Source organism: Mycobacterium sp. NGS48 (genome assembly GCF_059812585.1).
Map to the genome: position 1 here is coordinate 1 of NZ_JCALCY010000006.1, position 230,686 is coordinate 230,686.

Annotated in this window: 173 protein-coding genes, 1 tRNA gene, 2 pseudogenes and 2 riboswitches (1 of these 178 cut by a window edge); of the genes and pseudogenes, 75 read left to right on the plus strand and 101 right to left on the minus strand. The window is 65.9% G+C overall.

Annotated features, from left to right (window positions below; translation table 11 throughout):
• Positions 1 to 309: 309 nt before the first annotated feature.
• Positions 310 to 1,602, minus strand: a complete 1,293-nt coding sequence (gene tyrS / locus AC5Y42_RS13135; RefSeq protein ID WP_499898683.1) for a tyrosine--tRNA ligase — start codon at positions 1,600 to 1,602, stop codon at positions 310 to 312.
• A 24-nt stretch (positions 1,603 to 1,626) separates the two neighbouring features.
• On the minus strand, positions 1,627 to 2,238 hold the full coding sequence (locus AC5Y42_RS13140) for a DNA-3-methyladenine glycosylase (protein ID WP_499898685.1): 612 nt from the start codon (positions 2,236 to 2,238) through the stop codon (positions 1,627 to 1,629).
• A 58-nt stretch (positions 2,239 to 2,296) separates the two neighbouring features.
• Here AC5Y42_RS13140 and AC5Y42_RS13145 point away from each other — a divergent pair, with 58 nt between their 5' ends.
• The 3 genes from AC5Y42_RS13145 to AC5Y42_RS13155 are packed head-to-tail and all read left to right on the plus strand — an operon-like array spanning position 2,297 to position 4,450.
• Entirely contained in the window at positions 2,297 to 3,061 is a 765-nt protein-coding gene (locus AC5Y42_RS13145) for an ABC transporter ATP-binding protein (protein ID WP_499898686.1), read from the plus strand.
• Positions 2,995 to 3,825 (plus strand): ABC transporter permease, encoded by an 831-nt coding sequence (locus AC5Y42_RS13150; protein WP_499898687.1) that lies wholly within the window; start codon positions 2,995 to 2,997, stop codon positions 3,823 to 3,825. The genes AC5Y42_RS13145 and AC5Y42_RS13150 overlap by 67 nt, the downstream gene beginning before the upstream one ends.
• A 4-nt stretch (positions 3,826 to 3,829) precedes the next feature.
• Positions 3,830 to 4,450 (plus strand): TetR/AcrR family transcriptional regulator, encoded by a 621-nt coding sequence (locus tag AC5Y42_RS13155; RefSeq protein WP_499898688.1) that lies wholly within the window; start codon positions 3,830 to 3,832, stop codon positions 4,448 to 4,450.
• On the opposite strand, the gene AC5Y42_RS13160 is transcribed toward AC5Y42_RS13155, so the two are convergent.
• Positions 4,416 to 4,628: a Trm112 family protein gene (locus tag AC5Y42_RS13160; protein WP_499898690.1), complete on the minus strand. Its 213-nt coding sequence runs from the start codon at positions 4,626 to 4,628 to the stop codon at positions 4,416 to 4,418. The two genes, AC5Y42_RS13155 and AC5Y42_RS13160, sit on opposite strands and share 35 nt — an antisense overlap.
• Entirely contained in the window at positions 4,625 to 7,645 is a 3,021-nt protein-coding gene (locus AC5Y42_RS13165) for an acyl-CoA synthetase (protein WP_499899009.1), read from the minus strand. The genes AC5Y42_RS13160 and AC5Y42_RS13165 overlap by 4 nt, the downstream gene beginning before the upstream one ends.
• Positions 7,646 to 7,696: 51 nt before the next feature.
• Between AC5Y42_RS13165 and AC5Y42_RS13170 the strand changes: the two genes are divergently transcribed.
• The gene (locus AC5Y42_RS13170; protein WP_499898691.1) at positions 7,697 to 9,460 is read left to right on the plus strand and encodes an ABC-F family ATP-binding cassette domain-containing protein; all 1,764 of its coding nucleotides are present in this window, start codon (positions 7,697 to 7,699) and stop codon (positions 9,458 to 9,460) included.
• Here the strand turns inward: AC5Y42_RS13170 and argH are convergent.
• The 12 genes from argH to AC5Y42_RS13230 form a co-directional block, all read right to left on the minus strand.
• Positions 9,457 to 10,863: an argininosuccinate lyase gene (gene argH, locus AC5Y42_RS13175; protein WP_499898692.1), complete on the minus strand. Its 1,407-nt coding sequence runs from the start codon at positions 10,861 to 10,863 to the stop codon at positions 9,457 to 9,459. The two genes, AC5Y42_RS13170 and argH, sit on opposite strands and share 4 nt — an antisense overlap.
• Positions 10,864 to 10,951: 88 nt before the next feature.
• A complete protein-coding gene (locus tag AC5Y42_RS13180) occupies positions 10,952 to 12,148 on the minus strand; it encodes an argininosuccinate synthase (protein ID WP_499898693.1) in 1,197 nt (398 codons plus the stop codon).
• A 17-nt stretch (positions 12,149 to 12,165) separates the two neighbouring features.
• Positions 12,166 to 12,660, minus strand: coding sequence for an arginine repressor (locus AC5Y42_RS13185; protein WP_499898695.1), 495 nt, complete (start codon positions 12,658 to 12,660; stop codon positions 12,166 to 12,168).
• The gene (argF, locus tag AC5Y42_RS13190; RefSeq protein ID WP_499898696.1) at positions 12,657 to 13,583 is read right to left on the minus strand and encodes an ornithine carbamoyltransferase; all 927 of its coding nucleotides are present in this window, start codon (positions 13,581 to 13,583) and stop codon (positions 12,657 to 12,659) included. Before argF ends, AC5Y42_RS13185 begins: the two co-directional genes overlap by 4 nt.
• A complete protein-coding gene (locus tag AC5Y42_RS13195) occupies positions 13,580 to 14,764 on the minus strand; it encodes an acetylornithine transaminase (protein WP_499898697.1) in 1,185 nt (394 codons plus the stop codon). Before AC5Y42_RS13195 ends, argF begins: the two co-directional genes overlap by 4 nt.
• Positions 14,761 to 15,645 (minus strand): acetylglutamate kinase, encoded by an 885-nt coding sequence (gene argB, locus AC5Y42_RS13200; RefSeq protein ID WP_499898699.1) that lies wholly within the window; start codon positions 15,643 to 15,645, stop codon positions 14,761 to 14,763. Before argB ends, AC5Y42_RS13195 begins: the two co-directional genes overlap by 4 nt.
• Positions 15,642 to 16,856 carry a bifunctional glutamate N-acetyltransferase/amino-acid acetyltransferase ArgJ gene (gene argJ, locus AC5Y42_RS13205; protein WP_499898700.1) on the minus strand — a complete coding sequence of 405 codons (1,215 nt, stop codon included), beginning with the start codon at positions 16,854 to 16,856 and terminating at the stop codon, positions 15,642 to 15,644. Before argJ ends, argB begins: the two co-directional genes overlap by 4 nt.
• Positions 16,853 to 17,890: an N-acetyl-gamma-glutamyl-phosphate reductase gene (gene argC, locus AC5Y42_RS13210; protein WP_499898701.1), complete on the minus strand. Its 1,038-nt coding sequence runs from the start codon at positions 17,888 to 17,890 to the stop codon at positions 16,853 to 16,855. The genes argJ and argC overlap by 4 nt, the downstream gene beginning before the upstream one ends.
• Before the next feature lie 132 nt (positions 17,891 to 18,022).
• Positions 18,023 to 20,509 carry a phenylalanine--tRNA ligase subunit beta gene (gene pheT, locus AC5Y42_RS13215; protein ID WP_499898703.1) on the minus strand — a complete coding sequence of 829 codons (2,487 nt, stop codon included), beginning with the start codon at positions 20,507 to 20,509 and terminating at the stop codon, positions 18,023 to 18,025.
• Complete coding sequence (pheS, locus tag AC5Y42_RS13220; protein ID WP_499898705.1) at positions 20,509 to 21,552, minus strand: phenylalanine--tRNA ligase subunit alpha; 1,044 nt, start codon at positions 21,550 to 21,552, stop codon at positions 20,509 to 20,511. Before pheS ends, pheT begins: the two co-directional genes overlap by 1 nt.
• A gap of 135 nt (positions 21,553 to 21,687) precedes the next feature.
• Positions 21,688 to 22,473 (minus strand): rhomboid-like protein, encoded by a 786-nt coding sequence (locus AC5Y42_RS13225; protein WP_499898707.1) that lies wholly within the window; start codon positions 22,471 to 22,473, stop codon positions 21,688 to 21,690.
• Positions 22,474 to 22,482: 9 nt separating this feature from the next.
• Positions 22,483 to 23,409: an adenylate/guanylate cyclase domain-containing protein gene (locus AC5Y42_RS13230; protein WP_499898708.1), complete on the minus strand. Its 927-nt coding sequence runs from the start codon at positions 23,407 to 23,409 to the stop codon at positions 22,483 to 22,485.
• 204 nt (positions 23,410 to 23,613) lie between these two features.
• Here AC5Y42_RS13230 and AC5Y42_RS13235 point away from each other — a divergent pair, with 204 nt between their 5' ends.
• Positions 23,614 to 24,693, plus strand: coding sequence for an oxygenase MpaB family protein (locus AC5Y42_RS13235; RefSeq protein WP_499898710.1), 1,080 nt, complete (start codon positions 23,614 to 23,616; stop codon positions 24,691 to 24,693).
• On the opposite strand, the gene AC5Y42_RS13240 is transcribed toward AC5Y42_RS13235, so the two are convergent.
• From AC5Y42_RS13240 to infC, 4 genes are read right to left on the minus strand one after another with little or no spacing between them, the layout of a single operon-like run.
• Entirely contained in the window at positions 24,694 to 25,464 is a 771-nt protein-coding gene (locus AC5Y42_RS13240; protein ID WP_499898712.1) for a TrmH family RNA methyltransferase, read from the minus strand.
• A gap of 16 nt (positions 25,465 to 25,480) precedes the next feature.
• Positions 25,481 to 25,870 carry a 50S ribosomal protein L20 gene (rplT, locus tag AC5Y42_RS13245; protein ID WP_065013169.1) on the minus strand — a complete coding sequence of 130 codons (390 nt, stop codon included), beginning with the start codon at positions 25,868 to 25,870 and terminating at the stop codon, positions 25,481 to 25,483.
• A gap of 32 nt (positions 25,871 to 25,902) precedes the next feature.
• On the minus strand, positions 25,903 to 26,097 hold the full coding sequence (gene rpmI, locus AC5Y42_RS13250) for a 50S ribosomal protein L35 (protein ID WP_499898714.1): 195 nt from the start codon (positions 26,095 to 26,097) through the stop codon (positions 25,903 to 25,905).
• An 18-nt stretch (positions 26,098 to 26,115) separates the two neighbouring features.
• Positions 26,116 to 26,712: a translation initiation factor IF-3 gene (gene infC, locus AC5Y42_RS13255; protein WP_499899011.1), complete on the minus strand. Its 597-nt coding sequence runs from the start codon at positions 26,710 to 26,712 to the stop codon at positions 26,116 to 26,118.
• A gap of 351 nt (positions 26,713 to 27,063) precedes the next feature.
• On the opposite strand from infC, the gene lysX reads away from it, so the two are divergent.
• Genes lysX through AC5Y42_RS13275 form a run of 4 tightly spaced genes read left to right on the plus strand, consistent with a single transcriptional unit; the run spans position 27,064 to position 32,524 of the window.
• Positions 27,064 to 30,387 (plus strand): bifunctional lysylphosphatidylglycerol synthetase/lysine--tRNA ligase LysX, encoded by a 3,324-nt coding sequence (lysX, locus tag AC5Y42_RS13260; protein WP_499898717.1) that lies wholly within the window; start codon positions 27,064 to 27,066, stop codon positions 30,385 to 30,387.
• A 52-nt stretch (positions 30,388 to 30,439) separates the two neighbouring features.
• Positions 30,440 to 31,873: an alpha/beta hydrolase gene (locus AC5Y42_RS13265; RefSeq protein WP_499898719.1), complete on the plus strand. Its 1,434-nt coding sequence runs from the start codon at positions 30,440 to 30,442 to the stop codon at positions 31,871 to 31,873.
• A gap of 9 nt (positions 31,874 to 31,882) precedes the next feature.
• A complete protein-coding gene (locus tag AC5Y42_RS13270) occupies positions 31,883 to 32,299 on the plus strand; it encodes a DUF6653 family protein (RefSeq protein WP_499898721.1) in 417 nt (138 codons plus the stop codon).
• A gap of 9 nt (positions 32,300 to 32,308) precedes the next feature.
• A complete protein-coding gene (locus tag AC5Y42_RS13275; RefSeq protein WP_499898722.1) occupies positions 32,309 to 32,524 on the plus strand; it encodes a hypothetical protein in 216 nt (71 codons plus the stop codon).
• 92 nt (positions 32,525 to 32,616) lie between these two features.
• On the opposite strand, the gene uvrA is transcribed toward AC5Y42_RS13275, so the two are convergent.
• The gene (uvrA, locus tag AC5Y42_RS13280) at positions 32,617 to 35,514 is read right to left on the minus strand and encodes an excinuclease ABC subunit UvrA (protein ID WP_499898724.1); all 2,898 of its coding nucleotides are present in this window, start codon (positions 35,512 to 35,514) and stop codon (positions 32,617 to 32,619) included.
• 148 nt (positions 35,515 to 35,662) lie between these two features.
• Here uvrA and AC5Y42_RS13285 point away from each other — a divergent pair, with 148 nt between their 5' ends.
• Genes AC5Y42_RS13285 through lnt form a run of 3 tightly spaced genes read left to right on the plus strand, consistent with a single transcriptional unit; the run spans position 35,663 to position 39,353 of the window.
• Positions 35,663 to 36,340 carry an MBL fold metallo-hydrolase gene (locus AC5Y42_RS13285; protein WP_499898726.1) on the plus strand — a complete coding sequence of 226 codons (678 nt, stop codon included), beginning with the start codon at positions 35,663 to 35,665 and terminating at the stop codon, positions 36,338 to 36,340.
• Positions 36,341 to 36,381: 41 nt separating this feature from the next.
• Complete coding sequence (locus tag AC5Y42_RS13290; protein WP_499898728.1) at positions 36,382 to 37,893, plus strand: Hsp70 family protein; 1,512 nt, start codon at positions 36,382 to 36,384, stop codon at positions 37,891 to 37,893.
• Complete coding sequence (gene lnt / locus AC5Y42_RS13295; RefSeq protein WP_499898729.1) at positions 37,890 to 39,353, plus strand: apolipoprotein N-acyltransferase; 1,464 nt, start codon at positions 37,890 to 37,892, stop codon at positions 39,351 to 39,353. The genes AC5Y42_RS13290 and lnt overlap by 4 nt, the downstream gene beginning before the upstream one ends.
• Before the next feature lie 6 nt (positions 39,354 to 39,359).
• Here lnt and AC5Y42_RS13300 read toward each other — a convergent pair whose 3' ends face one another.
• From AC5Y42_RS13300 to AC5Y42_RS13310, 3 genes are read right to left on the minus strand one after another with little or no spacing between them, the layout of a single operon-like run.
• Positions 39,360 to 39,836 (minus strand): nuclear transport factor 2 family protein, encoded by a 477-nt coding sequence (locus tag AC5Y42_RS13300; RefSeq protein WP_499898731.1) that lies wholly within the window; start codon positions 39,834 to 39,836, stop codon positions 39,360 to 39,362.
• Positions 39,833 to 40,621, minus strand: a complete 789-nt coding sequence (locus AC5Y42_RS13305; protein WP_499898733.1) for an SDR family NAD(P)-dependent oxidoreductase — start codon at positions 40,619 to 40,621, stop codon at positions 39,833 to 39,835. Before AC5Y42_RS13305 ends, AC5Y42_RS13300 begins: the two co-directional genes overlap by 4 nt.
• A gap of 16 nt (positions 40,622 to 40,637) precedes the next feature.
• Complete coding sequence (locus AC5Y42_RS13310; RefSeq protein ID WP_499898735.1) at positions 40,638 to 41,084, minus strand: universal stress protein; 447 nt, start codon at positions 41,082 to 41,084, stop codon at positions 40,638 to 40,640.
• Between the two features lie 407 nt (positions 41,085 to 41,491).
• On the opposite strand from AC5Y42_RS13310, the gene AC5Y42_RS13315 reads away from it, so the two are divergent.
• Complete coding sequence (locus AC5Y42_RS13315; protein WP_499898736.1) at positions 41,492 to 42,634, plus strand: DUF2254 family protein; 1,143 nt, start codon at positions 41,492 to 41,494, stop codon at positions 42,632 to 42,634.
• Here the strand turns inward: AC5Y42_RS13315 and AC5Y42_RS13320 are convergent.
• Genes AC5Y42_RS13320 through uvrB form a run of 3 tightly spaced genes read right to left on the minus strand, consistent with a single transcriptional unit; the run spans position 42,631 to position 47,103 of the window.
• Positions 42,631 to 43,500, minus strand: a complete 870-nt coding sequence (locus tag AC5Y42_RS13320) for an SCO6745 family protein (protein WP_499898738.1) — start codon at positions 43,498 to 43,500, stop codon at positions 42,631 to 42,633. The two genes, AC5Y42_RS13315 and AC5Y42_RS13320, sit on opposite strands and share 4 nt — an antisense overlap.
• Positions 43,501 to 43,510: 10 nt before the next feature.
• Positions 43,511 to 44,935, minus strand: coding sequence for an MFS transporter (locus tag AC5Y42_RS13325; RefSeq protein WP_499898740.1), 1,425 nt, complete (start codon positions 44,933 to 44,935; stop codon positions 43,511 to 43,513).
• Complete coding sequence (uvrB, locus tag AC5Y42_RS13330) at positions 44,932 to 47,103, minus strand: excinuclease ABC subunit UvrB (protein ID WP_499898741.1); 2,172 nt, start codon at positions 47,101 to 47,103, stop codon at positions 44,932 to 44,934. The genes AC5Y42_RS13325 and uvrB overlap by 4 nt, the downstream gene beginning before the upstream one ends.
• A gap of 181 nt (positions 47,104 to 47,284) precedes the next feature.
• Between uvrB and AC5Y42_RS13335 the strand changes: the two genes are divergently transcribed.
• Positions 47,285 to 47,725: a ribonuclease FAU-1 family protein gene (locus AC5Y42_RS13335; protein ID WP_499899012.1), complete on the plus strand. Its 441-nt coding sequence runs from the start codon at positions 47,285 to 47,287 to the stop codon at positions 47,723 to 47,725.
• A gap of 19 nt (positions 47,726 to 47,744) precedes the next feature.
• Here the strand turns inward: AC5Y42_RS13335 and AC5Y42_RS13340 are convergent, their stop codons facing one another.
• Together AC5Y42_RS13340 and AC5Y42_RS13345 are read right to left on the minus strand one after the other, a co-directional pair.
• Complete coding sequence (locus tag AC5Y42_RS13340; protein WP_499898743.1) at positions 47,745 to 48,665, minus strand: TIGR03619 family F420-dependent LLM class oxidoreductase; 921 nt, start codon at positions 48,663 to 48,665, stop codon at positions 47,745 to 47,747.
• A gap of 63 nt (positions 48,666 to 48,728) precedes the next feature.
• Positions 48,729 to 49,796, minus strand: a complete 1,068-nt coding sequence (locus AC5Y42_RS13345) for an NAD-dependent epimerase/dehydratase family protein (RefSeq protein ID WP_499898744.1) — start codon at positions 49,794 to 49,796, stop codon at positions 48,729 to 48,731.
• 137 nt (positions 49,797 to 49,933) lie between these two features.
• Here AC5Y42_RS13345 and ligD point away from each other — a divergent pair.
• The 3 genes and pseudogenes from ligD to AC5Y42_RS13360 all read left to right on the plus strand — a co-directional run bounded on the left by ligD (position 49,934) and on the right by AC5Y42_RS13360 (position 52,048).
• Positions 49,934 to 50,814 (plus strand): annotated as a pseudogene (gene ligD / locus AC5Y42_RS13350) (non-homologous end-joining DNA ligase).
• Positions 50,807 to 51,586 carry an Fpg/Nei family DNA glycosylase gene (locus AC5Y42_RS13355; protein ID WP_499898746.1) on the plus strand — a complete coding sequence of 260 codons (780 nt, stop codon included), beginning with the start codon at positions 50,807 to 50,809 and terminating at the stop codon, positions 51,584 to 51,586. Before ligD ends, AC5Y42_RS13355 begins: the two are co-directional and overlap by 8 nt.
• Positions 51,587 to 51,634: 48 nt before the next feature.
• Positions 51,635 to 52,048 (plus strand): hypothetical protein, encoded by a 414-nt coding sequence (locus AC5Y42_RS13360; protein ID WP_499898748.1) that lies wholly within the window; start codon positions 51,635 to 51,637, stop codon positions 52,046 to 52,048.
• Here AC5Y42_RS13360 and coaE read toward each other — a convergent pair.
• From coaE to polA, 3 genes are all read right to left on the minus strand, one after another.
• On the minus strand, positions 52,045 to 53,259 hold the full coding sequence (gene coaE / locus AC5Y42_RS13365) for a dephospho-CoA kinase (protein ID WP_499898750.1): 1,215 nt from the start codon (positions 53,257 to 53,259) through the stop codon (positions 52,045 to 52,047). The two genes, AC5Y42_RS13360 and coaE, sit on opposite strands and share 4 nt — an antisense overlap.
• Before the next feature lie 6 nt (positions 53,260 to 53,265).
• Positions 53,266 to 54,702: a 30S ribosomal protein S1 gene (gene rpsA, locus AC5Y42_RS13370; RefSeq protein WP_499898751.1), complete on the minus strand. Its 1,437-nt coding sequence runs from the start codon at positions 54,700 to 54,702 to the stop codon at positions 53,266 to 53,268.
• A gap of 185 nt (positions 54,703 to 54,887) precedes the next feature.
• A complete protein-coding gene (polA, locus tag AC5Y42_RS13375; RefSeq protein WP_499899013.1) occupies positions 54,888 to 57,551 on the minus strand; it encodes a DNA polymerase I in 2,664 nt (887 codons plus the stop codon).
• 164 nt (positions 57,552 to 57,715) lie between these two features.
• Here polA and AC5Y42_RS13380 point away from each other — a divergent pair, with 164 nt between their 5' ends.
• Together AC5Y42_RS13380 and AC5Y42_RS13385 are read left to right on the plus strand one after the other, a co-directional pair.
• Complete coding sequence (locus AC5Y42_RS13380; protein WP_499898752.1) at positions 57,716 to 58,156, plus strand: Zn-ribbon domain-containing OB-fold protein; 441 nt, start codon at positions 57,716 to 57,718, stop codon at positions 58,154 to 58,156.
• Positions 58,153 to 59,355 carry a lipid-transfer protein gene (locus tag AC5Y42_RS13385; RefSeq protein WP_499898753.1) on the plus strand — a complete coding sequence of 401 codons (1,203 nt, stop codon included), beginning with the start codon at positions 58,153 to 58,155 and terminating at the stop codon, positions 59,353 to 59,355. Before AC5Y42_RS13380 ends, AC5Y42_RS13385 begins: the two co-directional genes overlap by 4 nt.
• Positions 59,356 to 59,438: 83 nt before the next feature.
• Here the strand turns inward: AC5Y42_RS13385 and AC5Y42_RS13390 are convergent, their stop codons facing one another.
• Entirely contained in the window at positions 59,439 to 60,053 is a 615-nt protein-coding gene (locus AC5Y42_RS13390; RefSeq protein WP_499898754.1) for an ANTAR domain-containing response regulator, read from the minus strand.
• A 110-nt stretch (positions 60,054 to 60,163) separates the two neighbouring features.
• On the opposite strand from AC5Y42_RS13390, the gene AC5Y42_RS13395 reads away from it, so the two are divergent.
• Positions 60,164 to 60,240 (plus strand) — tRNA-Leu (locus AC5Y42_RS13395).
• Here AC5Y42_RS13395 and AC5Y42_RS13400 read toward each other — a convergent pair.
• Positions 60,241 to 61,080, minus strand: a complete 840-nt coding sequence (locus AC5Y42_RS13400; protein ID WP_499898756.1) for an alpha/beta fold hydrolase — start codon at positions 61,078 to 61,080, stop codon at positions 60,241 to 60,243. It lies immediately after the preceding tRNA gene.
• A 59-nt stretch (positions 61,081 to 61,139) separates the two neighbouring features.
• On the opposite strand from AC5Y42_RS13400, the gene AC5Y42_RS13405 reads away from it, so the two are divergent.
• The 9 genes from AC5Y42_RS13405 (at position 61,140) to AC5Y42_RS13445 (ending at position 70,811) form a co-directional block, all read left to right on the plus strand.
• The gene (locus AC5Y42_RS13405) at positions 61,140 to 61,769 is read left to right on the plus strand and encodes a TetR/AcrR family transcriptional regulator (protein ID WP_499898757.1); all 630 of its coding nucleotides are present in this window, start codon (positions 61,140 to 61,142) and stop codon (positions 61,767 to 61,769) included.
• Positions 61,769 to 62,275, plus strand: a complete 507-nt coding sequence (locus tag AC5Y42_RS13410) for a DUF488 domain-containing protein (RefSeq protein WP_499898760.1) — start codon at positions 61,769 to 61,771, stop codon at positions 62,273 to 62,275. The genes AC5Y42_RS13405 and AC5Y42_RS13410 overlap by 1 nt, the downstream gene beginning before the upstream one ends.
• A 23-nt stretch (positions 62,276 to 62,298) precedes the next feature.
• Complete coding sequence (locus tag AC5Y42_RS13415) at positions 62,299 to 63,630, plus strand: adenylate/guanylate cyclase domain-containing protein (protein WP_499898761.1); 1,332 nt, start codon at positions 62,299 to 62,301, stop codon at positions 63,628 to 63,630.
• A gap of 32 nt (positions 63,631 to 63,662) precedes the next feature.
• Positions 63,663 to 64,289, plus strand: a complete 627-nt coding sequence (locus AC5Y42_RS13420; RefSeq protein ID WP_499898763.1) for an HdeD family acid-resistance protein — start codon at positions 63,663 to 63,665, stop codon at positions 64,287 to 64,289.
• Positions 64,290 to 64,402: 113 nt separating this feature from the next.
• Entirely contained in the window at positions 64,403 to 65,860 is a 1,458-nt protein-coding gene (locus AC5Y42_RS13425) for a cytochrome ubiquinol oxidase subunit I (protein WP_499898764.1), read from the plus strand.
• 14 nt (positions 65,861 to 65,874) lie between these two features.
• Entirely contained in the window at positions 65,875 to 66,915 is a 1,041-nt protein-coding gene (gene cydB, locus AC5Y42_RS13430) for a cytochrome d ubiquinol oxidase subunit II (RefSeq protein WP_499898766.1), read from the plus strand.
• A gap of 77 nt (positions 66,916 to 66,992) precedes the next feature.
• Positions 66,993 to 68,573 carry a thiol reductant ABC exporter subunit CydD gene (gene cydD, locus AC5Y42_RS13435; RefSeq protein ID WP_499899015.1) on the plus strand — a complete coding sequence of 527 codons (1,581 nt, stop codon included), beginning with the start codon at positions 66,993 to 66,995 and terminating at the stop codon, positions 68,571 to 68,573.
• A complete protein-coding gene (cydC, locus tag AC5Y42_RS13440) occupies positions 68,560 to 70,224 on the plus strand; it encodes a thiol reductant ABC exporter subunit CydC (RefSeq protein WP_499898767.1) in 1,665 nt (554 codons plus the stop codon). Before cydD ends, cydC begins: the two co-directional genes overlap by 14 nt.
• Before the next feature lie 35 nt (positions 70,225 to 70,259).
• Entirely contained in the window at positions 70,260 to 70,811 is a 552-nt protein-coding gene (locus AC5Y42_RS13445) for a DUF4190 domain-containing protein (RefSeq protein ID WP_499898768.1), read from the plus strand.
• 9 nt (positions 70,812 to 70,820) lie between these two features.
• On the opposite strand, the gene AC5Y42_RS13450 is transcribed toward AC5Y42_RS13445, so the two are convergent.
• The 11 genes from AC5Y42_RS13450 to AC5Y42_RS13500 all read right to left on the minus strand — a co-directional run bounded on the left by AC5Y42_RS13450 (position 70,821) and on the right by AC5Y42_RS13500 (position 82,156).
• Positions 70,821 to 72,218, minus strand: a complete 1,398-nt coding sequence (locus AC5Y42_RS13450; RefSeq protein WP_499898769.1) for a bifunctional lysylphosphatidylglycerol flippase/synthetase MprF — start codon at positions 72,216 to 72,218, stop codon at positions 70,821 to 70,823.
• A gap of 135 nt (positions 72,219 to 72,353) precedes the next feature.
• A complete protein-coding gene (locus AC5Y42_RS13455) occupies positions 72,354 to 73,196 on the minus strand; it encodes an acyl-CoA thioesterase II (RefSeq protein ID WP_499899016.1) in 843 nt (280 codons plus the stop codon).
• 24 nt (positions 73,197 to 73,220) lie between these two features.
• The gene (gene pyk, locus AC5Y42_RS13460; RefSeq protein ID WP_499898771.1) at positions 73,221 to 74,639 is read right to left on the minus strand and encodes a pyruvate kinase; all 1,419 of its coding nucleotides are present in this window, start codon (positions 74,637 to 74,639) and stop codon (positions 73,221 to 73,223) included.
• A 29-nt stretch (positions 74,640 to 74,668) separates the two neighbouring features.
• Positions 74,669 to 75,055 carry a DUF2752 domain-containing protein gene (locus AC5Y42_RS13465; protein WP_499898772.1) on the minus strand — a complete coding sequence of 129 codons (387 nt, stop codon included), beginning with the start codon at positions 75,053 to 75,055 and terminating at the stop codon, positions 74,669 to 74,671.
• On the minus strand, positions 75,045 to 75,431 hold the full coding sequence (locus tag AC5Y42_RS13470) for an NINE protein (RefSeq protein ID WP_499898774.1): 387 nt from the start codon (positions 75,429 to 75,431) through the stop codon (positions 75,045 to 75,047). Before AC5Y42_RS13470 ends, AC5Y42_RS13465 begins: the two co-directional genes overlap by 11 nt.
• Positions 75,432 to 75,458: 27 nt before the next feature.
• Positions 75,459 to 77,006, minus strand: coding sequence for a prolipoprotein diacylglyceryl transferase (locus AC5Y42_RS13475; RefSeq protein WP_499898775.1), 1,548 nt, complete (start codon positions 77,004 to 77,006; stop codon positions 75,459 to 75,461).
• Complete coding sequence (gene trpA / locus AC5Y42_RS13480) at positions 77,006 to 77,815, minus strand: tryptophan synthase subunit alpha (RefSeq protein WP_499898776.1); 810 nt, start codon at positions 77,813 to 77,815, stop codon at positions 77,006 to 77,008. The genes AC5Y42_RS13475 and trpA overlap by 1 nt, the downstream gene beginning before the upstream one ends.
• The gene (gene trpB / locus AC5Y42_RS13485; protein ID WP_499898778.1) at positions 77,812 to 79,086 is read right to left on the minus strand and encodes a tryptophan synthase subunit beta; all 1,275 of its coding nucleotides are present in this window, start codon (positions 79,084 to 79,086) and stop codon (positions 77,812 to 77,814) included. The genes trpA and trpB overlap by 4 nt, the downstream gene beginning before the upstream one ends.
• 28 nt (positions 79,087 to 79,114) lie before the next feature.
• Positions 79,115 to 79,933: an indole-3-glycerol phosphate synthase TrpC gene (trpC, locus tag AC5Y42_RS13490; RefSeq protein ID WP_499898779.1), complete on the minus strand. Its 819-nt coding sequence runs from the start codon at positions 79,931 to 79,933 to the stop codon at positions 79,115 to 79,117.
• Between the two features lie 80 nt (positions 79,934 to 80,013).
• Positions 80,014 to 80,628 carry a TIGR02234 family membrane protein gene (locus AC5Y42_RS13495; RefSeq protein ID WP_499898780.1) on the minus strand — a complete coding sequence of 205 codons (615 nt, stop codon included), beginning with the start codon at positions 80,626 to 80,628 and terminating at the stop codon, positions 80,014 to 80,016.
• A complete protein-coding gene (locus AC5Y42_RS13500; protein ID WP_499898781.1) occupies positions 80,621 to 82,156 on the minus strand; it encodes an anthranilate synthase component I in 1,536 nt (511 codons plus the stop codon). Before AC5Y42_RS13500 ends, AC5Y42_RS13495 begins: the two co-directional genes overlap by 8 nt.
• Before the next feature lie 125 nt (positions 82,157 to 82,281).
• Here AC5Y42_RS13500 and AC5Y42_RS13505 point away from each other — a divergent pair, with 125 nt between their 5' ends.
• Positions 82,282 to 82,746 carry a peroxiredoxin gene (locus tag AC5Y42_RS13505; protein ID WP_499898782.1) on the plus strand — a complete coding sequence of 155 codons (465 nt, stop codon included), beginning with the start codon at positions 82,282 to 82,284 and terminating at the stop codon, positions 82,744 to 82,746.
• Positions 82,747 to 82,817: 71 nt separating this feature from the next.
• A complete protein-coding gene (gene lipL, locus AC5Y42_RS13510) occupies positions 82,818 to 84,116 on the plus strand; it encodes an esterase/beta-lactamase LipL (RefSeq protein ID WP_499898783.1) in 1,299 nt (432 codons plus the stop codon).
• 1 nt (position 84,117) lies between these two features.
• Here lipL and AC5Y42_RS13515 read toward each other — a convergent pair whose 3' ends face one another.
• Together AC5Y42_RS13515 and AC5Y42_RS13520 are read right to left on the minus strand one after the other, a co-directional pair.
• Entirely contained in the window at positions 84,118 to 85,668 is a 1,551-nt protein-coding gene (locus AC5Y42_RS13515) for an HNH endonuclease signature motif containing protein (protein ID WP_499898784.1), read from the minus strand.
• Between the two features lie 565 nt (positions 85,669 to 86,233).
• Positions 86,234 to 97,261, minus strand: a complete 11,028-nt coding sequence (locus AC5Y42_RS13520; protein ID WP_499898786.1) for a type I polyketide synthase — start codon at positions 97,259 to 97,261, stop codon at positions 86,234 to 86,236.
• A gap of 342 nt (positions 97,262 to 97,603) precedes the next feature.
• On the opposite strand from AC5Y42_RS13520, the gene AC5Y42_RS13525 reads away from it, so the two are divergent.
• From AC5Y42_RS13525 to AC5Y42_RS13545, 5 genes are read left to right on the plus strand one after another with little or no spacing between them, the layout of a single operon-like run.
• Complete coding sequence (locus tag AC5Y42_RS13525) at positions 97,604 to 99,025, plus strand: condensation domain-containing protein (protein WP_499899017.1); 1,422 nt, start codon at positions 97,604 to 97,606, stop codon at positions 99,023 to 99,025.
• A 45-nt stretch (positions 99,026 to 99,070) separates the two neighbouring features.
• Positions 99,071 to 102,049: an MMPL/RND family transporter gene (locus tag AC5Y42_RS13530; RefSeq protein ID WP_499898787.1), complete on the plus strand. Its 2,979-nt coding sequence runs from the start codon at positions 99,071 to 99,073 to the stop codon at positions 102,047 to 102,049.
• A 40-nt stretch (positions 102,050 to 102,089) separates the two neighbouring features.
• A complete protein-coding gene (pe, locus tag AC5Y42_RS13535) occupies positions 102,090 to 103,208 on the plus strand; it encodes an acyltransferase PE (RefSeq protein WP_499898788.1) in 1,119 nt (372 codons plus the stop codon).
• A gap of 56 nt (positions 103,209 to 103,264) precedes the next feature.
• Positions 103,265 to 105,004 carry an AMP-binding protein gene (locus AC5Y42_RS13540; RefSeq protein WP_499898789.1) on the plus strand — a complete coding sequence of 580 codons (1,740 nt, stop codon included), beginning with the start codon at positions 103,265 to 103,267 and terminating at the stop codon, positions 105,002 to 105,004.
• A gap of 30 nt (positions 105,005 to 105,034) precedes the next feature.
• Positions 105,035 to 105,685, plus strand: coding sequence for a GAP family protein (locus AC5Y42_RS13545; protein WP_499898791.1), 651 nt, complete (start codon positions 105,035 to 105,037; stop codon positions 105,683 to 105,685).
• A gap of 7 nt (positions 105,686 to 105,692) precedes the next feature.
• On the opposite strand, the gene AC5Y42_RS13550 is transcribed toward AC5Y42_RS13545, so the two are convergent.
• The 9 genes and pseudogenes from AC5Y42_RS13550 to hisD all read right to left on the minus strand — a co-directional run bounded on the left by AC5Y42_RS13550 (position 105,693) and on the right by hisD (position 113,421).
• Positions 105,693 to 107,000, minus strand: a complete 1,308-nt coding sequence (locus AC5Y42_RS13550; RefSeq protein WP_499898792.1) for an MFS transporter — start codon at positions 106,998 to 107,000, stop codon at positions 105,693 to 105,695.
• Between the two features lie 49 nt (positions 107,001 to 107,049).
• Positions 107,050 to 107,397, minus strand: a complete 348-nt coding sequence (gene hisI / locus AC5Y42_RS13555) for a phosphoribosyl-AMP cyclohydrolase (protein ID WP_499898794.1) — start codon at positions 107,395 to 107,397, stop codon at positions 107,050 to 107,052.
• On the minus strand, positions 107,394 to 108,167 hold the full coding sequence (hisF, locus tag AC5Y42_RS13560; protein ID WP_499898795.1) for an imidazole glycerol phosphate synthase subunit HisF: 774 nt from the start codon (positions 108,165 to 108,167) through the stop codon (positions 107,394 to 107,396). Before hisF ends, hisI begins: the two co-directional genes overlap by 4 nt.
• A 2-nt stretch (positions 108,168 to 108,169) precedes the next feature.
• Positions 108,170 to 108,985 carry an inositol monophosphatase family protein gene (locus tag AC5Y42_RS13565; RefSeq protein WP_499898797.1) on the minus strand — a complete coding sequence of 272 codons (816 nt, stop codon included), beginning with the start codon at positions 108,983 to 108,985 and terminating at the stop codon, positions 108,170 to 108,172.
• Positions 108,982 to 109,713, minus strand: a complete 732-nt coding sequence (gene priA, locus AC5Y42_RS13570) for a bifunctional 1-(5-phosphoribosyl)-5-((5-phosphoribosylamino)methylideneamino)imidazole-4-carboxamide isomerase/phosphoribosylanthranilate isomerase PriA (protein ID WP_499898798.1) — start codon at positions 109,711 to 109,713, stop codon at positions 108,982 to 108,984. The genes AC5Y42_RS13565 and priA overlap by 4 nt, the downstream gene beginning before the upstream one ends.
• Before the next feature lie 28 nt (positions 109,714 to 109,741).
• Positions 109,742 to 110,362 (minus strand): imidazole glycerol phosphate synthase subunit HisH, encoded by a 621-nt coding sequence (hisH, locus tag AC5Y42_RS13575; RefSeq protein ID WP_499898799.1) that lies wholly within the window; start codon positions 110,360 to 110,362, stop codon positions 109,742 to 109,744.
• Positions 110,359 to 110,973: an imidazoleglycerol-phosphate dehydratase HisB gene (gene hisB, locus AC5Y42_RS13580; RefSeq protein WP_499898801.1), complete on the minus strand. Its 615-nt coding sequence runs from the start codon at positions 110,971 to 110,973 to the stop codon at positions 110,359 to 110,361. The genes hisH and hisB overlap by 4 nt, the downstream gene beginning before the upstream one ends.
• A pseudogene (locus tag AC5Y42_RS13585) lies at positions 110,970 to 112,108 on the minus strand (histidinol-phosphate transaminase). Before AC5Y42_RS13585 ends, hisB begins: the two are co-directional and overlap by 4 nt.
• Entirely contained in the window at positions 112,105 to 113,421 is a 1,317-nt protein-coding gene (gene hisD, locus AC5Y42_RS13590; protein ID WP_499899019.1) for a histidinol dehydrogenase, read from the minus strand. The pseudogene AC5Y42_RS13585 and the gene hisD overlap by 4 nt, the downstream one beginning before the upstream one ends.
• A gap of 62 nt (positions 113,422 to 113,483) precedes the next feature.
• Here hisD and AC5Y42_RS13595 point away from each other — a divergent pair, with 62 nt between their 5' ends.
• The 3 genes from AC5Y42_RS13595 to AC5Y42_RS13605 all read left to right on the plus strand — a co-directional run bounded on the left by AC5Y42_RS13595 (position 113,484) and on the right by AC5Y42_RS13605 (position 114,834).
• On the plus strand, positions 113,484 to 113,894 hold the full coding sequence (locus tag AC5Y42_RS13595) for a nitroreductase family deazaflavin-dependent oxidoreductase (RefSeq protein WP_499898802.1): 411 nt from the start codon (positions 113,484 to 113,486) through the stop codon (positions 113,892 to 113,894).
• Positions 113,895 to 114,188: 294 nt separating this feature from the next.
• A complete protein-coding gene (locus AC5Y42_RS13600) occupies positions 114,189 to 114,416 on the plus strand; it encodes an AbrB/MazE/SpoVT family DNA-binding domain-containing protein (protein ID WP_499898804.1) in 228 nt (75 codons plus the stop codon).
• Positions 114,409 to 114,834: a type II toxin-antitoxin system VapC family toxin gene (locus tag AC5Y42_RS13605; protein WP_499898805.1), complete on the plus strand. Its 426-nt coding sequence runs from the start codon at positions 114,409 to 114,411 to the stop codon at positions 114,832 to 114,834. Before AC5Y42_RS13600 ends, AC5Y42_RS13605 begins: the two co-directional genes overlap by 8 nt.
• Positions 114,835 to 114,844: 10 nt before the next feature.
• On the opposite strand, the gene nadC is transcribed toward AC5Y42_RS13605, so the two are convergent.
• From nadC to nadA, 3 genes are read right to left on the minus strand one after another with little or no spacing between them, the layout of a single operon-like run.
• Positions 114,845 to 115,702, minus strand: coding sequence for a carboxylating nicotinate-nucleotide diphosphorylase (gene nadC / locus AC5Y42_RS13610; protein ID WP_499898806.1), 858 nt, complete (start codon positions 115,700 to 115,702; stop codon positions 114,845 to 114,847).
• Positions 115,702 to 117,273: an L-aspartate oxidase gene (locus tag AC5Y42_RS13615; protein WP_499899021.1), complete on the minus strand. Its 1,572-nt coding sequence runs from the start codon at positions 117,271 to 117,273 to the stop codon at positions 115,702 to 115,704. The genes nadC and AC5Y42_RS13615 overlap by 1 nt, the downstream gene beginning before the upstream one ends.
• Positions 117,273 to 118,325 (minus strand): quinolinate synthase NadA, encoded by a 1,053-nt coding sequence (nadA, locus tag AC5Y42_RS13620; RefSeq protein ID WP_499898807.1) that lies wholly within the window; start codon positions 118,323 to 118,325, stop codon positions 117,273 to 117,275. The genes AC5Y42_RS13615 and nadA overlap by 1 nt, the downstream gene beginning before the upstream one ends.
• Positions 118,326 to 118,425: 100 nt before the next feature.
• Here nadA and AC5Y42_RS13625 point away from each other — a divergent pair, with 100 nt between their 5' ends.
• A complete protein-coding gene (locus tag AC5Y42_RS13625; protein WP_499898809.1) occupies positions 118,426 to 119,124 on the plus strand; it encodes an NUDIX hydrolase in 699 nt (232 codons plus the stop codon).
• A 46-nt stretch (positions 119,125 to 119,170) separates the two neighbouring features.
• Positions 119,171 to 120,511 (plus strand): lipase family protein, encoded by a 1,341-nt coding sequence (locus tag AC5Y42_RS13630; RefSeq protein WP_499898811.1) that lies wholly within the window; start codon positions 119,171 to 119,173, stop codon positions 120,509 to 120,511.
• Here AC5Y42_RS13630 and AC5Y42_RS13635 read toward each other — a convergent pair.
• From AC5Y42_RS13635 to bioB, 3 genes are read right to left on the minus strand one after another with little or no spacing between them, the layout of a single operon-like run.
• Positions 120,477 to 121,121 carry a DUF2567 domain-containing protein gene (locus AC5Y42_RS13635; protein WP_499898813.1) on the minus strand — a complete coding sequence of 215 codons (645 nt, stop codon included), beginning with the start codon at positions 121,119 to 121,121 and terminating at the stop codon, positions 120,477 to 120,479. The genes AC5Y42_RS13630 and AC5Y42_RS13635 overlap by 35 nt on opposite strands.
• A complete protein-coding gene (gene bsaP / locus AC5Y42_RS13640) occupies positions 121,118 to 121,345 on the minus strand; it encodes a biotin synthase auxiliary protein BsaP (protein ID WP_499899023.1) in 228 nt (75 codons plus the stop codon). Before bsaP ends, AC5Y42_RS13635 begins: the two co-directional genes overlap by 4 nt.
• Positions 121,345 to 122,379 (minus strand): biotin synthase BioB, encoded by a 1,035-nt coding sequence (gene bioB, locus AC5Y42_RS13645; RefSeq protein ID WP_499898815.1) that lies wholly within the window; start codon positions 122,377 to 122,379, stop codon positions 121,345 to 121,347. Before bioB ends, bsaP begins: the two co-directional genes overlap by 1 nt.
• A 53-nt stretch (positions 122,380 to 122,432) precedes the next feature.
• On the opposite strand from bioB, the gene AC5Y42_RS13650 reads away from it, so the two are divergent.
• The 5 genes from AC5Y42_RS13650 to AC5Y42_RS13670 all read left to right on the plus strand — a co-directional run bounded on the left by AC5Y42_RS13650 (position 122,433) and on the right by AC5Y42_RS13670 (position 127,050).
• A complete protein-coding gene (locus AC5Y42_RS13650; protein WP_499898816.1) occupies positions 122,433 to 123,065 on the plus strand; it encodes a TetR family transcriptional regulator in 633 nt (210 codons plus the stop codon).
• 77 nt (positions 123,066 to 123,142) lie between these two features.
• Positions 123,143 to 123,319: a hypothetical protein gene (locus AC5Y42_RS13655; protein ID WP_499898818.1), complete on the plus strand. Its 177-nt coding sequence runs from the start codon at positions 123,143 to 123,145 to the stop codon at positions 123,317 to 123,319.
• Between the two features lie 119 nt (positions 123,320 to 123,438).
• Entirely contained in the window at positions 123,439 to 125,298 is a 1,860-nt protein-coding gene (locus tag AC5Y42_RS13660; RefSeq protein WP_499898820.1) for a hypothetical protein, read from the plus strand.
• Positions 125,299 to 125,317: 19 nt separating this feature from the next.
• Positions 125,318 to 125,689: a hypothetical protein gene (locus tag AC5Y42_RS13665; RefSeq protein ID WP_499898821.1), complete on the plus strand. Its 372-nt coding sequence runs from the start codon at positions 125,318 to 125,320 to the stop codon at positions 125,687 to 125,689.
• Positions 125,689 to 127,050 carry a hypothetical protein gene (locus AC5Y42_RS13670; RefSeq protein WP_499899025.1) on the plus strand — a complete coding sequence of 454 codons (1,362 nt, stop codon included), beginning with the start codon at positions 125,689 to 125,691 and terminating at the stop codon, positions 127,048 to 127,050. Before AC5Y42_RS13665 ends, AC5Y42_RS13670 begins: the two co-directional genes overlap by 1 nt.
• On the opposite strand, the gene AC5Y42_RS13675 is transcribed toward AC5Y42_RS13670, so the two are convergent.
• Genes AC5Y42_RS13675 through AC5Y42_RS13690 form a run of 4 tightly spaced genes read right to left on the minus strand, consistent with a single transcriptional unit; the run spans position 127,027 to position 130,672 of the window.
• Positions 127,027 to 127,551 carry a 2'-5' RNA ligase family protein gene (locus tag AC5Y42_RS13675; RefSeq protein WP_499898823.1) on the minus strand — a complete coding sequence of 175 codons (525 nt, stop codon included), beginning with the start codon at positions 127,549 to 127,551 and terminating at the stop codon, positions 127,027 to 127,029. The genes AC5Y42_RS13670 and AC5Y42_RS13675 overlap by 24 nt on opposite strands.
• Complete coding sequence (gene bioD / locus AC5Y42_RS13680; RefSeq protein ID WP_499898824.1) at positions 127,551 to 128,231, minus strand: dethiobiotin synthase; 681 nt, start codon at positions 128,229 to 128,231, stop codon at positions 127,551 to 127,553. The genes AC5Y42_RS13675 and bioD overlap by 1 nt, the downstream gene beginning before the upstream one ends.
• Positions 128,228 to 129,373, minus strand: a complete 1,146-nt coding sequence (locus AC5Y42_RS13685) for an 8-amino-7-oxononanoate synthase (RefSeq protein WP_499898825.1) — start codon at positions 129,371 to 129,373, stop codon at positions 128,228 to 128,230. Before AC5Y42_RS13685 ends, bioD begins: the two co-directional genes overlap by 4 nt.
• A 6-nt stretch (positions 129,374 to 129,379) precedes the next feature.
• A complete protein-coding gene (locus AC5Y42_RS13690; RefSeq protein ID WP_499898826.1) occupies positions 129,380 to 130,672 on the minus strand; it encodes an adenosylmethionine--8-amino-7-oxononanoate transaminase in 1,293 nt (430 codons plus the stop codon).
• 235 nt (positions 130,673 to 130,907) lie between these two features.
• On the opposite strand from AC5Y42_RS13690, the gene ripD reads away from it, so the two are divergent.
• From ripD to AC5Y42_RS13720, 6 genes are all read left to right on the plus strand, one after another.
• A complete protein-coding gene (gene ripD, locus AC5Y42_RS13695) occupies positions 130,908 to 131,645 on the plus strand; it encodes an NlpC/P60 family peptidoglycan-binding protein RipD (RefSeq protein ID WP_499898828.1) in 738 nt (245 codons plus the stop codon).
• A gap of 224 nt (positions 131,646 to 131,869) precedes the next feature.
• The gene (gene sucT / locus AC5Y42_RS13700; protein WP_499898830.1) at positions 131,870 to 134,041 is read left to right on the plus strand and encodes an acetyltransferase SucT; all 2,172 of its coding nucleotides are present in this window, start codon (positions 131,870 to 131,872) and stop codon (positions 134,039 to 134,041) included.
• 34 nt (positions 134,042 to 134,075) lie between these two features.
• The gene (glgX, locus tag AC5Y42_RS13705; protein ID WP_499898831.1) at positions 134,076 to 136,253 is read left to right on the plus strand and encodes a glycogen debranching protein GlgX; all 2,178 of its coding nucleotides are present in this window, start codon (positions 134,076 to 134,078) and stop codon (positions 136,251 to 136,253) included.
• A gap of 3 nt (positions 136,254 to 136,256) precedes the next feature.
• Positions 136,257 to 138,554 (plus strand): malto-oligosyltrehalose synthase, encoded by a 2,298-nt coding sequence (gene treY, locus AC5Y42_RS13710; RefSeq protein WP_499898832.1) that lies wholly within the window; start codon positions 136,257 to 136,259, stop codon positions 138,552 to 138,554.
• Entirely contained in the window at positions 138,547 to 140,283 is a 1,737-nt protein-coding gene (gene treZ, locus AC5Y42_RS13715; protein ID WP_499898834.1) for a malto-oligosyltrehalose trehalohydrolase, read from the plus strand. Before treY ends, treZ begins: the two co-directional genes overlap by 8 nt.
• A gap of 36 nt (positions 140,284 to 140,319) precedes the next feature.
• Positions 140,320 to 140,751 carry a hypothetical protein gene (locus AC5Y42_RS13720; RefSeq protein ID WP_499898835.1) on the plus strand — a complete coding sequence of 144 codons (432 nt, stop codon included), beginning with the start codon at positions 140,320 to 140,322 and terminating at the stop codon, positions 140,749 to 140,751.
• 7 nt (positions 140,752 to 140,758) lie between these two features.
• On the opposite strand, the gene AC5Y42_RS13725 is transcribed toward AC5Y42_RS13720, so the two are convergent.
• The 3 genes from AC5Y42_RS13725 to AC5Y42_RS13735 all read right to left on the minus strand — a co-directional run bounded on the left by AC5Y42_RS13725 (position 140,759) and on the right by AC5Y42_RS13735 (position 144,106).
• Positions 140,759 to 142,192, minus strand: coding sequence for a threonine/serine exporter family protein (locus AC5Y42_RS13725; RefSeq protein WP_499898837.1), 1,434 nt, complete (start codon positions 142,190 to 142,192; stop codon positions 140,759 to 140,761).
• Positions 142,193 to 142,335: 143 nt separating this feature from the next.
• A complete protein-coding gene (gene ilvA / locus AC5Y42_RS13730; protein WP_499898839.1) occupies positions 142,336 to 143,625 on the minus strand; it encodes a threonine ammonia-lyase in 1,290 nt (429 codons plus the stop codon).
• 43 nt (positions 143,626 to 143,668) lie between these two features.
• Complete coding sequence (locus AC5Y42_RS13735) at positions 143,669 to 144,106, minus strand: nitroreductase family deazaflavin-dependent oxidoreductase (RefSeq protein ID WP_499898840.1); 438 nt, start codon at positions 144,104 to 144,106, stop codon at positions 143,669 to 143,671.
• Positions 144,107 to 144,183: 77 nt separating this feature from the next.
• Here AC5Y42_RS13735 and AC5Y42_RS13740 point away from each other — a divergent pair, with 77 nt between their 5' ends.
• Entirely contained in the window at positions 144,184 to 144,408 is a 225-nt protein-coding gene (locus tag AC5Y42_RS13740) for a hypothetical protein (protein WP_499898842.1), read from the plus strand.
• Between the two features lie 4 nt (positions 144,409 to 144,412).
• Here AC5Y42_RS13740 and fadD11 read toward each other — a convergent pair whose 3' ends face one another.
• Both fadD11 and AC5Y42_RS13750 read right to left on the minus strand, forming a co-directional pair.
• Positions 144,413 to 146,239, minus strand: a complete 1,827-nt coding sequence (fadD11, locus tag AC5Y42_RS13745; RefSeq protein WP_499898843.1) for a fatty acid--CoA ligase FadD11 — start codon at positions 146,237 to 146,239, stop codon at positions 144,413 to 144,415.
• Between the two features lie 22 nt (positions 146,240 to 146,261).
• Positions 146,262 to 147,047, minus strand: coding sequence for an enoyl-CoA hydratase/isomerase family protein (locus AC5Y42_RS13750; protein ID WP_499898845.1), 786 nt, complete (start codon positions 147,045 to 147,047; stop codon positions 146,262 to 146,264).
• A 69-nt stretch (positions 147,048 to 147,116) separates the two neighbouring features.
• Here AC5Y42_RS13750 and AC5Y42_RS13755 point away from each other — a divergent pair, with 69 nt between their 5' ends.
• On the plus strand, positions 147,117 to 148,361 hold the full coding sequence (locus AC5Y42_RS13755) for a metal-dependent hydrolase family protein (RefSeq protein ID WP_499898846.1): 1,245 nt from the start codon (positions 147,117 to 147,119) through the stop codon (positions 148,359 to 148,361).
• On the opposite strand, the gene AC5Y42_RS13760 is transcribed toward AC5Y42_RS13755, so the two are convergent.
• Positions 148,334 to 148,729 carry a MerR family transcriptional regulator gene (locus tag AC5Y42_RS13760; RefSeq protein WP_499898847.1) on the minus strand — a complete coding sequence of 132 codons (396 nt, stop codon included), beginning with the start codon at positions 148,727 to 148,729 and terminating at the stop codon, positions 148,334 to 148,336. The two genes, AC5Y42_RS13755 and AC5Y42_RS13760, sit on opposite strands and share 28 nt — an antisense overlap.
• A 59-nt stretch (positions 148,730 to 148,788) precedes the next feature.
• On the opposite strand from AC5Y42_RS13760, the gene AC5Y42_RS13765 reads away from it, so the two are divergent.
• Together AC5Y42_RS13765 and AC5Y42_RS13770 are read left to right on the plus strand one after the other, a co-directional pair.
• Positions 148,789 to 149,238 (plus strand): PPOX class F420-dependent oxidoreductase, encoded by a 450-nt coding sequence (locus AC5Y42_RS13765; protein ID WP_499898849.1) that lies wholly within the window; start codon positions 148,789 to 148,791, stop codon positions 149,236 to 149,238.
• Entirely contained in the window at positions 149,231 to 150,205 is a 975-nt protein-coding gene (locus AC5Y42_RS13770; protein WP_499898850.1) for an MBL fold metallo-hydrolase, read from the plus strand. Before AC5Y42_RS13765 ends, AC5Y42_RS13770 begins: the two co-directional genes overlap by 8 nt.
• Here the strand turns inward: AC5Y42_RS13770 and dnaE are convergent.
• On the minus strand, positions 150,168 to 153,698 hold the full coding sequence (gene dnaE / locus AC5Y42_RS13775; RefSeq protein ID WP_499898852.1) for a DNA polymerase III subunit alpha: 3,531 nt from the start codon (positions 153,696 to 153,698) through the stop codon (positions 150,168 to 150,170). The two genes, AC5Y42_RS13770 and dnaE, sit on opposite strands and share 38 nt — an antisense overlap.
• A 152-nt stretch (positions 153,699 to 153,850) precedes the next feature.
• Between dnaE and AC5Y42_RS13780 the strand changes: the two genes are divergently transcribed.
• On the plus strand, positions 153,851 to 154,069 hold the full coding sequence (locus AC5Y42_RS13780; protein WP_499898854.1) for a dodecin family protein: 219 nt from the start codon (positions 153,851 to 153,853) through the stop codon (positions 154,067 to 154,069).
• Here the strand turns inward: AC5Y42_RS13780 and AC5Y42_RS13785 are convergent.
• A complete protein-coding gene (locus AC5Y42_RS13785) occupies positions 154,066 to 154,857 on the minus strand; it encodes an SDR family NAD(P)-dependent oxidoreductase (protein WP_499898855.1) in 792 nt (263 codons plus the stop codon). The two genes, AC5Y42_RS13780 and AC5Y42_RS13785, sit on opposite strands and share 4 nt — an antisense overlap.
• A gap of 6 nt (positions 154,858 to 154,863) precedes the next feature.
• Positions 154,864 to 155,880, minus strand: coding sequence for an SDR family NAD(P)-dependent oxidoreductase (locus tag AC5Y42_RS13790; protein WP_499898857.1), 1,017 nt, complete (start codon positions 155,878 to 155,880; stop codon positions 154,864 to 154,866).
• Between the two features lie 128 nt (positions 155,881 to 156,008).
• Between AC5Y42_RS13790 and AC5Y42_RS13795 the strand changes: the two genes are divergently transcribed.
• Together AC5Y42_RS13795 and AC5Y42_RS13800 are read left to right on the plus strand one after the other, a co-directional pair.
• The gene (locus AC5Y42_RS13795; protein ID WP_499898858.1) at positions 156,009 to 156,383 is read left to right on the plus strand and encodes a group I truncated hemoglobin; all 375 of its coding nucleotides are present in this window, start codon (positions 156,009 to 156,011) and stop codon (positions 156,381 to 156,383) included.
• A gap of 158 nt (positions 156,384 to 156,541) precedes the next feature.
• The gene (locus AC5Y42_RS13800; RefSeq protein WP_499898859.1) at positions 156,542 to 157,309 is read left to right on the plus strand and encodes a class I SAM-dependent methyltransferase; all 768 of its coding nucleotides are present in this window, start codon (positions 156,542 to 156,544) and stop codon (positions 157,307 to 157,309) included.
• 1 nt (position 157,310) lies between these two features.
• Here AC5Y42_RS13800 and AC5Y42_RS13805 read toward each other — a convergent pair whose 3' ends face one another.
• Positions 157,311 to 158,237 carry an RluA family pseudouridine synthase gene (locus tag AC5Y42_RS13805; protein WP_499898860.1) on the minus strand — a complete coding sequence of 309 codons (927 nt, stop codon included), beginning with the start codon at positions 158,235 to 158,237 and terminating at the stop codon, positions 157,311 to 157,313.
• A complete protein-coding gene (gene lspA / locus AC5Y42_RS13810; protein WP_499898861.1) occupies positions 158,230 to 158,793 on the minus strand; it encodes a signal peptidase II in 564 nt (187 codons plus the stop codon). Before lspA ends, AC5Y42_RS13805 begins: the two co-directional genes overlap by 8 nt.
• Before the next feature lie 65 nt (positions 158,794 to 158,858).
• Here lspA and AC5Y42_RS13815 point away from each other — a divergent pair, with 65 nt between their 5' ends.
• Complete coding sequence (locus AC5Y42_RS13815; protein WP_499898863.1) at positions 158,859 to 159,767, plus strand: asparaginase; 909 nt, start codon at positions 158,859 to 158,861, stop codon at positions 159,765 to 159,767.
• Here AC5Y42_RS13815 and AC5Y42_RS13820 read toward each other — a convergent pair.
• Positions 159,732 to 161,108 carry a DNA polymerase IV gene (locus tag AC5Y42_RS13820; protein WP_499899027.1) on the minus strand — a complete coding sequence of 459 codons (1,377 nt, stop codon included), beginning with the start codon at positions 161,106 to 161,108 and terminating at the stop codon, positions 159,732 to 159,734. The two genes, AC5Y42_RS13815 and AC5Y42_RS13820, sit on opposite strands and share 36 nt — an antisense overlap.
• 34 nt (positions 161,109 to 161,142) lie before the next feature.
• Between AC5Y42_RS13820 and AC5Y42_RS13825 the strand changes: the two genes are divergently transcribed.
• Positions 161,143 to 161,709, plus strand: a complete 567-nt coding sequence (locus AC5Y42_RS13825; RefSeq protein ID WP_499898864.1) for a class I SAM-dependent methyltransferase — start codon at positions 161,143 to 161,145, stop codon at positions 161,707 to 161,709.
• A 65-nt stretch (positions 161,710 to 161,774) separates the two neighbouring features.
• Here AC5Y42_RS13825 and AC5Y42_RS13830 read toward each other — a convergent pair whose 3' ends face one another.
• The 3 genes from AC5Y42_RS13830 to AC5Y42_RS13840 form a co-directional block, all read right to left on the minus strand.
• Positions 161,775 to 162,614: a PDDEXK-like endonuclease domain-containing protein gene (locus AC5Y42_RS13830; protein WP_499898866.1), complete on the minus strand. Its 840-nt coding sequence runs from the start codon at positions 162,612 to 162,614 to the stop codon at positions 161,775 to 161,777.
• A 77-nt stretch (positions 162,615 to 162,691) separates the two neighbouring features.
• Positions 162,692 to 165,784: an isoleucine--tRNA ligase gene (gene ileS, locus AC5Y42_RS13835; RefSeq protein WP_499898867.1), complete on the minus strand. Its 3,093-nt coding sequence runs from the start codon at positions 165,782 to 165,784 to the stop codon at positions 162,692 to 162,694.
• Positions 165,785 to 166,018: 234 nt separating this feature from the next.
• Positions 166,019 to 166,393, minus strand: coding sequence for an ACT domain-containing protein (locus tag AC5Y42_RS13840; RefSeq protein ID WP_499898868.1), 375 nt, complete (start codon positions 166,391 to 166,393; stop codon positions 166,019 to 166,021).
• A gap of 138 nt (positions 166,394 to 166,531) precedes the next feature.
• Between AC5Y42_RS13840 and AC5Y42_RS13845 the strand changes: the two genes are divergently transcribed.
• Positions 166,532 to 167,299: a chymotrypsin family serine protease gene (locus tag AC5Y42_RS13845; protein WP_499898869.1), complete on the plus strand. Its 768-nt coding sequence runs from the start codon at positions 166,532 to 166,534 to the stop codon at positions 167,297 to 167,299.
• 46 nt (positions 167,300 to 167,345) lie between these two features.
• Positions 167,346 to 168,107: a lipase family protein gene (locus AC5Y42_RS13850; RefSeq protein WP_499898871.1), complete on the plus strand. Its 762-nt coding sequence runs from the start codon at positions 167,346 to 167,348 to the stop codon at positions 168,105 to 168,107.
• A 55-nt stretch (positions 168,108 to 168,162) separates the two neighbouring features.
• Here the strand turns inward: AC5Y42_RS13850 and AC5Y42_RS13855 are convergent, their stop codons facing one another.
• The 6 genes from AC5Y42_RS13855 to AC5Y42_RS13880 form a co-directional block, all read right to left on the minus strand.
• Positions 168,163 to 168,384: an Rv1535 family protein gene (locus AC5Y42_RS13855; RefSeq protein WP_499898872.1), complete on the minus strand. Its 222-nt coding sequence runs from the start codon at positions 168,382 to 168,384 to the stop codon at positions 168,163 to 168,165.
• A gap of 258 nt (positions 168,385 to 168,642) precedes the next feature.
• Positions 168,643 to 168,811: riboswitch (M-box (ykoK) riboswitch) on the minus strand.
• Positions 168,812 to 168,913: 102 nt separating this feature from the next.
• The gene (locus tag AC5Y42_RS13860; RefSeq protein WP_499898873.1) at positions 168,914 to 169,558 is read right to left on the minus strand and encodes a TetR/AcrR family transcriptional regulator; all 645 of its coding nucleotides are present in this window, start codon (positions 169,556 to 169,558) and stop codon (positions 168,914 to 168,916) included.
• Positions 169,555 to 170,682: an NAD(P)H-dependent flavin oxidoreductase gene (locus tag AC5Y42_RS13865; RefSeq protein ID WP_499898875.1), complete on the minus strand. Its 1,128-nt coding sequence runs from the start codon at positions 170,680 to 170,682 to the stop codon at positions 169,555 to 169,557. Before AC5Y42_RS13865 ends, AC5Y42_RS13860 begins: the two co-directional genes overlap by 4 nt.
• Before the next feature lie 45 nt (positions 170,683 to 170,727).
• Entirely contained in the window at positions 170,728 to 171,294 is a 567-nt protein-coding gene (locus tag AC5Y42_RS13870; RefSeq protein ID WP_499898876.1) for a carboxymuconolactone decarboxylase family protein, read from the minus strand.
• Between the two features lie 53 nt (positions 171,295 to 171,347).
• On the minus strand, positions 171,348 to 171,812 hold the full coding sequence (locus tag AC5Y42_RS13875) for a hemerythrin domain-containing protein (RefSeq protein WP_499898877.1): 465 nt from the start codon (positions 171,810 to 171,812) through the stop codon (positions 171,348 to 171,350).
• Between the two features lie 5 nt (positions 171,813 to 171,817).
• Positions 171,818 to 172,258, minus strand: a complete 441-nt coding sequence (locus AC5Y42_RS13880) for an OsmC family peroxiredoxin (RefSeq protein WP_499889633.1) — start codon at positions 172,256 to 172,258, stop codon at positions 171,818 to 171,820.
• Between the two features lie 147 nt (positions 172,259 to 172,405).
• A riboswitch (ZMP/ZTP riboswitch) is annotated at positions 172,406 to 172,484 on the plus strand.
• A 19-nt stretch (positions 172,485 to 172,503) separates the two neighbouring features.
• Here AC5Y42_RS13880 and AC5Y42_RS13885 point away from each other — a divergent pair.
• Together AC5Y42_RS13885 and AC5Y42_RS13890 are read left to right on the plus strand one after the other, a co-directional pair.
• Positions 172,504 to 173,184 (plus strand): pyridoxine/pyridoxamine 5'-phosphate oxidase, encoded by a 681-nt coding sequence (locus tag AC5Y42_RS13885; protein WP_499898878.1) that lies wholly within the window; start codon positions 172,504 to 172,506, stop codon positions 173,182 to 173,184.
• 64 nt (positions 173,185 to 173,248) lie between these two features.
• A complete protein-coding gene (locus tag AC5Y42_RS13890) occupies positions 173,249 to 173,923 on the plus strand; it encodes a methyltransferase family protein (RefSeq protein WP_499898880.1) in 675 nt (224 codons plus the stop codon).
• A 63-nt stretch (positions 173,924 to 173,986) separates the two neighbouring features.
• Here the strand turns inward: AC5Y42_RS13890 and AC5Y42_RS13895 are convergent, their stop codons facing one another.
• The 3 genes from AC5Y42_RS13895 to AC5Y42_RS13905 all read right to left on the minus strand — a co-directional run bounded on the left by AC5Y42_RS13895 (position 173,987) and on the right by AC5Y42_RS13905 (position 206,699).
• A complete protein-coding gene (locus tag AC5Y42_RS13895) occupies positions 173,987 to 182,035 on the minus strand; it encodes an amino acid adenylation domain-containing protein (RefSeq protein WP_499899029.1) in 8,049 nt (2,682 codons plus the stop codon).
• A gap of 113 nt (positions 182,036 to 182,148) precedes the next feature.
• Positions 182,149 to 206,472 carry a non-ribosomal peptide synthase/polyketide synthase gene (locus AC5Y42_RS13900; RefSeq protein ID WP_499898881.1) on the minus strand — a complete coding sequence of 8,108 codons (24,324 nt, stop codon included), beginning with the start codon at positions 206,470 to 206,472 and terminating at the stop codon, positions 182,149 to 182,151.
• Positions 206,469 to 206,699, minus strand: coding sequence for an MbtH family NRPS accessory protein (locus AC5Y42_RS13905; protein WP_499898883.1), 231 nt, complete (start codon positions 206,697 to 206,699; stop codon positions 206,469 to 206,471). The genes AC5Y42_RS13900 and AC5Y42_RS13905 overlap by 4 nt, the downstream gene beginning before the upstream one ends.
• A 352-nt stretch (positions 206,700 to 207,051) precedes the next feature.
• On the opposite strand from AC5Y42_RS13905, the gene AC5Y42_RS13910 reads away from it, so the two are divergent.
• Positions 207,052 to 208,470, plus strand: a complete 1,419-nt coding sequence (locus AC5Y42_RS13910; protein WP_499898884.1) for a cytochrome P450 — start codon at positions 207,052 to 207,054, stop codon at positions 208,468 to 208,470.
• 151 nt (positions 208,471 to 208,621) lie between these two features.
• Here AC5Y42_RS13910 and AC5Y42_RS13915 read toward each other — a convergent pair whose 3' ends face one another.
• The 6 genes from AC5Y42_RS13915 to AC5Y42_RS13940 all read right to left on the minus strand — a co-directional run bounded on the left by AC5Y42_RS13915 (position 208,622) and on the right by AC5Y42_RS13940 (position 214,772).
• On the minus strand, positions 208,622 to 209,884 hold the full coding sequence (locus AC5Y42_RS13915; RefSeq protein ID WP_499899030.1) for a glycosyltransferase: 1,263 nt from the start codon (positions 209,882 to 209,884) through the stop codon (positions 208,622 to 208,624).
• 175 nt (positions 209,885 to 210,059) lie between these two features.
• The gene (locus AC5Y42_RS13920; RefSeq protein WP_499898885.1) at positions 210,060 to 210,464 is read right to left on the minus strand and encodes a nitrile hydratase accessory protein; all 405 of its coding nucleotides are present in this window, start codon (positions 210,462 to 210,464) and stop codon (positions 210,060 to 210,062) included.
• Complete coding sequence (nthB, locus tag AC5Y42_RS13925) at positions 210,461 to 211,126, minus strand: nitrile hydratase subunit beta (protein WP_499898886.1); 666 nt, start codon at positions 211,124 to 211,126, stop codon at positions 210,461 to 210,463. Before nthB ends, AC5Y42_RS13920 begins: the two co-directional genes overlap by 4 nt.
• The gene (nthA, locus tag AC5Y42_RS13930) at positions 211,119 to 211,763 is read right to left on the minus strand and encodes a nitrile hydratase subunit alpha (protein WP_499898887.1); all 645 of its coding nucleotides are present in this window, start codon (positions 211,761 to 211,763) and stop codon (positions 211,119 to 211,121) included. The genes nthB and nthA overlap by 8 nt, the downstream gene beginning before the upstream one ends.
• Before the next feature lie 15 nt (positions 211,764 to 211,778).
• Positions 211,779 to 213,179, minus strand: coding sequence for an argininosuccinate synthase-related protein (locus AC5Y42_RS13935; protein WP_499898889.1), 1,401 nt, complete (start codon positions 213,177 to 213,179; stop codon positions 211,779 to 211,781).
• Between the two features lie 312 nt (positions 213,180 to 213,491).
• Complete coding sequence (locus tag AC5Y42_RS13940) at positions 213,492 to 214,772, minus strand: glycosyltransferase (protein ID WP_499898891.1); 1,281 nt, start codon at positions 214,770 to 214,772, stop codon at positions 213,492 to 213,494.
• A gap of 510 nt (positions 214,773 to 215,282) precedes the next feature.
• On the opposite strand from AC5Y42_RS13940, the gene AC5Y42_RS13945 reads away from it, so the two are divergent.
• Positions 215,283 to 216,080 (plus strand): GAP family protein, encoded by a 798-nt coding sequence (locus tag AC5Y42_RS13945; RefSeq protein WP_499898892.1) that lies wholly within the window; start codon positions 215,283 to 215,285, stop codon positions 216,078 to 216,080.
• Positions 216,081 to 216,167: 87 nt separating this feature from the next.
• Here AC5Y42_RS13945 and AC5Y42_RS13950 read toward each other — a convergent pair whose 3' ends face one another.
• On the minus strand, positions 216,168 to 217,055 hold the full coding sequence (locus AC5Y42_RS13950) for a sulfotransferase family protein (RefSeq protein WP_499899033.1): 888 nt from the start codon (positions 217,053 to 217,055) through the stop codon (positions 216,168 to 216,170).
• 136 nt (positions 217,056 to 217,191) lie between these two features.
• Positions 217,192 to 218,586 carry a wax ester/triacylglycerol synthase domain-containing protein gene (locus AC5Y42_RS13955; RefSeq protein ID WP_499898893.1) on the minus strand — a complete coding sequence of 465 codons (1,395 nt, stop codon included), beginning with the start codon at positions 218,584 to 218,586 and terminating at the stop codon, positions 217,192 to 217,194.
• A gap of 364 nt (positions 218,587 to 218,950) precedes the next feature.
• Here AC5Y42_RS13955 and AC5Y42_RS13960 point away from each other — a divergent pair, with 364 nt between their 5' ends.
• The 3 genes from AC5Y42_RS13960 to AC5Y42_RS13970 all read left to right on the plus strand — a co-directional run bounded on the left by AC5Y42_RS13960 (position 218,951) and on the right by AC5Y42_RS13970 (position 222,824).
• Complete coding sequence (locus tag AC5Y42_RS13960) at positions 218,951 to 220,219, plus strand: glycosyltransferase (protein ID WP_499898894.1); 1,269 nt, start codon at positions 218,951 to 218,953, stop codon at positions 220,217 to 220,219.
• 108 nt (positions 220,220 to 220,327) lie between these two features.
• Positions 220,328 to 221,104, plus strand: coding sequence for a GAP family protein (locus tag AC5Y42_RS13965; RefSeq protein ID WP_499898896.1), 777 nt, complete (start codon positions 220,328 to 220,330; stop codon positions 221,102 to 221,104).
• Positions 221,105 to 221,390: 286 nt separating this feature from the next.
• On the plus strand, positions 221,391 to 222,824 hold the full coding sequence (locus tag AC5Y42_RS13970; RefSeq protein ID WP_499898898.1) for a condensation domain-containing protein: 1,434 nt from the start codon (positions 221,391 to 221,393) through the stop codon (positions 222,822 to 222,824).
• 18 nt (positions 222,825 to 222,842) lie between these two features.
• Here the strand turns inward: AC5Y42_RS13970 and AC5Y42_RS13975 are convergent, their stop codons facing one another.
• Entirely contained in the window at positions 222,843 to 223,742 is a 900-nt protein-coding gene (locus AC5Y42_RS13975; protein ID WP_499899035.1) for a class I SAM-dependent methyltransferase, read from the minus strand.
• Positions 223,743 to 223,810: 68 nt separating this feature from the next.
• The gene (locus AC5Y42_RS13980) at positions 223,811 to 223,954 is read right to left on the minus strand and encodes a hypothetical protein (protein ID WP_499898899.1); all 144 of its coding nucleotides are present in this window, start codon (positions 223,952 to 223,954) and stop codon (positions 223,811 to 223,813) included.
• A 510-nt stretch (positions 223,955 to 224,464) separates the two neighbouring features.
• On the opposite strand from AC5Y42_RS13980, the gene AC5Y42_RS13985 reads away from it, so the two are divergent.
• From AC5Y42_RS13985 to AC5Y42_RS14005, 5 genes are all read left to right on the plus strand, one after another.
• On the plus strand, positions 224,465 to 225,859 hold the full coding sequence (locus tag AC5Y42_RS13985) for an MBL fold metallo-hydrolase (RefSeq protein WP_499898901.1): 1,395 nt from the start codon (positions 224,465 to 224,467) through the stop codon (positions 225,857 to 225,859).
• Entirely contained in the window at positions 225,856 to 226,956 is a 1,101-nt protein-coding gene (locus AC5Y42_RS13990) for a sulfite oxidase (RefSeq protein WP_499898902.1), read from the plus strand. Before AC5Y42_RS13985 ends, AC5Y42_RS13990 begins: the two co-directional genes overlap by 4 nt.
• 129 nt (positions 226,957 to 227,085) lie before the next feature.
• A complete protein-coding gene (locus AC5Y42_RS13995; protein WP_499898904.1) occupies positions 227,086 to 227,760 on the plus strand; it encodes a methyltransferase family protein in 675 nt (224 codons plus the stop codon).
• A 105-nt stretch (positions 227,761 to 227,865) separates the two neighbouring features.
• Positions 227,866 to 228,123 (plus strand): type II toxin-antitoxin system Phd/YefM family antitoxin, encoded by a 258-nt coding sequence (locus tag AC5Y42_RS14000; protein ID WP_499899037.1) that lies wholly within the window; start codon positions 227,866 to 227,868, stop codon positions 228,121 to 228,123.
• A gap of 3 nt (positions 228,124 to 228,126) precedes the next feature.
• Positions 228,127 to 228,552, plus strand: coding sequence for a type II toxin-antitoxin system VapC family toxin (locus tag AC5Y42_RS14005; protein WP_499898906.1), 426 nt, complete (start codon positions 228,127 to 228,129; stop codon positions 228,550 to 228,552).
• Between the two features lie 39 nt (positions 228,553 to 228,591).
• On the opposite strand, the gene AC5Y42_RS14010 is transcribed toward AC5Y42_RS14005, so the two are convergent.
• Positions 228,592 to 230,686 carry the 3' end of a non-ribosomal peptide synthase/polyketide synthase gene (locus tag AC5Y42_RS14010; RefSeq protein WP_499899040.1) on the minus strand. 19,868 nt of this gene lie beyond the right edge of the window, so the window shows 2,095 of its 21,963 coding nt (coding positions 19,869-21,963); its start codon lies off the right edge, out of view; it ends in the stop codon at positions 228,592 to 228,594.

Genomic DNA, 230,686 nt, shown 5'->3' on the forward strand with positions numbered 1-230,686 from the left:
ACTGGCATCAAAAAACACCACACCCCCAACCACGGGGCGGCCAAAGGGCATGGCAAAAAAACAACAACAAACAAAACCACCAAACACACTATTGAGTTCTCAAACAACACCACATCCCTGCGGCCGCGCAACCAACTCGCGACCATGGCCGCGAATCGATAGAGCGGACTAGGTGGAACGTCCTCAACAGTGGAGGTATTCCCCTGGGATGCCGCGTTGCGGGCTAGCCGCAGCGCGAACCCACAAGTTACGCGAGGGCAAACCGAGAGTCAAATCCCCTGCTAGTTCTCGGCTTTCGGCTCGCAGCGGTCATCGGATGCGCTCCACGCCGGCGATATTCCGTTTGCCGCGCCGCAGCACCAGCCACCGTCCGTGCAGGAAGTCGGCCGGCTGCGGCGCCCAGGTCTCGTTGTCAACCTTGGCGTTGTTGACCGAGATGCCGCCTTCGGCGATGGTGCGCCGCGCTGCGCCCTTGCTTGGGCATAAGCCGCTGGCGACCAGCAGCTCGACGATCCCGTCTGGCGTGCCGGGCTTCAACTCCGCCACCGGGGTTTCGCGCAGCGCGGCCGTCAAGGTGTTTTCGTCGAGCCGCGCCAGATCCCCGCGACCGAACAACGCCCGGCTGGCATGTTCGACGGCATCGGCCGCTTCCTCGCCGTGCACCAGGGTGGTGAGTTCGCGTGCCAATCGCCGCTGTGCGGTGCGGTCCTGCGGCCGGGACTGGGTGGCCTCGTCGAGTTCGGCCAGCTCCTGGGCCGACAAGAAGGTGAACCAGCGCAGGTAGCGGACGACGTCGGCGTCGGCAGTGTTGACGAAGTACTGGTACCACGCGTACGGCGTCGTCATCTCCGGGTCCAGCCACACGTTGCCGCCGCCGGTGGACTTGCCGAATTTCGTGCCGTCGGCGGTAGTCACCAGCGGCACGGTCAGCGCGTGCACGCTCGCGCTCAGCTTCTGACGCACCAGCCGCACTCCGGCGATGATGTTGCCCCACTGGTCGGAGCCACCGATCTGCAGCACGCAATCATGGCGTCGGTACAGCTCGACGTAGTCGTTGGCCTGCAACAGCATGTAGCTGAATTCGGTGTAGGAGATCCCGTCGCCCTCCAGCCGCCGCCGAATGGTGTCGCGGTCCAGCATCACGTTGACCGAGAAATGCTTGCCGATGTCGCGCAGTAGCTCGATCGCCGACATGGCGGTTGTCCACTCGAGGTTGTTTTCGACGATCGCGCCCGTCGGTAAATTGTCGAAGTCGACGAAGCGTTCCAGTTGCCCGCGGATCCGCTCGGTCCAATCCACGACGGTGTCGGCGGTGTTGAGCACCCGTTCACCGCTATCCCGGGGATCGCCGATCAGGCCGGTAGCGCCCCCGGCCAAGACGATGGGGCGATGCCCGGCCCGTTGAAAGCGTCGCAGCGCCAGCAGTGGCACCAGGTGCCCGGCGTGCAGACTCGGCGCCGTCGGATCGAAGCCGGCGTACAGCGTGATCGGTCCCCGGGCTGCCTCGGCGGCCAGCGCATCGAGATCAGTGGACTGGGCGATCAGTTCGCGCCAGCTCAACTCGTCGAGGATGCTCGATGACCGAGAAGGTTCAGGAGCCATGGGGTAGATCTTCCAGGATCGTGACTAGTCGCTGGCCCCAGGGGCGGGCGCGCGTGGACTGCGCCGGTACGCCGAAACTTCGGGTCGGCCCTGTAGCCACAGTCGCCAGGGCCGGTCGGCGGCCTTACTGACTCCGACCCGGGGCCCGCTGGCCGCGTCGAGCGCATCATTGAGCCGCAGCGTCACCGGACTGTCGCCGTCAAACACATCGAGCCCGTTGTCGTCCATCGTGATCCCGAGGGCCGAACACAGATTTCCCGGTCCCCTGGCCAGCGCCGCGTTGCGCACTGCCTCGCCGCGGCGAAACCGCGCGACATCCAGACCGTCATCGACCGCTGCCGCCCTGAGCAGCACAGCGGCGGCTGTCCCGTCGGGGCCGCAGGCGACGTTGGCGCACACGTGAATGCCATGACTGCGATAGGTGTAAAGCCGCCCGGCGGGCCCGAACATCACCGCGTTGCGGCCACTGATCCCGCGGTAGGAATGCGCTGCCGCATCCGGCCACGGTCCGTCGGGAACTCCGCCATACGCCTCGACCTCGACGATCGTCGCGCTGACGCCGCGGCCCAACAGAGTGGCGCCCACCAGTCGGTGGGCGGCCGCGATGGGGTCGACAGTCAGTTGGTCAGCGCTCACCGGACCGATTCTGCCCAAGCCCTTGACACACGGGCCCGCAGGGGCGGATATTCATCGCATGATGCCTTCATCAAGTGATGAATTACTTGCCGAAGGCGTGGACACCGCCGTGGACATCCGGCATCTACGCGTGGTTCGTGGGAAACACGCTGCGCTGCAAGATTTTTCGGTCCAGATCGCCCGCGGCAGCATCACCGGGCTGCTGGGGCCGTCCGGTTGCGGCAAAACCACGCTCATGCGCTGCATCGTCGGCACTCAGGTCGTGACGTCGGGCACGGTGCGCGTGCTCGGGAAGCCGGCGGGATCGGGCGCACTGCGCCGGCGCGTCGGCTACATGCCCCAAGACCCCACCATCTACGACGACCTGCGGATCATCGACAACGTCCGCTACTTCGCAGCGCTGTACGGATTCGACCACCAGGCCGCCGATGCCGCCATCGACCGAGTGGGGCTGGGGGATCACCGCACCGCCTACTGCGGAAACCTTTCCGGCGGTCAGCGCACCCGGGCATCGTTGGCCTGCGCATTGGTGTGCCGGCCGGAGCTGCTGGTGCTCGACGAGCCCACCGTCGGGCTGGATCCGGTGTTGCGGGCTGATCTGTGGGAGCAGTTCACCGACCTTGCCCGGTCCGGGACCACGCTGCTGGTCTCCAGCCATGTCATGGACGAAGCCGACCACTGCGGTGATCTGCTGCTGATGCGCGAAGGCCGGTTAGTCGCCCACACCACTCCGACCCAGTTACGAGAGGACACCGCATGCACGTCACTGGAGGACGCGTTCCTGTCCATCATCAAACGCAGCACCGTGCGCGAAGCCGGGTAGGGCCGGCCGGTTTCCTGCAGGCCTATCGCGCCACTACGGCGCGGATCCTGCGGCAACTGGTTGCCGATCGCCGCAGCGTCGCGATGATCCTGTTGGTGCCGGTTCTGGTCATCACGCTGATGTACTTCATGTTCGAAGACGCTCCGCATGCGCCGGGCGCCCCGACACCGTTCAACAACGCCTGCTTGATTCTGCTGGGCCTCTTCCCACTCTTCTTGATGTTCATCATCACCTCGATAACGATGCAGCGCGAACGTGCCTCGGGAACATTGGAGCGCATCCTGACGACGCCGCTGCGCCGCCTCGACCTGCTGATCGCCTATGGCACCGCGTTCTCGGTTGCTGCGGCGATACAAGCGGTTTTGGCGTGCATCGTGTCGTTTTGGTTTCTCGGCTTCGATACCGCGGGCAACCCCGGATGGGTGTTCCTGATCGCGATTGTCAACGCGGTATTGGGCGTCGGCCTGGGCCTGCTCTGTAGTGCGTTCGCCCGCACCGAATTTCAGGCCGTGCAGTTCATACCGCTGGTGATGGTGCCGCAGCTGCTGCTGGCGGGCATCATCGTCCCCCGAGCGCTCATGGCGGCATGGCTGGAATGGATCAGCAATGTGCTGCCGGCCAGCTATGCCCTGGAAGCACTGCAGCAGGTCGGAACGCACCCCGAGCTGACCGGTGTCGCGGTGCGAGACATTCTCGTCGTGTTGGGTTTTGCGTTGGCGGCGCTGTGCCTGGCCGCCGCGACGTTGCGCCGTCGGACCACGTAATCCGTTGGCTACCAACGTGAGCCGAAGGCGGCCCGGGCGTCCCCGGGGCGGTTCCGACAATCGGGAGCGCATCTTGTCCAGCGCCCGGGAACTGTTTGCCCGCAACGGTTTCGACAAAACGTCCATCCGCGCGGTGGCCGCAGCAGCCGAGGTGGATTCGGCGCTGGTGCATCACTATTACGGGACGAAGGAGCAGCTGTTCACCGCCGCGATCGACCTGCCGTTTGATCCGTTGACCGTCATCGGCCCGCTGCGTGAAGCGCCCGTCGAGCAACTCGGCTATACGCTGCCGTCGCTGCTGTTGCCGTTGTGGGATTCCGAGCTCGGCAACGGCATGATCGCGACAGTTCGCTCGTTGCTGTCCGGCGCCGACATCGGGTTGGTGCGGTCATTTCTGCGCGAAGTGATCATCGAAGAGATCGCCGCGCGGGTAGACGATCCGCCAGGGTCTGGAATCATCCGGGCGGAGTTCGTGGCGTCGCAGGTGGCCGGCGTACTGATGGCCCGCTACATCTTGAAGCTGCAGCCGTTCGCGTCGTTGCCCGTCGAGCAGATCGCCGAAACCATCGCGCCGAACCTGCAGCGTTATCTCACCGGGGATCTTCCGGGGCAGCCCGCGCCATGAGCCGGGCATGCTCGTCGTCGCCGACATCGGTCGCCTCGTCGATCAACAGCACCGGGATGTCGTCTTCGATCCGGTAGGCACGGCGCAACCGCGGGTTGTAGAGCAGCTGGTCGACCAACAGCAGCGGACCGCGGTCGGCCGGACATACCAGAATGCCCAGCAACGTCTCGTCAATCACTCGTGGCCGCCCGCCATCTCGGTCCGCACCGACCCAGTCAACCGCCGGAACTGGTCGGCGGCCGAGTCGAAATACCAGGCATGGCGGCTCGGTTTGGGAATGCCCGCCGCACGCAACGGGCTGACCGTTGGGCGGTAGCTGGCACTGAGCGTCATCTCGGAGACGACGTGCACGATGTCGGGACCGGGGCCGTGCTCCATGGCGGCGATCGTCTCGGTCAGGTCTGCCGCCGTGATCGTCGCTCCCGGTCGCAGCGTTACCGCCGAGACCGCGATCAACTGACCGCCCACCGGCACCCCGTAGGTCACCGCAAGGTCAACTGCCGGAATGAGTCCGAGCGCGTCGGTGATCGGCTCGCAGAAAACCATGCCACGGGCGGTGCGAATCACCGAGCCGCGCCGTCCCACCAACCAGTAATCTCCGTCGCTGTCGCGACGGAACAGATACTCGGTGGAGATCCAGGTGTCAGCCGGAGAGAAGACACCACGTTTGACGGACGCGGTGGGGTCGATCGGTCCGCGCGGCTGGGCCAGCAGCACACCGACTTCCCCGGTGGCAGCGACCTGTACGAAGCCCTCGTCGTTCTCGAGAATGAGATCGTGCTCGGCGTCGTAGGCGCCAAGCTCGACGCGGCCGACGCCCGGCAGGGGCCGGCCCTTGCTGCCGATCTTGGCGCCGGAGACGTTGGCCAGCACCGCCTGTCCGTCCGTGGTGGCAAAGAACTCGACGACGTGCGCGGGCGCGAATGCGTCGACGATGCGGCACCAGAGCCCGGTCGGCATACCGGAACCGATGAACAACCGCACCGGATGATTGCCGTGCAGCACGAAGCCCGGGTCGTCGATGACGTTGCGGAGCATGGCCCACGTGTATGACACCACGGTCACGCCGTATTGGCGCACCTCGGCGATGAACCGGTCCGTTTGCAGCCCGCGCGACAGGGCAATGCGGGCACCGCCGACCACTGCTCCGCCCAGGCTCACCAGCAGTCCGGACTCGTGGTGCAGCGGTGTCAGGCAGTACACGGTGTCGCTGCGGCTGAGCGCGGCGGTCGAGGCGGTACCGAACGCCGACAACGCCCAGCGGTAGTTGGTGATCTGCTTGGCGGCCAGTTCGCCGCCGGCCGAGCTGAACGCGATGAACGCCAGATCCCGCGCAAAGCCGGGATCGGGGCGGTACCAACCTGGCAGCTCGACGGCGTCGGGATCGATCTGCTCCATATCGATGACACCCGCATCCTCGGGCAGATGCAGATCGCGTGCTTCACCGCCGCCGAGAACCAGAATCTGGCCGGGCAATTGGCGCGCGGTCTCCAGATGAGTGGGATCGGTGATGATCTCGGTCACTCCCCCGATCCGGACCGCTGCGGCCAGGTCGGTGTCAGGATGCATCAGCACCGCGACCGCGCCCAGCCGGGACAACGCGGCAATCGCGACCAAGGCGCTGGGCCGGGTCTCCATCAGCACACCGACGTGTTCGCCCTGACGCACCCCGACTTCGATGAGGCCGCGCACGACGTTGTCGATGCGGCGGTTCACCGCTTCGTAGGTGTGGACGCGGCCGTCGAAGAGCAGGAATTCGCCCTGTGGCGCGTCGCGCGCCTGCTCACCGATGATCCTGCCCAGCGAGATCCGGGTGTGGTCGTTGATCTGACCCAGCCGGACCAGTCGGGGCAACGTGCGGACGGTTTCCACCGCCAGCGTGCGCACCGATTTGTTGGCCGCCACGACCGCATCGGCGGCACCGCGTGCCAGCGCCAACGCCACCTCGGAAGCCTCACCGATGCCGTGCGCCACCCGGGAGCTGATTGCCACGCCGCTGTCGGTGCCCTCGACGGGTTGGTCGGCCATCGGCGCGATGCTGTCCGGTTTGGCGGAATGACCGGAAATCCACCGCACCCACTCAGCGACGGTCGGCCAGCTTTGTTCGGCGGCCTTGGATCCGACCACCAGGCCGAAGTGACCCGCCCGCAAGGTGTACTCGTACACCTCGGCATTGGGCGCCGCACGCCGGATGCCGCGCACCGCGGGCGGCTGCCCGATATCGTCGACCTCTCCGACGAAGGCCAGCACCGGGCAGGTGATGTCCGTCAGCGTCACGAGCTGCCCGTTGATGGCGAAACCGCCAGTCATCATCCGGTTGTGTGCAATGAACTGCTTGAGCAACTCGGAGACTGCCGGTCCCGACCACGCGATCCAGCCCTCGGACTCCAAGAACCTGCGTTGGGCCTCACGCGGCAGCAATGCCTCACGATCGTGTAGCTGGCGCACGAAGTCTAGCCGGGCTTTGGCCGTCTTGAGCGGATCCATCATCTGAAAACCGGTGCGGGCCAACCAACTTGGGATATCGAGCCGGTTGAAGACGTGGTCTGCCATGAAGTTGGCGGTGGCTTGGGCCAGGTTGGGCGGGACACCCATCGGCAGCGCGGCCAAGGTGTCGACCGGAGAACCGAACGCCACGATGCTGGCGATGTTCTTCGACCGGCGATATGCCGCGGCCTGGTAGCAGAACATCCCGCCTTGCGAATAGCCGACCAGGTGCACATCTTGGCCGGTGGTCTCCGCGGTCGTGTCGACAGCCTCGCTCAGTGCGACGATGTGGTCGGCGAGGGTGCGGCGCATGCCACCCTCGACCTTGTCCGGAGAGCCGAAGTCGATGACCCAGGGGTCCAGGCCCGCGGCGTGCAGGATGCCCACCGCGCCCTCGGCCCTGGTGACGTCCCACATATTCGCCGACATCATCATCGGGTGCACCAGCAGCACCGGCGGACCCGCGGGAGGCTGACCTGGCCGGTTGTCCGGCGGGAAATACCGACGGAGCTTGTACATCGGCACGCTCTCGACGACCTGGAACGGCGACGGAACCGTCCCGGTCTCCAGACCGCCGAGTCGCAAGACCTCCAGGCCGTTCTGGGCCGTGGCCATCAGGCGCTCGACCGGTCGGGTGACCGGTCGCGTGACCGCTGAGAAATTCAAATTCACCGCTACTCCCGTGATTGCCTGCACATTCTGGCACATCAGCAGGGCCGCGCCCGCAGCTTTGGGGCTGTTAGAGCTAGTCTCGGGCCGATGGCGCACCTGCTCGGAGCCGAGACCGTGCACCTGGAATATCCGACTCAGGTGGTCTTCGAGTCGCTGACTGTGGGAGTGAGCGACGGCGACCGTATCGGCATCGTGGGACGCAACGGGGACGGCAAATCCACCCTGCTGGGATTGCTGACCGGGCAGTTGCTTCCGGACTCCGGCCGGGTCACCCAACGCAGCGGGCTGCGAGTCGGTGCGCTGAGCCAGGCGGACACGCTCGACCCGGGTGGCACCGTCGGCGCGACGCTGGTCGGTGACCGACCCGAACACGAGTGGGCCGGCGATGCTCGAGTGCGCGACGTGGTCGGCGGCCTGGTGTCCGACATCGATTGGGGTGCAACGGTTGCCACGCTGTCGGGCGGGCAGCGGCGGCGGGTGCAACTGGCCGCGTTGCTGGTCGGCGAGTGGGATGTCATCGCGCTGGACGAGCCCACCAATCACCTTGACATCGAAGGCATCACCTGGCTGGCCGGCCATCTGCGTCAGCGCTGGGCCCGCAACACGGGTGGGCTGCTGATGGTGACCCACGACCGCTGGTTTCTCGACGAGGTGGCCACCACGACGTGGGAAGTGCACGACGCAACGGTCGAGCCGTTCGAGGGCGGTTACGCCGCCTACGTACTGCAGCGCGTCGAGCGGGACCGCCGCGCCGCCCTCGCCGAGGCCAAGCGGCAGAACCTGATGCGCAAAGAATTGGCCTGGCTGCGCCGCGGTGCGCCGGCACGCACGTCGAAACCCAAATTCCGCATCGAGGCGGCCAACCAGTTGATCGCCGACGTGCCGCCGCTGCGCGACACCGTCGAGTTGGCCAAGCTGGCAACCGCGCGGCTGGGCAAGGACGTGATCGATCTGCTGGGCGTGTCGGTGTCCTTCGGCGTGCGATCGGTACTGCGCGATATCGAGTGGCGAATCGGCCCCGGTGAACGCAGCGGCATCGTCGGAGCAAATGGTGCCGGAAAGTCCACCCTGTTGGGGCTCATCGCCGGCACTGTTTTGCCAACTGCGGGAAAGGTCAAGCGCGGCAAGACGGTTCAGCTGGGGATACTCGATCAGCAGGGTGATGCCCTGGCACCGATGGTGGGCGAGCGGGTTGCCGATGTGCTGGGCAGGCTGCGCAGCGGCTACCAGGTCGACGGTCGTGACGTCAGCCCGGCGCAGCTGCTGGAACGGCTGGGTTTCGGTAGTGATCAATTGTCCGCCCGCGTCGGGGAGCTCTCTGGCGGGCAGCGCCGGCGGCTGCAGTTGATGCTTACGCTGCTCGCCGAGCCGAACGTGCTGCTGCTCGACGAGCCCACTAACGACGTGGACACCGATATGTTGGCGGCCACCGAGGATCTGCTGGATTCCTGGCCGGGGACGCTGATCGTCGTCTCCCATGACCGGTATTTGCTCGAGCGGGTCACCGATCAGCAGTATGCGATCCTCGATGGTCGGCTGCGGCACTTGCCCGGCGGCGTCGACGAATATCTGCAGCTGGCCAGCGCGGCTGAACGTCCGGCGGCTGCCACCCGAAAAGCGACGGGCGGCGCCGGATTACGCGCCATGCAGAAGGAAATCGCGGCAATCGACCGCAGTCTCGCGCGGCTGGCCGAGCGGATCACCGCCAAACATGTCGAACTCGCCGAGCATAACCACGCCGACCATGTCGGCTTGAGCCGGCTGACCCGGGAATTACGCGGGCTTGAAGACGAGGTCGCTGCGATGGAGAGCCGCTGGCTGGAGTTGTCCGAGTTGGCGGATGACAGTTAGAGCTGCTGCCGCAGCCGGTCGGCGGTGTCGCGAACCGCGTCGAGCTGTTTGGCGACCTGGATCGGCGCCGTTCCACCGCGGGCGTCGCGCGAGGACACCGAACCCTGAATGGTGAGCACCTCGCGAACTTGTGGGGACAATTCGGGGCTGATCGCCGCCAACTCGTCGTCGGTCAGCGATTCCAGCCCGACACCACGCTGCTCGGCGGCCTGTACCGCCGCGCCGGCCGCCTCGTGCGCCACTCGGAACGGAACACCTTGGCGCACCAGCCATTCGGCGATATCGGTGGCCAGCGTGTAGCCGGCTGGAGCCAGCGCCGCCATCCGCTCGACATCGAATGTCAGGCTGCCGACCAGGCCCGCCATCGCCGGCAGCAGCAGCTGCAGCTGTGCTACCGAGTCGAACACGGGCTCCTTGTCCTCTTGCAGGTCGCGGTTGTAGGCCAGCGGCTGTGCCTTCAGCGTTGCCAACAGCCCCGCCAGGTTGCCGATCAACCGCCCGGATTTGCCGCGGGCCAACTCGGCGATGTCGGGATTCTTCTTCTGCGGCATGATCGAGCTGCCGGTCGACCATGAGTCGTGCAGTGTCACGTAACCGAATTCGGTTGAGCTCCAGATGATGATGTCCTCGGCGAGCCGCGAGAGGTCGACGGCGATCATCGCGAACACGAAGGCGGCCTCGGCAGCGAAATCCCGTGCCGCGGTGCCGTCGATGGAGTTGTCGACGGCAGCGGCGAAACCCAGCTCGTCGGCGATGGCGTCCGGATCGAGCCCCAGCGACGAGCCGGCCAGTGCTCCAGAGCCGTACGGCGACAACGCGGTGCGCTTGTCGAGGTCGACGATCCGGTCCACGTCGCGCAGCAACGGTTGGGCGTGGGCGAGCAGGTGGTGGGCCAGCAGGATCGGCTGGGCCGACTGCAGATGTGTTTTACCCGGCATGATGGCGGTCGGGTGCGCGGCCGCCTGCGCGGCCAGGGCGTTGACGACGTCGAGCACGCCCGCCGCGACCCGACCCGCGGCATCGCGCAGCCACATCCGAAACAGCGTGGCTACCTGATCGTTTCGGGATCGTCCGGCGCGCAGACGGCCGCCCAGTGCGGGGCCGACCCGCTCAATCAGGCCGCGCTCCAGCGCGGCATGCACGTCCTCGTCGCTGGGCAATGGGCCGAAGCTGGCGTCGGCTACGTCTTGCGCGAGGCTGTCCAGCCCTGCCAGAAGCCCGTCGCGCTGCTCGTCGCTGAGCAGGCCGGCCCGGAAGAGCACCCGGGTATGCGCCCGCGACGCGGCAAGGTCGTAGGGCGCCAGGACCCAGTCGAAGTGGGTGGATCGGCTCAGCGCCGCCAGCGCGTCGGACGGCCCGTCGGCGAACCGCCCGCCCCACAGCGATCCCTGGTGGGTGCTCATCGGACCGCCACCTTTAACGCGAGCGTGCGTGTTCCCGGGCGCACGCTCGGCGTGTCGCCCGGGAACACGCACGCTCGCGGAAAGAGGGTCACCCCAGATCCCGGCGGGCGGCGATCTTGGACGACAACCCGTGCACGTACACGAATCCCTTCGCTTTGGACTGGTCGAAGCTGTCGCCCTCGTCGTAGGTGGCAAGGTTGAAGTCATAGAGTGACTGCGCACTGCGCCGACCATTGACCGCAATGTGCCCGCCGTGCAACACCATTCGGACTTCACCGGTCACCTGCTGCTGCGTGGTGGCGACGAAGCTCTCCAGCGCCGTCTTCAATGGTGAATACCACAATCCGTCGTAGACGAGTTCGGCCCAGCGCTGGTCGGTTTGCCGCTTGAACCGCCCGAGCTCGCGCTCGAGCGTGACGTGCTCGAGCTCGGTGTGGGCGGTGATGAGCACCATCGCGCCCGGAGCTTCGTAGATTTCACGGCTCTTGATGCCGACCAGTCGGTCCTCGACGACGTCGAGCCGCCCGACGCCCTGGGCCCCGGCGCGGGTGTTGAGTTCTTCGATGGCCCGCAGCACCGACACCGGCTTGCCGTCGATGGATACCGGCACGCCGCGGTCGAAACCGACGATGACCTCGTCGGGCGTGTTCCAGTTGAGCGTGGGATCTTCGGTGTAGTCGTAGACGTCTTTGGTGGGCGCGTTCCACAAATGCTCGAGGAAGCCGGTTTCCACCGCCCGGCCCCAGACGTTCTGGTCGATGGAAAACGGTGACCGCTTGGTGACGTTGATCGGGATGGCGTTCTCTTCGGCGAAGGCGATGGCCTTCTCCCGTGTCCAGGCATAGTCACGAACTGGCGCCAACACCTCCAGATCCGGTGCCAGCGAAGCGAACCCGACCTCGAAGCGCACCTGGTCGTTGCCTTTGCCGGTACACCCGTGCGCGACGATGCTGCCGCCGTGCTCGCGTGCGGCCGTGACCAGGTGCTTGACGATCAGCGGCCGGCTGATCGCCGACACCAGCGGATAGCGGTCCATGTAGAGCGCGTTCGACTGGATGGTGGGCAGACAGTAGCCCTCGGCGAACTCGTCGCGGGCGTCGACAACGACCGCTTCCACCGCGCCGCAGTCCAGTGCGCGTTGGCGCACCACCTCCATGTCCTCGCCGCCCTGACCCAGGTCTATCGCGACCGCGACAACCTCCCGGCCGGTCTCCTTGCCGATCCAGCTGATCGCCACGGAGGTGTCCAAACCGCCGGAATACGCCAAGATGACGCGCTCGGACATGAACCAATCTCCTTATATCACTTGAGGTTTTCGATAACGGTGGCCAGCTCAGCGCCAGTCATCGGTTCTCGTGCGGCCACAAAGATAGTGTCGTCGCCGGCGATGGTGCCGACGACGTAGGGTAGCGCCGCCCGGTCGATGGCGCTGGCCAGGTAGTCCGCCGCCCCGGGCGGGGTGCGCAGCACCGCGAGGTTTCCGGTGGCGTCGGTGGACACCAGCAGCTCGCTCAGCAGGCGCGACAGCCGCCCGGTGCCGCCGGACACCCCGCGTAGCGGGCTGCCGTCCTCGGGCACCATGTAGACGCCGACGCCGCCGTCGGCGCCGCGCAGTTTCACCGCCCCAAGCTCTTCCAGGTCGCGCGACAACGTGGCCTGGGTCACCTCGATGCCGTCGGCGGCCAGCAGCCCGGCCAGCTCGCCTTGGCTGCGCACCGGAGCCGACGACAGGATCGCCACGATGCGGGCCTGCCGCCCGGCGCGGGTGACGTCAGCTGCGGCTTTTGACCGGGTCATCGCGACTGCTCTAGCAGCCACACCAGCAGCGCCTTCTGCGCATGCAACCGGTTCTCGGCCTCGTCCCACACCGCGCTGTGCGGCCCGTCCATCACCTCGTCGGTGATCTCCTCGCCGCGGTGCGCCGGAAGGCAATGCAACACCACGACTTCCGGGTCGGCGAGGCTCACAAGGCCGGTGTTGACCTGGTACGGCCGGAACGGCTGCACTCGATCGAGCCCGTCGTCTTCCTGCCCCATCGATGTCCAGGTATCGGTCACCAGCACGTCGGCGTTGGACGCTGCCGCGTCGGCATCGGCGGTGACAGTCACCGATGCGCCGGTCGCCACGGCACGCTCCTCGGCGGCGGCCAGCACCGCATTATCGGGCGCGAACGCCGCAGGAGCGGCGATCGTCACGTGCATGCCCGCGGTAACGCCGCCAAGGACCAGCGAGTGGGCCATGTTGTTGGCGCCGTCGCCGAAGTAGGACATCTTCAAGCCGCGCAGCGTGCCCTTCCGCTCGGCGATGGTCTGCAAATCGGCCAGCACCTGGCAGGGATGGAACTGGTCGGACAGCGCGTTGACGATCGGCACCGTCGCCGTCGCGGCCATCGCGGTGAGCCGGTCCTGTCCGAAAGTCCGCCACACGATCGCATCGACATAGCGGGACAACACCTTTGCGGTGTCTTGCAGGGTCTCGTCGCGGCCCAACTGGGTGCTGCGTCCATCGACGACGACGGCGTGCCCGCCCAGCTGCGCGATCCCCATCTCGAACGAGAACCGGGTGCGGGTGGAGTTCTTGTCGAAGATGACCGCGACTCCCCGCGGTCCTTCCAGGGGGCGGCGGCTCAGCGGATCCTTCTTCAACTCGGCTGCAAGCTCGAGCACTTCGGTCTGTTCCTGTGGCGACAGGTCGTCGTCGCGCAGAAAATGCCGGGTCATGAGCTTCCCCCGGCGCTGTCCAGGATGCCGGGCAACGCGGTGACGAAGGTGTCGACCTGATGCTCGGTGATGATCAACGGCGGAGCCAGCCGGATGACGTCAGGTGCCGCGGCGTTCACCAGGAAGCCGCCCGCGCGGGCTGCCATCTCGACGTCTTTTGCGCTGGGCGCGGTAAGCACGATTCCGCACAGCAAGCCACGGCCACGGACGTGATCGATCAGCGGATGGCCAAGCGATTCGATGCCATGGCGCAACGACTTACCGAGCACGTCGGCGCGCCGCACCAAGTCGTCGGACGCCAGCACGTGCAGCACGGCCAGCGCCGCCGCCGCGCAGATCGGGTTACCTCCGAACGTACTACCGTGCAGACCCGGGGTGAGCAACTGCGCGGCCGGGCCGACGGCCAGGCACGCTCCGATCGGCAGCCCACCGCCGAGACCCTTGGCCAGCGTCACCACATCGGGGGTGATGCCGTCGTGTTGGTGGGCGAAGAAGACACCGGTGCGGCCCATCCCGGTCTGCACCTCGTCGAGCACCAGCAGTGCGCCGTGCTTGGTCGTAATATCCCGAGCTGCAACAAGATAGCCGTCGGGTGGGACAACGACACCGCGCTCCCCCATGATCGGCTCCAAAAACACCGCGGCGGTGTCATCGGTGACCGCAGCGGCCAGCGCGTCGGTGTCGCCGTACGGCACGTGTGTGACGTCACCAGGCAGCGGCTCAAACGGCGCTCGCTTGGTCGGCTGGCCGGTCAGCGCCAGCGAGCCCATCGTGCGGCCGTGGAAGGCCTCTTGTGCGGCAACCAGTTTCGTACGTCCGGTCAGCCGCGACAGCTTGAACGCCAGCTCGTTGGCTTCGGTACCGGAGTTGCAGAAGAACACCCGGGCATCGGCGCCCAGCAGTTCGACTAGTGCCTCGGCCAGCGCGATGCCGGGCTCGGCGGCATACAGGTTGGACGTGTGGCCCAGCGTGGACATCTGCCGGGTGACGGCATCGATGACGGCCGGATGGCAGTGCCCGAGGATGTTGACGGCGATCCCGCCGAGCAGGTCCAGATACGAGTTGCCGTCTACGTCGGTGACGACCGCGCCGTCGCCGCTGGCCAACGCGACCGGTGGGACGCCGTAGTTGTTCATCATCACCGCCGACCACCGCTGCTGCATGGTTTGCGTACCGCTCATGCGCTCACCACCTTGGTGCCGGTACCGGCATCGGTGAACAACTCCACCAACACGCAATGCTCGACGCGGCCGTCGATGACATGTGCGCTGGGCACGCCGCCGGCGACGGCACGCAGGCAGGCTTCGACTTTCGGGATCATGCCTGCCTCCAGCGTGGGCAGCAGTTGCCCCAGTGTTGCCGTGTCGATTTCGCTGACCAGTGAAGTGCGATCGGGCCAACGGGTGTACAGGCCTTCGACGTCGGTGAGCATCAACAGCTTTTCGGCTCCCAGCGCTTCGGCCAGCGCCGCCGCAGCGGTGTCGGCGTTGATGTTGTGCACGACGCCGTCGGTGTCCGGCGCGAGCGTGGACACCACCGGAATACGCCGGGCCGCAATGAGATCGAGTACCGCGGCGGTGTTGACGCGGTCGACATTGCCGACCAGTCCGATATCGGTGGCCACCCCGTCGACGGTGACGCTGCGCCGCACCGCGGTGAACAGCTGCGCATCCTCGCCGGTGATCCCGACCGCGTACGGCCCGTGCGCGTTAATGAGGTTGACCAGTTCCCGGCCGACCTGACCGAACAGCACCATGCGTGCCACGTCGAGCACTTCGGGTGTGGTGACCCGGAATCCGCCTTTGAAATCCCCGGGAACTCCGAGCCGCCGCAGCATGGCACTGATCTGCGGGCCGCCGCCATGCACGACGACGGGATGGATACCGCAGTTGCGCAGAAATGCCATATCCGCGGCAAACGCATGCTTGAGCGTCTCGTCGGTCATCGCGTTGCCGCCGTATTTGACGACGACGATCTCTCCGTGCAGTTGTTTGAGCCAGGGCAGGGCTTCGGCCAGCACCTGCGCTTTGACTAGGGTGGGGAGCTCGCCGGTCGTCGTCATGAGCTGTAGGCCGAATTCTCGTCGACATAGCCGTGCGACAAATCGGTGGTGCGGATGGTGGCGGTGGCATCGCCGGCGCCAAGGTCGACATCGAGATCGATGTCGGCGCCCGAAAGATCCACCTCGCGCGCGCCAGGGGTTCCGGCCCCGTCGGCGAACACTGCCGAACCGTTGAACGACACCGTGATCCGGTTCGGGTCGATGGTAAACGGCGCCATGCCCACGGCGGCGAGCACCCTTCCCCAGTTCGGGTCCGAGCCGAACAGCGCCGTCTTGACCAGGCTGTCGCGGGCGATCAGCCGGGCGGCGGTGAGCGCGTCGTCGTCGGTGACGGCACCGGTCACCGTCACAGTGATGCGCTTGGTCACGCCTTCGGCGTCGGCCTGCAGCTGGGCGCACAGGTCGTCGCAAACCCGCAGCACCGCGTCGTCGAGATCGGCTTGGCTCGGCGCGATTTCGCTTGCGCCGGAAGCCAGCAGCAGCACGGTGTCGTTGGTCGAGCAGGTGCCGTCGATGTCGAGACGGTCGAAAGTGATCGCGGTGGCGCGGCGCAGCGCCTGGTCGAGCGCTCCCGGTTCGGCCACCGCGTCGGTGGTGAGCACACACAGCATGGTGGCCAGCGACGGAGCCAGCATCCCGGCGCCCTTGGCCATCCCGCCGATGGTCCAGTTGCTTTTATGGTGCAGTGCCACCTGTTTGGGCACGGTGTCGGTGGTCATGATGGCGCGGGCGGCTTCGTCGCCGCCGGTCAGTCCGCCGGCCATCTCGTGCACGATCTCCGCGACACCGTTGAGCACCTTATCCATCGGAAGTCGGTCGCCGATCAGCCCGGTGGAACAGACGGCGACCTCGACGGCCCCGGTTTCGGTGCCCCAGTCCGACAATGCGGCGGCGACGGCCTCGGCGGTCGCGTGAGTGTCTTGAAATCCGGCCGGCCCGGTGCAGGCGTTGGCACCGCCAGAGTTGAGGATCACCGCACGCAGCCGGCCGGTCGTCAGCACTTGCTGGGTCCACAGCACCGGTGCGGCTTTGACCTGATTGCGGGTAACCACGCCCGTCGCTGCATAGTCGGGGCCTTCGTTGAACACCAGCGCCAGGTCGGGGGCGCCGGATGCTTTGATGCCCGCGGCAATTCCGGTGGCGCGGAAGCCGGCCGGCGCGGTCACCCCCTGCGCGCGCACCAACCGTGTGGCGTCTGCGATGTCAGTCATGGCGCCACCCCAACCAGTGGAAGACCTTCTGACTCCGGCCAGCCCAATGCCAGGTTCATCGACTGCACCGCGGCGCCGCCGGTACCTTTGACCAGGTTGTCGATCGCGGCGATCGCGACGAACGTTCCGGCGTCCTCGTCCACCGCGACCGCGATGTGTGCCGCGTTGCTGCCGATCACCGCCCCGGTGCGGGGCAGTTGCCCTTCGGGTAGCAGAAAGATGAAAGGCTCGGCGTCATAGGCCTTTTCGTAGGCAGCCCGCAGCTCGGAAACCGGCGCACGGGTGGGCGCGGTGCACGTGGCCAGGATGCCTCGCGACGTCGGGATGAGCACCGGCGTGAACGACACGGTGACGTCGCGGTCAGTCACCAACTTCAGGCCCTGCGCGATCTCCGGTGTATGCCGATGCGCACCGGCGATGCTGTAGGCCCGCGCCGAACCGATGACCTCCGACCCGAGCAGGTCGGACTTGGCGGCCCGCCCGGCACCGGAGGTGCCGCTGACGGCGACCACGGTCACCGCGGGGTCGATGAGGTCCTCGGCCACCGCGGGCAGCAGCGCCAGCAGTGCGGCCGTCGGATAGCAGCCGGGTACCGCAATCCGGCGGGTAGCCCGCAGTTGGTCGCGCGCCCCGGGCAGCTCCGGCAGTCCGTATGGCCAGCTGCCGGCATGCGTGGACCCGTAGAACCGCTGCCAGGCGTCGGCGTCGGTGAGCCGAAAGTCCGCGCCGCAGTCCACCAGCAGCGTTTCGGAGCCGAGCTGTTCGGCCAGCGCGGCCGAATGTCCGTGCGGCAGCGCGAGGAAGACCACGTCGTGGCCATCTAGTATCTCTGGCTCAGTCGGCTCCAGCACCCGCTGCGCCAATGGCATCAGGTGTGGATGATGTTCGGCTAACGTGCTGCCCGCACTGGCCGCGGCGGTCAGTGCGCCGATGGTCAGCCGGCCATCGGAATAGGCTGGGTGTCCGAGCAGCAGCCGCAGGATTTCCCCGCCCGCGTAGCCGCTGGCACCGGCTACCGCCACCCGCATCGTCATGTCAGCATCCTTGCATGACTATGCACTGTCATGCAAATTCATTCCTGGACGTCCGCGAGCGTGCGTGTTCCCGGGTTTCGCTCCGGCGTGTCGGTCGGGAACACGCACGCTCGCGGCAGAAGTAAGGGGCACTCAACCGCGCAACACCGCACCGACCCGGTCGGCGGCGCAGCGCACGGCCGCATCGCGGGCGGCGCTGGCTTCGTCTTCGGTCAGCGTGCGGTCCTGGGCACGGAACCGCAGCGCGAACGTCAGCGATTTGCGGGCTTCGCCCAGTTGAGGGCCGGTGTAGACATCGAAAAGCCGAATGTCCTCCAACAGCTCACCAGCACCGTCGCGCACCGCCTCCATCACCGCCTGCGCGGCGACGTCGGCGTCGACCACCAGGCTGACGTCCTGGAACACCGCCGGGAACGGCGATACCCGGGGCGCGGGCAGTGCCTCGACGATGGGCATCGCGTCGAGGTTCAGCTCAACCGCGCACGTGCCCTTCGGCAGGCCTGACCGCTCGATTACCGCCGGGTGTAGCTGACCAGCGTGGCCGATCACGGTCTCGCCGACCAGCACCTCGGCGCATCGGCCCGGATGCCACGGCAGATACTGGGCGGTTCGCAACACCACGTCGACACCGCAGGCGCGGGCGATCACCCGAACCGCTTCGAACGCGTCGGCAGCCTCCACCGGCCGGCCGGCTCCCCACGGGCCACGCGGCTCCCGCAGCCCGGTCAGCACCGCGGCGACGTGCAGCGGCTGACGCGGCAGCGACGCGTCCAGTGCCGCGATCTCCGCAGCGGTGGGACGGCGGTCCACCGGGATGCGCTCGACGTCGCGGGCCTGCTCGGCCGACTGCGCCACCTGCGCGATCGCGTAGAGCGCGACATCGGCGATACCCCGAGACACATTGCGCACCAACGCTTCCAGCAGACCGGGCAGCAACGTGGTGGCCAGGTGCGGCCGATCGGCCTCCAGCGGGTTGAGCACCTGGGCGGTGGCACGCCGTGGGTCATCGGCGGGCAGACCCCAGGCCTCGAACACCCCTGCGGACAGAAACGGTGTCGGAAGGATTTCGACGTAGCCCGACAGCGCCAGCGACTTGCCGACCGCGCGGCGCCGCTTTTGGGTGGCGGTGAGGCCGCGGCCCGCCGGTGCCGACGGCAGCACCGAAGGGATGGGCTCCAGACCCTCCAGGCGGAGCACCTCTTCAACCAGGTCGGCGGGTTGCAGCAGGTCGGGCCGCCAACTCGGCGGCGTCACGGTCAGGACATCGCCGTCGCCGGTCACCGTGGCGCCGATCTGCGTCAGACGCCGCGCGGTGGTGCCGTGCGGGTATCGAACCCCGGCGGTGCGGTCCGGCAGGTCGGCGGCGATGCGGATCGGCGGCAGCCGCCAGTCGTCGACAGGGGGGTCGCCGCGCCAGTCGGTCAGTGTCGGTGCGACTGCACCGCCGGCGATTTCGGCGAGCAGCGTCGCGCAACGGTCCAGCGCGGCCACCGAGATCGCCGGGTCGACGGCACGCTCGTAGCGGCGGGCGGCCTCGCTGGGCAGGTGCAGCCGCCGTTGCGTGCGCGAGACTGCCGCCGGATCCCAGACCGCGGCCTCAAGCAGCACCTCGGTCGAGTCGTCGCGCATCTCGGTGCTGCCCGATCCCATCACGCCGCCGATAGCGGCGGTCGCGACCTCGTCGACGATGAGCACATCAGCCGGATTGAGCTGCCGTTTGACGTCGTCCAAGGTGGTCACGGTTTCGCCGGGCCGGGCGAACCGCACGTCGAAGCCGCCGGTGACCCGTTTGCGATCGTGGGCGTGCATCGGATGGCCCAGTTCGAGCATCACGTAGTTGGTGGCGTCCACGGCCGGCGAGATCGCCCGGATCCCGCATAGCAGCAGTCGCCGCTGCAGCCACCACGGCGACACCGCGGCGGGGTCGAGGCCGGTCACCGGGCGCAGCGCGAATCGCCGAACCCCGGTCTCTGGCTGCACCGTTAGCGGCCACGCGTCTCCCTGGACAGGTAACGGTGCCACGTCGGCCGGGTCGATGAATTCAAGGTCGTAGGCGCAGGCGATTTCGCGGGCCAGGCCGCGTACCGACATGCAGTAGCCGCGATCCGGGGTGATGGCCAAATGGAAGACGACGTCGTCGAGGCCAAGGACCGCAGCCCCGTCGGCTCCGGGCTCGGCGGTGTCCGGCGGAAGCACCAGGATGCCGGAATGCTCCGCAGCCAAACCCAATTCGGCTGCCGAGCAGATCATTCCATCAGAGGTGCGGCCGTAGGTCTTGCGCGCGGTGATGGTGAAGTCACCGGGTAAAACGGTGCCCGGTAGCGCCACCACTACCAGGTCGCCAACTACGAAATTCGTGGCACCGCAGATGATGTCGCGTGCCTGACTCTCCCCCACGTCGACCCGGCAGGCGCGGATCGGCTTTTTGAATTCGGTGAGCTCTTCGATGTCGGCCACCCGCCCCACCGTCAGCGGGCCGCTGACCGGGCCGAGCGGAATCACCTCCTCGACCTCGTGGCCGATGCGGACCAGCGTCTCTTCGAGCTCGTCTGGCGGCACATCCCAATCCGGGGCGCCGGCGGCGACGGCTTCGTGCAGCCAGCTGTACGGGATGCGCATCAGGCTCCGACCCCGAACGGCAGCGAGAACCGCACGTCGCCCTCGACCATGTCGCGCATGTCGGGGATGCCGTTGCGAAACTGTAGGGTGCGCTCCAGCCCCATGCCGAATGCGAAGCCGGTGTATACCTCGGCGTCAATACCGGCGGCCCGCAAGACATTCGGGTTCACCATGCCGCAGCCGCCCCACTCCACCCAGCCCGGGCCACCTTTCTTGCCCGCGAACCACACGTCGACTTCCGCCGATGGCTCGGTGAAGGGAAAGAAGTGCGGACGGATCCGGATGCGGGCGGACGGGCCGAACTCGGCTCGGGCGAACGCGTCCAGTGTCCCGCGCAGGTGGGCCATCGACAGGCCTCGATCCACCGCGAGGCCCTCGACCTGATGGAACACCGGTGTGTGAGTGGCGTCGAGTTCGTCGGTGCGGAAGGTGCGGCCGATCGAGATGACGTAGACCGGCAGTTCACGCTGAAGCAGCGTGCGCACCTGGACCGGCGAGGTATGGGTGCGCAGCAACTGCCGCGAGCCCTCCGGGGCGATGTAGAAGGTGTCTTGTTCGCTGCGCGCGGGATGGTCCGCGGGGAAATTCAGCGCGTCGAAGTTGAACTGCTCGGTCTCGATTTCCGGTCCGTCGGCCAGTTCCCACCCCATCGCGATGAAGGTGTCGGCGATGTGTTCGGCCAGAATCGTGATGGGATGGCGGGCGCCGGTCGGCTGGCGGGTCGACGGCAATGTCACGTCGATTTGTTCGGCGACCAGTACCGCCGTATCCCGTTCGGCGCGCAACTCTGCCAGTCGCTCGTCGAAACTGCCCTGGGCCTCACCCCGCGCGCTGTTGACGCGCCGGCCGGCGTCCGCGCGATCGGTTTTAGGGAGGATGGCCAGCGCCTGCCGGGCCAGCGCCAACGCCGAGCGGTCGCCGAGGTGCTCGGTTTTGGCGTGGGCCAGCCCGTCGAGATCGGTCGCCGCGGCAAAGGCCCGCCGTGCCGCGTTGACGGCTTCGGTCAACGCTTCCGGCGACAGGTCGACGGGCTGGTCACCCACGCGGCGACACTCTCCTTGGCTGGCGGTTCGCGGCACGAGTGTGACGCAAGTGCAAATCTTAGGTGATTGAGCGATGTCAAGGATGGGGGCGTCGACACCTCCGGCGACGGTGTCCGGCGTGCTCGGAGCGCGGGGTCAGGCGGCGGACAACTCGGCCACCGGCAACGGCCGGCGCAGCGTGCGGAGCCGGATGATCCCATCCACCGTCAGCGCGCCCAGCGCGCCCGCACCGGCACCGGCCAACAACGACCACGGGGTGTGCGCCAGCATCAAAAACCCGAAGGCGCCCCCGATGCTCAACAGCGCATACCGCACCGGCGTCCACGGCGTCGGTCGCCCGAACCGGGTGGCGATCAGCATGCCCAGCACCAGTGCGACGGCGTGCCCGGCGTCGGTGAACTCGGCACCGACGGCCGCCGCCGCCACAGCGGCCGGAACCCACCAGCCGATCCACACCGGCCGCCAGCGCGCCGGCACCGCGCCGGTCAGCGCTCCCAGCACCGCGACGGCCCCGTAGCTCATGCCGACGTCACTGGCGTGCGAGATCGACATCGGTAACCAGCCGAGCTTGATCGCCGCGGTGATACCGGCCGCGACAAGCAGTGTCGCGCCGATGTGTCCGGTGACGAACACCACGGTCATCCGGGCGCTGTGCCAGATCAGTTCGGCCAGGGCGAGCAGACATACCAGGCCGGGCAGCCAGACGAAGATCGGACCGGCATCGGTGACGAATGCGCTGCCGAACAGGGTGTCCAGGTGCCCGTGCGCCAGGTTGTGCACGTTGGTGCTGGCATTGCGAATGGCCTGCGCCTGCGCCTGTGGGCCGAGAACCAGGAGTGCCGTGCTGACCGCTGTCAGAATCGCTGCGTAGCCGACGGTGATCCGGACCCGGGCAATCCGGGTGAGCATGTCGGCGATCATCGACTTCTACTATGCCTCAACATTGTCGTCTTCCCGTTCGTCGGTAGCTGACAGGTCCCTGGCAGTTCTGAGTCGATAGAGGGCCAGTTCAGGCGGAAGCCCGGGGGTCTTGGCCGCGAACATCGGTCGGTGGGTGCGTTTGGCCACCACTCCCAACTCGTCCAAATCAGCCTGGGCGAGCTCGTCCAGGGTGGTGCCGGAGATCATGATGCCGCCCTTGGTGGCGCGTTCCATCACCCGGGCCGCAATGTTGACGTCGACGCCGAGCCAGTCACCGGCCAGCCGCTGCGGACGCCCGGTGTGGATTCCGACCCGCATCCGCGGTCGATAACCGGCCACGTCGACCGATTTCACTGCCTGCATAGCAGCGCAGACCGCGCCGACCGCGACGAGCGGATCGGCGAACACCGCCATGATGCCGTCGCCCATCCGTTTGACGATGTGCCCGCCGGCATCCAACAGCGGCGGTTCGACGGCGCGGGCCACCCGCCGCAACAGCATCAATGTTGCGTCGTCACCGGCCTGCAACGACCACGACGAGAAACCCACCAGATCGGTGAACACCAACGTCACATCTGGGTTGGCCGGCCGCCGGGCAACCGCTTCGGTCAACGCCTGCCACACCTGAAGCGCGCCAAGACCGACCTGACGCGACGCCCCCCCGCGGCCGCCGAGTAGGCGTCCCGCGGCCCGCGCCGCGGCGCGTGGACCGCCCTCGCCCGCGGTGGACAACGGATCGCCGAAGTCGGGATCTCCGGGTAATGCGCGGCGGGCGCGCCGGATGAAGTCGACGACTCCTGCGCTCTGGTTCCTGTCGCGCAGCCAGTCCGCCGCTCCGTGTATCGATACCGGAGAGCGGTCTTTGGACGCAGGCGTGGCCGGCGTGGTCGCCGCTTGCTCGGGCTCGCCGGACGCCGAATCGGGCCCGAGGTCCACGGCGTCCAGCCTAGGTGCTGCCCGAAGAGGGCGGCAACGACCGTCGTAGTGGCGTCCGCCACCGTAGACGTCAAACCGCCTGATCACGCGCTTGCCTCAGCGCGGTCGACAGTCGGTAACACGTCGGCGCGGCACGCCGCGGAAATCGTAGACAACGTTTGTTGTCAACATTATCGTGAACTTATCAGCAGCCAGGAGGTCGCGATGACCACGACCAAATCGATACCGTCGGTCGAGCCCGCCCTCGTCACGCGCAGCGACGATGCCGCCGCCAACGCCGAGCCATTGGGCCCGGATTCGCTGACCTGGAAGTATTTCGGCGACCTGCGCACCGGGATGATGGGCGTGTGGATCGGTGCGATCCAGAACATGTATCCGGAGTTGGCCGCCGGTGTCGAGGAGCACTCGATCCTGTTGCGCGAACCGCTGCAACGAGTTGCCCGCTCGGTGTATCCGATCATGGGCGTGGTCTACGACGGCGAGCGTGCGCAGCGCACCGGCGAGCAGATCAAGCAGTACCACCACACCATCAAGGGCGTCGACGCGTCCGGGCGCCGCTATCACGCGCTGAACCCGGAAACGTTCTATTGGGCACACGCGACGTTCTTCATGCTGGTGATCAAGGTGGCCGAATACTTCTGCGGTGGGCTGACCGAGGCCGAGAAGCGCCAACTGTTCGACGAGCATGTGCAGTGGTACCGGATGTACGGGATGAGCATGCGGCCAGTGCCGAAATCCTGGGAGGACTTCCAGGAGTATTGGGGCCGCATGTGCCAGGACGAGCTGGAGATCAACCAGGCCACCCTGGACATCTTCGAAATCCGGATCCCCAAACCGAAATTCGTGCTGATGCCCACGCCGATTTGGGATCAGTTGTTCAGGCCGTTGGCGGCCGGGCAGCGCTGGATAGCGGCCGGACTGTTCGACCCGGCGGTACGGGAGAAGGCCGGCATGCGGTGGACGCCGGGCGACGAAGTGTTGTTGCGGCTCTTCGGCAAAGCAGTCGAGCTGGCCTTTCTGGCGGTGCCCGACGAGATCCGATTGCATCCGCGCGCGCTGGCCGCCTACCGCCGGGCAGCGGGCCGGCTCCCCGCCGACGCCCCGCTGGTGGAGGCACCGGGCTTCATGGCGCCACCACGCGATCGTCGCGGTATGCCGATGCACTACTTCCCGCCCCGCACACACCCGGCGAAGAACATCATCGAGCGCGCCGGATCTCTGGTGCACACCACGTTCTCGTTGGCTGGTCTGCGACCCGCGCGCGGCCGCGGCAGAGCCGCCTGATCAGCGCAGCGCCCGCGCGCTCTGGTAAAGACAAATCGCTGCGGCCGCAGCCACATTGAGGCTCTGCGCGCCGCCCCGCATGGGAATCTGTACGCGGTGGTGTGCCAGCTGCGCCACCTCCGCTGAAAGACCGTGCGATTCCGGCCCCAACAGCCACGCCGTAGGGGTGGCGAGGTCGGCGTCGTCGAGCGAGAGTTCGCCATCCAGTGTGGTGGCCAACACCTGCAAGCCGGCGGTCTGCAGCGATGCAACCGCGTTACCGACATCGGGCGCCGCTACGACCGGGATGGAAAAGATGCTTCCAGCGGAAGCGCGCAGACACTTGCTGTTGTAGGGATCGACGCTGTGGCCGGCCAGGATCACCGCGGCGGCGCCCATCGCGTCAGCGATGCGAATCAAGGTGCCGGCGTTGCCCGGTTCGCTGATCTCGACGGCAACGGCGACCAGCCGAGGCGCGCCAGTCAGCACGTCGTTGAGGGTGGCCGACGCCATCTCGCACACTGCGACCAAGCCAGCCGGAGTCACCGTGTCCGACAATGCCTTTGCGGCGCGCTCGGTGACCAGGTGCACCGGGACATCCTGCGCGTCCAGCAGCGCGGCGTGCCGCTGGGCGGCTGATTCGGTGGCGAAGACTTCCCGAGTCAGTCCGCGGCGAGACGCCGCCTCGACAAGGTGGGCGCCTTCCGCCAGAAACCGCCGGGACCGCCGCCGAGCGATATGCCGATGCAGTTTGACCGCAGCGACCACCCGGGTCGAGCGTTCGGTGAGCACCTGACAGCCGCGAAGCTCAGGCAGCCTCTCCGGAGGGCGCGTTGACATCTTCGGGCAGTGCGGCCCGGGCGACATCGACCAGGGCGGTAAACGCCGCAGCATCGCTCACAGCGATTTCGGCGAGATTCTTGCGGTCGACCTCGACACCGGCGGCCTTGAGTCCCTGGATCAGCCGGTTGTAGGTGATGTCGTTGGCGCGGGCCGCCGCGTTGATCCGCGCGATCCACAGCTTGCGGAACTCCCCCTTGCGCGCGCGACGGTCACGGTAGGCGTAGTTCAGTGAATGCAGTTGCTGTTCTTTGGCTTTGCGATACAGCCGGGAGCGCTGACCGCGATAACCTCGCGAAGCCTTCAGGATGGTGCGCCGCTTCTTCTGGGCGTTGACCGCCCGCTTCACGCGTGCCATGGGGTGTTCCTATCGTCGGGTGGTTGGGCTGGTCAGCCGTTCAGCATCTTGTTGACCCGCTTGGTGTCGTGGCCCGACACGGCGGTGCGCCCTTCCAGGCGGCGGGTGCGAGTGGACGGCTTGTGCTCGAGCAGATGCCGGCGATTTGCTTTCTGACGCAGGATCTTCCCGGTACCGGTACGCCGGAACCGCTTGGAAGCCCCGCTGTGGGTCTTGGCCTTGGGCATGTGTCCTCAGTTCTGCTGTCAGTTCGATGGAGCTTCGGTGTCGTCACCATGTGCGGGGCCGGCGGGTTCGCCGGCTTGCTGCGCCGCCCTGGCGCGAGTCTTCGCGCCGCGGTGCGGTGCCAGCACCATGGTCATGTTGCGTCCGTCCTGCTTGGCCGACGTCTCGACGAATCCGTAGTCGGCGACGTCGGCGCCCAGCCGTTGCAGCAGCCGGTAACCCAGCTCGGGGCGCGACTGCTCGCGTCCGCGGAACATGATGGTGACCTTGACCTTCGACCCGGCCTCCAGGAATCGGACGACGTGGCCCTTCTTGGTTTCGTAGTCGTGATCGTCGATCTTGGGTCGCAGCTTCTGTTCCTTGACGACGGTCTGCTGCTGGTTCTTGCGAGACTCGCGCGCCTTCTGCGCCGCCTCGTATTTGAACTTGCCGTAGTCCATGATTTTGCAGACCGGCGGTCTGGCGTTCGGTGCGACTTCGACGAGGTCGAGATCGGCGTCGGCGGCGACGCGCAGTGCATCTTCGATACGCACGATGCCTACCTGCTCCCCTCCCGGGCCGATTAAACGGACTTCAGGTACGCGAATGCGCTCGTTGACGCGGGTCTCAGTGCTGATGGGGCCTCCTGGGCTCGATGGACAATTTTCCGGTCGCGGCCGGCCGGTGTCGGAGATCCAGCGGTCGGAATACCACGCCATCAGCGAAAAAGCCCTGCTTAAGCAGGGCCCTGTGCCGACCGGTCGCGGCTTCAGCCGCCTGCGTCGCTCGCAGAACAGGCACCCTCGGGATGCCGGTGACCGGACCGTTGAGCCGGTCTGGCCAACGGTGGGAGTGGGACTCCACTTGCTGTCCCTGGCCTTCGCCGGGACGGTCGCGCAGGCAAGTCTAGCAGTGCTGATGCGACAGCCGGTCATCCGGCAGCCGCCTACTCAGGCGATTCGCGGCCTGAGGGCATATCCTCGCGGTCTGTGACACTTGTTGCGCCTCGCGCTGGGCGCCTTTCCGCCTCGCGCTATCACTGGGTTCCTGCCGCAGCCGGTTGGACCGTCGGGGTTATCGCGACGTTGTCGCTGCTGGCCAGTGTGTCGCCGTTGGTCCGCTGGACCATCAAAGTGCCGCGAGAGTTCATCAACGACTATCTGTTCAACTTCCCCGACACCAGCTTTGCCTGGTCGTTCGTGTTGGCGCTGCTTGCGGCCGCCCTGACCGCACGCAAACGTATCGCCTGGTGGATCCTGGTCGGAAATCTGCTGGTTGCCGCCGCAATCAACGGCCTGGAACTGGCGCAGGGCAGCGATAGCGCGCTGCAGGTGTTCGGCGAGAGCCTTGGGCTTGCCCTGCATGTGGCGGCGGTCGTGGTTCTGGTGCTGGCCTATCGCGAATTTTGGGCCAAAGTTCGCCGCGGGGCGCTATACAAGTCGGCTGCGGCGCTCATCGCCGGGTGGGTGCTGGGAATTGCGCTGTCTTGGGGACTGGTCCAGGTGTTTCCGGGATCGCTGCACCGCGGCGACCGGCTCCTCTATGTGGCGGACCGGGTGGTCGGCTTTGCGCTGGCCGGGCCGGCGTCGTTTGCGGGCAAACCACATGTTTTCCTCAACGACCTGTTCGGCCTCTTCGGCGCACTCGCACTGATCGTGGCAGCGATCGTGCTGTTTCAGTCCCAACGCGCCGAGAGTGCGCTGACCGGCGAGGACGAATCGGCCATCCGTGGGCTGCTGGAACTGTACGGCAACACCGATTCACTGGGCTATTTCGCCACTCGCCGCGACAAGTCGGTGATATTCGCGCCCAGCGGTCGCGCCGCGATCACCTACCGCGTCGAGGTCGGCGTCTGCCTGGCCAGCGGCGACCCGGTGGGCGACCCCAGGGCATGGCCACAAGCCATTGGCGCGTGGCTGCAACTGTGCCAGGCCTACGGGTGGGCCCCCGGGGTCATGGGAGCCAGCTCTCAAGGGGCCAAAGCTTTTCGGGAAGCGGGACTCAACGCCCTGGAATTGGGTGACGAAGCCATCCTGCACACCGCGGAATTCAAGTTGTCCGGACCCGATATGCGCGCGGTGCGCCAAGCCGTGACCCGAGCCCGCCGGGCCGGGTTGTCAGTACGCATCCGCCGGCATCGCGACATCGCAGGCGACGAAATGGCGCAGCTGATCACCCGCGCGGATGCGTGGCGTGACACCGAGACCGAGCGAGGGTTTTCGATGGCGCTGGGCCGCCTCGGTGACCCCGCCGACGGCGATTGCCTGCTGGTCGAGGCGCTGCATGGTGACAGCGAGGTAGTGGCGATGCTGTCGCTGGTGCCCTGGGGGCAAACCGGAGTCTCGCTCGACCTGATGCGTCGTTCACCGCAATCACCCAACGGCACCATCGAACTCATGGTCAGCGATCTCACGCTGAATTCCGAACAACTTGGCATCAACCGTATTTCGTTGAACTTCGCGATGTTCCGCTCGGCGTTCGAGCAGGGGGCTCAGCTCGGCGCCGGCCCGGTAGCCCGGTTGTGGCGGGGTTTACTGGTGTTCTTCTCACGCTGGTGGCAGTTGGAGACGCTGTATCGCTCGAACATGAAATACCAGCCGCAGTGGCTACCCCGATACGCCTGCTACGAGGACGCCCGACTGATTCCGCGGGTGGGTGTCGCGTCTGTGATCGCCGAAGGTTTTCTGGTGCTGCCGTTTTCTCGCCGCAACGAGCAGCACACCGGCCATCGTCCGTCGGTGCCGTCGGTACTGGTCGAAACCGGGCTGTTGCATCACGATGGGCGGGCTCCCGACGTCTCCGGCTTTCAGCAAGCCGGGATCTCTGAAACCGAGGACCGTCAAACCCGCCTGCCCGAGCAGATGCGGGTCCGGTTGGCGAAGCTGAAGAAGCTGCAGGACAGCGGGATTGACACCTATCCCGTAGGGCATCCGCCAACTCACACGACCGCGCAGGCACTGGGTGGCGTCGACGACGCGACCGTTTCGGTGGCCGGACGTGTGCTTCGGATTCGCGACTTCGGCGGCGTGCTGTTCGCCCAACTGCGCGACTGGTCGGGGGAAATGCAGCTGCTGCTGGATAATTCGGTCCTCGAGCAAAGCCGCACTGCGGATTTCACCAGGGCCATTGACCTGGGAGACCTTGTCGAGGTCACCGGCCGAATGGGGCTCAGCAGGACCGGCACCCGGTCACTGATCGTGGCCAGTTGGCGGTTGATCGGTAAATGTCTGCGACCACTGCCGAACAAGTGGACCGGGCTTGCCGACCCGGAAGCTCGAGTCCGCACCCGCTACGTCGACCTGGCGATCAACACCGAATCGCGTCAGCTCATCACGGCGCGCAGCAGCGTGCTGCGCTCGATCCGGGAGACATTGACAGCCAAGGGATTCCTTGAAGTCGAGACCCCGATTCTGCAGCAGATCCACGGCGGCGCGACCGCGCGACCGTTCGTTACTCATATCAACGCCTACGACCTCGACCTGTACCTGCGCATCGCGCCGGAGCTGTACCTCAAGCGGCTGTGCGTCGGCGGTGTGGAGCGAGTGTTCGAGCTGGGCCGGGCGTTTCGCAACGAGGGTGCCGACTTCAGCCATAATCCGGAGTTCACCCTGTTGGAGGCCTACCAGGCGCACGCCGACTATTTGGTGTGGGTCGACGGCTGCCGGGAACTGATTCAGAACGCCGCGGCAGCCGCCAACGATGCGCCGGTGGTGATGCGACCGCGGTCCGACGATGCCGACGGCAACCTGGAACCGGTCGACATCTCCGGTGTGTGGCCGGTGAAGACCGTGCATGACGCGGTGTCAGAGGCACTCGGTGAGCAAGTCGACAGCGGAACGGATCTGGCCACGCTGCGCAAACTGTGTGACGCCGTCGGCATCCCATACCGCCCCCGCTGGGACGGCGGCGCGGTGGTGCTGGAACTGTACGAGCAACTGGTCGAGGCACGTACCGAACTGCCGACGTTCTACACGGATTTTCCGACGTCGGTGTCGCCGCTGACCCGACCGCACCGCAGTAAACCCAGGGTCGCCGAGCGTTGGGATCTGGTGGCGTGGGGCGTCGAGCTGGGGACCGCCTACAGCGAGTTGACCGATCCGCTGGAGCAGCGGCGCCGGTTGCGGGCGCAATCTCTGCTGGCCGCCGGCGGAGACCCGGAGGCGATGGAGCTCGACGAGGATTTCCTGCAGGCGATGGAGTATGCGATGCCGCCTACCGGTGGCCTGGGGATGGGTGTAGACCGGGTGGTCATGCTCGTCACTGGCCGCAGCATCCGCGAGACGTTGCCCTTCCCGCTGGCTAAACCGCGTTGATTTCGGCGCGTTTCACAGCCGGCGCTCAGAATTGCAGATCAGAATAGGTGTTGTGTCTGCATCGACGGCGATTGTGGCCGCGCCGCTGCTGGTGGGCCACCACACTTCGCTGATGCATGGCTGGGTTCCGATTACCGTGCAGGCCGTGGCTGCGGCCGTCTTGGTGCTCGCGATCGGGTGGCGGTCGCGTCGTTGGCGGCTGCTATGGCTTCCGATCGCGGCTGCGGTCGGAATTGCGGTGACGTGTTGGGCGTACTGGCAGATCGCCGACGACGGTCTGGCCGGCGAACCGGCGCCCCGCACCCTGTGGATGTGGATTGCGTTGACCGGTGCCGCCGCCGCCGTGCTGTTGTTGGGCTGGCCGGGCGCGCGCTGGTGGCGACGGGCCGCGTCGGTATTGGCGGTGCCGCTGTGTCTGGCCAGCTCCGCGCTGGCGCTCAACGAGTGGGTCGGCTACTTCCCCACCGTGCAGACAGCCTGGAACCAGCTCACCGCTGGTCCGCTGCCCGACCAGACAGACGCTGCCACCGTTACCGCGATGGCCGACAAGGGCGTCCGGCCGCCGCGCGGCAGCGTGGTCGAAGTGACAATTCCCGCCGACGCGTCACACTTCAAGCATCGCGGCGAGCTGGTGTATCTGCCGCCGGCCTGGTTCGCTTCCAACCCTCCCCCGCGGCTGCCGACCGTGATAATGATCGGCGGCGAATTCAACACTCCGGCCGATTGGCTACGGGCCGGCAATGCGGTCAAGACGATCGACGACTTCGCCGCCGCCCACGACGGCAACGCGCCGGTGCTGGTGTTCGTGGACTCCGGCGGGGCATTTAACAACGACACCGAATGCGTCAACGGCAACCGCGGCAATGCCGCTGATCATCTCACTAAAGATGTTGTGCCATACATGGCTTCGCGTTTCGGAGTCAGCCCTGAGCGGTCCAACTGGGGCATCGTGGGCTGGTCGATGGGCGGCACGTGCGCGGTGGACCTGACGGTGATGCACCCCGACATGTTCAGCGCCTTCGTCGACATCGCCGGGGACATCGCCCCGAACTCGGGAACCAAAGCGCAAACGATTGCCAGACTGTTCGGTGGCAGCGCCCAGGCCTGGGCCGCCTTCGACCCGACCACGGTGATCACCAGACATGGGCGCTACACCGGGGTTTCGGGCTGGTTCGCGATCAACTCGGCCGGTCCGCAGGCGTCGCACACTGTCACGGTGGCCGACACCGGTACCACGGGCACAGACCACCGGGGCGGCACGGCCAAACTGAGCGACACCGCTGCGGCCGCTGATTCACTCTGCACGCTCGGGCGCGCCCACGGCATCGACTGCGCGGTCGTCGCCCAGTCGGGCAAGCACGATTGGCCATTCGCCGGCCGGGTATTCACTGCGGCCCTGCCATGGCTGGCCGGTCAACTCGGCACGCCGGGAGTGCCGCGCAGTCCGTTGCCGGCCCCGCCAGGGCCACACACTGGCCGCAGATAACGTCGCCTGATGGCATCGATCGCACACATCCGCCGCGCCATATTCCCGCGGCACTCCAATCCGTGGAGCGCATGGAGTCGCTGGGCCAGCACGCCGCTGGTCTTGCTGCCGGTCTGGACACGCAAGTGGAGCCACGCGGCGGCGGTAGGGCTGTGGTTCGCGGTCAACCCGGTCGTGTTTCCGGAACCGGTCGACAAGAGCAATTGGGCCACTCGCGCCATGCTGGGCGAGGAGCTGTGGATCACGCGGCGGCCCAAGGGCAGCGCCGCCGTGGTGAGCGCCGCGACGTCCGCTGCCACCGTCGTTGCGATCGTCGCCGCGCGCCGCCGCCGACTCGTCGCAGCGGCAGCGGCAACTGCGGTCGCGATGGCGCTGACGATGGTGTACTGGCAGCAGATGGTGCGCTACCTCGACCGCGGCAGGTAACCTGGCGCCATGCCCGACCCGGAATACGATGACTCCGGTACGCCGACGTTCGATTCGGTCCGCGAGAAAATCGAAGCTCGCTACCAAACATCCCTCGGCGCAGCCGAACTGGACGCTGAAAGCGCAGCCGGCCGCAGCGTCGAAGATCAGTACCGGGAGCGGGAGCAGGCGGCTGCTGACCGGCTGGCCGAAATCCGTGCATCGATGCGCAAGGATACGCACTGAGTGGTCCGCTCATTCACCAGCGGTGAGCGACTGGAACCGCGTAGCCCGCGGTTCCAGTCGCCATGGTCCAAGGCGGCTAACGGGACTGGCCGCTAGGCGCTGACCCGGCGCCGCCGTCGTGGCGCCGGAGTGGCCGGCACACCGAGCGTCTCGGCCAAAAACTTGCCGGTATAGCTCTCCGGCACCGCGGCGATGTCTTCAGGCGTTCCCTCGGCCACGACCGTGCCACCCCCGGCGCCGCCCTCGGGGCCCATGTCGATGATCCAGTCCGACGTCTTGATCACATCCAGGTTGTGCTCGATGACGATCACCGTATTGCCTTTGTCGACAAGGCCGTTGATGACGCCCAGCAGTTTGCGGATGTCGTCGAAATGCAACCCGGTGGTCGGCTCGTCGAGGATGTAGACGGTGCGCCCGGTCGAACGCTTCTGCAACTCGGAGGCCAGCTTGACCCGCTGCGCCTCCCCGCCGGACAGGGTCGGTGCCGGCTGGCCGAGCCGCACATAGCCGAGCCCGACGTCGACCAGCGTGCGCAGATAACGGTGGATCCCGGTGATCGGCTCGAAGAACTCTGCGGCCTCCTCGATGGACATGTCCAGCACTTCGGAAATGGTTTTGCCCTTGTAGTGCACTTCGAGGGTTTCCCGGTTGTAGCGGGCACCCTGGCACACCTCGCATGGCACGTAGACGTCGGGCAGGAAGTTCATCTCGATTTTGATGGTGCCGTCACCCGAACACGCTTCGCAGCGGCCGCCTTTGACGTTGAACGAGAACCGCCCGGGTTGGTAGCCGCGGACTTTTGCCTCGGTGGTGGCGGCGAATAGGGTGCGAATCTTGTCGAAGACCCCGGTGTAGGTCGCCGGATTGGAGCGGGGTGTGCGCCCGATCGGCGACTGGTCGACACGCACCAGCTTGTCGACGTGGTCCAGTCCGGTGACCCGGGTGTGCCGGCCCGGAACCTGCCGGGCACCGTTGAGCTTGTTGGCCAACACCGCGGCCAGGATGTCGTTCACCAGCGTCGACTTCCCGGAACCGGAAACTCCGGTCACCGAGGTGAGCACGCCGAGCGGGAAGGCCACGTCGATCTCGCGCAGGTTGTGCTCGCGCGCACCGACGACGGTGAGGCGCCGCTTGCCTACGGGGCGCCGGATCGCCGGTGCCTCAATGCTTTCCACGCCAGACAGATAGGCGCCGGTGATCGACTTCTTGTTGCGCAGCAGCTCTTCGTAGGTCCCGCTGTGCACGATCTGGCCGCCGTGCTCACCGGCGGCCGGGCCGATGTCGACGATCCAGTCGGCATGCGCGATGGTGTCCTGGTCGTGTTCGACCACGATCAGTGTGTTACCCAAAGCCCGTAACCGGGTGAGGGTTTCGATGAGACGGCGGTTGTCGCGCTGATGCAGCCCGATCGACGGCTCGTCGAGCACGTACAGCACCCCCACCAGCCCGGAGCCGATCTGGGTGGCCAGCCGGATGCGTTGCGCCTCACCGCCGGACAGCGTTGCCGCCGCCCGCGACAGCGACAGGTATTCCAAACCGACGTCGAGCAGAAAGCCCAGCCGCGACTGGATCTCCTTGAGCACCTGCCCCGCGATGGCTTGCTCACGCTGGCCCAGTGTGAGCGCGTTCAAGAAGTCCGCGCAGTCGGAGATGGACAGTTCGCAGACCTCGGCGATGGACTTCTTGCCGCGATCCCCCGCCGCCAGCGTGACCGCCAGGATCTCGGGCTTCAGCCGCGTGCCGTCGCATTCCGGGCACGGGATGTCGCGCATGAAGCCCTCGTAGCGCTCCTTCATCATCTCGGACTCGGTCTGGTCCATCTTGCGCTGCAGGAACGCGAGCACGCCTTCGAAGTCGGCGTAGTAGGAGCGGGTGCGGCCGTAGCGGTTGCGGTAGCGCACGTGCACCTGCTCGTCGCAGCCTTCCAGAATCGCCTTGCGCGCCTTGGCCGGTAGCTTTCGCCACGGGGTGTCGACGTCGAAGCCCATGGTGTCGCCGAGGCCGGCCATCATCCGGGTGAAGTACTCCGCAGTGTGGCCCATCGACCACGGCGCCACCGCGCCGTCAGCCAGCGTGAGTTCGGGATCGGGCACCACCAGGTCGGGGTCGACCTCCTTGCGGATGCCCAGCCCGCTGCACTCCGGGCAGGCGCCATAGGGCGAGTTGAACGAGAACGACCGCGGTTCCAGGTCGTCGACGGCCAGCGAATGCCCGTTGGGGCACGCCAGCTTCTCGGAGAACCGCTGCTCGCGGTTGTGAGCGTCATGTTCGTGATCGACAAACTCCAGCACCACGATGCCGTCGGCCAGGTTCAGCGCGGTCTCCACCGAATCGGTGAGCCGTTGCTTGGCGCTGGCTTTGACGGTGAGGCGGTCCACTACCACCTCGATGTCGTGCTTCTCCTGCTTCTTCAGCTTCGGCGGCTCGGTCAGCGGGTGCACCACACCGTCGACTCGGACCCGGCTGTAGCCCTGGGAGTTGAGCTTTTCGAACAGGTCGACAAACTCGCCCTTGCGGGTGCGCACCACCGGAGCCAGCACCTGGAACCGGGTGCCCTCGGGCATCGCCAACACCTGGTCGACGATTTGCTGCGGGGTCTGGCGGGCGATCCGCTCGCCGCACACCGGGCAGTGCGGGGTACCGGCGCGGGCGTACAGCAGCCGCAGGTAGTCGTACACCTCGGTGATCGTGCCGACCGTCGACCGCGGGTTGCGGTTGGTCGACTTCTGGTCGATGGACACCGCCGGTGACAGGCCTTCGATGAAATCGACGTCGGGCTTGTCCATCTGACCCAGGAACTGACGCGCATAGGCCGACAGCGACTCCACATAGCGCCGCTGCCCCTCGGCGAAGATCGTGTCGAACGCCAGCGAAGACTTTCCCGAGCCGGACAGGCCGGTGAAGACGATCAATGCGTCGCGCGGCAAATCAAGATCAACGCTGCGTAGGTTGTGTTCACGCGCACCCTTGACGATCAGGCGGTCAGCCAACGCGTTCCTTTCCAAACGAGTCATCACACACGTCGTTTTCCATGCTATGTGCCGGTACCGACAAGCAACTCCCGACCAGTACCGTGACCGGTATGACCCGCGCCGACGACGATAATGCCGGCGCAGCCGGGATGGAGGAGTGGCGCCTATGACCACCGTCGACGACAACTACACCGGGCACGTCGAGCCGGGCTCCGCCGCCCGCCGCACCCTGCCGGGCGCGACGATCGTCAAGGCATCAGTCGGCCCCATGGACAACAACGCCTACCTGGTGACGTGTTCCGAAACCGGGGAAACCCTGCTGATCGACGCCGCCAACGACGCCGAGATCCTGATCGACCTGGTGCGACGCTACGCCCCAACGGTGTCGCTGATCGTGACCAGCCACCAGCACTTCGACCACTGGCAGGCGCTGACTGCCCTGGCCGAAGCCACCGGCGCCCCGACGGCCGCACACCAGATCGACGCCGATCCGCTGCCGGTCAAACCCGACCGCCTGCTGGCCGGCGGCGACACCGTGCAGATCGGCAAGCTGACCTTCGACGTCATCCATTTGCGTGGCCACACCCCCGGCTCGATCGCGTTGGCGCTCGGCGGACCCGCGGCCGGCGAGACCACCCAGCTGTTCACCGGCGACTGCCTGTTCCCCGGCGGAGTCGGCAAAACCTGGCAGCCCGGCGACTTCGACCAACTGCTCGACGACGTGACTACCCGGGTGTTCGACGTCTACGACGACGCCACTGTCGTCTACCCCGGCCACGGCGACGACACCTCGCTCGGCGCCGAGCGGCCCAACCTCGCCGAGTGGCGCGAGCGGGGCTGGTAAAAGCACCGCGAAACGCACTGCACCGCCTACACTCTGGCGAGATGAGGGTGGGCATCGACTTCGGCACAACGCACACGGTCGCGGCGGTCGTCGACCGGGGCAACTACCCGGTGGCGTCGTTCGACGGCGTGGACACCTGGTCGTCGGTCATCGCCGCCCACGAGTCGGGCGAACTGCGCTTCGGCCTGGACGCCGCCGCGGTGCGCCACGAACCGGGCTGGTCGCTGCTGCGGTCGTTCAAACGGCTGCTCAACGACGCCGGGCCGGGGGCAACGGTCCAGCTGGCCGGTCACAGTCACCGGCTGGCCGACCTGTTCGCGGGATTGCTCGCCCAGTTCAAGAGCGATCTGCAACAACGCTCCAACGTCGACTTGGCCCCCGGTGAGCGGATCGAGGCCGCGGTCAGCGTGCCTGCCAACGCGTCGAGCGCCCAACGGTTTTTGACCTTGGACGCCTTCGCGCAAGCCGGCTTCGAGGTCATCGCTCTGCTCAACGAGCCATCGGCGGCGGGGTTCGAGTATGCGCACCGATATCGCTCCACGATCAGCGCCAAACGCGAGTATGTGCTGATCTACGACTTGGGCGGCGGCACGTTCGACGCGTCGCTGTTGAGGATGACCGGTCGGCTCAACGAGGTCGTCACCAGTGAAGGTATCCAGCGCCTAGGCGGCGACGACTTCGACGAGGCGATTCTCAAGCTGGTTCGTAACGGCGCGAAACTCCCCAAACTCGACGCCGCCGCGCAGGGTCTGCTGCTCGAGGAGTGCGCAGCCCGCAAGGAAGCCGTCGGCCCGAACACCCGCCGCTTTTTGGTCGACCTCGACGCGGTCGGCAAGCCGCCGTTCTCGTGTCCGATCGACGACGTCTATACGGCCTGTTCGCCGCTCGTCGCGAAGACCCTCGACGTCCTCGGGCATGTGCTGCACGACGCGGAGTGGTCCGAGGTGGCGGGCATCTACGTGGTGGGCGGAGCCGGCAGCTTCCCGCTGATCGCGCGGATGCTGCGCGCCGACCGTAATGAGAAGTTCGACGAAAAACGCGTCAAACGCTCGCCGCACCCCTTCGCCGCGACGGCGATCGGCCTGGCGGTCTTCCTTGACAGGGAAGCGGGATTCGTGCTCTCCGAACGGCTTTCGCGACATTTCGGGGTCTTCCGGGAGGCGCATGCGGGTGCGGGCGTCAGCTTCGACCCGATCGTGCCCAAGGGCGTGCAACTGCCGGCCGACGGCCAGCCTCCCCTGGTCGTCACGCGAAGCTACCGGGCAGCGCACAACATCGGGCATTTCCGGTTCGTGGAATGTAGTCGGCTATGCGACGGCCGCCCCGACGGCGACGTGATGCCCTACGACTCGGTCTTCTTTCCGTTCGACCCGGACCTGCATGACGATCACGACCTCGGACACCGGCCGGTGCGCCGGCGCGATGACGGGCCCGACGTCGAGGAGCGCTACATCGTCTCGCCGAGCGGAGCTGTCGAGGTCACCCTCACGACGCAACCGGACCGGCTGACCCGAACCTTCCGGCTGGCGCGGCACGCCCTCGCCAGCGCGTGAGCTTTCGTCGCCTGCGGGGGTGCGCGGCGGCGTTGCTTCTCGGCGCACTGCCGGCGCTTGCCTTTCCGGCGCCGTCCTGGTGGTGGCTGGCCTGGTTCGGCGTGGTTCCGCTGTTGCTCGTGGTACGGGCCGCACCGACTCCGGCCGGCGGCGCGGTGCGGGCATGGTGCGGTCTGGCCGGGTATGTGCTGGCCACGCAGTACTGGCTGCTGCCCAGCAGCGGCCCCCTGCTGGTGCTGCTGGCCGCCGGGCTCGGTGCGTTGTGGCTGCCGTGGGGCTGGGCCGCCCACCGACTCTTGTCAACGCCTGCCACGGTGCCTCGACTGCTGGCGGCCATGGCCGTATTGCCCAGCGCCTGGGTGGCGGCCGAGGCGGTGCGGTCGTGGCCCGCTCTGGGCGGCCCGTGGGCTGCACTGGGCGCGTCGCAGTGGAACCAGCCCGTCACGTTGGCGTCGGCCTCGTTCGGCGGGATGTGGCTGACCGGCTTTTTGGTGATCGCGGTCAATACCGGCATCGCCGCGGCGATCTTGTGCCCGCGGCACGCCGTCCCCGTCGTCGCGGCGGCGCTGGTGTGTGCGGGTGTTGGGCCGGCCAGCTTCCTGCTCGAAGCGCCGACAGCGAGCAGCCCGACGGCCCGGGTGGCGCTGGTGCAGCCGGGCGTCATCGACGACTCGACCGCCCGTGCGGCGGCCAGTGTGGCGCTCACTCGCACGCTGGTAGGTCAACGGCCGGATGTGGTCGTCTGGGGCGAAAGCAGCGTCGGATTGGATCCCGCCGGCCACCCGGACACCATGCAAGAGCTGACGGACCTGTCCCGGCAGGTGGGTGCGGACCTGCTCGTCAACGTCGACGCCCGCGCGCCGGCCGGCGGCATCTACAAGTCGTCGGTGCTGATCGGGCCGCACGGGACACTGGGCGTCTACCGCAAAACCCGGCTGGTGCCGTTCGGCGAATACGTGCCGCTGCGCCCGCTGCTGGGGCAGATCACCGGGCACACCAAGGCCGCGGGCGAAGACCGGCACCGCGGCAGCGACCAAGTGGTGCTCCACGCCGGCGGGCTGGCACTCGGACCGCTGATCAGTTTCGAGGCAGCGTTTCCGGATTTACCCCGCCGCGAGGTACAGCTCGGAGCGCAGTCGTTGGTCTACCAGAGTGCGACCTCGACGTTTCAAGGGAGTTGGGCCCAACCGCAGTTGGCCGCGATGGTCGCGGTACGCGCCGCCGAAATCGGCCGCCCGGCCGTACACGCCGGATTGTCCGGCGACAGCGCCGCATTCGACGCGCGCGGACGCAAGCTTCTCTGGTGTCCAGCGAGTTACCGTGGCGCAGTGGTGGTGAGCGTTCCGCTCGGCTCGCACAACACCGCCTATCAGCGGCTGGGTGACTGGGTTCTGGTGTTGGCCTTCAGCGTCGTCGCCGGCACCGGTGTGCTGGCTGTGGTGCGGTCTTGCCGGCACTGAGCAAGTTCAGTGGCGCAGCAATGCGCGCGCCTCCACCGACCCGTCCAGTGCTCGCGTCGTGCGCTTGACGATCTGCCAGCCCGACACCGCCCGGCGCAGCGTGATGCGGTTGGCTGCGGCCCGCCACACCCGGTAGCCGCTGTCGTCATCGCCGCGACGAATCAGAATCGACTCGCACACCGCGACGGCCTCATCGCCGTCGACGTCGACGTGGACCGGGCCCAGGAAGTGGGCCGAACCCCCACCAATCAGCCCTTGATGCGCCGGCGAGCGCACCATATCGGCGACGTCGGCGCGGCTGCGCATGTGCCAGCCTTCGACGTCGTATTCCCCGTCCTCGGCCCATAAGCCGGCCACGGCATCGGCGTCACCGGCGTCGACCAACGGCCCGTAGGACGCCAGCAGACGGCTGATCGCCAGCTCGTCTTCGACCCGGCGCAGCCGTTGCTCGAAGGCAGCAAGCCGCTCCTCCGGGCGGGTCATTTCCGCATCAGCCGCTGCATTGTGCGGTGCGCGCCGAGTACCGCCGCGGCCCGGTCGGGATCACTGCGCATGGCGACGATCTCCTCGTTTCCGCTGACCACATGCACCGGCCCGCGGGACAGCCACTCCAGCCCCTCGCGCGCGACGTCGGCCGGTTCGGACACGGCCATGCCGGGAACATCGAAATTCAGGCCCACCCGTTCCATCGCCGGTGTCCGGGTCACACCCAGCACCAGCTCCAGCACGTCGACGCCGTGGTCGCGAAGCTCCAGCCAGAGCCCTTCGGCGAAAACGCGTCCGAATGCCTTGACGCCGCCATAGACGGTGTGCCGTACCGACCCCAGGTAGCCGGCGAGCGATCCGATCAACACGATGCCGCCCCGACGGCGGGCCCGCATCGGCCGCCCGTAGTGGTGAATCAGCGCCAGCGGCGTGGCGATATTGAGGTCGATGACGCGCAGGAACTCCGCCAGGTCGCCGTCGAGAAACTCGCGGCTGTGCGTGTTGGCGCCGGCGTTGAGGATCAACAACCCGACGTCGAGCCCGGCGGTTGCCTCGGCGATGCGGGCGCTGGCCGCGGTGTCACTGAGGTCGGCCGAGACGGTGCGGATCTCGTGGCCGTACCGCCGGCAGCGCTCGGCGGTCTCGGCCAACGGGTCGGGCTTGCGGGCAACCAACACCAGGTTCAGACCCGCTTCGGCGAGCAGCCGGGCGAATTCGGCGCCGACGCCTTCCGAACCACCCGCGATGACCGCCCACGGACCGTACTTGGCGGAATCGATCACGAACGCAGGATGCAACTCACGTGGTGGTGTGCACAATCAAGACGTCGACCTTGGCCCGACGCGAGACGTTGGCCGGCACCGAGCCCAGCAGCCGGCCGGCAATCGTGTTCAAGCCGACGTTGCCCACCACCAACAGGTCGGCTTGGACCTCCTCGGCGAGGTCGACCAGTGCGTCGACTGGGGCGCCGACCACAGATCGCTCCTCGATGTTTTGCGCGCCCGCGGCGTGCGCCCGCTCCTTGGCCTCACGCAGGATCGCATAGATCGGGGCGCTGCCCGCCACCTTGTAGCTCTCGTCCTTCAAGGCGTCGGCGGCGCGCTGGTCCTCGTGCTGGGGCAGGTAGGCCGTCGCGATGATCAACTGCGCGTTCGCCCCGGCGGCGATGGTGCCTGCCCGGTCCACCGCGCGCAGCGACGAGTCCGAGCCGTCGGTTCCTACCACCACGGTCCGATAGGCGCTCATTTACCCTCCCAGGTGTCGGTTGCTACGCCAACCCAAGACAGTATCGCTTCGCCGGATGCAGATGGTTGATTTGCGACACACCGAACACGCGGCGCCACGGGCGTGCGGTCGACGCTGTGAGCGCCACTGTAATCGAGGGATGCCCGATGCTGGGCGAAATTCCTTGCCCGGCAATGCGAATTAACTGCGCACCGTCGAGCTGCGCCGGCTGTGGGCGCCGACATCCCTCGGCGCCGGGTTATCGAGCGGCTCCACCAGGGGTAATAGCGTCAGCACAGGAGCTTTACAGTGACAGACATCATGGCTGTAGCGCTACTCGACGAGCCCGCGACCGCGCGGCCGCCTGCTCCGGGCAGGCCGAGCGCCGGCAATTCCGCCTCGCCCAGCGGGATCAGGTCGGTGAGCTAATGGGCAAACCGTTGCGCCGTAAGCCGTTTCGCATCTACGCCGATTTGGGACTGCGTGGATCCGCGGTGGCCTACCGGTTCCGGGAGAGCCTATTCCTGTTGCCCGTCGTCCTGGTGATCGGCGGAATCGGCCTGGCCCTCGTCACCGGGGCGGTCGACAACGCCCTGGGCGCAGAGACGCGCGTTCCGTGGACGATCGCAATGGACATCGACGTCGCCACCTGGCTGTTGAGCACTATCGCCGGCGCGACGATTACCACCGCGGGCGTCATCTTCTCGCTGACCATCGTGAGCCTGCAGCTGGCGAGTTCACAGCTGTCGCCCCGAGTGATGCGGTCGTTCATCCGGGACCGGCTCAGCCAGGTCGTCATCGGACTGCTGTTGGCGACGTTCGTGCACTGCGTTCTCACCCTGCCGCGCATCAACGGTGATGCGATGCAGCTGGCCCCGCGGGTGTCGGTGACGGTCGCCGTCGTGCTGACCATCGTCACGGTGGTCACGATCATCGCGCATGTCGACCACCTCGCTCACCGCTTGGAGGTGGGCCGGGTGGTGCGCGACATCGCAGCGGAGGGCCGGGCGGTGATCGACGCTGTCGCGGCCACCGCCGGACGCGAGCAATCAGCGTCCGACGTCGACATGACGCCACCGGCGGGGTCGTTGCGAGTCACCTCGCGCGTCGACGGTTGGGTGAGCCGAATCGACACTGACCGGCTGCTGGCCGCGGTGCCCGAGCGGACGACGGTGCGGCTCGACACGGTCGGTAGTCTGCTTCGCCGACTGCTCGTCGCCCCTCCGTTAGCTCGGGCGATATCCGGGCCGGGGGACCGAATTCTGTTGCGGCCGTGGGAACTCGACCCCGAGGAGTACATCGCCCACGGTTTCGACCAACTGCGCCACGTCGCCCCGACGCAGCCGCTGCTCGCAGGGACGATCCTTCGCGTATTGCGGATGCTGATCGTGCACGTCGAACATGCCGGCCGACCGGAACTGGTGCCGGCATTGCACAAGAAAATCGACATGCTGCTTGGGTCGCTGGAGAAAACTCCGGGGCTTCATCCCGACGACCTGGCTCGATTACATGCCATTGGTGCCGACACCACCGACCCGGCCGATCACAGCCACCGGCGCTTAACGCCTTAGCGATGCTCGCCGTGACGGGGCCCGAACAGTCCGGCGGGAAACACGTCGGCGGCTTGGACTGCCGCACGGATCACTGTGGCGAAGCTGACCAGTTGGTCAGCCTGGTCGGCGGTCATCGTCCGCCACGGCGCGTACCCCAACTCGTCGGTGAGATCTTCGATGCGGGACCGCAGCTCGGTGCCGTCCGGCGCCAGTTCGCCGGTACTGCCCAGGATGCCTCGTGACGTCAGGTCCTGCGCCGCGGCGTTCCATTGATCCACGCTCCACCCGCGCATCCGCCGCGCGTAGTCGGCGTTGAAGCCGATTCCCGTTGCAGTGTGGGTGATCAACGCCTCCAAGCCACTGAGGCCGTTGGACACCAACGCGGCGATATGCCCGTCGCCGCGGTATTCACGCAACAATGTGATCGCGTGCCACAACTGGGCGACCGGGCTCTCGGGCCACGGCAGCTCGGCGTGGCCGGCGTACAACGGCCGGCCATCGGCGTTGGGGATCGCTTCCGCGACGCCTCGCAGCAATGCCGCCGCACGCCCCAATTCCGCAGACTGCGTGAGCTTCTCACCGAGCACCCGCGGCAGTGCCGTCGCGACGATCTCGTAGCGCACCCGGGTCACCGCCGCCGGCGACGCCAGTTGCCAGGCGGCCGGAATGGCGCTGGCGACCAATTGTGGGTCGAAGTTATAGAACGTGGCCGCAACGACATTCGCCGAAGCCGCGCCCATCGGCGCGGACCGGCCGGCGAAATAGTGCGTCCGGAAATCCATGCCCAGCTCGCCGAATTTCTCGTTGGCCTCGGGCAGGAAGTAGACGACAGAGTGCAAGGCGTCCAGCGAGCGGGTCAGCCGTCCGGCGGCGAAGGCGTCCACGCTGCTGAGACTAGCCCGGCGCCACCGCCGTGCAGCGGTGTCCCCGGGTGGCCCGATAGGCGGCCAGCACCCCAACCGCGGCCAGCACCGCAAACACGGCGAACAGCCAGCGTGCCGCCATGACTGCGCCGCCCTCGGTGCTGTTGACCACCACTCCGGCCAGCCCCGCACCGAATGCTCCGGAAATCAGTTGCACCGTGTTGATGGCCGCGGCTGCGGCGCCACCCTCGGCCGGATCGTCGACGCAGTCCATCGCCCAGGCCGACAAGTGCGGCCACGCCACCCCGATTCCGCTTCCGGTGATCAGCAGCGCTAGCGCCCACAGCACGACGACGCCGACCGGGGCGTTGTCGACCTGGGTGACCGCGCCCAACGCCAAGCCGACTGCCGTGATCAGCGGGGCCGCCGCAACCACGCGGGCAACTACCCGGGTGCTTTTCAACGATGCGCTGACGATCTCGCTGACCGTCCAGCCGACGGCCAGCGCCGCGCCCAGAAATCCGGCCACCACCGGAATCAGGTGGGCCAGTCGTTGACCGAACAACGGCACGTACATGTCGACCATCGCCGCCCCCATCAGCAGCGCCATGGTCAGGTAAATCCATTTCAGCGGACCCGATCCGAACGCGCTGCGGGGCAACACCGCGGCGGCCATCCGCCGGTCGACCACCACGAACCCTGCGACCAGCAGCACGCTAATCGTCAGCAACGCGACGGTGGCGATGTTGTTGTTGTATGGGACCTCCGCGACGCTGATCGCCAGCGCCGCCGCACCCAGCAGCAGCAGCGACCACACCGGCACCCTGAGCGCCGGGGGGCGCTCGCTCTGGTCGACGCGGCGCGCTGATAACACGATGGGGACAAGCACACCCATCGCCGCGGTCAGCACCGCCACCGCGCCGAATGCCCAGCGCCACTGCCCGATCTGGGCGAAGATGCCGCCCACCGCGGGGCCGACCACCGTCGCGACTCCCCACATCGCCGAGACCAGCGCCGAAGCGCGGGTCCACAGCACCCGCGGCAGGGCTGAGTTGATGACCGCGTAACCCAGACCGGCCAGCAGGCCGCCCGCCGCGCCCTGCACGGTCCGGCCGACCAGCAGGATTTCCATGGTGGGAGCCGCCGCGCACACCAGGCTGCCGAGCCCGAAAACCACAACCCCCAGCAGGTATGACGTGCGGGCACCGAACCGCTGCAGCGACGCGTAGACCGTGGTGGCGGCGACCACCGAGCCCACCAGGTACAACGTGGTCACCCAGGCGTATAGCCGTTCGCCCCCGATGTCGGCGACCGTGCTGGGCAGCAGGCTGATCGTCAGGAACTCGTTGGTGGCACACAGCGCCACCCCACCGGCCAGCAGCGTCGAGGTCCCCAGGTACCTGCGGCCGAGTAGGGCACGCCAACTGCCGGCGGTCTCGATGACGGGTGAGCTCACTTCAGACCGGCAGCATCCATACCGCGCAGTTCTTTCTTCAGGTCGGCAATCTCGTCGCGGAACCGCGCGGCCAACTCGAACTGCAGGTCGCGGGCTGCGGCCATCATCTGGGCGGTGAGGTCCTTGATCAGGTCGGCCAGCTCGGCGCGCGGCATGTTGGTCGTGTCGCGGCCTTCGTATACGCCGCCGCTGACCGCCCGCCCCGGCGCGCCCTGGGCGCGCCGCCCTCGCGACGCATTGCGGCCCGAGCCGCCGATCTCGACGGTGTCAGAGTCGTCGGCCTCGCGATAAACCTGGTCGAGAATGTCGGCGATCTTCTTGCGCAGCGGCTGCGGATCAATGCCGTTGGCCTCGTTGTAGGCGATCTGCTTGGCGCGCCGCCGTTCGGTCTCGTCGATGGCCTCTTTCATCGAATCGGTCATCGTGTCGGCGTACATGTGCACCTCGCCGGACACGTTGCGGGCGGCGCGGCCGATGGTCTGGATCAGGCTTCGCGACGAACGCAGGAAGCCCTCCTTGTCGGCGTCGAGGATCGACACCAGCGACACCTCCGGCAGGTCGAGACCCTCACGCAGCAGGTTGATGCCGACCAGCACGTCGTAGTCGCCCAGCCGCAACTGGCGCAGCAACTCGACCCGGCGCAGCGTGTCGACCTCGGAGTGCAGGTAGCGCACCCGGATGCCCATCTCCAGCAGATAGTCGGTGAGGTCTTCGGCCATCTTCTTGGTCAGCGTCGTCACCAGCACCCGCTGGTCAGCCTCGGTGCGCTTGCGGATCTCGCCGATCAAGTCGTCGATCTGGCCCTTGGTCGGTTTGACCACGACCTTCGGGTCGACCAGACCGGTGGGCCGGATCACCTGCTCGACGAACTCTCCGCCGGACTGGCTGAGCTCATAGGGGCCCGGGGTGGCCGACAAATACACCGTTTGCCCTATCCGCGATGCGAACTCTTCCCAGGTCAGCGGGCGGTTGTCGACGGCCGACGGCAACCGGAAGCCGTAATCGACCAGATTGCGTTTTCGCGAGCTGTCGCCCTCGTACATGCCGCCGATCTGCGGCACGGTCACATGCGACTCGTCGATGACCAGCAAGAAGTCCTCGGGGAAGTAGTCGAGCAACGTCGCCGGAGCCGAGCCGGCGGGACGGGCATCGATATGCCGTGAATAGTTCTCGATGCCGGAGCAGAACCCGACCTGGCGCATCATCTCGATGTCGTAGTTGGTGCGCATCCGAAGCCGCTGGGCCTCCAGCAGCTTGCCCTGACCTTCCAGTTCGGCCAGCCGCTCGGCCAACTCCACCTCGATAGTGGAGATGGCATGGGCCATCCGCTCCGGGCCGGCGACATAGTGGGTGGCCGGGAAGATCCGCAGCGAGTCGACCTGGCGAATCACATCACCGGTCAGCGGGTGCAGGTAGTAGAGCGCCTCGATCTCGTCACCGAAAAACTCGATGCGGACCGCCAGCTCCTCGTAGGACGGGATGATTTCGACGGTGTCGCCGCGCACCCGGAACGAGCCGCGGGTGAAGGACAGATCGTTGCGGGTGTACTGCACGTCCACCAGCAGCCGCAGCAGACCGTCCCGGGGAACCTCGCTGCCCACCTGCAGTTCGACGGAGCGGTCGAGGTAGGACTGCGGCGTGCCCAGACCGTAGATGCACGACACCGAAGCCACCACCACTACGTCGCGTCGCGACAGCAGCGCCGAAGTAGCGGAGTGCCGCAGCCGCTCCACGTCGTCGTTGATCGAGCTGTCCTTCTCGATGTAGGTGTCGGTCTGCGCGATGTACGCCTCGGGCTGGTAATAATCGTAGTACGATACGAAGTACTCAACAGCGTTGTGCGGCAACATCTCTCGAAGCTCGTTGGCCAACTGCGCGGCGAGCGTCTTGTTGGGTGCCATCACCAGGGTGGGCCGCTGCAGCCGTTCGATCAGCCACGCGGTGGTGGCCGACTTGCCGGTGCCGGTGGCGCCGAGCAGTACCACGTCGCGCTCCCCCGACTGGATCCGTCGCTCGAGTTCGTCGATGGCGACCGGCTGGTCTCCCGCCGGCGCGTGCGGGCTGACCACCTCGAAGTGGCCGCCGACACGCACCAGCCCTTCCACCGCCTCTTCGGCTGGGCGGTACTCCGAGTGCGCGACCACCGGGTGTTCGGTAGCAAAAGCCATATCAAAAGCCTAGAACGAGATGCCGACAGCGATCGTTCCCGCCGCTACAGCCACTGCCCGCCTTCTCCTCATCGCGCTACGCGCTCTGCATCGGCGGCGGGCTACGCTGACTGCTATCCATCCGCCCAAGCACGAGACGTTCGACCTGGTGGCCCGCACCAACACCGACCCAAAGGGCATCGTGCGGGCCGTCGATCGGTACACCGTGTGCCCGTGGGGCCTGTATATGGCGCGGCCCACCCCTGGCCGCGTCCAATTCCATTACCTCGAATCGTGGCTGCTGCCGTCACTGGGCGTGCGTGCCAGTGTCTTCCATTTCAATCCGGGCCACGAACGCGACCACGACTACTACCTGGATATCGGCGAATACTCGCCCGGACCGGTCATCTGGCGGTCCGAAGATCGCTATCTCGACCTGGAGATCCGTACCGGCGTCGCGGTGCAGCTCGCCGACGTCGATGAGCTGCTGGTTGCCGTACGACACAATCTATTGAGTCCCGACGCGGCCGAACAGGCGGTGCGACGCGCCGTGGACGCCGTCGACGGTCTGTCCCGCCATGGCTACGACCTGCAGCGCTGGCTTTCCGCCGAGGGTATGGAGCTCACCTGGCACGGACCGTAGCGCAGGCTGTCGATTCCGGCTACGGCACCTTTGGCTTGATGTCCTCCATCACCCACTGCGCGTAGTCGAGGCAGGCGTTGACGTCCTTCACCGGGGGGATCGGCACCGACGTCGTCGTCACACCCAGTTCGGCGAACCAGCCGAGTTGGTCGATGATCTCCGCGGCGCGCATGCCGGGAAGTTGAGTGGGATCGTCGACGACCGCGTGCCCTTCGCCGATTCGCGAAGTGCCCAGGCCGTAGATCACGTCAAACGGACGCCCGTCGTACGTGGGCTGGGACTTGATGAAGTCGAGGCTGGCAGGAATGTCTTCGGGTTTCGTCAGCCACGGGAACCAGCCGGCGGCGTAGCGTGCCGCACGCTGGAGTGCCGGTTTCGCGTCCCCGCCGATCCAGATCGGTGGATGCGGCTTCTGATACGGCTTCGGCTCGAAGGCCACATCCTTGAAGGAAACGTACTTGCCCTCGAACTTCGGCGAATCGCTCGTCCACAATTCGACGATGGCCGCAAGGTATTCGTCTGCCATGCGTCCCCGCTCGTGGAACGGCACCCCGAGGGCCTTGAATTCTTCAGCATCCCAACCAACGCCGAATGCGGCGGTGATTCGACCGCTGCTCATCCAGTCCGCCGTCGACAACGCCTTCGCCATGATGATGGGATGCTGCAGTGGCAGTACCGTGACCGACGAGCTCAGCCGAATGCGTTGCGTGGCGCCGGCCAGATAGGCCTGCGCAACGGTCGAGTGAAAGTAGTGCGCGCCGGACAAGTCCACATGTGTGTGAGGAACGACGAAGTGCTCCGGAATGACGATCAGATCGTAGCCGAGCTCTTCGGCGCGTTTGGCCATCATTGTCTGATCCGCCCCGGTCACGTCGTGCTCGAAGGGCTGCGTTAGAGCTTTGATCTGCATGGCGTTCGGCATCAGGAATCCAAATCTCATGATGCACCGTACCTTTCGATATCAGCGGCCTGGAGGCCATGAATTGCGTTGAGGACCATGGCTTTACGCACCGACGTTGAACGTCTCCGCTAGCGATGCCCTGGATGCCGGAGCCAGCCGACCGGCTTTGTTGGATGGGATGTGCCCTGCCTCAGCCAGCCAACGAATGGCGTCGCCGAACGTCTCCTCACCCGGACGGAAGCGCAGACCCGACTGCGCCAGAAAGCGGCTCGAGGACGCGGGCGACCACTGGGTAGTGATCGCCATGGCTTCGGCGGAGACTTGCGTTTCGAACGGCATCAGCATCCTGACCCAATCCGCTGTCGCACCGGTCGCGCGCAGCAGCCGCGGTGAAACATGCGGGCTGAAGACGGGCCGGCCCAGCAGCACTTCGAGGCGCTGGTGCAGCTGGTCCCACGGATAGAAGTGGCCTCCCACGATGTAGCGGCCGTTTTCGAAATCGCGCGTGGCCGGATGCTCCAACAGCCAGCGGTGCGCCTGCGCCAGGTCGCGCACGTCGACGGCCTGGAAGCCCGTCGTGGTTCGTGGCAGCATCCGACAAATCCAGCTGGCCACCGCACGATTGGCCGCACTGAGCTTGGGGTCGTCCGGCCCGAGTACGGCGGACGGATAGGTGATCTGCACCGGTACGCCCCGCTGCTGCAACCCGCGCACGTACTCGTCGCTGTCCCGCTTGGATCGCGAGTACGCCTCGCAGACATCGGCCAACGGCATGGACTCGTCGATACGTGGCAGACCCGGATGGAACAGCGCGGCCAGGCTGGAGACGTATACGAGGTTGCCGATGCCCAGTGCGTATGCGGCGCCGAGCACCGCCTTCGTCGCGCCGACGTTGTTGTCGTAGGTCTCCCGGGCTTTGCGGGGGCCGAGCGCCACGGTTGCCGCGGCGTGAAACACGGCGTCGCACCCGGCCATCGCGTGGTGCACCGCCGGCTGGTCGCGGAGGTCGACGGTGACGTAGCGTTCGATTCGGTGTCCGCGGGGCTCGAACCATCCCCGCGCCGCCGGTTCATTGCGCACCAGGAGCCGTAACTCGTGGCCCGCCCGGATCAGGGCCAGAGCGGTGTGGGCGCCAACAAAGCCGGTCGCACCGGTGCAGAAGATCTTCATTCCGCCACCAACCTCACCCGCGCCGACTCGGTCGAATCGCCGCTTGATCACGATGGTGGTGCCGCACCGATGAGCTCGCTAGCGTAGTGCGCTACTCGACCGGATGCGCCGGTGACGAAAACGGGTACTTCCCCGGCATGGACGTCGAGATCACCCACCCGGACCGGGTGCTGTTTCCAGCCGACGGGATCACCAAGCGCGATCTCGTCGACTACTACTGCCAGGTGGCCGACGTGATGCTGCCGCACTTGAGAGACAGACCGTTGACGTTGCAGCGCTTCCCCCGGGGCATCGACGAAAGCGGGTTTGTCCAGCAAGACTTCGCTGACTCGATGCCAGCGTGGATGAGCTCGGCAGAAGTAGCCAAGGAGGGCGGCAGCGTGGTGCACCCGGTGGCCGACCGACCAGAAGCACTGGCATGGCTGGCCAACCAGAACTGCATCACCTTGACGCGTGGCAGTCGCGGCGGGACCACCTGGATAGGCCGGACCGACTGGTATTCGACTTCGACCCGTCCGACAATGATTTCGCGGTGGTGCGGGCCACCGCGCGGGCGACCGCCGATGTGCTGGCCGACCTCGGTCTGGCGACCTACGTGCAAACCACCGGATCGCGCGGTCTACATGTCGTCGTGCCATTGCGTGCAGACGCCGACTTCGATGCGGTCCGGCAATTCGCTCGCGTCGTCGCCAACATCGTCGTGGCCGACGATCCGGCGCACCGCACCATCGAGGCCCGCAAGAGTAAGCGCGGCGAGCGGGTCTACCTCGATATCATGCGAAATGCCTACGCACAGACCGCGGTCGCGCCGTACTCGGTGCGGTCCGGTGCGGGTGCGCCAGTGGCGACCCCGGTGGAGTGGGACGAATTGGGTGCTCGGGGCATGCGACCGGACCGGTTCACGCTGCGCGACGTTCCCAAACGGCTGGCGGGGCAACGTGATCCGTGGACCGATATGCGCCGGCATGCCCGTTCGCTGACCGGCCCGATGCGGCGCTTGGCGAAACGCCGTGCCTGAACTGCCCGATGTGGAGGGCTTTCGCCGCGAACTGGCCGGCACGCTGCCCGGCCGTCGGGTGCAACACGTCGAGGTACGCGATTCGGGCGTCCTGCGCAACACCACCGCCCGGGCACTGGAGCGGGCATTGAAAGGCCGTCGCTTCGCAACGCCGCGCCGGCACGGCAAGTGGCTGATTCTGCCGACCGACGGCCCGACGCTGATGATTCACAGCGGTATGACCGGTCATCCGTACTATGCGCCCGACGGCGCGAAGTCGGAAGACCAAGCGCGGCTGGTGGTCTCGCTGGACCGCGGGGAGTTGCGGTACCTCGATCAGCGCAAGCTGCGCGGAGTCTGGTTGGCCGACTGCGAGGACGACGCCGCCGGCGTGATGGGCCCGCTCGGTCCAGACGCCATGACCATCAACCTGCCGCAATTTCGCGCCATATTGTCGGGCCGGCGTGGCGGGTTGAAGGCGACACTGTTGGATCAGTCCGTGATCGCCGGGCTCGGCAATCTGCTCGTCGACGAAATCTGCTGGCGGACAAAGCTGCATCCGTCTCGACCGGTTGCCACGCTTTCCGCTGACGAAATCAAGCAGCTGCACACCGCCATGCGGCGGGTGCTGCGAACCGCGATACGTCACGGCTGCGTGCCCGGATTGCCGCGGTGGCTGACCGGTGTGCGCGACGAACCGGATCCAAGCTGTCCGCGCTGCGGCACGCGGCTGCTTCGCGGTAAGGTCGGCGGCCGAACGTCACTGTGGTGCCCGCACTGCCAGGCACGATAGCCGGCAACGGGTGCCTACCATCTGACGTTGCGAGTAATCTCTGCAGTCATGAGCTCCACCAAGCGTCAGGGGATGACGATCGTCATCCTGGCAGCCGCAGCGGCCGCATCGCAATTAGCTCCCCCCGCCGCAATGGCGGATCTGCACAACGTCACCTACATAGCCCGAGTCGACGGGGTCGCCCCCGGCGCGCAGGCCACCTTCCGGACCCATGACAACGAGACCAGCAGTTCCGGACTGGATTCCATGCCCGGCAACGCATTCGAGGCCAATACGGTGCTGGCAGATCCCGCGAAGGCCGGCATGCAGGTGTCGATCCGCTGGCCGTATTCGGCGAATGTGCACTGCGAGGTGGACGTCGACGACAACGTCACCGCGCAGGTCGACCAGTTCGTCCGTCCCACGCCGGGCAATGCCGACCCGATGAACGGAGTGCTGGCCTGCGGCGCGCCGCTCAGCTAGGGCCGCCAGTTAACCGCGTCGGCCCACTGCCAGGCCCGACGGTAGCCGTCGGCGAACCAGGGCTCCTTCGCGTCGGCGTAGGACGCGCTGGTCGGATGCTCTTGGGCGGCGATTTGGCGCTTGGCGGCCAGATAGCTGGCTTGCTCGTCGGGATTGGCCTTGAGCCAGTCGACGAATAGCAGCGCGAACTGCTGGTTGGGCCAGCCGTCGACCCGCAGATGGATGTATGTCGGGCGCCCGGGGTCAGCTGAGCCGTGAACCCGCTTGTGCCACAGCACTGGATCGTCACTGCGGTCGTAGGCTTCGACAGTGCTCCGAGCGTCCATTTTGACGACATCGCCGAAGGTGCGTTCGATTGTCGGGTAGCCCAATGGAAACAGAACCTCGGCGAGTTCATCGGCAACCGCTAATGATTCGACGGTGACCTGAATGTCGATGGCGTCCTTGGCATCCAGTGCCGGCACCGCGGTCGATCCGATGTGGTCGACGCGCAACGCCTTTGAGCCACACACCGCTTCGATGCGGGCGATGATACGCCGGGCCTGGGCGGGCCACGTCGGATCAGCCGGGGTGAGGCGCGCCGGTGCCCGAACGACTTGGCCGGCGCTCAGATTGCGTGCGAACGGCACGATCCGGTGATTCCACACTTCACGCGCACGCTCCGCCAGGTCCTCCGTCGTACTCGAGTTGTCCAGCCAGACGTCGGCGACCGCGCGCCGCTGCTCGTCGGTGGCCTGGGCGGCGATGCGGGCGCGCGCGTCGGATTCGGCCATGCCGCGTTGTTCGACCAGTCGCTGAAGCCGCAGTTCGGCGTCGGCGTACACCACGACGACCAGCGGAAACAATGGCGCCATCCCGGACTCCACCAGCAGCGGAATGTCTTCGACGATGACCGAGTCGTCGGGAACGGCCGCGATGATCTCCTCGCGGCGCCTGCCCACCAGCGGGTGCACGATGCCATTGAGGGCCGAGCGGCTAGCGTCGTCCTGGAAGGCCTTGGCTGCCAATGCCGGCCGGTCCAGCGCACCGTCGGGCAGCAGAATGTCCGCACCGAACGTGTCGACGAGCGCCGAGAGCCCTTCAGTGCCCGGCTCCACCACCTCGCGGGCGATGACGTCGGCATCGACGATGACTCCGCCGCATTCCCCGAAAGTCGCAGTGACCGCAGATTTGCCGGCGCCGATCCCTCCGGTCAGCCCGATCCGAAGCATGCCCGATTAGGCGCTGCCGGCGAGCTTCTCCCGCAGCGCCGCAAGCTGCGCGTCGCTGGCCAGTGAGCCGCCCTGCTGTTCTTCGGACGGCGCACCGTTGGCCGGTGCATGCTCGGCCTCGGCGTGCTCGGCAGCGGCGAACTTCTCCATCTGCGCGGTGTGCATCTTGTGCCGGCGCTCGGCCTCGGCGTAGCGGGCCTCCCACTCCTGGCGCTGGGTGTCGAAACCCTCGAGCCACTCGTTGGTCTCGGAATCGAAGCCCTCGGGGAAGATGTAGTTGCCCTGCTCGTCGTAGCTGTCGGCCATGCCGTACTTGGCCGGGTCGAACTCTTCGGTGTAGTCCTCGTTGGCCTGCTTGAGGCTCAACGAGATGCGGCGGCGCTCCAGGTCGATGTCGATGACCTTGACCATCGCGTCGTCGCCGACGGCGACCACCTGGTCGGGCACCTCGACATGGCGCTCGGCCAGCTCGGAGATGTGCACCAGACCTTCGATGCCCTCTTCGACGCGGACGAATGCGCCGAACGGCACGAGCTTGGTGACCTTGCCCGGCACGATCTGGCCGATGGCGTGGGTGCGAGCGAAGTGCCGCCACGGGTCTTCCTGAGTCGCCTTGAGCGACAACGAAACCCGCTCGCGGTCCATGTCGACGTCGAGCACCTCGACGGTGACCTCGTCACCAACCTGAACTACCTCGGACGGGTGGTCGATGTGCTTCCAGCTCAACTCCGAGACGTGCACCAGGCCGTCGACACCGCCGAGGTCGACGAATGCACCGAAGTTGACGATTGAGGACACCACACCCTTGCGGATGGCGCCCTTCTGCAACTGGTTGAGGAACTCGCTGCGCACCTCGGACTGGGTCTGCTCCAGCCAGGCCCGGCGGGACAGCACCACGTTGTTGCGGTTCTTGTCCAGCTCAATGATCTTGGCTTCGATCTCCTTGCCGATGTACGGCTGCAAATCGCGCACCCGGCGCATCTCGACCAGCGACGCCGGCAGGAAGCCGCGCAATCCGATGTCGAGGATCAGGCCACCCTTGACGACCTCGATGACGGTGCCCTTGACGGCCTCGTCCTTCTCTTTGAGCGCCTCGATCGTGCCCCAGGCGCGCTCGTACTGCGCGCGCTTCTTGGACAGGATCAGCCGGCCCTCTTTGTCCTCCTTGGTGAGGACCAGAGCCTCGACCTCGTCGCCGACGGACACCACCTCATTGGGGTCGACGTCGTGCTTGATGGACAGTTCGCGGGAGGGGATGACGCCTTCGGTCTTGTACCCGATGTCGAGCAGGACCTCGTCCCGGTCAACCTTGACGATGGTCCCTTCGACGATGTCGCCATCGTTGAAGTATTTGATGGTTTTGTCGATGGCGGCGAGAAAATCCTCGCTCGAGCCGATGTCGTTGACGGCTACTTGGGGCGAGGTGACGGTGGGACTCGGCATATGGGGGGTTGCTCCGGACAGGTTTGGTCGTTGGGACAGGTCGCTAAAAACAGATCACGTACCCGTCGAGGCTACTCGACGGCTTCCACGCTGGCCAAACTGGCGTTCGGCGCGCGTCGAGTGTGAACGGGTTGCGAAAAAAGCCGAAATCTCACAGCAGCTTCACGTTCGCCGTTTTGCGCAGGTCAGTGTGCCGCCGTGTCCCAGCTGCGGCCATAGCCCAGCGACACCTCGAGCGGTACGTCAAGCGGGTAGGCGCCGCACATTTGCTCGCGCACCAAGGCTTCCAACTTCGCACGCTCACCCGGCGCGATTTCGAAGAGCAATTCGTCGTGTACCTGCAGCAACATCCGTGATGCCAGGCCGGTATCGGTGAGTGCTTTGTCGACGTGGATCATCGCCACCTTGATGATGTCGGCGGCGCTGCCCTGGATCGGCGCGTTGAGCGCGGCCCGCTCGGCGGCCTCGCGCACCTGACGATTGCTGCTGTCCAGTTCAGGCAGGTACCGCCGGCGACCGAGCACCGTGGAGGTATAGCCGTCCTTGCGGGCCTGTTCGACAACCGCCATCAGGTAGTCGCGTACGCCGCCGAACCGGGCGAAGTAGGCGTCCATCTGGTCCTTGGCCTCTTCGGTGGAGATTTTCAGCTGCTGTGAGAGGCCGTAGGCGCTCAGCCCGTATGCCAGCCCGTAGGACATCGCCTTGACCCGCCGGCGCAGCTCGCCGGTGACCTCCTCGATCGGAACTCCGAAGGCCCGGGATGCGACGAAGGAGTGCAGATCCTCACCGGTACGGAAGGCCTCGATGAGCCCGGCGTCCTGCGACAGGTGCGCCATGATCCGCATCTCGATCTGGCTGTAGTCGGCGGTCATCAGTTCGCCATAGCCGTCGCCGACGATGAATGCGTCGCGGATCTGGCGCCCGGCGTCGGTGCGAATCGGAATGTTCTGCAGGTTCGGCTCGGTCGACGACAGACGGCCGGTCGCGGCGATGGTTTGGTTGAACGTGGTGTGAATGCGGCCGTCGGCGGCAACCGAATTCAACAGCCCGTCGACGGTGACTTTTAGCCGGGTCACGTCGCGGTGGGTGAGCAGATGCTGCAGGAACGGGTGTCCGGTCTTGTCGAACAGCGACTGCAGAGCGTCGGCGTCGGTGGTGTATCCGGTCTTGGTGCGCTTGGTTTTCGGCATTTCCAGCTCGTCGAACAGCACCACCTGCAGCTGTTTTGGTGAGCCGAGGTTGATCTGCTTGCCGATCACCGCGTACGCCGCTTCGGCGGCATCGCGGATCTGATCGCCGAATTGGCTTTGCAGCGCGCTCAATTGGTCGAGGTCGACGGCGATACCGGCGGCTTCCATGCCCGCCAGCACCCCTTGAACTGGCAGCTCCATCTGGCCCAGCAGCGACGTGGAGTCGATGCGGTCCAGTTCAGCGTCGAGCGCGTCAGCCAGATCGATAACTGCGCGGGCCCGCAGAATGGCGGTCTGGATTGCCTGACCGTCGACGCCGTCCGTATCGTCGAGCAGCGAAAGTTGCTGCTGCTCAGGGGCTTCCGCGCGCAATTCGCGGCGCAGATAACGCAGTGACAGATCGTCGAGGGTGAAGCTGCGCTGCCCCGGCCGGACCAGGTAAGCGGCCAGCGCGGTGTCGGAGGTGACGCCGTTGAGTATCCAGCCGCGCCCGCCCAGATCGTGGATGGCCAGCTTGGCCTCGTGCAGCGCCTTGGGCTTGCCGTGGTCGGCGAGCCAGGCGGCCAGCGCAACCTCGTCGTCGGGTGTAAGCGTGGCGGTGTCGATGTAGCCGCCGTCACCGTCGGCGGCGGCGATGGCCAGCGCGGTGGCGTCGCCGTCATAGGCGACGTGCGAGCCGACCACGGTAAGACCGGACCGGCGCCCGTCGCCGGCGTGCTCGGCCAGCCACTGGGCGACTGCGCCGGGTTCCAGGGCACCGCCGCGGACGTCGAATCCCTCGTCCACCTCGGGTTCGACGGCGGCCAGGGTTTCGAAGAGCCGGTCCCGCAGCACCCGGAATTCCAGCTGGTCGAAGAGCTGGTGGATCTGGTCGCGGTCCCATGGCTGCATCCGCAGCGTGTCGGGGGTCTGCGCTAGCGGCACGTCCTTCACGAGGTCGGTGAGCTCGCGATTGCGCACCACGCCGGCCAGATGCGCACGTAGCGCGTCGCCGACCTTGCCTCTGACACTGTCGACGTTGTCGACCAGTGATTGCAGCGACCCGTATTCGATGATCCACTTGGACGCCGTCTTCTCCCCCACCCCCGGGATCCCCGGCAGGTTGTCGCTGGGGTCCCCGCGCAGCGCGGCGAAGTCGGGATACTGCTTGGGTGTCAGCCCGTATTTCTCGATCACGGCCTCGGGGGTAAAGCGGGTCAGCTCGCTGACGCCTTTGCGTGGGTAGAGCACCGTGACGTCGTCGCTGACCAGTTGCAGCGAGTCGCGGTCGCCGGTGACCACCAGAACGCGGTAGCCCTCGTCTTCGGCCTGGGTGGCCAACGTCGCGATCAAGTCGTCGGCTTCGAAGCCCGCCTCGGCGAGGACGGTAATGCCAAGTGCAGCAAGGACTTCCTTCGTGACATCGATTTGGCCGTGGAACTCGTCGGGAGTCGTCGAGCGGTTGGCTTTGTATTCCGGGTAGCGCTCGGAGCGAAAGGTCTGCCGCGACACATCGAACGCGGCGGCGACATGTGTCGGCGACTCGTCGCGCAACAGGTTGATCAGCATGGCGGTGAACCCGTAGACCGCGTTGGTAGTCAGCCCACCCGCGGTCTTGAAGTTCTCCGCCGGCAGCGCGTAGAACGCCCGGAACGCCAGCGAATTGCCGTCCAGCAGCATCAACGTCGGCTTGTCGTCAGCGGCCTGGCCGGCCGGCGCCTTCCTGCTCGCTGTCTTCGCTGGGCTCACGGCCTCAACTCTAGGCACCGGGTCCGACGCTGCGCCCGCCGCCGTAAAACTGCAACACGTTTCAGTTTTGCAGTGGTTGTCGGTACGCTGGCTCAGTGCCAACAGCTACCCACCAAGAGCCGGCAATCGACGGCTGGTTCGCCACCGACGAGTCCGGGGCGCCCCATCTGATCGGCGCCAAGTGCCCGCAGTGCGGCACCTATGTGTTCCCGCCCCGGGCCAACAACTGCCCCAATCCGGCGTGTGACAGCAACGTCCTCGAATCCGTCCCGCTCTCGCGGCGCGGCAAAGTGTGGAGCTACACCGAAAACCGCTATCCGCCGCCCCCGCCCTATCCGGCGGCTGACCCGTTCGAGCCATTCGCGATCGCCGCGGTGGAATTGGCCAATGAGGGTCTGATCGTTCTGGCCAAGGTCGTCGAGGGCACGCTGGCCGCCGATCTGAAGGTCGGCATGGAGCTGGAGCTGACCACGATGCCGCTGTTCACCGGCGACGACGGTGTGCAGCGTCTGACCTACGCCTGGAGGATCCCGTGAGCGCACCTGACCCGGTGTACATCCTGGGTGCGGGCATGCATCCCTGGGGCAAATGGGGCAACGACTTCACCGAATACGGCGTGGTCGCCGCCCGGGCCGCCCTGGCTGAGGCGGGGCTCGATTGGCGGCAGATCCAGTTGGTGGCCGGCGCGGACACCATTCGCAACGGCTATCCCGGTTTCATCGCGGGGTCGACGTTTGCCCAGAAGCTGGGGTGGAATGGCGTGCCGGTGTCCTCCAGCTACGCCGCCTGCGCCAGCGGATCGCAGGCTCTGCAGAGCGCTCGGGCGCAGATTCTGGCCGGGTTCTGCGACGTGGCGCTGGTGATTGGTGCCGATACCACGCCGAAGGGCGCGTTCGCGCCGGTCGGCGGCGAACGCAAGAACGACCCGGATTGGCAGCGGTTCCACCTCATCGGGGCGATGAACCCGGTGTACTTCGCGCTGCTGGCCCGCCGCCGGATGGACCTCTACGGCGCGACGGCCGAGGATTTCGCGCAGGTGAAGGTCAAGAACTCGCGGCACGGGCTGCACAATCCGAATGCCCGCTATCGCAAGGAATCCGCGGTCGAGGATGTGCTGGCCAGTCCGGTGGTCGCTGACCCGCTGCGTCAGCTCGACATCTGCGCCACTTCCGACGGCGCGGCGGCGGTGATTGTGGCCAGCGCCAAGTTCGCCCGCGAGCACCTGGGTTCGCTCGACGGCGTGCCGTCGGTGCGCGCGGTCAGCACGGTCACGCCGCGCTACCCGCAGCATCTGCCCGAATTACCCGACATCGCAACCGATTCCACCGCGGTAGTGCCGGCACCGGAGCGGGTGTTCAAGGACCAGATCCTCGACGCCGCCTATGCCGAAGCCGGCGTCGGGCCCGAAGACGTGAGCCTGGCCGAGGTGTACGACCTGTCCACGGCGCTGGAGCTGGACTGGTATGAGCATCTCGGCCTGTGCGCCAAAGGTGAGGCTGAGGCGCTGCTGCGCAGCGGCGCGACGACGATCGGCGGCCAGGTGCCGGTCAACCCGTCGGGCGGACTGGCCTGCTTCGGCGAAGCCATCCCCGCGCAAGCGATCGCCCAGGTCTGCGAGCTCACCTGGCAGCTGCGGGGCCAAGCGACCGGTCGCCAGGTCGAGGGCGCAACCGTTGGCATCACCGCGAATCAGGGCCTATTCGGCCACGGTTCCTCGGTGATCGTGGCCCGCTAGCCGCTGCTCCCCCCTTGCGCGAGGGTGCGGAGTTGTACGGCGATTCCCGGCGGGGCGCGTACAAGCGTGCACGCTGGGCCTGGCTAAGCGGTATCGGTATCGAGCGTCTCCAGCACGACTTCGGCCACCTTTCGCATGGTGGTCCGCCGGTCCATCGCGGCCCGCTGAATCCACTTGAACGCCTCCGGTTCGCTCATGCCCTGCTTGGCTTGCAGTAGACCTTTGGCTCGTTCGACGAGCTTGCGGGTTTCCAGCCGGTCGGACAGCGTCGCCACTTCGCGTTCGAGCGCGCTGATCTCGCTGAATCGGCTCAGCGCCAACTCGATCGCCGGAACCAGGTCGCTGGCCGTGAAGGGTTTCACCAGATAGGCCATTGCCCCGGCGTCGCGGGCGCGCTCGACCAGGTCGCGCTGGCTGAAGGCGGTCAGCACCACGATCGGCGCAATGCGTTTGGTGGCGATCTCCGAAGCGGCGTCGATGCCGTCGCGTCGCGGCATCTTCACGTCCATGATCACCAGGTCGGGCTGGAGCTGTTCGGCCAGTTCGACGGCTTCCTGGCCGTCGCCGGCCTCACCGACGATGTCGTAGCCCTCTTCGCGCAGCATTTCGGCCAGGTCGAGCCGGATGAGCGCCTCGTCCTCGGCGATCAGCACCCGGCGCGGAGCGGGAGCATCAACATCTGTCGTTGAGCCGGTCATGACGGACATTGTGTCGTGGGTCGCTGTGAGCGACGACCGCGGGGTTGTGAGCAGAGGCAGCTGCCCGAATCCTTTAAGGTGGGATGCCGGCGGGGTTGCCTGCCGCAGATGCCCTCGTATCCCAACTGGCAGAGGAAACGGATTCAAAACCCGTACAGTGTGAGTTCGAATCTCACCGAGGGCACCATCACGTCTGATGCGCAGCCGGTTTTCTTTCCAACAGGCCGAGCAGCGCCGACGTCACCTCGTCCGGCCGTTCTTCCATGACGTAGTGATCAGCGCCGCCAAGCCGCGTCAGCGTGGCGTCCGGGATACGCGCGGCAAGCTCGAGCGCGGTGCCCAACGGAATGTATGGATCGCGGTCGCCCCAGATGATCGCAGTCGGACAATCGATTTCAGCGAGCCCGTCCGCAAGCCGAGGTATCCGCGGCAGGTGATAGTGCGCGAAGAACTCGACGAACGTCCTTCTGCCGCGCGCGTCGTCCATCCAACCGAGATATTCGTTTTCCAATATCGCGTCGAAGCAGCCGAGTTGCCGGTAGCGGCGCAGCGCATAGTGGTGAATGCGACGAAGCGGCAGCCGCTGCAGCAGACCGGGCGAATGGACGGCCGCCCAGCACTGCGCGACGGAGAACCGGTAGAACCACGGCTGAAAAACACTGTGCCCGCGGGTGTTCAACAGCGCCAAGCGCTGCACCCGCTCTGGATACCGCATGGCGTAACCCAGGCCGAGGAACCCGCCATAGTCGTGCGCGACAAGATTGACTTGTTGCAAGCCCAACGTTTGCACCAACTGCTCGATTCTTGCGACTTCGGTGTCGTAGCTGGGCGGTGTCGCGGGCGGTTCGGAGCGGCCGAAGCCGGGCCAGTCCGGTGCGATCACCCGGTGGTTCATCGCTAGGTCCGAAATCTGATGGCGCCAGCACGACGAACTCTGCGGATAGCCGTGCAACAGCAGGACGGGTTCTCCGCTGCCTTGGTCGATGAAGTGCACCCGCCGACCGTCGATATGGCAAACCGAGCTCATTTTGTACAAACTAGTATAAAATTAACGAGGTTGCCAGCATTAATGACGGATAGGTACACATGCCGACATCGGAACCCAAACCGCGAGGCCGCCCGCGTGCCTACGATCCCGACCTGGCGCTCGCGGACGCGCGCGACACCTTCTGGGGGGCCGGGTACGCGGGCACCTCGCTAGACGAGCTCGCGAGCAGGATGGGCATGAACCGCCCGAGCATCTACGCCGCGTTCGGCGACAAGGAGGCGCTATATCTCAAGGCCGTCGAACGCTACGCGGACGACAGCCGCGCAGCGCTGGCGCACCAGCTCGCTCAACCACGCCCGCTCGCCGATGGGTTGCGCGCGGTCTATGACGGCGCGACGCGCTGGTATCTGGCCGGCGATGACGGACCCCGGGGGTGTTTTCTGATCGGCACCGCAGTCACCGAGGCACGCCGCAACGAGAAGGTACGTACCGTCGTCGAATCGACCTTCGATGCGTTCACCCAGCTCTTCACCGACCGCTTCGAGCAGGCCGAGCGCGACGGCGAGCTGGCACCTCTCCCACCGGCCGCGCTAGCCCAGCTTGCCACCGGCGCGCTCAACACCCTGGCGCTGCGGACCCGGACCGGCACGCAACCGGATGTGATCAACGCCATCATCGAGGCGGCCGTGCACGTTATCTGTGCCGCCGACCAGGGCACCCAGGACTAGTGCTGTTCACCATCGGCCACGGCGCCAAAACCGCCGAGGAGCTGGCCGCGGTGCTGCGCCAACACGACATCGGGCTGCTGGTCGACGTGCGCAGCTTCCCGGGTTCGCGCCGCAACCCCGACGTTTCCAAGCAGGTCATGCCGGACTGGTTAGGTGAGGCGGGGATCGAGTACCGCCATGAGGCCGATCTGGGTGGGCGCCGCAAGCCGCCGACCACACCGATTCCGCGAGACCGGTGGTGGGAGAACCAGTCGTTTGCCAACTACGCCGCCCACACCCGCACAGGGGCGTTTCGCGCCGCATATCAGCAGCTGCTGCGAGACGCCGACACCTGCAATGTTGCGATCATGTGCGGGGAGCCGACCTGGTGGCGTTGTCACCGGCGGATGATCGCCGACCTGGCCACCCGCGATGGACGGCTGGTGCAGCACATCATGCCCAATGGGTCACTTTCCGAACACCACATGTCGGAGTGGTTGACCGAGGAATTACCCGAGGAGTTCTGACCGGAGATTGTTAGGCTTTTGGCGTGGCGGCTAAGAAATGCGGCGTGCCACCGGCAAGGACCGCAGGTATGTCGCGATCGCCGGACTGCGTAGCAGCAGCGCGGGCTGAGTCGCGCGCCCGCAACCAGCATTACGTCGACAGCGCCGCACGGCGGATCCGGGTGCTCAACATCAACACCATGCTCGCGATGTTCGTGAGTGGCGGCTTCGGGATTCTTCAACTCTTGACAGTGCCCGGCGCGTGGCGCACCGGCGCGATCAACGTGGCGGCCGCAGTCATCTTCGCGCTAATTCCCTTGCTGCACCGCTTCGGTGAACTAGTTGCGCCGCTTACCTTTATCTGCACGGCGTACGTGTCGATATTCATTGTCTGCTGGGACGTGGGCACTGCTTCGGGCTTGCAGTTCTACTTCCTGGTTGCGGCCTGCCTGGTAGTGCTGCAACTTGGTATCGAGCACATCATCCTGGCTTCGGCGCTGGCAGCCCTGGCCGCCGGTCTGGTGATCGCGTTGGAATTCCTGGTTCCACGCGACACCGGAATTCAGCCGCACTGGGCCCAGTCAATGGGTTTCGTCGTCACCACCGTTTCCGCATGCGTGATGGTGGTGGTGACGCTGGCTTACGCGCTGCGCGAAATCGGCCGCGCCGAAGCAGTGATGGAAGTCGAATACGACCGCTCTGAGGCGCTGCTGGCCAACATCATGCCGGCCAGCATCGCGGCCCGCCTGAAGGACCCGGCCCGCGACGTCATTGCCGACAAGTACGACGAAGCTTCGGTCCTGTTCGCCGACATAGCCGGTTTCACCGAACGAGCCAGCGACGCCGCCCCTGCCGACGTCGTCCGCTTCCTGAACCGGCTTTATACCGACTTCGATGCGCTGGTCGATAAGTACGGGCTAGAGAAAATCAAGGTCAGCGGTGACTGCTACATGGTGGTCAGCGGAGTGCCGTGGCCGCGCCGCGACCACATGGAGGCGTTGGCACAACTCGCGCTCGATATGGCCAGTGCCGCCGCCAACCTCGAGGATCCGCATGGCTGCGCAGTCCCGATGCGCATCGGTCTTGCCACCGGTCCCGTGGTGGCCGGTATCGTCGGCTCCCGCCGCTTCTTCTATGACGTGTGGGGCGACGCGGTCAATGTCGCGTCCCGGATGGAGTCCACCGATGCCGTGGGGCGGATCCAAGTGCCCGAGGCAGTTTACCAGCGGTTGAAAAATGACTTTGTGCTTGAGGAGCGCGGTGACGTCGAGGTCAAGGGCAAAGGCGTGATGCGGACCTGGTATCTGATTGCCCGCAAACCTGATACCGGTTTCGACGACGCTCACGCTGAGGCACCCCAGACCGCAAGAGTTTAACGCCTGGCAATCCCAGCACTGGAACAGCGGCCATGTGGGAGAATTCGCGCATGCACCCAACCGCTATCCCAAACTTGTTGCCGCATTTGTGGAAGTCCACTTTGGTCTCGGGCATTCTGGCGCTGGCCCTCGGCATTTTGGTGCTGCTCTTGCCCGGAGACTCGATCCTCATTGCGGCTGTCCTCTTCGGCATCTACCTTCTTATCACCGGGATCGCTCAAGTGATCTTCGCGTTCAGCCTGCATATCTCCGCCGGCGGGCGAGTGCTGCTATTTATCAGCGGGGCTGCCTCGCTGATTCTGGCTGTGCTTTGCTTCCGGCACTTCGGCGAAGGCTATGCGATCCTCTTGCTAGCCATCTGGATTGGGGTCGGCTTCATATTCCGCGGTGTGGCCACGACGATTTCGGCTATCAGCGATCCCGTCCTGCCGGGCCGCGGCTGGCAGATCTTCCTTGGTGTGATCAGCCTGTTGGCCGGCATCGTCGTGATCGCATCGCCCTTCGAATCGCTGTGGATCCTGACACTGGTCGTCGGCATCTGGCTGATCGTCATCGGCGTGTTCGAGATCGTCTCGTCGTTCGGTATCCGCAGTGCATCCAAAGCGCTCAACCGCGGGATTGGCCAACCCATATCCAGCGAGCCGTCCGGAGGGATCTGACCGCTACGACCGTGAGCTTCACGACATCGTGGTGGATCATTACCCACACAGCTACTACACTGCGTCGTAGTTGGTCGTAGCAGTACGCGCTCCGCAGTTTGGGGAGATGTCAGATGGACGTCGTCGACGTATCGCGGTGGCAGTTCGGGATTACCACCGTCTACCACTTCATATTCGTGCCGCTCACGATCGGTCTGGCGCCGCTGATCGCGGTCATGCAGACGGTATGGGTGGTCACCGACAACGTCGCCTGGTATCGGCTCACTAAGTTCTTCGGCAAGCTGTTTTTGATCAACTTCGCGCTCGGCGTGGCAACCGGGATCGTGCAGGAATTCCAGTTTGGGATGAATTGGAGCGAGTATTCCCGGTTCGTCGGCGACGTCTTCGGCGCGCCACTGGCCATGGAAGGTCTGGCCGCGTTCTTCTTCGAGTCCACGTTCATCGGGTTGTGGATCTTCGGTTGGAGCAGGCTACCCAGGTTGGTGCACCTGGCGTGCATCTGGGTTGTCGCGATCTCGGTCAATGTGTCCGCGTTCTTCATCATTGCGGCCAATTCGTTCATGCAACATCCGGTCGGCGCGCACTACAACCCGGAAACCAAGCGTGCCGAACTGGACAGCATTATGGCTCTCTTCACGAATAACACTGCCCAGGCCGCGGTCTCACATGCTGTCACCGGCGCGTTGTTGACCGGCGGAACATTCGTCGCTGCGGTGTGCGCGTGGTGGATGGTGCGCTCGCACAACGGAACCGTCCGTGACGACGCGCGCACCATGTACCGCCCTGCCACGATTATGGGATGCTGGGTGGCACTTGCGGCGGCGGTCGGATTGTTCTTCACCGGTGACTGGCAGGGCAAGTTGATGTTCGTTCAGCAGCCGATGAAAATGGCGTCGGCAGAATCACTGTGCGACACGGCCACCGACCCCGACTTCTCCATCCTGACCGTCGGCCGGCAGAACAACTGCGATGCTCTGACCCGCGTCATCGAGGTGCCGTATGTTCTGCCGTTTTTGGCCGAGGGTCGATTCAACGACGTGACGCTGCAAGGCGTGCGCGATATCCAGCGCGACTACCAAGGCCAGTTCGGCGTAGGCGACTACCGGCCCAACCTGTTCGTCACATACTGGGCGTTCCGCGCGATGATCGGATTTCTGGCGATTCCGCTGCTGTTCGTGCTGACCGCGTTGTGGCTGACCCGCCGCGGCCGCATCCCCGATCAGCGGTGGTTCTCGTGGCTGGCGTTATTGACCATTCCCGCACCGTTTTTGGCCAACAGCGCCGGCTGGGTATTCACCGAGATGGGCCGCCAACCCTGGATCGTCGTGCCCAACCCCACCGGCGACCAGCAGGTCCGCCTCACCGTCGCCGAAGGCGTGTCAAACCATGCGCCGGGCATGGTCGTCACCTCACTGGTGACATTCACGCTGGTGTATGCGGTGCTGGCGGTCATCTGGTTCTTATTGCTGAAGCGCTATGTGGTGGAAGGACCGCAGGAACACGACGCCGAACCGGCGCCGCCCAGCCCACCCGACGCCAACGAGGTGGCACCCCTGTCGTTCGCTTACTAGAGAGGAGTTGACCTGTGGCACTTCACCAGCTGTGGTTCGGCTTGCTCGCGGTGTTGTTCCTCGGATTCTTCATCCTCGAGGGTTTCGACTTCGGTGTAGGCATGCTCATGGAGCCCCTGGCTCGGCTGGGCAGCGGCGACCCGGAGATGAATCGGCGTACCGCACTCAACACCATCGGCCCGGTATGGGATGGCAACGAGGTGTGGCTGATCACTGCCGGCGGAGCGATGTTCGCCGCATTCCCCGGCTGGTACGCCACCGTATTCTCCACGCTCTACCTGCCGCTGCTGGCGATCCTCTTCGGCATGATCCTGCGTGCCGTCGCCATCGAGTGGCGCGGCAAGATCGACGACACGCAGTGGCGCGGATGGGCCGACTTCGGGATCGCGGCCGGCTCCTGGCTGCCCGCAGTGCTGTGGGGCGTGGCGTTCGCGATCCTGGTCCGCGGCCTGCCGGTGGATGCCAACCACCATGTTCACCTGTCGATCGCCGATGTGCTCAACACCTATACGGTGCTGGGCGGTTTGGCTACGGCGAGCCTGTTCTTGTTCTACGGCGCGTTGTTCATCGCGCTGAAAACATCGGGCTCGATCCGCGACGACGCGTTGCGGATCGCGGGGTGGCTGTCGCTACCGGTGACGGCATTGGTTGGTGGCTTCGGGATTTGGACGCAACTGGCTCACGGCAAAACCTGGACCTGGCTGGTATTGGCCGTCGCGGTCGTGGCGCAATTGGCAGCGGTGGTTTTGGTGGCCGGCCGCGGGCGCGAGGGGTGGGCGTTCTTCGGCGCCAGCCTGGTCGTCGCCGCGGTGGTGGTGTTGCTGTTCGGCGCGCTGTATCCGGACCTGGTGCCATCGACGCTGAACCCGCAATGGAGCGTGACGATCGAAAACGCGTCCTCCACCCCGTACACCTTGAAGATCATGACGTGGGCGGCGGCGATCTTCGCGCCGTTGGCCATGGTGTACCAAGGCTGGACATATTGGGTTTTCCGCCAGCGCATTTCGGCTGATCGGATACCGTCGGCGATTGGGCTGGTGAGGCGAGCATCCTGATCGCAAGCAGTCGAGCACCGCTGGACCCGCGATTGTGGCGGAGGTCTGCCCCACTGCGCAGCTTCTTGGCGGCGACCGTGGGCTGCGGTGTCGTGATCTCCGCCTGCGCGATCGGCTCGGCGATCATGCTGGCGCACATCGTCGCTCGGGTAATCACCGATCCGGCCGGACGCAATCTCCTGCAATGGGCGCCGGCGCTATCGATCCTGTCGGCGTTGTGGGCGCTTCGGACTGTGACGCAATGGTTTCAGGCACGGTTAGGCCAATGCGGAGCCAGCGCGGTGATCGCCGATCTCAGCAGTCAGGTTCTCAGCGCGGTGACGATTCGAGAACCCCGACGACAAGCAGAGCAGCGCGACGCCGCCGCGGTAGTGGTGACGCGCGGACTGGACGGGTTGCGCGCGTACTTCACCGCGTACCTGCCCGCGTTGCTGCTGGCGGCCATCCTGACCCCAGCCAGCGTGATCGTGCTGGCAGCCTACGATCTCAAATCGGCGGTGATAGTGCTGATCACCCTGCCACTCATTCCGGTCTTCATGGTCCTGATCGGCATGGCGACCGCGGACCGCTCGGCAGCGGCGCTTGCCGCGATGACCACGCTGCAGGCCCGGCTGCTGGATCTGATCGCCGGAATTCCTACCCTGCGTGCTCTCGGGCGTGCCAGCGGCCCCGAGCATCGCATTGCCGAACTCGGTGCGGCTCATCGGCGTTCGGCGATGGCGACGCTGCGGATCGCATTCCTCTCCGCGCTGGTGCTGGAGTTGCTCGCCATGCTGGGTGTGGCCGTCGTCGCGGTCAGCATCGGTCTACGGCTGGTGTTCGGTGAAATCAGCCTCACCGCGGCGTTGACGGTCTTGCTGCTGGTGCCGGACGTGTACTGGCCGCTGCGGCGCATTGGCGTGGAATTCCACGCCGCCCAGGACGGGCGCGCCGCGGCGGACAAGGCGTTCGCGTTGATCGAGGGCTCACCGGCCGCGGTACGTGGATCGCGCACGGTGGCTGCCCGCGGAGCGACGATCAGACTCGAAGATCTCAGTGTCGCGGGCCGTGACGGCTCGTCACCGCGTGAACTCAGCGCCGTGCTCGAGCCCGGTCAGGTGACCGTGCTCACCGGGGCCAACGGGGTCGGCAAAAGCACCACCTTGCAGGTGATTGCGGGTATCACCATGCCCACATCGGGCCGGGTCACCGTGGCCGGCATCGACGTCACCGATTTGGACCCGTCGACGTGGTGGCGAGAAGTGTCCTGGCTGGCACAGCGCCCGGTACTGGTGCCTGGCACCATCGCCGACAATCTGGTTCTGTTCGGCCAACTGTCCGACTGTGAAAGCGCCTGCGCCGCATCCGGGTTCGACGCGGTGCTGGCGGGCCTGCCGGACGGACCGCGCACCGTGATCGGCCGCGGCGGAGTCGGCCTGTCGTTGGGGCAGCGGCAGCGCCTCGGCCTGGCCCGTGCGCTCGGGTCGGCGGCGCCGGTGCTGCTGCTCGACGAGCCCACCGCCCACCTCGACACCGAAACCGAAGCCAGGGTGTTACGGGCGATCATCGAAAGCGCCCGCGCCGGTGCGACCGTGGTGGTCGTCGGACATCGTCAGCAGGTTGTCGGTATCGGCGATCGAGTCGTCGTAGTCAGTGCGGAGGATCATGCCCGCGTCTGATCCTTTGCCGACCGCGATACGGCTGCTGCGCCCACGCCTGCCACGGCTGCTGCTGGCCATCACACTCGGCGCGCTCTCGTTGACCAGCGCGTTGGCGCTGGCCGGAGTATCGGCCTGGCTGATCACCCGTGCCTGGCAGATGCCGCCGGTGCTGGATCTGTCGGTCGCCGTGGTGGCGGTGCGGACATCCGCGATTTCCCGTGGGGTACTGCACTATTGCGAGCGGCTGGCCAGCCATGACACGGCACTGCGCGCCGCGGGAACCGCCCGCGTCCAGATTTATTACCGCCTGGCTCACGGACCGGCCGAAGTCGCGGCCCGGTTGCACAGCGGCGAACTGGTTGCCCGGGTTGGCGCCGATGTCGACCGGTTGGCCGATGCGCTGGTCCGCGCCGTGCTGCCCATCAGCGTTGCGGCAGTACTGGCCGTGGCGGCGACGGCGGTGGTCGCGGCCATTTCGGTACCGGCCGCGGTGATCATGGCGCTCTGCCTGGTCGTCGTTGGTGTCGTCGCACCCTGGCTGGCTGCGCGTGCGGCGACGGCCCAGGAAGCCTTGGCGCAGCAGCATCATTCGGACCGAAACGTCTCGGCGATGCTGGCGCTGGACCACGCATCCGAGCTCCGCGTCGGCGGCACTCTGCCCGGCGTGATCACTGAGTCTCAGCAGCGCCAGCGTAATTGGGGCGACGCTATCGACTCCGCGGCAAGACCGGCCGCCGTGGCCGAGGCGATGCCGACCGCTGCGATCGGGGTCAGTGTGCTGGGCGCCGCGGTGGCGGGCATCGCCATGGCCGGTACCGTCGCCCCGACGACACTGGCGATTTTGATGTTGTTGCCGCTGTCGGCCTTCGAGGCCACACTGGCGCTACCCGCCGCCGCGGTCCAGTTGACGCGGTCACGGTTGGCCGCGCGACGCCTGCTCGACGTGCTTCCCGCAGCGCCACCGACTAACCAGACCACCCCGGTGACGCCACCGGCTTCGACAGCGGGCCGACTCCGTGCGCTGCATGTGCGTAGTGGTCATCCCGGGTCGCGCGCGCTGCACCCCTGCACCATTGATCTGGCCCCAGGCGCCAGGCTGGCCGTCACCGGCGTCAGCGGCTCGGGCAAAACGACACTGCTGATGACGCTTGCCGGGCTGCTCCCCCCGTTGCACGGGGACGTCACGCTCGACGGTGTGCGCCTCGACAGCATTGCTGAGCCTGAATTACGCTCTACTATCGGCTTTTTCGCCGAAGATGCGCATATCTTCGCGACCACTGTGCGGGACAACTTGCTGGTAGCGCGAGGCGACTGCCGAGATGACGAGCTGACCACGATACTGCGGCGGGTCGGCCTCGACGGGTGGGCGACCGGCCTCCCCGATGGTTTGGCGACGGTGTTGACCGGCGGAGCGCAAGCGCTGTCGGCGGGGCAACGCAGGCGACTGTTGCTGGCCCGAGCGATGATCTCGCCGGCGCGGATCGTACTGCTCGACGAACCGACCGAACATCTCGATGCCGCTGATGCCGAACCGCTTCTGCGTGCTCTCCTCGATCCGACCAGTGGGCTCATCAACGAACAACGATCCGTCGTGGTGGCCACCCACCATTTGCCCCAGTCCATGCACTGTGCCGAACTGCCCATAGGTGATGGCAGGTACCCTGGCTGACAGTCGTCCACGCCGCCCGATCCGGAAAGCGAGCCATGACCGAATTCCCCGACGGACCGTCGGAGAAGCCCGGAACGCCGGAGAAAAGTACGGGAACCGGAACGCCGTACCAGCAGTATCCGTTCCGATATCCATATCCGCCCGGCGACTCTTTGACACCACACCAAACGTATTTCGGTTATCCGACGCCGCCTGTCACGCCACGAAACGGACTCGGCGTTGTCGCGCTGGTGGTGGCCATTGTTGGGCTGGCGATGGTGTGGTCGGTCTTCGGCGGCGTCATCCTCGGGATCGCTGCCGTGGCGGTCGGATTTTTCGGATGGTCGCGGGCCAAACGCGGCCGGGCCAACAATGGCGGAGTGGCAATCGCCGGTATCGCGCTGGGCATCGTGGCGATCGTCGTCGGCTTGGCCTTCATCCCGATCTGGTTGGCGCTCTGGAATGACGTCGGCGGTGACACCTACTTCGACTGCCTGGAGAGCGCCGGCTCGAACCGAATCCGCCAACAACAGTGCGCGGATCAGTTCCGGGAAACGGTCCAGAACCGCATCAGCGGCACGCTGACAACTCCCCCGCCCACGCCGTAGGCGCTTAGTTCAAAGCCGCCGTCGTCGCGGCATGAACTCCAGCGACATCAGCACGTAGAGCAGCGGAACCACCTGGGTCAATTTCACCAGCGCATAGCGCCGATCGCCCAGCGAACGGAACTTGCGCAGGTAGCGGTACAGCGATTCGAGCGCGATCAGCGGGTCGCCAAGGTGAATCAGCCGGTAGAAAATGCTTTGCGTGCGTGAGCGGTGCTTTTCGTCGAAGATTTCCGGGAACGCAGCGAATGCCAACGATAGCCGTTGTGCCCCAGCATCTTTAGCAGCGTTGACCATGTCGACACTGAGCCGCTCGTCGATTCCGTTGGGGGACCCGCGTCGGCGCCACGGCACGTCGAGAGACAGATCGCTTCCGCCACCGGCAACCGCGTAGCGGTGGAATCCCTGCACGCGTCCCGCGCCGTCCCTGGCCACAATCAATTGCACCCCTGGGTAGCGGCCTTCCAGCGCGCCGTCGAGCGCCATCGAGAATCCGCGTTCTGTGTGGGCGCCGCTGGGCGACGCTTTCAGCACTTCGGTCAGCTCGGCAAGCTGCTGCGCATCCAGGTTCTGTTCGCAAAGGATCTCGGTGGTGATACCGCAATTGTGGGTGCGCTTGACGGCCTGACGTAGGTTGCGGAATTTGCGGCCGACCATTTCGAAGTTGCGCACGTCGATAACAACGTCTCGGCCGATCGGCACCGCCCGCAACGGCTGTCCCAATGCGGCTGAGTCGCTCCACAACCCGAGTTTTCGCTCGCTGCAACACAACACCACGATCCGCCAACCGCGGGTGTGGCACATGCCCGCGAAATCGGCGACCAGTTGCGGAAATTGCGCTTCGTCACCGATCGGGTCACCGCTGACGACGGCATACCCGATGCGGGTGCAATATGCCAGGGCCGCCGTACCGTCGGAGCTGAAGTAGTAGCACTTACCCACCTGCATGGTGAACGGCGCCAGCGGATCGCCTGCGGTCCTTTGGATCAGCGTCCACACCTTGGGCAGATCCGCCGGTTGCGGACGCGCCGACGTCGGCCACATCAGCGCCAGCCCCGTCCCGGCGACCAGCAGATGGCCGAGCAGATCGAAGGACAGCACGTGCGCTGCTATGCCGGCGAACAACATGAAGACCGCAACGGTCGCGTGCTTGGCCGTCACCGGACGACCCAGGAAGATGCCACGGGCGATCAGCGCGACCGCGGCCAGCACCGTCAGCGACCATGCCAACCGGCCCGCGGGCTCCCAGTCGGCCTGCAAGTGTTCACGGACAACGATCGCTATCAGCCAGCACGCCGCGCCGAACAGGGCAAATGCGCCAATCCAGCGCGCCGCGGGCGAATCGACGTGAACGACGACCCGCTCGCTTGCGCGAACGCTGGGGGCGACGCCGACCGACGACTGGTTCACACGCACCTCCGGTTGCTCTACGTCGCCGTTCCGGTCCAGGCGGGAATACCCAGAACGCTACGCTTCGACGCCGATTGCTGTACCGATCTGGCGCGGGTCGCAACCATATCGTTGCCGTGCGCTGCGGCTCAGTCGTTATCCCCGTGAGCTGGGAAAATATTTCACGACGCCTTCCTGCACCACGGTGGCTACCGGCTGCCCGGAACGGTCAAAGAAATAGCCCGTGCCCAATCCGCGCGAATCCGTCGCCACTGGCGACGACGTGGAGTAGAGCACCCAGTCGTCGAAATTGACCTGGCGGTGAAACCACACCGAGTGATTGACGGTGGCGGCAAAGATGCGGTCGAATCCCCACGACAGACCATGCGTGGTGATGATCGAGTCGAGCACCGTGGTGTCCGAGCAGTACAGCATCGTCGCGGTGTGCACGGTGGGGTCGTCGGGCAGCTTCCCGTCGGCTTTCACCCAGACACGGTTGTAGTCGAGCCGCTCTCCCTTGTCGCGCATCACCCAGGATGGGTCGTTGACGTAGCGCCACTCGATTGGCTGCAGTGCGTTGACGAACAACGGAACTTTGTCCTCGTAGCCGCGCAGCTGCTCTTTGACCGGTGTCAAAACGTCCGGTTGGGCGACATCGGGCGGTTCGATGTTGTGCTCGAGGCCGCGTCCGCCAGACAGGTACGAGATCATTCCGGTCGCCAGCAGCGTGCCATTCTGCGTCGCATCGATGCGGCGGTTGGCGAAGCGGCGTTCGTCGCGCAACCGCAGCACCCGGAATTCGATGTCCTTGTCGATGTCGCCGCCGTTGATGAAGTGAACGGAGAACGCGTTGGCCGGCAGGTCGCGGGTCAGTGTGCGACTGGCCGCCACGAACGACTGCGCCATGAGCTGGCCGCCGAAGGTTCGAGGCGGATTCTTGCTCGCGTGCGATCCGATGAAGACGTCGTCGGCCACGCAGTGAAGATCCAGTATCGCCATCAACTCATCGAAGTCGGACACGTTCTAGACGTCGTCCTCGCCGATGCGGTGCACGTGGATCAAGTTGGTGGAGCCGACGGTGCCGGGCGGGGCGCCCGCAACGATGACGACGAGATCACCGCGTTTGTAGCGGCCGAGATCGAGCAACGCTTTGTCGACTAGGCGGATCATCGCGTCGGTGGACTGCATGGTCGGAACAATGAAAGTCTCGGTGCCCCATGTCATCGCAAGTTGGCTGCGCACCTCGGGCAGTGGCGTGAAGGCCAGCAGCGGCAGCGGGGTGTGCAACCGAGCCAGCCGCCTCACAGTGTCCCCGGACTGGGTGAACGCGACCAAGGCTTTGGCGTCGAGCCGCTCGCCGATGTCGCGCGCCGCGTAGGAGATCACTCCGCGTTTGGTCCGGGGTACGTGCGTCAGCGGCGGCGCAGCTGTCGAATTCTCTTCGACGGCGCAGACAATTCGTGCCATCGTCTGCACTGCGGCCAGCGGGTGCTTGCCGACGGCGGTTTCCCCGGACAGCATGAGTGCGTCTGCGCCGTCCAGCACGGCGTTGGCGACGTCGGACGCCTCGGCGCGGGTCGGGCGCGAGTTCTCGATCATCGAGTCGAGCATCTGGGTAGCGACGATGACGGGTTTCGCGTTCTCCCTGGCCATTTGGATGGCCCGCTTCTGCACGAGGGGGACTTCTTCCAGTGGCAGCTCTACGCCTAAGTCACCGCGGGCCACCATCACAGCATCGAAGGCCAGTACCACCGCTTCCAGATTGTCGATGGCTTCCGGCTTCTCCAGTTTGGCGATCACCGGCACCCGACGCCCCACGCGGTCCATCACCTCATGCACCAGTTCCACATCGGACGGCGACCGCACGAACGACAGCGCCACCATGTCGACACCCAGGTCCAGCGCGAACTCCAGATCCTCAATGTCCTTCTCCGACAAGGCAGGAGCCGACACGCTCATCCCGGGCAGCGACATTCCCTTGTTGTTGCTGACCGGCCCACCTTCGGTGACGGTGCAGACCACGTCGTCGCCGTCGATGTCTTCGACCATCAAGCCGACCTTGCCGTCGTCGATCAGAACCCGGTCACCCGGGGCAGCGTCTTGCGCCAACTGTTTGTAGGCCGTCGACACTCGGTCGTGGCTGCCCGGACAGTCAGCGACGGTGATTCGCACCGTTTCGCCGTTCGCCCAGTAAGTCGGGCCGTCCGCGAACCGGCCCAATCGGATCTTCGGGCCCTGTAGGTCAGCCAGCAGCCCGACAGCGCGACCGGTGGCGTCCGAAGCGGCGCGAACGCGTTCATAAGCGGCTTTGTGGTCGCTGTAGTCGCCGTGGCTGAAGTTCATTCGGGCGACGTCCATTCCAGCCTCTACCAGCGCTCGGACCGACTCGTCGGTGTTGCTGACCGGGCCGAGAGTACAGACGATCTTGCCGCGCCGCGTCACGACGACACAGCATAGTCGCGGTGGCCGACCTACCCGGTAACGAGCATCGGAACCAGCGGGAAACCAGGCAGGTTGCGCAGCACGGACCACGCGAATGTGGCGATCGCAACTGTGACGATCGCAGGCAACGGCAATGCCGTTTTGTGGCGGTGGCGGCGCAGCAGGATCCACGCCGCCAGCAGCGGAAGACCGATGAGCACAAACATGTTGTCGGCGACTGCGGCGACGAGATCGCCGTGCAGTACGTCGTGCGTCATGCGAAGGCCTCCGCACAACGGGCAGTTCCAGCCGGTGAGCAGCCGGAGCGGGCAGGCAGGATAGATCGAATTCTGCCGATGGGGGTCCACCAGCCCGACGTAGGCGACGGCGCCAATTAGCAGCGCGCCAGAACCGATTACACCTCGGCTAGGTTCCATCGCGCAGTGGGCGGCCCTGCGGGTCGCGCACCTTGTCGGTGAGTATCAACACGGCGTCGACGATGCCCCAAATCGCGGCGCCGACGCCAAAGGTCACCAGACCCACAACCATCTGCGCGATGCCCAGCCCGGTCTGTCCGATGTAGATGCGGCCAATACCAACGATGCCGACCAGCCCGATCAGCTGAAGAAGGCCGGCCACGACCTTCGATTTGTCCGACAGCGGCTCGCCGGTCACGGGGTGCCGGCCGTAGGGCGCCGCCGGGTCGGCAATGTTGCCCGGCGGATACGGCTGCGGTGGCGGCGGCGAATAGGGCGGATAACCCGGTTGCTGCGGACGCGGTTCGCCAGAAGGGTTGGTCACGCCCCTCAGCATGCCAGTTCCGCCGGCGATCGCGGGTCGTTACCTTGTCGACCTGCGCCTTAGCCTGCTCAGCCGTGACCTCCACCCGGTTGGGGTGGGGCTGGCCGGTGCAGCCACATCCGGCGCCGATTCTTCGGCGTCGTCTTCGGCGGCGGGTGGTTCGCTTTCGCCGGCGACGACGTCGGCTGGTTCGGGCTCTTCCTCAGCGTCTTCGGGCTCGACTTCCTCAACCTCAGACTCGGGCGCCTCGGCATCAGCCTCGGCCGCTGCTTCCTCGACCTCTGGGGGCTCAGCTTCGGCATCTTCGGGCTCGTCAACGGCCTCAGCCTCGGGCTCGGGCTCCTCGGCTACGTCTTCTGCCTCTGGCGGCTCAGCTTCGGCCTCAGCTTCCTCACCCTCAGCCCCGGGCTCGGCGTCGGCCACAAGCTCCGGCTCTTCGGGGCCAGCTTGCTCAACTTCAGCCTCGGGCTCGGCGTCGGCCGCTACCTCAGCCACGGCCGCGTCGGTTTCAGATTCTTCGGCCGCTGACGCGACCGCCTCCGTTTCGTCATCGGTAGCCTGCGTCGCCGCCGTATCGAGCCCCTCGGGCTCGACCGCTTCGGGTTCCGCCGCAGTCGCCGGTTCTCCAGAATCAACCGACTCCGCAATACCCGCGGCCGCTGATGCGGACCCCACGGGTACGAGCTCGGCAGCCGGCTCCGACTCCGGTTTCTCGGCAGCCGTCGCGGCGGGCGCCGCCAGATCCTCGCGGCCCTTCGGTGCCAGAATGAGATAGACCGCGGCACCGATGAAGACGAAAGTCGCTGTGAAGGAGTTGATTCGGATCCCGGCTATGTGGGTCGCAGCGTCGTCGCGTAGGAGCTCGACACAGAATCTTCCGAAGCAATACCCGGCGACGTATAGCGCAAACAGTCGGCCATGCCCGATTCTGAATCGTCGATCGAGATAAATGAGTGCAACGAATACCAGGACGTTCCAGAGCAATTCGTAGAGAAACGTCGGGTGCACGACCATCGCGAGCTCTCCGCCCGACACCCCGTCGAGGGAATGCACGTCGGTAAAGCCCGCCGGGTCGTGGCGATAGAAAATCTCCAGGCCCCAGGGCAGCGTGGTTTCCCTACCGTAAAGTTCCTGGTTGAAGTAATTTCCGAGCCGACCGATCGCCTGCGCCAACACAATTCCGGGCGCGATCGCATCAGCGAAGGCGGGAAGTGGGATACCGCGGTGTCGGCAGCCTATCCACGCACCGACGCCGCCCAGGGCCACCGCGCCCCAGATCCCCAATCCGCCGTCCCAAATTCGGAAGGCCGCGACCAGACCCGCTCCGGCTTCACCGAAATATGTCCGCCAATCGGTGGCCAGATGATAGAGCCGGCCGCCGATCAACCCGAAAGGCACGGCCCACAGTGCGATGTCGTAGATCACCCCGCGCTCGCCGCCCCGAGCCACCCACCGCCGATCACCGATCGCCAGCGCGGCGACGATGCCGATGATGATGAACACCGCGTAGGCCCGGATCGGGACGGGTCCCAGATGCCACACTCCTCGTGGCGGGCTGGGAAAATACGCGAGAATAGTTGTCGTCATTATGTGGAGATCCTTTGGCGCACACCCACAGCAAGCTCTTCGGTCAGCGCGCGGAGCGCAGCGACGCCGTCGGCGAGCGCCGACACCAGCGCCGAGCCGACGATGACCCCGTCAGCGTATCCGGCGATTTCCGCCGCCTGCTCAGCCGACCGGACACCCAGGCCGACGCCGACGGGTATATCCGAAACCGCTCGTACCCGGCGCACTAGCTTGGGGGCGGCCTGCGACACCGCGTTACGCGCACCGGTGACACCCATGATCGATGCAGCGTAGACGAACCCCCGCGATGCGTCGGCCGTGGCCGCCAAGCGCTGCGGCGTCGACGACGGCGCGACGAGGAAGATGCGATCCAATCGGTGCTCCTCGGCGGCAGCCAACCACTCGTCGGCCTCGTCGGGGATGAGGTCCGGCGTGATCAGGCCATGGCCGCCGGCCGCGGCGAGGTCCCGCGCGAACGCGTCAACTCCATAGCGCAGCACCGGGTTCCAGTAGGTCATCACGACCGCGCGGCCACCGGCGGCGCTGATGGCCTCAACAGCGGCCAAGGTGTCTCGCACCCGAACACCGCCGCGAAGCGCGACCTCGGAAGCCGTCGCGATCGTCGGCCCGTCCATACCCGGATCCGAATACGGAACGCCGACTTCGACCAAGTCACACCCTGATTCGACCAACGCGGTCATCGCGCTGACCGACGCGGGAACGTCGGGGTATCCCGTGGGCAGATAACCGATCAGCGCTGCCCGGTTATCCCGACGACATGAACTGAAAAGCTCAGCCAGGCGGCTTGCTTCGCTCTGCTCGACAATCACGAACGGCCCTCATCCGATGAACCGGTAAGCAAGCCGAACCACTTCGCTGCGGTTTCAACGTCTTTGTCACCGCGGCCAGACAAATTCACCACGATGACCGCTCCCCCGCCCATCTCGACACCCAACTCGAGTGCGCCTGCCACCGCGTGCGCAGATTCGATGGCCGGGATGATGCCCTCGGTGCGGCAGAGCAGGCTGAACGCGTCCATTGCCTCGGTGTCCGTGATCGGCCGGTACTCGGCGCGGCCGATCTCCTTGAGCCATGCGTGTTCCGGACCGACGCCAGGATAGTCCAGACCCGCCGAAATCGAGTGCGACTCAATGGTTTGACCGTCCTCGTCCTGCAACAGATAAGAGAACGATCCTTGGAACGCGCCCGGCGACCCGCCGGTGAACGTTGCGGCATGGCGTCCGGTTTCGACGCCGTCGCCGGCGGCTTCGAACCCGATCAGCCGAACACCGGGATCGTCAATGAACGCGTGGAAAATCCCAATGGCGTTGGATCCGCCTCCGACACACGCTGTCACGGCGTCGGGCAATCGCCCGGCCTGATCCTGGATCTGCACGCGCGTTTCGAGTCCGATGACCCGCTGGAAATCGCGCACCATGGTCGGAAACGGATGCGGTCCCGCGGCAGTGCCGAAGCAGTAGTAGGTGTTGTCGGCGTTGGTGACCCAATCCCGAAAAGCCTCATTGATCGCATCTTTGAGAGTCTTCGAGCCGGATGCCACCGACACCACTTCGGCGCCCAGTAACCGCATCCGAGCCACATTGAGCGCTTGGCGCGCCGTATCGACCGCGCCCATATAGATGACGCATTCCAGACCGAGCAGCGCGCACGCCGTGGCGGTGGCCACCCCGTGCTGGCCGGCGCCGGTCTCGGCGATCACCCGGGTCTTACCCATTTGGCGGGCCAGCAAGGCCTGCCCGAGCACGTTATTGATTTTGTGAGAGCCGGTGTGGTTCAGGTCTTCTCGCTTGAGGAATATCCGCGCACCGCCAGCGTACTCGGACAGGCGTGCGGCTTCGTACAGCGGGGACGGCCGACCGGTGTAGTGCGCCTGCAACTTATCGAGCGCGTCCAGAAACCCCTGATCGGTACGAGCCTTGTCGTATGCCGCGGTGACCTCCTCGATCACCGCCATCAACGCCTCGGCGACGAATCGGCCGCCATACGCACCGAAATGCCCCCGCGAATCGGGGTCGTGGCTAGTCGGTTCGGCGATGGCCGCGCTGGAACGCGGGAGTTCCGGACCGGAAAAGTCTGCCATCACTCGATATCCAGGCGGACTAGCTGATCTAGCGGGCCGGCTTCGGGCAAGAGGGATGCCTGCCCGCGGTGACCAGGTCGGCGACAGCGGCGCGGGGATCGCCGCTGGTGACCAGACCCTCACCGACCAACACCGCGTCAGCGCCGGCGCCGGCATAGGCCAGCAGATCGGCAGTGCCTCGCACGCCGGATTCGGCAATTCTGATCACGTCGGTCGGCAGCCCAGGAGCAATGCGGGCGAAGCAATCCCGGTCGACTTTCAGTGTCATCAGATCGCGGGCGTTCACCCCGATCACCCGCGCGCCGGCCTTGAGCGCACGGTCGGCTTCTTCCTCGGTGTGGACCTCGACCAGCGCAGTCATGCCGAGCGACTCGGTGCGCTCCAACATCGACACCAGCGCCGACTGTTCAAGCGCGGCAACGATGAGCAGCAGCATGTCTGCGCCATGGGCACGCGCCTCGTGAATCTGGTAGGGCCCCACCACAAAGTCTTTACGCAACACCGGCACCGACACGGCCGCGCGCACCGCGTCGAGATCAGCCAGCGAACCATGGAACCGGCGCTGCTCGGTCAGCACACTGATGATTCGCGCGCCGCCGTCCTCGTAGGTGCGGGCCAGCTTGGCCGGGTCGGCGATCGACGCCAGTTGACCCGCCGACGGACTGGCACGTTTGACTTCGGCGATAACTGCGATTCCCGGCTCACGAAGCGCCGCCATCACATCTAGCGGCGCCGGCATCGCCTCGGCGGCGGCTTTGATCTCGGGCAGGCTCACGACGGCTTCGCGGGCGGCAACGTCGGCGCGGACTCCCTCGATGATGGAGTCGAGCACGGTTGCCGAACTCATACCTGTCGGTCCTTCCCCGCGGGCCCCGCAGATTCGATGACGTTCACCGAAAAGGGTAGCGGCCGTCAGCGCGCGGTCCGTCACCGACCCTCGGTGTCCGAGTCGTGTCGCGTCGCGTCGTGGCCCTCGTCGAGCGCATCCCAGATCATCCGCTCCGACATGTCCCCGTCGCGCTGCTCCGCCTGCGCTCGTCGGACCGCTGGCGCGACATATTTCGTGGCACCCGTCGGGGCGGCCGACCGCATCAGCAATACCGCCCCGACCAGCGTGCATACCGCTGCCGCCAGGGTTATCGCCGCACCGGTGTGATACCGCTGGCTTCCGACCAGCGTCAGCAGCGAGACGTGCGCGAGGTCAGCCGCTCGCACCGCCACGTCCCGCACCACCCACTGGCTGATAGCCAGATAACCGATCGCCAGGCTGGCTGCTGCCACCAATACCGCCAGCATGCGCAGCGGCCAGCCGCGCACGGCCAGCGTGGCCACCGCTGTAACCAGCAGCAACACCGCCAACGGGAGCAGAGCCGTCGACCACGACCCACCGGAGAGGGTGATGGTCTTGGGTTGTCCGAGCCCGTCGAACGACTCGACGGCAACCCACGGCAGCCGCGAGGCGGCCCACAACCCCGCTGCCGCGATCACCAGCAGCAGTTGGGCGATCCGGATCGCCAGCCGGCCCCGACCAGGGTCAGCCATTGCGGCTGGTGTCCGGGGCGGAGAGCGTCTCCGCGGCGGCGATCGCGTTCAGCACCGCACGGGCCTTGTTCGTCGCCTCAGTGTGCTCGTAGGGGCCATTGGAGTCGGCCACCACTCCGCCGCCGGCCTGCACGTAGGCGGTGCCGTCGCGCATCAGCGCGGTGCGGATCGCGATCGCGAAATCGGCGTTACCAGCGAAGTCGAGGTAGCCGATCACGCCGCCGTACAGGCCGCGCCGGGTCATCTCGACCTCTTCGATCAGCTCCATCGCCCGCACCTTCGGCGCGCCGGACAGCGTGCCCGCCGGGAAGCAGGCGGTCACCGCGTCCAGCGCCGAGCGGCCCTCGGCCAGCAGCCCGGTCACCGTGGAGACCAGGTGCATGACGTGGCTGTAGCGCTCGATGTGGCTGTAGTCCTCGACGCGCACGGTGCCAGGCACGCAGACCCGGCCGAGATCATTGCGACCCAGATCGACCAGCATCAGGTGCTCGGCGCGCTCCTTGTCGTCGTGCAGCAGTTCCTTCTCCAGAAGCTGGTCTTCTTCCTCGGTCTGTCCGCGCCACCGGGTCCCGGCGATCGGATGGGTTTTCGCCCACTGATCCTGCACGGTGACCAATGCCTCCGGGCTGGATCCAGCGATCGAAAACGCTGTTCCGCCAGCATCATTCGGCACGTGTAGCAGATACATGTAGGGGCTGGGGTTCGTTACCCGCAGCATTCGGTAGACATCGATCGGTGCCACGTCGGTGTCCATCTCGAAGCGCTGCGACGGCACCACTTGAAACGCTTCGCCGCGCTCGATTTCGCCGACCAGACGCTCGACGATCCCGCCGTACTCCTCCACGGTGCGTTGGGCCCGGTGTTGCGGCTCGGGTCTGGTGAAGGTGGCGACAGTCGAGGGCAGCGGTTGACTCAACGCCGCGGTCATCACGTCGAGCCGGGCGATCGCGTCGTCGTAAGCCCAGTCCACCCGCTCGTCGGTGCCGTTCCAGTTGACCGCGTTGGCGATCAGCGTGATGGTGCCCTCGTGGTGGTCGACGGCGGCCAGATCGGTGGCCAGCAGCAGCAGCATGTCGGGCAACTGAAGGTCGTCGGTGGCCAATGCGGGCAGGCGTTCCAGCCGTCGCACCAGGTCGTAGGCGAAGAATCCCACCATTCCGCCCGAGAGCGGCGGAAGTCCCGGCAGCGCCGCCGTAGCCAACAACTTGAGCGTGGCATCCAGAGCCGCTACCGGATCACCACCGGTGGGAGCGTCCTGGGGCACGGTGCCCAGCCAGGCCGCTTCGCCGTCGCGCACGGTCAACGCCGACGGCGCGCCGGCGCCGATAAACGACCAACGCGACCACGACCGGCCGTTCTCGGCCGATTCCAGCAGGAAGGTTCCCGGCCGGTTGTCCGCCAGTTTGCGGTAGGCCGACAGCGGCGTCTCGGCGTCGGCCAACACCTTGCGCGTCACCGGGACTACCCGGTGCTCGGCTGCGAGCGCGCGGAAGTCCTCGCGTGAGGTGGTGGCGAGGTCGGCATGCACCCCTCCATCTTCCCAGATGGGGGTGGGCGGCTCGCGAACGTAACGTGGCTGCGCGTTTTCGCCTACGAGATGGCAGTGGCGTTACGCTCGCGGCAGATGGTTAGGCGAGGCGTAGCCTGACGGCCATGAAAACCGGTGACACCGTGACCGACTTCGAGCTTCCCGACCAGACCGGAGCACCGCGCACGTTGAGTGCCCTGCTTGCCGACGGGCCCGTCGTGCTGTTCTTCTATCCCGCAGCGATGACACCGGGCTGCACCCGCGAGGCGTGCCACTTCCGTGACGTGGCCGGCGAGTTCGCCGCCGTCGGCGCGCAGCGGGTCGGCATCAGCACCGACGCGGTGGACAAGCAGGCCAAATTCGCCGACGCGCACAGCTTCGACTACCCGCTGCTATCGGACGCCGATGGAGCAGTCGCTGCGCAGTTCGGGGTCAAGCGCGGGCTGCTCGGCAAGCTGATGCCGGTGAAGCGCACGACGTTTGTCATCGACACCGATCGCACAGTGCTCGACGTGATCGGCAGCGAGTTCAACTTCAACTCGCACGCGGACAAGGCGCTGGCGACGCTGCGGTCACGGTCGTCGGCGTAGCCCGGATGCCTGCCTGACGAATATCTCGATTCCGCGAGTAGGGCGGTCAGCACGGGAGCATCGTTGATGCCATGACGCAGCAATCGCTTCTGCGCGCCAACGACGGTCTGCCGCGCGGCGTACAGGGCGCCGCCGATCCGCGTTTCGGAGCGGTGGTCCGGTTGTTCGCGCAGCTGTTCCCGGGGCGCCGCTTCGGCGGTGGCGCGCTGTCGGTGTACATCGACGGGCGGCCGGTCGTCGACGTGTGGACCGGGTGGTCCGACCGAGCCGGCGAGGTGCGCTGGACGGCCGATACCGGGGCGATGGTGTTCTCTGCGACTAAAGGAGTCGCCGCAACCGTCATCCACCGCCTGGTCGACCGCGGACTGCTGTCCTACGACGCGCCCGTCGCCGAGTATTGGCCGGAGTTCGGCGTCAACGGCAAATCCGGCATCACCATCCGCGACGTGCTGCGGCATCGCACCGGACTGTCACATCTCAACGGCGTCAGCAAAACCGAGTTGATGGATCACCGCCTGATGGAGGAGAGACTGGCCGCCGCGCCGGTCGATCATCTGCGCGGGCTCCCCGCGTACCACGCGTTGACCTACGGCTGGCTGTTGTCGGGACTGGCCCGATCGGTGACCGGGCTGGGAATGCGCGAACTTTTTCGCACCGAGGTGGCGCGTCCGCTCGACACCGACGGTGTTCACCTCGGCCGCCCGCCGTCGGACGCGCCCACCCAGGTGGCGCAGATCTTGGTGCCGCAAAGTGGCCAAGCCAATCCGATCGTCAACTTCGTCGCACCCAAAGTCGCCGGGCTACGGTTTTCCGGGGTTTTGGGCGCGATGTACTTCCCGGGCATGAAATCCTTTGTGCAAGGCGAGATCCCATTTCTCGACGGCGAAGTCCCAGCAGCCAACGGCGTCGTGACCGGTCGTGGGCTGGCCAAGATGTATGCCGCACTTGCCAATAACGGACGCGTCCAGGGCGCCGCCGAGCTCCTCTCCGGTGAGTTGGCGCGTGGCCTGGCCGGTCGACCCAGAGTACTGCCCGACCTGAATATGTTTGTGCCCATGCCATTCCATCTCGGTTATCACGAATCCCCGATTCCGGGGCTGCTCAAGGGATTCGGTCACATCGGCCTGGGCGGAACCCTCGGCTGGGCCGATCCGGACACCGGCAGCGCGTTCGGCTATGTCCACAACCGACTGTTGACACCGATGGTCTTCGACATGGCCTCGTTCGCCGGCTTGGCGCGGCCGATGCGCAGTGCGATCACCGCGGCACGCCATACCGGACCGATGGAGGTGCCTCACTACGGTGCGCCCTTCCCCGCCCCGGATCGTCGGCGAGCCAGCAAACGCAGGGCAGGGGCGGGCCGGCGCTGACCTAAAAGGGTGGTGGCTGGTTGCGTTCTTCGATGTGGGCGTCGTTGAGTGCGCGCTCCGCGTCGATGCGCCGCGCGCGGTCTTGCTCGCGAGTTCGTCGCCGCACCGGCATCATGATGCTGCGGTCAGCAGGTGGTGGGTCTGTCTTTGCCGCCGAAGGTAATTGACCAGTCGGCAGACACAAGCTGGGAAACAGCAGCCGACTGCCGGGATGCGTGGTGTAGGTCGCCCCGGTGGGTGATGTCCAGACCACTGTTCCGTCGGGCCATTGCTCGTCCCGCCAAGCAGTCCAAAACGTTTTGAGCAGGTGATGTTTTCGGCAAACGCACTTGAGATTCGACGGGTGAGTCGGCCCGAGCGGGTAGGGCACCGTGTGGTCGACATCGCAGAATTCGGCAGGGCGATCGCAGTGGGGAAATCGACAGGTCAAATCCCGGCAGCGCACAAAGCGCTCCAGCGCAGCCGACGGGCGATACCCCGATTCCGGTGGCGCGTCGCCAGGATGCCGCACCGGCTGCAGCTTCGCGCCACCCCGGACTAACTCGGCCAATAGCGGCGTCGGCACCACACCACCACTAGTGATCAACGCGGCGGGCGCCTTGCCACCCCAGCCGCCCGGCGGCTCTGGCTCGGGGTCAGGTGCCAGCGCCTCACGCAGCGAGGTCTGGGGCGTGATCGGTCGCTGCTTGGGCTCACCTGACAGGTGCGGGTCAGGCAGGCTGCTCACCGCCGATGCGTCGGCGACGACGTTGACAACCACACCGGTCGTTCGCTTTGTGCCGTCGACGGCCGCGGGGCAATCGGCGTTCCCGCACGCACACGCCAGCCGATCTGCGTTGGCTGCCAGGGCGCCCAGTGCGTCAGCGCGACGCTGAGCAACGGTGCGCGGATCGTCATCGCACACCTGGTGAGCCATCTGCATCAGCCGCCGATCCAGCACGGCAGCATCTGTGGCATACAGTCGGCCCCAGATTGGCGCGGTGCCCGACTTCTCGTCGGCGGAGTCGATCACCACGTCACGGCTGCGCGCATGGACCCTGGTACGCCGCAACGCGCCCGGATCGTATTGATCGACAATCGCCTCGATGGCCTGCGCCGTCTTGTTGACCGACATCGGACCAAACCGCACCGCGTCCTCGGCCAGCGTCTTGTCGACCAGTTGCAGCGCCTGAGAGTCCTTGATCAGGTCGGTGTGCCAGACGATCGTCGCCGCCAACCGGGCACTGATCTTCCCGTCGAGAAACACCGCTCCTACCCGTGGCAACTGGTCGCGCAATGCCACAGCCAAATACATCCGGCCTGAGGCCATCCCGTGGCTGATGCCTTGTGCAGCAGCAACCTCAGCGGCCATGGCGTCCCAGTTGTCACACGACCAGTGTCCGCATTCGGGTGATCCGCCCTCGACTCGCCGAGTCACCAGTTCGGCAATGGCGGCGAGCCCGCTTGCCGATGCCGCAGCCTCCACGCGCGCCCACTCGCCGATCGCGGCCACCACCAGCCCGTCGTCGGCACCCTCGAGCGCCTCCGGACCCAGCGGCGATGCATCGAACATGTGTGCGATTCTACGCCGCGCCACCGACCCGACGGGCCGCGCAGCGCCGGTCTGTGGACAAACACCCAACTGTGGACGAAACCAAATGACGCAGGGCGGGCAGTCGAAACCGCGGCTCCCGCGCCTGTGGCACAGCAACCGCAAAGCTTGCAGCCGGCGGGCTGGTAGCCGGACCCTGCCGGCGGCTCGGCCATGCGGGTACTGGGATGGCAGCCAATGGGTGCCTACAGCGCAGCAAGCACAACCGTATTGACGTCCGTCCGGCGCGGTCTCTCTACTTTGCGGATCTGCGAAGAACAGCACAACATCCACAAGACTGAAGGCATGCCATCGGGGGCCGCGCAAGAGTCAATCCGCTGCGAGGGCTCGCCGCCACGGTTGTGACGGGCCAAACTGTTCAGATCAGGATCGAAGGACCAGACACGAACTTCGTTTACCGCAACGCGTTTGACACCGAGTTCAACCAGACGCGCGCGCTGCAGTTCGCCGCCCTCCTGAATTACGAAGCGGGCCTTCAAGGTGCGCCCCTATGACGGCACGCAGAACCGCGTTCCGTGGTGTGCGTTCAGTCGGTCGCCGCGACGGGTTCCGCCTCCACCAACTCCGATTCCGACTCAGGCAGTTGCCCTGCGAGATACTCGCCAAGCCCGCCGATCGTCGGATAGTCGAATACCGCGGTAGCGCTGATCGTGAACGCCCCACCGAACTGGCTGTGCAACCGATTTCGGAGTTCCACCGCCATCAGTGAATCCGTGCCCAGGTCGAGGAACCGACTGGTTGCGGCGGGTGGTTGCGCGAGCCGCAAGAACTGCTGCACTTCGCGCTGCAGGAACTCGGTAATGAAACTGGCGCGCTGCGCCACCGGTATCTCCTGCAATTGCCGAAGCAACTCACTGTCGCCGGTTGTCTCCGCGACGGCACTCGGCAACACGAGGTCCAGAATCGGTGGACGAGAACCGCCCAGCAGCTTCGCCGCACGCTGCCAGTTCGCTTTGATGACGGTTGCCTGCCCAGTTCCGTTGGCGACAACCTCGGCGAGCGCGGCCAGCGCAGCCGTGGGTTCCAGCGGAAGCAGGCCTTGCGCACCAAGGTTGGCGCGGGCCGCCTCCGAAGAGGCCATCCCGCCCTCGGCCCAGGGACCGAAGTTGACGCCGGCCGCCGGCAGGCCTTGCGCTTTCCGTTCCGCAACCAGCCCGTCGAGTAGCGCGTTGGCAGTCGAGTAGTTGGCCTGGCCGGGTGAACCGAGCAAGCTGGAGACCGAGGAGGACACGATGAAGAAGTCGAGATCGTCGCTCTTGGTCAAACGATCTAAGTAGCGGGCGCCGTATGCCTTGGGCGCCAACGTAGTCCGGAAACGCTCCAGACTCTGGTGTGGCAGCAGCGCGTCGTCGAGCACGCCCGCCAAATGGACCACTCCCGCCAGCGGAGGCAATTGCGCGCGGACCCGTTCCAGCAGCGTTGCGACCTCAAGCTCGTCGCCGACATCGGCCGCGAAAATGTGAATACGGCACCGGTAGCGCTCAGTGATATCCTCGATCGCCCGCTGCGCCTCGGCATTGGGCGCGCGCCGGCTGGTCAGCACAATGTCGCCGGCCCCGAGTTGAGCCAGATACGACGCCGTGTGCAGGCCGATCGCACCGAGGCCACCGGTGATCAGATAGCTCCGATCGCCTCGCGGCTGCAGCGGCTTCGGCATTTGCAGCACGATCTTCCCGATATGCCGCGCTTGCTGCATGCGGCGGAACGCCGTCTTCGCCTCCGTCAGCGGGTAGATCTCGGCCGGGAGTGGCGTCCACTCGCCACTAGCCAACCCATCCGACACCTCGTCCAGCAGGCCACGAATACGCTCGGGCTCTTGGACGCACGCCCAGTCCAAAGCGACGATCTCGTAGGCGATATCCGGACGGGCCGCCGTCATCTGCTCGCGCGTCCAGATGTCGCGCTTGGCGATCTCGACGAAACGGCCATTGCGCGCAGTGGCCCGTACGGTCGCTTCGATAAACCCATCGTTAGTCAGGCTGTTGAGCACGACGTCGACGCCGGCGCCGTCGGTTTCGGCCAGGATCTGGTCGGCGAAATCCGTACTGCGCGAGTCGTAGACATATTCCACACCCAGCTTGCGTAGTGTCGCGCGTTTGTAGGCGCTGGCGGTGGCGAAGACGATCGCGCCTTTCCGTTGCGCCATCTGAATGGCCGCCAATCCGACACCACCGCTCGCGGCGTGAATGAGCACACGGTCGCCGGGCTTCAGCTCCGCCCAGTCGAACGCGAGTCGGGTCGTGAGTGCCGCGGCCGGGATGGTGGCGGCCGCAACCGCGCTCAGTCCGTCAGGCAGCGGCGCCAGCAACTGAACCGGCACGTTGAACCGGCTCGCGAACGCACCCTGCATGAAGCCATAGACGCGTTGCCCCACCTCGAGTCCGGTGACGCCACTACCCAACTGGGTGACAACGCCGGCGAAGTCGCCGCCGAGCGGTCCCGGATCACCAGGGTAGAGGCCCAGCACATTGAGAACCTCCCGGAAGTTCAAGCCACCGGCCTCAACCCGCACCTGCACACAGCCGTCGTCGGGCGGCGACGCTTCCGTCTCGATCAGACGCAGGTTGTCGATCGCGCCGCGTTCAGTGGGCGTCAGGACGTAATCGGTTCCGCGCGGTACCGCGAGGTGACCGCTGCGCGACCACGGCAGTAACCGCGATGCCAACAACTTTCCTTGCCGCAGTGCAAGTTCGGGTTCCTCGATCGGTGCGCTGAGAAGTCCGGCCAGCGAATGCACGGCCTGCTCTGATCCGTCGTAATCAACCAGCCTGCAGCGCAGGGCCGGTTCTTCGTTGACGATGGTGCGCCCAAGTCCCCACAGCGCCGCCTGCACCGGGTCGACCGACTCGCCGGATTCGGTCGCCACGGCTCGTTCAGTGATGATCCACAGACCACCAGGAAGTTTGATCACCTCACCGGCCTGCAAGGTGTGCACGGCACTGAGCAGGTGAGCGATCTCGTTCTCCAGCCGCGCAGCACATTCAACGCTCGACTCGTCTGCACTCGGTCCGGAGCTGCGCCAGACGATGCCGGTGAACGGCTCTCCGCGCTCTCGCGCCTGCGACAGCAGCTGCCCCAAGGGCTGGGCATCCGCTGAGATCGAGGACCGGTCAACAGAGACGCAGCCCGGCAGGTCGGCCGCCAGTTCGTCGAAACCGGCAACCAGCCAGGTGCCGTTCACGTTTCCGGCACCCCCGACATCAATGCTCGACGGCTGAGGCGGCATCTCGTGCCAGCCCAGGCTGTACAGCAGCCGGGTGGCATCGCCGCCAAGGCCGCGCAACAACGCCTCGCGGGGCGCACGTTTGACTGTGAACTCACGAATCCCGCCCAAGTGGCGACCATCCCGGTCGACGAAATCGATATCGAAGACTTGGGTGTCGCTGTCGAGGGCGCTGGCACGCCACTTTCCGCGGCAATAGAACCGCCGGGGCATCTTCTCCCGCAGTGCCACTTGCCCGTACCGCAACGGCAACAACAGGTCTGTCATGCCCTGTTCGGCCGCGCTGATCGCCGGGAACGCCGGGAAGACGACTCCGGTGCACAGATCGAGCAGCACCGGATGGATCGGCTCGGTTCCGAGGTGCTCGGCGAGTTCATCGCCGACGGTGATATCGCCGATCGCCTCACCGTCACCCATCCAAAGCGATTTGAGCGACGTTGACCACGTCGGCCCCCATTCCAGCTCGCTCTCGGCGAAGGTCTCGAACAGGTGTTGTGGACGAGCGCGGTCCATCCGTTCGATCGCTGCTTCGATGGAGTCGACCGGATCGGCTGCCAGCTCGTTATCGACCTCTGCGACGACCGTGCCATCGGCGTTCAACGACCATTCAGCATCACGGACGCCGTACGGGCGGCTATCCACCCGAAAGGTCCAGCCGCCGCCGTCCTCGAGCGGATGCAACGTCAGCTGCACCTCGCGAGAAGATTTCTCGGGCAGGATAATCGGCTCGTAGAAGAATACGTCTCGCACCCGCGCCGGCGGCCCAGCGGCGGCCAGGGCCATCGCCGCATAGGTCGCCCCCGGAACAACTACGGTGCCGTAGATGACGTGATCGGAAAGCCACGGTTGCGATTTGACGGACAACCGACTGGTGTAGACGCAGTCGCCGGAGGCGAGATCTTTGGCGCTACCCAGGATTCCAGACACGCCCACGGCTTGCCCGTCGAGACCGGCAATGCCGGACGTCTTGGGCCAGAAGCGACGGCGCTGGAACGGATAGGTGGGCAGTTCGATTCTGCGGCCAGGTTGATGGTGCAGCGCAGCGAAATTGGGCCGATGGCCGCTGACATAGACCCCGGCCAGAGCTTCGGCGATCTGACGCCGGTCGCCGGCACCCTTGCGGAGCGAAACGATTGCACGCGGCGCCGCCAGATGCTCTGGCCAGACCTGCACCGCAGCCCCGGTCAAAACCGGTTGCGGGCCGATCTCCATCAGCACCGAGCATCCCAGCGCCGCCACGGTGCGCACGCTTTCGGCGAACTGCACCGGCTGGCGCGAATGCCGCCGCCAATACTGGGCGTCTAACGCGGTTCCGGCGGTGAGCACGGCGCCGGTGCGGTTGCAGACCAGCGGCAATGTCGGCACAGCGAACTGCAACCGCGCTGCGTGCGACTCGAATTCACCAAGCACCGGCTCCAGCAACTCCGAATGGAAGGCGTGGCTGGTTTCCAGCCAGTTGCAGCGGATTCCGCCATCGCCGAACTTGGCGACGATCTGTTCGAGGTCGGCGCCCGGGCCTGACAGCACCGTGTTCGGGCCGTTGTAGGCCGCAACCGACACCTGAGGGAATTCACTGGCAATTTCCTCGACGTGCTTGGCGTCGGCGAACACTGCCACCATTCGCCCGCCGTCGGGCAAACTGCCGAACAGGCGTCCGCGCTCTGCCATCAGCCGTGCCCCGTCTTCGAGGCTGAAAACTCCGGCCACACACGCTGCCGCGTATTGGCCCACACTGTGCCCCAGCACCACATCGGGCTCGACGCCCCACGACTGCCACAGCCGGGCCAGGCCCATCTCGACGGCGAAAAGCGCCGGCTGCGCACACGAGGTGTGCCGCAGTGCCTCGCCGGTGTCGCGGTCGGTGGCGAACAGCACCTCCAGCAACGGGCGCGGCAGCAGCTCGTCGACCGCGTCCGCGCAGCGTGTCACCGTTTCTGCGAAAACCGGCTCCGCGTCGAATAATTCGCGCGCCATTCCCGGATGCTGGCTGCCCTGCCCAGTAAACAACCACGCTGTCGTCGGACGGTCAGCACACTCGCCACGTACCACCCCGGGTCGCAGCCGGTTCTCGGCCAAGTCGGCCAAGCCGTCTCGGGCTCCACGGACCGAATCCACGACGAGCGCGGCCCGGTGTTCGAAATGCGAACGCCCGGCGCCGGCCGTAAGGCACACATCGGCGATATCTGCTTCCGGGTAGGTGTCCAACCAGGACCCATAACGCTGCGCCAATGCCACCAGCGCCTCTGGCGACCGCGCGGACAGCGGCAGCACACTGACCGAATCATCCTGAGCCTCTGACTCGGGCGCCGCTGCGGCGTCGTCTCCCGAATGTTCATCGGGGATAGCCGATTGGGCCGGCGCCTCCTCGATCAGTACGTGCGCATTCGTCCCGGTGAACCCGAAGGAACTTACGCCCGCGCGCCGCACCCTGCCGTTGGCCTGCCACGCAGTGGGCTTGTCCACGACCCGCACCGGCAGCGAATCCCACGGGATATGCGGTGACGGTTTGTCAAAGTGCAGGCTCTGCGGCAGCACCCCGTGCTGCAACGACAACACGACTTTGATCAGACCAGCGGCCCCTGACGCCGATTCGAGGTGGCCGATGTTGGTTTTCACCGATCCGATCAGCAACGGCCGGTCCGCGTCACGGGCGGCACCATAGGCGGCTCCGGCCGCCTGCACCTCGATCGGGTCACCCAGCGGGGTACCCGTACCGTGGGCCTCAAGGTAGTCGACGTCCCCACCAGACAGGCCGGCGCGAGCCAGCGCCGTGCCGATAAGACGTTGCTGCGCAGCGCCATTGGGTACCGTTAGACCACTCGAAGCGCCGTCCTGATTGACTGCGCTGCTCGGGATGACCGCGGCAACCCGGTCGCCGTCACGTACCGCATCGCTCAGCCTCTTCAGCACCAGAATTCCGCAGCCTTCGCTGCGCACATAACCGTCGGCCGAGGCGTCGAACGTCTTGCATCGCCCGACCGGCGAAAGCATCCGGGCGCGCGACGCGGCGATGATGGATACCGGACTCAGCAAGACATTCACACCACCGGCCAACGCCAAATCGCAGTCACCGGAGTGCAATGCCTGGCAGGCCTGATGGACGGCTACCAACGACGAACTGCATGCGGTATCGACCGCCACCGCCGGTCCGTTGAGCCCGAGGGCAAAGGCAACCCGACCGGAAATGGCATTGAGCGCATTGCCGGTGATGAAGTGCGGCTCGATTTTGTCGACCGACTCTGCGGACAGCAGATGCGCATACTCGTTGGCGGCCACCCCCACGAAGATGCCGGTTCGGCTGCCACGCATGTCCGCCGGCGCGTACCCCGCCCGTTCTAAGCCCTCCCACACCGTTTCCAACATGAGCCGCTGCTGCGGCTCGATCCACACCGCCTCGCGCGGGGAGATGCCGAAGAATTCCGGATCGAATCCGTCGATTCCGTCGAGGAATCCGCCGAAGCGGCTGTAGATCTTGCCCGGGGCCTCAGGATCCGGGTCGTAAAACTCGTCGATGTCGAACCGGTCCTCCGGGACTTCCCGGATCGCATCGACACCGCCGGACAACACCTCCCAGAAGGCTTCCGGGTCAGGCGCGCCGGGGAAACGGCACGACACCGCGACGATCGCGATCGGCTCATCCGTGCGCGTCGTCGCTACCGATGCCGCCTGAGGCGGTGACTTGGCGGCTGGCTGCTCAGCGAGTTCGAGCACGTCGCCGAGTAGGTAATCCCCCACGTCGGATAGCCGTGGGTAATCCATCGCCAGGGTCGCCGGTATTTCTTTACCCACTCCCTGCTCGATGCGGCGCCGCAATTCGACGGCCATCAGCGAATCCATGCCGAGATCGAAGAATCCGGCGTCCTCGCGGATCTCCGCGGCATCGACGTGCGTCACCTCCGCCACCGCGTCGCGCAGGTAATCCGCCATCAGCTTCTTGCGTTGCTGCACCGGCGCATTCGTGAGCCGCTCGACCAGCTGGGTCTTGCCGGACGGCGTTGGCGCCAGCACCATGTCGGGCACGTCACGCTCCAACTCCGCCAGGAATGAGCGCTTGCCCGCCTGCTGGTAGAGCGGCAGGAAGCGGGCCCAGTCGATGCGGGCCACTGTTCCTTGTGCGATCCCCTGGGTGGTGGCGACGGCCATGACATCGGCCATACCTGCCAGTGCATCGGCAGGTGACAATGTCCGGACCCCGCGCTGATTCAGTCGCGCACGAGCCTGCTCGTCGGCCATGCCCGCCGACCAGGGACCGAAGTTGACGCTGACCCCAGGGATGCCCTGTTCGCGCAGCCGGCAGGCCAACCCATCGAGGAAGGCATTAGCCGCGCCATAGGCAGTCTGACCGAAGCTGCCCCATACGGAGGCGATCGAGGAGGTGCTGAGGAAAAAGTCCAGCTGCAGGTCCGCGGCTGCTTCGCTCAAATGCCAAGCGCCCCAGACCTTGCCGGCGAAAACACGATCCACTTCGGCATCGTCTAGGTTGCGCAGCGGAGTGGTACCGTTCTCGCCTGCGGCATGGACGATGCCGGCCACCGGCGGAAGTTCGGCCTGAGCAGTGGCCAACAGGCGCGCGACGGCGTGGGCGTCAGCGACATCGGCTGCGACAACCCGAACTTCGCAGCCGTGCTGTTCGCGTATCGCATCGATGCGCTGTTGCGCGGCATCACTGGGCGAGCGTCGGCTGGTCAACACCAGATGTCGGGCGCCGTGCGCGGCCAGATATCCGGCGATTTCCAGTCCGATCGAACCCAGCCCTCCGGTCACCAGATACGTCGCGTCAGCGCGCAGCGCCAACGGTGTTGCGCTCGACTGCCCAAGGCGCCGCACCAACCGCGGAACATAAACCGCGCCGTCACGCACGGCCAGTTGGTCTTCACCAATGGCCGAGTCGCTCGCCACCACCTGATCGATCAACCGCGACCATTCGTCGGCAGTGCAGCGCGCCAGATCCGCCAGTCCGCCCCACACCTGCGGATGCTCCAGCGAGGCGGCACGACCGAATCCCCACAGGCAACTCTGATCCGGTGCCACAGTGTCCGCGTCACTGACACGTTGTGCGCCGCGAGTGACCACCCAGATGGGTCGGCGCAGCTCAGCGGCAACGGCAGCGCGGAAGAGTCGGCGCGTTCCGGCCAGGATTCGGTGCTGCATCCGCAACAGCGACCGCATCGATGGTGCGGTCTCGGCACCGAGAGCTGCGACGTGCACGATGCGTAGCCTCGGTTCGTCTGCCACCGCAGCGCGCAACGTGCCCTCGAGCGCTTCCTCGTCCGCGTCGGACAGCGGCAACCCGAGGATCCGGTGCTGATGCCCGCGGGCGGTCAGCGTGTCGACCAAAGGCTGAACTACCTCGGCATCATCGCCGATGAGAAGCCACGCGGACGTCTCGCCGGTTCCCCCGTCTTGGACGGTGGCATTAGACTTTTCCCAGCGGATCTCGTACCGGTAGTCGGCGATGAGGCCGCTTCGGCGCTGCTGATTGTGTTGCGCGGCAAGCTTTTTCAACACATCGACGGTTTGCCCATTTCCGTTCGCGCCGTCGAGCAGCGCAGCGAGTTCCTCGATGCGATCGTTCTCGAGAAGCCGAACGGTTTCGGTACTCGTGGCGTTGGTCTGGTTGGTGGGCCGGACCCGCGTCTCGGTGAACCAGTACTGGCGATGCTGGAACGGGTAGGTGGGCAGGTCGAGCTTTCGCGCCGGTCCTACGACAGCGCCGAAGTCCGGTAGGTGCCCCAGCACGTACGCGTCGGCAAGGGCTTCGGTGATCTGGCGATGGTCGGCGGTGTTTCGGCGCAATGACGCGATCGCCCGCGGTGCAGTGGCAGGGTCCGGCCATGCTCGTAGGGCCGCGGCGGTGAGCACCGGCTGCGGACCGACCTCCAGCAACACTTTGCAGCCCAGATCGGCAAGGGTGCGCACGCTCTTGGCGAATTCCACCGGTTGGCGCGCGTGCCGACGCCAGTAGTTGCCATCGAGTTTCACCGTCCTGCCGAGCGCAGCACCGGTACGGTTGCAGATCAGGATCCGTTGTGGTGCGCGGCTAAAATCGAACCGGTCCACATACGACTCGAACTCGTCGAGGATCGGATCCAGCAGCGCCGAGTGGAACGCATGGCTGGTGTCCAACCAATCACACCGGACACCGTCGGCGGTCAACCCGGTGATCGCCCGATCCAGATCCTGCGCGGGTCCCGATAGCACGGTGTTAGCACCGTTGTAGGCGGCCACCGACAGAGTTGGGAACTCGTCAGTCAGGCGCTCGACACGCTCGGCGGCGGTGAAGACCGCGACCATCCGGCCACCGGCGGGCAAACTGCCGAAAAGACAGCCGCGCTCGGCCATCAGCAGCGCGCCGTCCTCGAGCCCGAACGCGCCCGCAACGCAGGCCGCCGAATACTGTCCCACGCTGTGGCCCAGCACCACGTCGGGTTCGAAGCCCCATGACTGCCAGAGCCGGGCCAAGCCCATCTCCACCGCGAACAAGGCGGGCTGGGCATACGTGGTTTGCCGCAGCGCCTCTTCGCTGTCTGGGCCATCTGCATCGAAAATGATGTCCAGCAGCGGTTTTTCGAGGACGTCGGCGACCACCGCCGCACAACGGGTCAGCGTCTCGGCGAACACCGGCTCGGTGTCGAACAGCTCACGGGCCATGCCCACGTACTGGCTGCCCTGACCGGTGAACAGCCACGCCGTCTTCGGCGTGTCATTGGATACGCCGCGCACCAGACCGGGTGCCGGGCGGTCGTCCGCCAGCGCACCGAGCAACTCACTGGCAGATTCCTTCGAATTGACCACCAAAGCGGCCCGGTGCTCCAGGTGTGCCCGCCCCGCCCCGGCGGTCAAGCACACGTCGGCCAGGGTGGCGTCCGGGTGTGCGCTCAACCAGCTCCGGTATTGACCGGCGAGCTGCACCAGTGCGGCGGGCGTGCGTGCCGAGAGCGGAAGGACGCTGAACCGTCGGTCACCGGGCGCCTCGACCGGGCTCGGTGCGACCGCGCCCTGACCCACTTCGTCAGGCGCTTCCTCGATGATGACGTGCGCGTTGGTGCCCGCGAATCCGAACGAGCTGACTCCGGCGATCCGCCGCCGACCATTACGTTCCCACGTGGTGGGCTCCCGCACGACCTGCACGGCAAGGCGGTCCCAGGGAATGTGCGGCGACGGATTGCGAAAGTGCAGGTGCTGCGGCAATATCCGGTGCTCGAGAGAGAGGATCACCTTGATCACGCCGGCGATCCCCGCGGCTGCTTCCAGGTGCCCGATATTCGTCTTCACCGAGCCGATCAACAGCGGCCGGTCCGCCTCGCGTCCAGTGCCGAGCACCGCGGCTGCGGCCTGCGCCTCGATCGGATCGCCCAGCGATGTCCCGGTCCCATGTGCCTCCAGGTATCCGACGTCGCCGGGTGCGACGCCGGAACGCTTCAGCGCCTCCGTGATAACCCGCTGCTGGGCGATCCCATTCGGCACCGTCAAACCGCCCGATGCGCCGTCCTGATTGATTGCGCTACCCCGGATCACGGCCCGGATCCGGTCGCCGTCGCGGATCGCGTCGTCGAGGCGCTTGAGGACAATGACACCGCAACCCTCGCCGCGCACGTAGCCGTCTGCGGCTGCATCGAACGTCTTGCACCGGCCGTCGGGCGCGAGCATGTGCGCATGGGAAAAAGTGATCATGGTCGCCGGGGTGAGCAGGACGTTTACTCCGCCGGCCAACGCGAGGTCACATTCGCCCAAGCGCAGCCCTTGGCAGGCCTGATGGATCGCCACCAACGACGAGCTGCACGCTGTGTCGACCGCGACCGCCGGGCCCTGCAGGCCCAACCGATAACTGATGCGGCCCGCTGCTGCGGCATTCGACGTCCCGATTGCCGTATAGGCTTCGATCTCGGCGTACGTCAGCTCGTCGGATGCCATGCCCAGGTAGTCGTGGGTCGACAAACCGACGAACACCCCGGTATTAGTGTTCGCCAAATCCGTTGGCGCAGTGCCTGAATGTTCTACCGCCTGCCACGCCGTCTCCAGCAACAGCCGATGCTGCGGGTCCATCATCCTGACCTCGCGCGCTGACATACCGAAAAACGGCGCGTCGAACCCTGTCACGTCGTCGACGAAGCCTGCCCGACGGGTCACGATCTTCCCGGGCGCGTCGGGGTCCGGGTCGAAGAATTCCTCGGCGTCCCACCGGTCGGAGGGCACCTCCGATACCGCGTCGCGGCCCTCGCGCAGCACCTCCCAGAACCCGTCCGCATCCGCGGCCCCCGGGAAACGCGCCGCGTAGCCGACGATCGCAAAACTTGGTTCTGACTGCTGGTGGCCTCCGACGGATGCCATGCCGTTGTCCTCCCTGCTGACGACGGTGAAGACTCGATCGCAACGGGCGGCCCAGTGGGCTAAGAGTCACCGACCGGGCGCCAGTATTGCACGTGCGCCAGTATGCGGCGCCACCATGGCCAGTGCCCGGTGCCGGCACCGGGCACCCCCTCGTCAGGCATGCCTGCCGGTCTGCGTCCGACGTCGAAGTTGTTTCATCTTTGCGGCCAGCCCACTGGGTCCGCGAGCGAGTGTAGGCCTGTGCACGCGTGCTGACGACACTGGGCGACAGTGGTTACAGAGCGGGCTATGTTGGTCTCGCTGCCGACGTGGCCGGCCGTTCAAATCGAGGAGGACGACGTTTTGCGCATTGGGAACATTACGATCGGCTCACTCGATGACTGGACGTTGACCCCAGGCGCAGTGACCTCGTGGCACCCGACGGACGCGGCTCAGCAGAAGGTTCGACAAGCGCCGGTCAGCTCGGTGCCGGTCAGCTACATGCAGGGCCAACATCTTCGTAACTATTGCGAACGGGCGGCCGCGGGACTGAACTTTTCTCGGCAAATCATCGCTACCTGTGAGATTGCCGGCCGGTGTGACATCGCGGCCATGGATCACGCGGTCAATGCATACCTGCGTCGGCACGACACCTTCCGCAGTTGGTTCGAACCCACCGGTGGTGGCGAGTTCGTCAGGCATACCGTCAGTGAGCCCGCGGATATCGCATTCGCGCCGATCGAGCACGGCAACATGACGGTCGACGAAATACGCGATCACGTCGTGGCCATCCCGAATCCGCTGGAATGGGGCTGCTTCACCTTCGGGATCGTCCAAAGCGAGAGCCACTTCACCTTCTTTGCCGCGATGGACCACGTCCACGGGGACGCGACGTTGATCGGCACGACGATGCTGGAGGCCAACGGAATGTATGCGGCCGTCAGTGGAGGCGGACAACCCCTTGCACTTCCCGATGCCGGCAGCTTTGACGACTTCTGTTCCCGCGAGCGCCAGTACACCTCGACTTTAACTTTAGAATCGCCTCAAGTACGCGCGTGGATCGACTTCGCGGAGAACAACAACGGTAGCTTTCCTGAATTTCCACTCCCCCTGGGCAACCCGTCGGAGTCGAGTGCCAGTGGCATGGCCTCCGAACTCTTGATGGACTCAGCACAGACGGCGCGATTCGAATCAGCTTGCACGGCGGCCGGCGCGCGCTTCGTCGGCGGGTTGTTCGCCTGCCTAGCCCTCGTTGAGCATGAGTTCACTGGTGCTCTGACGTACTACGGGCTCACTCCCAGAGATTCCCGCAGCGGCGTGGACAATTTCATGACACAGGGTTGGTTTACCGGCTTGATCCCGATCACGGTGCCCATAGCTGCGGCCTCGTTCAACGATGCCGCGTGGGCAGCGCAGGCCTCGTTCGATTCGGGTCTGGACATGGCGAAGGTGCCGTATTACCACGTAATGGAACTGGCGCCGCAGTTACGCTGGCCACAGCCGAACTTTTTGGTGTCGAACTTTTTTCACGGCGGAGCCGCCCCTCTGAACGCTGTTCTTGCCGCAGCCGATATGGGCCTGGCGAACAACATCGGCATCTACTCTGACGGCCGGTATTCCTATCAACTGACCATGTATCTATTTCGGTACGGCGATGGTGTGGCAATCGCAATCATGCATCCCGATAACCCGATCGCCCAGAAATCAGTTGCCCGCTACATGGTGGCGATGCGGTCGGTGTGCGCGCGGGTCGCTGATAGCGGGCACTGGGGACGCGTCGCATAGCGTGGAGCACTTCGATGGACAGCGTCGAGCGAGGGTGAGGCCGATATGCGACGGCTAGCCGATTTCGTGGTGCGGTGGCCCTGGGCAGTGATAGGGATCTGGGTCGCGATCGCGGTCGCGCTACCGCTCAGCTTCCCATCCCTGGGCGAGATGGCCCAGAAGCATCCGCTCGCCATCCTGCCCAGCGATGCACCGTCGAGCGTCACCGCTCGAAAGATGACCGAGGCGTTTCACGAATCGGGCTCAGAAGACCTGCTGCTGGTGGTCCTGACCAACGACAAGGGCCTTGGTCCCGCCGACGAAGCCACGTACCGCAAGCTCGTCGACCGGCTGCGCCAGGACCCGCGAGATGTCGTGATGTTGCAGGATTTCATCAGCACACCGCCGCTGCGTCCGGCCTTGACCAGCAAGGACAACAAAGCCTGGGTGCTGCCGGTCGGCGTTGCGGGCGAGCTGGGCACTCCGCGTTCTTACGCAGCTTTCAACCGGATCGGCGATATCGTCGAACACACCGTCGCCGGAACGACCCTGACCGCAAACCTCACCGGTCCCGCGGCCACTGTCGCAGACCTGACGGTAGCGGGCGATCGGGATCGGCTGCCGATTGAGCTGGCGATCGCCGTGCTGGTGCTCATCGTTCTACTGGTGGTTTACCGCAGCGCGATCACGATGCTGCTGCCGTTGATATCGATCGGGCTGTCCCTGGCGATCGCACAGGCAGTGGTTGCCGGCTACTCCCACCTGACAGGTTCGGGTGTTTCGAATCAGTCCATCGTGTTTCTGAGTGCGATCATGGCCGGCGCCGGAACGGATTACGCAGTCTTTCTGATCAGCCGCTATCACGACTATCTGCGCTCAGGCGTGGATTTCGATCAGGCGGTCGAACGCGCAATGATCTCGATCGGGAAAGTGATCGCCGCGTCCGCGGCCACCGTGGGAATCACGTTCCTCGTCATCAGCTTCGCCCGGATGGGAGTGTTCAAGACGGTCGGAATCTCGTCGGCGATTGGGATCGGCGTGGCATTCCTTGCCGCGGTGACGTTGCTGCCGGCGATTCTCGCGCTGGCCGGGCCACGAGGCTGGGTGAAGCCGCGGCGCGAGTTGACCGCTCGGTTCTGGCGGCGTTCGGGCATCCGCATCGTGCGCCGGCCGAAGGTGCATCTGGTCGCCAGCGTGCTGGTGTTGATCATCCTGGCCAGCAGCGCCGGTTTGGTGCGCTATAACTACGACGATCGCAAGGCCCTACCGTCTTCTGCTCCGAGTTCCATCGGATATGCCGCGCTGGATCGCCATTTCCCGGTAAACGAGTCCATTCCGGCGTACATCCTCGTCCAGTCACCGCATGACCTCCGCACGCCGCAGGCCCTCGCAGACCTGGAGCAGCTGGCCGACCGGGTCAGCCAACTGCCGAATGTCGCCGCGGTCAGCGGCATCACTCGCCCCAACGGGCATGTGCCAGAACAATTCAGAGCCACCTATCAGGCGGGCGCTATCGGCACGTTCCTGGCCGGCGGATCTGACCGGATCAATGACCACACCAATGACCTCAACCGGTTGGTGGAAGGGGCGGGCACGCTGGCCGACAACCTCGGCGATGTGCGCGGCCAAGTCAGCCGGCTCGCCACCAGCGTCCAGAGCCTGGTCGACGCTTTCTCATCGATGAAAACGCAATACAGTGGCGACGCGTTGGTCAAGCAGGTCGACACCGCAGCCAAGCTCGTCGACCATGTCAACTCGCTCAGCAACACCATGGGCTGGAACTTCTCAGCTGCCAAAAATGTGTTCGGGTGGATAGGTCCAGTGCTGATGGCCCTGCAGGGCAACCCGGTCTGCGATCTCGACGAGTCCTGCAGCGCCACCCGCGCGGAGTTCGAACGACTGGTCGGTCCACGCGGCCGAGAGGACCTCGACGCGATCAACGACCTGGCCGGACAGCTGCAGTCATTCCCGGACAAGCAGAGCCTGAACGCATCGGTAGCCCGAGTGCGTGGTGCCCTGACGAACCTCACCAAGGTGATGCATTCCATGGGCATGGACAAACCCGGTGGCTTGCAGGGGAACCTCAGCAGCCTGCAAGATGGCGCAGACCGGTTCGCCGGCGGGAGCCGGCAGGTGGCCGACGCGGTGGCTCAACTCGTTGAGCAGGTCAAACAGCTGGGCACCGGGCTCAATGAGGCAGCGGCGTTTCTGCTGTCGCTGAAACACGACGCGGCGCACCCGGCGATGGCCGGATTCAATATCCCGTCCCAACTCCTGCGCCTAGAAGAGTTCGCCAAGGCCGCCAACATATTCATCTCACCAGACGGCCACTCGGTGCGGTACCTGGTTCAAACCAAACTCAATCCGTTCAGCACCGAAGCGATGGATCAGGTCAACACGATCACCCGGACCGCTCGGGATGCCCAACCGAATACCGCATTGACGGACGCCACGGTGTCGATGGCCGGATACACCGTGAGCCTGCGGGACACCCGCGACTACTACGAACACGACATCCGGTTCATCATCGCGGTAACCCTGCTTGTCGTGCTGCTGACGTTGATCGCGTTGCTGCGCGCAGTTGTCGCGCCGCTGTATCTTGTTGCTTCCGTGGTGATTTCGTATCTGTCGGCAGTGGGTATCGGTGTGCTGGTGTTTCAATTCATACTCGGCCAGCAATTACATTGGAGTGTGCCCCCGCTGGCGTTCGTGGTGTTGGTCGCGGTGGGAGCCGATTACAACATGCTGCTCGTCTCGCGAATGCGGGACGAGTCGCCGCACAGCATGCGTTACGGCGTCATTCGCACCCTGAGTTCGACCGGCGGTGTGATTACCGCTGCAGGTCTGATCTTCGCTGCCTCGATGTGCGGTCTGTTGTTCTCCAGCATCGGCACTGTGGTCCAGGGCGGTTTCGTGATCGGTGTGGGAATTTTGCTGGATACCTTCTTGGTGCGCACCATCACGGTGCCCGCCATCGCTGCGCTGGTCGGGCGGGCGAACTGGTGGCCGTCACGAGTGCGGACAGGGGTTCGCGAGCACGCATGAGGTATGTGAGACTAGAGACGCCGAGCGGTCAGGAGTAGGGATGAAGAAACTACTCGCAGGAGTGATGGCGCTGGTAACTGCCAGCGCCACGGGGTATTTCGGCATCGAGCGTGCATCGGCTGACGAAACACCGGTCGGTGGGACGTCGACCCCCGGCACGTCAGCCGACCGGACCGCGTATGCGCTCGGGGGCGCTCATGTGCTGGGCATCCCCTATGACGAGTACATCCGCCGCGAAGGCGAGGAGTGGTTCCCCGGCCTCAAGCGACAAATCGTTCCCTACCCCGCAGGGCAGGTTCAGGGCCACGTGCTGGAACGCCTCTTCCCGGGCATCGGCAAGATCGGGGATGACATCTTCCCTGGCCTAGGCTTGGACGGCCCCAGTGTGGGCGAATCGGTCGACGAGGGCGAGAACAACCTCGATGCGGCGATCCGCAACGGCGGCCCCGGTACCGCGATCGGCCTCTCCGAGGGCTCGCTCGTGCTGGACGCCGTACAGGCTCGACTCGCAAATGACCCGACGGCTCCGCCGCCGGACCAACTGAACTTCGCCACGTTTGGCGACCCGATTGCGCGTCACGCCTTCGGTGAAAGTTTCCTGACCGCAATGTTCCCGGTCGGGTCCGTTGTTCCCGCAATGGACTACCGCATACCACCTCCGGTGGAAAGCCAGTACGACACCCACATGTTCGTCTCTGCCTACGACTCGATCGCCGACTTCCCCGACCGGCCGGATAACCTGTTCGCCCTCGCCAACTCGCTCATGGGCCTCGCGACCGGACATACGGCTGTTGCCTTCACCAACCCGAGCATGGTGCCGCCGCAGAACATCCGGTCGACGGTGAACTCCAAGGGCGCGACAACCACGACATATTTCATCCCCGAAAAACACCTTCCGCTGGTCCTGCCATTGACGTACATCGGGATCGACGAGGACACGCTGAACAAGCTTGACGCGATATTGCTGCCCAGGGTGAACGCGGCGTATTCGAGGAATGACGATCCGGCGACCGCTCCGATCCAGGTAGACCCGGTGAACGGCTTCGACCCCGCGGCCGTCACCGCCCCCGCCACCCAGGCGACCTTCGGCGGCGGCGCCGACCCGTTCTCGCAGATCCTCAGCGGTGCCGCGTCGGTGTTATCCAACGGACCACGCTGACAACCGGCTGCGAGCCGACGAGTTCGACGAACTACTACCGACGTAATGTGACGCCTATGCCCGACTCATCGATCCTCTCGATGCTGCACGGCCGTGCCAGCCTTCGGCCTCAGGACATAGCGTTCACTTTCACCGACTACGAGAACAACTGGGCAGGTGTTCCCGAAAGTCTTACCTGGGCGCAGTTATCCCGCCGGACATTGAACATGGCCCGGGAGCTCAGCTCCTATGGGTCAGTCGGAGACAGGGCCGCAATCCTGGCCCCCCAGTCGCTTGACTACATTGTGGCGTTTCTGGGATCCATGCAGGCCGGGCTGATCTCCGTTCCGCTCCCCTTACCGCACCGCGGTTCAAGTCATGAGCGGGTCAGTGCAGTCCTTGCCGATACGGCGCCCTCAGTTGTGCTCACCACGTCGGCGGTCGCAGAGGACATCGCCGAATATGTCGATCAAGCACACCTGGAGGCGATGCCGAAGATCGTCGAGGTCGATTCAGTGAATCTGGATGTCGATAGCGGAATGACCGTTCAGACAGCGGATTTGCCCAGCACGGCCTACTTGCAGTACAGCTCGGGTTCAACCCGACTGCCGACCGGGGTCATGATCTCGCACCGCAACCTCCAGGTGAATTTCGAGCAGCTGATGCGCGGCTTTTTCGCAGACTCGCACGTGAAGGCCCCCCCGAACCTCACGGTCGTTTCGTGGTTGCCGTTCTACCATGACATGGGTTTGGTGCTGGGTGTCTGCGCACCGATCCTGGGCGGGTATCACAGCGAGCTGACGAGTCCGATTTCGTTCTTGGAGAGGCCGGCCAGATGGGTGCGTTCGTTGGCCGCGAGTCCTCATGCGTGGTCAGCGGCCCCGAATTTCGCCTTCGACTTAGCCGCCCGTAAAACAACCGACAATGATCTGGCCGGGCTCGACCTCGGCGGGGTGCTGGGCATCATCAGCGGTGCCGAACGTGTCGAGCCGGCCACCTTGCAACGCTTCGTTGACCGGTTCGCGCACTTCAACTTCCGGGACGATATGGTGCGTCCGTCATACGGCTTGGCGGAGGCGACCGTCTTCGCGGCGGCCGGCACCTGGAGTGAATCGTCGGAGTCGGTCCACTTCGATCGCGATGAGCTGTCCGCTGGGCGCGCTCAGCGATGTGCCGCCGGGACCGGTACAGAGCTGGTCAAATACAAAGTGCCGCAGTCACCCTCGGTGCGGATCGTCGACTTCGACACGCACCGCGAGTGCCCGCCCGGCTTGGTCGGTGAGATCTGGGTGCACGGCGCCAATGTCGCCGACGGCTACTGGCGCAAATCGCCGGAGGAGCAGCGGTGCTTCGGCGCAATGCTCGTCGACCCGTCGCCGGGCACGCCTGACGGACCCTGGCTGAGAAGCGGCGACCAGGGGTTCATCTCCGAGGGTGAGCTGTTCATTGTCGGCCGCATCAAGGATCTGCTGATCGTCCACGGTCGCAATCACTACCCCGAGGACATTGAGGCGACGGTCCAGCAGATCACCGGTGGTCGGGTCGCGGCGATATCGGTTCCGATGAACAGCACCGAGAAGCTGGTCACCGTCATCGAGCTCAAGAAGCGCGGCGATTGCGACGAGGAGCCGATGCAGTGGCTCACCCGCGTCAAAAGCGACGTCACCTCCGCGATATCCAATGCGCACGGCCTGAATGCCGCGGACCTGGTTCTGGTATCGCCCGGGTCGATTCCCACCACGACGAGCGGCAAGATCCGACGCGCCGCCTGCATCGAGCAGTACCACCAGGACCAGTTCGCCCGGCTGGACGCCTAAGCCGGCGGTTGGACGCACCCAGAACTGCAAATGCTGGTCACTGTCCTGATCATGGCCCTTGCCGTCAGCGTCGAGCCGTTCCGGATCGGCATGGCCGTGATCATGCTGAACAAGCCCAGACCTGCGCTGCAACTGCTCGCATTCTTAGGTGGCGGTTTCGTCATGGGAACGACGGTGGGGCTGGTTGTTCTGTTCGTCCTGCGACGCAGACTGCTCGGGTCCACCTACTTCACTGTGCCCAGAGTTCAGATCCTGATCGGGCTCCTGGTGCTGATGGTCGCTTTCGTCGTAGCCGTCGACCTCCCCGGGCGGGTGGGTTGGCGGCCGACAGAATTGCCGACATCGGCCCAACGACTGCTGAGCGGGGATTCGCTGTACGTCGCGGGAATCGCCGGTCTCGGCATCGCATTGCCGTCAGTGGACTATCTCGCCGCGCTGGCCGTGATCCTCGCCTCTGGAGCGGCAGTCCTGACCCAAGTCGCTGTGTTGTTGATGTTCAACGTCGTGGCCTTCGCGTTCATCGAGGTTCCGCTGCTGGCCTATCTGCTGGCGCCCAAGGCAACCGGCAGCTCGGTGACGGCGCTGCACGACTGGATTCGATCGCGTCGTCGCCGTGAAGTCGCAATCCTGCTGGCCGCGTTGGGCTGTGTGTTCGTCGCAGTCGGTGCCGTCGGGCTTTGACTGGCAGCTAATCGCCGGTACTCACCTCGGCGATACTGACGCGGCGGCCCGGCGCACGGATGGGCAGCATCGCCAGCAGCCCCGCCGCGAGTACGACCAGCAGGCCCCCCAGACCGGCCCGGTCAGCACCGAACAGATCGATGAACGCGAAGAACATCGACGGCGCCAGAAATGCTGCTGCTCGCCCGGTGGTGGTGTAGAGCCCGAAGGCCAGTCCTTCCTTGCCGTCAGCGGTCATTCGCAGCAACAGAGCGCGCGCCGACGACTGGGTTGGGCCGATGAACAGACACAGCGTGAGGCCGCATACCCAAAACGCCAGCGGCCCCGACAGCGCCAGCAGCAACAGCCCGACTGCAATCATCGAGGCCAGCGAGCCGAGGATGACAGTCTTGGACCCGACACGCTGGTCGAGCAGACCGCCGCAAACAGCGCCTACGGCGGCCACAGTGCACGCCGCCACGCCGAATAACAACACGCTGGCCTCTGAGATGCGATACACGTTGACGCCCAACACTGCCCCGAACGCGAACACGCCCGTCAGCCCGTCCCGGAACACGGCGCTGGCCAGCAGGTAGTAGACGACGTTACGGTCGCGGCGCCACTCGCCAACAAGGTCCGACCAGAACTGGCGAGCCGCGCTCAGCGCGGCGACCGGTGCAGCCTCACCGGGGATAGCCGGCGGTTTCGGCGCCCAGATCAACAAAGGCAGCGCGAACAGCAGAAACCAGGCTCCGGTCAGCAGCATCGCCATCCGCACGTTCAGACCATCGGCGGTCGAAATGCCCAGCGCACCAGCCACCGGCCCGTCTCCTGCGATAAAGCCGACGTACACCGCCAACAGCAAGGTCACGCTGCCGGCATAGCCTGCGGCCAAGCCGAAGCCGGATATCCTGCCGGAGGTCTCCGGCGTGGAAATCAGCCGCAGCGTCGCGTTGTACGGAACAGTGGCCAGGTCGCTGCAGGCTGCGGTGGCGGCCAGCAGTATCAGGCCCGGCAACAGGTAGCGGGCGTCGTCGCGGACCAAACTCATCATCGCGGTCAGCGCCGCCACCGTCCCGGTCAGCGCGGTCAGCACGTTACGGCGTCGCCGCGGGTCAGCGACCCAACTTCCGGTCATCGGGGCGAGCAGGGCGACGGCGACGCCGGCGACCGTCATCGCCCGGCCCAGCGAACTCGTCGGCGACGTGCCCCCACCGGCTCCCACCGATGCGGTCAGATAAACCGGGAAAACGAACGTTATGACGACCGCATTGAGGCCCGTCGCTCCGCAATCCCATAGCGCCCATGCCAGCAACGGGGATTTCCGCACGGTCACAAACCTTATAGCTGCCGCCGGTTCGGCTGCCGCGAGCGTGCGGGTACGGTCAGCCCTCGGGCTCCAGCAGCACGTCGGCGTCGAAGCAGCTGTGATCGCCGGTGTGGCAGGCACCGCCGACTTGGTCGACCGCCAGGAGCACCGCGTCGCCGTCGCAGTCCAGCCGCACCGAATGCACATGCTGGGTATGGCCCGACGTGGCGCCCTTGACCCACTGCTCACCGCGGGACCGCGAAAAATACGTCGCCTCGCGGGTTTCCAACGTGCGGGCCAGCGCTTCGTCATTCATCCACGCGACCATGAGCACATCGCCGCTGCTGCGCTCCTGCACGATCGCGGTGAACAGACCGTCGGCGTTGCGCTTCAGACGCGCCGCGATTGTCGGATCGAGCGTCATCGCACCGTAATCCCTTCAGCGGCCATCGCCGCTTTCACCTGCCCGATCGTCAGCTGGCGGAAGTGAAAGACGCTGGCGGCCAGCACCGCATCGGCCCCCGCGGCCACTGCCGGTGCGAAGTGCTCGGCCACTCCGGCCCCGCCACTGGCAATCACCGGCACGGTCACCGCGGCCCGGACCGCGCGAAGCATCGCAAGGTCGAAGCCAGCCTGGGTGCCGTCAGCGTCCATCGAATTCAGCAGGATCTCCCCCACTCCCAGTTCGGCTCCGCGAGAAGACCATTCGACGGCGTCGATACCTGTGCCACGCCGGCCGCCATGTGTGGTGACCTCCCAGCCCGACGGCGTCGGCGGCGACCCGGCCGGCACGGTGCGCGCGTCGACGGACAACACGATGCACTGGGAGCCGAATGCTCGCGCCATCTCCGCCAGCAGGTCGGGGCGTGCGATCGCGGCGGTATTGATCGACACTTTATCCGCACCCGCCCGAAGGAGCATGTCGACGTCGGCGACCGTGCGCACGCCGCCGCCGACGGTGAGCGGAATGAACACTTGCTCGGCGGTACGGCGCACCACCTCCAGCATGGTGGCTCGGCCCGACGACGAGGCGGTCACGTCGAGAAAGGTCAGCTCGTCAGCACCCTCGGCGTCATAGGCGGCCGCGAGTTCAACCGGATCGCCTGCGTCGCGCAGGTTTTCGAAGTTGACGCCTTTGACCACCCGACCGGCGTCGACGTCCAGGCACGGAATCACCCGCACGGCGACATCCATGCTCAGTAGCTCTCAGGGTCGCCAACGGCCCGCAGCAGCTCGAGCATCTGAGCGTGCACGCCTGGTGCGGCCGCCAGCGCTGACCGCGATTGCGGGGTCCACTCTTCCCCGGCCAGATTGGTGACGACGCCGCCGGCCGCCCGTACCAATGCCACGCCGGCCGCGTGATCCCACACATGGTCACCGAAACTGATTGCACCGCCTAGGATGCCGTCGGCGACGTAGGCGAGATCGATGCCGGTAGCACCGTGCATGCGCAGCCGCGACGAAACTCGGCTCAGACTCTCCAGCACCGCCAGCCGGTAGCGTCCTGGGAACCGTCCCCGCGACTCGACATTGAACGTGCCGATGCCGATGACCGAATCGGTCAGTTCGGTGTGCTGCAGCGGAGGCTGCGGGGCACCGTTTTTGAGCAGCGGGCTGCCGACCACGGCCGTGTAATGCTGCCCGATGAACGGCAGCCAGGTCAGACCTGCGACCGGATCACCGTCGTGCAACAGGCCCAGGAGGATGGCCGCCATGGGAGATCCGGCTGCATAGTTGAATGTGCCGTCGACCGGGTCGAGTACCCAGACCCACGGTGAGTCGAGGTCCGCACCGCCGAACTCTTCGCCGTGCACCTCAATTCCGGTGTTCTTGACCAAGGCGTCGACGACTTGGCGTTCGATGGCCAGGTCGACCTTGGTGGCGAAGTCGTCACCCTTTTTGGCCACCGCGGAGTCGGCGCGGTGGCCTTGCAGAAAGGGGTCGGCGGCGGCGTCGAGGACCGCCGACGCTTCGGCCACCAACGCATCGAGGTCCTTGGTGTCCACGGTCATTCGCGCACCGCCGCCAGAGCTTGCGGCAAAGTGAAACGCCCCGCATACAGAGCCTTTCCGACGATGGCGCCCTCGACTCCGCTGTCGGCGAGCGTGGCGATGGCACGCAGATCGTCGAGGCTTGACACCCCGCCGGAGGCGATCACCGGGGCATCGGTGCGGTGCGCCACCGAACGCAACAGGTCCAGGTTCGGCCCGGTCAGCGTGCCGTCCTTGGTGACGTCGGTGACGACAAAACGTGAACACCCCTCGCGGTCAAGACGTTCCAAGACATCCCACAAGTCGCCGCCGTCGGTTTCCCAACCGCGTCCGCGCAGCCGGTGCGCACCATCGACGATCTGCACATCCAGGCCGACGGCAACGTTGTCGCCGTGTTCGGCGATTACCGCAGCGCACCACTGCGGGTTTTCCAGGGCCGCGGTGCCCAGATTGACTCGGGCGCATCCGGTGGCCAGCGCGGCGGACAGCGAGTCGTCGTCGCGGATACCGCCGGACAGTTCGACGTGCACGTCGAGTTTGCCGACAACCTCGGCAAGTAGTTCGCGGTTGGATCCGCGCCCGAAGGCGGCGTCGAGGTCGACCAGGTGGACCCACTCGGCCCCGTCGCGCTGCCAACCCAGCGCGGCGTCGATTGCCGAGCCGTATTCGGTTTCGCTGCCTGCGCGCCCCTGCACCAGCCGCACCGCGCGGCCGTCGACGACATCGACGGCCGGTAATAACGTCAGCACAGTGCCTCCCGCGGCGCGAAAGTGTTGGTCATAGTCCTTCGATCCAGTTGTTGAGCAGGGCTGCCCCGGCGTCCCCGCTCTTCTCCGGATGGAATTGGGTGGCGGCCAGCGGTCCGTCCTCGACGGCGGCCAGAAACGGTACCTGATGGGTGGCCCACGTCAGTAGCGTGTCGGCGTCGCCCGTCCAGCATTGGGCGGCGTAGGAGTGCACGAAATAGAACCGGTCGTCGGCACTGAACCCTTTGAACAGTGCGCTACCCGGAGCGGCGGCCACCGTGTTCCAGCCCATGTGCGGGATCACCGGGGCGTCGAGCCGGGTGACAACACCGGGCCATTGCCCGCAGCCGTCGGTTTTCACCCCGAATTCGATACCGCGGGCGAACAGGATCTGCATACCGACGCAGACACCCAAGACGGGGCGGCCGGCCGCGACGCGTTCCGCGATCACCCGTTCGCCGCCGATCCCCCGCAACCCGGTCATGCACGCCTCGAACGCGCCGACGCCGGGTACCACCAGACCGTCGGCGGCTGCGGCCGCGTTCAGATCGGAGGTCACCTCCACCGAGGCGCCGACCCGTTGCAGCGCTCGCTGCGCAGACCGCAGGTTGCCCGACCCGTAGTCGAGGACGACCACCGATTTTGTTGTCACAAAGCACCTTTGGTGGATGGCACCCCCGACACCCGCGGGTCGGGTTCGACGGCGTGACGCAACGCTCGGGCGACAGCCTTGTACTCGGCCTCGGTGATGTGGTGCGGGTCGCGGCCATACAGGACACGAATGTGCAACGCGATACGCGCGTTGTTGGCCAGTGTCTCGAACACATGCCGGTTGACGACGGTGTGGTAGGGCACGGTGTTGCCGGCGATGGTGAAGTGCCGCAGGTGATCCGGCTCGCCGGTGTGCACGCAGTAGGGTCGCCCGGATACGTCGACAGCGGCATGGGCCAGCGCCTCGTCCATCGGGATAAAGGCGTCCCCAAACCGGCGGATGCCGTTCTTGTCGCCGAGAGCTTGGCCCAACGCTTGTCCGAGCACAATGGCGGTGTCCTCGATGGTGTGGTGTGCCTCGATCTCGACATCACCCTTGGCTCGCACAGTCAGATCGAAGCTGGCGTGGCTGCCCAGCGCGGTCAGCATGTGGTCGTAGAACGGGATACCGGTGTCGATCTGAACCTGGCCGGTGCCGTCGAGGTCGAGTTCGACGACGATGTCGCATTCTTTCGTGGTGCGTTCCACACGCGCGTAGCGGTTCTCGCTCATGACGCTCCTAGGGGCTGGGTAGAGGCTGGGCCAATTCGGTGACAGCGATCAACGCGCTGGCTTTTAAGAAGATGTCGTTCTCCTCGGCCAACCCGGTGGTGACCCGCAGATAGCCGGGAATGCCGACGTCGCGGATCAGCACGCCGGCATCGAGGTAGCGCTGCCAGGCGGTGGGTGCGTCGGCGAACTGTCCGAACAACACGAAATTCGCGTCACTGGACACCACCCGAAACCCTAAGCCGCTCAACGTATCTGATACCCGTTCACGTTCGGCGATCAGGGTGGCGACGCTGCCCAGCGTGTCGTCGGCGTGCCGCAGCGCCGCCCGCGCGGCGGCCTGGGTCAGCGACGACAGGTGGTAGGGCAGCCGCACCAACAACATGGCCTCGATCACCGCCGGGGTGGCGATCAGATATCCCAGCCGACCGCCGGCAAAGGCGAAGGCCTTGCTCATGGTGCGGGTGACGATCAACTTGGTCGGATACTCATCCACCAGTTGGATCGCGCTGGCCCGTGACGAGAATTCGCCGTAGGCTTCGTCGAGGATCAATATTCCCGGCACGACATCCAGCAGCTGCCGCAGCTCCGATAACGAAACGCTCTGCCCGGAGGGATTATTGGGGCTGGCGATGAATACCACGTCGGGTCGGCGCTCGACCACCGCGGCGACGGCGGCCTCGATGTCCAGGCTGAAGTCGTGCGCCCGCACCGTCTCGACCCATTCCGTGCGGGTGCCATCGGCGATGATCGGGTGCATCGAATACGACGGGACAAAGCCGATCGCGCTTCTGCCCGGCCCACCGAACGCCTGCAGCAACTGCTGCAAGATCTCGTTGGAGCCATTGGCGGCCCAGAGGTTTTCAACACTCAGCTGAACGCCGGTCTGTGCGGTCAGGTAGCCGGCCAGATCCCTGCGCAGTGCCACCGCGTCGCGGTCGGGATAGCGGTGCAGGTCGGCGGCAGCGTCGCGCACCGACTGCACGACGTCGTCGATCAGCGCCCGGGTGGGCGGGTGCGGGTTTTCGTTGGTGTTCAGCCGCACCGGTACCGCCAACTGCGGTGCGCCGTATGGTGATTTGCCGCGCAGGTCTTCGCGCAGCGGCAAGTCGTCGAGTGTCACCGGCTTTCGGCTCATCGTTCGAACCTCCGACGGACCGCCTCGCCGTGCGCGGGCAGATCCTCGGCTTTGGCCAACGTGATGACATGGCCCGACACGTCTTTGAGCGCCGCCTCGGTGTAGTCGACGACGTGGATGCCGCGCAGAAAGGTCTGCACTGACAGGCCGCTGGAGTGCCGGGCACAGCCCGCGGTCGGCAACACGTGGTTGGAGCCTGCGCAGTAATCGCCGAGGCTGACCGGGGACCAGGGCCCGACGAAAATCGCCCCGGCCGAACGGATCCGGGCTGCAACGGCGCCCGGGTCCTCGGTCTGGATCTCCAGGTGCTCAGCGGCGTACGCATTGACGGCACGGATACCGGCGTCGAGGTCGTCGACCAGGATGATCGCCGATTGCGGCCCGCGCAGCGCGGCGGTCACCCGCTCCCGGTGCACCGTGGTCTGCACCTGGCTTGCCAGCTCGGTGTCGGTGGCGTCGGCCAGCGTGGCGCTCTGCGTGACCAGCACACTGGCGGCCATCTCGTCGTGCTCGGCTTGGCTGATCAGGTCGGCAGCGACATGGGCCGGGTCGGCGGTGTGGTCAGCCAGGATGGCGATCTCGGTCGGTCCGGCCTCGGCATCGATGCCCACCCGGGAGCGGCAGAGCCGCTTGGCCGCGGTGACGTAGATGTTGCCGGGGCCGGTGACCATGTCGACCGGTGCCAGCTCGGCACCATCGGTATCGACGCCGCCATAGGACAGCAGGGCCACCGCCTGCGCTCCGCCGACGGCCCACACCTCGTCGACGCCGAGCAGTCGGGCGGCGGCCAGGATCGTCGGGTGCGGAAGGCCGTCATACGCGGCCTGCGGCGGGCTGGCCACCACCAGCGACCCGACGCCCGCGGCCTGCGCCGGCACCACGTTCATCACCACGCTCGACGGGTACACCGCGTTGCCGCCGGGCACGTACAGGCCGACCCGCTCGACGGGAACCCAGCGCTCGGTGACCGTCGCGCCCGGGCCCACGGTGGTGGTGTGGTCGGCTCGCCGCTGATCAGCGTGTACGGCGCGGGCGCGGTCGATCGCCACCTGCAGTGCGTCGCGGACCTCAGCCGCCAGGCCGGCCAGGGCCGCGTCCAGCTCGGCGGCCGGCACGCGTATCGCTGCCGGCCGAACCCCGTCGAAGGACTCGCCGAACTCCAGCGCGGCCTCGGCGCCCCGCTCGGCGACCGCCTCGACGATCGGGCGCACGGTCGGCAGCACAGCGTCGACGTCGGCGCCACCACGCGGCAGCGCGGCGCGCAGCCGGGCGGCCGATAAGTCGGCGCCGCGCAGGTCGATGCGGGCCATCAGGTTCACGCTGACCATTGTCCCAGAGCAGGCCAAATGGTTATCGGACCGGTACAGTGACCGCCATGTCCGCCACCGACCGCCCGAACGACGACGCGAAGCTGCCGGTTATCTTTCCACCGTGGCTGGACCGGCTGCAGATCAAGTACATGAACCCGGTGGTGAAGATGGTCGCGCGTTTCCTGCCCGGCACCTCGATCATCAAACACCGAGGTCGCAAGTCTGGTAAGCCGTACGAAACCGTCGTCACCACCTATCGCAAAGGCAACCTGCTGGCCATCGCGCTGGGCCATGGCAAGGCCGATTGGGTGAAAAACGTGCTGGCCGCCGGTGAGGCCGACGTGCGGATCTCCCGGCGTGAGGTGCACGTGACCAACCCGCGGATCCTGCACCCCGGCAGCGGCGGCGACGGGCTGCCCTGGCTGGCTCGCGTGCAAGGGCGCCGGGTGGCGGTCCTGGTCGCTGATATCGCCTGAGGGCGCGTTCTCACACGTTGAGATTGCTCCCAGGGTCGTGAATCAGCGCTCGATCACAGCCCTGCCTGCAATATCAACGACGTGAGCCGTCGGACGATGTCGACCGATGAGCTGCTTCAACTGACCCGCTCTACCACCGAACAGAAGCCTGTTCGTTGGGCTTCGCCGACCAGCCGCATTTCACCCGCATGCTGCGCGAGCATGTCGGCCACCCGCCGAGAGCACTGAGCCGTACTTTGCAGTCAACCCGCGCCAAATGATCCTTACTTTGAAGAGTAAGAGTAAGATGGCCGCATGCGAATCACCAGCAAGGGGCAGGTGACAATTCCGCAGCACATCCGCGAACGCCACGGGCTGCTACCAGAGACCGAGGTCGACTTTGTCGAGCGTGAAGGCGTCGTGACGATCGTGCCGCGAACGAGTGACCGTCCCGATCGTGGTGATAGGGCGGTTGCCGCTCTACGGGGCAGCGGACGTCGGACGATGTCGACCGACGAGCTGCTCCAGCTGACCCGTGACTGAACCTAACCGACCGACCGGGTACCTCGTCGACTCGAACGTGCTGTTGGACGTCGCAACCGAGGACCCGCATTGGTTCCAGTGGTCGTCGGCAGCGTTGACCACCGCTGCCCGGACCGCACCCCTGCTGATCAACCCGTTGATCTACGCCGAGGTTTCGATGAATTACGACACGATCGAGGAGCTCGACGACGCCTTGCCCGAGCGCCTGTTCCGGCGAGTGCCATTGCCGTATCCCGCCGGGTTTGTGGCGGGGCGCGCTTTCCTGGCCTACCGATCTCGCGGCGGGGAGCGGCGGTCGCCGTTGCCAGACTTCTACATTGGCGCCCATGCCGCGGTGGATCAGCTCACGTTGATTAGCCGGGATGCGCGCCGATACCGCACATATTTTCCGACCGTCGAAATCATCGCTCCCTCATAACAGGCGGCGACTAAACGTCCAGTCCGACGTCGAGCACACGCACCGAATGGGTGAGCGCGCCAACCGCGAGATAGTCCACGCCGGTCTCGGCGTAGGCCGCCGCATTGTCCAGCGACAGCCCGCCGGATGACTCCAGCTTGACCGCCGGCGCATGGGCGTTACGGCGCTGCACCGCCGTCTGGGTCTGCCACACCGGGAAGTTGTCCAGCAGCACCAATTCCGGTTCCTCGGCCAATATCTCGTCGAGCTGCTCAAGCGAGTCGACCTCGACTTCGCACGGCAGATCGGGCGCAGCTGCCCGCACGGCGCGCAGCGCCGCGACCACCGAGCCGGCCGCCGCGACATGGTTGTCCTTGATCAACGCCGCATCGCCAAGGCCCATCCGGTGATTGACGCCGCCGCCTACCCGGACCGCGTACTTCTGTAGCGCTCGCAGGCCGGGCAGCGTCTTGCGGGTATCGCGGATCTTCGCCCTGGTGCCGTGCACGGCGTCGACCCAGGCCGCGGTCGTGGTGGCGATGCCGGACAGATGGCACACCAGATTCAGCATCGTCCGCTCCGCGGTGAGCAAGCCGAGTGTGAGCGTTTCGATCGTCAACAGCGACCCGCCCGGCTGCAGCCGGGCCCCATCCTCGACGCGATCGAGCACCCGATAACTGTCGGGGCCCAGCACCTCGTCGAGCACCAGCAGCGCGACGTCCACGCCGGCGATCACACCCGGCTCGCGGGTGATCAGCGATGCGGTGGCCATCGCCCCTTCCGGCACCGTCGCCAACGTCGTGATGTCCGGCCCGTAGCGGAGATCTTCGTCGAGCGCCCGGCCGATCGTGGCGCGCGCCTCGGCCGCCTCGCAGTCCGAGAGGGCCATCAACACACCGCAGCCAGCGCCGCGGCGTGCACTGTGTTGTCTTCAGCCAGCCGCACGACGACGCTGCGCGCCTCGCTGGGAGCAGTCTGCGGGTATTCGGCGCGGTGATGGCAGCCGCGGCTTTCCTCCCGGGCCAACGCAGCAACGGCCACCGCGCGGGCGGTCACGGTCAATGCGACGTCTTCGAGATCGGCGCGGTTCATCAAACTGCGCACCGGCGCCGCCGAAAGTGTGTCGGCCAGCCGGTGCAGGCCATCGGCGTCGCGGACTACTGAGGCATCACGGGTCATCGCCCCCTGTAAGAGGTTGCGCGCCAATGCCGCAGCGACCGGTAATGCGGGCAACTGAGCGCGCGACGGCCCGGCTGCCGCCGCATGCGCGGCCGCTGCTCTTCCGGCCCGGCCCCCGACGACCAAGCCTTCCAGCAAGCTGTTGGACGCAAGCCGGTTAGCGCCGTGCATCCCGGTTCGCGCCACCTCACCGGCCGCGAACAATCCGGGAAGTTCGGTAAGCCCGTCGACATCGGTGACAACACCGCCACAGCTGTAGTGCGCGCCGGGAACGACCGGAATCGGTTGCCGCACCGGGTCGATGCCGGCGGCCCGGCATGCGGCGGTCACGGTCGGGAAGCGGGTCTCGAAGCCGGCGATGGCGCGGGCGTCGAGGTAGGCACACGGGTCGCCGGTGGCGCGCAGCCGCGCGTCGATTGCGGCGGCGACGACGTCGCGCGGTGCCAGATCCCCCATTGGATGCACACCTGCGGTGATCGAATCACCTTGGGCATCAAGCAATACCGCGCCCTCCCCGCGAATGGCCTCGGTGACCAGGGGGCGGCGTCCGCCGCTGTGGCCGTCGAACAGCATCGTCGGGTGAAACTGGATGAACTCGATGTCGCTGACCGCTACGCCGGCCCACAGCGCCAGCGCGATGCCGTCCCCGGTGGATCCTTCGGGGTTGGTGGTCGCGGCGTAGAGATGCCCCAATCCGCCGGTGGCCAAGACCACTGACGGCGCGTGAATGATGCCGGGGCCGTCGGCGTTGGCGACCAATACCCCGGTCACATATGAGTCGTCGCGCAGCACTCGCAGGACCGCGTGGTTGGTGCGGATGTCCAGCACGCTCGCCGCATGGTCGAGCACCCGTTGCACCTCGGCGCCGGTGGCGTCACCGCCGGCGTGCACGATGCGCCGGCGCGAATGTCCGCCTTCCCGGGTCAGCGCCCACTGTCCCGGCCGCGACTCATCGAATTGCGCACCGTTGCCGACCAATTCGGACACCGCCCGATACCCGTCGGCGACGATCGAGGCCACTGCATCGGGATCGCACAGGCCCGCCCCGGCGGCCAGGGTGTCGGCGACGTGGGCTGCCACCGAATCTCCGGTCTCCGGCAGCACCACCGCGATACCGCCCTGCGCGTAGTGCGTGGCGGTGACCCCGGGCGTGCGGTCGGCCTTGGACAACACGACGACACGCCTGCCGGCCCGTTGGGCGGCCAACGCGGCGGCGAGGCCAGCGACGCCGGTGCCGATGACGACGACATCGGCCCGTTGCTGCCAGGCCGGTCGAGTGATCATTCGGCGCCGCCGGGCTGGCCGATGGCGATCATCCGTTGCACGCTCTGCCGTGCCAGCCGTGCTGTTTCGGGATCGACGTGAACTTCGTCGGCGCCCTCGACCAAACAGCGCAGCAACGCCGCCGGGGTGATCATCTTCATGAACTTGCACGACGCGCGGTCGTTGACCGCTTGGAAATCGACCCGCGGGGCGGCATTGCGCAGTTGGTACAACATCCCCACCTCGGTAGCAACCAGCACCTGACGAGCCCCGGTCGTTCGGGCGGCGTCGAGCATGCCGCCGGTGGACAAGATCTTCACCCGCTCTTCCGGAAATGCGCCCTCGCCAGCCAGATACAGAGCCGAAGTGGCGCAACCACATTCGGGGTGCACGAACAGTTCTGCGTCAGGATGCTCGCGCGCTTGATCGGCCAGCTCGTCGCCGTTGATGCCCGCGTGCACGTGGCATTCGCCGGCCCACACGTGCATGTTCTGGCGTCCGGTCACCCGGCGCACATGGGCGCCGAGGAACTGATCCGGGCAGAACAGCACCTCGCGATCCGGATCGATTGAGGCCACCACGTCGGCAGCATTCGACGAAGTGCAGCAGATGTCGGTGAGCGCTTTCACCGCCGCACTGGTATTGACATACGAGACGACCGCGGCGCCCGGATGGTCGTCCTTCCAAGCCCGCAAGTCCTCGGCAGTGATCGAATCCGCCAGTGAGCAGCCGGCCCGCTGGTCGGGGATCAGAACGGTCTTGTCGGGACTGAGGATCTTGGCCGTCTCGGCCATGAAGTGCACACCGCAGAACACGATGGTGTCTTCCGGCGCCTCGGCAGCGACCCGCGACAGCGCCAGTGAGTCGCCGACGTGGTCGGCGATGTCCTGGATCGCCGGAAGTTGGTAGTTGTGCGCCAGGATTGTCGCGCCGCGAAGCTCGGCCAACCGGCGGATCTCGGCCGCCCACAATTCGTCGGCGTCCACGCCGGAGTAACCGGTGGGTGAGTCGGTGATACGCGCGAGCAATTCGTCGCCCAGCGCGTCCGTGCGATTCAGGGTCTCCGTCATGAGCGCCGCTCCTCCTCATCGCTTCGCTCTGCATCGTCGTTGGCGCGGGTCATCGCCCGTCCTTTCGCGCCGATCAGGTTTTCGTCTTACAATCGAAAACGTGGTTCATACTAGCACCGAGCACGAGGTGCTCGCTGTCGTGTTCCAGGTTCGCGGGCTTGAATTGGGGAATCCCCAGCTCAACGTGCTGCTGTGGGAACGGGCCCGTGATCCGCAGCGGGGCGCATGGTCGCTACCCGGCGGGCGGCTGCGCCACGACGAGGACATGACGACCTCGGTGCGACGCCAGTTGGCCGAGAAGGTTGACCTGCGTGAAGTCGCTCACTTGGAGCAACTCGCTGTGTTCTCCGACCCAGCACGGGTGCCGCGCACCCGCACCATCGCGTCGACGTTTTTGGGCTTGGTGCCCTCCCCCGCCACCCCGGAACTGCCGCCGGACACCCGCTGGCATCCGGCGGCCAAGCTTCCGGCCATGGCGTTCGACCACGGGCCGATGGTGGACCATGCCCGGGCCCGGCTGGTGGCCAAGATGTCCTATACGAACATCGGATTCGCGTTGGCACCAAGGGAATTCGCGGTCTCAACACTTCGCGACATCTACAGCGCCGCACTGGGCTACCAGGTCGATGCGACCAACCTGCAGCGGGTGCTGGCCCGCCGCGGCGTCATCACCCAGACCGGCACCATCGCGCAATCCGGGCGCAGCGGCGGGCGCCCGGCGGCGCTGTACCGCTTCACCGACTCGCAGCTGCGGGTCACCGACCAGTTTGCCGCGCTGCGGCCGCCGGGCATGACTTAAGCGAGTCGACTGGATTCTTAAGCCCTTCTTAAGTAACAATGCCCCGATGGACATTGGCAGCCTCGCGACCACATCGACCGGTGCCGAATGGATCGGCCGGCCCCAGCATGAGGAGTTGCAGCCCAAGGCTTGGCCCGTCCTACCGTCGAGGGATCCCTTCTACCAGCCGCCACCAGGCTTCGAGCACGCCGTGCCGGGCACCGTACTGCGGTCGCGCGATGTCGAACTGGCGTTTCTGGGTCTGATCCCGCAGCCCATCACCGCCACCCAGCTGCTGTACCGGACCACGGACCGCAATGGCGATCCGCAGACCACGGTGACCACCGTGATCGTGCCCGCCGACCTCAAGCCGGGCCAGGTCTGCCCGCTGTTGTCCTATCAGTGTGCGATCGACTCGGTGTCCTCCCGCTGCTTCCCGTCCTATGCGCTGCGCCGCCGCGCCAATGCCGTCGGCTCGTTTGCGCAGCTGGAGTTCCTGCTGGTCAACGCGGCTCTCGCCGAGGGCTGGGCGGTCTCGGTGCCCGACCACGAGGGGCCCCACGGCTGGTGGGGCGCGCCGTATGAGCCGGGCTATTACGTGCTCGACGGGGTCCGGGCCGCGCTGAGCTCGGAGCGCCTGGGGCTGTCCCCGTCGGCGCCGGTCGGACTCTGGGGATATTCCGGCGGCGGCCTGGCGACCGCCTGGGCGACCGAAGTCTGCGCCGAATACGCACCCGAGCTCGACATTGCCGGTGCCGTGCTCGGGTCGCCCGTCGGCGATCTGGGCAACACCTTCCGCAAGCTCAACGGCGGTCTCTTTTCCGGTTTGCCCGCCCTGGTGGTGGCCGCGCTTGCGCACATCTACCCCGACCTGGACCGGGTGATCAAAGAGCACACCAACGACGAGGGCCGCGCGTTGCTGTGCCGGCTGGAGACGATGACGACGGTGGGCGCCGTGATCCGGATGGCGCGCAAGGACATGGGCGACTTCCTCGACCGGCCGCTCGGCGAGGTCCTGGACATGCCGGAGGTCCAGAACGTCTTCGACAACATCAAGCTCGGCACCACGGTGCCGACGCCGCCCGTGCTGATCGTGCAAGCCGTGCACGACTACATCATCAACGTCGACGACATCGACGAGCTGGCCGATGCCTATTCGGCCGGCGGCGCCGACGTCACCTACCATCGCGACGCGTTCTGTGAACACCTGCTGCTGCATCCGCTGTCGGCGCCGATGACGCTGCGCTGGTTGCAGGACCGCTTCGCGCGACGCCCGTTGAACACTCGTCGGACCAGGACCAAGTGGCCGACCATGTTCAACCCGGCGACCTACACCGGCATGGCGCGGTTGGCCGTGATCGCGGCGAAGGTGATCACGGGACGGACGGTGGACCGGCGTCCGCTGTGACCGGCTCGGGCGCCCGCGGTGTGACCGCGGGATAGCCGCCGAGATCGTCGCGGGCAGTCGCGGCGGCCAGCACGGCGTAGACCAGCGCGACGGTGGCAACAGGCAACAGCAGGGTGCACGCGATCTGCAGTGGGGCCTGGCCGAAGAACACCGGCGGCGCCTCGGTGAAGTAATACACCCGGTGCTGCTCGGTCACCGGAGCGGCAGCGAAATCCGTTGCGCCATAATGGGTGTGCACCAGCAGCGCACCTGCCGTCGTCGCCGCAGCCGCGGCGCCCAGCACACCGATGCACAGCGCGCCGACCATGCCCGGGCCACGGTGTGCCCGCCACTGCCATAGAAGCACCGCCGCCAGCACGGCGACCATATTCAACAGCCCGAGCATCAGAAACGCGGCGACGAAGAAGTGGTCGGATTCGTTGCCGAGGTAGTCGTGCACCCGATCCCCGTCGTGGGTCAATGCCACCACACCGTGGACGGCCGGGGCCAGCCACGCCCACAGCGCACCGATCAACACCCCCGTCACCAGTAAGCCGACCACTACGACGACGACCGCCCGTCGCCGCGAGGTGCTCGGCGGCGCGGCCGGCAGACCGGTGGGTTCGGTCACCGCTGCCCGTCCAGCTCGGCCGAATCCACCACGCCGTGTCGTGAACACTTCGCCCACCAACCGTCGGGACGGACCTGCACCACCATCCGGCGACCGCATTCGGCGCAGAACCGCGGCGGCTCCAACCCCAGCTGGGCCGCCGTGGGCACCGACGTGCCCGCCTTGGCTCCGGTGTAGATGTTGTAGACGCCGGCCCCGACCGGACCGGGCAGATCGACGACCATCACAGGCTGGCGTTGAGCGCCTTGATCGGCATCTGCAGATCGTCGAGCAGTTCCAAGTCGGCCTCGGCTGGACGGCCCAGTGTGGTCAGGTAATTCCCGACAATCACCGCATTGATGCCGCCCAGGATGCCCTGCTTGGCGCCAAGGTCGCCGAGAGTGATCTCCCGACCCCCGGCGAAGCGCAGCATGGTGCGCGGTAGCGCCAGCCGGAAGGCGGCGACGGCCCTCAGCGCGTCGGCGGCCGGCAGCACCTCCAGGTCGCCGAAAGGGGTGCCGGGCCGCGGGTTCAGGAAGTTCAGCGGCACCTCGTCGGGGTCGAGGTCGGCCAGATTGGCGGCGAACTCCGCGCGCTGCTCGAGTGTCTCCCCCATCCCGAGGATGCCGCCGCAGCACACCTCCATGCCGGCCTCGCGCACCATCGACAGTGTGTCCCAACGCTCTTCCCAGGTGTGCGTGGTGACGACGTTGGGGAAATGCGAGCGGGCGGTCTCCAGGTTGTGGTTGTAGCGGTGGACGCCCATCGCCGACAACCGGTCCACCTGCTCCTGCGTCAGCATCCCCAGCGAGCAGGCGATCTGTATGTCGACCTCGTTGCGGATTGCCTCGATGCCGGCGGCAACCTGTGCGAGCAACCGCTCGTCGGGTCCGCGCACCGCGGCGACGATGCAGAATTCGGTGGCGCCGGTCTTGGCTGTTTGTTTAGCCGCCTCGACCAGGCTCGGGATATCCAGCCAGGCGCTGCGCACCGGCGAGGCGAACAGCCCCGACTGCGAGCAGAAATGGCAGTCCTCCGGGCACCCACCGGTTTTCAGGCTGATGATGCCCTCGACCTCGACGTCGGGCCCGCACCAGGCCATCCGCACCTCGTGGGCCAGCGCCAGCAGCTCCTCGAGCCGGTCGTCGGGTAGCTGCAGCACGTGCAGCACCTGGTTTTGGCTCAGGCCCTCGCCGCGCGTCAGCACCTGCTGTCGTGCGATGGTGAGGATGTCCGTGCTGCCGGTATCGGTGGTCGGTCGCGTCGCCGCCTGGGTCACCAAGTACTCCCGTCGCTGCCTTACTTGAACGGTGTTCAGGTTAGGCTAGCGGCGTGCAGCTGCACAAACGTGACGTGATCGAAGCCGCCGCCGCGATCCTCGACCAGTACGGGATCGCCGATCTGACCATGCGTCGGCTGGCGCGTGAACTGGGCATCACTCCGGGCGCTCTGTACTGGCATTTTCCCGACAAGCAGCGGCTGCTCGGCGCCGTCGCCGACCACGTATTGCGGCCGGCCGACATCGCTGCCGGTCTTGGCGCCGATGTCGATTGGCGCCGCCGGGTGCGCACCGTGTGCTCACGAATGCGCGACGCACTGCTCTCCCACACCGATGGCGCTGAGCTGGTCTCGGCGAGCTTTGCCGCCGGACAATCGCGCGGAGTCAGCCACATTCTGGTGGTGTTGGCCGACGCGGCCGCCGAAGCCGGGCTTGGCCCCGAACAGTCCGAGTTGGCCGCCCGCACGATCCTCTATTACGTACTCGGAGCCACCGCCGACGAGCAGTCCCGCTTGCAGTGGGACGCCGCCGGCGCGGTGCCCGAGACGCAGTCACTGATCGAGCCATCGGCGGACCCCGGCAGCGGATTCGACTTCGGGCTGCGATTGCTCATCGACGGCATAGCGGGTCAGACGGCGACCGGCCGGGTGTTGTCCGGCATGGTCGGTGCCATTGCTCCGCGGTAAGCCGGCCGTACTGTCGGGGTAGCTTGGCCGTAGCGGTGAGATTCCGACCGCTCCACACAGCCAGGATCGCCGAGAGCATGACGACACTCAGCACTTCGCACGTCGACTACATGGCGCATCATTACCTGCTGCTGGCGCTTCCTGCGTTCCTGCCGGCAGTGATCGTCGTCGGTGTCGTGCTGTACGTCGCGCTGCGGGACCGGCGCCGGGCCCAACCGGAGGCCCGGCCACCGGCCGACGACAAGCCCCAGTAACCGGGTCGGCTGTCGAATCGCCCGAAGTTTCAATTTGGGGAGGATCGGCAACCTACTGTGGGGTCAGTTACCTATAGGCGATCAGTTCTCCCGGGGCGGCCCGGCGCAATTGGGAGGAGATGGCGGTGCAAGTAGCGGTTCTCGCGGAGGCGCCCGCAGGCGGTGCGGGTATCGGCCAGGTGATCGGTCTCGCGATCGCCGCGGCGGTGGTAGCTCTGCTGATGCTGTGGGGCGGCTACGCCCACCGCACGCACAAGATCAGTTGGCTGACTCGCGTCGGCGAGCGGTTGGGCCAGCGGTTCGATCGTCCTTCCTGGGTCGCCCTGCCGGTTCTGGTGTTCACCACCTCGATCATCTGCGCCCTGTTCGGCTTCATCTGGGATGTCAGCTGGCATATCGGCAACGGCCGTGATCCCGGGCCGTTGGCCAACCCCGCGCACTACTTCATCATCATCGGCCTATTCGGGATCTTCTTTGCCGGCATGTTGGCGGTGGTGATGCCGTTCGAGAAGCCGGGACCGGCGGCGATGCGCATCACCCACGACTGGTACGCGCCCGTCGGCGGATTGCTGATGGCCGGCTGCGGCCTGTATGCGCTGATCGGCTTCCCCCTCGACGATATTTGGCATCGCATCTTCGGCCAGGACGTCACGCTCTGGGGCCCCACGCATTTGATGATGATCGGCGGCGCGGGGTTCTCTCTGTTCGCGGTGCTGATGCTGGAATACGAAGGCGGACGGGCATTACCGGACACACCCGAACAAGGTGCTTTCGCAAAAGAGGAGCGCCGGTTCATCAAATTCCTGCGCTACTTGTCGTTCGGCGGATTGCTGATCGGCATGTCGGTCTATCAGATCGAGTTCGATTTCGGCGTCCCACAGTTCCGGCTGGTATTCCAGCCGATGCTGATCGCCGCTGCCGCAGCGCTCGGCACCATCGCGGCGCGCCTGACGATGGGGCGGGGCGCGGCCATTATTGCGGCGCTGTTCGCGATTGCGCTGCGGGCCGGTGTGGCGGTGCTGGTCGGTCCGATTCTGGGAGCCCCGATCAACTGGTTCCCGCTGTATCTGGGTCCGGCGTTGGTTGTCGAGTTGCTGGGCCTCACTCCGTTGATCCGACGTCCGATTCTGTTCGGCGCCGTCGCCGGTTTGGGTGTGGGAACCGTCGGGCTGTGGCTGGAGTCGCTGTGGATCGGCGCGGTGTATCACTACCCGTGGCCGGTCACCATGTGGGGCGCAGCCCTGGCCATGGCCGTGCCGGCGGCAGTGCTGACCGGGATCTGCGCGGCGATGTTCGGCATGGTGCTGACCGGCCAACGCCTGCCGGGCCGGGCGATCGGCATCGCGACCGTAGTAGTCACCGTGCTGGTGCTCGGCGGCGCGGTAGCCAACGGATTGCATATCCGGGTACCGCAACAAGACACTGCCACGATCGCGCTCACCGATCTGCCGAGCCCACCTGGACAACGAATGGTGTCGGCGGACGTGCAGATCAATCCGCCCAACCTGGTGAGTGACCACCCGGACTGGCTCACGATCCTGTCCTGGCAGGGCCGGATGGAAAATCATCGCGGCTTGTTCATCGATTCGCTCGAACGGGTCGGACCCGGGCACTACAAGTCCACCAAGCCCGTTCCGGTGTGGGGATCCTGGAAGACGTTGCTGCGCGTCCAAGACGGCTACACGATGACGGCGGTGCCGATCTGGGCTCCGGGTGACGACGCGATTCCCGCACCGGAGATTCCCGCCTTGGCCAACAGCACCCGTCCGTTCGTGCTCGAAGTCACGATCCTGCAGCGCGAACGCGACCCAGCCGTACCGGCGTGGTTGTTCACCGCCGGCGGGATCGTCGTACTGATCTTCACGCTGATGGTGATCGCCGGCCTGACCTGGGGTGCGGGCCGAATCAACGCGGCCGACAACGAGCCCGGACAGCCGGAGGAGGCGGCCGCGAAGCATTCGCGCCCACAGGCGGCATAACCGGAATAGATTGGTGCACATGATATCTCGCGTTATGCCCGCGATAACTGTTGTTGTGGTGCTGGTTTCGGGGCTGGTCGCGTGCGGGGGTGACCAAAACAAGGACAGCGCAAGCTCGCCGTCCGGACTCGACGTCAAAGTCACCATCGCCGACGGCAAGGTCACTCCGACCAACGCCACGCTGCAGGCCAAAGTCAAAGAACAGATCACCTTCCACGTCACCAGCGACGCCACTGACGAGCTACACGTGCACTCGGTACCCGATCACGAATTCCAGGTCGCGGCCGCCCCGGACCAGACGTTCCAATTCAGCGTCGACGTCCCGGGCAATGTCGACGTCGAACTGCATCACCTGGACCGGACAGTCGCGACAATCCAAGTCCGTCCGTGATTCTGGCGCGAGCCGACATTCTGGCGCACGGGCTGGGCGGCTCGAGTGATCTTCCCGTGCCGTATGCCTACGCAATGGTCGGGGCGGCGTGGGCGTTGACCTTCACGTTCGCGCTGGTCGCATTCGCTTGGCGGCAGCCACGATTCGACCCGCTCAAGCCCGGTCGCCCGTTGCCGACCGCACTGACCACGCTGGTGAATGCGCGTCTCACCCGCTGGACGGTGGCCGCGGTGGCGCTGGTGTTTGCGGCATGGGTCGTGATGGCCGGGGTGTGGGGCCCACAGACGCAGGCCAACGCTTTGCTCGGGGTGTTCTACGTGCTGCTGTGGGTCGGCTTGGTGGCGCTCTCGGTGCTGTTCGGGCCGGTATGGCGGGTGATTTCGCCGGTGCGCACGCTGTATCTGCTGCTGATGCATGTCATCCCGGCGCGGCTTCGGGGTCCGCGGCTTTCCTATCCGGAACGCTGGGGCTACCGCCCCGCTGCGGTGGGCCTGTTCGCTTTTGTGTGGATGGAACTGGCCAGCCCGAATCCCGCGTCGCTGCCGATGGTCAAAACCTGGTTGTTGATTTATGCCGTGGTGCTATTGGTCGGGGCATGGCTGTGCGGGCAGCGCTGGTTGGCCCGGGTCGACCCGTTCGGGGTCTACAGCATGGCGGTGTCCCGGCTTTCACCGATTCGCCGCAACCTCGATACCGGCCAAATCGTGGTCGGCAATCCGTTCGATCATCTGCCGTCGTTGCCGGTCCGGCCGGGCGTGGTCGCGGTGCTGGCCGTGTTGCTCGGTTCGACGGCGTTCGATAGCTACTCGGCGTCGCCGACGTGGCGCAGCTTCGCTGACCGACTCACCCACGATGCCCACGGCTTGCCGGTGACGCTGTCGTCGTCAGCGCTGCGTACCATTGGGTTGCTGGCGTTCATCGCCGTTGTGGCGCTGACTTTTTCATTGGCCGCGCGGGCAACCGGTGGGGTTGACCGTGAGCAGCGGCGGGCGTTGCCCGGGCAGATGGCGCACTCGCTGATCCCGATTGTGGTGGGCTACATCTTCGCCCACTACCTGTCCTACCTGGTGGAGCGCGGCCAGCAGGCCATCTTGGCGTTGGCTGATCCGCTCGGCCACGGCTGGAATCTGCTCGGACTGGCGCACCTGCACGTCGCCTATGTGTTGTCTCTGCATCCCACGGTGCTGGCGGTGATCAAGGTGACCTGCGTTGTCACCGGGCACATCGTGGCGGTAATTGCGGCGCACGACAAGGCATTACGGCTGCTGCCGACCGGCTACCAACTCACCGGCCAGCTGACCATGATGCTGGTGATGGTCGGCTACACCTTCACCGGTCTATATCTGTTGTTCGGCGGATAGCAGATACTCGGCACGCTTATTGCCGTCCCAGCGGCGCAGCGCAGCGAAGCTGCCGTCGATCTGTGCCGGTCGCCCCGCGATACGCAGCGCCCGGCCCAGTTGGCCACCGCCGATGCGACGGGCCAGTGTGACGTGCGGGGTCCACTGACCGGGCAAGCTGTTGGGCATCGGCGCAGGCTGCAGATGCGGCCGGGACAGGCGGTGGACCTCGTCGTGGATCGCCAGTAGGTCAGCCGTGGGCACCACCAGCCGCGCCAGCACGGCGTTGGATCTGCCGAACAGCAATGACGCCCCCACCGCGCAGCTCAGCGGCAGCCGGTCGACGATCGCGCCCAGCAGCGCATCCGTTTCCGGCGCGATGCGCTGGGCGACGACCATCGTCACGTGCGGGCGGGCCGCTGGCGCTTGGCTGGGTATCCCGGCGTCGGCCAGTTCGGCCCAGATGCCACGGATCGCCGCTTCGGTGTCGGCGTCGAAGACCAGCTCAATCGAATGAACCATCAGCCGACCAGTGTGGTCATCCAATGCCGGTCGACGGCGTGTGCGCTCATCGCGGCGAACTCGGCGGGGTCCATCGATCCGGCCCCGACGGGCAGCACCGCCCGTACCGGCGCCAGCTGCTCCAGCGCGCGCCGGTTGGACGTCTCCACCGCCCCGGCATGTTCCGGCCAACTGCCGATCACCAGACCGGCGCATGAAATACCCTGTACTGCAAGTGCTTCCAGCGTCAGCGCGGTGTGGTTGAGGGTGCCGAGCTCGGCGGTGGCCACCACCAGCACCGCGGCGCCGAGGTCGGCCGCGATGTCGCGCAGCGTGATGCCGTCCTGGCCGAGTTCGACCAGCAGGCCGCCGGCGCCTTCGACCAGGGTCAACCGGCGCGGCCGGTCCACAGCGCGGATGAAGTTCAGCACGTCCTCGCGGGTGGGCAAACTCATTCCAGCCTGTTCGGCCGCGGCCACCGGCGCCATCGGCTGCGGATAGCGCGCCAAGCCGGCCACCTCGTCGACTCCGGATAGCCGGGTGACTTCGGCGAGGTCGTCGTCGCCGGCCTCGGTGCCGGTCTGCACGGGTTTGCACACCGCGACGTCCACGCCGATCTGACGTGCCTGAGCGGCCAGCGCCGCGGTCGCCACCGTCTTTCCGACCCCGGTCCCGGTCCCGGTGACGACCAGGATCGTCAACGGTGTGACAGCACGTCGGTCAACACGGTGCGAGCCAGCCCGAGCTCGTCGGCGTCGAGTGACGCCCGGGCGGTCAGCCGCAGCCGAGATGTCCCGGCCGGCACCGTCGGAGGCCGGAAACAGCCCACCCGCACACCGGCGTCCAGGCAAGCGGCCGCCGCGGCCAACGCCACCTCCGGGTCGCCCAGAATCACCGACACCACCGCCGACGCGGGCTCCGCCGGCACGGCGCAGATCTCGGCCAGGGTGCGGGCATGGGTGAGCACCGCTCGCGGCCGCCACGGCTCGGCACCCAGCACCCGCAACGCCGCCAGCGCGGCGCCGACCGCCGCCGGCGCCAGCCCGGTGTCGAAAATGAACGGCCGGGCGGCGTCGATCAGGTGGTCACGCACGGCCGCCGAACCGAGCACCGCACCGCCCTGACTGCCCAGCGCTTTGGACAGCGTGGTCGTCATCACCACGTCAGGCGCACCGGCCAGGCCGAGCTCGTGCAACAGTCCCCGACCGCCGGCGCCGCGCACCCCGAGACCGTGAGCCTCGTCGACAATCAGCAGCGCCCCGTGCCGGCGGCACACCGAGTGCAGTTCGCGCACCGGCGCCAGCGCCCCGTCAGCGGAAAACACCGAATCGGTGACGACCACGGCACGCTCTTCGTCGCGCGACGCCAACGCCGCCGCCACGGCGTCGACGTCGCGGTGCGGCGTCACCACCACCCGGGCCCGCGACAACCGGCACGCGTCCACCAGCGAGGCGTGGGAGTAGGCGTCGGAAACCAGCAGCGAATCCGGACCGGACAACCCGACGACCGCGCCCAGGTTGGCGGTGTATCCCGACGAGAACACCAAAGCCGCTGCGGCGCCGGTGAATTCGGCCAGTGCTGCTTCTAATTCTTGGTGCAGCTCGGTGTCGCCGGTGACCAGCCGCGAACCCGTCGCACCGGTGCCCCAGATGCGCAGCGCAGCCACCCCGCCCTCGATGACGGCCGGATGCTGCGAGAGACCCAAATAGTCGTTGGATGCCAGGTCCAGTTCGGTGGCGACCGGCGGACGCGGCCGCAGCGAGCGCCGCAGTCCGGCATCCCGGCGCCGGTCGGCGTGCGCGTCCAGCCAGGCCAGCGGCGAAAGGTCAATCGGTGACTTCATCGCCGTTCAGCTTACGAGCGCTGCCACGTCGACCATTGCCGAGGTGACCTGCGCAATTTCGGACGGTGTACAGATGAACGGCGGCATCGCGTAGACGAGGTTGCGGAATGGCCGCAACCACACCCCGCGGTCCAGTGCGGCCGGGGTGGCCACCGCCAGGTCGACGGGCCGGTTGCATTCGATGACCCCGATCGCGCCACACACCCGCACGTCGGTCACCGAGGGTAGCCCGCGCGCGGGTTCCAGCCCGGCGGTCAGCGCCGCACTGATCTCGCCGACTCTCGAACGCCAATCCTGACCGAGCAGCAACTGCACGCTCGCCACTGATACCGCGCAGGCCAGCGGGTTGGCCATGAACGTCGGTCCGTGCATCAGCGCGCCGGCCTCGCCGGCGCTGATGGTGTGCGCGATGTCGGTGGTGCACAGCGTGGCGGCCAGGCTGAGGTAACCGCCGGTAAGCGCCTTGCCGACGCACATGATGTCCGGGCTGACGTCGGCATGGTCGGCGGCGAACAATTCGCCGGTGCGCCCGAATCCGGTGGCGATTTCGTCGAAGATCAGCAGAACCCCGTACCGGTTGCAGATATCCCGCAGGTCATGCAGATAGCGGGGATCGTGGAAGCGCATACCGCCCGCGCCCTGCACCACGGGTTCGACGACGACGGCGGCGAGTTCGGCAGCGTGCTCGGCCAGCTGAGCTTCGAATGCCGCGGTGTAGGCCGGGTCGTAGTCGCGGGGCACCTGTGGTGCGAACACCTGGGTGGCCAGGACGTCGGTCCATAGCTGGTGCATGCCACCATCGGGGTCGCAGATGCTCATCGGCGTGAAGGTGTCGCCGTGATATCCGCCGCGCCAGGTCATCAGCCGGTGTTTCCCCGGCCGCCCGCTGCTGCGCCAGTACTGCAGCGCCATTTTCACCGCGACCTCCACTGACACCGATCCGGAGTCGCTGAAGAACACTGTCTGCAGCCCGGCGGGGGTGATGTCGACAAGCAGCTGCGCCAACCGTGCGGCCGGTTCGTGGGTCAGCCCGCCGAACATGACGTGATTCAACGTGTCCAGCTGGGTGACCAGCGCCGTGTCCAGAACCGGATGGCCGTGCCCGTGGACCGCGGTCCACCACGAGCTCATCGCGTCGAGGGCCCGGATCGGTTTGCCATCGTGGATCAGCGTCAGCCACGCGCCGCGGGCACCCACAGCCACCACCGGCGCCACGGCCTCCGCGCCGATGGTGCTGTACGGGTGCCACAGGTGGGCGGCATCGATGGCGCTGATCTGCTCGGGCGTCAACGCGGGCATGGAGACTGAGCGTAAGTCGCTACGGCGACCAAACCCAAAAGCCGCCTGTTTAGCCTGGAAAAGGCGGCTTTTGCGACTGCTCGGCGGCGAAACGGGTGCCAGCGGTCACCGCGCGGTCACGGTACGACAAATTCTCCTTCGCCGATTTAGTCACCGTGTCAATCGCCGGTAGGCTCTGTTGCAGAAGTGGTTTAAGTGGCTGTTGTGAATACAGCGGTCCGAGAGGTGGAATCCAATGAAACGCGTCTACTCCGTGACGACCAGCCTGACGATGTTGCTTGCACCGGCGGTGGTCAGCCCCGCCCTGGCGGCCGCTGACCCGCACTCATGGCCGACCGGCTATGGACAGCAGCACATCGAGATGGTGGTCCAACGCGCCCTTTCCCAGCGCGGGGTGCCGTTCGTGTACGGCGGCGGCAACGCTTCAGGGCCCACCACCGGCGTCAGGCAAAGTGCCAGCACCGCCCCGGGCACTACCGGTCTGCCTGGCACTACCGGTCTGCCTGGCACTACCGGTCTGCCTGGTACTACCGCCCTCCCGGGCGCCACGGGCCCCGGTACCGCCACTCTTCCGGGCGCCACCACCGTCCCGGGCACTACCGGCGCCGTACCGGGTGTCGGCACCCTGCCGGGTGCCGGGGTCGGAACCGCTCCGGGCACCGGGACCCTGCCCGGCGGCACCAACACCGGCACAGTCGGCTTCGACGCCTCGGGCCTGATCCAATATGCGTTCGCCGGCGTCGGGCTCAAACTGCCGCGCAGATCCAACGAGCAGTGCAGTGTCGGCCGCAAGGTCCCACCGGCGCAGGCACGCCGCGGCGACCTGATCTGCTATGGCCCTGGCGGCAGCCAAAGCGTGGCCCTGTTTTTAGGGAAAGGCCAGATGATCGAGGGCACCGAACCCGCCGTTACGGTCTCGGCGGCACGGACGACCAACATGGCGCCCTATGTGACCCGGATCATCGATTCCTGACCAAACCTCTCTTACCCCCAGACCGTGACATAAGTAGAAATTTCCGTCCGGCAAACGTTTCGGCCTCCACCGCCGAGGCCGGAAGGGGGGTGTGGGCATCCTTCCCGGAACGTGCGGGAAGGATGCCCACGACTTATCGATTCGGCCCGATGGCTGCTCAGACCACGCGCTGCGCGACGACTGGTCGAGAGCAACTCGGCGGTTAGGTAAGTTGTCTGTCGACCATGACTGTCCTGACCCCGACCCGCCCGGCGCCCTCGGCCGCTTCGGAGTCCGCACCGGCTGCGATGGGGAACCGAAAAGCCGGCTTCTACCGCCACGACCTCGACGGCCTGCGCGGTATCGCCATCGCGTTGGTCGCCATGTTCCACGTCTGGTTCGGCCGGGTGTCCGGCGGCGTAGACGTCTTCTTGGCCCTGTCGGGCTTCTTCTTTGGCGGCAAGGTGCTGCGTGCCGCGCTCAACCCGGCGTCATCCTTGGCACTGCTGCCCGAAGTGACCCGGCTGGTCCGCCGGCTGCTGCCGGCGCTGGTGGTGGTGCTGGCCGCATGCGCCGTGCTGACCATCCTGGTGCAGCCCCAGACCCGTTGGGAAGCCTTCGCAAACCAAAGCCTGGCCAGCCTCGGGTATTACCAGAACTGGGAGCTGGCCGGCACGGTCGCGGACTATCTGCGTGCGGGCGAAGCGGTCAGCCCGCTGCAGCACATCTGGTCGATGTCGGTGCAGGGCCAGTTCTACATCGCTTTTCTGCTGGTGGTCTTCGGGACGGCCTATCTGTGTCGCCGACGGTTCGGTGATCGGCTCCGGACGATGTTCGTCGTTTTACTCAGCGCGTTGACTGCGGCGTCATTCGGCTACGCGATTTTCGCTCACCAGGCCAGCCAGGCGACCGCGTACTACAACAGCTTCGCGCGTGGCTGGGAGTTGCTATTGGGGGCGCTGGCCGGTGCGCTGGTCCCGTACATCCGCTGGCCGATGTGGCTGCGCACTGTCATTTCCACCGTCGCGCTGGCCGCGATCCTGTCCTGCGGCGCACTCATCGACGGCGTCCGGGAATTTCCCGGGCCGTGGACGCTGGTCCCCGTCGGGGCGACGGTGCTGTTCGTCCTCGCCGGGGCCAACCGGCAGGCGCATCCCAGCACCCGCGACCGGTTGCCGCTCCTCAACCGGATGCTCGCCGCGGGGCCGCTGGTAACCCTGGGAGCGATGGCGTATTCGCTCTACCTGTGGCACTGGCCGCTGCTGATCTTCTGGTTGTCCTACACCGGCCATCGACATGCCAACTTTGTCGAGGGCACCGTGATATTGCTGATCTCCGGTGTGCTCGCCTACCTGACCATGCGGCTGGTCGAGGATCCGCTGCGCTATCGCGCGCCGGTCCAGGCCGCACTGGAGCCGGTCCGAACGATTTCCTGGCGAGCACGGCTGCGCCGTCCGACCATCGTGCTGGGCTCAGTGGTGGCCCTGCTCGGCGTGACGCTCACCGCGACGTCGTTCACCTGGCGTGAGCACGTCACCGTGCAGCGCGCCGGCGGCAAAGAGCTGAGCGGACTCAGTTCGCGTGACTATCCCGGTGCGCGGGCACTGGTCAAGCACGTGCGGGTGCCCAAGCTGCGGATGCGGCCCACTGTCTTGGAGGCCAGCAAGGATCTGCCACCGTCGACCAGAGACGGCTGCATCAGCGACTTCAAAAACGCTGCGCTGATCAATTGCAGCTATGGCGATCAACACGCCATCCGGACCATCGCGCTGGCCGGCGGGTCGCACGCCGAACACTGGCTCACCGCATTGGATCTGCTGGGCCGCATGCACCATTTCAAAGTGGTGACCTACCTCAAGATGGGCTGCCCGCTGTCCACCGAGGAGACCCCGTTGGTCATGGGCAACAACGCTCCGTACCCGGAATGCCGGGACTGGGTGCAGAAGACCATGGCCAAATTGGTCGCCGACCGGCCCGACTACGTCTTCACTACCTCGACCCGGCCGTGGAACATCAAGGCCGGTGATGTGATGCCGGCCAGTTATATCGGAATCTGGCAGGCGTTCTCGGACAACAACATTCCGGTACTGGCGATGCGAGACACGCCGTGGATGGTCAGGGACGGCAACCCGTTCGAGCCGGCCGACTGTCTGGCCAAGGGCGGCAGCGCGCAATCGTGCGGGATGAAACGTGCCGACGTGCTGTCCGACAGCAATCCGACCCTCGACTTCATCGAGCAGTTTCCATTACTCAAACCACTCGACATGAGCGATGCGGTGTGCCGGCCCGAGATATGTCGCGCTGCGGAGGGAAATGTGCTGATCTATCACGACGCTCACCACTTGTCCGCAACCTATACGCGCACGCTGGCAAGTGAGCTGGGGCGGCAGGTCGCCGCTGCCACCAGCTGGTGGTGACCCCCCGATTCGCAACCGCGGATAAGTTGGACTAATGGCATCCCGCAGGACAGCCGCGCAACCGGACCGCGCGCCCACGCTGACGACCGTGTGGCCGGGCAACAGTTACCCGCTTGGCGCCACCTACGACGGCGGCGGCACGAATTTCGCGTTGTTCTCCGAGATCGCCGACACGGTCGAGTTGTGCCTGATCGACGAGCAGGGCGTGGAGACCTGCGTCGCGCTCGACGAGGTCGACGGATACGTCTGGCACGCCTACCTGCCGACCGTGAGTCCCGGGCAGCGGTATGGATTTCGGGTACATGGGCCGTTCGACCCGGCAGCCGGGCATCGATGCGACCCCAGCAAGCTGTTGCTCGATCCCTATGGGAAGTCGTTCGACGGTGACTTCACCTTCGGCCAGGCGCTGTTCTCCTATGATCTGGCCGCCGCTGCTCAGAACCCTGCGGAGACCGGCACTCCCCCGATGGTCGACTCGCTGGGCCACACCATGACCAGCGTGGTGATCAACCCGTTCTTCGACTGGGCCTCCGACCGCGCGCCTCGCACCCCCTACCACGAGACGGTGATCTACGAAGCTCACGTCAAGGGCATGACCCAGACGCATCCGGGCATTCCGCGCGAATTGCGGGGCACCTACGCGGGGCTGACGCATCCGGTGATCATCGACCACCTCAAGTCGTTGAACGTCACCGCGATCGAGCTGATGCCGGTTCACCAGTTCCTGCACGACCACCGGCTGCTGGAGTTGGAGCTGCGAAACTACTGGGGTTACAACACCTTCGGGTTCTTCGCTCCGCACAACCAGTACGCGGCAAACCGCCAGGCCGGCGGCGCGGTGGCCGAGTTCAAGACCATGGTTCGCACCTTCCACGAAGTCGGCATCGAGGTGATCCTCGACGTGGTCTACAACCACACCGCCGAAGGCAACCACCTCGGCCCGACCATCAACTTCCGCGGCATCGACAACGCCGCCTACTACCGGTTGGACGACGACGACCCGAGGTTCTATAAGGATTTCACCGGCACTGGCAACAGCCTCAACGCCCGCCACCCACACACCCTGCAGCTGATCATGGATTCGCTGCGCTACTGGGTGACCGAAATGCACGTCGACGGGTTCCGATTCGACCTGGCATCCACGCTGGCCCGCGAGTTCTACGACGTCGACCGATTGAGCGCGTTCTTCGATCTGGTTCAGCAGGATCCGGTGGTCAGTCAGGTCAAATTGATCGCCGAGCCGTGGGATATCGGCGAAGGCGGCTACCAGGTCGGCAACTTCCCGGGTTTGTGGACCGAGTGGAACGGGAAATATCGCGACACTGTGCGTGACTACTGGCGGGGCGAGCCCGCAACCCTGGGCGAGTTCGCTTCCCGGCTGACCGGGTCGTCGGACCTCTACGAGGCGACCGGGCGGCGACCCAGCGCCAGCATCAACTTCGTCGTCGCCCACGACGGGTTCACGCTCAATGACCTGGTGTCCTACAACGAGAAGCACAACGAAGCCAACGGTGAGGACAACCGCGACGGGGAAAGCTACAACCGGTCGTGGAACTGCGGCGTCGAAGGCCCCACCGACGATCCCGACATCCTCGAACTACGCGCGCGGCAGATGCGCAACATCATGGGCACGCTGATGTTGTCGCAAGGTACGCCGATGATCGCGCACGGCGACGAGATGGCCCGCACCCAACAGGGCAACAACAACGTGTACTGCCAGGACTCCGAGCTGTCCTGGATGGACTGGTCGCTGGCGGACAAGAACGCCGACCTGCTGGCGTTCACTCGCACGGTGACCGGCTTGCGCACCGAGCACCCGGTGTTTCGTCGCCGCCGGTTTTTCGCAGGCCAACCGATCCGCAGGGGCGACGAAGCGCGCGACATCGCGTGGCTGACCCCGGCCGGCCAGGAGATGACCCCGGAGGACTGGGACAGTGATTTCGGCAAGAGCATCGCGGTTTTCCTCAACGGCGACGCGCTTCCCGAGCCCGGCCGCCGCGGCGAGCGCGTGGTCGACGGCTCATTTCTGTTGTGCTTCAACGCCCACGACCATGTGGTGGACTTCATCATGCCCCACCAGGACTACGCACAAGAATGGACGGCAGTGCTGGACACCACCGATCCCACCGGTGCAGTGGAGCTGGTCGTGACCGACGGGGATGAGATCTCATTGCCGAGCCGTGCTCTGCTCGTCTTGCGTAAGACGCTGTGACGCATGACTTCTCCGGTGCTGTCCACCTACCGGGTGCAACTGCGGGGCGCCTCGAGCGGGTTCGCGTTCACCTTCGGTGACGCGGAGAACCTGCTGGACTACCTGGGCGACCTCGGGGTGTCGCACGTGTACCTGTCGCCGATCATGACCGCAGTGCGCGGGTCAGCGCACGGCTACGACGTCACCGATCCGACCACTGTCTCCACCGAACTCGGCGGCGCTGAGGGTTTGGCCCGGCTGTCGGCGGCAGCAAAGAAGCGTGGCTTGGGGCTGATTGTTGATATCGTGCCCAATCACGTTGGGATCGACCAACCGCAGCAGAACCAGTGGTGGTGGGATGTGCTGCGGAACGGGCGGTCATCGGCCTACGCGGCATTCTTCGATATCGACTGGCAGCTCGACGACGGACGGATTGTGCTGCCCGTCTTGGGTTCTGACGACGACATCGCCGACCTGACGGTGGACGGCGAACTGCTACGGCTGGGCGACCTGGTTTTCCCGATCGCACCCGGAACCGGCAACGGCAGCGGTCCCGATGTGCACGACCGCCAGCACTACCGACTGGTCGGCTGGCGGAACGGAGTATGTGGCTATCGGCGCTTCTTCTCGATCACCTCGCTGGCCGGACTTCGCCAGGAAGACCCTGCGGTGTTCGACGCCTGGCATGCCGAGGTCGCCCGCTGGGTCGGTGATGGACTGGTCGACGGCGTACGCATCGACCACCCCGACGGATTGTCCGACCCGGCTGGGTATTTGAGCTCGCTGCGCACGCTGCTCGGGCCCGACGCCTGGATTGTGATCGAGAAGATCTTAGCCGCCGACGAAGCTTTGGAGCCGACCTTGCCGGTGGCCGGCACCACCGGTTATGACGTGCTGCGAGAAGTTGGCGGCCTTTTCATCGACCCGAAGGGGGCGCCCGCGTTGACGGCGCTCGTCGAATCGGCCGGGGTGGACTATCAGGCCATGCCGGCACTGCTGCGGGAACTCAAGGCCGCCGCGACCACCGACACACTCGCCAGCGAGCTGGCCCGACTGCGGCGCTGCATCGTCGCCGCCACCGGTGCCGACGATCCGCAGGTGCCCGACGCGGTAGTAGCGTTACTCGGCCACATTGACGTGTATCGAACCGATTACCGCGGCTTGTCGGCGGTGCTGCCTGCCGCTCTTGCCGAAGCCGCAGCCGGCGCACCGGAATTGGGGCCGGCGCTGCAGCTGATCGCGGCCGCGATAGCCGACGGCGGTGAGCCTGCGGTGCGGCTTCAGCAGCTGTGCGGCGCGGTCACTGCCAAGTCAGTCGAAGACTGCCTGTTCTACCGGGATGCTCGGCTGGTGTCGCTGAACGAGGTGGGCGGCGACCCGCAGCGGTTCGGCGTGGGCGCCGCAGAGTTTCACCACAGCGCCGCCACCCGCGCCCGGCTGTGGCCGCAGACAATGACAGCGCTTTCCACCCACGACACTAAACGCGGCGAGGACGTCCGCGCCCGCATCGGTGTGCTGTCGCAGGTTCCGTCGCTGTGGGCCGAGTTTGTCGCCCGCTGGGAGACCGGCACGCCCTCCCCCGACCCGGCAACCGGACTGTTTCTGTGGCAGAACATCTTCGGCGTGTGGCCGGCCGACGGCGAGGTCACCGACAGCTTGCGTGAGCGACTGCATGCCTATGCCGAGAAAGCCATCCGGGAAGCCGCATGGCATACCTCCTGGCACGATCCGGATGCCGACTTCGAGAGCGCGGTGCACCACTGGCTGGACGCAGTGTTGGACGGGCCCGCAGCTCGCGAACTGACCAGCCTTGTCGCCCAACTCGGATCGCATGCCGACAACGACGCGGTCGCGCAGAAGTTGCTGGCCCTGACCGTCCCCGGTATCCCAGACGTCTACCAGGGCACCGAGCTGTGGGACGACAGCCTGGTCGATCCGGACAACCGGCGCCCAGTCGACTACACCGCGCGACAGGCAGCCCTTAAAAGCCTTGACCACCCGAAGATCAAAGTTGTTGCCGCGGCGTTGCACCTGCGGCGGAGCCGGCCGCAGACCTTCCTGCATGGCGGCTATCACCCGGTGCTGGCCACCGGGTCGGCCGCTGAACACGTCGTCGCGTTCCTGCGTGGCGACGATGTACTGGTGGCGGTCGCCCGCTGGACGGTGCATCTGCAGGACAGTGGGTGGGGCGACACGGTGATACCGCTGCCCGACGGCGACTGGACCGACACACTCAGCGGCACCGCGCACAGCGGAGCGACGATCGCCGAGGAATTATTCGCCGAACTGCCCGTGGTGCTGTTGGAGCGCGCGGATGCCTGATCACGAATTCGCCGTCTGGGCACCGAATCCTACGCGAGTGCATCTCGATATCGACGGTGCGACGTACCCGATGACCCCCTACAGCGACGGTTGGTGGCGTCTCACCGTGGAGACTGAACCCGATGCGCGCTACGGCTACCTGCTTGGCGACGACCCCCTGGTGCTACCCGATCCGCGGTCGGCGCGCCAGCCGGACGGCGTGCATGCCCGCTCTCAACTATGGGACCCAAGCGCTGCGCATTGGAGCGACGGCGACTGGACTGGCCGATCGGTCGAAGGCGCGGTGATCTACGAGCTGCACCTCGGAACATTCACGGCCGAAGGCACTTTCGACGCAGCAACCGACAAGCTGGACTATCTGGTCGATCTCGGCGTCGACTTCGTCGAACTGATGCCCGTCAACGCGTTCTCCGGCAGCCACGGCTGGGGATACGACGGCGTGCTGTGGTATGCGGTGCACGAACCCTACGGTGGCCCCGACGGGCTGGCGCGGTTCGTCGACGCCTGCCACCGCCGCGGCCTTGGTGTGCTGATCGACGCGGTGTTCAACCACCTCGGCCCGTCAGGCAACTACCTGCCGCGCTTCGGCCCATACCTGTCGTCGGCCAGCAACCCGTGGGGCGAAGGAATCAACATCGCCGACGCCGACTCCGACGCGGTCCGCCGATACATCATCGACTGCGCGCTGCGCTGGATGCGCGACTTCCACGCCGACGGTCTCCGTCTGGACGCCGTGCACGCGCTGGTGGACACCACCGCGATCCACATTCTCGAGGAGCTGTCGACCGAAACCGATGCGCTCGCCGAGCAACTCGGCCGCCCGCTGTCGCTGGTCGCGGAAAGCGACCTCAACGATCCGCGGCTGATCACTCCACGCTCAGCCGGCGGCTACGGGATCACCGCACAATGGGACGACGATATCCATCACGCGATCCACGCCGCGGTGTCCGGTGAGCGCCAGGGCTACTACGCCGACTTCGGGTCGCTGGCCACGCTGGCGCAGACGTTGCGGCACGGCTTCTTTCACGCCGGCACCTATTCGTCGTTTCGCCACCGTCGGCACGGTCGGCCACTGGACACATCGGAAATTCCGGCCACCCGCCTGCTGGCCTACACCTGTACCCACGATCAGGTCGGCAACCGCGCCCTCGGGGACCGCCCGTCGCAGAACCTGAGCTTCGGCCAACTAGCTGTCAAGGCTGCCCTGGTCTTCGGATCTCCGTACAGCACCATGCTTTTCATGGGTGAGGAGTGGGGCGCCTCAACCCCGTTCCAGTTTTTCAGCTCCCATCCTGAACCCGAACTGGCCCGCGCTACCGCCCAAGGACGCAAGGCCGAGTTCGCCGAGCATGGCTGGGATGCCGACGACATTCCCGACCCGCAGGACCCGCAGACATTCCAGCGCTCCAAGCTGAATTGGAATGAAGTCGACAACGACGAGCACGCCCGGTTGCTCGGCGTCTACCGAGAATTGATCGCGTTACGGCGCAGCGAATCTGACCTGACCGATCCGTGGCTGGCCGAGCTGAGTGTCGACTACGACGAAGCGGCCCGCTGGATCGTGATGCGCCGCGGCCGGCTCGCCATCGCGTGCAACCTCGGCATCGAAGCGACGCGAATTCCCATCACCGGCGAGGTGGTCCTGGCCTGGGACCCGCCTCAGGTGGGCAACGACACCACCGAGTTGCCTGGGCATTCATTCGCGGTACTGCGCTCGGTGGATAACTGACTACCGCCGACGGCGGGCGCCGCTGATGATTCGCAGATGAGTCAGCACGCGCCAACGCCCATTCCGCCTATCGAGACCGCCACGGACCCGGTCTATTCGGCCGACGATCTGCGCCAGCGGTGGTGCGCGCTGATGGGACCCCTGGGATTTGGTGAGCGGTTGTTGTGGTTCGGTTTCGTCGGGTCGGATCGTCGGCTGACCAAGATGCTCAACCAAACCTCGATCGGTCCGCGACCACAGGCGCGATTTCTGAAGAACTTCATGTCGGCACTGCGCACACTGCTCGACGACCTGGCATCCGGTTCCACGGTCGCGTTGCTGATAGCGGGGCCCGGGCGAGGTCCGATTTCGGCCGCCGACCGGGTCTGGTCGAAGTCGTTAATCGCCATGGCCGAACGATGCGATGTACCGCTTGAGCCAATCTTTCGTGCCAACGATGAGCTACTACTGCAGATCGAGCCGGCCTGAGATCGGCCTACGCGCGTGAGCCTGACCGGCGCCCGATGTACCGGATGCCGGCGAGCTGCGGCATGCGGGACCGGTTGAGCACCTGGCGCCTCGAACCTGCGCGAACGCGGTGGCGGTATCGAGCGAGTTCGCGCTGGACCGAGGGCGCGAGCAGCGGGCCCAGCACTGCGCCCGCGCCCAGCGCCAACGCCAGTCCTGCGGCCATCCCGAGCGTGCCCCCCGCCGTCGGCTGCGCGTTGACCAATTGGACAAAGCCCCGGTAGAGGGTCAACCCGGGAACCAACGGCACGATGCCGGCCATGATGATCACAAGTGGGGTGGCCCGCAGCCGGGGCGCGAGCAGGGTGCCGACCAGGCCGGTGGCCGCCGCAGCCACGAACGAGCTCGCGATGCTGTTGACGTTGATGAGTTGCAGCCCGAAGAACAGCAGCGTCGCGATTGCCCCGGCGATGCCTGCCGCCAGCGCCGCGCGGATCGACGCGTAGCCGGCGATCGCCGCCGCGGCAGCCCCGATCGCGCCCGCCACCATGTACACCGGCACGCTCAGCGCGGCGACGACCGGCATGTCGGGGATCACCTGGACGTCGACACCGGCCGCGCGGCCGATCCGCACCGCGATCGAGACGCCGACCAGGATGCCCGCCGACGAGAGCAAAATGTCCATCATCCGAGACACGGCGGTGAGCTGGTAGCCGGTGATGGCGTCTTGCACCGAACCGACGGTCGCCAGCCCTGACAGCAACACCACAATGTTGGCCGCGACCACCGGTGACATCGGGGTGTCGTCGGGCAGCCAACCGGCCGCATGAAGTCCGATGGCCACGCCGGTGGCCACCGCCGCCGCGACCACCTGCTGGAACAGCAGCGGCAGGTGTCGGCGGTTGAGGAAGCGACCGACCCGGTCGATCAGCGCAGTGGTCAGCGCCGAGATCACGGCCACCAGCGGCCCGGCACCGATCAATACGGAGAAGCCGCCGGCCATCACCGCCCAGCCCACGGTGGCTACCCAGCGTGGATAGGGATGTGCAGCCTCCGCCAGGGTGTCCAGCTGCCGCTGCACCCACTCGGGCTCCGGTGTGGCGTCGACGACGTGCTGGGCGAGATCGGTGGTCAGCTGGAGTCGGGTGTAGTCCAGCGAGCGCGATTGCACCAGATACATCGCGCTGACCGGCGCGCCCGGCACACCCCGGGGGACCGAAACCGTGATCGAGTTCGCGGTGATGTCGACCTGCGTCTGCGGGAGGCCGTAGGCAGTGGCTACCGCAGCGATGGTGGAGGTTACGTCCGCCGTTCCCGCCTGCGAACCCAGCAGCAGCTGGCCGAAACGCAGCGCGATATCAAGAATTCTTCGGACCCCGCCCTCCTCCATGCCGGGGCTTTTCCTCTCATCTTCTGCCGTGCGAGGGTCTGCGTCCTCTGCTGTCGAGATTGCCGGCGTCATTGCCCTCCTTCGTCGCGTCGTACCACTGCCATCAAGGCTCCGGACCTGGGTTCCCACCTTGCGCAGGAAGGAATCCACGCGCGCGTCCACAAGCCGTCGCTCCGGTCGCCGAAAGGATGTGAGAGCTGGGACGACGCGCCCGGTTACAGCAAATACCGATAGGCCGGAGACCCAGGCTCGAGGCATTCGAAATGGATGTCGGTGGCGCGCATCCTGGTCAACAAACCGTCGAAGTTGGCCGCCGATCCCAGCTCGACGCCGACCAGCGCCTCACCGGTTTCGCGGTTGTTGCGCTTGACGTACTCGAACAGCGTGATGTCGTCGTCGGCACCGAGCACGGTGTCGAGGAATCGGCGCAGCGCGCCGGGCTCCTGCGGAAAGTTGACCAGGAAATAGTGCTTGAGCCCGAGATGAACCAGCGAACGCTCCAGCACTTCCCCGTAGCGGGAGATGTCGTTGTTGCCGCCCGAGATCAGGCACACCACCGTCGAGTCCGGTTCGACGTCGGCCTCCAGCAGGCCGGCCACCGAGAGCGCGCCGGCGGGCTCGGCAATGATGCCCTCGTGCTGGTACAGGTCCAGCATGGCGGTGCAGACCGCGCCCTCGTCGACCGCCGTGATCGACACCATGTCACCGGCGGCGGCCAGCGCGGCGTAGGTCAGCGTGCCGGCACGGTTCACCGCGGCGCCGTCGACGAACTGGTCCACATAGTCCAGCGTCACCGGCTCACCGGCGGCCAGCGCAGCCATCATCGCCGCAGCACCCCCCGGTTCGACACCCAACACGGAGGTGTTGGTCGTCCGCTCCGCCAGGTAGCTGGTGATGCCGGCGATGCATCCGCCCCCGCCGACCGGGACCACCACCAGGTCCGGCTCACCGTCAAGTTCGGCGAGCAATTCGACCGCGATCGTCCCCTGCCCGGCCATCGTCCGCAGGTCGTCATAGGGCGGGACGAGCGTCGCCCCGGTGCGCGCCACGTCGCTCAAGGCGGCCGCGGCCGCCAGGTCGTAGGTCGACCCGCCCACGATCAGCTCGATGAAGTGCCCGCCGTGGTAGCGGATGCGGTCAAGCTTTTGCTTGGGCGTCTTGGCCGGCACATAGACGCGGCCATGGATACCCAGGGCGCGGCACGCGAACGCGAAACCCTGCGCGTGGTTGCCCGCCGACGAGCACACCACGCCCGCGGCGGTCTCCTCCTGGGACAGTTGCACCAACAGGTTGTAGGCGCCGCGCAATTTATAGGAACGGACCGCCTGCTGATCTTCGCGCTTGAGGTAGACCGTCGCGCCCGTTGCCGCCGATAACCGGTCGCTGAACTGCAGCGGCGTCGGCGTGACTACGCCGGCGATTCGATGTGCCGCCGCCTCGATGTCCGCTGCTGACAGCAGCGGGCAATTCTGGGCGCTAGGCCTCTCGGCCGGTTCGGCGGACACCGATCAATGGTGCCATGCGGTTGTTTCTGGCGGGCGCGCCGGCTCAATCCACCTGGGTGAGGACAAACACCGGAATTTGCCGGTCGGTCTTGGTCTGGTACTTGGCGTAGTCGGGCCAAGCCTCGACGGCGCGCTCCCACCAGGCGGCCTTTTCATCCCCGAATACCTCGCGTGCCTGGTAGTCGGCGGTCACTGTGCCGTCTTGCAACTCGACGCGCGGATTTTTCTTGACGTTGTAGTACCACACGGGGTTCTTCGGGGCGCCGCCCAGCGAGGCGACGATGGCGTACTCACCGTCGTGTTCGACGCGCATCAGCGGGGTTTTGCGAAGTTTGCCCGTCTTTGCTCCGACTGTGGTGAGCAAGATGATGGGCTTTCCCTGCATCTCGGTGGCTTCGGTTCCGCCCGACGCCGCGAACTTGTCGGCTTGTTCTCGGGACCAATCGAGCGGGCTGGGTGCATATTCACCTGAAAGGGGCATGCCGACCAGCTTAGAGGGTGGCAGCTCAGGACGTGTTTCGGCTAGCCGAAAACTAGAGTGCCGGGTATCCTGAACCTATGACCACGTCCCAGCACGTCGACGCGCTGACCGATCGTAAGCCGGCCGGGGTGCTGGTCGCCGGTGTGCCGTGGCCCGCCCACAAACTGGTCGCGCTGCTCGCGGGGCTGGCCACGTTGCTGATCGTCGGAGTGCTCACCGCCAGCGCGGCGCCCTCCGTCCTGGCTGCCGCAGCCGTGGCCGTCACGGCCGGACTGATGTCCAAGATGGTTTTGCGCGCCTAAGGCCTCACGCCGGTTGCGTTGCCGACGCAGCCTTGGGTTCGTGCACGTCCGGTCCCGGCTCGCCGGCGTACAACTCCTCGATTTCGGCGGCATACCTGGCGGCGATCGGCCGTCGTTTGAGTTTCATCGTCAGGGTGATTTCCTCACCCCCCGGCTCCCACAGCGTCGGCAGCACCCGGAAGCGCTTGATCTGCTCGACGCGCGAAAGTTTGGCGTTACCCGCGGCGACCCCGGCCGCGATTCCTGCAATCACCTTCGGGTCGGACGCGAGAGCCGCCGGCGAGGCATCGGCGAGCCCGTGCTGGGCCGCGTAGGGGCCGACCGAGTCGGCGTCGAACACCATCAACGCGGTGTTGTACGGTCGCCCATCGCCGATGGTGACCATCGCGCCGACCATCGGGCACGCGGCCAGGATCGCGTTCTCGATATTGGCCGGCGACATATTCTTGCCGGCCGCGTTGATGATCAACTCCTTCTTCCGGTCGACCACCCGCAGATAACCCTCGGAGTCCACGTCGAGAATGTCACCGGTGTGCAGCCAGCCGTCGGCGTCTATCGCGTCGGCGGTCTTCGCCGGCTCTTTGCGATAGCCCTTCATCACCAGCGGGCCGCGCACCAGGTATTCGCCGTCTTCGGCGATTTTGGATTCCAGCCCGGGAAGCAGCTTGCCGACGGTTCCCAGCCGCCCTTCCCGAGGATGGAAAACACTGGCAACACAACTCAACTCGGACATGCCCCATACCTCGGCAATCGGGATGCCGATTCCGGAGAAAAAGCCGAGGGTCTCCTTCGGGATCGGCGCCGCCCCCGACACCGCCCACCGCAGCTGGTCCAACCCGAGCTTGGCGCGCAGCTTGGACAGCACCAGCTCGTCGGCGGTGTCCCACTCTGCCGCCACGTCATCGGGCACGGGGTCTCCGGCGATCAATGCCGCAGCGCGCTTCCCGCTCACCGCCATCGCCCACTGCAACGCCTGCCGCCGCTCCTCGTCGGGTTCATTCGCGACGGCGAATTGGATTGCGGCCTTGAGCTTTTCCCATACACGCGGCACGGCGCCCCAAATGGTCGGCCGAACATCGGGCAATGCTGTCGCGATGGCACGGGCGTCGGAAACCACGGTGATCTGCGTACCGAACATCTCTTGGTTGTAGAGCGCCATCATCCGGTCGGCGATGTGCGCCGAGGGCAGGAACGACGTGATCCGGTCGCCGAATTCGACACCGAGAACGGTGTCGAGCGCTTGGCCTTCAAAGAGCAGGTTGGCGTGTGTCATCTCCACACCCTTGGGGTTGCCGGTCGTGCCGGACGTGTAGATGAGCGTGACGATATCGTCGGGTTGCACTGCGCGCCACGTCGATTCGAAGTCGAAATCGTCGGCGCCGGCGGCGTACAGATCCTCGAGAGACAGCGTTCCGTCCGGCGACCCGTCGATGCACACAATGTGCTCGATGGGCGCATCGCTGGCGTGGATTCGCTCGACGTACTGCGCCTCGCACATCACCACCTTGGTTCCGGCGTTGCCGAACAAGTAGGTCAGCTGTTCGGCGGGCAGGGTGTTGTAGACCGAGAACGACGTGGCGCCGACGTGCTGTGCGCCCACCTCCAGCGGGTAGAACTCCACCCGGTTGGCCATCATCAGCGACACCGTGTCGCCGCGGCGCACCCCCAGCCCGGCCAGCCCGGCCGCGACCCGGCGCACCTGCGCCGCGTACTCGCGCCACGTCATGGTGTGGGTGTCGCCCGGGGTGCGAAGCGCGACGGCGTCGGGGTCGATCACCGCCGTGCGCTGGAATGCTTCTGGCAGGGTGGTCGGACGCTCGTCCGTGGTCATATCGGTTCTCCTCCTTGGATGCTTAGCGGCGGCGGACCCGGTCCAGGTAGGCCCCGGCGGCTTTCCGCGACTCGGAATCGTGCAATGCGGTGACCAGAGCGTCGGCGTCACTCCAGCTTCGCGCGGTGGCGACCATCCCGTCGGCCACGGCGTTGGTGTGGCGCTTTGTCGAGGCGAGCGTCAGCGCCGACTTGGGAAGCAGTTGTTGCACTAGTTGTTCGACCTCCTCGTCGAGATCGGTCTCCGGCACCACACGGTTGAGGAATCCGGCCGTCTTGGCCTCATCGGCTCCAAATGGTCGACACGTCATCACCAGTTCCTTGGTCAGCGCCGGCCCGATCTCGCGCACCAGCCGCGGGATGCCGCCCCAGGCCAGTGGAATGCCCAGATCGACCTCGGGTATGGAAAACCGGACCGAGTCGGCCGCCACCCGCAGGTCGCATGCGGCCGCGAGGACCAGTCCGCCGCCGACACAATGACCATGCAACCGCGCGACGGTCACCGCGCGCATCGCTTCGACGGCATCGGCCATCCGCCGCCCGGCGTCGGCGGCTTCCCGCGCGGCACCGGCCCCGTCGGCCGGATCGGTGAACGCCGCCAGGTCCGCCCCGGCCGAAAACGCGCGACCATTACCGCTGACGACGACGACTTTGACCTCAGGCCGTGCGTCGAACCAACGGGCGGCGGCGACCAGTTCGTTCAGGGTCTGCGTGCCAAGCGGGTTGAGCTTCGCCGGCCGGTTCAACGTGATCGAACCGCGTTGCCCATCAGCCACCACCTCGACGGTCGTCGCGTTGTGGGCTTCCATGCCTCCGACCGTAGGTCGCCGGGCAGAGCGCGGTGCCCAAAATCGACGTATGTTCTAGAGACTATGGCCATGGCAGCAACCTTGATCACCGGTGCGAACGTGTGGGACGGGGTGTCGGACGCCGCAGCGCCGCAGCACGTGCTGGTCGCCGACGGCCGCATCCAACGAGTCGAGGAGACGATCGACGCGCCTGCGGACGCGGAAGTGCTCGACCTGTCCGGGCACACCCTGACCCCCGGCTTCATGGACTGCCACACCCACGTGACATTGACACCGCCGCTTGGCCCGGCCACGGCCGTCGACTCCAGCACCGCAAAGACGTTGAAGTCGCTGCCGGTGCTGCGGGCGCTGCTGCACAACGGCTTCACCACAGTGCGCGACCTCGGGTGTGGCGATCTCGACTACCCGACGGTCGACCTGCGCAACGCGGTAGCGGCCGGCATCATCGAGGGACCGCGCATGCTGGTGGCGCCGCATATGATTTCGGCGCGCGGCGGCCACGGCGATTTCAGCGGATTCCTCGCCGACGAATATCAAGGCTGTTCGCGACCATTGGAATTGGCGGCCGCCGATGGCGCCGACGAGATTCGCACCCGGGTCAGGCAGGAGATCCGCGCAGGCGCGGACTGGATCAAATTCGGTGCGACCGGTGGCTTCGCCTCGCCCTCCGACGATCCCGGCCACGCCACCTACAGCCAGGAGGAGATGGACATCCTGGTCGCCACCGCGGCCGACCTCGAAATCCCGGCTACCCCGCACAGCTACGGCGACGACGGCATCCAGCGAGCAGTCCGCGCCGGGGTGCGCAGCATCGAGCACGGCAACCTCGCCTCGGCCGACACCTTGCGGATGATGGAGGACGCCGGGGTTTTTATGGTGCCGACTCAGTACGCCATCGTGTCCGGTGCCCGGCGCGACGAAAACGACCCGTTATTGGCCGCCCTTCCCGAGTACGCGTTACGCAAGTTCCGAAAATACCGCGGCCCGTTGCTGGATGCTGCCGATCGGCTGGCCGGCAGCAACGTGCGGATCGCGTTCGGCACCGACGCCGGCATGTTTCCGCATCACGAGAACTGGCGGGAGTTCCCGATGATGGTGTCGACCGGCATCTCGCCGTTGCGTGCCCTGCGGGCGGCCACCAGCGTTGCGGCCGAACTGCTGCAACTCGACGACCTCGGTGTGATCGCCGAGGGCAAGATCGCCGACCTGATTGCCATGCCCGGCGACCCGTTCGCCGACATCGAGGTCACCGGTCAGGTCGACTTCGTCATGAAAAATGGTGTGATTCACAAACATCCGGGTAAGGCGCTGTGAATCCCGCAGGTACACGCGTCGATCGACGGGCAGGTGCAGCGCATGCCCCATTCGATGACCGCTCGCGCTCGCGCGAGCGAGGCCAGCTGGGCGTCGATCTCGGCGAGTTTGGCCTCCGCGAGGGCCCGGCTGACCGGACGTCCCGGCGCGTCGTCGGCGAATAACAGCTGTATCTCGTCGAGCGCGAATCCCGCGGACTTGCACAGCCGGATCACCTCGAGTCGGGCCAGCACCCCGTCGTCGTAGCGACGCTGACCGCCCACCCGAACCGGCGCCGGAACCAGACCGATCTGCTCGTAGTAGCGCAAGGTGGTCGCCGCGACACCGGCTTCGCGAGCCACTTCTCCGATCGTCAGTGCTGCCGCCATCGAGCCTCCTGATATTCACGCTTGACTTAGAGTCAACTCTAAGCTGTTGACTCGGTGGCATGCACACCCAATGCCTCGATGAGTTGCGCACCACCCGTTATGCGATGCTCCGGTCGTTTCGCCGCGACAGCACGCCCGTCGACACCCCGATCTGGTTCGGATTCGATGGTCCGACCGTGGTGTTTCGCACCAAAATCGGTCCCAAGACCCGCCGGCTGGCGGCCCACCCGGATGTGGAGCTCACCGCCTGCGATTACCGGGGCCGAGTGCGACCGGGTGCGCCGACGCTGACCGGGCGCGCGACCATCCTGTCGGACGCCGACGCCGATGCGGGCAATCGTATGTTGCATGAGCGGTATGGCTGGCAATGGAACATCGTGCCGTTGATCAAGCTGCCGGGTGTCACCAACGTGAACCGAGATCTGCGCCTGCGCGAGAAGCTGCGGCGCGCTCGTTACCGTGCCGTGTGGCCGGGCTTCGTGATTGTCAGGATCGAGCCCCATGCCTGATCGCGTCCGTTCCCCCGGCGTCATCGAATGCTGCACCGCCGCTGCCGGACTCGGTTGGGGCATGATTCGCCCCCGGCAACCGGATCAGCGGTTCATCCGCAGTGTCGTTGACGCGGGACTGCCAAATCCTGGTGTCACCGTGACGGTCACCGCACTGCCGCAAGCGCCGCGGTCGGTGCCGACCGCCATGATCGTGGAGGGTACGTTTACGCCCCGACGAGTGCAGAATTCGTTGACGTCGTTTCTGGTCAGGCATCCAACGGCGACGTTCATCGTCGACCCTGCCGTGTGCGTCGACGCCGAACGGCGGGCAATCGCGCAGCTTCCCCGGGCTTTGCGCCCGGCGGTGCGGCCGCCCGCGAGCACCATCCCCACGATCACCGCACTGGATCGGCTGGCCACTGCCCCCGACGAGTTGGATTTCGCGCTGCCGACCCACGCGCACTGGGACCACGTTTCGGGCCTGCTGGACATGCCCGGGCTGCCCGTCCGACTGCACCGCACCGAATACGACTGGGTCAATACCGGGCCGGTGGCCCCGGTGGGCGGGGTCCGCGATTCGCTGCGCGACCGGTCCGTCGTCGAATACGAACTCGACGGGCCACCGGTCTTGACCTTCACCAGAAGCCACGATGTGTTCGGTGACAGCTCCGTCATTCTGGTCGACCTCGCCGGACACACCCCGGGCAGCGTCGGCGTTCTTACCCACACCGCCGAGGGCTGGATACTGATCGCAGGTGACGCGGCATGGCACGAGTTGCAGATCGAAAAGATCAGGCAAAAGTCAAGCTATCCAGGCGGTTTGGCCGACGAGAATCGCGGCGAGACATTCCGGACACTGCAACGTCTGCACCTGGCACGTCATGCGGTGACGATCATCCCGACCCACGACCATCGGGCGGTCCTGCAGTTACGGTCCGGCCAAGCCGCTAGCCGCCCAGGCAGCCGGGGCCCAGCAGCGCCTTGAGGTCGCCCATCAGCGCGGGCGAGGGTGTCACCCGCAGCGAGGAGTCCAACTCCAGCGTGGTGATTCGATCACCACTGATCAGCCGCAAACGCACCTGCGACGTGCCGGGGTGGCGGGCCAGCACCTGTTTCAGCGCGCTGACCTTGTCGATGGTGCACTGGCGGGTGGGCAGGCTGACCGCCAGCGGCCGGTCGACCTGCGCGCCGGAAAAGTCCGGCACGACAAGCTCGTTGGCGATCAGGCACAACCGGTCGTCGGAAATTTTCACCCGCGCGCCGACGAGGACCACAGCGTCGTCGACGATGTCGGCGCCGTAAGCGGTGTAGGTGTGCGGGAAGAACATCACCTCGATACCACCGGTCAAGTCTTCCAATTGTGCTGATGCCCAAGGCATCCCGTTCTTGTTGACCCGCCGGTTGACTGACGCCAGGATGCCGCCCACCCGCACCGACGTGTCGTTGGGCACGTCGCCGTCGAGTATCGCCGGAATGGGGGTGTCCACCTGAGTGGCCAGCAGATGCGCGATCCCGTTGAGCGGATGCCCGGACACGTACAAGCCGAGCATTTCACGCTCCAACGCCAACTTGTGCTTGTCCTCCCACTCCTCGGTGGGCACCTTGATCGCGAACACCGCCTCGGCGGCGGTATCGCTGCCGCCGAACAAATCGAACTGGCCCATCGCCTCGGCCTTTTTGGTGCCCAGCACCGAGTCCACCGCGTCGGTGTGCACCAGGAACAACCCCTTACGCGGATGGCCCAGTGAGTCGAAGGCGCCGGCCTTGATCAGCGATTCGGTGACCCTCTTGGTGCAGGCGGCGATGTCGACCTTGTTGAGATAGTCGGAGAAGTCGGTGAACTTGCCCTTCTCGGTGCGGGTGTTCAACAGCGACGCAACCACATTGGCGCCGACATTGCGCACCGCGCCCAGTCCGTAGCGGATGTCGGTGCCGACCGAGGCGAAGTTGAGCCCGGACTCGTTGACGTCCGGGGGCAATACGGTGATGCCGAGCTTGCGGCAATCGGCCAGATACACCGCGGCCTTGTCCTTGTCGTCGCCGACCGAGGTGAGCAGCCCGGCCATGTATTCGGCGGGATAGTTGGCCTTGAGATAGGCCGTCCAGTAGGACACCATGCCGTACCCGGCGGCGTGCGACTTGTTGAACGCGTAGTCGGCGAACGGCAGGATGGTGTCCCATAACGCTTTGATCGCGCCACCCGAGAAACCGTTGGCCTTCATACCTTCGGAGAAGCCCTCGAATTCCTTCTCCAGCACTTCGCGTTTCTTCTTGCCCATCGCCTTACGCAAAATGTCGGCTCGGGCCAGTGAATAACCGGCCACCTTCTGGGCGATGCGCATAATCTGCTCTTGGTAGACGATCAGGCCGTAGGTCTCGGCGAGGATTTCGCGCAGCGGTTCCTCGAGTTCGGGGTGGATGGGTTTGATCGCCTGCCGGTTGTTTTTGCGATCGGCGTAGTCGTTGTGGGCGTTCATGCCCATCGGGCCGGGGCGGTACAGCGCGATGACCGCGACGACGTCTTCGAATCCGGTGGGCTGCATGCGGCGCAGCAGATCGCGCATCGGCCCGCCGTCGAGCTGGAACACGCCCAACGTGTCGCCGCGGCCCAGCAGCTCATAGGTGACCGGGTCGTCGAGCGGCAGCGACTCGAGGTCGACGTCAATTCCCCTGTTGGCCTTGATGTTGTGGATCGCGTCGCCGATGATCGTCAGGTTGCGCAGCCCGAGGAAGTCCATCTTCAGCAGGCCGATCGCCTCACACGACGGGTAGTCCCATCCGGTGATGATCGCGCCGTCCTGCGGCCGCTTCCACAGCGGAATCGCCTCGGTGAGCGGTTCGCTGCTCATGATGACCGCGCAGGCGTGCACACCGGCGTTGCGGATCAGCCCTTCCAGGCCGCGGGCGGTCTGGTAGATGGTCCGCACATCGGGGTCGGTGTCGATCAGGCCGCGGACCTCGGCGGCCTCCTTATAGCGCTCGTGGTTCGGGTCGGTGATGCCGGCCAGTGGAATGTCTTTGGCCATAATCGGCGGCGGCAGCGCCTTGGTGATCCGGTCGGCGATCGCGAAGCCGGGCTGCCCGTAGTGGATGCGCGCCGAATCCTTGAGTGCGGCTTTGGTTTTGATGGTGCCGAAGGTGATGACTTGCGCGACCCGGTCCTGGCCCCACTTGTCGGCGGCGTAGCGCACCATTTCACCGCGGCGGCGGTCGTCGAAGTCGATGTCGATGTCGGGCATCGAGGTGCGTTCGGGGTTGAGGAACCGCTCGAACAGCAGACCGTGCGGGATCGGGTCGATGTCGGTGATGCCCAGCGCATAGGAGACCAGCGAGCCGGCCGCCGAGCCGCGGCCGGGGCCGACCCGGATATCGACCGAGCGGGCATAGTTGATCAGGTCGGCCACGATCAGGAAGTACGACGGAAATCCCTTGCCGCAGATGACCTCGATCTCGTAGGCGGCGCGCTCGGAGTAGCCGTCCGGGACGCCGCCGGGGAACCGTCGCCGCAGGCCGCCGTCCACCTCGTCCCGTAACCAGGACGCCTGGTCGTGCCCCTCGGGCACCGGGAACACCGGCATCCGGTCGCGGGGTGCCCACACGTCGGCATACGAACTGACCCGCTCGGCGATCAGCAGCGTGGCATCGCACGCGCCGGGAAGCTCGTGATCCCAGATCCCCCGCATCTCGGCGGCCGACTTGAGGTAGTAGCCGTCGCCGTCGAACTTGAACCGATTGGGGTCCGACAGCGTCTTGCCGGTCTGCACGCACAGCAGCGCCTCGTGGTTGTGCGCGGCGTCGCGGGTGACGTAGTGGCAGTCGTTGGTGGCCAGCGCGGGGATGTTCAGCGTGCGGCCGATCTCCAGCAGCCCGTCTCGGACCCGGCGCTCGATGTCCAGGCCGTGGTCCATCACTTCGAGGAAGTAGTTGTCGGCGCCGAAGATCTCCCGCCACTTGGCCGCCGACTCCAGCGCTTCGCGGCGCTGCCCGAGCCGCAGCCGTGTCTGCACCTCGCCGGATGGGCAGCCGGTGGTGGCGATGATGCCGGCGGCGTGCTCGGCGACCAGTTCGGCATCCATCCGCGACCACTTGCCGAGCTGCCCTTCGAAGGAGGCCAGCGAGGACAGCTTGAATAGGTTGCGCAGGCCGGTGGCGTTCTCGGCGACCATGGTCAGGTGGGTGTAGGACCCGGATCCGGACACGTCGTCGCTCTTCTGGCCGGGGTCACCCCACAAAACCCGGCGGGTATCGAACCGCGACGCGGGCGCGACGTAGGCCTCCACCCCGATGATCGGCTTGATGCCCGCTTGCGTGGCGGCGTTGTAGAACTCGCTGGCGCCGAACATGTTTCCGTGGTCGGTCATTCCGATCGCCGACATCTCCAGCCGCTGCGCCTCGGCCAGCATCGGCGCGATCTTCGCGGCACCGTCCAACATCGAGTACTCGGTGTGGTTATGCAGGTGCACGAAGGATTGGTTCATAGGGACGCCAGTCTATGACCGGGCGCCGACATGTGATCGGCGTGTCGCGAAGCGTGTCTGCGCGGTGTTGGTGGGCGCGTGAGCATCCGTCACGCTCGGCGGCGTATTCGATTCCTCGGACAGGTCCAGCCGGCCTCCTCTAGCTTGAGCGCATGAGCGTGTACAGGGTCACCGACCTGATCGGGACGAGCACGGTGTCGTGGGAGGACGCTGCGGCGCAAGCAGTGCGACGGGCGCAGGAGACTATCGACGACATCCGCGTCGCCGAGGTTGTCGAGCAGGATTTGGCCCTGGACGCGACGGGTGGGATCACCTACCGCACGAAGCTCCGGCTCTCGTTCAAGATCAGGCCGCGAGGGTCTACCGTCTAGCCGCGCAGTTGCCGGACGATCCGCAGCGCGGGCAGTAGCACGCTGCGCGGCGCGAACCGGCCGCCCATGCTGGCGACCTTGGGCACGATCCCGGGCACCACGCTGCGCCTACCCTCGAGCATCCCCGCGATCGCGGCTTCAGCCACCTCAGGCGGCGAGACCTGCGCGATGCGAACGTTCACGTGCTCGGCATCGGCGATCTGGGCCCACTCGGTGGGCACCGGGCCCGGACACAACACCGTGCAGGAGACTCCGGTTCCGTGCAGCCCCTCGTGGACGGCTTCGGAGAAGGTCTGGACAAAGGCCTTGGTGGCCGAATAGACCGCCATCCCCGGCAACGGCTGAAACGCCGCGATCGAGGCGATGTTGAGCACCGCACCGGCGCCACGCTCGACCATCCCGGGCAGCGCGGCGTGAGTGAGTTCCATCAACGCCAGCGCATTCAGCGTGATCTGTTCGCTTTCCCGCTCGACCGGCAAGGTATGGAAAGCACCGCTGGTGCCGAAACCTGCGCTGTTGCACAAGCCGGCGATCGGCGTGTTGGCGATGTGCTCGGCCAGTGCTACCCGGTTTTTGATGTCGGCCAGGTCGAGGGGCATGACGTCGACACCGACCGAATGTTGGTCGCGCAGCTCGCCGGCGAGCTCGTCGAGGCGGTCGCGACGCCGCGCGACCAGCAGCAGCGGATAACCGCGCCGGGCCAGGCCGCGGGCCAACTCGGTACCGATACCGGAGGAGGCACCGGTGACGACGACGGTTGCCTGGTGGTCAGGTTTGGGCAGGCTCATGATCACTCACCAATGAATTCCGCGGGTCGCTCGCACGAACGTCTCGCTGCGCTTGTCGAATTTGCTTGTGTCCTCGGAGTTTTCGCCGCCCTGAGCGGCCGCGGAGTCGTCGAACATACTGAACGCGCGGTTGCGGACCAGATCCATCACCAGCGGGCTGACGGCATCGGCGACCGCGGCGAATTGGCCGAACGGTGAGCTGACCCGACGTGGTCGGTGCACGATCGCGTCGGCGAGCACACCGGCGGCCTGATCGGGTGTCAGCGTGGGGAATTTGTCATACATGGTGGTCGGGCTGATCATCGGGGTGCGAACCAGCGCCATGTGCACGGTGGTGAACCGGACGTCGTCGTTGACCGTCTCGGCTTGCAACGCGTCGCAGAGCGTGTCGAGGGCGGCCTTGCTGGCGATGTAGGCGCCGAAGCGTGGTGCGCGGGTCTGCACGCCCGCCGACGACACGTTGATGACCTGGCCGAAGCCGCGGTCCCGCATCCCCGGGATGAACTTGAGGATGAGTTGAACCGCGCCGAGGTAGTTCAATTGCATGGTGCGCTGGTAGTCGTGGATCCGATCGTAGGACAGCTCGAGCGAGCGCCGAATGGAGCGCCCCGCGTTATTGATGAGGATGTCGACTCCGCCGAGGTCGGCCAGCACCTGGTCGCCCATCGCGGCGATGGCGTCCGTGTCGGACAGGTCGCACGGATAGATGTGCGCGGTCCCGCCCTCGCCACGGATCTCGTCGGCGACTTTCTCCAGCTTCTCCGGCGTGCGGGCAACGAGCACCACCTCACCGCCGGCGCGGGCGATTTTCTTGGCGGCCGCTTCCCCGATGCCCGACGAGCCGCCGGTGATCAGGCTGACCCTGCCGTCCACGGCGTCGCGCAGGGAGCGGCCCTCCACCGCCTCGAGCAGATTGCGCAGATAGAACGGGCGGTAGCGGCCGGCCGAGTTCGGGGTGTTGACGATGTTGGACACCGCGGCCACTGGCTTTGCTACGAGGTTGGTGAGGTCACCGAGATTCATGGGGTCGAGTCTGCTACACCGCAACGGCGGGTTTCGGTGATTCGTGGGCAATCGGGTTGTTACGTCAGGCAATCGCCCCGTGACCGCGGCCTAACGGCCGCGCAACCGGTGGATGGTCGGCTATCGGTGTGGAATCGCTCTACGACAGAATCGGCGGCTACGAAGCGCTCGAAGTGGTTGTCGAGGACTTCTATGCGCGTGTGCTCGCCGAAGGTGAACTCGCCGTCTTCTTCGCGGGGACGAATATGAATCGGCTGAAAGGCAGGCAAGCCGACTTCCTGGCCGCCGCGATGGGCGGGCCGGAACCCTACTCCGGCGCATCGATGAAGCAGGTGCATCAGGGGCGGGGAATCGCCATGCACCACTTCAACCTGGTGGCGGGGCACTTGTGTGATGCGCTGGCGGCGGCCGGAGTGACGGCCGAGACGATCAGCGAGATCGTTGCACTGCTCACCCCGCTGGCCGGCGACATCGCCTCGGACGTCGAGGCTGCGCGGATCTGATTGCAGCTTCGGCGGCTGGCGCCATCGAGACTGCGTACAGCGCGCCATTTGCGCAGGGAGCACGCGCTCAGCGCAGGATGGGCGCCGTGGCCGCAGTCTCGGGCCCAATGATGTCACCTGAATGACGCGTTGAGGCCGGCCTGATCGACAATGCATCCATGCCGCAGACATTCGACGATCTGGTTGCCGACGCCGCCGCAGCGCCCGTCGAGGGCTGGGATTTCTCCTGGCTGGACGGGCGCGCGACCGAGCAGCGCCCGTCGTGGGGATACCAGCGGCTGATGAGCCGGCGGCTGGCGGATGCGTCGGCCGCACTGGACCTGCAGACCGGTGGCGGCGAGGTGTTGTCCGGCGCCGACAAGTTTCCGCCGACGATGGCCGCCACCGAGTCCTGGCCGCCGAACCGGGCTCGCGCCGCAACGCTGTTACACCCCCGCGGTGTGGTGGTCGTCGCGACCACCGACGAGCCGGTGTTGCCGTTCGCCGACGAGGCGTTCGATGTGGTGACCAGCCGCCACCCGATCACGTTGTGGTGGAGCGAGATTCACCGGGTGCTGCGACCGGGCGGCACCTATCTGGCCCAGCATGTCGGGCCGGCGACCATGGTCGAGCTGATCGAGTTTTTCCTCGGACCGAAGCCGGCGGCGGGAGCCGAACGGGACCCGGCCGTCGAGCGGGCCCAGGCTACCGCTGCCGGTCTGGAAATTCTGGACATGCGGATGGAGCGATTGCGCGCAGAGTTCTTCGACGTCGGCGCCGTCATCTACTTTCTGCGCAAGGTGATCTGGACGGTGCCCGACTTCACCGTTCACCGCTACCGGGACCGGCTGCGTGAACTTCACCAGCGCATCGAGGCGCAGGGCCCGTTCGTCACGCATTCCACGCGGACGCTTGTCGAGGCCCGCAAGCCCGGGCAGTCGACCTGAGTCACCCGTCGGCCCGCAGCACATCCAGCGCGTGCTGCAGGTCCGGCGGGTAGGGGCTGACGATCTCCAGCTGCCGGCCGTCGCCCGGATGGGCGAACGACAGCGCACGCGCATGCAGCCATTGCCGTTCCAGGCCAAGCTTTTTCGCCAGCTTCGGGTTGGCGCCGTAGGTCAAGTCACCGCAGCACGGGTGGTGCAGGGCCGCGAAGTGCACCCGAATCTGGTGGGTGCGACCAGTTTCCAGGTGGACGTCGAGCAGGCTCGCCGCCACAAACGCTTCCAGCGTGTCGTAGTGGGTGAGGCTGTGCCGGCCGTTGGCGGTGACGGCGAACTTCCAGTCATGGCTGCGGTGCCGGCCGATCGGCGCGTCGATGGTGCCGCTGGACGGATCCGGATGTCCCTGCACCAGCGCGTGATAGCGCTTGTCGACCGTGCGCTGCTTGAACGCACGCTTGAGCGCGGTGTAGGCACGATCGGAGATCGCCACCACCATCACACCCGAGGTGCCGACGTCGAGGCGATGCACGATGCCCTGCCGTTCATGGATGCCCGACGTGGTGATTCGGTAACCGGCGGCGGCCAGCCCGCCCAGCACCGTCGGCCCGCTCCATCCGACCGACGCGTGGGCCGCCACCCCTGCAGGTTTGTCGACGGCGACGATGTCCTCGTCGGAGTACAGCACCGTCATGCCCTCGATGTCGACGGGCGTGTTCTCCAGCGGTGCGGGCGCCTCGGGCAGCCGGACGTGCAACAAGGCGCCGGCGGCCAGCCGATCGGACTTGCCTGCCGGCACGCCGTCCAGCTCGACTTCGCCGTCTTCGGCCAGGGCCGCCGCGGCGGTTCGCGACAGCCCCAGCAGACGCGCCAGCCCCGCATCTACCCGCATGCCCGCCAATCCCTCCGGGACCGGCATCGACCGCTCAGGCATCGCGCTTACGGCGGCCCACGGTGTCGAAGTCGAAGCCGAACACCGACAGCGCGACCAGCAGGATCGCCCCGCCCACCACCGACGGGTCGGCCACGTTGAATACCGGCCACCAGCCGATCGACAAGAAGTCCACGACATGGCCGCGCAGCGGGCCCGGTGAGCGGAAGAACCGGTCGACCAGGTTGCCCATCGCGCCGCCGAGGATCATGCCCAGCCCGACGGCCCACCACGGCGAGACCAGCCGACGTCCCATCCAGAAAATGCCGACCACCACGCCGGTGGCGACCAGCGTCAACAGCCAGGTGTATCCGGTCGCCATCGAAAACGCGGCCCCGGAATTACGCACCAATGTCCAGGTGACGGTGTCGTCGATGATCGGCACCGGTTGACCTGGGGTTAGCAGTTTGACCGCAATCACCTTGGTGATGATGTCCAGCGCCAGCACGACCGCCGCGACCGAAAGCAACAGGCGCAGCCGTCGCGGCGGCGCGGGAGCTTCGGCGTCTCCCGCCGTCGTGACCGGCTCGGCCGATCGTGTTGGTTCTTCACTGGACAAACGCCGCTCCTCCTCATCGCTTCGCTCTGCATCGTCGCCGGCGGCTACACCCCTATCATCCCAGCATGGGCCGCCTCACCGTCATCGCCACCGGCGGCACGATCGCCACCAGCACCGATGCTGACGGTGTACGCCGGCCGACCCGCGGCGGCGCCGAGCTGACCGCCGGCCTCGACGTGGACGTCGTCGACGTGCTGGCCCTGGACAGCTCGCAGCTCACACCGGCCGACTGGGATGTGATCGGCGCGGCAGTGCGGGCCGCGGCCGATCACGGCGCCGCCGGCGTGGTCGTCACCCATGGCACCGACACTCTCGAGGAGACGGCGCTGTGGCTGGACCTGACCTACGGCGGTCCGGCCCCGGTCATTCTCACCGGAGCGTTGCGCGGCTCCGATGCGCCCGATGCCGACGGCCCGGCCAACCTGCGCGACGCGCTGTCGGTGGCGGCCAGTTCTGCTGCCCGCGACCTGGGGGTGCTGGTGTGTTTCGGCGGGCGCGTGCTGCAGTCGTTGGGTCTGTACAAGGTGGCGACGGGCTTCACCGGGGCGCTGCTGGGCACCGTCGACGGTGGGATCACCGAGCCGAAAGCCCGGCCCTACCTGGGCGAGTTGAGCGCCGCGGCGGCGCCGCGGGTGGACATCGTCGCGGTCTACCCGGGCAGCGACGCGGTGGCGCTGGATGCCTGTGCGGCCGCGGGCGCGCGGGGTGTGGTGCTGCAGGCGCTGGGATCGGGTAACGCCGGCGCGGCGGTGATCGACGGGGTGCGCCGGCTTTGCGCCGACGGCGTGGTGGTCGCGGTGTCCACCCGGGTCGCCGGCGGCCGGGTCAGCCCGGGCTACGGCCCCGGCCGCGACCTGGTCGACGCCGGCGCGGTGATGGTGCCGCGGCTGCCGCCCAGTCAGGTCCGGGTGCTGGTGATGGCGGCGCTGGCCGCGCAGCTACCGGTGCGCGACATCGTCGGCCGCTGGAGCTGATTCGACCAGCGCCGCAACGTATTCCGGCCACTCGAGGCTGTCGATGGGATTGGCGGGAGTGAGTTCGCCGGTGTCGAGGGGAAATGTGCGGGCCGGGCCCGGACCGGTGCTGCGCATTTCGAACCGCACCGTGACCACGCCGTGGCCGGCGCCCTGCACCCAACCGTGCCCGAAAGCGCGGTGCGTGACGTCGTCGCCGATCCGCCACGTCGCCGCGTCCGGCTCCATCGGTAGGTCTGCGGCGTGATCGGCTTCCGAGGTTTCCGCCGAGACTTCCAGACCGGGGAACAGCGATTCCTGGCGCACGTCGGACAGACCCGAAAACCCAACGCCGAGTAGCCGAATCGGGCCAACTTGGCGCGGATCCAGCAGCAGGCGGCGAGCCACCGCGGCCAGCGCGGCGGCATCGGCGGTGGCGTAGGGCAGCGTGGCCGAGCGGGTCAGTGTGCTCATGTCGGATTTCTTCAACTTCACCGTGACCGTGCGCGCGCCGCGGCCATCGCGGGACAGTCGATGGTGGGCGTGCTCGGCGATCGGGCCGACCGCGTCGCGCAATTCGTCGAGGGTGGTCAGGTCGGCCGGGAAGGTGGATTCGGCGCTGATCTGCTTGGCTTCGGCACGCTCGGCGACCGGCCGGTCGTCGATGCCGCAGGCCAGTCGGTGTAAGGCGGGGCCGATCGTGGCGCCCAAGATGCTGGCCACTTCCGGCTGGCTCAGCGCGGCCAGCTGCCCGATCGTTTCGATGCCGAGTCGATGCAGCTTCTCTTCGGCGACCGGGCCTATCCCCCACAGCCTGCGCACCGGAAGCCCGCCCAGCAGCGTCGTCTCCTCCGCGCGCCGGACCACCCGGATCCCGTCGGGCTTGGCCAGTCCCGAGGCGATCTTGGCGATCTGCTTGCCCGAACCGGCGCCTACCGAAGCCACCAGGCCGGTCTCGTCGCGCACCCGTCGCCGCAGGTCCTCGCAGTACGCCTCGACGTCGGCGGCTGACGAGCCGGCCAGTTCCGAGGGCTCGGCGAATGCCTCGTCGAAGGACAGCTGCTCGACGACGGGCACCGCGCTGCGTACGGTCTCGAACACCCGCCGGCTGGCCACCCCGTAGACCACCCCGCGCGGCGGCAGCACCACCGCCTGAATGCCGACGAGTCGACGAGCCTGATGCATCGGCATCGCCGAACGGGCGCCGAAAACCCGTGACTCGTAGCTGGCGCCGGCCACCACGCCACGGCCCCCCAGCCCGCCGACCAGCACGGGGCGGCCGCGCAGGGTCGGTCGAGTGAGCTGCTCGACGGACGCGAAGAACGCGTCCATGTCGAGGTGCAGCACCCAGCGGGAGTCCACAGCCATCGATGCTATTGCGCTAGCGTCTGAATCCATGGCCATGAATCTGTGTCACCGGTTGTGTTGCAGCTCGACCCGCTACTTCAAAGCTGTCGAGGACGGGCTGCTGCCATGGGTCCTCGGCGACATCGACTTGGGCGACAACGTGCTCGAGATCGGACCGGGCTACGGCGCCAACATCCGGGTGCTGATCGACAAGACCCCGCACTACACCGCCGTGGAAATCGACCCGCCGTTGGCGCAGCGGTTGCAAGGGCGGTACGGCGAGCGGGCGCGCATCATCAATGGAGATGGCACCGACACCGGGCTGCCGTCCGACGAGTTCAGCTCGGTGGTGTGTTTCACGATGCTGCACCATGTCCCGACGGCGGACCTGCAAGACCGATTGTTCGCTGAGGCGTTTCGGGTACTGCGGCCCGGCGGAGTGTTCGCCGGCAGTGACAGCGCGGCGTCGACCGTGTTCTCGATTTTGCATTTCCGCGACACCTGCAACCCGGTGTCGCCGGACACCCTGCCAGACCGGTTGCGCGCGGCAGGCTTTGACAATATCGACGTCGGCGCCAACAGCCGCAGGCTGCGCTGGCGGGCTTTTGCCCCCTAGCCGCGAAAGTGCAACTAGCGATGTATATCGCGAGTAGGCCCGTCGGCGGTTGCACTTTCGCGGTCCTAAATCGAGCAGCCGGCAGCACGCAACGCGTCGCGGACGCGGCCTACGATGATGTGCGGTCGGTAGCGCAGTAGCTCTGCGCTCACCCGGATAAGGACCCACCCCCGACGTTGCAGCTCAACGGTGCGGTCGATGTCGTTGGCGCGAATCCCCGGGTCGGTCCAGTGTTGCGGGCCGTCGTATTCGACGCCGACAAGCCACTGCTCCCAGCCCATGTCGATGCGGTAGTTGCCCACCACGATCTGGGTTTGCGGCCGCGGTAGACCTGCGCGGATGAGCAGCAGCCTGGTCCGCGTCTCTTGTGGTGATTCGGCACCTGCGTCGACTAACGGAAGCACCCGTCGCAGCTGCTTCATGCCGCGAGCGCCGCGGTGTGCGTCGATCAGTGGCAGAACGTCGTCGACCGCGACCCCGGTGGCCCGCATCAACGAGTCAATGCGGATGACCGCGGTTTCGAAGCCGCGCCGCCGGCCCAGGTCAAATGCGGTGCGGGCAGGGGTGGTGACCGGCACAGCGCCGGCAGTCGTAGTCTCGCTGGCCAACAGCGTCTCATTACGGGCAATGATCAACGGTGGCGGACGTTTGCGATCGGTGATGAGCTCAGCGGGCGCATGCGGGTCAACCCACTTGGCGCCGAGAAGCGCGGCTGCTGAGTTACCCGCGACGACGCCTTCCTTAGCCGACCAGAGCCACGCGGCCACTGACCGGTCTTTTGCTGTGAACTCAGCGCCGTGGCGCTGGTAGACATTGCGATAGATGCGCGTGCACGACCGCCGCAGCTCACGCTCAGTCACTGTGCCGGCGCGGAGCGCTTCACTGCCGACGAACGGTGCTTCCAAGACCCACCCCTGTCCGCGAGAGTGCGACCACCGACGGGCTCACCCGGAAAATACGTCGGCAGTTGCACTTTCGCGGCTCAGAGTTTAGAGATACTCAAGCGAACCCCGTCACCGATTTCCACAGCATCGACGGGCTCGCCGAGTTCGAAGCTGGTGGCCAGGATTTCGCGGGCGATCAACTCCGAGTGTGCGCGTGCCCAGTCGGCCCGCTCAGCAGGCACCGACATGACCACGCTGATGCGGTCGGAAACGTCGAGGCCGGTCGACTTGCGTAACTCCTGCAGCTCGCGGATGCGGTCTTTGGCCCAGCCTTCGGCTTCCAGTTCGGGGGTGACCGTGCCGTCCAGCACCACCAGGCCGGCGCCGGCGGGCAGCGCGGCGGTGTACTCCGGGTCGGCCGCCACCAGCCGGGAGCTGTACTCCTCGGGCTGCAGCACTGCCGGGCCGGCGGTCAGCGTGCCGTCGTCGTTGACGGCGCCCTCGCCGGCTTTCACCGCTTTGATGGCCGCCTGCACGTCTTTGCCCAGCCGCGGCCCGGCGACCCGGGCGTTGACCGTGAGCTCGAATCGCCCGTAGCGGGCGATGTCGTCGGTGAGCTCGACGCTTTTCACGTTGAGCTCATCGGCGATCAGGTCGGTGAACGGCTCCAGCCGCTGCGGGTCGTCTACGGCCACAGTGAGTTTCGACAGCGGCAGCCGCACCCGTAGCTGTTTGGCCTTGCGCAACGACGACGCGGCCGAGCACACCTCGCGGACCAGGTCCATGGCGGCAACCAGGTCGGTGTCGGCGGGCACCTCGCCGGACGCCGGCCAGTCGGTCAGATGCACCGAGCGCTCGCCGGTGATATTGCGCCAGATAACTTCGGTGGTCAGCGGCAGCAGCGGCGCGGCCAGCCGCGCGGTCACTTCCAGCACGGTGTGCAAGGTGTCGATCGCGTCGGCGTCCTCCTCCCAGAACCGCTGGCGGGAGCGTCGCACATACCAATTGGTCAGTGCTTCGGTGAACTGGCGCAGCTGCTCACAAGCGCCGGAGATGTCGCAGATGTCCATCTCCGCGGTGAGGTCCTCCCGCAGTGCCGCCAGCTTTGCCAAGACGTAGCGGTCCAGCACATGTCGCGAGTCAGTGCGCCAGCTCCCGACTTTCGGCGCGTACAGCGCCAGAAAGGTATAGGCATTCCAGAACGGCAGCATGACCTGGCGCACGCCCTCGCGGATACCGGGTTCGGTGACGATCAGGTTGCCGCCGCGCAGGATCGGCGACGCCATCAAAAACCAGCGCATCGCGTCGGAGCCGTCGCGGTCGAACACCTCGGACACGTCGGGATAGTTGCGCAGCGACTTGCTCATCTTCTGGCCGTCTGAACCCAGCACGATCCCATGTGCCACACAGGTTTTGAACGCGGGTCGGTCGAACAGCGCGGTGGCCAGCACGTGCAGGGTGTAGAACCAGCCGCGGGTCTGGCCGATGTATTCGACGATGAAATCGCCCGGGTAGTGGGTCTGGAACCAGTCCGCGTTTTTGAACGGGTAGTGCACCTGGGCATAGGGCATCGACCCGGAGTCGAACCACACGTCGAACACGTCGGGGATACGCCGCATCGTCGACCGCCCGCTTGGGTCGTCCGGATTGAGCCGGGTGAGCTCGTCGATGTAGGGGCGGTGCAGGTTATCCGGGCGCACCCCGAAGTCGCGCTCCAACTCGTCGAGACTGCCGTAGACGTCGAGACGCGGATGGGCCGGATCGTCGGAGGCCCACACCGGAATCGGGGTGCCCCAGTAGCGGTTCCGGGAGATCGACCAGTCGCGGGCTCCTTGTAGCCACTTGCCGAACTGGCCGTCCTTAACGTGCTCGGGATACCAGGTGATCTGCTGGTTGAGTTCGACCATGCGGTCCCGGAATTCGGTCACGCGGATGAACCACGACGACACCGCCCGGTAAATCAACGGGTTTCGGCAGCGCCAGCAGTGCGGGTAGGGGTGCTCGTAGGTTTCGTGGCGGATCAGCACCGCGCCGTTGGCAGTTCCGTTTTTCAGGTCGCGGATGATGTGCGGGTTGGCGTCGAACACGTGCTGCCCCTGGTAATCCGGGACGGTGGAGTCGAAGCGGCCTTTGGCGTCGACGGGTGTCACCGGCACGATGTCGGCCAGGGCGGCGGTGTCCATGTCGTCTTCGCCGTAGGCCGGGGCCAAGTGCACAATTCCGGTGCCGTCGTCGGTGGTCACGAACTCGCCGGGCAGCACCTGAAACGCGTTGGGCGAGTTCATGAAGAACGGGAACGGTGGCAGATACCGCAGACCCACCAGTTCGCTTCCGCGGTAGTGGCCCAGCACTTCGGGTTCGTCGCCGAATTCTCGCGCATAAGCGGCCAGCCGGGCCTCGGCCAACACCACCCGCCGGTCGCCGGCCCGCACCTGCACGTAGCTGACATCGGGATTGACCGCGACAGCCTGGTTGGACGGCAGCGTCCACGGTGTCGTCGTCCACACCAGCAGGTACGCGCCGGGCAGTTCGCCGTCGGATACCCGGAATCCGACCGTGAGCGCGGGATCCTGGCGGCTCTGGTAGATGTCGTCGTCCATCCGCAGCTCGTGGTTGGACAGCGGCGTCTCGTCGCGCCAGCAGTACGGCAACACCCGGTAGCCCTCGTAGGCTAAGCCCTTGTCCCACAACTGTTTGAACGCCCAGATCACCGACTCCATGTAGGACAGATCCAGCGTCTTGTAGTCATTGTCGAAGTCGACCCAGCGGGCCTGACGCGTTACATAGGCCTGCCATTCGTCGGTGTAGCGCAACACCGATTCGCGGCAGGCCTCGTTGAACGCGGCGATACCCATCGCGTCGATCTGCGATTTGTCGGTGATGCCGAGTTGTCGCTCGACCTCGAGTTCGGCCGGCAGGCCGTGGGTGTCCCAGCCGAACCGGCGCTCCACCTTGTATCCGCGCATGGTGCGATACCGCGGAACGATGTCTTTCACGTAGCCGGTGAGCAGATGCCCGTAGTGCGGCAGGCCGTTGGCGAACGGCGGGCCGTCGTAGAACACGTATTCTTCGGCGTCGGCGCGGCGGGTGATGCTGGCACGGAAAGTGTCGTCGTGGTCCCAATAGTCCAGGACCTCGAGTTCTGATGCCGGGAAGTCGGGCGCGCCGCCGGCCGGCTTCGGATAGGTCAAAACGTCGTCTCCCTATGCCACGTCTCTGGCCGGGGACGACGGACGCGCCGGTAGGCGCGAGCGCCGCGGTACCACCCCGCTTGCCACACCGAAGCGCGACCGCTCTACGACGGCTGTGACGGGCCTACCCGTTCGGTTCTACTGGGCCTGAAGGGGCTGTTCTTCCGAAGACTCCCCGGTGATGGCCGGATCGACGCCGCTGCAGCGATTGTACGGGGCGGACGCAAACCCACATCAGCCCAGCGCCGCCCTCGCTCCGGCGAAATTGTCGGCGCGCAGCACCAGGCGGGTGTTGGTCGCAAGGTAGACGGTTTCCAGGTTGACCTGCGCGGCGCCCAGCTTGTGCACGGCTTCGCCGAGCGCACCGGGACGGTCCTCCACGTCGAGCACGATCACCTCTTGCTCTTCGGCGATTTGGATGCCGGCGTCCTCCAAAGCTTCGAATGCCGATGTGGCGTCGTGGACCAGGATATGAACCTTGGCCTGCCCGCCCCCGCTGGTGACGGCGCACAGGCCGGCGATGTTGACGCCTGCCCGGCCCAGCACGTCGCCGACTTGGGCCAACTCGCCTGGGTCGTCGTCGAGATAGAGCATCAGATCGGTGGCCATGGCGCGCTCCCTTCGGACCGGCTCGGGTAGGTCAACGCTACTGCCGATGCCGACGCCGGTGGAAGCGCGCAATGGGCCGTGGCCGCGCTCGGTATGCTCACAATGCTTTCCCGCCAACCGTGTGGAGGAGGTGCGGCGGTGCGGCTGAGTGTGGCGCTGTGGGCCGTCATCGCACTTCTGGCTGCGTATTGGCGCTGGCATGCCGTCCCTGAGCCGCCGACACCAACGCCTGCGACGAAATCGTCGTTGCCCGCCGCCGCCGCCATTGGTCCCGGTGTTGCGATCGCCGCCTCCTACGCCGACGGTTCAGGTGGCATGCGCTGCACCGCCGGGTTTTTGGTGCGGTCCAGCACCGGACATCCCGGCCTGCTCTCCGCCGGACACTGCAACCGTCCGGGCGGACCGGGCACAGCGGCCATCACGTATGCGAAGACCGATACCTACGAGATGGTGGGCACCTTCGCGACGACGGTGTTCGACGGTGACGGCTGGCGACACCACGACATCGCGGTCATCGCGCTGGACAGCCCCGGCGCCATCCCGCTGACGTCGGATATCGCCGACCGGATAGCGGTGACCGACGTTGACGACAACGTCGCGGAGGGCGAGCAACTCTGCCATCTCGGTATTCGCACCGGAATGCAGGTCTGCGGGCCGGTCGTGCAAAACAGCGGCGGCAAAGTGGCCTTCGCGGCGCCGACCGGGTGCGGCGATTCCGGCGGGCCGGTCTACGCCGTTCGCCCCGACGGCACCGCCGCCGCGGTGGGCGTGCTGGTAGCCGGTTCCAACGGCGACGAATTCAAGCCGGGCTGTGAAAGGCCGGCGCGGTTCTCAGTGGCCGAGCTCATCAAGCCGTGGCTCGACGAGTGGCAGCTCACGGCCGTCACCACGCCGGCCCAGCCGTAGCTGTCAAACGTCCACGAAGGCGGGGCGGCCGTCCTTAGACTGCGGTGTGGCTTTCGACGCGGTGTTTGCCCGCGACGTGGTTCTGCCGCTGGCGACGGCGGCATACACCGTGATGGATGGCAGTGCCCCGGCACTGCCGCCGGGATTCGTGCAGACCTCGCTGATCCAGGCCAGCGGGGTGGTGCTGGCCGCGATGATCAACCCGCATCCCGCCGTGGCGGCAATGACCAAGGACACCAATATTTTCGGGTTGATGGGTCACAACACCACCACCCGCACCGCGTTCTTGTCGTTTCGCGGTACCTCGGACGTCGCGGATTGGGTGGCCGATCTCGACGCCGTCCCCGAGAACTATCGGCCGCTGGCCGGATTCGGTCAGGTGCACGACGGCTTCCAGGATGTCTACGAGACCATTCGCACCAGCATCGCCGCGGATCTGGCCGCCGCGACCGCGGGCTGCGATCAGATCCTGGTGACCGGGCACAGCCTCGGCGGGGCGCTGGCCGTGCTCGCGGCGCCCGACATTTTCAAAAACATGCCGCCCAACACCATCGAACCCAGACTCATCACGCTCGCCGGGCCGCGAGTCGGCCTGGTCGACTTCGCCGCGGCGTTCAACGCCGCCATCGAAAGCTGCTTTCGCGTGGTCAACTTCCTCGACATCGTCCCGCACGTACCGCCGTCGCCGTACGTGCACGTCGGCAGCCAAATCACCGTCGACAGCGGCGGTCCGATCGACATCGGGTGGCGCCACAGCCTGGTCGCCTACCGCGACGGACTGAGCGCGCTCATTGCGGCCCAGACATAAGGCGCTCCCGGAACCGAGGTGGGAGACACCTCAGTGCCGGGAGCGACGACACGTGTTACGAGCTGATCTCCAGCACGCCGGCCCGCCACAGCGCGGCGTAGAGCTGGCGCAGCGGAATGGACAGCAGCCGGGCCGCCCCCTCGACCAGCGGGTCACCGGCGAATAGACGATCGGACGGCTTGGAGACGTGCTTGGTCGCCGCCGTCGGCTGGGGCACCACCCTCAGCTTCGGCGTCTGCGTTGCCGTTACCACTTCGTCGTACAGTGCAGCGGTCATGGTCGCCTCCTAAGCGGAAAATCAAACGGGAACAACAGGATTCGGATGTCCCGTCCGAAACGGCGCCTTGAGGCAAACGCGCTTGCTCAGCTGAGCGCGGCGTGCCGGAGGCCGGATCGGGACGAAACAAAGCCCGGATATCGGTCCGGACTATCACTGGAACTCATGCGTCCCTCACCTCCTCGCGGCCGTATGGTGTGCGGCTATCCGCACGTTTCGCGCGCAAGCAGGAATACAGAACCCGATCACTATCGGGAAACCGCACCCCACTCGTCAGAGCTTCGGCACTACACGGCGTATCCGGAAACCGGAAGCCACTTGGGCTCAACCCTTAAGCCGGGAGGAGCTGTCCTGACCCTGGGCGTCTCTCGACGTTCGGGGTCAGTGGCCTGTATCCATGTAGACGCCTCGCCTAACGAGGTGCTTACCCAACCGATGATGCATGAAGACGCCGATCGGGTCAATTCAAACACACCTGTGAATGTGCTGAACCACTGCTGAATGCCGTGAACTGCGGTTATGCCGTTGACTACGGACCAGTCCGGGCATGTCGCGGCCGCAGCCCGTCAAGCACCAGCGACACCGCGAAATCGGAGACGTCGGCAGCGGTGACGCCGTCATCGGTGGACAGCCGCCGGTGGGCCAGTTGGCCGATCAGCGCCGCCAACGTGTAGGCCACCATCCGGGGCGGTGCGGCCACCACCTCGCCGCGCTGCTGACCCACGACGATGAAAGTTTGAATGTCGTCGATGAACCGCTCGTAGATGCCGCCGAGGTGCTTCTCGAACCGGTCCCCCAACGCATAGGCGTCGCGAAACAAGAGTTTGACCGCGGCCTTGTCGGCTTCGAAGAACTCCAACGTCGCCCGCACCGCCGTGCGGAATCGCGCCTCGCCGCCGGGTGACGGGCCGACGGCCGCCGAGACGTGAGCCCGCAGCGTTTGCTCTTCGACAGCCATCAAGGCATTGAACAACTCATCTTTGGAGTCGAAGTACCAGTAGACCGACCCGTAGGCCAGCCCCGCTTCTTTGGCGATGTCGGCGATCGTGGTGGCGTGAAAACCCTTGCGGGCGAAGACTTTCTTGGCCGCAACCAGAATCTGGTCACGTCGGGCCGACTTGTCCTCGTCGCTGACCGCGCGGCGACGGCGGGTTCGGGTGCCGGCTGGACTCACCGATCGACCAGCTCGTCGAGGTGCCCGACGGCGTCGATGAACTCCGACACCATCTCGAGCACCACCGACCGCGCCGGCTGCACCTTGTCAAGCGACCCGACCACCTGGCCGACGAAGTAGGTCGCCAGCTCGCGGGCTTTGGCGCCGGCGTGGCCGGCGGCCTGGTTGATGCGCACCTGCGGGTCGGCGACCAGCGCGCTTTGCAGCGGCATGCCGAGCGGGGACGGGCTCTCGGGCCGTTCCCACTCGTCGGTCCACGCGGTGCGCAGCATGCGCGCGGGTTTGCCGGTCAACGAACGTGAGCGCACCGTGTCCGACGACGACGCGGCCAGGAATTTGTCCTTGACCACCGGCGGCGTCTCGGCTTCCTCGGTGGTCAGCCACACCGATCCGCACCACACCCCCTCGGCGCCCAGGGCCAGCGCCGCGGCGACCTGGCGGCCGCGGGCAATCCCGCCGGCGGCCAGAACGGGCAGCGGCGCAACGGCGTCGACGATTTCGGGGACCAGCACCATCGTCGCCACTTCGCCGGTGTGGCCGCCGGCCTCGGTGCCCTGGGCGACAACCAGGTCCACCCCGGCGGCCGCGTGCCGCAGCGCATGCTGCGTCGTACCTGCCAGCGCGGCTACCAGCACGTCGTTGTCGTGGGCGCGGGTGACCAAATCCGCGGGGGGTGGGCCCAGCGCGCTGGCGATCAGGCGGATGTCGTGGTCGAAGGCCACATCGAGCAGCGGCTGATAGCCCTTCGGCGACACATTCAGCCCGGCGGTGGGCCGCGGCTTCGACTGGTCGCTGGCCGTCGAGATGTCGTAGCGGCCCAGCAGGTCGTCGAGAAACGCGCGGTGCTCTTCGGGCAGCAGCTCTCGCACCTGCCCCGCGTCGATGCCGCCGGATTCGGCGCCGACGTACTTGGGCGGCAGCAGCAGGTCGACGCCGTACGGCTTGCCACCGGTTTGCTGTTCTATCCAGCTCAGTTCGCTATCCAGCCGCTGCGGGCTGTGTGCGACGGCGCCGAGAACGCCGAAGCCGCCGGCGTTGGTCACCGCGGCCACCACATCGCGGCAATGGCTGAATGCGCAGATCGGAAACTCGACGCCGAGCATCTCGGCGGCTCTGGTTCGCACGACGACGACGCTATGAGTTATTGATTGACGTGTCAATCTACTCCGCTACGTCGCAGGCGCCTGCCCGTCGGGTGGCCAACCGGAAACGCCGTCCTCCAGCGGGACGCGCAGGCTGTGCAGGATCGACGCGATCATCCGCCACGCGCCGATTGCGGTGACCAACTCGATGAGCTCTGTGCGATCGGCGAATTCGCGTTCGCACGCCGCCCAACTGTCGGCACTCACCGCGCCGTCGCGGACGACGTCGTCGGTGGCCGCCAGCACCGCGCGCTCGGCGGAGCCGAATCCGTTGTGGGACTGCCAATCACGTACGCCCAGCAGATCATCGGCTGAAATGCCGAGGCCTTGCGCCACCCGCCAATGTTGGGTCCACTCGTACTCGGAGGCGGTGAGCCAGCCGATGCGCATGATCGCCAATTCGCGCAGCCGCGAGTCCAGCACACCATGCCAGAGCATGGTGGCCAGCAGATCATTGAGCGCGCGGGCCAGGCTGGGATGGTTCAGCAGCATCTGAAAGATGTTGAGCTCGGCCATGTAATCGGGTACACCGGCTTCGTCGGCGGCGGCCTTGGCCTCGGCGACAGGTAAGAGCGGCAGGCGGGGTTCGGTCATTGGCGCTGCTCCTCCACATCGCTAACAATCAACAGCGGGAGTCCCCGTGTCAATCAGGCAGCGGTTTGGCATACCCAGCCGGCTGGCGTGCTACCGCTTTCGATAAAGCGGGCTAGCTCCGCGGCGGTGTGGGCGGGCAGGTCGGTGTCGGCGTGCGGGTAGATGACCGGTTCTTCCTTGGAATTGTGCTGCTCGAGTTGGCTCAGCAACGTGCGGCACGATGCCGCCAGCCCCTCGCTGTCGGTTCCGGTTGTCAGCAGATCGCTCAGCGCGTCCATGGTGCGCCACAGCTCGCCATGTTCGCGCAGCATCACGAAGATCGGCATCACCATCCCGCCTTCGCGAAGCGGCGGGAACAGGAACACCTCTTCGAGATAAATGTGTCGTCGCAGGGCTTCCAGCGCTGCAAGCAGCAGTTCGGGTTGCCCGCCACCGCCATCGAGCTTGTCGACGAAAGTAGCGATGCCGGAGTCGATTTCGTGGTGTTCGCGTTCCAGCGCTGCTGCCAGGTTGGGCACTGTGCCTACTCGAGTTCGGCGTCGACGCTGATCTCGGCGCCGGCAAACAACCGCGACACCGGGCACAGCGCAGCGGCCTCGTCGACGATGGTCGCGAAGGCACCGGCATCCAGGCCGGGCACCCGGCCGCGCACCTTGAGCCGGGAGGTGGTGATTGTCGGGAGCCCGTCCACTTCGTCGAGCGTCACGGTGGACTCGACGTTGAGTCGCTCTGGCGGAGTCTTGTTTTCGCCCAACTTCAGCGCCAACGCCATCGCGAAGCACGACGAATGCGCGGCGGCAGCCAGCTCTTCGGGGCTGGTCTTGCCGCCCGGTTGCTCGGTACGTGCCGCCCAGCTCACCGCCAAGCCGTCGAGCGCCCCGCTGCTCCCCTCAAAAAGGACACCGCCGCCGCGTGCCAGCGGGCCTTCCCATGTCGTCGTCGTAGATCGTTCGGCAATGCTCATCGGCACCGACTCCTCTAGAGCTCTGCTGTCCGCGCTGACTGGAGGACAGCGGTTTTTACAACTTCGACTTGTGTAAACACTAGCCCACGCCGACGACGATGAGAAGGGTGCAGATTGTGTTCGCCCTGAGGGCAACCGAGTAGGGTTTGCAGGGTTGGCGACTGGCGCAGGTGGCATACCACCGGGAAGCCGAAATTCGGACGCATCGACCGCCTGGGTGCTCCTCACATCGGAGGAGTCAAGCCGTGCCCACAACGAACCAGTGGTCTGAGGACGACGGTGGCCGCAGATACCTTCGAAGCCTGCCTGTCCTCACTGGCAACGGCCCCGGATTTAACACTGACGATGTTCCCGCAGAACCGGTCTCGTTGTTCACCACGTGGTTGCGGCACGCCGTCGATGCCGCCGTGCCCGAACCCCACGCGATGACGCTGTCAACCGTCGACGCACAAGGATTACCGCGGGCCCGGGTACTGATCCTCAAATCCGTCGACGCGCAAGGGTGGCATTTCGCTGTCAGCTCGGTAAGCCAAAAAGGTCGCGACCTGTCGGCCAATGCTTTTGCGGCGTTGACTTTTTACTGGCCGGCTCTGGTTCGACAAGTACGGATAGGCGGCATCGTCGTCAATGATGGAGCCGAGGCGAGCGCACAAGACTTCCTAGCCCGTCCGTTCGGGTCACGCGCGATGGCATTGACACTCAGGCAAAGCCAACCACTGACGGATCGCGCAGAGCTAGAGGCAGAGATCGACAAGGCCCATCGCAAGCTCGGCGACAACCCCGAACTCGTTCCGGACGAATGGATTTCATACGCCGTGCAACCTCACTACGTCGAGTTCTGGGAAGGAGCACCAGACAGGCGCCACCAGCGACTGTGCTACCAACGCAACGGAGAACGTTGGGATCGGGGCCAACTATGGCCGTAGCGACTTCCAGCCCCACGATGCGCGCTGTTAGCATGCGGTACCGGTCGGACGTTAAGGCGGATGCGTGAAAAACGTTGCTAAAGTGCTGCTATTCGGGCTTGTTGAACTTGTGGTGTTCGGCTTAGTGCTGTTTTCGGCAGCCGGCACGTTCAACTACTGGCAAGCATGGGTTTTCCTGGCGTTGTTTGTCCTATGGACGTGGGTGCCCAGCGTTTACTTGCTGCAGACGAATCCCGATGCGCACCAGCGGCGCAGGCGCGCGGGGCCAACGGCTGAGAGCCGAACCGCGCAGAAGATCGTTATCGCCGGCTGGTACTTGTCGCTGGCCGCAATGGTCGTGGTGAGCCCGCTTGACTACCGCTCTGGCTGGTCGTCGGTACCGACGGCGCTGTGCTTGGTGGGTGACGTGCTGGTGTCGGTTGGATTGGGACTGACGGTATGGGTGGTCATCCAGAACAGCTACGCGGCCTCAACCGTCCGGGTGGAGGAAGGCCAGCGGCTCATTTCGACCGGGGTGTACGGGCTGGTGCGTCACCCCATGTACACCGGCAACGTGATCGCGATGGTCGGCTTCCCTCTTGCGCTCGGCTCCTACTGGGGGCTGGTGTTCGTGGTGCCCGGCGTGATCGTGCTGATCTTGCGCATCCGCGATGAAGAAAAGCTGCTCCGAGAAGAGTTGGACGGATACCTCGAATACACGCAGAAGGCGCGATACCGACTGGTACCACTGATGTGGTAGGCATCGCCGAACGTATTGCAGGCCAACGACATCGGGCTGCCGAACGCATGTGGCAAGACGGCCCTACGCATCGCCGGACGGGCGCGCGCCGGAACCTTCTTTCACCGAGTCGACGTCTCTGCCCAACTGCTGGCTGAGGCTTCGGACGGACGGCGCCTCGAATAGGGCGGGCACCGCAAGGCGGGTATCGAGCGCGGCGTTGATCGCTGCGATCGCCCGCATCGCGGCGATCGAGTCCCCACCCAGATCGAAAAATGACTCGTTGACTCCGACCCGGTCTACTTCCAGCACCTGGGCATAGATCCCGGCCACAATTTGCTCGACCAGCGTCGCCGGGGCGTGATACTCACCGTTGGTGTCCTGCGGTTGTGATGCCGACACTACCGTGCGAGCTGACGGGGTCGACCACGCCGCTCGGTCCTCCAGCAGATCCAACGACGCCAACGGCCGCGTCGGATGCGCAGTCATGGCCACCAACACCTGCTCGAACCGCTCGACCAGCGCTTCGACGTTGGCCAAATCGAAAACGTCGGTGTCGAATTGGACGCGAAGGCTCAGTTCCGTGCCCGGACCGGCCTGGACCGTCAGCGGGTAGTGGTAGTAGTCGCGGCTGGTGAAGCCGGTGATGGACAGCCCGTCGAAGCCCGGCGTTGCACCGGTGTCGGTCGGATAGTTCTCGTACACGAACACGGTGTCAAACAGGCGTTCTTGCCCGGTGATGCGGTGAATGTCGCTCAGCGCCACGTGCTGGTGATCGAGCGTCTCGTTGTGGGCGTTTTGCAGCTGGTCGAGCAGATCTGTGGTGGTGGTCGCCGGCGCAAATTGCGCCCGCACCGGAACCGTGTTGATCAAGAGACCCACCATGGATTCCGCGCCGACCACCTCTGGTGGCCGTCCCGAGACGACGGTGCCGAACGCCACGTCATGCTTGCCGGTCAGCGAGGACAACAGCAGCGCCCAGGCGCCCTGCAGCACGATGTTGACTGTGGTGTGGCGCGAGCGGGCCAGCTTGCTAAGGGCTTGGGTGATCTTCGCAGACAACCTGAACGACTCAACGCTTCGCCGCCGCAGACCCGTCAGCTTCTGCCGTGGACCGACCAGGATGGGAGTGTCAAAGTCGGCAAATACGTGGCGCCATGCCGCGTGGGCGGCGGTGCGATCCCGTTCGGCGAGCCAGTTCATGAAGCTGCGATACCGCGAGGCCGCGGGCAGCCGCTGCTGGTGGTAACTGGCGAAGATTTCGTGCATCAGGATCGGCATCGACCAGCCGTCGAGCACGATGTGGTGATTGGTGAGCACAAACCGGTGCCGGTCTCGGCCGGTGCGGATCAACGCCACCCGGAAGGCCGGCTGGTCGACCAGGTCGCAGACTGCGGCTCGTTCGGCGGCGCAGATCCGCTCGATCTGCTCGTCGAGATTGCCGTCGTCCACTTCGACGTACTGCCAGGGTGCCACCGGATCAGCGGGAATGATCTGCACCGGTTGGTCGAACTGTGGGCAGAATCGGGCCGCCAGATGGGGATGCCGGATAACCGCGGCCTGTACGGCGTCGCGCAGCCGGTGCTGGTCCAGCGGGCCGCTCAGTGCGATGTCCAGCTGCACCGCGTAGGCATCGTCGCCGGAGCCTTGGGCAACGCTGGCGTGGTAGAGCAGTCCCTGCTGCAACGGGGTCAGCGGCAACACGTCAGCGATGCGGTGATGGCGGCACAAATCGTCGAGCTGGTGCTGGCTCAGCCGGGCCGGCGCGATATCTGAGGGAGTCAACCCGCCTCCGCCGCGCCGGACATGCGCGCAGATGCCGGCCAGGGCGTCAAACCACAACCGGCTGACCCGGGTTACCGCGGTGCGATCCAGCGCCGAGGGCGCCCACGTCCACGTGGCGTGCAAGTGCGGGCCGGTATCCGTGTCGATCGTGACGGCGTTGAGCTCCACGGTGTGCGCCAGTGGCATAGGCAACGCAGCGGCCGCACCCGTCAGCGACAAGCCCTCTTCGCTGAACCGCCACACATCGCCGTACGCGTAAGCGGCTGGGGCACCCAGACGTCCGAAATAGTTGAACCCGATCTGCGGGTCGGACGCGCGGAGGTCCACCTCAGGGTTCAGGTAGCGCAGCAGACCATAGGTCAGGCCGTCGGGCAGCGCACGAAGCTGCTCCTTGGCCTGCTTGATCACCGCACCCAGTGCCGCCTCCCCGGCCACCACCTGCGTCCAGCGCAGTTCGCCGACGTTCACCGACACCGGATATTTGGTGGTGAACCACCCCATCGTGCGCGAGAGGTCCACATCGGCAGCTCCACCCAGATCTTCGACGCGCCCGTGGCCCTCGACGTCAATGGCGATCGGTGCGGCTCCGGTGCCCAAGTATTGCGTCCACGCCAAGGCGAACGCGATCAAGAGGATGTCGTGCATCCCGGCACGAAACGCCGCGGGTACCTCAGCAAGCAACATGCGGGTGGTCTCGGCGTCCAGCAATTCCGACAAGTGCCCGGCGGTGGCAAACGTATCCAGCTCGGATTGCACCGCCGGCAGCGTGGACGGAGTCGCCGCGACCTGCCGCCACACCTCGGCGTGGTCAACCACTTCTGGATCGCGGGCATGCTTGGCCAGTAGGTCTGCCCATCGGGCAAACGACGTCCCGCCGGCGGGCAACACCACCTGATGCCCGCCACGATGCTGCGCCCAGGCGATGTTGAGGTCTTCCAACGCAATCCGCCACGACACCCCGTCGACGGCCAGATGGTGAACGATCAGCGCCAACTGGCCGGTGGAAGAACCCCACAGCGCACTGAGCATCATTCCGCCGGCCGGGTTCAACCGCGACCGCGCCGCCACCAGCGCCTCGCCGGACAACACCTCCACGGTCTGCAGGCATCCACGCGCACCTACCGAGCCCGGCTCGGGCACCGTCAACGACCACCCGCCGGCGCCGTCATCCTCCACACGCAACCGCAACATGCCATGTCGATCCAGCAACGCTTGAAGCACGACCAGCACGTCGGCCTCGGTAACTCCAACCGGTGCCTGCAGCAACACCGTCTGGTTGAACTCGTCGACTGGGCCGTCCACGCCTTGCAGCCAGCGCATGATCGGGGTGGCCACTACCGGCCCGAGACCCTCATCAATCGGACCATCCGCACCGCCGGTCACCATCGCCACTCGGGCCAGCCGGGCCACGGTCTGCTCGACAAAAATGTCGCGGGGGCGACACACCAGGCCCGCCGCACGCGCCCACGTCACCACCTGGATGGCCGAAATGCTGTCCCCACCCAGGTCGAAGAAAGAATCATCAACGCCGACCCGCTCCAGCCCGAGGACTTGGGCGTAGATGGCGGCCAGTGTCTCCTCGATCTCGCTGCCCGGGGCGCGGTAATGGTCGATGTCTTGGTACTCCGGTGCCGGTAGGGCGCGAGTGTCGAGTTTGCCGTTGACCGTCAACGGCAGCGCCTCGATCGCCACCACCGCGGCCGGCACCATGTAGGCCGGCAGCCGCTCAGCCAGCACCGCCCGCGACCCGGCCACGTCGACGGTGCCGGTCACGTAACCCACCAGGCGCTTGTCGCCGGGGCGGTCCTCGCGGGCGATCACCACCGCCTGCTCTACCCCGTCCAGCCCGGCCAACGCCGCGCGCACCTCACCGAGCTCGATGCGGTACCCACGGATCTTGACCTGCGCATCGGCGCGCCCCAAATACCGGAGCTGCCCATCAGCACCCCAACACACCAAATCACCGGTGCGATACATCCGTCGTCCGGTGGCCTCCTGGCCACCGAACGGACACGCCACAAACCGCGACGACGTCAACGCCGATCGACGCACATACCCATAGGCCAGCCCCCCGCCGGCCACATACAACTCTCCGACCACCCCAACCGGCACCGGATGCAACGACCCATCCAGCACAAAAAAGCCTAGGTGCCGCAATGGCACCCCGATCGGGCTGGCACTGCTGTCGACATCGCCGGCGACGATTTCCCGGAAGGAGGCATGCACCGTCGTCTCGGTGGTGCCATACATGTTGATCAAGCGCGGTGAGCGCGGGTGGTGATTCACCCAGGTTCCGAGACGCCGCGTATCTAGCCCTTCCCCTGCGAACACCACCGCTCGAAGCGAAAGTTGTTGTCCCAGCTCCGGTGAGAGTGCGTCGGCGGATTGCAGCGCATAAAACGCCGACGGGGTCTGGCTTAACACATCGACCTGTTCGGTCACCAGCAAGGCGTGGAAGTCTTCCGGGGAACGTGCCACCGCTTCGGGTACGACCACCAGCCGCCCACCCCCGAGTAACGCGCCCCACATCTCCCACACCGAGACGTCAAACGCCAACGAATGCCACTGCGTCCACACCTGATCAGCCAGCTCCATGCAAGTGGCCGCCGCGTCTAGCAGCTGGGTCACGTTGCGGTGCGTGACGGCAACGCCCTTCGGGGTACCGGTCGTACCCGACGTGTAGATGAGGTAAGCGATCTCCTCTGCTACCGGTACCGGCAACGCTGTGCTGAGTTGCGTCTCAATGCGGGGGTCGTCGACATCGATGATCAGCAGATCGCAGTCTGTCAGCCGGCCGGCCAAATCGGCGGTAGTGATCGCGACGATCGGCGCGGCATCCGCAACCATGAACTCGAGTCGAGCTTTCGGCGACAGCGGGTCGATCGGAAGATACGCCGCCCCAGTCTTGAGCACCGCCAAGATAGCCACGATCGCCTCAGCCGACCGAGACAGCAGCAGTGCCACACACTGCCCCGGACCCACATCCTGCCGAGCAAGCAAGTGCGCCAACCGGTTCGCGGCCTCTTCAAGCTGCCGATAGGTCATCGCACAGCCGTCGATGGTCAGCGCAACTGCCTCCGGGGCGCGGACGACCTGGGCGGCAAACAACTCAGGAATCGACGCTGACGCCATCTCCGGCTGGGTCAGTATCGCGCGGTTACCCCACTCCGCTAACCGAGCGTGCTCACTGTCATCGACCACATCGATCGACGAGAGGCGCTGACCCGGATCGGCAGCCATGCTCATCAACACACACTCGAATCGCTGAATCAGCGTCTCGATGCTGGCATGGTCGAACACATCAGTGCGGAACTCCACCGTCCCGGAAATCCCATCGGGCTCACCAGCTTCGGTCCAGCGTTCGGCAAACGAAAACGACAGATCCATGCGAGCGGTGTGGGTGTCCAGCGGGAGCTGGGTGACCTCCAAATCGCCCAACGCCAGCTCGGCGCCCGGATCGCTGGTTTGTCCGGGAACGTTCTGCCAGGCCAACATCACCTGCACTAGCGGATGGTGAGTCAAAGACCGGGCGGGATTGAGCCGCTCGACGAGCAGTTCGAACGGCACGTCTTGGTGCTCGTAGGCCGCCAGGCTGCGGGCTCGGACCTGGGCAAGCACTTCGGCAACGGTCGGATCTCCGGCGACATCGATTCGCAACACAAGTGTGTTGACAAAAAACCCGACCAGCTGATCGAGGGCCGTATCACGGCGCCCGGCGATCGGAAAGCCCACGGCCACATCCGAACTCGCACTGAGTTTCGAGAGCAGCACCGCCAGGGCGGCCTGCATCACCATGAAGCCGGTCGCGTTGTGCGCACCGGCCATCCGGTTAACCTGCTGTTGCACCTGGGCGGGCCAGTCCACGGCCGCCTTGGCGCCACGGTGATCGGCCACCAGCGGATAAGGCCGGTCGATAGGCAGCGCCAACCGCTCGGGCATGTCGGCCAGCGCATCTTCCCAAAATCTCAGTTGCGTGGCGATACGACTGTCGCTGTCGTCGAGATCGCCGAGCTGCGCACGCTGCCACAGCGTGTAATCGGCGTATTGCACCGGCAGTTCCGTCCACTGCGGGGCTTGCCCTGCACACCGGCCGGCGTAGGCCACTGCCAGATCGGCCACCATGGGACTGATCGACCAGCCGTCGGCGGCAATATGGTGTACCACGACCACCAGCACGTGATCGTCCTCGGCGACGCGGAAAAGCTTTGCATGCAAGGGGATTTGGCTGGACAGGTCGAACGTGTAGCGCGCCGCGGCTTCGATGGCCTGATGCAGCCGACTTGTCGGCCATCCGGTGGCATCAACGACGTCCCAACCGAATTCAGCTTGTTCGGGGGGCATCACCACTTGATGCGGGATGCCGTCGGGGGCGGCGAACAGGGTGCGCAAGCTTTCATGTCGACCCATCACATCGCCAAGCGCCGCGCCTAAGGCATCAACGTCAACTCCCCCGCCCAGTCGCAACCCCACCGCCAGGTTGTAAACCGGGGAGGGGCCCTGCAACTGGTCGATAAACCACAGCCGGGATTGCGCAAACGACAGTGGAATCACCGCAGGCCGCAAGCCAACCACCAACGGCTCCAAGCGTCCGCCCTCATCCTCACCAAGACGGGGTGCCAGCTGGGACACCGTGGGTGCCTCGAACACGGTGCGCACCGTCAGCCTGGCGTCCAGGCCGGAGTTGATTGCGGCAACCAGACGCATCGCCGAGAGCGAATCCCCACCCCGGTCGAAGAACGAGTCATCGGCGCCGACGCGCTCCACGCCCAGCACACGGGCGTAGATGCCAGCCAGGATTTCCTCGGTGGGGGTCGCCGGGGCGCGGTAATGATCGACATCGAGGTACTCCGGGGCCGGCAGGGCGCGAGTATCAAGTTTGCCGTTAACCGTCAACGGCAGTACATCTAAGCCCACCACCGCAGTCGGCACCATGTAGCTCGGCAGCCGCTCGGCCAGCTCAGCGCGTAATCCGGCCGGGTCGACGGCTCCGGTCACATAGCCCACCAGGCGCTTGTCGCCGGGATGATCCTCGCGCGCGATCACCACCGCCTGCTCGACGCCGTCGAGTCCTGCTAGCACCGCCTGGATTTCGCCGAGCTCGATGCGATATCCGCGGATCTTGACCTGCTCATCGGCGCGGCCCATATACCGCAGCTGCCCGTCGGCATCCCAACACACCAAATCCCCTGTGCGGTACATCCGTATCCCAGGGTCCCCCGGCTCTGCGAACGGGCAGGCGACGAACCGCGACGAGGTCAACCCGGCCCGGCCCACATAGCCGTAACCCAGTCCTGCACCGGCCACATACAACTCGCCCACCACATCCGACGACACCGGGCGCAGCCAACCGTCGAGCACAAAAAAGGCCAGATGCGCCAACGGCACCCCGATCGGGCTGACAGTCTTGCCGGCGTCGGCTTCGACGATCTCGCGGAATGAGGCGTGCACGGTCGTCTCCGTGATGCCGTACATGTTGATCAACCGCGGTGACCCCGGGTGGTCGTCCAACCACGACCGAAGACGCTGTGGTTCCAGCGCTTCCCCGCCGAATATCACCGCCTCGAGCTCGAGCTGAGCGCCCAGCTCCGGCTGCTGCGCATCAAGGGATTGCAGCACATAAAACGCCGAGGGGGTCTGACTCAAGATGCTGATGCGCTCGGCGATCAGCAACGCATGGAACTCTTCGGGTGAGCGGACCACCGAATCGGGCACCACCACAAGCCGGCCGCCGTGTAAGAGCGCGCCGAAGATCTCCCACACCGAGAAGTCGAACGCCAGCGAATGGCACTGCGTCCACGCCTGGCGCGTCGACAGTGACAGGTCGGCGTCGAGCGCGCGGAGCAACTCCGTCACGTTGTGGTGCGGGATCGCAACGCCTTTGGGGACCCCGGTTGTGCCTGAGGTGTAGATCAGATACGCGATGTTGTCCGGGCTCGGTGCCGGTAGTGCGGTGCCCGGCTGCCCAACGACTGCGGGGTCATCAACATCGACGACCAACAACTCGTGCCCGCCCAACCGGCCGGTCAGATCCGACGTGGTGACCGCGGCAATCGGCGCCGCATCGGTGAGCACGAATTCCAGCCGCGCATCGGGCACCGCCGGATCGATCGGCACATAGGCCGCCCCCGTCTTGAGCACCGCCATGATCGCCACGACCGCCTCAGCCGAGCGGGAAAACAGCAACGCCACCCGTTGACCCGGACCGATACCGTGCGCAACCAGCAAGTGCGCCAACCGATTCGCGGCCTCGTCCAACTCGAGGTAGGACCACGAGCGCCCCGCAGAGGTCAGCGCTACCGCCTGCGGGTGGCGGGTCACGCGCTCGGCGAACAACGCCGGAATCGACACCGGCATCGGTGCGAGCCGGGTCAACGCCGCGCGGTTACCCCACTCATGCAACTCGGTGTGCTCATCGTCATCGAGCAGATCCAGCGATAACAGTCGGCGGGTGGTGTCGGGGCTCATGATTGCTGCACCGAATCGTCGGTCATGGCCACCAGCACCCGTTGGAAGCGGTCGATGACTTTTCGGACCCGTTTGGCGTCGAACACGTCGGTGTCGAATTCGACGCGGACCACCAGTTCGGTGCCGGGCATAGCCTGCAGGGTCAGCGGGTAGTGGTTGTATTCGCGGCCGTTGAACTCGGTTATCGCCAGCCCGTTTGTGGTGAGGTTAGCGGCGGTTTCCACCGGAAAGTTCTGGTACACGAAAAGCGTGTCGAAGAGTTGCTCGTGGCCGGTGGCACGGTGAATCTCGTTGAGCGCCAAATGCTGGTGATCCAGCGTGTCGGTATGCCGGCGTTGCAGGCCGTCGAGCAGGTCGGCGATGGTGGTGTCCGGGGTGATGGTGGCCCGAACGGGCACGGTGTTGATCAGCAAACCAACCATCGATTCCGAGCCAGTCACCTCGACCGACCGCCCCGAGACGGCAACACCGAATACGACGTCGTGTTGGCCGGTCAGCCACATCAGCACTTGTGCCCAGGCGGCTTGCAGCACGGTATTGGCGGTCGTGTGGCAGCTGCGGGCCAGCTCGTTGACAGCGCCGGTGGTCTCGGCGGGCAGCCGGAAGGTTTCGGTGGCTCGCCGTCCCGGTCCTGATCGGCCGCTCGGCGCCACCAGAGTCGGAGTGTCGAATCCGGCCAGGACTTCCCGCCAGGCGGCGTGGGCGGCATCGACATCTCGATCCGCCAGCCAGGTGACGAACCGTCGGTAGGACCCGGCAGCGGGCAGCCGATGCTCGTAGTAGCTCGCGAAGATCTCCTGGAGCAGGATCGGCAGCGACCAGCCGTCGAGCACGATGTGGTGGTAGGTCAGGACGAAGTGGTGCTCACCATCGCCGGTATGGATTAGCGCCGCGCGGAAGGCCGACTGAAGGACCAAGTCGCAGACCGCGCCGCGTTCGGCGGCGCACAACCGCTGAATCTGCTCGTCGATGTCGGCGTTGTCGGCGGCAATGTCGAGGTATTGCCACGGAACGTTGGGTTCGGCGCAGATGATCTGCACCGGTTCGTCGAATTGCTGGTTGAACCGGGCAGCCAAGTTGGGGTGGCGGTTGGCCACCGTTTGCACCGCCCTGCGAAGCCGGTGGGCTTCTAGAGGGCCGGTAATGGTGACGTCGAGCTGCATGGCGTAGAGGTCGTCTTGGTCGCTGCCGCTGGTGGCGTTGGCGTGGAATAGCAACCCCTGCTGCAGCGGAGTCAGCGGCAAGATGTCCGCGATCCGGTGTTGCCGGCTCAGCTCGTCGATCTGTTGTTGGGTCAGCCGGGCAGGGGTGATATCGGACGGGGTCAGGCCGCCGCCACCCTGGCGTACGTGCTCGCAGATACCGGTCAGAGCGTCGAACCACAGCTGGCTGAGTCGGCTGATCTGATTGTCGTCGAGCGCCGACGGAGCCCAGGTCCAGCTGGCATACAACTGGGGTCCGGCGTCGGTGTCGACGGTACTGGCGTTGAGTTCCACCGTGTGCGCCAGTGGCATAGGTAGTGCCGCCGCGGCGGCGCTGAACGACGCCCCATCGTGGCTGACCTGCCACAGTTGGGCGGCGACCTCCGCTTCGACGGCCGCGGCGGCACCCAGCCTGCCGAGGTAGTTGAACCCGACGGCGGGGTCGGCGCCGGTGAGGCTGATGTCGGAGTTGAGGTAGCGCAGCAGCCCGTACGTCAGTCCGTCAGGTTGGCCGCGGAGTTGCTCCTTGGCGCTCTTGATCACCGGGCCCAGCTTCGCCTCGCCGGCCACTACCTGAGACCAGCGCGGTCCGGCGACGTTCAATGCCACCGGGTACTTGCTCGTGAACCAGCCCACGGTGCGCGACAGATCGAGATCGGGGGCGAGTTCGTCGTGGCGGCCGTGGCCTTCGACGTCGATTGCCACAGGTGTGTCGGTGTTGTTCAGCAATTGGGTCAACGCTAGTGCGTAGGCGATCAGCAGGATGTCTTGTATCCCGGCGTGGAACGCTGCTGGGACTTCACCGAGCAGCATCTGGGTGGTCTCGATATCCAGTGATGCCGTCAGGTGTCCAGCATTGGCGTAGGTGTCCAACTCGGGTTGCACCACCGGCAGCACGGGCGGGACCGCTAATACTTCTCGCCAACCGTCGGCCTGATCGGCCACCGTGGCCGCATGCGCGTGGTCGGCCAGCAGGGCCGCCCACCGGGCAAACGATGTTCCGGTCACCGGCAAGGACACGGGTTGTCCGTGGTGGTGTTGGGCCCAGGCGATGTTCAGGTCTTCCAACAAAATCCGCCACGACACCGCATCCACGGCCAGGTGGTGAATGATCAGGGCCAGCTGACTTGTCGAGGTCGCCCACAGCGCGCTGACCATCACCCCGGCCGCCGGATTTAACGCCGAGCGGGCCGCCACCAGCGCCTGATCAGACACCACGTCCACCACGTGCACGTGCGGTCGCACCGATCCGGCCTCGGGTACCTGCAGCGACCACCCTTCGGCATCGTCGACGGTGACGCGGCAGCGCAGCATGGCGTGGCGATCCAGCAGGGCCTGCAACACTACTTCTACGTCGGCCTCGCTGACTCCGGCCGGGGCTTGGACCACCACCGTCTGGTTGAACTGGTCCACCTGCCCGCCAGCGGTTTCCACGTCATGCAGCCACGCGATGATCGGCGTGCTCGCCACCGGGCCAACACCCTCATCGACCGGGCCGCTATCTCCGCCGGTGACCGTCACCACCTGTGCCAGCCGGGCCACGCTCTGTTCGACGAAGATGTCGCGCGGTCGACACACCACACCGGAGGCCCGGGCCCGCGCCACCACCTGCATCGACAAAATGCTGTCCCCACCCAAATCGAAGAACGAGTCATCAACCCCAACCCGCTCCAACCCCAACACCTGGGCATAGATGCCAGCCAGGATCTCCTCGATCGCATCGCCCGGGGCGCGGTAACGCTCGATGTCCTGGTAGTCGGGTGCCGGCAGCGCGCGGGTGTCGAGTTTGCCGTTGATCGTCAACGGCAACGTGTCGAGCGCCACCACTGCGGTAGGCACCATGTAGGCCGGCAGTCGCTCGGCGAGTGCGGTGCGCAGATCGGCGGGATCGGTTGTTCCGGTGACATAGCCCACCAGGCGTTTGATGCCCGGTTGGTCCTCACGCGCGATCACTACCGCCTGCTCGACACCGCCCAAACCCGCGAGGGCGGTCTGGATCTCACCAAGCTCGATGCGATACCCGCGGATCTTGACCTGATCATCCGCGCGGCCCAAATACTGCAGCTGCCCGTCAGCGCGCCAACTCACCAAATCCCCGGTGCGATACATCCGCTGTCCGGCCCCCTCGGCCCCGCCGAACGGGCAGGCCACGAACCGGGATGCCGTCAACCCCGACCGCCGCAGATACCCACACGCCACACCACTGCCGGCCACATACAACTCACCGATCACCCCGGCCGGCACCGGGCGCAGCCACTCATCGAGCACACACACCGCCGCCGTCGACACCGGCGCCCCAATCGGTGCTGCCCCCGACCCCGCCACCAGCGGTGCGCTCATCGACGCGTACACCGTGATCTCAGTCGGGCCGTAGGCGTTGATCACCACCCGCCCGGGCGCCCAGCGATCCACCACCTCAGCCGGACACGCCTCACCGCCCAACAGCAACGCCACCGACTCCAACCCCAGCGGCGACAGCAGATTCACCGCCGACGGGGTCTGGGTCAACACATTGACCCGCTGGCTGACTAGCAGCGCATGGAACTCATCAGGGGAACCGACCACCGACTCGGGCACGATCACTAACCGGCCCCCACCTAGCAGCGCCGCCCAAATCTCCCACACCGAAAAGTCAAACGCATACGAATGGCACTGCGTCCACACTTGCTCTGCCGGCAGGCACTTTGGCGTGGACCGCCCCAAGTGGACCAGATTGTGGTGGGTGACGGCGACACCCTTGGGGACACCGGTGGTCCCCGAGGTGTAAATCAGGTACGCGAGGTCCTGCGGCGCCGGATCGGGTAACCCCGTACACGGGTAACTGTCCATCTTCGGGTCATCGACGTCGACGACCGTGACGTCATAGCCCTCTAGGCGCGAAGCGAGGGCCACAGTGGTGATAACTGCGACCGGCCCGGCGTCAGCCACCATGAACGCGATGCGCGCCTCCGGCAGCGCCGGGTCGATCGCCAAATAGGCTGCCCCAGTCTTGAGTACCGCCAGCATCGACACGATCGCTTGCGCCGAGCGCTCCAACAACAACCCCACACACTGCCCCACGCCCGCGCCCCGGTCAGAGAGCAGGTGCGCCAACTGATTGGCGGCCTCGTCGAGTTCGCGATACGTCAACGAACGGCCGTCAAAGCTGACCGCGACCGCCTCCGGAGCACGCGCCACCTGGGCGGCCAACAACGCCGGAACCGACACCGGTGTGCTCGCCGACACCGCCAACGCTGCCCGGTTACCCAGCTCCTCCAACCGCGCGTGCTCACCGTCATCGAGCACATCGATCGACGACAGTCGCTGATGCGGGTCGGCGGTCATCGCCGCCAGCACCCGCTCAAAGCGGGTGATCAGCGCTTGGATGCTGGCCGGGTCGAACACATCGGTGCGGAATTCCACCGTCCCACCGATGCCCGCCGGCGCACCGCTCTGGGTGCGACGCTCCGCCAACGAGAAGCTCAGATCCATTCGGGCGGTGTGGGTGTCGGCCGGCAGCTGCGCCACCGTCAGATCACCTAACGCCAATTCAGGACCATCACTGTCGTGACCGGGCACGTTCTGCCATGCCAACGCCACCTGCACCAGCGGATGATGAGTCAGGCTTCGGGCGGGGTTGAGCCGCTCTACCAACACCTCGAAAGGCACATCCTGATTCTCGTAGGCGGCCAGGCTGCGCTGCCGCACCTGGGCCAGCAACTCGGCGACGGTGGGATCGCCACCCAGATCGATTCGCAGCACCAAGGTGTTGACGAAAAATCCGATCAACTCATCCAGGGCCGGATCACGGCGCCCGGCGATCGGGAACCCCACCGCCACATCAGAACTCGCGCTGAGCCTACCCAGTAGTACGCCCAGCGCGCCCTGCATCACCATGAAACTCGTCGCGTTATGTTCACGGGCACACTGGGCCACCTGCTGCTGCAACTCGGCGCACCAGTTCAGCGCCATCGTGGCCCCACGCGAATCGGCCACCGCCGGATAAGGCCGATCGGTGGGCAATACCAAACGCTCGGGCATCCCGGCCAAAACATCCTGCCAATAACCCAACTGGGTGGCGATGCGGCTACCGCTGTCGTCGAGGTCACCGAATTGGGCGCGCTGCCACAACGTGTAATCGATGTACTGCACCGCCAACGGCGACCACGTGGGGGCTTGCCCGGCAGAACGGCTGGCATAGGCCACCCCCAAATCGGCCACCAGCGGGGTGATCGACCAGCCGTCGGCAGCGATGTGGTGCACCACCGCCGCCAACACATGCTCCTCCTGCGTGACGCGGAAAAGCCTTGCCCGCAATGGAATCTCACCGGCCAGGTCGAAGGTGTAGCGCGCCAAGACGCCGATGGCCTCCTGAAGGGCGCTTGCCGACCATCCGGTGGCATCGACCACGTCCCAACCGAAGTCGGTCCGCTCTGCAGAAACGACTAACTGCCGCGGCACCCCTTCGACCGCTGGGAACAGCGTGCGCAGGCTTTCATGGCGGGCCACCACGTCGGCCAGCGCCGCACCCAACGCGTCGACATCCAGTGCCCCGCTGATCCGAAGGGCCGTCGGCATGTTGTAGACCGGCGAGGGCCCCTGCAATTGGTCCAGGAACCACAGACGGGATTGGGCAAACGACAACGGAATCACCGTCGGCCGAGGGCCGGCCACTAAAGCCTCCAGCCGATCCTCACCCGCACCGATACGCGGTGCTAATTGGGCCACCGTAGGCGCCTCGAATACGGTGCGCACCGGAAGACCGGCATCCAAGGACTTGTTGATCGCGGCGACTAGACGCATCGCCGACAGCGAATCTCCACCCAGATCGAAGAATGAGTCATCGACGCCAACCCGCTCGAGTCCGAGGACCTGGGCGTAGATGCCGGCCAGGATCTCCTCGGTAAGGGACGCTGGCGCGCGATAGCGATCGACGTCCTGGTAATCCGGCGCAGGCAAGGCTCGGGTGTCGAGTTTGCCGTTGACCGTCAACGGCAACGCGTCCAACACGATGACTGCGGCCGGCACCATATACGGGGGAAGCCGGTCAGCCAATGCGCTTCGCGACCCGGCCGGATCGACCGCTCCAGGCACCGACTCGGTCACATAACCGACCAGGCGTTTGGTGCCCGGTTGGTCTTCGCGGGCGATGACGACCGCCTGCTCGACCTCGTCCAAACTTGCTAGGGCGCTTTGGATCTCACCGAGCTCGATGCGATACCCGCGGATTTTGACCTGGTCATCCGCACGGCCCAAATACTGCAACTGCCCATCAGATCGCCAACACACCAAATCCCCGGTGCGATACATCCGCTGCCCTGCCCCACCGAATGGGCAGGCCACAAACCGGGATGCGGTCAACCCCGACCGCCGCAGATACCCACACGCCACACCACTGCCGGCCACATACAACTCACCGACCACCCCAGCCGGTACCGGTCGCAACCACTCATCGAGCACAAACAGCGCCGCCGTCGACACCGGTGCACCAATGGGCGCCGCCCCCGAACCCGCAACCAGTGGCGCGCTCATCGACGCATACACCGTGATCTCGGTCGGCCCGTAGGCGTTGATCACCACCCGCCCCGGCGCCCACCGATCCACCACCTCCGCCGGGCACGCCTCCCCACCGAGCAGCAACGCCACCGACTCCAACCCCTTGGAGGGCAGCGCGTTGACCGCCGACGGGGTTTGAGTCAACACATTGACGTGCTCACCAATCAGCAAGTCGTGGAAGTCATCCGGTGAAGCCACCACCGACTCGGGCACCACCACCAGCTGGCCCCCACCCAGCAGCGCCGCCCAAATTTCCCACACCGAGAAGTCAAACGCATAGGAATGGCACTGGGTCCACACCGGCGCCGCCGGCAGCTGTGCAGGGGCCGACTGCGCCAGGTGGCCCAGATTGCGGTGCGTCACCGCCACACCCTTGGGCACACCCGTAGTGCCCGACGTATAGATCAGATACGCGATGTCCTCGGGCACCGGATCCGGCAAAGCCGTGCACGGGTAACTGTGCAGCGCGGGGTCGTTGATGTCGATGACCGTGACGTCATGACCATCAAGCCGCGCCGCCAAAGCAGCAGTGGTGAGCACCGCGATCGGCGCCGCATCGGCCACCATGAACCCGATGCGCGTCGCCGGCACCGCCGGGTCGATCGCCAAATACGCCGCGCCAGTCTTGAGCACCGCCAACATCGACACAATCGCCTGCGCCGAACGCTCCACCACCAACGCCACACACTCACCGCGGGCCACACCCCGGTCACAGAGTAAGTGCGCCAACCGATTCGCCGCCTCATCCAGCTCGCGATAGGTCAGCGAACGGCCCTCAAAGCTGATCGCTACCGCCTCCGGGCAGCGCGCCACCTGGGCGGCGAACAACGCCGGAACCGACACCTCGGCAGGCGCCGGCTGGGACATAACCGCGCGGTTGCTGAGCACATCAAGGCGGGCGTGCTCAGTTTCATCCACCACATCGATCGACGACAGCCGCCGATGCGGGTCGTCGGTCATCGCCGCCAGCACCCGCTCAAAGCGTGCGATCAACGCTTCGATACTGACCGAATCGAACACGTCAGTACGGAATTCCACCGCTCCGCCGATCCCGGCCGGCGCACCGGTCTGCGTCCAACGTTCCGCAAGCGAGAAGCTCAGGTCCATGCGGGCGGTGTGGGTGTCTACGGGCAGTGGCGTGACCTCGAGATCACCCAGGACTAGCCCTGCTGCCGGGTCATTGTCTTGCCCGCGGAAGTTCTGCCAGGCCAACGCCACCTGCACCAGCGGGTGATGGGTCAGACTGCGGGTCGGGTTGAGCCGCTCGACCAACGCCTCGAAAGGCACGTCCTGGTGCTCGTAGGCGACCAGACTTTGCCGTCGCACCTGGGCCAGCAGCTCCGCCACGGTGGGGTCACCGGCCAGATCGACGCGCAGCACCAAGGTGTTGACGAAAAACCCGACGAGCTCGTCGAGAGCGGGGTCGCGGCGCCCGGCGATCGGGAACCCAACCGCCACATCAGAACTCGCGCTGAGCCTGCCCAGCAGCACCGCCAGCGCGGCCTGCATCACCATGAAACTCGTTGCGTTGTGCTCACCGGCCATCGCGCGTACCCGCTGCTGCAACTCCGTCGGCCAGTCCACCGTCACACTGGCGCCGCGCTGATCGGCGACCGGCGGGTAGGGCCGATCGGTGGGCAGCTGCATGCGTTCCGGCAATCCGGCCAGCGCATCCTGCCAGTAGGCCAGCTGCCCGGCGATACGGCTTTCCCTGTCGTCGAGATCACCCAGCTGGCCGCGCTGCCACAGCGTGTAATCGACATACTGCACTGCCAACGGCGCCCAGTCCGGGGCGTGCCCCGCACACCGGCTGGCATAAGCCACACCCAAGTCCGCCACCAACGGCGTCAACGACCAGCCGTCCGCAGCGATGTGGTGCACCACGGCCACCAGCACGTGCTCATCGTCGAGAACCCGGAAAAGCATTGCCCGCAAAGGGATTTCGGTTGCCAGATCAAAACTGTAGCCAACCGTGGCGTCGACGGCCTCGGCCAGCCGGCTGGCCGACCATCCGGTGGCGTCAACGAAGTCCCATCTGATGTCGGCCCGATCGACGGGGATTACCACCTGCTGGGGTGTTCCGTCGACGGCCGCGAACAGGGTCCGCAGGCTTTCGTGGCGGCCCACCACATCGGCCAGCGCCGCTCCCAGCGCGTCGGCGTCCAGGTGCCCGTGCAGCTGCAATCTGACCGCCATGTTGTAAACCGCTGAGGGACCCTGCAATTGGTCGATGAACCACAGCCGGTTCTGGGCGAACGACAGCGGAATCACCTCGGGCCGCGGCCCGGCCACCAGCGGCTCCAACCCCCCCGCGCTCTCGCCGATACGCGGTGCCAGCTGAGCCACCGTGGGCGCCTCGAACACCGTGCGCACCGGAAGGTCGGTATCCAGTGCGCTGTTGATCGCCGCGATGAGCCGCATCGTCGACAGCGAATCCCCACCCAGATCGAAGAACGAGTCATCGACGCCGACCCGCGCCACACCCAGCACGCGGGCGTAGATGCCGGCCAGGATGTCCTCGACTGCGCTGGCCGGGGCGCGGTAATGGTCGGCGCCATAATCCGGCGCCGGGAGCGCGCGCGCGTCGAGTTTGCCGTTGACCGTCACCGGCAGCGCCGCCATCGCCACCACTGCGGCGGGCACCATGTAGCCCGGCAGTCGTTCGGCCAATGCGGTACGCACCGTGATCGGGTCGGCGGTCCCGGTGATGTAGCCCACCAGGCGTTTGTCGCCGAGGCGGTCCTCGCGGGCGATCACCGCCGCCTGCTCGACGCCCTCCAGCGCAGTCAACGCAGACTGGATTTCGCCCAGCTCGATGCGGTACCCGCGGATCTTGACCTGTTCATCGGCACGCCCGAGGTAGTCCAGCTGGCCGTCGGCGCGCCAGCGCACCAGATCCCCGGTCCGATACATCCGGGTTCCGGGCTCCCCGAACGGGCAAGCCATAAATCGAGTTCCGGTCAACCCGGCCCGACGCCAATACCCAGCCCCGACCCCGGCACCGGCCAGATACAACTCCCCGACCACGCCCGCCGGCACCGGCCGCAGCCATCCGTCGAGCACAAAGAACGCGGCCCATGCCACCGGTGACCCGATCGGGGGCGCCCCCGACCCCGCCGCCAACGGCTTACTGGCACAGAGCCACATCGTGGTCTCGGTCGGGCCGTACACGTTGACCATCACCCGCTCGGGGGCCCACCGGTCCACCAGCTCGGGCGGACAGGGCTCCGCGCCGATCACCAACGCCGCCGACTCCAGGCCCTGCGTGGAGAGCACGCTCACCGCAGACGGTGTCTGGGTCAGCACGGTGACTTGTTCGCGCACGCACAACGCGTGGAAGTCCTGCGGTGAGCGCGCCACCTGCTCGGGCACCACCACCAACCGACCACCGTGCAGCAGCGCACCCCAGATCTCCCACACCGAGAAGTCGAACGCATAGGAATGGAACTGTGTCCACACCTGCCCCGGCGCCAGCGGCACACCGATCTGCAGCCCGTTGAACAGCTGCGTCACGTTGCGCTGGGCGACCGCCACTCCCTTGGGCACCCCGGTGGTACCGGAGGTGTAGATGATGTGGGCCAGGTCGTCGGGAGCCGGCCCCGGCGGCGCAGTGCTGGGCTGAGCACCGACCCGCGGGTCCTCGACGTCGATCACCAGCAGCTCATGGCCGTCGAACCGGTCAGCCAGCCCGGCGATGGTGAGCGCGGCGATCGGTGCGGCATCGGCGAGCATGAACTCGACCCGCGCCGCCGGCAACGCCGGATCGATCGGCAGGTAGGCCGCGCCGGCCTTGAGCACCGCCAGAATCGCGACGATCCCCTCGGCCGATCGCGGGAACAGCAGCGCCACCCGCTCCCCCGGGCCCGCGCCCTGGCTGGCCATCAGGTGCGCCAACCGGTTCGCGGCCTCGTCGAGTTCCCGGTAGGTCAGCGACCGGTCCCCGCAGACCAGCGCCACCGCCTCGGGGGTGCGGGCGGCCTGGGCGGCGAACAACTCCGGCACTGACGTCTCGGGCACCGGTCGGGCCAACACCGCCCGGTTGCCCCAGTCGTCCAGGCGGGCGTGCTCGGCTTCGTTCAGCACATCCACCGACGTGAGCGGCCGTCCCGGGTCGGCGGTCATCGCCGCCAACACCGTCGTGAACCGCCCGATCAGTGCTCGAATGCCGTCCGCCTCGAACACGTCGGTGTCGTACTCAAGGCGAAGACCCAATTCGCGGCCCGGCTGGGCTTGCACGGTCAAGGGGTAGTGGGTGGATTCGCGGAAGGCGAGCTCGCTGATCGCCAACTGCTGGTCGTCCGACGACGCCGCGATGTCGATCGGGTAGTTCTCGTACACCAACAGGGTGTCGAACAGTCGATCCTGACCGGCGACGCGGTGAATGTCGCTGAGTGACAGGTGCTGGTGCTCGAGTGTGTCGTTGTGGGCGCTTCGCAGTTGGTCCAGCAGGTCCGCGGTGGTGGTGGCCGGCGTGAAGGTCGCCCGCACCGGCACCGTGTTGATCAGCAGGCCCACCATCGACTCCGCGCCGGCCACGTCGGTCGGCCGGCCCGATACGACGGTGCCGAAGGCGACGTCATGCTGGCGGGTCAGCCAGCACAGCAGCCGCGCGAAGGCGGCCTGCAGCACGATGTTGACAGTGGTGTGGTGTGCGCGCGCCAGCTCGCCCAGTGCCCGGGTGGTCTCCTCGGGCACCTGGAACGATTCGATACCGCGCTGCCCGAGCCGTAACGGATTCGGCGGCCCGACGAGGGTGGGGGTGTCGAAGCCGGCGAGCACCTGACGCCAGGCCGCATGGGCGGCATCGAGATCTCGGTCGGTCAGCCAGGTGATGAAGTCGCGATACGGCGCGCCCGCCGGCAGCCGCTGCCCGTAATAGCTGGCGAAGATCTCCTGCAGCAGGATCGGCAGCGACCAGCCATCGAGCACGATGTGGTGATTGGTCAGCACAAACCGGTGCCGCTCTGCTGCGACGCGGATCAGTGCTCCTCGGAAGGCCGGGGCGTGGGCCAGGTCGCAGACCGCGGCGCGTTCGGCGGCGCAGAGCCGCTCGAGTTCCTCGTCGGGGGCGGCGTCGCCGTCGAGGTCGAGATAGCGCCACTCGATCGCGGGAGCGGCCGGAATGAGCTGCACCGGCTCGTCGAAGGCTTGGCTGAAGCGGGCCACCAGGTTCGGATGCCGGTTGACCACCGTGTGCACCGCATCGTGCAGCCGGTGCGGGTCGAGCGGGCCGGTCACGGTGATGTTCAACTGGGCGGCGTACAGGTCGTCGCTGGCCGGCGCGGTGTTGGCGTGGAAGAGCAGGCCCTGCTGTACCGGGGTCAGCGGCAGCACGTCGGCGATCGGGTATTGCCGCTGCAGCTCGTCGAGTTGCTGCTGGGTCAGCCGGGCGGGTGTGATGTCCGACGGGGTCAGTCCGCCGCCGCCGTTGCGCACGTGGGCGCAGATGCCGGTCAGCGCCTCGAACCAGAGTTGGCTCAGCCGGGTGATTTGCCCGTGGTCGAGCGCCGAGCGCGCCCACGTCCAGCCGGCGTGCAAGTGCGGGCCGGTATCGGTGTCGACGGTGCCGGCGTTGAGTTCCAAAGTGTGTGCCAGCGGCATAGGCACTGCCGCGGCCGTGGCGGTCATTGCTGGACCGTCCGGGCAGATCAGCCACATGTCGCCGGATCCGCCGCCCGCTGGGCCACCCATGCGGCCCAGATAGTTGAAGCCGATCGGCGGGTCCGCGCTGTGCAGGTCGGCCTCGGGGTTCAGATAGCGCAGCACGCCATAGGTCAACTGGTCCGGCAGGGCCCGAAGCTGCTCTTTGGCGTCTTTGATCACCGCGCCCAGTGCCGCGTCGCCGGCCACCACGTGCGCCCAGGACAGTCCGCCGACGGCCAGCGACACCGGGTATTTGGCGGTGAACCACCCCACCGTCTGGGACAGATCGACGTCGGCGCCCAACTCCTCGTGGCGCCCGTGCCCCTCGACGTCGATGCCGATCGGCGTGCGGCCGCTGGCCAGCAACTCGGCGACCGCCAACCCGAATGCGATCAGCAAGATGTCCTGCACTCCGGCGTGGAACGCCGCGGGCACTTCTTCGAGGAGCATGCGAGTGGTGTCGGCGTCCAGCGACACCGACAACTGCCCGGCGTTGGCGAACGTGTCGACCGCGGGTTGCACCGCCGGCAGCGCCGCCGGGGCGGACGCGATCTGCTTCCAGGAGTCCGCCAGTTCCAGAACGTCCTGACGCTGCGCGTAGTCGGTCAGCAGCGACGCCCAGCGCTGGAACGACGTGCCCGCCGCCGGCAACGCTATCTGCCGGCCGCTGCGATGCTGGGCCCAGACAATGTTGAGGTCGCCCAGCAGGATCCGCCACGACACTCCGTCGACGGCCAGATGGTGAATCACCACCACCAGCTGATTCGCCGAGACCAGCCACAGCGCGCTCAGCATCACCCCGGCGGCCGGGTTCAACCGCGACCGCGCCGCCACCAGCGCCTCATCGGATAGCGCGTCCACAATTTGCAGGCAGCCGCCGGCGTCGACCGACCCCGGCTCGGGCACCGTCAACGACCACCCGCCGGCGCCGTCGTCGTCGACGCGCAGCCGCAGCATGGCATGCCGGTCCAGCAGGGTCTGCAGCACGACGATCACGTCGGCCTCGGTCACGCCCGCCGGAGCCTGCACCACCATCGTCTGGTTGAACTGGTCCACCGGGCCGTCGACGTCACGCAGCCACTCGATGATCGGGGTAGCCGGCACCGGGCCGACACCCTCGTCGATCGCGCCACCCGTGCCGTCGGCCACTCCGGCGACGCGGGCCAATCGGGCCACGGTCTGCTCGACGAAGACGTCCCGCGGGCGACACACCAGGCCGGCGGCCCGGGCCCGGGCCACCACCTGCATCGACAGAATGCTGTCCCCACCCAGGTCGAAGAATGAGTCGTCGACGCCGACCCGCTCCAGCCCGAGCACTTCGGCGTAGATGCCGGCCAGCACTTCTTCCACCGCGTCGGCCGGGGCGCGGTACCGGTCGCCGTCGCGATAGTCGGGCGCGGGCAGTGCGCGAATGTCGAGTTTGCCGTTGACCGTCAACGGCAGCGCGTCCAGCACCACCACCGCGACGGGCACCATGTAGGCCGGCAGCCGCTCGGCCAGCGCGGCACGCACCCCGGCGGGGTCGACCGCGCCGGTGACGTAGCCCACCAGACGTTTGTCGCCGGGACGGTCTTCGCGGGCGATGGCCACCGCCTGCTCCACGCCGTCCAGCCCGGCGAGAGCGGCCTGGACTTCACCGAGCTCGATGCGATAGCCGCGGATCTTGACCTGCTCGTCGGCGCGGCCCAGGTATTGCAGCTGTCCGTCGGGGCGCCAGCACACCAGGTCCCCGGTGCGATACATCCGCGTCGGCCCGCCGAACGGACACGCCACAAACCGCGATGCGGTCAACCCGGTCCTGCCCAGGTAGCCATATCCCAGCCCGGCACCGGCCACATACAGTTCCCCGATCACACCGGGGGCCACCGGGCGCAACCGCTCGTCGAGCACGAACAACGCCGCCGCGGGGACCGGCGAGCCGATCGGCACCCCCGACCCGGCGGTCAGCGGCGCACTGATCGCCACGCACATCGTCGTCTCGGTGGGCCCGTAGGCGTTGATCATCACCCGTCCGGGAGCCCACTGCTCCACCACTTCGGCAGCACAGGCTTCACCGACCACCACCAGCGCCGCCGATTCCAAGCCCTCGGTCGGCAAAACTCTTACGGCAGAAGGGGTTTGGGTAAGCACGTCGACGTGTTCGCGAACCAGCAATGCGTGGAAGTCTTCTGGTGAACCCGCCACGTCCTCGGGTACCACCACCACTCGCCCACCGCGCAGCAGCGCACCGAAGATCTCCCACACCGATACGTCGAAGGCCAGCGAATGGCACTGCGGCCACACCCCGGCGCGCGGCAGCCCGGCGTCGAGCGTCTCCAGCAGTTGCGTCACGTTGTGGTGAGTGATCGCAACCCCTTTGGGCACGCCGGTCGTGCCCGACGTGTAGATGAGGTACGCGACGTCGTCGTGACTCGGTGCCACCGAGGTCGTGCCGCGTCCGGCGTCGACGGCGACATCGTTGATATCGATGACGAGCAGGTCGGTGCCGTTTAGTCGCGAGCGTAAGCCGGCGGTGGTGATCACCGCGATCGGCGCGGCGTCGGCCAGCATGAACGCCATCCGCGCCGCCGGCACCGCCGCGTCGATCGGCAGATACGCCGCCCCGGACTTGAGCACCGCCAGGATCGCGACGATCGCTTCGGCGGAACGGTTGAACAGCAGCGCCACGCACTGTCCGGGGCCGGCGCCCTGTTCGATGAGCCTGTGCGCCAACTGGTTTGCGGCCTCGTCGAGTTCGCGGTAGGTCCACGAACGGTTGCCGCAGGTGATGGCCACCGCGTCGGGGGCGCGCGTCACGTGCTCGGCGAACAACGCCGGAATCGACACCGGCCTGGGCGCCGGGCGGGTCAGCGCCGCCCGGTTACCGATCGCATCGAGGCGGAGGCGTTCATCGGCGTCGAGCACCTCCACCGTCGACAACCGTGCGGTCGGGTCGGAGGTGATGGCGGTCAACACCCGTTGCAGCCGCGCGAGCAGGGTCTCGATGGTGGCCGGGTCGAATACGTCGGTGCGGAATTCCACCGTCCCGCCGATTCCGGCGGGCTCGCCGGCTTCGGTCCGTCGTTCCGATAGGGAGAAGCTCAAATCCATCCGGGCGGTGCGGGTATCCACCGGCATCTGGGTGACCTGCAGATCCGCGAACGCCAACCCGGCAGCGGGATCGTCGAGGTTATTTCCGGGGATGTTCTGCCACGCCAGCGCCACCTGCACCAGCGGGTGGTGGGTCAGGTTGCGGGCCGGGTTGAGCCGTTCGACCAGCACTTCGAACGGCACGTCTTGGTGCTCGTAAGCGGCCAGGCTGCGCTGCCGCACCTGGGCCAGCAGCTCGGCGACGGTGGGATCCCCGGCCAGATCGACCCGCAGCACCAAGGTGTTGACGAAGAACCCGACCAACTCGTCGAGTGCGGGGTCGCGACGCCCGGCGATCGGGAACCCAACGGCCACATCCGAACTCGCGCTCAGCCTGCCCATCAGCACCGCCAGGGCCGCTTGCAGCACCATGAAACTCGTCGCGTTGTGCTCGGCGGCCACCCGGGCGATCTGTTGCTGTAGTTCGACAGGCCAGTGCAGGGCGATCGTCGCGCCGCGCTGATCGGTCATCGCCGGATAGGGCCGATCGGTCGGCAGCGCGAGGCGTTCGGGCATTCCGGCCAACGCATCCTGCCAGTAGGCCAGTTGGGTGGCGATGCGGCTACCGCTGTCGTCGAGATCACCGAACTGGGCACGCTGCCACAGCGTGTAGTCGGCGTACTGGACCGCCAGCGGTGCCCAGCCGGGGGCTTGCCCAGCGCACCGGCTGGCGTAGGCCACGCCCAGATCGGTCACCAGCGGGGTGATCGACCAACCGTCGGCGGCGATGTGATGCACCACCGCGGCCAATACGTGTTCGTCGTCGGTCAGGTGGAAAAGACGTGTCCGCAAGGGGATTTCGGCGGAGAGGTCGAAGGTGTGCAGCGCCGCGGTCTCGATGGCCTTCTGCAGGCGGCTGGCCGGCCAGCCAGTGGCATCGATGACATCCCAGCCGAATTCGGCGCTTTCCGGGGTCACCGCCACCTGACGGGGGATGCCGTCGGGAGCGGCGAACAGGGTGCGCAGGCTTTCATGGCGGGCCACCACATCGGCCAGCGCCGCTCCCAGCGCGTCGACGTCCAGTGGCCCGCGGATCCGGAACGCGGCTGTCATGTTGTAAACCGGTGACGGCCCCTGCAGTTGGTCCAGGAACCACAACCGGGATTGGGCGAACGACAACGGGATCACCGCGGGCCGCGGGCCGGCCGCCAACGGCTCCAGCCGATCTTCGTCGCCCCCGATGCGGGGTGCCAGCTGGGCCACCGAGGGCGCGTCGAACAAGGTGCGCACCGCAATGCCGGCATTCAGCGATTTGTTGACCGCGGCGATCAGACGCATGGCGGAGAGCGAATCGCCGCCTAGGTCGAAGAAGGAGTCGTCGACCCCGACCCGGTCGAGCCCGAGCACATGGGCATAGACACCGGCCAGGATTTCCTCGACCGGGCTGGCCGGCGCACGGTAATGATCGCCGGCATCCAGGTAATCCGGTGTCGGCAGAGCGCGGGTGTCGAGTTTGCCGTTGGTGGTCAGCGGCAGCGCCTCGATCCCCAACACCGCAGCCGGGACCATGTAGGTCGGGAGCGACTCCGCCAGCTGCGCGCGGATCTCGGTTGGGTCGGCTTCCCCGATGATGTAGCCGACCAGTCGTTTGTCGCCAGGGCGGTCTTCGCGGGCGATCACCACCGCCTGCTCGACGCCATCCAGGGCTGCTAGGGCTGCCTGGACTTCACCGAGCTCGATGCGGTACCCGCGGATCTTGACCTGCTCGTCGGCGCGCCCCACAAACTGCAACTGCCCATCAACACCCCACGAGACCAGGTCGCCGGTGCGATACATCCGCTGTCCACGCGTACCGAACGGACACGCCACAAACCGTGAGGCGGTCAGTCCCGTCCGGCGCCAGTACCCGCAGCCCACCCCGGCACCGGCCACATACAGCTCACCGACCACACCCGCCGGCACTGGACGTAACCAGGCATCCAGCACAAAAAACACCGCTCCCGCCACGGGCGAGCCGATCGGTGGCACGCCCGACCCCGCCGCCAATGGCGCACTCACAGACGTGTACACCGTGGTCTCGGTGGGTCCGTAGGAGTGGACCATCACGCGTCCGGGAGCCCATCGATCCACCACCTCGGCCGGGCAAGTTTCACTTGCCGCCACCAAGGTCACCGAATCCAGCCCCTGCCGCGACAACGTCGCCACTGCGGACGGTGTCAGGATGAGCATGTCGACGTGTTCGCTGACGAGCAAGGCGTGCAAGTCTTTCGGTGAGCGGCCCACCGACTCGGGCACCACCACCAGCCGTCCACCATGCAACAGCGCGCCCCACATCTCCCATGCCGAGACGTCGAAGGCCAATGAATGCCACTGCGACCACACCCGCCCCGAGCCCGCCGGCATGCCGCCATTCACTGACTCCAACAGCTGGGCCACATTGTGGTGGGTAATGGCCACGCCTTTCGGGACGCCGGTCGTGCCCGAGGTGTAGATGATGTAGGCGATGTCATCGGGAGTTGGTCCCGGTAGTGCGATGTTGGGTTGGGTGTCGATGGCTGGGTCGTCGACATCGACGACCTGCACGTCAAATCCATCCAGTCGCGACCGCAGCCCGGAGGTGGTGATCGCGGCGATCGGCGCGGCATCGGCCAGCACGAACCCGAGGCGCGACTCCGGTAGCGCCGGATCGATCGGCACATACGCCGCCCCGGTTTTGAGCACCGCCGCAATCGAGACGATCGCCTCGGCCGAGCGGGGCAACAACAGCGCCACACTTTCGCCCGGAGCCGCCCCACAATCGGCCAGCAGATGTGCCAACCGGTTGGCGGCCTCGTCGAGTTCGCGGTAGGTCATGGAACGGCCATCGCAGCTGACCGCCAACTCGTCGGGAGTACGCGCGACTTGTTCGGCGAACAACGCCGGAACGGATGCCGTGGTCGTAGACCGGGTCAAGGCCGACCGGCTGCCCCAGCTGTCCAAGCGGGCATGCTCAGCCGCATCGAGCAGATCCATCGCCGAGAGCCGCTGCCCCGGCTCGGCGGCCATCGCCACCAGCACCCGCTCCAACCGCTCGATCAGGGCTTCGATGCGCTCGGCGTCGAAGACGTCGGTGTCGTATTCGACGCGAAGATCCAATTCGCGGCCCGGCTGTGCCTGCACCGCAAGGGGGTAGTGGTTGGTCTCGTGGAACGTGAACTCGGCGATGGTCAACCCGTCGGTGCCCATCGGCGCGGCGGTGTCGATCGGGTAGTTCTCGAAGACGAAAAGCGTGTCGAACAGGCTTTCCTGACCGGTGAAGTGGTGGATGTCGCTGAGCGCCACGTGCTGGTGTTCGAGCGTGTCGTTGTGGGTGTTTTGCAGCTGGTCGAGCAGGTCGGCGGTGGTGGTCGCCGCTGTGAACGTCGCCCGCACCGGCACCGTGTTGATCAACAGACCCACCATGGACTCCGCGTCCGCCAACTCATCGGGTCGTCCCGAAACGGCAACGCCGAAGGCGACGTCGTGCCGGCCGGTCAGTGCGGCAAGTAACCGAGCCCAGGCGCCCTGCAGCACGATGTTGACGGTGGTGTGGTGCGAGCGGGCCAGCTCGCCAAGTGCCCGGGTCGTCTCTTCCGACAAGCGGAACGATTCAATGCCTCGCGGGCCGAGCCGTGGCCGCCCGGGCGGGCCCACCAAAGTAGGGGTGTCGAAACCGGCGAGCACTGCGCGCCACGCCGCGTGGGCGGCGGCACGGTCTCGACCGGCCAGCCAGGTGACATATCTGCGGTATGGCGGAGCGGCGGGCAGCCGATGGCCGTGATAGCCGGCGAATACCTCCTGCAGCAGGATCGGCATCGACCAGCCGTCGAGCACGATGTGGTGCGGGGTGAGCACCAGCCGGTGCCGGTCGTCTGCGATGCGGATGAGAGCGGCCCGGAAGGCGGGCTGGTCGGTGAAGTCGCACACCGCCGCGCGTTCGGCGGCGCGCACCCGTTGGATCTGCTGGTCAACGTCGGCAGCGGCGACGTCGGAGTCCAGTTCGATATAACGCCAAGGCGCGACGGGATCATCAAGAATGATCTGCACCGGCTCGTCGAACTGTTCGCAGAAGCGGGCTGCCAGGTGGGGATGGCGGTGGACTACCGCCTGCACGGCATCGTGCAGCCGGTGTCGGTCGAGCGGGCCGCTCAAAGCGATGTCCAACTGCATCGCATACACATCGTCGGCGGGTCCCTGCGCGGTTCTGGTGTGGAAGAACAGACCTTGCTGCAGGGGGGTCAGCGGCAGCACGTCAGCGACCCGATGGTGCCGGCACAACTCGTCGAGGTGCGATTGGCGCAGTCGCGCGGGCGCGATGTCCGACGGTGTCAGTCCGCCACCGCCACGTCGCACCAGGGCACAGATGCCGGCCAGCGCCTCGAACCACAGCTGGTTCAGCCGGGTTACCGCGGCGCGGTCCAGCGCCGAGGGCGCCCATGTCCAGTCGGCATGTAAGTGTGAGCCGGTGTCGGTGTCGACGGTGCCGGCGTTGAGCTCCACAGTGTGCATCAACGGCAGCGGCACCGCAGTGGCCGCGGCGTTGAACGAGAGGCCCGGTTGGCTGAGTCGCCACAGGTCATCGGAGAGCTCTGCGGCCGCCGCACCCAGCCGCCCGAGATAGTTGAATCCGATCGCGGGGTCGGACCCGCTCAGCTCCACATCGGAGTTCAGGTAGCGCAGCACACCGTAGGTCAGGCCGTCGGGCAGGGCCCGAAGCTGCTCTTTGGCGTCTTTGACCACCGTGCCCAGGGCCGCATCGCCGGCCACCACCTGCGTCCAGCGCGGGCTCGCCACGGTCAACGACACCGGGTACTTGGTGGTAAACCACCCCACCGTGCGGGACAGGTCCACGTCGGCGGCAAGCCCCTCTTGGCGCCCATGGCCCTCGACATCGATGCCGATCGGCGTACCGGGGTGGCCGAAAAACTCCGCCGCCGCTAATCCGAACGCGATCAACAGGATGTCTTGCACCCCGGTATGGAACGCCGCGGGCACCTCGCCGAGCAGCATGCGGGTGGTCTCGGCGTCCAACTCCGCCGACAGCCGCCCGGCGCTCACATACGTGTCGACGTCGGCATGAACCGCCGGCAGCGCAGCCGGGGTTGCCGCGACCTCCCGCCAGACGCCCGCGTGGGCAGCCACTTCCGGGTCACGGGCACGCTCCGCCAGCAGCTTGGACCACCGGGCAAACGACATCCCGCCGGCAGGCAGGGCGATGGGTTGGCGGTTGTGATGTTGGGCCCAGGCGATGTTGAGGTCCTCCAACACAATGCGCCACGACACCCCGTCAACGGCCAAATGGTGCACGATCAACGCCAGCTCGCCGGTCGCGGAGGCCCAGAGGGCGCTGAGCATCACCCCGGCGGCCGGCTTCAACCGCAACCGGGCCGCCACCAAGGCCTCGTCGGTCAACGTCGCCACCGACAGCAGGCAATCACCGGCATTTACCGACTCGGCTTGCGGCACCGTCAGCGCCCATCCGCCGTCGCCGTCGTCCTCGGCTCGTAGCCGCAACATGGCATGCCGATCCAGCAACGCCTGCAGCACAACCACCACGTCGGTATCGGTCACCCCCGCTGGCGCCTGCAGCAGCACGGTCTGGTTGAACTGCTCGACCGGGCCGTCCACTTCTCGCAGCCACCGCATGATCGGCGTCGCCACCACCGGGCCAAGGCCCTCGTCGACGGGGTGATCCGCACCGGCGGCGGCCGCGACCACCCGGGCCAGGCGGGCCACCGTCTGCTCGACGAAAATATCGCGTGGACGACACACCAGACCCGCCGCACGGGCCCGGGACGCCACCTGCATCGACAGGATGCTGTCGCCGCCCAGCTCGAAGAATGCGTCGTCGACCCCGACCCGATCGATGCCCAGCACTTGGGCGTAGATGTCGGCCAGCAGCACCTCGGTGGGGTTGGCCGGGGCGCGGTAGCGATCGACATCCTGGTATTCCGGTACCGGCAAGGCGCGGATATCGAGTTTGCCGTTGACGGTCAGTGGGAATCTGTCTAATGCCACCACTGCGGCCGGCACCATGTAAGCCGGCAGCCGTTCGGCCAGCGCGGTACGTAATTCGGCCGGGTCGGCGGGTCCGGTCACATAACCCACCAGGCGCTTGTCGCCGGCCCGGTCTTCGCGGGCGATCACCGCGGCCTGCCCGACGCCGTCCAGCCCGCCCAGCACCGCCTGGATTTCACCGATTTCGATCCGATAGCCGCGGATCTTGACCTGCTCGTCGGCGCGCCCCACGTACTGCAGCTGCCCGTCTGGACCCCAACACACCAGGTCGCCGGTGCGGTACATCCGCATTCCTGGCTCTCCCGGATCTGCGAACGGACTGGCCACGAATCGCGACGACGTCAGCCCGGACCGACCGACATACCCATAGCCCAGCCCGAGACCAGCCACATACAGTTCACCGACCACACCGGTCGGTACTTGGCGGAGCCACCTATCGAGCACGAAAAAACCCAGATGCGCCAACGGCGCCCCGATCGGGCTGACAGTGCTGCTGATATCGCCGAGGCCGATCTCGCGAAACGAGGCGTGCACCGTCGTCTCGGTGATGCCATACATGTTGATCAACCGCGGCAGACCCGGATGATTCTCCACCCACGATCCGAGACGCTGCGGTTCCAGCGCCTCGCCGCCGAACACCACCGCCTCGAGCTTGAGCTGAGAACCCGACTCAGGTGTCAGCGCGTCGACGGTTTGCAGTGCATAGAACGCCGAGGGGGTTTGGCTCAGGATGCTGACTTGCTCAGTGACCAGCAGGGAGTGCAGCTCTTCGGGTGAGCGGACCACCGAATCGGGCACCACCACCACGCGCCCGCCACGCAGCAGCCCGCCGAAAATCTCCCACACCGAGAAGTCGAACGCCAGCGAATGACATTGTGTCCACACCTGGCCTGCCGACAGCTCCAGGTCAGCGTCCAGCGCCTCGAGCAACTGGATCACATTGTGTTGAGGGACTGCCACGCCTTTGGGCAGCCCGGTAGTCCCCGATGTGTAAATCACATAGGCGATATCGTCGGGGCGTGGCACCGGCAGCGGCGTGCTCGGTTGGGCATCCACCACAGCGTCATCGACAGCGATGACCGACAACTCGAAACCAGCCAGTCGATCGGCCAGATCCGACGTGGTGACCGCGGCGACGGGTGCGGCATCGGTGAGCACGAATTCCAGTCGCGCATCGGGTACCGCCGGATCGATCGGCAGATAGGCCGCCCCTGTCTTGAGCACCGCCAACATCGATGCGATCGCCTCGCCCGATCGGGAAGAGAACAGCGCCACCGACTGGCCCGGACCCACACCCCGACCGGCCAACACGTGCGCCAACCGATTCGAGCGTTCATCAAGCTCTTGATAGGTCATGCCGCGGCCGTTGCAGCTGATTGCCACCGCTTCGGGAGCACGCGCCACCTGGGTGGCGAACAACGCCGGAATCGACGCCCTGGCCGGCGCCGGACCAATCAACCCCGCGCGGTTGCCGACCGCATCGAGGCGCGCGTACTCGTCGGCCTCGAGAACATCGAGCGCCGACAACCGCCGAGTGGCGTCCGCGGTCATGGCCATCAACACCCGTTCCATGCGGTCCGCCAAGCCCCGCGCATCGCAGTCGGCAAATAGTTGTCCGACACCGGTTGTGCTGAGAAAAAGCTGGTCGTCGTTTCTGATAATGACCAGCCCAAACTGGTCTAGCAGTCCGGTGTGGGTCACGATCCCAGTCCCGGCGGCACCGGCAAGATCCGCTAAGCGCGTCGTGGGAATAAAATTGATGGTCGCCCTATTCGACGGCTGTCCAAGGTCCTGGATATGCGACCTGTGCTCAATAGTGCGCACCGGGAACCGCTGATGCTCCAGCGCTTCCCGTACTTGTTTGTCGACGTGTTCACAAAAGTCGGCAACTGTGGTCTCCGGTGAAGGTTTCAGCACCAGCGGCACCACCCCCGAGACCATTCCGGGCACAAACAGTGCCTCTGGACGCACTCGCCTGCTCACTGGAAAATCGAGCACAACCTCCGAGCCGCCGGCGTCGTACCCATGCACCAGCAGCGCGCAGGCCGCGGTGATCACCGACGCCCGGCGTAGTCCCAATGCGTGCGACAACTGGCGGGCTTTGGCAATGACGGTTGGATCCAGTTGAACGGGCTCAGTGGGCACGTACTCGCGGGGTTGATCACCGGTGCCGCCATGCGCCAACCCATAACCCGGTTCGCGTTCACGCGGACGGTTCCCTTCCCAGTAAGCCTGATCATTCAGATACTCGTCGGAAGCTTCATATTCCAACTCGCAATCAATCAGATTGCTCAGCGATCCGAAAATGGCAGGAGGAATCGGCGCACCAGTAGCTAACGCAGAATAAACGCCGGCAATCCGGTGACAAAGGAGACCAATGCCGATTCCGTCTATGGCTATGTGGTGGCAACAAACGAAAAGATAGCACTCATCTACTCGCGTCTGGAATAAGGCGAATTTGAACAGTGGACCATTGAGTGGCATCGGAATGCGTTGAATCGACGATGCCAAACGGTAGACTTTTTGTACAGGATGCGCCGAGCCAACGAGGTCGTAGCGGGCAAGCTCAATATCGGGGTAATCGACAACTTTTTGAAAAAGCTCGCCATCAGCCTCGAAAAATGTCGCTCTGAGTGGCTCGGCTTCGTGCACCACGTGCTGAATCGCCGATTCCAGCAAATCGGGCTCGATTCGGCCCTCGATTCGGCCGAACATGCCAATTTGCCACTTGGTACCGGCCAGCCCCGCTTCCTGCGAAAGCCATATGTCGCGTTGTCCGCGCGTCAGCGGCAGTGTGTCACGGTCTTGCCTGTCCCCCCGAACAACCGGGTTCACTTGCCAGGAGCCAGCGCCGCTGCCAGCCCCTCGCGCAGACTCCTCCGTCGAACGTCAGCCCAGTTCTGCTCGGTGTTGTCCACACACGCCGTGCGGTCCGATTCGCCGTGAACCACCCGCCCGCCAGACGGCAGCTCAGCGAAGACCGATGACCAGCGGTGCTGCTCCCCTTCTGTGACCGAGACGAAAAAACCGCCATTGTCGTCGTGAAACGGATTAATGGTCACCGATACCCCATACCTCGCAATCGACCCCTGTTGAAACCCGCCCAAGACCATAGTGGAGGCCGCCAGGCATGTCCGGAGTTTGGACAAACTCCGGGTGTGACCTACGGCTCAGTAATAGTGCGTTGGGCTGGCCTAGGTTACCTCAGGCGAAGCGACACACCGAATTGACCGCCCCACCGCAGCGGTATCAGGAGCGTCCAAACTCTAGTTCGGAAATGGCGCCTTCTGTTCAATCAGCGCCATGACTGCGGGTGACCCGTATCCACATCGAACCGCAGCGTCAATCAGTCGGTACAGCCGAGTGCGATCAGCCCGGCGATCTTCGCCAATACCTGATAGCTACGATCGGCGGGTGACCGATACCGCGTCTACCACACTGCCGCCCGGACCTCCGCTTCCCCTGTTTGTGCAGTCCATATTGATGTTGCGCTACGGATTGCGCTTTTTGACCGCATGTCAACGTCGCTACGGCGACGTGTTCGCGGTGCGTGAACCGCTGCGGGGCACAATGGTGTATCTCGCGAATCCCGCCGACATCAAGACGGTGTTCGCCGGGGATCCGCGAGTATTTCATGCGGGCGAAGCGAACTCGATGTTGGGCGGGCTGCTCGGTGAGAGTTCGCTGTTTGTCCTCGACGAGGACGAGCACCGCGACCGGCGTCGTCTGATGATGCCGGCGTTTCATCGCGACGCCGTGGCGCACCAGGCCGGCCAGATCGCCGAGATCGCTGCCGCGAACATTGCCGGATGGCCGGTGGGCAAGAGCTTCCCGGTGGCGGCCAAGATGACCACGATCACCCTCGAAGTGATCCTGCGGACCGTCATCGGCGCCACCGACCCGGCCCGGTTGGCCGCGCTGCGCAAGGTCGTTCCCGCGCTGCTCTATCTGAGCCCGTGGGAGACACCGGCGATTGCGAACCCGAACCTGCGGCACCGTCGCCCGTGGCGAGGGCTGGGCCGGCGATTCGCAGAAGTCGACGCCCTGCTTTATGCCGAGATCGCTGAACGTCGCGCCGACCCCGACCTGGGTGACCGCGCCGACGTGCTGGCGATGCTGATCCGCGCTGCCGACGCCGACGGGCGCGGGATGGACGACCGCGAGCTGCGCGATCAGCTCATGACGTTGATCGGGGCGGGTCACGAGACCACCGCGTCGACGCTGGCCTGGGCGCTGGAGCGGCTGACCCGCCACCCGACCGCGCTGGATAAGGCGGTGCGGGCTGCTCGCGCCAGTGCGGCCGGCGATCCGGCCGGCGACGAGTACCTCGAAGCGGTGGTGAAGGAGACACTGCGGATCCGCCCGGCGGTATTCAGTTCGGCCCGGCTCCTCACCGAGCCGACCCAGGTAGGGGGCTACCGACTGCCGGCCGGCACTATAGTCAACCCGGCGATCGGGCTGGTGCACGCGAGCGCCGAACTGTATCCAGATCCGGACGGGTTCGAGCCGGAGCGGATGATTGGCGCCACCCTGAGTCCGACCACCTGGTTGCCGTTCGGCGGCGGTACCCGCCGCTGCCTCGGGGCCAGCTTCGCCATGGTCGAGACGCGCGTTGTGCTGCGTGAGATCCTGCGACGGGTCGAGTTGAACACCACCACGGCAGCCGCCGAGAAGCAAAAACTGAAGCATGTCACCTTCGTGCCGCATCGTGGCGCGCGGATCGAAATCCGTGCGGCCAACAGCGTCGCGCCATCATCGCAGGCGACGGAGAATCCGCAGTGTCCTGCCCACGCGCACGGCGTAACACCGCGGAGCGATTCGCCGCCCCGGTAGCGCCGTAAATGCCTTGTGCGGCCGAAAAATCGACGTCAACGCTCCAGCGTCGCGGCTGCCCGGTGACATGGCTTCGGATGTCTCATCGAGCGTGAACCCCGGTTAGCCAACAGGTTTGGCTCGTAGCAGGTGTATTGCTGGAATCCAGTCATCAAGAACCGAGGCCGGCGAAGTTTTCCACAAGGTCGGCGGCGGCCGTAATGCATTGAGCGGGTTTAATCATCTGAGTGGCGATCTCGCGGGCCCGCGCAGCGTATGACGCGGCCGAGATGGTGCGCAAATCTGCGACCAGAGTTTCCTCCGTAGTGGCCGAAAGACGCCGACTGGCGCCTACCTTCAGTCGTTTGACCCGAGATCCCCAGAGCGTCTGGTCGAAATCCGTCGAAAGGATCAACTGGGGGACTCCAGCGCGCAGCCCGATGGCCGTAGTGCCCGTTCCGCCGTGGTGCACGACCGCGCGGCAGGCGGGAAAGGCGGCCGCGTAATTCAGCGTGCCCACCACTTTCACGTGCTCGACGTGCGGCACCTGGCTGTAGTCAGTTCCAGCGGCGCAAACCAACGCCCGCTGGCCCAGCTGCGCACAGGCCGAGCTGATCATCGCAAGCGTGTCGGCGGCAGATCCGACGGGAATGCTGCCAAAGCCGAAGAAAATCGGCGGTGTTCCCGCAGCAATCCAGGACAAGGCCTCGTCATCGGCGTCGGTGGGCAACTCCATCGTCAATGCGCCAACAAAACGCCGTCGGTCCGCGAATTTCGCCCATTCCTTTGCCAGCCCCGGAAAGCAAACCTCGTCGTAGGCCTGAATTTCCAGCGATCCGCGCCCGGTAATCCGCCAGGGCGAGGGCCTGGTCGCCTTTGACAGGCCCAATTCACGGCGCTGCACGCCCTCGACCTTCCTCGCAGAGCGCCAGCCCAGCCATTCGGCTCCCGTCATTACGGCGCGGCCCATCGGTGCCGGCAGGAATGGAAGAAGCTGGCCATTGGCCCGGAGTGGAAACATGTGCAGTGTAGCCAGCGGAATGCCGTAGTACTCCGCCACGTTGCCAGCGGCGTCCTCGAAGTTCACGCCGGTGAACAGCAGATCGGCGCCCTCCGCCAGCGATGTCAGTGTCCGGATGATCTCCTTCCAAGACTGGAGAAAGGGCTCCATCACCTCGCGCCGCAACTTGATGAGATCCTGGATCTTCCAGAAGTTGCGAAACACATGGGTCCAGAAGTCGCGGTGGGCGTTGAGAACGTCCTGCAAATTTGGTCCGTAGGGAACTGCCTGCGGACCAGCCGCCTCGGCGAAGCCGACCAGATCGGGCGGGACAGCCATGCGCACTTCGTGCCCGCGGCGGAGTAGCTCGCGGCCGACCGCGACGCATGGCTCGATATCGCCGCGAGTTCCATAGCTTGCCAGCACAAATTTCATCGGATCTCGGCCCTTAACTTTCCGTGCAGGTCCTGCAAATCGAAAACGCGAGTCTCGCACCGCAGGTTCAACTGCCGCGCAGCATAACCCACTGCCCCGCAACGTCGGCCCCGCATCCAGAAGTTTTGGGCAGGTCTCGATCGTTGCCGCTTCAGGACTTCTACTATCCGGCCGGTCAAGGAGCGCGGTTCGGTTCTTGCCGCACTTCCGCTGACCTTTTCGGCGTCGCGTCAAAGTCATCGGCTACGAGTTCGATCGGCTTGCCATGCGGTGTGCGGCCGGCCGCGCGTTGCCATGCATCACGCCAGCGCGCCGTCTCGGCCGAGCCGATGCCTTTGCGCCCCAATAGGTCTTCGAGTGCAGCAAGCCAGTGGTGGTAGTAGGTGTCGCCGATGTCGCGGTCTCCGGCTGCCTGTGCCGCGTTGATACGGGTAGCCAGTGCGTCGGCCCACTCGGCCCAGGTGTACAACCCGCGCTCGTGCAAAGAAACGACGATCGCGAAAGCCCTTGCCTCCCATGGCTCTGCGAATACCGGCTCATCGCCGCCGGCGACCCGGGCAACTCTAGCGGGCGGATTCACGCTGCCTCCAGGTACGGTTCCCATGCGTCGACCGACACCGTCAGGCCCGGCTCGGCGTCCGGCCACAGGTCAGTGCCCCGGAAAACCACCGTGTACAGCCACTGCGGCTGTTCGCCGCGGCCACTGGCGTTCGCATCGGCGAAGACGTGCACGCCGTGCATGCGTTCGACAACCGCCGGCTTGGCCTGCGCGTATCTGGGTAGCCGCGTGTGATGTGGGATGGGACCGGCAATGGTGCGCACGCACTGACCAACGGCGAACCGCGGACCCCTGCTTGCAAGCCGTTCGGTGGGTGCGCCGCGAACCTGCAGTGTCGGCACATCGTTCGCGTGCAGGATGCCGGGGACCGCACATGGCGGGTGCAGCGACCGGCCCGCGGCCACTTCTTCGGCGGAGACCAAGCCGCGCTCTTCAAGCTGCTTGAGCAGCGCGCCGTACCAGATCTCGTAGTAGCTGCGTTGGTCGTAGTCCGGCAAGGTTTCGCGCGCGGCACGTGTCATGTCGAGGTTCCAGGCTCCAGTGGCACCCATCGCTAGTTGCAGCGCGAACACACGCGGCTCCCAAGCCGCGTGCCACGGTCCGCGTTCGGCCTCGAGCTTGACCGGACCATATCCCAACTGGCCGCCCAGATCGGCGTGCGTGACGTAGCCATCGTTAGTCATGTGCCGATGGCCCCGGTCTGCGGGGTAGACCAGCCCCAATCATCGAATCGCGGGTCACCAAGGCCGCGAGCTCTTCTTCGTTGAGATCGTCGGATCCGGGCGGTCGCATGGGCACCACAAGGTAGCGGACTTCGGCCGTCGAATCCCAGACCCGGACATCCGTGTCTGACGGTAGGGTCACGCCGAAATCGGCCAGCACACCACGCGGTTCACGTACCGCACGCGAGCGGTACGGCGCGCTCTTGTACCACTTGGGAGGTAAGCCCAACACCGCCCACGGGTAGCAGCTGCACAGCGTGCAAACGACGAGATTGTGACGCTGAGGCGTGTTTTCCACTGCGATCATGTGCTCGCTCTGCCGCCCGCTGTAGCCTAGCCACGCGATCGCGGCGGTGGCGTCGGTCAGCAGCCAGTCGCGGTAGGTCGCATCAACCCATGCCCGAGCGACCACGCGCGCACCATTGCGGGGACCAATGCGTGTCTCATAGGTATCGATGAGCGCGTCTAGTGCCGCCGGGTCGACGTACCCCTTGTCGACGAGCACGCTTTCCAGCGCCCTCACTCGTAGGTCCATCTCGCCGATCTCGCTGGCGTGGCCTGCAGCGATGCCGTGGGCATGGTCGCCGGGTCCACTCATGTCACGAGATTACGGCTACGTTCTCGAGTTCGGATCAGTCGGCGGGACAGGCAAGCGATTTCCGGACGATAAATGGTGCGCGGCAGCATCACTCGGCAGGTATTCCCGACCCTGCAACACTTTCTCGCCGTTGAGGAAATCTTCCACCTCGGCGTCCGTCTGTTCGACACGCTGACCCAGTTCACCGCCGCGGCCAGTCACGATGGACGAGCCGACGAACCGACTGGCGGTAGCAGACCTTGCCGCTGCAGCTTCTCGGTACTCCCACTGCTCTCGATCACGAAGGTAAAGCGGTGATACCGCCTTCAATCCGGCGAGCTCGAATCCCCCGTTCCGCAGAACAAATCGAACATCCCCACTGATCCGTTGAGTACTCACTTCGAGGAAGGACTGCAATGCCGTTCGGAGACTACGGAACCACCGCCCCTCCACGGCCTCCATGATCAGAGCATCGCCCACAGTCCGCATCCAGCGGAGCGTTTCGACCTCGACCGTCGCGGACGCGAGCTGAGCGAAAGCTTCAAGAATGAGCGCCGCAGCCGGAGCCTCGCGTACCTCGAGTACCTTCTCGCCGCCTTCTAGATGCTCGAGGCTCGAGAACCGTCCGATACCGTAACGACCAACTTCGACGTTGAGACCCGAGATCAGTTCGACGAGATCAGTGACAGGTTTTGCATCCACTGATACGACACGTCCCCTGTCGAAGCGCAGCTCTATTACGCGACTCGCTGTTTCAGACGCGACGGACCACTGATACAAATTTTGATCGATTGCGAAATCCTCGGGGTCGTCTAGCGTGCCACTCTCGAACTCTCTGCACCACACGTTGCTGTCGACGCTGATCAGCCGCTTCGCGAAACCAGACAGGTCGAACGCCTCTTGGAGCTCCAAACGCTTGAAGTCGCGGGCCAGGGCATCGAACTCATAGGGCGATCCGAAATAACCTTCAAAACCGAGATCGGAAATAGCCCCGTTGAGCCTTCTCAAGCTATTTTGGGACTGATTAGCCGTGTGGAGCAGACACTTGGCACCGACCGATCGCGCAAACTCCACGCCGACTCGTGCGATCAATGGTCGTGACAACGATGCGCTGACGGGATGTTGACCGAGATATCGGCCGCCAGCAAGAATCGATGGGTAAACGAACTCTTCGACAAATTCTTTTCTGCAGTCGAGTCGGGCGATTTCTACATCGAATTTGTCCGCGATATATGAGAACTGTTCAATATCGAAGTCGTCCCCGATATCGACGGACAGCGCGACAAGATGCACATCCAGTTTCGACAGCTGCGCCAGCAGATACGCACTATCCAGTCCGCCCCCGCACAATGTCACAATGGTGTCGTTGCGGTGGCACAACTCTTCTATGTCTGAAAAAGAGCGGATCTTCCTGTGATTCATGTAGTCAGTTGCCATGCTTAAACCCTCTTCGGGCTGCCAGCAGGGGTCACAGGTGTAAACCTCCGTTGTCCACCAAATGCCTACCGTTTTTAATATCGTTCGGCCGGAGCATCCGAGAGCGAAAGATCGCGCCGACGACGTTGGAAGGCTCGCACCCGACTAACGGCCCGGATCCTAACAACCGGGTTAGGCTAGCACCCTTGCATTCAAGGCATGTTGGTTCGGTCAAACTGCACCATTGACAGGTTCCCGGTAGGCGGCCCTCCCGACGTCGCGTGCCAGGCGTTACGGGCGACGCCGGTCGTTTCAACGTACCCGCCGTTGCTGTCAGCTGACACTTCTGAGTCGGGCGAACTTTTCCAGGAGATCGGCCGCGGTCGCGACGCTTTCGGCGGGTTTGGTCATCTGGGTGGCGATCTCCTGGGCCCGGGCGGCGTATTTCGGAGCCAAGATGGTGCGCAGGTCTGTGACCAACGATTTCTGCGTAGTGGCCGAAAGACGCCGGGCGGTGCCCACCTTCAGTCGTTTGACCCGAGCTCCCCAGAGCGTCTGATCGAGGTCGGTCGAAAGGATCAACATGGGAATCCCGGCTCGCAGGCTCGCGGCCGTAGTGCCCGCACCACCGTGGTGCACAATCGCGCGGCAGGCCGGAAAGGCGGCCGAATAATTCATCGTGTCCACCACCTTGACGTTCTCGAAACGAGGAACGTCGCCGAATTCGCTCGAGCCGGTACAGACCAACGCTCGCTCGCCCAACTGCGCACACGCTGTGCTGATCATCGCCAGCGTGTCGGCGGCGGATTCGACCGGGATGCTGCCAAAGCCGAAGAAAATCGGCGGTGTTCCCGCGGCAATCCACGATGCGATCTCCTCGTCGGCATCGGTCGGCAACTCCATTGTCAGCGCGCCGATAAGGGGCCGACGACCATCCCATTTCGCCCATTCGGCAACCAGCCCCGGAAAGCAAACCTCATCGTAGGCCTGAAGTTCCAGCGACCCGCGATCGGCGATGCGCCACGGCGAGGGCTTCGTCGCCTTCGGCAATCCCAGTTCACGACGTTCGGTGCCGTCGAGCTTTTTCATCATGGGCAACGCCGACCATTCGCCCATCTTCATCGTGGAACGCGTCAACGGTGCCGGCAGACCCGGAACGAGCTGGCCGTTGGCCCGTATGGGGAATACATGCAGCGTGGCCAACGGAATGCCGTAATGCTCCGCGACGTTCCCGGCCGACTCCTCACCAATAACTCCGGTGAACAGCAGGTCGGCCCCCTCAGCCAACGACCTCAGCGTCGTGCTGAGCTCCTGCCAGCATTGGGTGAACAACCGCCAATTCTCACGCATCAGCCCGACCATTTCTCTGATCTTCCAGAAATTCTTCCAGAATTTGCGCAAGAAACGCGCCATGAAGTCATGGTTCACGCTTTGCCACACCTTCACCTCCGGCCCGTACGCAACCGGCGCAAGTCCGGCTGCCTCGGCAAAACCGACCAGATCCGGCGGCACGGCCATCCGCACGTCGTGCCCACGGCGCAGCAACTCGCGCCCGACAGCGATACCCGGCTCGACATCGCCACGAGTGCCATAAAACGTCAGCACAAATTTCATTCGCGGACTCCAGCCCTTCACTCCCGGTGCGCGTTCTACGAATTGAAAGCGCGAGCCGCACATCACACGCTTAGCCGCCGGGCAGCATAACCTGAGCCTTACCCGACCCCACGCTGGAGCGACGATTGCGGACCCAGCTATGGCAGAACCGTACCGTTTGCGCCGCTCCGTAAGCCAACACCAGTCTGGTCACCACGGCGTTTCCGATTGAGTAATCCGGCGTGTTTCCCGATCTCAGATTTGCTTGACGCTAAATTTCGGAACGATCGTGCACTCGCTCAATCCTTGGTGCGCCACCTCTTAACGATCACGGCAGCTTGCTTCATGATCGCGTATCACAAGGCCGCAGACCGTCCCGAAGCAGCGAAACGCGCTCTGGCGGCACGTAGCAGTGCCCACGGGCGGCTCGGCTAAGCCGCTCCCCTTCGCACGCCAACGTGCGGCCGCCAGAGCAAAAATCCCGCAGATGCTCCGATAAGCCAACGGACACACACGGTAGTGTTTCCGGCCGTGTGGGGCTCACTGCTGGCGCTGGCGCTTCTGATGGCCTTCAACCCGGTGCGTCTCGCCCTCATACTTCTCGTGATCTCGCGGCCGCGACCTCTGCAAAACCTTCTCGCCTACGGGACCGGCTGCCTGATCGGGTGTATTCCAGCGGTGGTGGTTCCGCTGACGCTGTTGCACGTCACACCGATGTTTCGATCTTTTGCGGACAATTTGGCCCCGAGCTCCACCGTGCGGTACATCCGACTTGGCATGGGTGTGCTTGCGCTCTCGGTTGCGGCGCTGTTGACAGTTCGCTCTGTGACGCGGCGGCGCCAGTCGGCGCATCCGCCGGCCCGCGGGCCGGACAACACGTCGACCCTGGTGCTGGACTCGAATACACCGACGGCAGTCTCGTGGTTGCTCGGCCGCACCGAGGATGCGGCCCCGGAGGGCAAGTCGGCAATCCGACGGCTTTTGCGGCGCATCCGTAATGCGTGGGAAAGCGGGTCGCTGTGGGTGGCGTTGGTGATCGGCATAGGATTCGGCGGGGTGGAACCCGACGCGGGTCTATTCTTGCTGGCTATCATCGTTGCCTCAGGCGCCGCCATCGGCACGCAAGTCGCCGCCGCGATCGTATTCGTCATCGGCGTGCTTACGGTTGTCGAGATCACCTTGGTCAGCTATCTGGTCACGCCAGTGAAAACACAAGCGATAGTGCAACTTCTGCACGACTGGGCGTTGGCACACCGTCGGAAGATTCTGGTAGCCATGTGCACAGTCGCGGGAGTCTCACTGGTGGCCAGCGCGCTGGCTAGCTTATAAAACACGATGTAGTACGTCTGGATCAAACGTCACGCGTCGAGCGCCTTGGCGTGAAGTTTGAGTATGCGGCGGTTCAGACGCTGAATTTCAGGCCCAGGTGCCTTTGCGTCGGTGGGCGAGTGCGGCGATTTCGAAGATGAGTTTGCGTGGAATGAAGCGCTGCGCCTTGGTAACCCGCTGATAGTTGTCGAGCGCGGTGCGCAAGCGTTGTTCGCTGGCTCCGTAGTCGCAGAAGACGCGGTCCAACTCATCTTGGCTCCAGGTGTCGCCGTCGGCGGCCCGGTGCAGATTGCGGTAGGTAGTGGTCAGCCATTCGGTGCCGAATGGTTCCGGACAAGCGGATCCGTCGGCCTGCTGGTGGCGCTCATCGGTCGCGAGGAATTCATTGATCGCGGTCTCGTCGGGTTTGAGATCGATGTCCAGCGCTGTCGCGATTCTCTTGACCTCTCCGCGCCAATCCTGAAGGAGATGGGGGTATTCCACGAACACGCGGGGCAGCCCGCGTGTGTAGCGTTCAGCGAGGAGGCTGTTTTTGAGCCAGAGCGCGGCGGCGAGTTCGGGTTTGAATACTGGCATCATCGCGGTGGCGGACTTGATGACCTCATGCGGATGGCGTATCGCGATGACGGTGCCGATGTTGTAACCGGCTATACGGGCAGCTTCAAACCACATGCCGGCTATGGCGGTCATCTGTAGGTCCTTGATGACGTACAGGTCCGACTCCGGCAATTTATTGAGGTAGGCGCTGATTTCGGCGATGTCTCGTTTGTCAGCGGATTCCTCGTGGAGGCGCAGTGTGGGGTCGGCGGAGCTGCTGTGGTGGCGGCGCAGGATTTTCTCGTTGAGGTAGCTGGCTTCACGCGGTTCCCAAAAGCCGCGCGGATTGGCCTTCGCGGCCCCGATCATGCCGGGTGGAAGGGCGGCCCCAGACAGCGATAGGACGCGTGTCAGCGCGGCGGTGCCGGATCGGGCCATTCCCAGCACGAACAAGAAGGTTGTCATTAGCCCCTGCCCATCGTGGATGACTCAGCTACAAACTGGGCCGTCAGCGTGGGCCCGGTGAGACGGAGTAGATGGTACGTGAGGGCAAAATGCTCCCGATGTGAACGCCTCACCGATTACCGCCTTGCTGTCGGACAATTTGGTGGCAATCGTGCTGATTCGTCGCTGGTGTCACTGGGGGCACTCCGACGTACTCGCCAGTCAGCGCGAAGTCTTTCAAGGCGTTCGAAAGATCTTGTCGCAAAGCTTCGTACGAGTTGGTATAGCCGGGCTGATATACGGTGGCCGAGACAAAGACCCGCCCCTGCGCAGTTCCCGACAACACGTACAGGGCTCCGCCCAACCGGTGCATCAACGTTTTTGTCACACCTCGGTAGGAAAGCCTTGAGGCCCAGAGGTCCGCGCACGTGCCATCTGGCCGGATGACGGCCGGGTTGACCACACCAATATTGGAGGAGACGACGGTATTGTCGACGAGCCTGACAAAACGCTTGGGCATCAGACCCAACAGCGGAACGAAGGACATCACTGCCTGCTCGTCGTCGCGCAGCTCCTGGTGGCTGATCAGCGCTTGTTTGACTGCAGCCCGAACCTCACGCAAGTCCGTCATCGCACGGGCGGGATCGACTGTGACGGTGAGATGACTGACAGCGTTGGCGTGCGTATCGCCGGCTGCACGCTCATTGACCGGCATCCTCATGAGGACCGAACCGTCGGCGGTGACCCGTCCAATTCGCTGGGCCAAGCGGGCCGCCAATCCCATCAGCAGCGCGTTGCTGGTCCCGCCCAGCGCGTTTGCGCGAACACCCCACTCGTCGGCATCGACGAAAGCCGTTGTCATCGGCGGCGTGAGAGGTTCGTCGATACCGGCGGGAAGCCTCAGTGGCGTGGTAGGCGGCGCAGCTCGGGCACCGTCGCGAACGGCACGCCGGGCCAGCCGTACCGCGGCAACGGCGCCGCGGCCGAGAGCGGGAATGTCGCGCACGGTTTGACGGGCGTCCTCGCGGAGCGCCTGCCACCGCCGGCGCGACCCGGCCGCGGGCCAGCTGATGGGGGCATCGCGGCCATCGGCAGCATCCGCCATGGCCTGCAGCAGCCCGGCACCGTCGGCGAGGCAATGTGAGATGGCCAAGCTCACCGCCGCGCCGCCATCGGTGAAGGGCAGCATCGCAAGGTGCCATCCGGGTCCGTGCTCGGCATCGATGGGAGTGGTGGCCTGCTCCTCGAGCCAGGCATCGAGTTCTGCGCGCGGACGGGGCGTGGCAGCTATCTCGATCTCAGTTGGTCCGTCAGCCGATACCCAGCGGTGACGGCCGAATCGCAGCGGCGACCGTTCGATACGGCGGGGTAACCATCCTCGCTGGAGATGGTGATGGAAATTTTGCAGACCGTCGATGTCGACCGGGCGGTTGTACACCCAGAAAGGGTGCGGCATCGACGAGACTCCCGTGGCTCGCTCGGCATCAAACGTGAGCTGGTCAAGCGGGTCGAGTAGGTTCTCCATTGTCGTACCGTACTTCTGGCCCGATGTCCGTGAAGCGATTCACCCCCCAAGGCCGATGGGGGCTGTTTATTCATCGCCATAGGTGACCGAGACCGTGCCGTCGCCCGCCGCTTTCGCGCGGATGAGTTCACCGTGGTGTCCAAGTGTCGATGTCGACGCGTGTGTCGCCCGGGAGAGCCGGGGTCGATTACCTGACGGCCGGAGGTTGACGAGTTGCAACAGTCCAAGGCCCATTGCGTCTGAGTTATAGTCACATCTCGCACTAGGCCGACCCTGCGGTGGGTTAGCCGCTAACTACCCGGCACCACCGAGGCAACACAGTTCGCCGCAGATCAGAGGGAGATTCCGTGCCGAAAGATCCGCGATGAAGTGTGTGCTGGCCAGCTATGGAACGCGTGGCGACGTCGAGCCGTGCGTCGCTGTCGGCCGTGAACTGCTGCGCCGCGGGCACCACGTGCGCCTGGCAGTTCCGCCTGACCTGATTAGCTTCGCCGAGTCGGCTGGGCTTACGGCGGTCGCCTTCGGGCCGGATACGCAAGAGTGGTGGGGCGCGCACCGCGACTTCTGGACGCGTTCCTTCCGCAGTTTCTGGAAGATCCGAGATCTGCTCAGGTTGTGGCGCGAAATTGGGGAGTCGGTCAGCCACCACTGGGAGCACATCACCACGACGCTGCAATCGCTGACGGACGGGGCCGACCTTTTAGTCACGTTTCTGAATTTCGAGCATTCCGCTGCCAATGTCGCGGAGTATTACGACATTCCGTTGGCCACGCTGCATATCGCCCCGGTGCGGGCCAACGACCAATCCCTGCCATTCCTGCCGTGGTCATTGGGCTGCTACGCAATGCGGGTATACGAGTGGGCGAACTGGCGCGGGGTGAAGAAGTTCGATGACGCGCAGCGCCGTGAATTGGGGCTGCCAAAGGCGACGTGCTCCGCGCCGCGTCGCATCACCGAGCGCGGATCACTGGAAATTCAGGCCTACGAAGAGGTTTGCTTTCCCGGGCTGGCGGCCGAATGGTCGAAATTCAACGGCCAACGGCCCTTTGTCGGCGCGCTGACGATGGAATTGCCAACCGGTGTCGACGAGGAGGTCACCTCCTGGATTGCCGCGGGGACACCGCCGATTTTCTTCGGGTTTGGCAGCACACCGGTCAAATCTCCCGCCGACATGCTCGCCATGATCGGCGCGGCCTGCGCACAGTTAGGCGAGCGGGCATTGGTGTGCTCAGGCTGGAGCAACTTCAGCGATCTCCCCCATTTTGAACACGTCAAGGTGGTGGATGCTGTGAACTATGCGGCCGCCTTCCCGGCATGCGCTGCGGTCGTGCACCACGGTGGCATGGGCACCACGGCCGCGAGCCTGCGCGCAGGAGTCCCCACGCTGATCCTCTGGACGGCGCCAGATCAGGCGATCTGGGCAGCTCGGGTGAAACGACTGAAAGTTGGCTTTGGGCGGCGCTTTTCGACCGCTACCCGAGAATCGCTGGTGGCCGACCTGCGCCGGGTCCTCGGCCCCGAATATGTCACTCGAGCCCGCGAGGTCGCCACCCACACGACCAAATCCGCCGAAAGCGTGGCGAACGCCGCCGATCTTTTGGAAAGTTTCGCCCGATCAAGCCATGTTGACTGACGTGGCACGGTTACCCGGGCGGCGGCGTTCCTCTCCCGCAGCCCTGAGCCGGCCGGGTCGTGCAGAATGGGTCTGCGGCCAGGTCTTGACAGGGTAGGGTTCCGGGCCGTGTGGGCTTTCGTGTTGGGGATGGCGCTGCTATGGGCGCTCAATCCCGTACTTCTCGGCCTCGTTCTTCTGCTGATCTCCCGACCGAGGCCGTTGCAAAATCTGTTCGTCTGCTGGGTCGGTTGTCTGATAGCGAATGTTCCCGCCCTGCTGGTTCTGCTGCTGATGCTGCACGCCATGCCAGGGTTCAGATCGGTTGCGCACGAGCTGGCCGCAGCGGGCCCCAACTCCACCACCCGACACGTTCAACTCGGTGTTGGTCTGCTCGCACTACTGATCTCCGGCCTGATCGCAGTGCGCACCCGGGTTCGTCAGCGGGAAGAGGTGCCGACACCGGTCGGCACCTCCAGTAGACCGACCGCAATCTCGTTGCCACCGAACCGCGACCACGATGGGTCTACGGAGCGCCGATCACCGATCCGACGCCTGATTGATTACGCGAACAATGAGTGGGAAAGCGGATCGTTGTGGGTCGCATTGGTGGTCGGCTTGACCTTCGTGCCGGCTGGTCCGGTCATGCTGATACTCGTAGACACCACTATCGTCGCCTCGGGCGCTCCCATCAGTACGCAGGTCCTCGCCGCCGTCGCGTTCGTCTTGGGGATGTTTGCAGTTTTCGAGATCACCCTCGTCAGCCATTTGCTCGCGCCGGCGAAAACCCAAGCCGTGCTGCAGCCCCTGCACGAGTGGGCGCTGGGTCACCGTCTGCACGTCCTGGCGGCCATCTTCGCTTTGGTTGGGCTCTCGCTGGTGGCCAGGGGCGTCGGGGTCATCTGAGGGGCCGGCCCAAAGACCAATCGTCGCGTCGGCATAGCCGGACAGCTGAAAGTTCAAGTCCCACTACGCCGCTTGTCATCGGGAGGATCTTGTTCAGCTTCACGCTGGATGGCCGATACATAAACGATTGAGTTGCGGGAACGGTGGAAATCCGCAAACACCGCTCGCGGAAAGGGCTTTTCGCTTCCACGATAGGCGACGAAAACTCGATCGAGGCTAGCTGGGATGATGATGCGACATATGGCGATTCGCGGCGAGAGCGTCGAGTCACCGCTATTCTGCGGCCATGACCATGAGCTGGGAGCCGGCCCGGATAGCTCGTACACGACCATCCTTCAACAGACGCATCTCCAAAGAGGATGAGCGAGTGGACAATCGGCTTGCCCTGGTGGACCAAGGTTTGTTCGCGGGGCATCGTGCCGCCGGGATCAACCTGGTCATTCAGGTCGTGTGGCTTTATGAGCACGACGTCGACCTTGATGGGCTCAGACGTCTCAACCGCAATCTCGGTCGCGGGATGTTAGGACGGCTCATTGAACGTTCGCCGCTGCCGTTCGCCCGACCCCGGTGGGTCATTGGTCGAGAGCCGTCGGACATCGATGTCGCTGAGTGCGCCCGACCGCGCGCTGAGCTCAGCGATTGGGCTGATGAACGCTCACAGGTGCCCATTGATCCGGAACGGGGTCCCGGTTGGCATTTCGGCGTCCTTCCCCTTGACGACGGCTCGACTGCGGTGACTATGGTGCTTTCCCACTACGTGGTCGACGGCCTCGGACTCCACATGGTGGTCGCCGATGCTCTGCTGGGTAACCCGCACGACCTTGGCTACCCACCATCGAATTCCCGTACGCGGCGGCGCGCGGCGGTTCAGGATGCCCGCCTAACGGCACGGGACGCGCCCGAGGTTGGCCGGGCGCTTGTCACAGCGGCACGGCTGGCCCGCAAACAGGCAGGTGCGCGGCAGGATGCCGCCCGATCACCAGCGCGGCGACCTGTAGCCCTCCGGCCAGGTGACGGCGATGATGCTGTAGTCGTGCCGGCCGTCTCGATACAAATCAACCTTGATGAGTGGGAGGCCCGTGCGAAGACTCTCGGCGGAACGGGGAAAACTCTCATCGCGGCGTTGGGTGCGAAACTGGCCGAGGGCCTAGGGCGACAACGCGCTCGCGACGGCTTCGTCACGTTGCACCTCCCGATGAACGATCGCAGCGAGGGTGATACGCGTGCGAACGCAATGTCGATCGCGACGGTCAGCGTCGATCCGAGCCGGGTTACGACAGATCTGAGTGACATCCGCGACGCCATCAAGCAGGCAGTAACTACTTTGCGGGAGACGCCTAACGAAGCACTGCAGTTGCGCTCGCTGATCCCGTTTACGCCGAAAAAGGCGTTGAAACGGATGGTGGATGCCGGGCTCACTGACCCGGATGCCCCCACGCTTTGTTCGAATCTCGACGAGTTCGACCCGGTGGTGTTTCGTCCGGATGGCACCGACGGCGAAATAATCCTGACGCGCGTAACTGGCCAAGGCGTAACCCGGGAATGGCTCGAATTAACTGGTGGCCAGATGACTCTGCAGTCTTGGCGCGTGGGAGGCGGCACAAAGATCTACTTCACCGTCAACGCCTACCAACCAGGTGCGGAGAACACAAAGCCCGCCTTGCGTCAATTGGTTGCGCGCACGCTGGCAGAATTCGGCTTCGCTGGCGAGATCTACTAACGAATCGTTTCCGTGTGCTCACTTGACTCGTAGAACGAAGCCGGTCTGGTCACCACGCCCCTGCCGGTTGAGGCGATCCGCGCGTTTTGACCACTCCCATATCTGCTTGGGCCCGAACATCCGAACGATTTGGGGGTCAGTCACCGCGACGTCCCGCCGATAAGCTTCGCTTCCCAAAAACTGACCCAAATTCGAATCGTCGAATGTCCGCTCAACTCGTAGCCCGGCTTTCTCAGCTGCCAGTGCCATCGCCTCTCGTGAAGGTATGACGAAATGCCGAGGAGCGTCGATCTGCACCCAATCGGCCGCATATGCAGCCCATGCTTCGGATGAGGTCGTCGGCACGCGTGCCAGACAGACGCCCCCGGCAGCGAGCTTCTCGTAGGCAAACTTGAGCATCGCGATCGGGTCGGGAACATGTTCAAGCGAATGGTTGAACATGATGAGGTCAAATTCGCCATTCACATTCTTCAAATCTCGCTTCATCAGCGGCACTCCACTAGGAGTTTCCTGATCGGCTGCGATGAACGGATCTGCGCCAGCCAGGTTGCTGAATCCGACTCTGGCCAATCGCTCCAGCAGCAAACCGCTACCACACCCCACGTCTAAGATTCGCGCGTTCCGCTCAAGCGGAAGCTGAGCGAGCATTCCGAGGACGTCTCCTCCGAGGAGAACGCGGAGGATGCCGTCGGGCAACCGCCTCGCCAGGAGGGCGCCGACCAGCCGGCCGCCGGTCTGCAATTTATAGCGGTCTTGCTGCGTGATGAGCCATCGAAGAATCCCGGGCTCGTTGTACGAGTGATAACCTTCGGGATAATGGCGCATAAGCTCTTCGCCCTCGGGCTCATTCTCAATTTGTAACGTGTCGCACGCGGCGCAGACAAAATATGCGAACCGCTCCCCGGTTCCGAACATCATCTCGCGAACCACAATTGTTCGATGGGGACCAGTCGATCCGCATAGTCGGCATTCTCTACTGCTCTCGTTCACTCGTAGCCTCCAACGAACAAATCTTTGTCTGCACGAACCGCGACATTCGGCACCTGCTGGTTTCGCAAGTTGATCAGCGAAGGGAGGTCCTCGGCGTGACTGCCCACGAAGTCCACGGCGGGTATGTGGCGGAGGGCCATCAGTGGAGTATGCCAAAACCCGCACAGGGTTCCGGACGGTAGCACCCGATCGGGCTAGTCTCATCAATAGGTCGCTGCCACCAGGAACGCGGTCGCATGCGACACAAAATTAGCTGGCTGTCAACGCCACCGTGGGTCGGTGAACCAACGAAATGTCGCAATCCTCGGGGGCATTGGCTGCAAGCAGCCGGCGGTAAACCTCAACCCGGCTCGGTGCCATCGGCGAGCGGCACAGGATCGTGGGAATCGTCCGGGCAGTTGTGCTCACGAGTGCCGCGACCCGTCACCTCCGTGCACCCGACGGCGACGACGTACGCGTGGGTCACGGTCGACCCGACTGCGCTGACGACGGATCTGAACGGCATCGGGGCCGGGAGATGGCACCGGGGCAAATATCTCGTTAATTTGGCCTTGATTACCAATCTCAGTATTTTCACCAAATCACTGGTGATAAAACCTCGACGCGCCTAAGCTCCGAACCACCCGGTTGCCCACCAAAGGAGCGGCGACATGATCTTCCGGCAGTATTTCCTGGCTTCCCTGTCCCAGCTGTCCTACTTGATCGGCGACTCGGCCTCGGGCCGTGCGGTCGTGGTCGATCCGCACCGCGACGTTGCGACTTATTTTCACGACGCCGAGGAGGACGGCCTTGTCATCGAGCGGGTGATCGAAACCCATTGCCACGCAGACTTTCTCTCCGGCCACCTCGAACTCGCCGCCGCGACCGGTGCCACGATCTGCTACGGCGAAGGCACCACAACCGATTACCCGATCGAATCGCTGCACGACGGCCAGCGACTCCACCTCGGCGACGTGGCACTGGAGATTCGAGCGACCCCGGGACACACCCCGGAATCGATCAGCATCGTGGTGTACGAGCATCGTGACAATGCCGCGCCCTACGGCGTGCTGACCGGGGACACCCTGCTCATCGGCGATGTCGGCCGGCCCGACTTGTCGTCGGGCGTCGGCTGTACCAGTGCCGACATGGCGCACCAGCTTTACCATTCGCTACATCACAAACTGCTGACGCTGCCCGACGAGACCCGCGTGTTTCCCGCCCACGGCCCAGGCTCGCCGTGCGCCCGCAACGTCTCCGCCGACACCTCGTCGACCATCGGACAACAACGGCGGACCAATCACGCGCTGGCGCTGCGCGACCAGGCGCACTTCGTCGCCGCGGTCACCACCGGTCAGCCGCCGGCACCGCCGTACTTCTTTTTCACAGCCCAACGCAACCGCGAGCGGCGACCACTGCTCGACGAGGTCACCGCGCCGCCCCCGCTGTCGTTCACCGCACTTGCCGCGCAACGATCGGCGGGCGCGGTTGTGCTCGATGCGCGCGACCCCTCGGAATTCGCGGCCGGCCACTTGCGCGGATCGATCAACGTCGGCCTCGACGGCCGGTTCGCCGAATATGTCGGCAGCGTGCTGTCTCCCGATCAGCGTCTCGTGCTGGTATGCCCGGAGGGTCGAGAACTTGAGGCCACCATTCAGCTCGGCCGGATCGGCTACGACAATGTCGTCGGCTACCTCGACAATCCGCTGGGCGCCTTCGTCGACCATGCCGATGCGATCGAGGCCAGTTCACGACTCACAGCGACGGCACTGGCGACACACTGGGCCGACACTCCCGGATGGGTGGTGCTGGACGTGCGCAATCCGGGCGAGCTCACCAATGGCGTGATCCCGGGCGCTGTGCACATACCGTTGAGCCGGCTGGTGCAACGGGCCCACGAACTGGACCGCACCTCCCAGACCACTGTCTACTGCGCCGCCGGCTACCGCTCGATGATCGCGGCGAGCTGGCTGACCGCGTCTGGCTTTGTCCACGTTTCTGATCTCGTGGGCGGATATGGCGCCTGGGCGGCGCTGCCGGTTGCCGAGCCGGTCGCGGCCCGATGATCACCGCGCTGACCACTCCACCCGTCGATTGGGAGGAGGCCTACCGTCAGGCGGTCGACGCGGGTTTGCGCGTCCACACCATCCATCCGCTCAACGCCGAAACGCCGCTGCTCACCATGCTCGGGGCGGACATCACCCCGGCCGATCACTTCTACGTGCGTAATCACTTCGCCATCCCCGCTGTGGACGCGACGGACTGGCGGCTGACCGTCGGCGGCCACGTGCTGCGGCACCGGACATTCAGCCTCGAGGAGTTGCTGGGGCTGCGCTCGCATACCCGGGTCGTGACGCTGGAGTGCGCCGGTAACAACCGCTCCGCGCTGGACCGGCAGCTGCCGGACCTGCAGTGGGGGCTCGGCGCGGCGGGTACCGCCGCATGGACCGGCGTGCGACTTGTCGACATCCTGGACGAGGCGGGCCTGGCGGCCGATGCGTGCGAGGTGGTGTTTCGGGGCGCCGACTGCGGGCACGTCGACGGACGCGCCGAAACCACATTCTTCGAGCGCAGCCTTACGCTGGCCGATATCGCCGACGGCGATGCGTTGCTGGCCTATGCGATGAATGGAGCGTCGTTACCCCGCCACCACGGCTATCCGTTACGCCTGGTGGTTCCGGGGTGGTACGGCATGGCGTCGGTTAAATGGTTGACCGACATCGAGGTCATCGACTGCAGCTTCGAAGGCCATTTCCAGACCGACCGATACCGCTACGAATGGTTACAGGACGGACAGGCCGTCAGCGCGCCGGTTCGGCGACAACGGGTGCGCGCGGTCATCACGGAACCCGTTGCGGGACAACAGCTTCGACGCCACCAGGCGACGATTCGGGGCCTGGCTTGGTCCGGTGTGGCGCCGATCGCCCAGGTCTGGGTCAGCGTCGACGAGCGGTCCTGGCAGCAGGCCCGCCTTTTGGGTCGTCCGGTGCGGGGCCGATGGCGGCAGTGGGAGTTGGGCATCGACCTCGATCGCGCGGGGGCGGTGACGGTCCGCGCGTGCGCCGTCGACGACGCCGGTCGCAGCCAACCCAGGCAACCCCGGTGGAACAGACTGGGATACGGAGCAAACGCCGTGCAGACAGTCACGGTTCACGTCGTTTAAGCCAACGGGCGCCCTTCGAGGCTGCCCGACCCGACGTGTCGGCTTGCCGTCGGGATCGGCACCGTAAACTTGCCGCACCCAACCTGGTTTTATTCGTGCTCGCTATCATCGTGCCGGTAAGGAGGATGTGTGAAAACCACTCCTAAAATGTTGCTCTTCGCCCTGGTTGAGCCGGTTGTGTTCGGCACGATGCTGTTTTTGGCGGCCGGCACCGTGAACTACTGGCAAGCCTGGCTTTTTCTGGCGGTGTTCGTGGTGGCGACGTGGATTCCCAGCACGTACTTGCTACGCACGAATCCCGTTGCGCTGCAACGACGGATGCGCGGGGGGCCGATGGCAGAGACCCGAACGGCGCAGAAAGTCGTGATGGGCGGCCTATGGCTGTCGCTGGCGTCGATGTTCGTGGTCAGCGCTCTTGACCATCGCTTTGGCTGGTCGCCGGTGCCGACGGCGATCTGCCTGGTCGGTGATGTGCTGGTGGCCGTCGGACTGAGCGTCATGATGCTGGTGGTCATTCAGAACAGCCACGCGGCCGCCACCGTACGGGTGGAGTCAAGTCAGACGATCGTTTCGACCGGCCTCTACGGACTGGTCCGCCACCCCATGTACACCGGCAATGTGATCATGATGGTGGGCGCCCCACTTGGGCTCGGCTCCTTTTGGGGGCTGGTCTTCGTCATACCTGGCGCGATCGTGCTTAGCATGCGCATCCGCGACGAAGAGAAACTGCTCCGAGAAGAGTTGGACGGATACCAGGAGTACACGCAGAAGGTGCGTTATCGCCTAGTGCCACTTATGTGGTGACCGTCGCACGGCGCTTGGCTCAAGTTAGTCGCTCCTGTCAACCCCAGGACGTTGGATACCGACGTACAGAACACAACGCTTCTGTTGTACATTGAGCTTGTGGATGTGGCGATTAGTACGTTGCGGGCGGAGCTAGCGGACTGGATCGAGCGGGTTCGTGCCGGCGAGGAGGTCGTAGTGACCGATCGCGGAACCCCGGTAGTTCGGCTGGTGGCCGTGGACACCGCGCCGCTGCTGGAGCAGCTGACCCGGCAGGGTGTGGTGAGTCGACCGCGATCGGTAGCCCGGCCCACGGCGAGCGGGGCACTACGCGTGCGTGCTCAAGGGTCGGTCTCTGACCTGGTAAGTGAACAACGTCGCTGACCTGTGCCGATCGTCTACTTCGACAGCAGCGCGTTCGTCAAACTCCTAGTCGAGGAGGATGACAGCGACATCGCCGCGGCGCTATGGGATGGCTGCGACGCCGCGGTCTCTTCTCGCTTGGCGTACCCAGAGGTGTGCGCTGCGCTAGCGGCTGCCGGCCGTGCGCGCCGATTGGGCGCCGAGGAACAACATCAGGCCCAGGAGATGTGGGAAGAGTACTGGGCAGCCACCCGGGCGGTGGAGCTGACTGAGAACATCGCCCACCACGCCGGTCATTTAGCCACAGCACATGCGCTGCGTGGCGCCGATGCGGTCCACCTTGCCAGCGTCTTCGCAATCGGGGTCGACGACACCGTGTTCGCCGTGTGGGACCAGCGGCTACGCACCGCAGCGCAAGAGGCCGCCGTAGGGCTGGCGCCCACGCAGTAGCCACTTATGTGGTGACCGCCGCACGGCTTGGCTTCTTTACTATTCGGACGCCGGGCTGAGGTCGGGGACTTCTTGGCTCAGGCTTCGGACCGACGGCGCCTCGAATAACGTGACGACGCTGAGGTGGGTGTCGAAGGTCGCGTTGATAGCGGCGATTGCGTGCATCGCCGACAGCGAGTCTCCGCCCAGGTCGAAAAACGACTCGTCGACTCCGACCTGGTCTATCTCTAGTACTTGGGCGTAGATGTCGGCCAGGATCTGCTCGACCAGGCTGTCCGGGGCGCGGTGATGACCGTTGCCGGGGTGTGGGGGTGTCGATGCCGGGTGGGGCGGGCGGTCGCGGTGCTTGAGCAGATCGGTGAGGGGCGGCAGGGGTTGGGTGGGGTTGGTGGTCATGGCCACCAGCACCTGCTGGAAGTGTTGGGTGAGGGTGTCGATGTCGGTGGGGTCGAACACGTCGGTGCGGAATTGAACGCGCAGGTGCAGTTCGCGGCCGGGCACGGCTTGGATGGTCAGCGGGTAGTGGTAGTAGTCGCGGAACTCAGTGATGGCCAGTTGATGTTTGCCTGACAAGGCATGGGCGTCGATCGGGTAGTTCTCGTAGACGAAAACGGTGTCGAACAACTGCTGGTGGCCGGTAATGCGGTGGATGTCGCTGAGCCCGAGGTGCTGGTGGTCCAGGGTGTGGTTGTGGGCGGTTTGAAGTTGGTTGAGCAACTCTGCGGTGGTGGTGTGCGCTGTGATGCTCGCGCGTACCGGCACGGTGTTGATCAAGAGTCCCACCATCGCCTCGGCGCCGCTCAGCTCGGCCGGACGCCCGGAGACCACCGCCCCAAAGGCCACATCACGCTGGCCGGTCAACCCCATCAACAGCTGGGCCCAGGCGGCCTGCAACACGGTGTTGACGGTGGTCTGCTGGGAGCGGGCCAACTCGCCCACTGCGCGGGTGAGCTGCTTGGACAGCTGCACCGAGGTCGTGCTGCGCGGCCCAGCCGTCCACCGCTGCGCCGCGCCGACCAGGGTGGGGGCCTCAAACCCGGCCAGCACTTCACCCCAGGCCAGCGCGGCGGCCTCGCGGTCGCGCTCGGCCAGCCAGGTGATAAACCGGCGATAGGGCGGTGACGCGGGGAGCCGCGCGTCGTTGTAGCCGGCGAAGATCTCACCTAGCAGGATCGGCAGCGACCAGCCATCAAAGACGATGTGGTGGTTGGTCAGCACCAACCGGTGCCGGTCTTTGCCGGCGCGGATCAACACCACCCGAAAGCCCGGCGCCTCGGCCAGGTCAAAGACCGCCGCGCGCTCACCGGCACACACCTGCTGAATCTGCTCCTCGACACCGGCGCCGTCCAGCTCGATATAGCGCCACGGTGCTACCGGGTCGGCGGGGATGATCTGCACCGGCTCACCCGATCCGGCTCGGAATCGTGCCACCAGGTTGGGATGGCGAGTCACCACAGTCTGCAGCGCGCTACGCAACCGGCCGGCATCCAACGGCCCGGTGACGCCGACGTCCATCTGCACCGCATACACATCATCGCCGCTGGCCTGGGCAAGGCTGGCGTGGTAAAGCAGCCCCTGTTGCAGCGGGGTCAACGGCAACACATCCGCGATGCGGTGCTGCGCTTGCAGTTCATTGAGCTGCTGCTGGCTAAGCTTCGCCGGGGCAATGTCTGAGGGGGTCAACCCGCCCCCGCCCCCGCGCACATGGGCGCAGATGCCGGCCAAGGCTTCAAACCACAATCGGCCCAGCCGGCTGACTTGCGCCTGATCCAACACCGAGGGCGCCCAGGTCCAGTTGGCGTGCAGCTGCGGGCCGGTGTCGGTGTCGACGGTGGCCGCGTTGAGCTCCACACTGTGGGCCAACGTCATGGGGATCGCCGCGGCCGTCGCCGTCAATGCCACCCCCTGTTGGTTGACCCGCCACACATCGCCTGAGGCATAGGCCGACGGGGCGCCCAACCGCCCCAAATAGTTGAACCCGATCAGCGGATCCGACCCGGCCAGATCCACCTCGGTGTTCAGATAGCGCAACAACCCATATGACAAGCCATCCGGGAGGGCGCGTAGTTGTTCTTTGGCGTCTTTGACCGCCGCCCCCAACGCGGCCTCACCGGCAAGCACCTGCCCCCAGTCC

Excerpts from the sequence above, each read along its gene's own strand:
- AC5Y42_RS13275 (WP_499898722.1), top strand. The coding sequence starts at position 32,309 with ATGCCCGACCCGGAATACGATGACTCCGGTACGCCGACGTTCGATTCG.
- AC5Y42_RS13660 (WP_499898820.1), top strand. The coding sequence starts at position 123,439 with ATGGCGGTGCAAGTAGCGGTTCTCGCGGAGGCGCCCGCAGGCGGTGCG.
- AC5Y42_RS13405 (WP_499898757.1), top strand. The coding sequence starts at position 61,140 with ATGCCGACATCGGAACCCAAACCGCGAGGCCGCCCGCGTGCCTACGAT.
- nadA (WP_499898807.1), bottom strand. The coding sequence starts at position 118,325 with ATGACGGAGACCCTGAATCGCACGGACGCGCTGGGCGACGAATTGCTC.
- AC5Y42_RS13495 (WP_499898780.1), bottom strand. The coding sequence starts at position 80,628 with ATGGCTGACCCTGGTCGGGGCCGGCTGGCGATCCGGATCGCCCAACTG.
- uvrB (WP_499898741.1), bottom strand. The coding sequence starts at position 47,103 with ATGGCTTTTGCTACCGAACACCCGGTGGTCGCGCACTCGGAGTACCGC.
- AC5Y42_RS13425 (WP_499898764.1), top strand. The coding sequence starts at position 64,403 with ATGGACGTCGTCGACGTATCGCGGTGGCAGTTCGGGATTACCACCGTC.
- AC5Y42_RS13470 (WP_499898774.1), bottom strand. The coding sequence starts at position 75,431 with ATGCTGAGGGGCGTGACCAACCCTTCTGGCGAACCGCGTCCGCAGCAA.
- sucT (WP_499898830.1), top strand. The coding sequence starts at position 131,870 with ATGACTGTCCTGACCCCGACCCGCCCGGCGCCCTCGGCCGCTTCGGAG.
- AC5Y42_RS13400 (WP_499898756.1), bottom strand. The coding sequence starts at position 61,080 with ATGAGCTCGGTTTGCCATATCGACGGTCGGCGGGTGCACTTCATCGAC.
- AC5Y42_RS13770 (WP_499898850.1), top strand. The coding sequence starts at position 149,231 with ATGCCTGATCGCGTCCGTTCCCCCGGCGTCATCGAATGCTGCACCGCC.
- lipL (WP_499898783.1), top strand. The coding sequence starts at position 82,818 with ATGACGCAGCAATCGCTTCTGCGCGCCAACGACGGTCTGCCGCGCGGC.
- AC5Y42_RS13855 (WP_499898872.1), bottom strand. The coding sequence starts at position 168,384 with ATGACCGCTGCACTGTACGACGAAGTGGTAACGGCAACGCAGACGCCG.
- AC5Y42_RS13735 (WP_499898840.1), bottom strand. The coding sequence starts at position 144,106 with ATGCCCCTTTCAGGTGAATATGCACCCAGCCCGCTCGATTGGTCCCGA.
- argC (WP_499898701.1), bottom strand. The coding sequence starts at position 17,890 with ATGACGATGCGGGTGGCGGTAGCCGGTGCCAGCGGCTACGCGGGCGGG.
- AC5Y42_RS13505 (WP_499898782.1), top strand. The coding sequence starts at position 82,282 with ATGAAAACCGGTGACACCGTGACCGACTTCGAGCTTCCCGACCAGACC.
- treZ (WP_499898834.1), top strand. The coding sequence starts at position 138,547 with ATGCCTGATCACGAATTCGCCGTCTGGGCACCGAATCCTACGCGAGTG.
- coaE (WP_499898750.1), bottom strand. The coding sequence starts at position 53,259 with ATGCTTCGGATCGGGCTGACCGGAGGGATCGGCGCCGGCAAATCTGCG.
- argH (WP_499898692.1), bottom strand. The coding sequence starts at position 10,863 with ATGAGCACCCACCAGGGATCGCTGTGGGGCGGGCGGTTCGCCGACGGG.
- ripD (WP_499898828.1), top strand. The coding sequence starts at position 130,908 with ATGAAACGCGTCTACTCCGTGACGACCAGCCTGACGATGTTGCTTGCA.
- trpC (WP_499898779.1), bottom strand. The coding sequence starts at position 79,933 with ATGAGTTCGGCAACCGTGCTCGACTCCATCATCGAGGGAGTCCGCGCC.
- AC5Y42_RS13310 (WP_499898735.1), bottom strand. The coding sequence starts at position 41,084 with ATGAGCGCCTATCGGACCGTGGTGGTAGGAACCGACGGCTCGGACTCG.
- argB (WP_499898699.1), bottom strand. The coding sequence starts at position 15,645 with ATGACGACGACCGGCGAGCTCCCCACCCTAGTCAAAGCGCAGGTGCTG.
- AC5Y42_RS13285 (WP_499898726.1), top strand. The coding sequence starts at position 35,663 with ATGACCACCGTCGACGACAACTACACCGGGCACGTCGAGCCGGGCTCC.
- AC5Y42_RS13740 (WP_499898842.1), top strand. The coding sequence starts at position 144,184 with ATGACCACGTCCCAGCACGTCGACGCGCTGACCGATCGTAAGCCGGCC.
- AC5Y42_RS13970 (WP_499898898.1), top strand. The coding sequence starts at position 221,391 with ATGACCATGAGCTGGGAGCCGGCCCGGATAGCTCGTACACGACCATCC.
- AC5Y42_RS13980 (WP_499898899.1), bottom strand. The coding sequence starts at position 223,954 with ATGGCCCTCCGCCACATACCCGCCGTGGACTTCGTGGGCAGTCACGCC.
- AC5Y42_RS13815 (WP_499898863.1), top strand. The coding sequence starts at position 158,859 with ATGGGCCGCCTCACCGTCATCGCCACCGGCGGCACGATCGCCACCAGC.
- AC5Y42_RS13940 (WP_499898891.1), bottom strand. The coding sequence starts at position 214,772 with ATGAAATTTGTGCTGACGTTTTATGGCACTCGTGGCGATGTCGAGCCG.
- AC5Y42_RS13475 (WP_499898775.1), bottom strand. The coding sequence starts at position 77,006 with ATGACGACAACTATTCTCGCGTATTTTCCCAGCCCGCCACGAGGAGTG.
- AC5Y42_RS13455 (WP_499899016.1), bottom strand. The coding sequence starts at position 73,196 with ATGGCGATACTGGATCTTCACTGCGTGGCCGACGACGTCTTCATCGGA.
- AC5Y42_RS13150 (WP_499898687.1), top strand. The coding sequence starts at position 2,995 with ATGCACGTCACTGGAGGACGCGTTCCTGTCCATCATCAAACGCAGCAC.
- AC5Y42_RS13270 (WP_499898721.1), top strand. The coding sequence starts at position 31,883 with ATGGCATCGATCGCACACATCCGCCGCGCCATATTCCCGCGGCACTCC.
- AC5Y42_RS13420 (WP_499898763.1), top strand. The coding sequence starts at position 63,663 with ATGTGGGAGAATTCGCGCATGCACCCAACCGCTATCCCAAACTTGTTG.
- AC5Y42_RS13545 (WP_499898791.1), top strand. The coding sequence starts at position 105,035 with ATGCTGGTCACTGTCCTGATCATGGCCCTTGCCGTCAGCGTCGAGCCG.
- AC5Y42_RS13300 (WP_499898731.1), bottom strand. The coding sequence starts at position 39,836 with ATGACCCGCCCGGAGGAGCGGCTTGCTGCCTTCGAGCAACGGCTGCGC.
- AC5Y42_RS13675 (WP_499898823.1), bottom strand. The coding sequence starts at position 127,551 with ATGGTTCATTCGATTGAGCTGGTCTTCGACGCCGACACCGAAGCGGCG.
- AC5Y42_RS13725 (WP_499898837.1), bottom strand. The coding sequence starts at position 142,192 with ATGACGCCGGCAATCTCGACAGCAGAGGACGCAGACCCTCGCACGGCA.
- AC5Y42_RS13195 (WP_499898697.1), bottom strand. The coding sequence starts at position 14,764 with ATGAGCGGTACGCAAACCATGCAGCAGCGGTGGTCGGCGGTGATGATG.
- AC5Y42_RS13235 (WP_499898710.1), top strand. The coding sequence starts at position 23,614 with ATGACCACGACCAAATCGATACCGTCGGTCGAGCCCGCCCTCGTCACG.
- cydC (WP_499898767.1), top strand. The coding sequence starts at position 68,560 with ATGCCCGCGTCTGATCCTTTGCCGACCGCGATACGGCTGCTGCGCCCA.
- AC5Y42_RS13915 (WP_499899030.1), bottom strand. The coding sequence starts at position 209,884 with ATGAAATTTGTGCTGGCAAGCTATGGAACTCGCGGCGATATCGAGCCA.
- AC5Y42_RS13340 (WP_499898743.1), bottom strand. The coding sequence starts at position 48,665 with ATGAGATTTGGATTCCTGATGCCGAACGCCATGCAGATCAAAGCTCTA.
- hisF (WP_499898795.1), bottom strand. The coding sequence starts at position 108,167 with ATGGATGTCGCCGTGCGGGTGATTCCGTGCCTGGACGTCGACGCCGGT.
- rpsA (WP_499898751.1), bottom strand. The coding sequence starts at position 54,702 with ATGCCGAGTCCCACCGTCACCTCGCCCCAAGTAGCCGTCAACGACATC.
- AC5Y42_RS13990 (WP_499898902.1), top strand. The coding sequence starts at position 225,856 with ATGATCACCGCGCTGACCACTCCACCCGTCGATTGGGAGGAGGCCTAC.
- AC5Y42_RS13805 (WP_499898860.1), bottom strand. The coding sequence starts at position 158,237 with ATGCCTGAGCGGTCGATGCCGGTCCCGGAGGGATTGGCGGGCATGCGG.
- AC5Y42_RS13955 (WP_499898893.1), bottom strand. The coding sequence starts at position 218,586 with ATGGAGAACCTACTCGACCCGCTTGACCAGCTCACGTTTGATGCCGAG.
- argF (WP_499898696.1), bottom strand. The coding sequence starts at position 13,583 with ATGACCCGGCATTTTCTGCGCGACGACGACCTGTCGCCACAGGAACAG.
- AC5Y42_RS13655 (WP_499898818.1), top strand. The coding sequence starts at position 123,143 with ATGACGACACTCAGCACTTCGCACGTCGACTACATGGCGCATCATTAC.
- AC5Y42_RS13780 (WP_499898854.1), top strand. The coding sequence starts at position 153,851 with ATGAGCGTGTACAGGGTCACCGACCTGATCGGGACGAGCACGGTGTCG.
- AC5Y42_RS13315 (WP_499898736.1), top strand. The coding sequence starts at position 41,492 with ATGGGCAAACCGTTGCGCCGTAAGCCGTTTCGCATCTACGCCGATTTG.
- treY (WP_499898832.1), top strand. The coding sequence starts at position 136,257 with ATGACTTCTCCGGTGCTGTCCACCTACCGGGTGCAACTGCGGGGCGCC.
- AC5Y42_RS13520 (WP_499898786.1), bottom strand. The coding sequence starts at position 97,261 with ATGGCATCCGTCGGAGGCCACCAGCAGTCAGAACCAAGTTTTGCGATC.
- AC5Y42_RS13185 (WP_499898695.1), bottom strand. The coding sequence starts at position 12,660 with ATGACCCGGTCAAAAGCCGCAGCTGACGTCACCCGCGCCGGGCGGCAG.
- AC5Y42_RS13760 (WP_499898847.1), bottom strand. The coding sequence starts at position 148,729 with ATGGCGGCAGCACTGACGATCGGAGAAGTGGCTCGCGAAGCCGGTGTC.
- AC5Y42_RS13985 (WP_499898901.1), top strand. The coding sequence starts at position 224,465 with ATGATCTTCCGGCAGTATTTCCTGGCTTCCCTGTCCCAGCTGTCCTAC.
- nthA (WP_499898887.1), bottom strand. The coding sequence starts at position 211,763 with ATGAGTGGACCCGGCGACCATGCCCACGGCATCGCTGCAGGCCACGCC.
- AC5Y42_RS13290 (WP_499898728.1), top strand. The coding sequence starts at position 36,382 with ATGAGGGTGGGCATCGACTTCGGCACAACGCACACGGTCGCGGCGGTC.
- rplT (WP_065013169.1), bottom strand. The coding sequence starts at position 25,870 with ATGGCACGCGTGAAGCGGGCGGTCAACGCCCAGAAGAAGCGGCGCACC.
- AC5Y42_RS13465 (WP_499898772.1), bottom strand. The coding sequence starts at position 75,055 with ATGGAACCTAGCCGAGGTGTAATCGGTTCTGGCGCGCTGCTAATTGGC.
- AC5Y42_RS13840 (WP_499898868.1), bottom strand. The coding sequence starts at position 166,393 with ATGGCCACCGATCTGATGCTCTATCTCGACGACGACCCAGGCGAGTTG.
- AC5Y42_RS13935 (WP_499898889.1), bottom strand. The coding sequence starts at position 213,179 with ATGGCAACTGACTACATGAATCACAGGAAGATCCGCTCTTTTTCAGAC.
- AC5Y42_RS13360 (WP_499898748.1), top strand. The coding sequence starts at position 51,635 with ATGAGCTCCACCAAGCGTCAGGGGATGACGATCGTCATCCTGGCAGCC.
- AC5Y42_RS13595 (WP_499898802.1), top strand. The coding sequence starts at position 113,484 with ATGTCCGCCACCGACCGCCCGAACGACGACGCGAAGCTGCCGGTTATC.
- argJ (WP_499898700.1), bottom strand. The coding sequence starts at position 16,856 with ATGACTGACATCGCAGACGCCACACGGTTGGTGCGCGCGCAGGGGGTG.
- AC5Y42_RS13825 (WP_499898864.1), top strand. The coding sequence starts at position 161,143 with ATGGCCATGAATCTGTGTCACCGGTTGTGTTGCAGCTCGACCCGCTAC.
- bsaP (WP_499899023.1), bottom strand. The coding sequence starts at position 121,345 with ATGGTCGTCGATCTGCCCGGTCCGGTCGGGGCCGGCGTCTACAACATC.
- AC5Y42_RS13790 (WP_499898857.1), bottom strand. The coding sequence starts at position 155,880 with ATGAATCTCGGTGACCTCACCAACCTCGTAGCAAAGCCAGTGGCCGCG.
- dnaE (WP_499898852.1), bottom strand. The coding sequence starts at position 153,698 with ATGAACCAATCCTTCGTGCACCTGCATAACCACACCGAGTACTCGATG.
- hisB (WP_499898801.1), bottom strand. The coding sequence starts at position 110,973 with ATGAGCGAGAACCGCTACGCGCGTGTGGAACGCACCACGAAAGAATGC.
- AC5Y42_RS13755 (WP_499898846.1), top strand. The coding sequence starts at position 147,117 with ATGGCAGCAACCTTGATCACCGGTGCGAACGTGTGGGACGGGGTGTCG.
- AC5Y42_RS13685 (WP_499898825.1), bottom strand. The coding sequence starts at position 129,373 with ATGAAGTCACCGATTGACCTTTCGCCGCTGGCCTGGCTGGACGCGCAC.
- AC5Y42_RS13880 (WP_499889633.1), bottom strand. The coding sequence starts at position 172,258 with ATGAGCATTGCCGAACGATCTACGACGACGACATGGGAAGGCCCGCTG.
- AC5Y42_RS13165 (WP_499899009.1), bottom strand. The coding sequence starts at position 7,645 with ATGTGCCAGAATGTGCAGGCAATCACGGGAGTAGCGGTGAATTTGAAT.
- AC5Y42_RS13870 (WP_499898876.1), bottom strand. The coding sequence starts at position 171,294 with ATGACCGAACCCCGCCTGCCGCTCTTACCTGTCGCCGAGGCCAAGGCC.
- AC5Y42_RS13665 (WP_499898821.1), top strand. The coding sequence starts at position 125,318 with ATGATATCTCGCGTTATGCCCGCGATAACTGTTGTTGTGGTGCTGGTT.
- AC5Y42_RS13765 (WP_499898849.1), top strand. The coding sequence starts at position 148,789 with ATGCACACCCAATGCCTCGATGAGTTGCGCACCACCCGTTATGCGATG.
- nadC (WP_499898806.1), bottom strand. The coding sequence starts at position 115,702 with ATGGCCCTCTCGGACTGCGAGGCGGCCGAGGCGCGCGCCACGATCGGC.
- tyrS (WP_499898683.1), bottom strand. The coding sequence starts at position 1,602 with ATGGCTCCTGAACCTTCTCGGTCATCGAGCATCCTCGACGAGTTGAGC.
- pe (WP_499898788.1), top strand. The coding sequence starts at position 102,090 with ATGAAGAAACTACTCGCAGGAGTGATGGCGCTGGTAACTGCCAGCGCC.
- AC5Y42_RS13445 (WP_499898768.1), top strand. The coding sequence starts at position 70,260 with ATGACCGAATTCCCCGACGGACCGTCGGAGAAGCCCGGAACGCCGGAG.
- hisI (WP_499898794.1), bottom strand. The coding sequence starts at position 107,397 with ATGACGCTCGATCCGACAATCGCGGCGCGTCTGAAGCGCAACGCCGAC.
- polA (WP_499899013.1), bottom strand. The coding sequence starts at position 57,551 with ATGCTGCTGGACGGCAATTCGCTGGCGTTCCGGGCGTTCTACGCGCTG.
- AC5Y42_RS13530 (WP_499898787.1), top strand. The coding sequence starts at position 99,071 with ATGCGACGGCTAGCCGATTTCGTGGTGCGGTGGCCCTGGGCAGTGATA.
- AC5Y42_RS13170 (WP_499898691.1), top strand. The coding sequence starts at position 7,697 with ATGGCGCACCTGCTCGGAGCCGAGACCGTGCACCTGGAATATCCGACT.
- rpmI (WP_499898714.1), bottom strand. The coding sequence starts at position 26,097 with ATGCCCAAGGCCAAGACCCACAGCGGGGCTTCCAAGCGGTTCCGGCGT.
- trpB (WP_499898778.1), bottom strand. The coding sequence starts at position 79,086 with ATGGCAGACTTTTCCGGTCCGGAACTCCCGCGTTCCAGCGCGGCCATC.
- nthB (WP_499898886.1), bottom strand. The coding sequence starts at position 211,126 with ATGACTAACGATGGCTACGTCACGCACGCCGATCTGGGCGGCCAGTTG.
- AC5Y42_RS13565 (WP_499898797.1), bottom strand. The coding sequence starts at position 108,985 with ATGACCGTGGACACCAAGGACCTCGATGCGTTGGTGGCCGAAGCGTCG.
- AC5Y42_RS13975 (WP_499899035.1), bottom strand. The coding sequence starts at position 223,742 with ATGATGTTCGGAACCGGGGAGCGGTTCGCATATTTTGTCTGCGCCGCG.
- AC5Y42_RS13345 (WP_499898744.1), bottom strand. The coding sequence starts at position 49,796 with ATGAAGATCTTCTGCACCGGTGCGACCGGCTTTGTTGGCGCCCACACC.
- fadD11 (WP_499898843.1), bottom strand. The coding sequence starts at position 146,239 with ATGACCACGGACGAGCGTCCGACCACCCTGCCAGAAGCATTCCAGCGC.
- AC5Y42_RS13785 (WP_499898855.1), bottom strand. The coding sequence starts at position 154,857 with ATGAGCCTGCCCAAACCTGACCACCAGGCAACCGTCGTCGTCACCGGT.
- AC5Y42_RS13540 (WP_499898789.1), top strand. The coding sequence starts at position 103,265 with ATGCCCGACTCATCGATCCTCTCGATGCTGCACGGCCGTGCCAGCCTT.
- AC5Y42_RS13180 (WP_499898693.1), bottom strand. The coding sequence starts at position 12,148 with ATGTCCGAGCGCGTCATCTTGGCGTATTCCGGCGGTTTGGACACCTCC.
- pheT (WP_499898703.1), bottom strand. The coding sequence starts at position 20,509 with ATGCGCATCCCGTACAGCTGGCTGCACGAAGCCGTCGCCGCCGGCGCC.
- AC5Y42_RS13390 (WP_499898754.1), bottom strand. The coding sequence starts at position 60,053 with ATGACCGGCTCAACGACAGATGTTGATGCTCCCGCTCCGCGCCGGGTG.
- AC5Y42_RS13800 (WP_499898859.1), top strand. The coding sequence starts at position 156,542 with ATGCCGCAGACATTCGACGATCTGGTTGCCGACGCCGCCGCAGCGCCC.
- AC5Y42_RS13690 (WP_499898826.1), bottom strand. The coding sequence starts at position 130,672 with ATGCCCGCGTTGACGCCCGAGCAGATCAGCGCCATCGATGCCGCCCAC.
- AC5Y42_RS13720 (WP_499898835.1), top strand. The coding sequence starts at position 140,320 with ATGAGTCAGCACGCGCCAACGCCCATTCCGCCTATCGAGACCGCCACG.
- AC5Y42_RS13750 (WP_499898845.1), bottom strand. The coding sequence starts at position 147,047 with ATGGAAGCCCACAACGCGACGACCGTCGAGGTGGTGGCTGATGGGCAA.
- AC5Y42_RS13960 (WP_499898894.1), top strand. The coding sequence starts at position 218,951 with ATGAAGTGTGTGCTGGCCAGCTATGGAACGCGTGGCGACGTCGAGCCG.
- AC5Y42_RS13145 (WP_499898686.1), top strand. The coding sequence starts at position 2,297 with ATGATGCCTTCATCAAGTGATGAATTACTTGCCGAAGGCGTGGACACC.
- AC5Y42_RS13515 (WP_499898784.1), bottom strand. The coding sequence starts at position 85,668 with ATGTTCGATGCATCGCCGCTGGGTCCGGAGGCGCTCGAGGGTGCCGAC.
- AC5Y42_RS13600 (WP_499898804.1), top strand. The coding sequence starts at position 114,189 with ATGCGAATCACCAGCAAGGGGCAGGTGACAATTCCGCAGCACATCCGC.
- AC5Y42_RS13950 (WP_499899033.1), bottom strand. The coding sequence starts at position 217,055 with ATGGCCCGATCCGGCACCGCCGCGCTGACACGCGTCCTATCGCTGTCT.
- AC5Y42_RS13630 (WP_499898811.1), top strand. The coding sequence starts at position 119,171 with ATGGACATTGGCAGCCTCGCGACCACATCGACCGGTGCCGAATGGATC.
- AC5Y42_RS13225 (WP_499898707.1), bottom strand. The coding sequence starts at position 22,473 with ATGATCGCCGACATGCTCACCCGGATTGCCCGGGTCCGGATCACCGTC.
- glgX (WP_499898831.1), top strand. The coding sequence starts at position 134,076 with ATGGCATCCCGCAGGACAGCCGCGCAACCGGACCGCGCGCCCACGCTG.